Origin of the sequence: Pseudomonas sp. 58(2021), assembly GCF_017491585.1 — a bacterium.
Classification (GTDB): Bacteria; Pseudomonadota; Gammaproteobacteria; order Pseudomonadales; family Pseudomonadaceae; genus Aquipseudomonas; species Aquipseudomonas fluorescens_BT.
This window is the reverse complement of sequence record NZ_JAFGYZ010000005.1, coordinates 106,481-288,063: the sequence shown is the minus strand read 5'-3', so window position 1 is coordinate 288,063 and position 181,583 is coordinate 106,481. Positions and strand designations below refer to the sequence as shown.

The window sequence follows — 181,583 nt, the reverse complement described above, 5'->3', positions numbered from 1 at the left end:
GCAGATGAACTAGGCACTAAACGTGTGGGAGCCAGCCTGCTGGCGATCGCTTCAGTTCAGTCAATGATCCAGTGACTGACACTCCGCCATCGCCAGCAGGCTGGCTCCCACAGTGTTTTGTGGTGTGCTTACAAGACCGAAGCGGTTTGCGTCGCTCGCGGCTGTTTGTAGAGATCCAGCAGCACCTGATCCAGCACCGACGATGCACCGAAAGGCGCCTTGTCGTTGAGGATCGCCACCACGGCCCATGTGTTGCCATTGACGTCGCGGCTGAAGCCGGCGATTGCGCGCACGGTATTCAGGGTGCCGGTCTTGACGTGGGCTTCACCGCGCACGGCGGTGGTCTTCAGGCGTTTACGCATGGTGCCGTCCATGCCGGCAATCGGCAGCGAGCTGATGTACTCGGCAGCGTAAGGGCTGTGCCACGCAGCCTGCAGCATCGCGGCCATTTCCCGGGCGCTGACCCGCTCGGCACGGGACAGGCCGGAACCGTTCTCCATGACCAGATGCGGCGCGGTGATGCCTTTTCTCGCGAGCCACTGGCGCACCACCCGTTGCCCGGCCTTGGCATCATCGCCATCGGCTTCGTTGCGGAATTTCTGGCCCAGGCTCAGGAACAACTGCTGAGCCATGGTGTTGTTACTGTATTTGTTGATGTCGCGGATGATTTCCGCCAGATCCGGCGAGAAGGCGCGGGCCAGCACTTTGGCGCTGCTTGGCGTTGGCGCCAGACGATCCTTGCCCTGGATGCTGCCGCCCAGTTCCTTCCAGATCGCCCGCACGGCACCGGCGGTGTAGGTCGCGTGGTCGAGCAGCGACAGATAAGTCTGCGAGCTGCAGCCTTCACCCAACTGACCGGCAACGGTCACGGTCACGCTGCCATCGGCCTGTGTCACCGGGTTGTAGCGCACGCCACCGGTGCATTGCTTGGAGTTGAGGGCCTTGACGGTGTTCTCGATCTTGATGCTGGCAATCGGCGGTTCTACTGAAACCAGCACCCGGCCGCCGTCATTGCGGGCCACGAAACGCAGGGCCTTGAGGTTGACCAGCAACGAGTCCGGCTTGACCAGGAACGGCTTGTTCTCGTCATTGCCGTCATCATTGAATTCCGGCAGCTGCGGTTGTATGAAGAAGCTGCGGTCCAGCACCAGGTCGCCGGTGACCTGGGTCACGCCGTTGGCGCGCAGGTCGCGCATCAGCAGCCAGAGTTTTTCCATGTTCAGCTTTGGATCGCCGCCGCCCTTGAGGTAGAGGTTGCCGTTAAGGATGCCGCCGCTCAGGTCGCCGTCGGTGTAGAACTCGGTTTTCCACTGGTGGTTGGGGCCGAGCATTTCCAGTGCGGCGTAGGTGGTCACCAGTTTCATGGTCGAGGCCGGGTTGACCGACACGTCGGCGTTGTACACGGTCGGCGTGCCCGGGCCGTCCAGCGGCACCATCACCAGCGACAGGGCGGTGGGCTGCAGCTTGCTGGCCTTGAGGGCTTTTTCGACGTTGGGGGTCAGGGCGGTGTTGATGGTGGCAGCGGAGACGGGCAAGGCCAGCGGCAGAAGAAGACCGGCCAGGAGCAGGGGACGCAACGATTTGATCATATGAAATAAAACCCTACAGCCGAGGGGGAAAAAGACGAGGACATGGATGAAAAGGCCCTCAGTGGTCATGAAAGTGTCGGCATTATGCCCCAAGGTGTAACAGCTTGTGCCTTTCCCAAGGGGCCCGATGGGTTATTTTTTTACGGGCGGTCGTACGCACGTCCCGGATAGGCGGGCAATCGCCGCCTTAAACTGGTAAAGTGCCGGCCGTTATTACTTAAGAGGATTGTTCCAATGGCGACTAACCGTTCCCAGCGTCTGCGCAAAAAACTGTGCGTCGATGAATTTCAAGAGCTGGGTTTCGAACTGAACCTGGGCTTCAAAGAAGACCTGTCCGAAGAAGCCATTGACGCTTTCCTCGAAGCATTCATCAAAGAAGCCATGGAAGCCAACGGTCTGGGCTATGTCGGCGGCGAAGACTTCGGTCTGGTTTGCCTGCAGAAGCGTGGCTCGGTTTCCGAAGAGCAGCGCGCTGCCGTTGAAGCCTGGCTGAAAACCCGCTCCGAGCTGACCACTACTGAAATCAGCCCGCTGCTGGACGTCTGGTATCCGGAAAAGCCGATCAACGCGGCCAAGTGATGCAAAAAAAAACGGCGACCCTGGGGTCGCCGTTTTTTATGCCTGCTTTTTAATCAGGCATCAGGCCTTGCGCCAGTTGAGGATCAGCAAGGTCAACACTCCCGCGACAATCCCCCAGAAGGCCGAACCGATGGAAAACAGCGTCAGCCCCGACGCCGTGACCATGAAAGTGATCAGCGCCGCTTCCCGTTCCTTCACTTCGGTCATGGCAATGCTCAAGCCGTTGATGATCGAACCGAACAGCGCCAGCGCGGCAATCGACAGCACCAGTTCCTTGGGCAGCGCGGCAAACAACGCCGCCAGCGTGGCGCCGAACACCCCGGCAATCCCGTAGAAAATCCCGCACCACACCGCCGCGGTGTAACGCTTGTTGCGATCCTCATGGGCATGGGGCCCGGTGCAGATCGCCGCGCTGATGGCCGCCAGGTTGATGCCATGAGAACCGAATGGCGCCAGCAGCAGCGAGGCAATGCCTGTGGTGGTGATCAACGGCGAGGCCGGGACGTTATAGCCGTCGGCGCGCAGCACGGCGACGCCGGGCATGTTCTGCGAGGTCATCGCTACGACAAACAACGGAATGCCGATGCTGATGGTCGCGGCGAGAGAAAAGTGCGGCGTGGTCCAGACCGGCGTTGCCACTTCCAGATGAAAGCTGCTGAAATCCAGCAGCCCCATGAAGCCCGACAGCGCGGTGCCGATCAGCAGCGCAGCGAGTACCGCATAACGCGGCGTCAGGCGCTTGACCACCAGATAAGTGAAGAACATCCCCAGCACCAGGCCGGTACGGTGCTGCGCAGCGACGAAGATTTCGCTGCCGATCTTGAACAGAATCCCCGCCAGCAATGCGGCGGCAAGGGAGGCGGGGATTTTTTTCACCAGGCGTTCGAAGCTGCCGGTCAGACCGCAGATCGTCACCAGCACCGCGCAGGTGATGTAGGCGCCGATGGCTTCGCCGTAGGTGACGCCGCCGAGGCTGGTGATCAGAAGGGCTGCGCCGGGTGTCGACCAGGCGATGGTGATCGGCGTGCGATAGCGCAGCGACAGGCCGATCGAACACACCGCCATGCCGATGGAGATCGCCCAGATCCACGAGGAAATCTGCCCGCTGCTCAGGCCCGCGGCCTGCCCGGCCTGGAACATCAGCACCAACGAACTGGTGTAGCCGGTCATCATCGCGATGAATCCGGCGACGATGGCGGAGGGCGATGTGTCCGCAAAGGGGCGCAGTCGGGTGTGGGTGATTTCGTTCATGACAGCGGCGTTCCTTGTTCAAGCCACGGATTTCGGGTTTAAGCCTAAACTCAAACGTAACGATGCGTTGCAATACAGCCGAAGTCACAAACAGCCGTACAGTCGTGTTGCCACCTTCCATTGTGTACAATCGCGCTGTTTTTTACGCGATACTTGCCAGCGACCCACTGTGCCGTATTACAGTCACGGTCAATTCGCCGCCGTTCTTCCCGACTCGAGTGCCCATGAACGAACAGTTGCAACCCCTCAAGAAACAACCGCGAGCAGGCAAAGCCGGCCGCAGCGGAACCCAGGACGATATCGTCTATGCGCATATCTTCGAGGCCATCCTCGAACAACGCCTGGCGCCCGGTACAAAGTTGAGCGAAGAAGCGCTGGGGGAAATTTTCGGGGTCAGCCGCACCATCATTCGCCGCGCGCTCTCGCGTCTGGCCCATGAAGGCGTGGTGCTGTTGCGGCCGAACCGTGGCGCGGTGGTGGCGAGCCCGAGCGTTGAAGAAGCGCGTCAGGTGTTCCTCGCCCGGCGTCTGGTGGAGCGCGCAATCACCGAGCTGGCGGTGCAGCACGCCACCGCCGAGCAGATCGCCGAACTGCGCCAGATGGTCAACGACGAACGCGACAGCTTCTCCCGTGGCGACCGCGGCGCGGGTATCCGTCTCTCCGGCGAATTCCACCTGAAACTGGCCGAAGCGGCGAAAAATGCGCCGTTGATCAGCTTCCAGCGCAGCCTGGTTTCACAGACGTCGCTGATCATTGCGCAATATGAAAGCGGCAACCGTTCGCACTGTTCCTACGACGAGCACACCCAGTTGATCGACGCCATCGAAGCGCGCAACGGTGAGCTGGCCGTAGATTTGATGATGCATCACATGGATCACATCGACAGCAAACTCAACCTCGATGAGGAAAGTGCTTCGGACGATCTGCATGCGGTGTTCTCGCATCTGTTGCAGACCAGGAAGCCGGGGCGTCCGGCGGCCAAGCTCTGACCGGCACCGAGTCGCGGCCTTCGCGAGCAAGCCCGCTCCCACATTTGAAATGCATTCCCCCTGTAGGAGCGGGCTTGCTCGCGAAGGCGTCCTGACAGGCAATAAAAATCCCCCGGAGCTGAACGCTCTCGGGGGATTTTTTTTGCCTTGGGGGAAACTCAGCGCTGGTGTACCAGTGCACCTGCCGCGTAGGTCTGGGCCACAGTGCGGTCATCGCCCAGCGTCATCAGCACGAACAACGTCTCGGCAATGTTGTTTGACTGCTTCAAGCGATAGCTCAGCAGCGGCGTGGCGTTGTAGTTCAGCACCAGGAAGTCGGCGTCGGAGCCCGGTTGCAGGTTGCCGATCCTGTCTTCCAGGCGCAGCGCTCGCGCGCCGCCGAGGGTGGCGAGGTACAGCGACTTGAACGGGCTCAGGCGCGCACCTTGCAGCTGCATCACTTTGTAGGCTTCGTTCAGGGTCTGCAGCAGCGAGAAACTGGTGCCACCGCCGACGTCAGTGCCGAGCCCGACGTTCAGCTTGTGCTTCTCGGCCATCGGCAGGTTGAACAGGCCACTGCCAAGGAAGAAGTTCGACGTCGGGCAGAACGAGATCGCCGAACCGGTTTGTGCCAGGCGCGCGCATTCTTCGTCGCACAGGTGCACGCCGTGGGCGAACACCGAGCGCTCGCCGAGCAACTGATAGTGGTCGTAGACGTCCAGATAGCCTTTGCGCTCCGGGAACAGCTCCTTGACCCACTCGATTTCCTTGAGGTTCTCGCTGATGTGGGTCTGCATGTACAGATCCGGGTATTCAGTCAGCAACTGCCCGGCGAGGGTCAGTTGTTCCGGAGTGCTGGTCGGGGCGAAGCGCGGGGTCACGGCGTAATGCAGGCGACCCTTGCCGTGCCAGCGCTCAATCAGCGCCTTGCTCTCGGTGTAGCTGGATTCAGCGGTGTCAGTCAGGTAGTCCGGCGCGTTGCGGTCCATCATCACCTTGCCGGCGATCATCCGCAGGTCCAGCTTCTCGGCCGCTTCAAAGAACGAGTTCACCGACTGCGGGTGCACGCTGCCGAACACCAGGGCCGTGGTGGTGCCGTTGCGCAGCAGTTCCTTGATGAAGATGTCCGCGACCTCATCGGCGTGGGCCTTGTCGGCGAACTGGCTTTCGCACGGGAAGGTGTAGGTGTTCAGCCAGTCCAGCAGCTGTTCGCCGTAGGCGCCGACCATGCCGGTCTGCGGCAGGTGGATGTGGGTGTCGATGAAGCCCGGGGTGATCAGCGCATCCTGGTGATGCGTGATCTCGATATCCGCTGGCAGCGTCGGCAGCAGCTCGCTGGCGTGGCCGAGGGCGCTGATCTTGCCGCCATCGACCACCAGCAGGCCGTCCTCGAAATGCTCGTAGGAAGCTTCGATGCCGACCTCGGCAGGGTCGGCGATGCTGTGCAGGATGGCGGCGCGGTAGGCTTTGCGAGTCAGAGGCATGAGGGTTCTCTAATCAGTTTGAGGCTTTGAGTGTGGCGGCCTGACTGCGGCGCGAAACCGGCAGCAGTTTGGCAATCGGTTCGGCGCTGGCGGTGTGCTGGCCGAAATTGGCGTTATAGGTGGCGATGATTTCGCCGGCGATGGAGATGGCGATTTCCACAGGCAATTTGCCTTTGACTTCGCTGATGCCCATCGGGCAGCGCATGCGTTGCACGACACTGGCGTCGAAGCCTCGGTCACGCAAGCGGTGTTCGAACTTGGCCCGTTTGGTTTTCGAGCCGATCAGGCCGAACCAGGTGAAATCGTTGCGCTTGAGAATCGCGGCGGTGAGTTCCAGATCCAGCTGATGGTTGTGGGTCATGACGATGCAGTAGCTGCCCGCCGGCAGGTCGTCGATTTCATCCACAGGCTCTTCGGCGACGATTTTGCGCACGCCGTGGGGAATCTGCTCGGGGAATTCCTCTTCCCGGGAGTCGATCCAGCGCACCCGGCAGGGCAGGCTGGCGAGCAAGGGAACCAGTGCGCGACCCACATGACCGGCGCCGAACACAGCGATCTGCGCCTGCACCTGGCCCATCGGTTCGAACAACAGCACCGTAGCGCCGCCGCAGCACTGGCCGAGGCTGGCGCCGAGGCTGAAGCGCTCCAGATGGGTGTCTTGCTTGCCGCTGGCGAGCATCTCGCGGGCGATCTGCATGGCTTTGTATTCCAGGTGCCCGCCACCGATGGTGTCGAATGTCTGGCGGGCACTGACGACCATCTTCGAGCCGGCATTGCGCGGCGTCGAGCCGAGCTCTTCGATGATCGTCACCAGAACGCAGGGTTCGCCCTGGTTCTGCAGGTCGGCGAGGGCGTCGATCCAGTTGTACATGTTCACCTCGACATCTGTCGTTGTCTGTTCGGGCCTCTTCGCGAGCAGGCTCGCTCCCACATGGGAATGCATCCAAATGTGGGAGCGAGCCTGCTCGCGATGGCCGCGCCTCGGTCCTAGAGCGGAGCCAGCTCGGTTTCAGCTTCGACGGCTTTCACAGCCTTGAGCTGACGCATCTGCTCGCAACCCCACAACACCCGTTCCGGGGTCGCCGGCGCGTCGATCTTCGGCTGATGCTTGTAGTCGCCCAGACTGGCCACCGCATCCTTGATTGCGCACCACGCGGCGATGCCGAGCATGAACGGCGGCTCACCCACAGCCTTGGAATGGAACACGGTGTCTTCCGGGTTCTTGCGGTTTTCCACCAGTTTCACCCGCAGGTCCAGCGGCATGTCCGCCACGGCCGGGATCTTGTAACTGGCCGGGCCGTTGGTCATCAGCTTGCCTTTATTGTTCCAGACCAGTTCTTCCATGGTCAGCCAGCCCATGCCCTGGACGAAGCCACCCTCGACCTGACCGATGTCGATGGCCGGGTTCAGCGAGGCGCCGACGTCGTGGAGGATGTCGGTACGCAGCATCTTGTACTCGCCGGTCAGGGTGTCGACGATCACTTCGCAGCACGCCGCGCCGAAGGCGAAGTAGTAGAACGGCCGGCCACGGGCCTGGCTGCGGTCGTAGTAGATTTTCGGGGTCTTGTAGAACCCGGTGCTCGACAGCGAAACCTGGTTGAAATACGCCAGCTGGATCAGCGCTTCGAATGTCAGGATGTGGTCACGCACCCGCACGTGGCCGTTGTGGAACTCCACGTCTTCTTCGCTGACCTTGTAGTGCCGCGCGGCGAATTCGACCAGACGCCGCTTGATTGTCTCGGCAGCGTTCTGCGCCGCTTTGCCGTTCAGGTCGGCGCCACTGGAGGCCGCGGTCGGCGAAGTGTTCGGCACCTTGTCGGTGCTGGTCGCGGTGATCTGCACGCGGTCCATTTCCACCTGGAACACTTCGGCCACGACCTGCGCGACTTTGGTGTTCAGGCCCTGGCCCATTTCCGTGCCGCCGTGGTTCAAGTGGATGCTGCCGTCGGTGTAGACGTGCACCAAGGCACCGGCCTGATTGAGGAAGCTGGCGGTGAAGGAAATGCCGAATTTCACCGGGGTCAGCGCCAGGCCTTTTTTCAGGATCGGGCTGTTGGCGTTGTAGCGACGGATCGCTTCGCGGCGCTCGGCGTACTGGCTGCTTTCTTCAAGTTCAGCGGTCATCTCTTCGAGCATGTTGTGCTCGACGGTCTGGTAATAATGGGTGACGTTGCGCTCGGTCTTGCCGTAGTAGTTGGCCTTGCGCACGGCCAGCGGATCGAGGTTCAAGTGACGGGCGATGGCGTCCATCACTTCTTCGATCGCGACCATCCCTTGCGGGCCGCCGAAACCACGGTAGGCGGTGTTCGACGCAGTGTTGGTCTTGCAGCGGTGACCATTGATGGTGGCATCGCCCAGGTAGTACGAGTTGTCCGAGTGGAACATCGCACGGTCAACGATTGAGGCCGACAGGTCAGGCGAGCAGCCGCAGTTGCCGGCCAGATCCATCGCAATGCCGTGCAGGCGTCCGGTGCTGTCGAAGCCGACGTCATACTCGACGTAGAACGGGTGGCGCTTGCCGGTCATCAGCATGTCTTCAACCCGTGGCAGGCGCATCTTGGTCGGCTGGCCGGTGAGGTGCGCGATTACCGCACACAGGCAAGCCGGGCTCGCAGCCTGGGTTTCCTTGCCGCCGAAACCACCGCCCATGCGGCGCATGTCGACCACGATTTTATTCATCGACACGTCGAGGACTTCGGCCACCAGTTTCTGCACTTCGGTGGGGTTCTGGGTCGAGCAGTAGACGATCATGCCGCCATCTTCGGTCGGCATCACCGAGGAAATCTGGGTCTCCAGATAGAAGTGTTCCTGGCCACCGATGTGCAGCGTGCCCTGGATGCGATGTTCAGCCGTGGCCAAGGCGTTGGCCGAATCGCCGCGCTGATGGGTGTGGCTGTCGAGCACGAAGTGGCGTTTGCGCAGGGCTTCGACCACGTCCAGCACCGGTTCCAGATCTTCGTATTCGATGATCGCGGCCATGGCGGCCTTGCGTGCGGTTTCCAGATCCTTGGCGGCCACGGCCAGCACCGGTTGACCGACGAACTGCACATCATCGATGGCCAGCAGCGGATCGCCTGGCAGCAGCGGGCCGATGTCTTTCAGGCCCGGTACGTCTTCGTGGGTGATGGCGATGCGCACGCCTTCGAAGGCGTAGCAGGGTTTGGTGTCGATGCTGATGATTTTCGCGTGGGCGCGATCCGACAACCGTGCGTAAACGTGCAACTGATTCGGGAATTCGAGCCGGTCATCGATGTACTGCGCTTCACCGGACACATGCTTGGCGGCGCTGTCGTGCTTGACGCTGCGGCCGACGCCGGTGGTCAGGTCTTTGGCGAACAGTTCGGCCAGTTCAGCTTGCGTTTTCTCTACGCCGTGATGGTTAGACATAAGCGGTCACCCGAGTCTCGATGTGCGGTGTTTGCAGTTCGATGAAGTATTTGCGCAGCAGGTTCTGCGCGCTGAGCAGGCGGTATTCCTTGCTGGCGCGGAAGTCCGAGAGCGGGGTGAAATCCTCGCCCAGCGCGGTGCAGGCGCGCTCGATGACAGCGTTGTTGAACGGCTGGCCGAGCAGCACGGCTTCACAGTGCGCGGCGCGTTTCGGGATCGCGGCCATGCCGCCGAAGGCGACGCGGGCGTCGGTGATCACGCCGTTCTCGACCCGCAGGTTGAACGCGGCGCAGACTGCAGAGATGTCGTCGTCCAGACGTTTGGAGACTTTGTAGGCGCGGAAGCGCTGCTCAGCCGTGGCGCGAGGGACGATGATTTTCTCGATGAACTCGCTTTCCTGACGCGCGGTGACCCGGTAATCGATGAAGTAATCCTCAAGGGCCAGCGTGCGGCGGGTCTCACCCTTGCACAGCACGATCTGCGCGCCGAGGGCGATCAGCAGGGGCGGCGAGTCACCGATCGGCGAAGCGTTGCCGATGTTGCCGCCCAACGTGCCCTGGTTGCGGATTTGCAGGGAGGCAAAGCGGTGCAGCAGCTCGCCGAAGTCCGGGTACTCGGCGTTCAGCGCTTCGTAGCAGTCGGAGAGGGCGGTGGCGGCGCCGATTTCGATGCGATCCTCGAAGTGCTCGATGCGCTTCATTTCGGCGACGTTGCCGACGTAGATCATCACCGGCAGGGTACGGTGGAACTGCGTGACTTCCAGCGCCAGATCGGTACCGCCGGCCAGCAGCCGAGCCTGTGGATAAGTGTCGTAGAGATCGGCCAGGTCGGCCACGGTCAGCGGCACCAGGCAGCGTTTGTCGCCGCTGTTGAGTTCGCCGATCGATGTCGGGGCAATGGCTTTGAGGCGGGCGATGGTTTGCGCTTCACGGGCGTCGAACTGGTCCGGTTGCTTGCCGCAGCAGGATTGTTCGGCAGCGGCCAGGATCGGCCGGTAGCCGGTGCACCGGCAGAGGTTGCCGGCCAGCGCTTCGTGGGCCTTGGCCTGATCCGGTGCATCGCTGTTCTTTTGCAGGGCGAACAGTGACATCACGAAACCGGGGGTGCAGAAACCGCATTGCGAACCGTGGCACTCGACCATGGCTTTCTGCACGCTGTGCAGTTCGCCCTTGTGCTTGAGGTCTTCGACACTGATCAATTGTTTGCCGTGCAGCGACGAAACGAACGTCAGGCACGAATTGAGGCTGCGATAGCGAATGTGCTCGCGGCCATCGTCATCCGTCTGCAACTCGCCGACCACCACCGTACAGGCGCCGCAGTCACCGCTGGCGCAGCCTTCTTTGGTGCCGGATTTACCCACATGTTCACGCAGGTAGTTGAGCACAGTCAGGTTCGGGTCCAGGGCGTGCTCGCTACGGAGTTCCTGGTTAAGTAAAAACTGGATCACGGAAGGCCTCGCAGACTCATTATTGTTGTTGAGCGACTTGAGCCGAATTTAGCAGGTCTGACTTTTCGGTCAATGGTTTTCTGACTTAAAGGTCAGGAAAAACCGTTTTGTCGCTCAACCACGTGTCTCTTCAGTATTGACCCTCATTGGATCAAGCGCTTTTTTGCGGGATTCGTGCCAAAAACCGCTGTGCGGGCACTCCGCCATGACCGCGCATTGCGCTACACTGCGCCGCTTGTGCAGATCGAAGAGTTTGAAGGACAACCATGACGTTCAAGGCGCCGGACAGCCTCGCCGAGCAAATCGCTCACCACCTCGCCGAACGGATCATTCGCGGCGAAATGAAGCCGGGAGAGCGTATCCAGGAACAGAAGGTCACGCTGGCGCTGAACGTCAGCCGCGGCTCGGTCCGCGAAGCCTTGCTGATCCTCGAGCGCCGTCACCTGATCGCGATCCTGCCGCGCCGCGGCGCCCACGTCACAGAGCTGACGGCGCACAAGGTGCAGAGCCTGTGCACGTTGATGAGCGAGCTGTACATCCTGCTCGGCAATGCAGTGGCCAATGGCTGGCAAGTCCAGGCCGACATGGCGCCGTTCGTGCAGATCCAGCAACGCCTGACCGCCAGCTACGAGCGTCAGGACATCCGCACCTTCGTCGACGACAGCTTCAACGTGATGCGCGCCGCGTACCCGTTCGCCAACAACCCGTATCTGCAGGAAACCGTCGAAAACCTGCAACCGGCCATGAGCCGTGCGTACTTCCTCGCGCTGGAGCAGCGCAAGGCCGAGATGAGCGAGTTCCTCGAATTGTTCGAACGCTTGCTGGCCGCCGTCCTTGCCCGTGACCTGCCGCAGATCCGCATCGTGCTGACGGCTTACGCCCAGCGCAGCTGCGATCTGGTGGTGTCCGCCCTGACGGTTGCCTGACCTTGCGGCTCAAGTGCATCAAGCTGGCGGGGTTCAAATCCTTCGTCGACCCGACCACGGTGAACTTCCCCAGCAACATGGCGGCAGTCGTCGGGCCGAACGGTTGCGGCAAGTCGAACATCATCGACGCCGTACGCTGGGTGATGGGCGAAAGTTCGGCGAAAAACCTGCGCGGCGAGTCGATGACCGACGTCATCTTCAACGGCTCGACCAGCCGCAAACCGGTGAGCCAGGCGAGCATCGAACTGGTGTTCGACAACTCCGACGGTACGCTGCTGGGCGAGTGGGCGGCGTACGCGGAAATTTCGATCCGCCGCAAAGTGACCCGCGACAGCCAGACCACTTATTACCTCAACGGCGCCAAATGCCGTCGTCGCGACATCACCGACATCTTCCTCGGCACCGGCCTCGGCCCGCGCAGCTACTCGATCATCGAGCAGGGGATGATCTCCAAGCTGATCGAGTCCAAGCCCGAAGATCTGCGTAACTTCATCGAAGAAGCCGCCGGCATCTCCAAGTACAAGGAGCGCCGGCGCGAGACCGAAAACCGCATCCGCCGCACCCACGAAAACCTTGCCCGTCTGACCGACCTGCGCGAAGAACTCGAACGCCAGCTCGAACGCTTGCACCGTCAGGCCGAGGCCGCCAGGAAGTATCAGGAATTCAAGGCCGAAGAGCGCCAGCTCAAGGCGCAACTGTCGGCCTTGCGCTGGCAGGATCTGAACGATCAGGTGGGCCAGCGCGAATCGATCATCGGCAACCAGGAAATCAGCTTCGAAGCGCTGGTCGCAGAACAACGCAACGCCGATGCGGCGATTGAGCGGCTGCGCGACGGTCACCATGACCTGTCCGAGCGCTTCAATCTGGTGCAGGGGCGCTTCTATTCGGTCGGCGGCGACATCGCCCGGGTCGAGCAGAGCATCCAGCACGGTCAGCAGCGTCTGCGTCAGTTGCAGGACGACTTGAAGGAAGCCGAACGCGCGCGCCTCGAAACCGAATCGCACCTGGGCCACGACCGCACGTTGCTGCTGACCCTCGGCGAAGAGCTCGATCAACTGACCCCCGAGCAGGAAATCACCAACGCCGCCGCCGAAGAAGCCGCCGCTGCGCTGGAAGATTCCGAAACCGTCATGCATGGCTGGCAGGAGCAGTGGGACGCCTTCAACCTGACCGCCGCCGAACCGCGCCGTCAGGCCGAAGTGCAGCAGTCGCGCATCCAGCAGCTGGAAACCAGCATGGAGCGTCTGGCTGATCGGCAAAAGCGTCTGGGCGAAGAGCGGGCGCTGCTGTCGGCCGATCCGGAAGACGCGGCAATCATGGAACTCAGCGAACAGCTCGCCGAGTCCGAGGCCACCCTTGAAGATCTGCAGACCAGCGAAGAAGCCCAGGTCGAAAAGCTTGAGCAGCTGCGCCAGGAATTGCAGCAGGCACTGACTGCGCAGCAGCAGGCGCAGGGCGATTTGCAGCGCCTCAATGGTCGCCTCGCATCGTTGGAAGCCTTGCAGCAGGCCGCGCTCGATCCGGGTACCGGCACCGCCGAATGGCTGAAGGAACACAACCTTGCCGAGCGTCCGCGTCTGGCCGAAGGCCTCAAGGTCGAGGCTGGTTGGGAGCTGGCGGTGGAAACCGTGCTCGGCGCCGACCTGCAAGCGGTGCTTGTGGATGATTTCGATGGTTTCGATCTGTCCGGTTTTGCCCAGGGCGATCTGCGTTTGCTCAGTCCCGGCAATGACGGCGTGCGCATGCCGGGCAGCCTGCTGGACAAGGTCGAGGCGCAGGTCGATTTGTCGCCCTGGCTCGCTCAGGTCAAACCGGTCGACAGCCTTGAACAGGCGCTGGCCCTGCGCAGTCAATTGGCCGCCGGGCAGAGCCTGATCAGTCGCGACGGTTATTGGGTCGGCCGGCATTTTCTGCGGGTACGCCGCGCCAGCGAAGCCGAAAGCGGCATGCTCGCGCGCGGTCAGGAAATCGAAGCGCTGCATCTGGAGCGCGAAGAACGCGAAGCCACGGTCGAGGCCATGGAAACCCGTTTGCAGACCCTGCGCGCGCAACAGCGTCAGCAGGAAAACGGCCGCGAACATCTGCGTCGTTTGCTGCAAGACGAGGCCCGTCAACAAGGCGAATTGAAAGCCCAGCTGTCCGCCGGCAAAGCCAAGGCCGAACAGTTGAACCTGCGCCGCACCCGTCTCGATGAGGAACTGGTCGAACTCGCTGAGCAGCGTGCGCTGGAGCACGAAAGCATCGGCGAAGCGCGGATCCAGTTGCAGGACGCCCTCGACGCCATGGCCCTCGACACCGAGCAGCGCGAATTGCTGCTGGCCCAGCGCGACAGCCTGCGCGAGCGGCTGGATCGCGTGCGTCAGGAAGCCCGTCAGCACAAGGACCACGCCCATCAATTGGCCGTGCGTCTCGGCTCGCTGCGGGCGCAGCATGATTCGACCCGTCAGGCCCTTGAACGGCTGGAGATGCAGGCCGAGCGCCTCACTGAAAAACGTGAACAGCTCAGTCTTAATCTGGAGGAGGGCGAAGCACCGCTGGAAGAGCTGCGCCTGAAACTCGAAGAGTTGCTCGACAAGCGCATGAGCGTCGACGATGAACTCAAGACTGCTCAAATCGCCCTGGAAGACGCCGACCGTGAACTGCGCGACGCGGAAAAGCGCCGGACCCAGGCCGAGCAGCAATCGCAATTGATCCGTGGCCAGCTCGAACAGCAACGCATGGAATGGCAGGCCCTGACCGTGCGCCGCAAGGCGCTGCAGGATCAACTGCTGGAAGACGGCTACGATTTGCATGGCGTGCTCAATACCTTGAGCGCCGAGGCCAGTGAGAAGGAGGCCGAAGAAGAACTGGAACGCATCGCCGCACGCATTCAGCGTCTGGGCGCGATCAACCTCGCGGCGATCGACGAATACACGCAACAATCCGAGCGTAAACGTTATCTGGATGCTCAGGACGCCGATCTGGTCGAAGCACTGGAGACTCTGGAAAACGTCATCCGCAAGATCGACAAGGAAACCCGTAACCGTTTCAAAGATACCTTTGATCAGATCAATGGCGGTTTACAGGCCCTTTTCCCGAAAGTTTTCGGTGGAGGGCGCGCCTATTTGGAACTGACGGGCGAAGATCTACTCGATACAGGGGTGACGATCATGGCGCAGCCGCCCGGAAAGAAGAACAGCACCATCCATTTGCTGTCCGGCGGCGAAAAAGCCCTGACCGCACTGGCGCTGGTTTTTGCGATCTTCAAGTTGAATCCGGCACCGTTCTGCATGCTCGATGAAGTTGACGCACCACTGGATGACGCTAACGTTGGACGCTACGCACGATTGGTCAAAGAGATGTCGCAGACCGTGCAGTTCATCTATATCACCCACAACAAGATCGCCATGGAAATGGCTGACCAGTTGATGGGCGTGACGATGCACGAGCCGGGTTGTTCGCGACTGGTAGCCGTGGATGTCGAGGAGGCGATGGCAATGGTGGATGCCTGAGCCGGCGCTGTCGGAAAAGGTATTTGTAGTCTGTAGGACATATTTACCGGCTTCGACTTGCTGGCCAATCGACATAATCGCGCAAGCCAATGAGACAGACGGTGTAAAGTTGTCTTTGGTCGTGCTAGTTTAATGTCAATTTTTCGTATACGTGGGCAAAACGCCTGTCAGAACATAGAGTTGGCGCCACGTTTTAAAGCGGTTTGCACAATGTAAACCCCTTATTTTTCAGCATTTTTTATAGAGGCACGGGATTACATGGAAATCGGTCTGCGCGAGTGGCTGATCGTCATCGGCATCATTGTGATAGCCGGTATTCTTTTCGATGGCTGGCGCCGTATGCGCGGCGGCAAGGGAAAACTGAAATTCCGTCTTGACCGAAGTCTGTCCAACCTGCCGGACGAGGACACCAGCGCTGAGCTGTTGGGCCCGGCCCGCGTGCTGGATACCCATAAAGAGCCGCAACTGGACGAACACGACCTGCCATCGGTGAGCATGCCGGCCCGCGAACCACGCGAGCCTCGCGAATCCGGTTCCAAGCGCGGCAAGCGGGGCGGCAACGGTCCGGCCCAGGGCGACCTGAACCTTGATCTGGATCTGGACGGCGGCCCTAGCTTCAGCAGCCGCGACGATGATTTCGTCGAGCCTGCCGCCAAGGCGTCGCCGGCAGTGGCCGATAAAGATCAGCCGCAAGCCGAAGAAGTGCTGGTGATCAGCGTGATCTGCCGCGATCCGGCCGGCTTCAAGGGCCCGGCACTGCTGCAGAACATTCTGGAAAGCGGTCTGCGTTTCGGCGAGATGGACATTTTCCACCGTCACGAAAGCATGGCTGGCAACGGTGAAGTCCTGTTCTCCATGGCCAACGCGGTCAAGCCGGGCATCTTCGATCTGGACGACATCGACCATTTCAGCACTCCGGCGGTGAGCTTCTTCCTCGGCCTGCCAGGCCCGCGTCATCCGAAGCAGGCCTTTGACGTGATGGTCGCGGCAGCCCGCAAGCTGTCCCAGGAACTGAACGGTGAATTGAAAGATGACCAGCGCAGTGTCCTGACCGCGCAGACCATCGAGCACTACCGTCAGCGCATCGTCGAATTCGAACGTCGCGCCCTGACCCAGAAGCGTTGATTGAAAAGGTTGCCTCGCGATAAAGAGGCAATCGGCAAAATAGATTGAGCAGCCTCGGCTGCTCTTTTGCTTTATGAGAGAACACCCATGACTGCCGCCAAAGACCGCATTCTAGAGCTGCGCGCTGAACTCGATCAGCACAACTACCGTTACCACGTCCTCGATGAACCGAGCATTCCGGATGCCGAGTACGACCGGTTGTTCCACGAGCTCAAGGCGCTGGAAGCGGCCAACCCGGAACTGATCACCAGCGACTCGCCGACCCAGCGCGTCGGCAGCGTGGCGTTGACCGCGTTCACCCAGGTGCGTCACGAAGTACCCATGCTCAGCCTTGGCAACGCTTTCGAAGAAACCGACATGCGTGAGTTCGATCGCCGGGTGACCGAAGGTCTGGACTTGCCGGCCGGCGACCTGTTCGGCGGTGGCGCGGCGGTGGAATACAGCTGCGAGCCGAAGCTCGATGGCCTGGCGGTCAGCCTGTTGTATCAGGACGGCTTGCTGGTGCGCGGCGCCACCCGCGGCGACGGCACCACCGGCGAAGACATCAGCGTCAACGTCCGCACCGTGCGCAACATCCCGCTGAAGCTGCACGGCACAGGCTGGCCGGCGACCCTGGAAGTGCGCGGCGAAGTGTTCATGTCCAAGGCCGGTTTCGAACGCCTCAACGCCTCGCAACTGGAAGTCGGCGGCAAGACCTTCGCCAACCCGCGCAATGCTGCCGCCGGCAGCCTGCGTCAGCTGGATTCGAAGATCACCGCCAACCGCCCGCTGGAATTCTGCTGTTACGGCATCGGACAGGTGTCCCACGATATTTCCGACACTCACATCGGCAACCTCAAGCAACTGCAAGCCTGGGGCCTGCCGATCAGCCACGAATTGAAACTGGCCAAGGGCATCGGCGAATGCCTGGATTATTACCGCGACATCGGTGAGCGCCGGAACGCGCTGGCTTATGAAATCGATGGCGTGGTGTTCAAGGTCAACAGCATTGCCGACCAGCGCGAACTGGGCTTTCGCGCACGTGAACCGCGCTGGGCCATTGCGCACAAATTCCCGGCGATGGAAGAACTCACCGAATTGCTCGACGTGGAATTCCAGGTCGGTCGTACCGGTGCTGTCACGCCTGTGGCGCGGTTGAAACCGGTCAAGGTGGCCGGCGTCACCGTGGCCAATGCCACGCTGCACAACATGGACGAAGTCGCCCGGCTGGGACTGATGATTGGCGACACAGTGATCATTCGCCGCGCCGGTGACGTGATACCGCAAGTGGTACAAGTGGTCATGGAGCGCCGCCCTGAAGATGCGCGGCCGGTGCAGATTCCCGAGAGCTGCCCGGTGTGCGGATCTCACGTCGAGCGCACGCAACTGGTCAAGCGCAGCAAGGGCAAGGAAACCATCAGCGAAGGTGCGGTGTATCGCTGCGTCGGCCGACTGGCCTGCGGTGCGCAACTCAAGCAGGCGATCATTCACTTCGTCTCCCGTCGGGCGATGGACATCGAAGGACTTGGCGACAAGAGTGTCGAGCAACTGGTCGACGAAGGTCTGGTCAGTTCGCCGGCCGATCTCTACGCCCTGAAGTTCGACGACATCGTCGACCTGGAAGGCTTTGCAGAGGTGTCGAGCAACAAGTTGCTGGCCGCCATCGAAGACAGCAAGAAACCGGGGTTGGCGCGCTTCATTTATGCGCTGGGCATTCCGGATGTCGGCGAGGAGACGGCCAAGGTGCTGGCGCGTTCGCTGGGGTCGCTGGAGCGTGTTCAGCAAGCCTTGCCGCAAGTGCTGACGTACCTGCCGGACATCGGCCTGGAAGTGGCCCACGAGATTCACAGCTTCTTTGAGGATGCGCACAACCAGCAGGTGATCACCGAGTTGCTGGGTCACGGTTTGCAGATTCAGGATCAGGGTGAGCTGGGCGCCGAGTTTGCCGCCAGCACCACCCTGGGCGGCTTCCTCGACAAGCTGCACATTCCTTCGGTCGGGCCGGGCGGGGCGCAGAAGCTGGCGGACAAGTTCGAGTCGCTGGAAGGGGTGATGAACGCTGACTGGCTGGACATGCGCCAGGCATTGCCGGAGAAGCAGGCCAACTCGGTTCGCGAGTTTTTCGCCTTGCCCGAGCATCGTCAACTGGCTGAAGACGCCGAGAAGCAACTGCGCGCTTTTGGCATGCACTGGAAGAGCGAAAAGAAAGTCGTCGAAGGCCTGCCGCTGGCCGGGGAAACCTGGGTGTTGACCGGCAAGGTCGAGCTGATGAGCCGCGACGTCGCCAAGGAACACCTGGAAAGCCTCGGCGCCAAGGTCGCCGGCTCCGTGTCGGCCAAGACTCACTGTGTGGTGGCCGGGCCGGGTGCCGGGTCGAAACTGACCAAGGCCAACGAACTGGGCGTGAAAGTGATGGATGAAGAGGCGTTTATTGCGTTCCTGAAAGGGCACGGTATCTCCGCCTGACGCAACGCGCGGGAACGATCAACTCGCGGGAATGATCTAGTCTTGGCAAGCCCAAGGGAGAGATCGCCATGTACCGCTTTTTCGAGCAGCTCAGTTCCCGCATTGTCGCGCCGTTCATGGGCGAATCCTCGCGCAACAGCAAGGTCTGGCCGTGTCGCTGCGGCCAGTCACTGTTCTTTCGCAACAGCCAGTGCCTGGCTTGCAACGCGGCGCTGGGTTATCAACCGGAACACAGTCGGCTGACCTCGCTGCAACCGGGGCCGCAGGAAGGCACCTGGACGCTGGACGTCGATCCCGAGGCCGGGCTGTTCCGGCGCTGCGCCAACCTCGATACCCCGGCGGCCTGCAACTGGCTGCTGCCCGCCAACGATCACGACACGCTGTGCGCGGCCTGCGCTCTGAACCGCACCATCCCCGATCTTTCCGTCCCGGAAAACCCCGAACGCTGGCGCAAGGTGGAAATCGCCAAACGCCGACTGGTGGCGCAACTGATCAGCCTCGGCCTGCAGGTCATCCCGAAAACCGTCGATGAAGACCCTGGTCTGGCGTTCGATTTCATCGGCGTCGATCTGCAAGGCAACGCGCCCATGACCGGCCATGCCAACGGCCTGATCACCCTCGACATCGCAGAAGCCGACGACGCCCACCGTGAGCGGGTCCGGGCGCAGATGCACGAGCCTTATCGCACGTTGCTCGGGCACTTTCGCCATGAGGTCGGGCATTACTACTGGGATCGACTGATCGACAACGGCCCGTGGCTGGGTTCGTTCCGCAACCTGTTCGGCGACGAACGCGCCAGTTATGCCGAGGCGCTGGAGCGGCATTATCAACAGGGCGCGCCGGCGGACTGGTCGCAGCATTACGTCAGCGCCTACGCCACCATGCACCCGTGGGAAGACTGGGCGGAAACCTGGGCGCATTACCTGCACATGATGGACGCGGTAGACACGGCGCTGGGTTTCGGCATGAGCGCCCGGGAGATGGACCTGGACTACCAGCCGTTTCCGTCGAGTGCGCTATACGACCCCGAACATCCCGGGGGCACGGCGTTCCTGTCGTTCGTCAACGCGTGGATCGAACTGGCGGGCATGCTCAACGAACTGTCGCGCAGCATGGGCCAGCCGGATTTCTATCCCTTCGTCCTGCCGCCGGCGGCGATCGCCAAGCTGCACTTCATTCATCTGGTGATCCAGCAGGAGGGCGGCCGCGCGGACGAGGTGCTACAGGCGCAATAGCAAGTGCTTGAAGCCCTTCATATTTTTAATCTGCAACCAGCGGTTGTAACTTCGTCTCAGATAGGTACAATGGCGCGGCTCGCCGACAGGTGAGTGTCGTTATGGTGACCCTATCGGTCCCCCCGCAACGATTACCCGTGAACCTGGTCAGAGCCGGAAGGCAGCAGCCACAGCGGGAACATTGTGTGCCGGGGTGTGGCTGGTAGGGTTACCACCTTAACGAACATCGAACGAATCGACACCGAACTGCATGGGTTTCGCCCACTGCGGTTTTTTTATGCCTGCGATTTGGCGGTTCGTACCCAACCCCCTGCTCGTGAGGGCGCCGACACGGGGTAATCATTTGCTCTTCAATCCCGCATACTCGCAGCCACCGAAATAAATGAAGAGTCTGGCCAGGATCGACCCAGCAAGGTCTGCGCCCTGGCCGCGAGGTTTTATGCTCCCGGAACATTCCGATCTATCCAGCCCTGTGTTCTTGCCCGTCACGGATGAAACCTGCGCGAACCTGTTGCAGGCGAGTGGCACCAAAGCCCTCGAAGCCCTGACCGATCCCGAGTTGGCGGCAGTGCTGGTCATCCAGAATCTGGTGCAGACGTCAGAGCAGGATCTCGGTGCAGCTGCGGCTGAGAAGATTCTGGCCAAGCTCTTGTCCTGGGCTGTCGAAAAACGTCAGTCATCGACTGCCGGTCTGCTGTCCGAGGCGCAGCGACTGTTCGACCCGCGCAAACTGTATTTCGGCCTGAAGGTTCTCAAACCTCTGAACCTGCGTTTTCTGCTTTGCGAAGAAGTGTCCGCACGCGATTATTTGTTGCCCGATGGTCAATGGGATTTCGAATACAAGGTTCGGCGCCATCGCCGTCATGACCCGTTCAGCCAGCCGATAGTGACGCCCCGGCACCGTGAGCGCTGGTTGAGCCCGGCCCAGGACAAACTGGTCAGGACCTTTCGCGCCAACCTGGATGAAGACCTGCACGTTCAAGGCTATGCAGGAATCGGCAAAAGCCATCTGCTGGTGGCGCTGCTGGAACATCTTCGCCCGGAAAAGACCCTGTTGCTGGCGCGCACTCCGGCCAAGCTGGAAGTCCTTCGCCAGCGCATGGTGGGGTCAAGCGAGAAGAAGGCCGGCAAAACCTTTCTGGCATTTGCACAGTCGCTGATGCTCGGTCGCAGGCCTCAGGCCGAGGGGGCAGCTCGAGTCCCGAGTCGGCAGGCACTGGCACAGGAACTGAACATCTACGGTTTTCGCCACTACGACGGGCAGGCGACCCTTGAGCTCTGCCTCAAAGTGATCGAGCGCTACTGCCGTTTCCGCGACCACACTTTCTCCGCGAAGCATCTACCGCATTTCAACCAGCCGCTCTCGAGCGTGGATGCTCAGGTTCTGTTGGAGTATTCGAGCCGGGTGTGGGGCTACCTTGAGCTCAATCCGGCATGGGGCAGTCAGACCGGGTTCGAAGCGCTACTGATGATCAAGCGGGCCTGCATTGCCGGCTGCGCGGTGTCATCACGCTACACGCACGTGCTGATCGACGAGAGTCAGGACATTCCCGGGTCACTGTTACAGATCATCGAACGTGGCCGCCAAGTGTTGATCACCCTCGGCGACGAGTACCAACAGGCCAGCGGCGTGCCGGTCAAACGCCAGCGTGAGGTTCGCCAAAGCGATATCAGCTATTCCGTGCGCTCGGGCCGCAACGTCGAACGGCTGGTCAATCCGCTGATCGCCCGGCACTCGCAGAAGGGCAAGATTCCGTTCGAAGGCGCCAGTGATGCTGACGTCGTCATCAAGGAATATCCGGAAGGTTTCGTGCCATCCGAAGGTAGCGTCGTGCTGACGGCATCGCCCTGGGACACCATGATCTGGGCCATCCACCTGCACGATTCCAATTGCAAGTTCAGATTCTCCGACAAGCGAACTCAGGATGATCTGAAACATTTCATGGCCACGGCCATCGAACGGTTCAAGCCGGAGTTCTACCGCTCCGAATTCAGCGAAAATGGCGTGCACCCGTACTTCAGCGACCTGCCCGACTGGCAAGCCGTGTGCGACGCCAATCAGTTCGACGAGTCGTTTTTGCGGGTCAAGGCCAAGCTGGAAAACGGCTTCATGATTGCCGATCTGACGCGCCTGAACCGAATGATCGACAACGCCGGCAACAGTTGCCTGCTGATGCTTGCGGAGGAGGCGGGTGGCATGGAGTTCGACAAAGTGCTGCTGACTCCCGGCCTGCTGACCAACGAGAAATTCAAGGATGCCTACGCGTTCGATCAGCGGATCTGCGCCGTGTACATCGCCATCTCCCGCGCCAGGCTGAAGCTCTATGTGCCGTACGATGTGGTTGCGTGGGTCGAGTATCACGAATACCAGAAATTCCGCGATACGGCGGGGCATTGATGGTCTGGCTCACGGTTCGCCACCCGCGCTGCCGGTATACAACCGAATAATGTCGTCAATCTCCCCCGACATTTTCATCCGCAGCAACGTCCTCAATATCCGCTGCACCGGCACATTCGGATCATTGCGCACATAGCAGCCGACCTGCTGCTCCTGCAACACCGCCACCGCTTGCAGTTGCTGCCCCGGCAGCAGGCGCTGGTTGAACCAGTCCAGGGTCCATTGATTGCTCACGGCGTAGCGGTAACGGCCAGCCAGCAGCTTGTCCAGGACCTGTTCCTGATTGCGCGCATCTTCGCGCCATAACCGGTCGGCGTCGAACAGTGGCTGAAGCGTGGGGTAGCTGTAACCGAGCACGGTGCCGATCGACTGACGGGGAAGGTCGGCCGGGTCGGACTGGGTCGGCAATCCCTGACGACTGATCAGCAGGTCGCGCTGGAAGAACAGCGGGATGCTCCAGATGTAATCGCCGGACAGGTTCGGCAACCAGGATTGTGCGGCATAGCAGCGCACGTCGACTTCGCCGTGTTCCATGGCGTTCTGCACCCGGGCGCGGGGCAGGACGTGAAATTGCGCCGGCACGCCGACCTGGGTCGCCAGGCTGAGCATCATGTCGTAGAGGATGCCCTGGGTCGGGCGGCCGCGTTCGATCTGCACCATCGGCATCGCCCAGCTGTCGGCAACGGCGAAGCGCAGCGGCGGTTGCGACGCCATCGCGCTCAGGCTGATTCCCAGTATTGCCCCCACGGCCCACCGCATAAACGCTCCGGTAATTCCCGATCCCGAGCCGACAAAAGCCCTCGCCCATGCAGCTTAGCCAGAATAGACGAGCACACCGGATGCAATTTTGCCCTTGCTCCGCTAGCATTAGCCGCTTCTGCTTCCTTTGCCGCGACGGTTTTCGATGAGTTATCAGGTTCTTGCACGTAAATGGCGTCCGCGCTCGTTCCGCGAAATGGTCGGCCAGACCCATGTGCTCAAGGCTCTGATCAATGCCTTGGACAGCCAGCGCCTGCACCACGCCTACCTGTTCACCGGGACGCGGGGCGTCGGCAAGACCACGATTGCGCGGATCATCGCCAAATGCCTGAACTGTGAAACAGGTATCACTTCAAGCCCCTGCGGCGAGTGTTCGGTGTGCCGCGAGATCGATGAAGGCCGCTTCGTCGACCTGATCGAGATCGACGCCGCGAGCCGGACCAAGGTCGAGGACACCCGCGAGCTGCTCGACAACGTGCAGTACGCCCCGAGCCGCGGGCGCTTCAAGGTCTACCTGATCGACGAAGTGCACATGCTCTCCAGCCATTCCTTCAATGCGCTGCTCAAAACCCTCGAAGAGCCGCCGCCCTACGTCAAGTTCATCCTGGCGACCACCGACCCGCAGAAACTTCCGGCAACGATTTTGTCGCGATGCCTGCAGTTCTCCCTGAAGAACATGACGCCCGAGCGTGTGGTCGAGCATTTGACGCATGTCCTGACCGCCGAAAACGTACCGTTCGAAGACGACGCCCTGTGGCTGCTCGGCCGCGCGGCCGATGGTTCGATGCGCGACGCCATGAGCCTGACCGACCAGGCCATCGCCTTCGGTGAGGGCAAGGTTCTGGCCACCGACGTACGGGCGATGCTCGGCACGCTGGACCATGGTCAGGTCTATGACGTACTGCATTCCTTGATCGAGGGTGACGCCAGGGCGTTGCTCGAAGCCGTGCGTCATCTGGCCGAACAGGGGCCGGACTGGAACGGCGTGCTCTCGGAAATTCTCAATGTGCTGCACCGTGTCGCCATCGCCCAAGCGTTGCCGGAAGGTGTCGACAATGGCCACGGCGACCGTGACCGGGTGCTTGCACTGGCCCAGGCCTTGCCGGCCGAAGACGTGCAGTTCTACTACCAGATGGGCCTGATCGGTCGCCGTGACTTGCCGCTGGCGCCGGACCCGCGAGGCGGTTTCGAAATGGTGCTGCTGCGGATGCTGGCCTTCCGACCCGCAGACACGGCGGACGCCCCGAGGCAACCGCTAAAGCCAGTGGGAATCAGCCAGGCCACAGTTGATTCCGCAAACTCAGTGGCTGCCGCGCCGAAACCTGCGCCGGTAGTTGCTGCGGCTGTTGCGCCGGCTCCGGTAGCTGCACCTGTGCCAGCTCCCGAGCCCGCACCGGTTGCCCCGGTGCTTGCGCCTGAACCCGTTCCTGAGCCCGAGCCCGAGCCGGTCGCCGTCGAAGAAGTCGTCGATCTGCCGTGGAACGACCCGGTAGAGCCGGCGCCTGTGCAGCAGCCAGCGGTCGAGCCGGTGCTGGAAACCACCGCCGAGCAGCCGGACCTGCCGCCAATGCCGCTGCCGACCCCGGACAGCGTCGTGCCGGACGCACCGGAGTGGGCCGCCGCGCCGATCCCCGAGCCATCGGTAGCCGACGTCGATGCCGCCACACCGGGCATGGACATGGACGACGAGCCGCCGCTCGACGAGGATTACATCGAGCCGGACATGGATTCGGCCTACAGCTACCTCGACGATCTGGCCAGCGAGCACGCCGCAGAGCCAGCCCCCGAACCCGAGCCGGAGCCCGCCGCCGCGCCGGCCACCGGCCTGGCTCTGCAATGGCTGGAGCTGTTCCCGCAACTGCCGATCTCCGGCATGACCGGCAGCATCGCCGCCAACTGCACGCTGATCGCGGTCGATGGCGACAACTGGCTGATGCACCTGGACCCGGCCCACAGCGCCTTGTTCAACGCCACCCAGCAGCGTCGTCTGAACGATGCGCTGAACCAGTTCCACGGGCGCACGCTGACCCTGACCATCGAGCTGATCAAGCCCGAGCAGGAAACCCCGGCCCAGGCCGCGTCCCGGCGCCGTGCCAACCGTCAGCGCGAGGCGGAGGAGTCGATCCACGGCGATCCGTTCATCCAGCAGATGGTGCAGCAGTTCGGCGCGGTCGTGCGACACGATACTATTGAACCTGTCGACGCCCTGGCCAGTCAGGGCTAATAACTGAGGGCGTCCGGCCGGTTTGGCCGGGCGCTGTTTTGATCCAAGTACTTTTGAGGTGATTCCCATGATGAAAGGTGGCATGGCCGGCCTGATGAAGCAGGCGCAGCAGATGCAGGAAAAAATGGCCAAGATGCAGGAAGAGCTGGCCAACGCCGAAGTCACCGGCAAAGCCGGTGGCGATCTGGTCACCGTGGTGATGACCGGTCGTCATGACGTGAAGAAAGTCAGCATCGATCCGAGCGTACTGCCGGGCCTGGACGAAGATGACCGCGAAGTGGTCGAGGATCTGGTGGCCGCTGCCGTCAACGCCGCCGTGCGTCAGATCGAAGCCAACAGCCAGGCGAAAATGGGCAGCATGACCGCTGGCATGAACCTGCCGGCCGGTATGAAACTGCCGTTCTGATTCGCCTTGGCGGGTTGGATGAGCTACAAAAAATGCCAGGCATCGCGCCTGGCATTTTTGTTTCCGGCCGGTAGAGATGTGTTGGCTGTAATGACGCCTTCGCGAGCAAGCCCGCTCCCACATGGGATTGCATTTCAAATGTGGGAGCGGGCTTGCTCGCGAAAGCGTCAACACGATTTGCCGGAATAAACATCGAACACCCCACCGCCCCAAGGGTCTGCTTCCTATACCCTCGAATTCACCCTTCACAGGAGACGCTGACATGTCCGACCCTCTGACCCTCAATCAACGCTTCGTGCTGGCCTCGCGGCCGGTGGGCGCGCCGACGCCCGAGAACTTCCGTCTGGAGCGTGAGGCGCTGCCTGACCTTGAAGACGGCCAGGTGTTGCTCAAGACCCTGTACCTGTCGCTCGATCCCTACATGCGCGGACGCATGAGTGACGCGCCGTCCTACGCGGCGCCGGTACAAATCGGCGAGGTCATGACCGGCGGGGCTGTCAGCCGGGTCGAACAGTCGCGTCATCCGAAATTCCACCCCGGCGATCTGGTCGTCGGTGCCACCGGCTGGCAAAGCCACAGCATCAGCGACGGCCGCAACATCATCCCGATCCCGTCCGGCCTGCCGAGCCCGTCGATGGCGCTCGGCGTGCTGGGCATGCCCGGCATGACCGCCTACATGGGTTTGATGGACATCGGTCAGCCGAAAGAGGGCGAAACACTGGTGGTCGCCGCCGCTTCCGGCGCAGTGGGCTCGGTGGTTGGCCAGGTGGCGAAGATAAAAGGCCTGCGCGCCGTCGGCGTGGCCGGCGGTGCCGAGAAGTGCAAATACGTGGTTGAGGAACTGGGCTTCGACGCCTGTATCGATCACAAGGCGCCGGACTTCGCCGAGCAGTTGGCCAACGCCTGCCCGAAAGGCATCGATATCTACTATGAAAACGTCGGCGGGCATGTCTTCGATGCGGTGGTTCCGCTGCTCAATCCCAAGGCGCGGATCCCTCTGTGTGGCCTGATTGCCGGTTACAACGCAACGGAAGCGTCGAAAGGCCCGGATCGCTTGTCTGCCTTGCAGCGCACCTTGCTGACCAAGCGCGTACGGATTCAGGGCTTTATTGTGTTCGACGATTACGGCGACCGTCAGCCGGAATTCATCAGCGCCATGGTGCCGTGGGTGCGCGATGGCAAGGTGAAATTCCGCGAAGACGTGGTCGAGGGCCTGGAGCAGGCGCCGCAAGCGTTTATCGGACTGCTGGAGGGGCGCAACTTCGGCAAACTGGTGGTGAAGGTCGCCCAGGACTGAGGATTTGACGCTGGCCGGAGGCGCGGGTATAAACCGCGTCTCGTTGTTTTGTCGGACTTTTTCCCCATGAGCTTCAGCCCTTTGATTCGCCAACTGATCGACGCCCTGCGAATTCTGCCGGGCGTGGGTCAGAAAACTGCCCAGCGTATGGCGTTGCAGTTGCTCGAACGTGACCGCAGCGGCGGCACGCGCCTGGCCCAGGCCTTGAGTCAGGCCATGGAAGGGGTCGGACACTGCCGCCAGTGCCGCACGCTGACCGAAGACGATCTGTGCCCGCAATGCGCCGATACGCGCCGTGACGACACGCTGTTGTGCGTGGTGGAAGGGCCGATGGATGTCTACGCGGTCGAGCAGACCGGATTCCGTGGCCGTTACTTCGTGCTCAAGGGGCATCTGTCGCCGCTGGACGGGCTCGGCCCGGAAGCCATCGGCATTCCGCAATTGATGGCGCGGATCGAAGAGGCGGGCACTTTTACCGAAGTCATCCTCGCCACCAACCCGACCGTGGAAGGTGAAGCCACTGCGCACTACATTGCCCAGTTGCTCAACAACAAAGGTTTGATCGCCTCGCGCATCGCTCACGGCGTGCCGCTGGGCGGTGAACTGGAGCTGGTGGACGGCGGCACGCTGGCCCACTCGTTTGCCGGGCGCAAGCCGATTTCCCTCTGAGCCCACAATCCTGTTGAAAACCAAGCAAGCGCTCGGTTAAGTTCGGCGAACCCTTCCATGGAGTTCGCCGATGCCCGCCTTCCAGGAATACTTCGACCTCAGCCACCAAATGGTCCGCGACAGCGTCAGACGTTTCGTCGAGCGCGAGATCCTGCCGGACATCGATGCGTGGGAGGAAGCCGAGAGCTTCCCCCGTGAGCTGTATCTAAAGGCCGGTGCAGCCGGCATCCTCGGCATCGGTTATCCCGAAGCACTGGGCGGCAGTCACGAGGGTGACCTGTTCGCCAAGATCGCCGCCAGCGAAGAACTGATGCGCTGTGGCTCCGGCGGGCTGGTGGCCGGACTCGGCTCGCTCGACATCGGTTTGCCGCCGATCGTCAAATGGGCCCGGCCCGAAGTGCGTGACCGCGTCGTGCCTCTGGTACTCCGTGGCGAGAAGATCAGCGCCCTGGCGGTGACCGAGCCGGGCGGCGGTTCCGATGTCGCCAACTTGCAGACCCGCGCCGTACGCGATGGCGATCATTACCGGGTCAGCGGCAGCAAAACCTTCATCACCAGCGGCGTGCGCGCCGACTTCTACACCGTCGCGGTGCGTACCGGCGCGCCCGGTTTTGGCGGCATCAGCCTGTTGTTGATCGAGAAGGGCACACCCGGTTTCACCGTCGGCCGGCAGCTGAAGAAAATGGGCTGGTGGGCGTCGGACACGGCTGAATTGTTCTTCGACGATTGCCGGGTGCCTGTAGGAAACCTGATCGGCGCTGAAAACATGGGATTCGCCTGCATCATGGGCAACTTCCAGAGCGAGCGTCTGGCCTTGGCGCTGATGGCCAACATGACCGCGCAACTGGCACTGGAAGAGAGTTTGAAGTGGGCGAAGGAGCGTGAGGCGTTCGGCAAACCCATCGGCAAGTTCCAGGTGATCAAGCATCGCCTCGCGGAAATGGCCACGGCGCTGGAGGTCTCACGGGAGTTCACCTACCGGCAGGCGGCGAAGATGGCGGCGGGGCAGAGCGTGATCAAGGAAATCTCCATGGCCAAAAACTTCGCCACGGACACCTCGGACCGCATCACCACCGAAGCGGTGCAGATTCTTGGCGGGTTGGGTTATATGCGCGAAAGTCTGGTGGAGCGGCTGTATCGGGATAACCGCATCCTGTCGATTGGCGGCGGGACGCGGGAAGTGATGAACGAGATCATCAGCAAGCAGATGGGACTTTAGATTTTGCAGTGAGGCTGGTGGCCCTTTCGCGAGCAAGCCCGCTCCCACATTCGATCGTGTTCCATCAGGGGAATACGGTCGAATGTGGGAGCGGGCTTGCTCGCGAAGGCGTAATGGCAGGCGCCGCTTACTTGTCGGTCAACGCAAACTGCGTCAGGCAGAACGTCGGAATCCCCATGTCCTCCAGACGCTGCGAACCACCCAGCTCCGGCAGATCGATGATCGCCGCCGCTTCATGAACGCGGGCGCCCATGCGGCGGATCAGGTTGGCCGCTGCGATCAGCGTGCCGCCGGTGGCGATCAGATCATCGAACATCACCACCGAATCGCCTTCGCACAGGCTGTCGGCGTGCACTTCCAGAAACGCTTCGCCGTACTCGGTCGCGTAACCTTCGGCCAGTACGTCCGCCGGCAGCTTGCCTTGCTTGCGGAACAGTACCAGCGGCTTGTTCAGCTGATAGGCCAGCACCGAACCGATCAGAAAACCACGCGCATCCATCGCGCCGATGTGGGTGAAGTCGGCTTCCACGTACCGGTGGGCGAAGCTGTCCATCACCAGGCGCAAAGCCTTGGGCGACTGGAACAGCGGCGTGATGTCGCGAAAGATCACGCCCGGTTTCGGGAAATCGATCACAGGGCGGATCAGGGATTTGATGTCGAAGGAGTCGAAGACCATCGTCGAGGTGTCCTGGCAGGGCTGCAAACGGCGCAGTATACCCGCGGCTGAAACGATACGCTCGGCCGCGGGGCGAGATCAGACTTCGAGCGAGCCGCCGGCCAGGGCGCAGAGCTGGATCGGGTCGAGGATATGGATTTCCTTGCCTTCGGCGGCGATCAGTTCGTTCTGCTGGAAGCGGGTGAAGACCCGGGACACGGTTTCCACCGCCAGCCCCAGGTAGTTGCCGATTTCATTGCGCGACATGCTCAGGCGGAACTGGTTGGCCGAGAACCCGCGAGCGCGGAAACGCGCGGACAGGTTGACCAGGAACGTGGCGATGCGCTCGTCGGCGGTTTTCTTCGACAGCAGCAACATCATTTGCTGATCATCGCGGATTTCCCGGCTCATTACACGCATCAACTGACGGCGCAGTTGCGGCAATTGCAGGGCCAGTTCGTCGAGGCGTTCGAACGGAATTTCACAAACCGAAGTGGTTTCCAGCGCCTGGGCGGAAACCGGGTGTTTCTCGGTGTCCATGCCGGACAGGCCGACCAGTTCGCTCGGCAGGTGGAAGCCGGTCAGTTGCTCTTCGCCGGTGTCGCTCAGGCTGAAGGTCTTCAGGGCGCCGGAGCGTACTGCATAAACGGAATCGAAGGTGTCGCCCTGGCGGAACAGGAACTCACCCTTTTTCAACGGGCGGCCACGTTTAACGATTTCGTCCAGCGCATCCATGTCTTCCAGATTCAGCGAAAGTGGCAGGCAGAGAGGGGCCAGGCTGCAATCCTTGCAATTAGCCTGGTTATGAGCGCGCAGTTTAACTGGCTCGGACATTTCTTAAATCCTTGTGGGAAAACACACATAAGGCGTAAGGGTAACCCAGCGGAGGACATTCAGGCCAGCGATTGCCTGCACGGCATAAAGCTGCAGGGACGACGGCCGATAAACAGGTATCTGACGGCTTGCAAGGAACCGCTTCGATGACTGCTATTGGTACGCTGCCCCCCAGTAACAACGGCGTTGCGTCGTTGCCGGAAAGTGCAGAGACCGCCCTCGGCCATAAGGCCGGCACAGATGAAGCATCATTGGGAACCCCGACCTTGGTCGAGGGCGTCAAAGTGTCGCTGTCCGATGCCGCCATTGAAAAATCCGCCGGTGCCGGCGGGAAAAACCGTGATATCGAGGAAAGCGGTTTGCCGGAAAACGTTCAGCAATTGCTGAAGATGATTCGCAAGTTACGCCAGCAGATCGCCGAGAAGAACGCCCAGATCAACGCGCTGATGGCCAGCAAGACCCTCTCCAGCGAAGAGCGATTCGCCAAAATCTCGGCTCTCAAAGGCGCCATCTCTGCCCTCAACAACGGCCTGATCACCGCCAACCTGTCCCTGGCCAAGGTCATCGGCCAGTCGGGCCTGACCTCGGACCAGAACCTGAAAACCAACGCCTTGCTGATGAAAAGTTAAATCACCCGCGAGAACCGCTGACGGTTCTGCTGTTCCAGGTACGCATCGAACACCATGCACACCGAACGCACCAGCAATCGGCCGGCCGGCAGCACGGTGATGCGCTCGCGATCCAGTTCGATCAGCCCGTCCTGCGCCATGCCCTGCAATTGCGGCCAGAGCGCGCCGAAGTAACCCTGAAAATCGATGTTGAAACTGCGCTCGATCTCGGCGAAATCCAGGCTGAAGTTGCAGATCAGTTGCTGAATCACTGCGCGGCGCAGGCGGTCGTCGGCATTGCACACCAGGCCACGACTGGTGGCCAGTTGCGCGCCCGCGAGGGTGTTCTGGTAGTGATTGAGATCGCTGCTGTTCTGGCAGTACAGGTCGCCGATCTGACTGATCGCCGACACGCCCAGACCGATCAGGTCGCAATGACCGTGGGTGGTGTAGCCCTGGAAGTTGCGTTGCAGGGTCGATTCTTCCTGGGCAATCGCCAGCTCATCGTCGGGCAGGGCGAAGTGGTCCATGCCGATGTAGCGGTAGCCGGCAGCAGTCAGTTGTTCGATGGTGCGTTGCAGCATTTCCAGCTTTTGCGCCGGGCTCGGCAGTTCGTTGCCGTTGATCCGCCGCTGCGGCATGAAGCGTTCCGGCAGGTGCGCGTAGTTGAACACCGAGAGCCGGTCCGGTTGCAGGCTGATGACTTCCTCGACGGTGCGGGCGAAGTTGTCCGGCGTCTGTTTGGGCAAACCGTAGATCAGGTCGATGTTGATCGAGCGAAATTGCAGGGTACGCGCCGCGTCGATCACCGCGCGGGTTTCTTCCAGGCTTTGCAGGCGATTGACCGCCCGTTGCACCGCCGGGTCGAGATCCTGCAGGCCGATGCTGACTCGGTTGAAGCCCAGCTCACGCAGCAGGCCCATGGTCGACCAGTCGGCTTCGCGCGGGTCGATCTCGATGCCGTAATCGCCGGAGTCGTCATCCAGCAGATTGAAATGCTTGCGCAGGTGCGCCATCAGTTGCCGCAATTCATCGTGGCTGAGAAAGGTCGGCGTGCCGCCACCGAAGTGCAGTTGCTCGACTTTCTGCGCCGGGTCGAGGTGGCAGGCGATCAGCTGGATTTCCTGCTCGAGCCGTTGCAGATACGGCAGTGCGCGGCCGCGATCCTTGGTGATGACCTTGTTGCAGGCGCAGTAGTAGCAAATGTTCGCGCAGAACGGCACGTGCACGTACAGCGACAGCGGGCGCAGGGCCTTGCGGCTGTCGCGCAGGGCGTGAAACAGGTCGAAGGTGCCGACCTGACTGTGAAATTGCACGGCCGTCGGGTACGAGGTGTAGCGCGGCCCCGCCAGGTCGTAGCGGCGGATCAAATCGGTGTCCCAACGAATGGCGTCGAGCATGCGGGCATTCCCCCGGATAGGCTGGCAGTGTGAGCGAGTCTAGGGGAGGGCGCGGCGGGGCATCTTGATTTGCATCAACGGGGATATGTGTGTTGCCAGTGCGGGCCTCTTCGCGAGCTTGCTCGCGATGGCCGCGCCGCCGATCAGTGGCCCATCAACCAGTGCTGGTGCGGCCCCGGCAGGGTCCAGATGCCGAACAGGATCACCAGCAGACCGCCGGCCATGCGCACGCTGCGTTTGCGCAACAGTGCAGTCACTCGTTCCGCCGCGAGTCCGGTCGCCAGCAACACTGGCCAGGTGCCGAGCCCGAAGGCGAGCATCAGCAGCGCGCTGTCCAGCGCATTACCCTGACTGGCCGACCACAGCAACGTGCTGTAAACCAGACCGCAGGGCAGCCAGCCCCACAGTGCGCCAAGCAGCAAGGCGCGGGGCAGGCTCGACACCGGCAGCAGACGATTGGCGACAGGCTGAATGTAACGCCATAGTCCGCGACCCAGGCTTTCGATGCGGGTCAGACCGCTCCACCAGCCCGCCAGATACAGGCCCATGGCGATCAGCAGCAACCCGGCCAAAACCCGCATGAACAGCGCGGCGGGACTGTTGGCCACCGCCCAGCCGGCCAGCCCGATCAGCAGACCGGCCGTGGCATAGCTGAGGATTCGTCCGAGGTTGTAGGCCAGCAGCAATCGAAAGCGTCGGCTGCGTTGTTCCTTGGGAATCGCCAGGGTCAGCGCGCCCATCAAGCCGCCGCACATGCCCAGGCAATGGCCGCCACCGAGCAGGCCGAGAATCAACGCAGACACCAGCAGCGGCGCCAGTTCAAGCATGGGGTGGCGCCTTGTCGTCCGGTTTGGCGGGGTTGGCTTCGTCCACAGCGGCGGTGTGGTTCGGGTCCTGGTCGTCGAACAGGATGCTGTGGGCCGGACCGTCGAGGTCATCGTACTGGCCGCTGTCCACCGCCCAGAAGAAGATGTATACGGCGATGGCCACGATCAGCAGCGCGGCCGGGATCATCACGTAGAGAGCTGGCATCTGTACTCCATGCCCGTGCGGCTCAGGCCGGCAGCGGGCGGGTTTCTGACGTGGTGTTGACGGCCGGCGCACTCGGCAGGCGAGTCAGGCGCAGGGCGTTGAGCACCACGGTCAGCGAACTGATCGACATGCCGACAGCGGCCCACACTGGCGTGATCCAGCCGAGGGCGGCGAACGGCAACATGAGGCCATTGTACAGCGCGGCCCACAACAGGTTCTCGATGATCACCCGACGGGTGCGGCGGGCCAGCGTGAAGGCCTGTACCAGCGCGTCGAGCCGGTTGGACAGCAGCACCGCATCGGCACTGGTTTTCGCCAGATCGGTGGCCGAGCCCATGGCCACGCTGATGTCCGCGGCAGCCAATACCGGCACGTCGTTGACCCCGTCGCCGAGCATCAACACCTTGCGGCCGGCCTTGTGCAGTTGTTGCAGCACTTGCAGCTTGTCGTCCGGACGCAAACCGCCCCGGGCCTCATCGATGCCCAGTTCGGCAGCGACACTGGCAACCATCGGCGAACTGTCACCCGACAGCAGCAGCGTGTGCCAGCCGCGGGCCTTGCACGCGGCGAGCAGCGCGGGGGCGTCGGCGCGCAGACGATCATCGAGGACGAACCAGGCCAACGGTCCCTGAGCGTCACCGAGCAACAACCATTGGCCCGGTTCGTCGGGCATTGATGGTACGGGCGCGCCGCTGAGATCACAGACAAAATCAGCCTGCCCAATGCGCAAACGCTGTTCTGCGACCAGGCCTTCAAGCCCGAGCCCCGGTGTGCTGTGTACCTCTTCGGCGGCCAGCGGCGCCCGGCCGAAGGCCCGGGCAATCGGGTGTTCCGAACGGTTCTCCAGCGCAGCGGCCAGGCTCAGGCACCGATCACTGTCGAGGGCGCCGAGCGGGCGGATGGAACGCAGCACCAGTCGGCCCTCAGTGAGGGTGCCGGTCTTGTCGAAAATCACCGTGTCGATCTGGTTCAGGCCTTCCAGCACATGGCCGCGTGTCAACAGCAGGCCGAATTTGTGCAGGGTGCCGGTGGCGGCGGTGAGCGCGGTCGGCGTCGCCAGTGACAATGCGCATGGACAAGTGGCAACCAGCATCGCCAGAACGATCCAGAACGCTCGCGAAGAATCCAGTTCCCACCACAGCAGGCCGATGGCGGCCGCCGCAATCAACGACAGCAACAGAAACCATTGAGCGGCGCGGTCGGCGATTTCCGCCAGGCGTGGTTTCTCTGCCTGAGCGCGATCCAGCAAACGCACGATGGCCGACAGCCGCGTGTCCTGGCCGAGCGCCTGCACTTCAACAGTCAGCGCACCTTCTACGTTCAGCGTGCCGGCGGTGACGGCATCGCCCGGTGTGCGCGGTTGCGGCAGGTATTCGCCGGTCAGCAGCGATTCATCGATGCTCGACTGACCGTCGAGGATCTTGCCGTCCGCCGGCAGCACCGAGCCGGGCTGCACCAGTACGCGGTCGCCAAGACGCAGCTCGCTGAGCAGGATGCGTTCACTGTGGCCGGCGTCGTCGAGGCGCAGGCATGAGGCGGGCAACAGATTGACCAGTTGCGCGGTGGCAGCGGCGGTGCGTTCCCGGGCGCGGCGTTCGAGGTAGCGTCCGGCGAGCAGGAAAAGCGCGAACATCCCGACTGCGTCGAAATACAGTTCGCCGACCCCGGTGATCGAGGTCCAGATCCCGGCGATATAAGCCGCGCCGATCGCCAGCGAGACCGAAACGTCCATGGTCAGATGACGAGTGCGCAGATCGCGCATGGCCCCTTTGAAAAACGGCGCGCAGCTGTAGAACACAATCGGCGTGGTGAGGAACAGCGCGACCCAGCGCAGGATCGTGTGCAGCTCCGGGCTGAGGTCAATGTTGAATTCCGGCCAGGTCGCCATGGTCGCCATCATGGCCTGGAACCACAGTAGCCCGGCAACACCGAGCTGACGCAGGGCCAGGCGGTTTTCACTGGCCAGTTGTTCGCTGGCGCGGTCGGCCTGATACGGGTGCGCGACGTAGCCGATGTGGCGCAGTTCGCCGAGGATCTGGCTCAGCGGCAACTGAGCGTCAGCCCAGCGCACATGCAGGCGATGATTGGACAGGTTCAGCCGCGCCTCGGCCACGGCGGGCAGGGTGCGCAGGTGTTTCTCGATCAGCCAGCCGCAGGCGGCGCAACTGATGCCTTCCATCAGCAGCGTGGTTTCCGCCAGCTCACCTTCGTGGCGCACGAAAGGTTGCTGCACGTCGGCGCGGTCGTACAGCGCCAGCTCGTCCACCAGTTGCACCGGCAGCGTCTCGGGGTTGGCCGAGGCTTCGCTGCGGTGCTGGTAATAGCTTTCCAGTCCACCGGCGACGATGGCTTCGGCCACGGCCTGACAGCCGGGGCAGCAGAACTCGCGGGACTCCCCGAGCACGACGGCGGTGAAGCGGCTGCCGGACGGGACGGGCAGGGCGCAGTGGTAGCAGGGGATGGGGGTGGTCATGGCATTGTCGAGGGGATAAACCCTTGGAATCGAGTGGTCCGCTTGCCCTCACCCCAGCCCTCTCCCGGAGGGAGAGGGGGCCGATCGGTGGTGGCCGGATTAATGGGTACAGTCAGCGGTATCGTCACTGGCATACATCGATTATGCAAACGCCCGAGATCAGTGCCCTCTCCCGCGGGAGAGGGGGCCGATTGATGTGGGCCGGAAAAATGGGTTCAGTCAGCGCAATCGTCACTGGCGTACATCAAGTCTGCAAGCGCCCGAGATCAGTCCCCTCTCCTGGGGGAGAGGGCTAGGGTGAGGGGGCACTTGCAGGCTGCTTACTTCTTCAGGTCTTCAGCGCCTTGCAGCGGCTCATCACCCAGCAACAAATCCTTGTCATGGCTGACCACTTCTTCTTCGAACATCCGCCACACGTGATCGTCCTGCGAACCCAGCAACTCAACAAAACGTCGGCCTTCGATCTTGTCGCTCAACTGGCCGATGTACCGACCGGTTTCAGTCTCGCTGCGAGCCAGGACGATCTTGCGATCCTTGTCCGGCTGGGTCGGCGAGATCAGGTTCAGTTCCAGGGTTTTCGGCTGGCTGTCGCCGCTCAGGCGCAGGTCGACTTCGCCGGTGACGTCATCCAGGTGCACGGCAGCGCGCATCTTCAGGGTCTGCGCCAGCAGTTCACGGTCCAGCGAACGGTTGATGCCCTTGCCGGCCTCGTAGTAGTTGTCGTTGACCAGGTTGTCCGGGTTGTTCACCGCGATGGTCACCATGGACAGGGTCAGGGTCACCGAGCAGGCCAGAATCCCGATGATGATCCACGGCCAGAGATGCTTGTACCAGGGGCTTGCGGCGTTTGCTGCGGGCATGTTCAGTTCTCTCAACGATTCTGTGGGCCGATGAACCGGCTCTTGGCTTCTACGTGGACGCTGTCGTCATCGGCATCCTTGAGGATGAATTTCACCTCGTTGGTGCTCGACGGCAGTTGTTCGGGCGCGCTCGACAGTTCGACCGGCATGCTGAAGATTTCCCCGGCCGGCACTTTGATCTCGCGCTTGCCTTGCAGGCGCAGATCCGGCAAACCGGCGGCTTCCAGCACATACGTGTGGTCGCGCTGATCCTTGTTCATGATCTTCAGGCTATAGACGTTTTCGATCCGGCCTTCGGCGTTTTCGCGGTACAGCACGCGGTCCTTGCTGACGTCGAAACCGACCAGCGAACGCATGAAGAACGCTGTCACCAGCAAGCTGATCATCGCCAGCAGCACCACGGCATAACCGATCAGGCGCGGACGCAGTTTATGGGTTTTCTGCCCGGACAGGTTGTGTTCGGTGGTGTAGCTGATCAGCCCGCGCGGGTAGTCCATCTTGTCCATGATGCTGTCACAGGCATCGATGCACGCGGCGCAGCCAATGCACTCGATCTGCAGGCCGTCGCGGATGTCGATGCCGGTCGGGCAGACCTGGACGCACATGGTGCAATCGATGCAATCGCCCAGGCCCTGGGCCTTGTAGTCGACGCCTTTCTTGCGCGGGCCACGGCTTTCGCCGCGACGCGGGTCGTAGGAGACGATCAGGGTGTCCTTGTCGAACATCACGCTCTGGAAGCGCGCATACGGGCACATGTAGATGCACACCTGCTCACGCAGCCAGCCGGCGTTGCCGTAGGTGGCGAGGGTGAAGAAGCCGACCCAGAAATACGACCAGCCATCGGCTTGCCCTGTGAAGAAGTCGAACACCAGTTCGCGGATCGGCGAGAAATAGCCGACGAAGGTCATGCCGGTGACGAAACCGATCAGCAGCCACATGGCGTGCTTGGCGAACTTGCGCAGGAACTTGTTGGCACTCATGGGTGCCTTGTCGAGCTTGATGCGCTGGTTGCGGTCGCCTTCGGTGACCTTTTCGCACCACATGAAAATCCACGTCCACACGCTTTGCGGGCAGGTGTACCCGCACCAGACCCGGCCGGCGTACACCGTGATGAAGAACAGGCCGAACGCGGCAATGATCAGCAGGCCCGAAAGCAGGATGAAATCCTGCGGCCAGAAGGTGGCGCCAAAGATGAAGAACTTGCGCTCCGGCAGGTTCCACCACACGGCCTGATGGCCGCCCCAGTTCAACCACACCGTACCGAAGTACAACAGGAACAGCGCCGTTCCACCCATCATCCGCAGATTGCGGAACAGGCCGGTGAAAGCACGGGTGTAGATTTTTTCTCGAGAGGCGTAAAGGTCGACGCTGTTGTTCGCGTTCTTGCTGGGTGGCGTGACGTCGTGTACCGGAATCTGGTTGCTCATCATTGCATCCCACGGCAGTGGAAAAATGCCTCGGTCGATACGTGCCGGCCGGGGTCAGAAAGGGTGTTGCGGTGGCGCAATGATACGCCTGTGATGCCGACGAACGGGTGCGACCTTTGGTCGCGTTGGGCAAAATCAATTGATGGTGTAATGACTTGAATCAATTGACTTGTAAGGGATTACCCTTTTTTGCCCGGCTATGACTGAGTCTAGGCGATCCGTCGCCGTTGCGCTGCCTGGTGATCTGCGTGGCTGAAAATCGGCTCGTTGCTGTCCGGTTGTCCAGACTTCGAGAAACAGGGATGAAGTAAGAAGTTCTGGTTTCTGTTAGTTGTATGTCTGAAACAAGTTTATTTAATTGTCTGTGTTGTGTGCTTTGAAAGGTTCCGTTTAATCGAATATGTTTGCGGCTGGCGATATTCAGTTGCCAGTTCGTATTCGAGTTAAATGGAGTTTCAAGGTTATGGCTTTAAATGGAGTTGTAAGGTTTCTGCTGGGTGTCTGTTTGTTTTCTTCTGTTACTTTGGCTCATGCCGTTGAGGGCATGCCACGGCATATGGTGTTCGCGTCCGATACGCAATATCCGTGGACCGACAAGACTGACAGCGGAGAGCCGGAATCCGATGCAGACTTCGAAAAACGCGCCAAGTGGCTGGTGGACAGCCAGTTGGGCAGTATTGCCGAGTTTCGAAATGCCCATGGGGGGCAGGCGGCAGTCCCGTTGATGATCAATGGTGACATGACCGCTTTCGGTCACGGTTGGCAGCGCTCGTATATGAAGTCGGCCCTGCAAAAGTACTTCAAGGACGATTATCTGTATGGTTTGGGTAATCATGATTACGAGAATAACGTGGACGACTGTTTCAGCAATAGTTGTGCGGCGGGCAGTGTTGTCGAGTTCAATGAACATCATAAGGGTAAGGTGGATAACTTTGATCTCAAGGTGACGGGTGCTTTTTTGGGTGTTCGCTATTCGGGCAGTCTCGCCTACTCGAAAAGCATCGGCGAAGTTCACCTTGTGCAGCTTAATAATGAACCCACCTACACCACGAAGATCGCTCATGCATTGAATCCGACAACCTTCAATATCACCAGCGCACTGGACTGGCTGGAAAACGATTTGAGGGTGGCGAGAGCCCAGGGTTACGCGATCATCATCAACATGCACAAGTGGGATGACTGGCAGGGAGACTGGCAACAGGAGCAACGCTTTCTGGACATGGTCGAAAAGTATCAAGTCACCGCCATCTTTGCAGGTCATTACCATAGGCGAGGGGGTGGCAAGCGCTGGATGGGTCAGGTGCCGATGTTTCTCAGCGGCGCAACGTCCCAGCAGACGTACCTGACCGCCAGCTTCTCAGGTGATCGCAAGCAGTTGCAGGTTAACCTGATCGAGAACAATGACTGGAAAAACCCGCGTTTCGTGCACTCGGTTCCGGTGAAGTCCATCTGGGCCAATCGGCCTGAGTAATGTCCGGTTCACCGCCTTCATTGGTTTTATCCGGAGCACCGGACTTTATTCAAGGATGACAATGTATGAACGAAAGCACTCTCAAGGCACTTGGCGTTACTCAGGAAGCAATTGATGCACTGAACGTCGTTCTCAATAGCGCCATTCCGGGCGTCTCCGTTGCCGCCGCGCACTTGCAAGCGGCGCTGGCAGCGCTTGAGTCGGCCGACGCTGCAGAGCAGACGAAGGAGCCGGCCAGACAACACAAACCTTCGGGCCTGGACAGTCTTGGCTCAGGCAATATTCTTTGAATCAATAGAGAGGAAACAAAAAGGCCCCGCCAGTTCTCACTGGCGGGGCCTTTTTTCGCTTCAAGCGTCGGCCTTACTGAGCCTCGGCTTCCGGTGCTTTTTCACCGTGAGACAGGCTGTAAACATAAGCCGCCAGCAGGTGAACCTTGTCGTTGCCTTGCAGTTGTTCCTGGGCAGGCATCTGGCCCTGACGGCCGTAACGGATGGTCTGCTGCAGTTGCGCGAAGCTCGAGCCGTAGATGAACGCGGCCGGGTGGGTCAGGTTGGGGGCGCCCATGGCTGGCGTACCTTTACCTTCCGGACCGTGGCAGGCCACGCAGTTGGCAGCGAACAGCTTCTGGCCGTTGGCCGGATCCGCCTTGGTGCCTTCCGGCAGCTTGCGGCCATCCAGATTGGTCAGCACGAACGCGGCCACGTCGGCCACGCCTTGCTCACCGATCACTTCAGCCCAGGCCGGCATCACCGCGTGACGACCGCCCATGATGGTGGTCTTGATGGTTTCCGGCTCGCCGCCCCAGCGCCAGTCGGCGTCGGTCAGGTTCGGGAAACCATAAGCGCCCTTGGCGTCGGAACCGTGGCAGACCGAGCAGTTGGAGGCGAACAGGCGGCCACCCATCTTCAGGGCTTGCGGATCCTTGGCCACTTCTTCGATCGGCATGGCGGCGAACTTGGCGAAGATCGGACCGAACTTGGCGTCCGAGCGCGCCATTTCCTTTTCCCACTCGTGAACGCCGGTCCAGCCGGTCTGGCCGTTGGCGAACGCGGTCTGCTTCTCGGTATCGAGGTAGTTGTAGCCCGGCAGCAGGCCTTTCCAGTTGCCCAGGCCCGGGTACAGCACCAGATAACCCAGCGCAAACACGATGGTGCCCACGAACAGCATGAACCACCATTTCGGCAGCGGGTTGTCGTACTCCTCGATCCCGTCGAAGGAGTGGCCGACCGTCTCGTCGGTCTGCTCGGTGCGCTGGCCCTTGCGGGTCGACAGCAACAGCCAGGTCAGGGAAAAGATCGTACCGAGACTGAGGACTGTGACGTACAGACTCCAGAATGTAGTCATTCTTTGTTACTCCTAGAAGCTTGCTCGACGTGCTTGATGGCTTCGGGATCATCCGCGAAGGGCAGCAAGGTCGCGTCTTCAAACTCCGACTTGCGCTTGGGGCTGAACACCCACAACGCCAGGCCGATGAAGGCAACCATCACGACAACGGTGCCCAGGCCTCGAATCATCCCGATATCCATTAAGAATCACCGTTTGCTTTTGATGATGGTGCCCAGGCCTTGCAGATAGGCCACCAGCGCGTCCATTTCGGTTTTGCCCTTCACGGCATCTCTTGCACCGGCGATGTCTTCGTCGGTGTAAGGGACGCCAAGCGTGCGCAACACTTCCATTTTTTTGGCCGTGTCTTTGCCGTCGAGCTTGTTTTCTACGAGGAACGGGTAGGCCGGCATTTTCGACTCGGGGACGACGTTGCGCGGGTTGTACAAGTGCGCACGCTGCCAGTCATCGGAGTAACGACCGCCGACGCGGGCCAGGTCCGGGCCGGTACGCTTGGAACCCCACAGGAACGGGTGATCCCAGACGCTTTCACCGGCGACCGAGTAGTGGCCGTAGCGTTCGGTTTCGGCACGGAACGGACGGATCATCTGCGAATGGCAGCCGACACAGCCGTTGGCGATGTAAACGTCGCGGCCTTCCAGTTCAAGGGCAGTGCGCGGCTTCATGCCTTCGACCGGCTTGTTGGTGACGTCCTGGAAGAACAGCGGAACGATTTGGGTCAGGCCACCGACGCTGACGGCGATGACCATGAAGAAAGCCAGCAGGCCAATATTCTTCTCGACAGCTTCATGCTTCATCAGTGAGCTCCAACTACGGCGATCTTGGCGGCGGCTTCAGCTTCAGCCGGGTCCGAGGCGCGAACGGTGCGCCACACGTTGTAGGCCATCAACAGCATGCCGCTGGCAAAGAACGCACCGCCCAGGGCGCGAACGATGTAGCCAGGGTGGCTGGCCTGCAGCGCTTCGACGAACGAGTAGGTGAGGGTGCCGTCATCGTTGATTGCACGCCACATCAGGCCTTGGGTGATGCCGTTGACCCACATCGATGCGATGTACAGCACGGTACCGATGGTCGCGAGCCAGAAGTGCGCGTTGATCAGACCGACGCTGTGCATCTGTGCGCGGCCGAACAGTTTCGGGATCATGTGGTAGATCGCGCCGATCGAGATCATCGCGACCCAGCCCAGAGCGCCGGCGTGTACGTGGCCGATGGTCCAGTCGGTGTAGTGCGAGAGCGAGTTGACGGTCTTGATCGCCATCATCGGACCTTCGAAGGTCGACATGCCGTAGAACGCCAGCGATACCACGAGGAAACGCAGGATCGGGTCGGTGCGCAGCTTATGCCAGGCGCCCGACAGGGTCATCATGCCGTTGATCATGCCGCCCCAGCTTGGCGCCAGCAGGATGATCGACATCGCCATGCCCAGCGATTGCGCCCAGTCCGGCAGTGCGGTGTAGTGCAGGTGGTGGGGACCTGCCCAGATGTACAGAGTGATCAGCGCCCAGAAGTGCACGATCGACAGACGATAGGAGTAGATCGGACGCTCGGCCTGTTTCGGCACGAAGTAATACATCATCCCCAGGAAGCCGGTGGTCAGGAAGAAGCCCACGGCGTTGTGGCCGTACCACCACTGGATCATCGCGTCGGTCGCGCCCGAGTAGGCCGAGTAGGACTTGAACAGGCTGACCGGCAGCGACATGTGGTTGACGATGTGCAGCATCGCGGTCACGACGATGAACGCGCCGTAGAACCAGTTACCGACGTAGATGTGCTTGGTTTTGCGCTTGGTGATGGTGCCGAAGAACACCAGACCGTAGGTGACCCAGACAATGGCCAGCAAAATGGCGAGAGGCCATTCCAGTTCCGCGTATTCCTTGGTGGTGGTGTAACCCAGCGGCAAGGTAATGATCGCGCCGACGATCACCGCTTGCCAGCCCCAGAAGGTGAAGGCCGCGAGGCTGTCGGAAATCAGTCGCGTCTGGCAGGTTCGCTGCACGACATAGTAGGAAGTGGCAAACAGTGCACAACCACCGAAGGCGAAAATCACCAGGTTTGTGTGCAACGGGCGCAGGCGTCCAAAGCTCGTCCACGGCAGACCGAAGTTCAACTCCGGCCAGACCAGTTGCGAGGCAATGAAGACACCGAGCCCCATGCCAAGGATCCCCCAGACCACCGTCATGATGGCGAACTGGCGGACTACCTTATAGTTATAAGCAGTCGGACTGATTGCTGTGCTCATTCTAAGGTTCCACGGTTTGGGTGTTTTATTAGGATTAAAATCGGCCGCAAGTATGTAGAAAGCAGGGGGTCAATGCAACGCGCCATGACCTGGGTCAATGCTTTCCAACGCTGATTCTGCGGCCTTTCCATGCGCCGCGTAAGGACAAAATTGCCCTCGGGCAAAATGTCGCAGCGGACGAAAAAAGCGAGGGGTTCCGGTCGGATGTAACGGGGTGTGTTCGAACGCTCGGTTCGGGTGACGGACGGTAATCGGCACGACAGCCGGTATCTACCGGCCTTTGCGGCCATGTCAGTCAGCCGATTCGTTCAACACCTCGCTCAGGGTCGACCTGGAACCGGCACGGGCCAGTCCGCATCGAGCAAGCGTAGACCCGAATCCGGGTAACCGAAAGGAGAGGGTGTGAAGGGGTGCGACAATGCGTCGCAAAGAGGCTGGAAACTGCCGCACTGGAAACGTGCGGCAGTGTTGTACTCAATAATTACTGTTTTTTGTCTTCAGTAATAAGTTTTTCTGTATTCAGTCCATGACTTAAGCTGTACACATAAGCGGCCAGCAATTGCACTTTATCGTTGCCCAGCAGCTCGTTCTGAGCCGGCATGTGGCCCTGACGACCATGGCGGATGGTCTGCTCAAGCTGGGTCAGGCTGGTGCCATAGATAAATCCGGCCGGGTGCGTCAGATTCGGCGCACCCATGGCTTCAGTGCCCTGGCCGGTTGCCCCATGACAGGCTACGCACATGGTGCTGAACGTCTGCTGTCCGGCTTGCAGGTCGGCCTTGTTGTCCGTCGGCAGTGGCAGCCCGGCCAGTTCGTGACGAACATAGGCGGCGACGTTCTTCACGCCAACCTCGCCGAGGGATTCGCCCCAGGCCGGCATCGCCGCCATCCGGCCACCCATGATGGTGGTCTTGATGGTTTCGGCGCTGCCGCCCCAACGCCAGTCCTTGTCGGCGAGGTTAGGGAAACCGAACGCGCCCTTGGCGTCCGAGCCGTGGCACACCGAGCAGTTGGAGGCAAACAGGCGGCCGCCCATTTTCAGCGCCTGAGGATCCTTCGCCACTTCTTCCACCGGCATGGCGGCGAATTTGGCGAAGATCGGCCCGAATTTGGCGTCAGCCTTGCTCATTTCCTTTTCCCATTCGTGGACGCCGGTCCAGCCGTCCTCGTAGCCGGGCAGGATGCCTTTCCAGTTGCCCAGGCCCGGATAAAGGATCAGATAACCCACGGAAAACACCAGCGTGCCGGCGAACAGCATGAACCACCACTGCGGCAGCGGGTTGTCGTACTCCTCGATGCCGTCGAAGCTGTGGCCCATGGTCTGGTCGACGCTGCCCTTGGTCTCGCCCCGACGGGTGCCGACCAGCAGCCAGGTCAGGCCGATCAGGCTGCCGATGGTCAGTACGCAGATCCACGTACTCCAGAAGGTGGTCATGGCCGGGTACTCCTTGTTTCAGATGCTTGGGTTGGGTCGGGTTGCGGCTCGTCGGCAAACGGCAGCAGGCGCGCTTCGGCGAATTCCGGCGTGCGCTTGCGGTTGAACACCCACAGGGTCAGGCCGACGAAGGCCACGAACACCACGACCGTGCCGAGGCCGCGAATCAGCCCCGCGCTCATTTCAATGACCATCGGACTCACCTCTTGCTCTTGATCGCAGTGCCAAGCACTTGCAGGTAGGAGACGAGGGCGTCCATTTCGGTCTTGCCCTTGAGGCTGGCCACCGCGCCGCTGATGTCGTCGTCGGTGTACGGCACGCCGAGGGTGCGCATGGCCTTGAGCTTGATTTCGGTGTGGCTGCTGTCGACCGGTTGCGTGACCAGCCATGGGTAGGCCGGCATTTTCGATTCCGGTACGACGTTGCGCGGGTTGTACAAGTGCGCACGGTGCCAGTCATCCGAGTAACGCGCGCCGACCCGGGCCAGGTCCGGACCGGTACGTTTCGAACCCCACAGGAACGGGTGATCCCACACGCTCTCGCCGGCCACCGAGTAGTGCCCGTAGCGTTCGGTTTCGGCGCGGAACGGACGGATCATCTGCGAGTGGCAACCGACGCAGCCTTCGCGGATGTAGATGTCACGGCCTTCCAGTTGCAGCGCGGTGTAGGGCTTCATGCCTTCCACCGGTTTGTTGGTCACGTCCTGGAAGAACAGCGGGACGATCTGGGTCAGGCCGCCGATGCTCACGGCGAACACCATCAGCAGCATCAGCAGGCCGACGTTCTTTTCAATCGTTTCGTGTTTCATGGCGGACTCCTCAGGCCATCTGCGCGGCAGCAACGACGTCAGCAGGCTGCGAGGCCCGCACGGTGCGCCAGGTGTTGTAAGCCATCAGGAACATGCCGCTGAGGAAGATCGCCCCGCCAATCAGCCGCACGACGAAGCCTGGGTGGCTGGCCACCAGGGTTTCGACGAAGGAGTAGGTCAGCGTGCCGTCCTCGTTGACTGCGCGCCACATCAGGCCCTGGGCGATGCCGTTGACCCACATCGAGGCGATGTAGAGCACGGTGCCGATGGTCGCGAGCCAGAAGTGCGCGTTGATCAGGCCGATGCTGTGCATCTGCTCTTTGCCGAAGACTTTCGGGATCATGTGGTACAGCGCGCCGATGGAAATCATCGCCACCCAGCCGAGCGCGCCGGCGTGTACGTGGCCGATGGTCCAGTCGGTGTAGTGGGAGAGGGCGTTCACCGTCTTGATCGCCATCATCGGACCTTCGAACGTCGACATGCCGTAGAACGCCAGCGACACCACCAGGAAGCGCAGGATCGGGTCGCTGCGCAACTTATGCCAGGCGCCCGAGAGGGTCATCATGCCGTTGATCATGCCGCCCCAGCTCGGCGCCAGCAGTACCAGCGACATTACCATGCCCAGCGACTGCGCCCAGTCCGGCAGCGCGGTGTAGTGCAAGTGGTGCGGGCCGGCCCAGATGTACAGGGTGATCAGCGCCCAGAAGTGCACGATCGACAGGCGATATGAATACACCGGACGTTCGGCCTGTTTCGGCACGAAGTAGTACATCATCCCGAGGAAACCGGCGGTGAGGAAAAAGCCTACGGCGTTGTGGCCGTACCACCATTGCACCATCGCGTCGGTTGCACCGGCGTACACCGAGTAGGACTTGGTGAAGCTCACCGGCAACTCAAGGTTGTTGACGATGTGCAGGATCGCCACGGTGATGATGAACGCGCCGAAGAACCAGTTGCCCACGTAAATGTGCTTGGTCTTGCGCTGCATGATCGTGCCGAAGAACACGATGGCGTAGGCGACCCAGACGATGGTGATCAGGATGTCGATCGGCCATTCCAGCTCGGCGTATTCCTTGGAACTGGTGTAACCCAGTGGCAGGCTGATGGCCGCCAATAGAATCACAAGCTGCCAGCCCCAGAAGCAGAACGCGGCGATTTTCGGCGCAAACAATTGCGTCTGGCAGGTGCGCTGTACCGAGTAGAACGAACTGGCGAACAAGGCACAGCCGCCGAACGCGAAGATCACCGCGTTGGTGTGCAGCGGGCGCAGGCGTCCGAAGCTGGTCCACGGCAGGTTGAAGTTGAGTTCGGGCCAGACCAATTGAGCCGCGAGAAAAACCCCGAGCCCCATGCCGACGATGCCCCACACCACCGTCATAATGGCGAATTGGCGGACCACCTTGTAGTTGTAGGCGGTACTGATAGAAGTGTTCATGGTTCCCCATCCACGGTTCAGCCGAAGTGAGCGCCAACAGCGCGTCCTTCGCCTGGAGTTATAGGCAGACTAAAAGCGAGGCAAGCATGGACAAACAGCACAAGGCCAGTATTGACGGGGATCAATGGGCGCAGTGCCTGCGGGATCATGGGTGGCTTTGGGATGCCGCTGTTGGCGAGGCTTCGGCGACCCTCATTCTCGCCCATGGTGCGGGTGCGCCGATGGACAGTGAGTGGATGACGGATATGGCTGGGCGCCTTGCTGGGCTTGGTATCAACGTGTTGCGGTTTGAGTTTCCTTATATGGCGCAGCGGCGGATTGATGGGGTCAAGCGGCCGCCGAATCCTGCGGGGAAATTGCAGGAGTGCTGGCGTGAGGTTTATGGCTTGGTGCGACTTCATGTCGCTGGGGTTTTGGCGGTTGGCGGGAAGTCGATGGGAGGGCGGATGGCCAGTCTGCTTGCCGATGAGCTTGGCGCTGATGCCCTGGTTTGTCTGGGGTATCCGTTTTATGCGGTGGGGAAGCCGGAGAAGCCGCGGGTCGAACATCTGGCTGGGTTGAAGACTCGGACGTTGATTGTTCAGGGGGAGCGGGATGCTCTTGGCAATCGGGACGCCGTTGAGGCTTACGATCTATCGCCGAGTATTGAGGTGTTTTGGTTGGCCTCTGGGGATCATGATTTGAAGCCGCTCAAGGTTTCCGGGTTTACGCATGAGCAGCATTTGGCTTCGGCGGCGGAGAGGGTTGCCGGGTTTCTTCGTTGAGGCTTTTTTGGGGGGCATATCCGTTGCTGCGGTTATGGCTGCTTAGGGTTCCGCCCTTACGGCGGGTCACTTTTTACAAACGCCTAAAAAGTAACCAAAAACGCTTGCTCCTACGTCCGGCCCGCTCGCTGAGGCTCGGGGTTCCTTCGCTCCGGGATTCATCCGGGGGGCATCGCCTACGGTTTGCTTCGCTGCACCTCCTCTCGATGTGTTTGGCTTCGCCAAACGGTCGCTGCGCTCCCACCCCCGGATGAATCCCTCCACTCAGCCTTCCGACGTCGCCCGTGGATCAAGATCAAAAGCGGTACTCGAGCTAACGCTCATCGTTTTGAGTGGTTAAGGGCCGATTGAAGTGCTGTTCAAAACCTGAGTTCAACTCGGTATCCCACGTCGGCGTACCTCGTCCAAACACCTCGGTCAGTCCCCTCTCCCACGGGGAGAGGGCTAGGGTGAGGGGGAGGGTTTCACTGACACACCACAAAAACCGAAAGCTCCCCCAGCCCAGCATTTCCAGCGCATAAACACGATCGCGTGACCGCGTTTAAAGTACACGAACCGTTACGCCATAAGGGCTACGACACCTTGCGTCGTTGCCTACGCGTACGCCAGAATCCGCCGGCTTACGCGGCTATAGGGTGGGCTATATCGTTTCCCTGTCACTGAAAAACAGTGATCGGGTTTGGTAGCCCGTCTGTAATAGCTGTGTGGCAACACCGTATGCAGTCCCTTTCTTGGGGCTCGGTTTTATGGTGGTCATGCGTGGGGCTCATTCGTGGGCGCCGGGTTCCTATTGCAGCCGGTCTACCAACCCGCGTATGGCCGCCACCCATCGTTTGGTAGCGTGGGTGATGGCTCCTTGAAGTCTGCGATAGGAGTTACATCTATGTTCAAAGTCACACCCAACCCACCAGAAACCGATTCAATCCCCTACGACGCCGCACTCGAAGCCGAAAACATAAAAACGGCAACCGAGCGGGCGATCAATCATTACCTTGATCCTGGGGCGCAGAAGACATCCAAGCCATCGCGCAAGCCCGGCAGGATTTATCTGGTCAATCCAACGGTGGATGACGAAACGCTGCTGGTCGAAGCCTGCGAAACGCTGTCGTCGGCCAGTGACATGGCCCGGGTTATTGGCGACACCGTCGATCCGTCGCAGCGCAAGGCGATGCAGATACTGCAGCAGGTCATCATGCTGAGTGAGCTGCTGGTCAATCGTGTGCTGGATAACCATCACGTCTCGCGGTAGTTGCGGCCTCGGTGAGGGGCTTGCCCCTCACTGCCTGGCAGCCGTCTATAAAAAATCCTCAAGCGACTCTTTCCGGAGTTCCAGCTGATGTCCAAGACCGTCATTCCACCGTTAGAAGATCCGGTGTCCCCGTACGAATTTCCCGATTCAAGAAAGCTCCACGACGCCGCCGAACGCGCCCTCGACTATTACCTGACACCCGCAGCCCGGATCATGGCCACGCCCTACACCCCAAACGACATGTTCATGGTCAACCCGCAAACCGACACGGAGTCCTTGCTGGCCAACGCCTGCGAGTCGCTCGCGTCAGCCACGGTCATGCTCGGCGACTTCGCCGGCCTGCTGGAAGGGCCGAACCGCAAGACCCTGTTGGGCATTGCGCAGGTGGTGATGTTGGGCGAGTTGGCGGTGAATCAGGCGTTGGATAACCTCATGCCAAAGGAGTAAGTAACAAGGCAAAAAAAACCGGAAGCTCTCGCTATCCGGTTTTTTTTGTATTGCAGATCAATCAGCGGTTAAACCGCTCCACCAACGAGTATTGCGTGTTGGCAGTCTTCGTCAGCTCTTCACTCAGCAACGCCGAGTTATGCGCCTGCTCGGACGTCTGGTCCGCCAGTTCCGAAATGTTGCTGATGTTGCGGCTGATCTCTTCAGCCACGGCACTTTGCTCTTCGGTCGCGGCGGCGATCTGGGTGGTCATGTCGGTGATGTTGGCTACCGCTTCGCTGATGCCGACCAGGGCCTGGTCTGCTTCCAGCACCCGCGCTACGCCTTCTTCCGCCTGGCGATGGCCGGCTTCCATGGTTTGTACGGCGCTGGACGCAGTCTGTTGCAGCTTGGCGATCAGGGCGTGGATCTGGCCAGTGGATTCGCTGGTGCGTTGTGCCAGTTGGCGGACTTCGTCGGCTACCACGGCAAAACCACGGCCCATCTCGCCGGCACGCGCTGCTTCAATCGCGGCGTTGAGGGCCAGCAGGTTGGTCTGGTCGGCGATGCCTTTGATCACGTCGACCACGCCGCCGATTTCGTCGCTGTCCTTGGCCAGTTGGGTCACGGTCAGGCCGGTTTCACCGACCACCACCGACAGGCGCTGGATGGCTTCGCGGGTTTCGCCGGCGATGTCGCGGCCGCGACCGGTCAGGCGATTGGCTTCCTGGGTGGCGTCGGCGGTGCGTTGGACGTGGCTCGCCACTTCTTGCGTGGTGGCGGCCATCTGGTTGACGGCGGTGGCGACCTGTTCGGTTTCCACGCGCTGGCGTTCCAGACCGCTGGAGCTGTTGTGCGCCAGGGCGTCGGACTGTTTGGCCTGATCGGTCAGGTGCTCGGCGGTGTCCTGCAGACGGGTCAGGCAGGTTTTCAGTCGGGCTTCCTGGCTGAGGATCGACATTTCCAGACGCGCCTGGGCGCCACGGCTGTCGGTGTACATCTGCGCGATCAACGGGTCGGACGTGGTCTGCTCGGCCAGACGCAGCAGGCGCTTGAGCCCGCGTTGCTGCCATTGCAGGCCCAACAGACCCAGCGGCACCGACAGACCGGCGGCGAGGGCAAAACCCCAATGCGAGTTCAGGGTGGCGCCGATCATGAAACTCAACTGGCTGACCAGAATGAACGGCAGCCAGTCCTGCACGATCGGCAGCCATTTGTCGCTTGAAGGAATCGCCGACTTGCCCTGGTTGATGCGTTGGTAGAGCGCTTCGGCACGGCGGATCTGTTCGGCGGTGGGTTTGACCCGCACCGACTCGTAACCGATCACCTGACTGCCATCGAACACCGGCGTTACATAGGCGTTAACCCAGTAATGGTCACCGGATTTGCAGCGGTTCTTGACAATGCCCATCCATGGCAAGCCTTGTTTCAGTGTGCCCCACATATGCGAAAACACCGCCGCCGGGACGTCGGGGTGACGAACCAGGTTGTGCGGCGCACGGATCAGTTCCTCACGCGAGAACCCGCTGATTTCGACGAAAGCGTCGTTGCAGTAGGTGATCACGCCCTTGGCGTCGGTTGTGGAAATCAACCGTTGCTGAGCCGGGAAAGTCCGTTCGCGTTGTGTAATGGGCTGGTTGTTACGCATGGTTTTTCAATCCGCAAGGCTTTGAAAGGTTGTCGGCGGGGTCGGCCATTTATTGAAGTTTTTTTTCATTTATCAGTACGGCGTCGCAAAACGGGCCTTGCTTCAACCCGCGAGCATCGGATAAGTGAACAGGCCGAAATGCAGCAGGTTCAGGCCAAAATGCGTGGCGATCGCTGCAGCAAGCCCGCCAAATCGGTAGGCCAGACCATAGCCGACCCCCGCCAGGCCCGCCAGCAACACCCATTGCCAGCCAGCGCCCACATGCACCAGGCCGAACAGCAGGGACGCGAGCAGCAGCGCGAGGTTGTCGCCGTAGGGCAGGTGTTTGAAACGCCGGCTGAGGCCACCCTGTATATAGCCGCGAAACAGCGCCTCTTCGACCAACGTCACCAGCAGCAGATTGTTCAGTACCCACAGCCACGCCTGATCCGGCCATTTCGGTGCCCAGGTGATCATGCCCAGCAACACCGCGCCGCCCAGCGCCAGAATCACACTCAACGTCAGTGCCAGCGCGGTGGCGTAGACCGTCAGGCGCAACGAGCGCCGCGCGACGATCCACGGGCAAACCAGCAACAGCCAGAAGCCGATCAGCGGTTTGTCGAGATTCACGAACATCGAGAACGGCACGGCGTTGTCAGTGAAACGTTGCGCGGGGATGGCCCGGCCGTTGTAGAAACCCGGCAGCCAGTGCATGGCCAGCGCCACGGCCAGCACGATAAACAGGCCATGGCCGAGAAAACGCCCCACCGGTACGGTTTGCTGGCGCACGGCGTAACCGGCGAAAACCAGCAGTGCAATGGAAATCAGCGCCAGCCAGCCGAGTTGGCCGAAGCTCAGCGCCAATCCGTAACCAAGGCTGAGAAGCCCGAGATAGAGCCATGGCAGAGCTGTCATGGAAAGTCCTTGTGCACGATTTGTGGACAGGCTTTCTACACGGGTGGGGGCGAGGGGACAAGTGAAGGTGTGGCGGGATGTGGGGACAGCGCGTGAATCCGAATTCATACACAAACCCAATGTGGGAGCGGGCTTGCTCGCGAATACGGTGTGTCAGGCAAAAAGATATCGACTGATATACCGCATTCGTCGGATCGCCGCCCGGAGCAAGCCCGCTCCCACAGGGTTTTGTGTTTGGCGGGAGATCAGCGCAGGTTGAGTTTCGCCGCCGCACGCTCGGTGATTTCCGTGCGCAACTTCAGCGAAGGCGCCGCACGTTTGCGCGCCTCATCGACAACAGCACTCGGCGCCGTGTCCGGGCTACCCGCATCAAACGGCGGCGCCGGCGCATATTCCAGCTGCAACTGCACCAGTTGCGCCGTGTCGACGCCCACCAGCTCCTGCGCCAGGGTCAGGGCAAAATCGATCCCGGCCGTGATGCCGCCCCCGGTGAACAGATTGCCGTCGCGCACCACCCGATCCTTCACCGCGATCGCGCCCAGCGTCGGCAGCAGATCGTGATAAGCCCAATGCGTGGTCGCCCGTTTACCTTGCAAAAGACCCGCCGCGCCGAGCACCAGCGAACCGGTGCACACCGACGTCACGTAACGCGCCTGAGCCGCTTGCGCCTTGATAAAGGCCAGCGTCTGCTCATCCTCCATCAACGGCCCGACCCCGGCGCCGCCGGGTACGCAGATCACGTCCAGATCCGGGCAATCCTCGAACGTGGTGGTGGGTTTCAGCACCAGCCCGGTGCTGGAAGTCACCGGCACCAGATCTTTCCAGACCAGATGCACTTGCACGTCCGGCAATGAGGCCAGCACGTCGTACGGGCCGGTCAGGTCGAGTTGCTGCACCTGGGGAAACAACAGAAAACCGATCTGCAACGCCATGATTCTTCTCCGTGAAAAGGGGGGTAGACGGCTTCACTGTAGGCGCGTAGGTTTTGGCGCATACGCCAATCAGCCCACGAATTACGCCAAATGCCGAAAACCATCCACGTACTCGCGTTCGCCAATGTGCAACTGCTCGATGTCACCGGCCCGTTGCAGGTCTTCGCCTCGGCCAACGACATCGCCCGCCAGCAGGGTTTGCCCGCGCCGTATGCGCCAACGGTCATCGCCAGTGGCGGCGGGGCGGTGAGTTCTTCCGCCGGGTTGGCGATGCTGGCCGAACCACTGCCGAAACAGCCCAGCGATACCCTGATCATCGCCGGCGGCTGGGGCGTTTACGCCGCTGCGGAAGATGCCGAGTTGGTGACTTGGGTGCGTGAACACGCCAACGGCTGTCGACGCGTGGCTTCGGTCTGCACCGGCGCCTTTCTGCTGGCGGCCAGCGGCTGGCTCGACGGTCGCCGGGTCGTCACCCACTGGACCCGCTGCGAGCAACTGGCGCAGCAGCATCCGCAATTACAGGTCGAGCCCAACCCGATCTTCATCAATGACGGCCCGGTCTGGACCTCGGCGGGCGTTACCGCCGGCATCGACCTGGCGCTGGCCATGGTCGAAGACGACCTCGGCCGCGACATGGCCCTGGACGTCGCCCGGCAACTGGTGGTGTTCCTCAAACGCCCGGGCGGGCAGTCGCAATTCAGCGTGACGCTGTCGCTGCAAAAACAGGGCAACCGCTTCGACGATCTGCACGCGTGGATTGCCGAGCACCTGACCTGCGATCTGGGCATCCCGACCCTCGCCGAACAGGCCGGCATGAGCGAACGCAGCTTCGTGCGCCACTACCGCGCCGACACCGGCCAGACCCCGGCCCGCGCCATCGAACTGATCCGCGTCGAAACCGCGCGCCGGTTGTTGAGCGATACCGGGCTGCCGATCAAACGGGTTGCGGCCAATTGCGGATTTGGCAGTGAAGAAACCTTGAGACGCAGCTTCCTGCGGGCCATGGGCGTGACGCCGCAGGCTTATCGGGAGCGGTTTTCGGTCAGTACAACTGAGACTTGATGGCCATTCGGAGGCCCTCCACACTGCGTGACATATATTTCAGCAGGGAGCTTTTATGACATTAGGTATTTCGTACGCCCTTAATCAGCGTCTGGTGGTCATGGGCGATTTGCTGGTTTCCGGGGATGAGCGTGAGCATGACGTTTCGATTCCAACTGTGGGAAACGTGACGGAAGTCTTTCCCAAGGGATCGGGATTCTCCATCACCGGTCTGACTCAAAAAGTCATCGTGATCTGTGACCACATGGTGATTGCCTGGGCCGGTCATGAAGTGGCGGCAACCATGGCTATCCGCGGGCTTCGTACGCTTGCTGACACTGGCCTGACTCCGAAAAAACTCGCCATTTTCTTACAGCAACTTCCGCTGGATCTCGGGAAGCTCGGTCTGCAACTGACCGGTTTTTTCGTGTACGAGAATCAAGGCTATCTGGTTGATTTCAAGGAGCGTGCGGTCGAATCGCCAAACTTTACCGACCTGCGTTTGATTGGCAACGGGGCTGAGGTTTTCGAGGAGTTGCTCGGCAAATATCAGTGGATGCCGGGCGCCAGTGGAGGCGTAGAGGCTGATCGTGGCGAGTACCTGAGTACCACAATGATGCTGGCTGGTATGCTTTTGGAGTTGGAGTTGAAGAACAAGGCGATTTCGTTGCACCGCTACTTCGGTGGGGGTTATGAAGTGGTTTTTGGCGAGGCGGGCGCTTTTCGAAAGCTGGATGATGTCACCTACGTGTACTGGAACATGCAAGTGACCGGGGATGGAGTCGGCATTACCAAACCGTTTTATATCCAGAAGCAGTTTTACCGAGACGGTAATCTGGTGATCATGCCGATTCGCCTTTCATCGGGAGGGCCCGCACAAAACGCGATCGTTGGCGATGAGGTCTATGTGGTTCAGGAGCCAGGAGGTGGAAAACGCATGGAGGATCTCAATCCTGCTGACTTACCGTCCTATAACTCTCGAAATACTTGCCATTACTTCATTGAGGGCGAAACGACCCGGGTGTTTACCCGGTTTCAATACCGTAAGGATCCGAAGGAAAACGACTTGACGATTGTCGAGTCGGGCGCTGGGAAGCAATTGAAAATCCGCAAGTCGTTTCTCGAAGCCATAACCACGACAATCTGGAACGATCCGCGATGGCGCTCACCTGCATGAGCTCAGCTTGCCTGTCGCAGATCAACTAACGCTTCGACTGTCCGCAGCGCCTCTTTGGAAGTGTGCTGGTCGATACCAATCAGCACGAACTTTTCGTAAGCGCCGATGGATATTTATCCTCCGATGTGCCCCCCACCCAAGGTTCCGGAGATACGACCAGCCTACGTTCAGTTACTGATTGAATATTTCGTAGGAGATTAGCTTTATATTTTTTTTGTCAATTTGATATTTGACGTTCTTTATTCTTACAAGAATCGCATCCTCACCCTTCCAGAGTATCCATGCTTTTTTAATTGAGCATGAATTGGCATCGAGTCGTTGGGTTTTTGAAGGGTCAATATCTTTGAAGTAGCTGCAAAGCTCGTTGTCAATTATTATTTCTTCTGCGCGAAAACTTCCGAGTCCAAGTATGTGCATAACTCCCTTTGGAATTGTTGCGATGCTTTGGGATGCGATCAAGATTGCCGCCAGTAGCGCTAATGCTCCCAATATAGTTTTAAGTACTCCTGGTTTTTTGAATGAGGCAATGGTGATGTTGATTAAAAGTACAAAGGCGATGCTCATGAAGATAATGATGCGTGCTGTTGTTTCTTTTAGATCTGAGTCGGCAATGTCTTCAACCCCATGTAATGCAATATTGATAAGCATCAGCGTGCAGATGATCATGACAAATGTATTGAGAGCTAAAGCAATCGCGTTGTTTTTTAACTCTTCATTTAAGGAAAACATGATGATCAACCACGCTATCGGTGTGGCTAAGATCGCCATCAGCAGATAGGGCCTGAAGTCGTCATACAGGACGGCAGACAGAGAAAAAATGACTAATGCTATTAGCGCGATGCCTTGCCGAAAGAAGAGATATCTAAATCGTTGAGATTGTTCTCCTTCCAGGTTTTTTTCAAGAATATCTTTCCATGCCAAGGATGGAAGGATAAACAAGCCAGCCATAATCAGTGAAGATCCTACACCGATAATGAGTGCGGAAAATAGAAGCATTACTGAGTCGGTAAGCGATATGCGTGGTGTATAGTTTATGTGTGAAAAATAAATAAAAAATATGCCTAGGCCGGCAATGATGCTAAATGCATAGTAGGCCTTTCGTATCTCTTCTGATAAAAGAGATGTTACAAAATGCAAAACTTGGCGTTTGAATTTTTCAAATGATTCAGAGGCGGGTTGTTCAATTTGTGGTGTGGTGGAACTCATGCTAATTCACTTCTTTTTACAATGTGTTGTGTAAACCCAGATTCATTGGTCCGGGATTGGCTGAGTGTCGGGCAGTGTTTGCTTCTATAAATTGATGTAACTTGATTAGTCTGCCAGTTCATTAAAATACTTGCTCCGATCCGGCGTAAACGTCACCACCATCTTGGTCCGCGAGCAGGTCATGACCCGTTCGGAACCCAGGTCGATATCCAGATCTTCCCCACGCAACCCTTGCCATTGGGCGAGGTATTTCAGTGATCCGTATTTTTCATTCTTTTTCAGGCTGCGACTGACTCCACCTTTCCAGCCCAGCACCGGCAACTCATCGGCGCTGCAGCGTTGGGCGAGGTCGGGGAAGCGGGTAGCGCGCTGGCGGCCGATTTCCCAGCATTTGATCAGGCCCTTGTCGGCGGCTTCCCACAGTTCGTCGCGGGTCAGGCCAGACCTCAACGGGGAATCGATGGGGCGGTGGATGCGTTGGCTCATTCTGGTTCCTTGAATCGGGTTTTTATTGGACAGCTCCGCTGTGCCCGTTGCGGTGGATGGTAGGGGGGGGGATGTAACAGCTGGCAACAAGGTATTTCGGGGTGTAAGTGCGAGTCGAGGGCCAAGCGTTACACGGGGTTGGCAGGTTTTTGCAGGTCGCGCCTTCAACAAGTTGTATCGAAAGGAATCGATTGTGTGGGCCAGCCCTTCAACCACAAGGCTCGGGGGTGTTTGCCGTTCGTAGGTGGCCATCCTACAAACGGCGATTGGAGTTGAGATCTTTCCTACAGGCTCTGGCGAAGATGGATGACTACGGCTGCCAGTAATTCTTCTCCCCACTCAACTTGCGATCGAGAAAACTCGCCGCGCTGATCAGCGCCAGATGGGTCAACGCCTGAGGCGTGTTGCCCAGATGCCGTCCACGGTTGTCGAATTCCTCCGCGTACAGACCCAGCGGATTGGCGTAACGCAGCAGTTGCTCGAATTCCAGATGGGCCTTTTCCACTTGCCCGGCCCGAGCCAGACACTCGACGTACCAGAACGAGCATGCGGCAAAAGCGCCTTCAGTGCCCGACAAACCGTCGATGCCGGCATCGTCGTTGCGATAGCGGTAAACCATGCCGTCACGCACCAGATGCTTCTCGATCGCTTCCAGCGTCGCCAGCCATTTCGGATCCTTGGCGCTGACGAAGCGCACCAACGGCATCAGCAGCATCGAGCCATCCAGCGCGGTGCCGCCCTGGTATTGCACGAAATGCCCGCGCTCTTCGTTCCAGAAGTTGTCCCAGATGTCGGCGTGGATGGCCTGACGGGTCTGGTCCCAGCGGGCGAAGGGCGCCGGCAGCGAGCGTTTCGAGGCCAGGCGGATCGCCCGGTCCAGCGCCACCCAGCACATCAGGCGCGAGTGCAGGAAGTGATGTTGCTCACCGCGCATTTCCCAAATGCCTACGTCCTTGGTCTGCCAGGTCTCACAGACCTGATCGACCACTTCCATCACATGTTTCCAGCCTTCGTGGGAAATCGCGTCGCCGTATTTGTTGACCAGGTAAACGGCGTCCATCAGTTCGCCGAAGATATCCAGTTGAATCTGGTCGTAGGCACCATTGCCGATGCGCACCGGTTTTGCGCCGCCATGTCCCGACAAATGCGTGAGTTCGGTTTCCGGCAGTTCCTGGCGCCCGTCGATGGCGTAGAGGATGTTCAGCTTCATCGGCCGGCCGCTGCAATCGCTGACCCGCCCGCGCAGCCAGCGCATGTAGGCGTTGGCTTCGTCGACAAAGCCCAGGCGCATGAAGGCGTAGACGGTGAACGAGGCGTCGCGGATCCAGGTGTAGCGATAGTCCCAGTTGCGTTCGCCGCCGGGTGTTTCCGGCAGGCCGAAGGTGGCGGCGGCGAGGATTGCGCCGTGCTGGCGCGAGGTCAGCAGCTTCAAGGCCAGGGCCGAGCGGTTGACCATTTCCCGCCAGCGACCGCGATAGTTGGACTGGCCGATCCAGTCGCGCCAGAACTTCAGGGTGCGTTCGATGCACAACTGCGCGGCGCCTTCGGCAAAACGCGGATCGTCGCTGGCGCCGAGCATGAACGCCGCCGTTTCATCCTGCTTGAGGGTGAATTGCCCGACCGCTGCATCGTTATCGACGCTCAAGGTTTGATCCGAGGCCAGCCGCAGGGTCGGCTGCCCGCTGGCGCTGAACAGCACATCCTTTTGATCGATGACGGCGCGGGTTTCAGCGCGGGCATAGTCATGCCGAACGGCGCAGCGCAGATGAAACGTCGCCTGCCCGCTGACCACCCGCACCCGGCGCATCAACAGCGGCAGTGCATCGTCGTTGTCGCCGATGGGCAGCAGATCGGTGATTTCCACCACGGCGTGATCGCTGAGCCAGCGGGTTTGCAGGACGTTGGTGTCCGGCAGGTAAATCTGCTCGCGCCGGGCATCGGGCAGGTCCGGTGCGAGCTGAAAAATCCCCGCTTCGGGGGTGTCCAGCAGCGAGCAGAAGATCGACGGGCTGTCGAACTCCGGCCAGCAGAAGAAATCCACGCTGCCCTTGTCATTGACCAGCGCGGCGCTGCGCATGTCGCCAATGATGCCGTGGGCGTCGATGGGGCTTTGTCGTTCGCAAGGATGCTCAGCCATTGCCGCGGAACTCCGGATAGAGGCTCATGCCGCCGTCGATGAACAGGGTGGTGCCGACGATGTAGTCCGAGGCATCGGAGGCGAGGAACACCACCGCGTTGGCCACGTCCTCGACATCGCCGATGCGACCGTAGGGGATGAGTTTGAGCAGCGCTTGCCCGGCGTCGCCTTCGGTGGCGTCTTCATTGATGGCCGTGCGGATCGCTCCTGGCGCGATGCCGTTGATGCGGATTCGCTGGTGGCTGACTTCCTGGGCCAGGGTCTGCATCAATTGATCGACGCCGCCCTTGGACGCTGCGTAATTGACGTGCCCGGCCCAGGGAATGCGCTGGTGCACCGAGCTCATGTGGATGATCTTGCCGGCAGCCCGGGACACGCCTTCGCGCACGCCCTGGCGATTGAAGATCCGCAGCGCGGCGCGGGCGCAGAGGAACTGGCCGGTGAGGTTGACGCCAATCACCGCGTTCCAGTCGGCCAGCGACATATCCACCGCCGCCGCGTCTTTTTGCAGGCCGGAATTGGCCACCAGAATGTCCAGCGTTCCGAAGGCATCGAGGGTGTGCTGGAACAGTCGCTCCACGTCCTCTTCCTTGGACACATCCGCGCCGATGGCGATGGCCTGACCACCGTCGGCGACGATCTGCCGGGCCAGCGCTTCGGCCGGCTCGGCCTGCCGGTTGTAGTTGATGACCACGGCGGCACCGGCAGCGGCCAGGGCTTTTGCGGCGCCGTGGCCGATGCCGGAGCTGGCGCCGGTGACAAGAGCCACTTGGCGGGCGAGGGAAATCTGCATGCAGGGGTGCGCCTTGGGTTGGGGGCTTACTTAGCTGACTGATGGCCGGCGACGAGAGTTCATCCGCGTACATGAAATCATCGACAGCTTTATGCGGCAGCGATTGGCCTTGCACTCCACAGGGACTTCACACTCCACCAACAATTCCTCGCTTCCCCGCCCGTCAGGCTTTGTGGCAACTTGGCCGCCCCTGATGAGGCTGCATCCGATGGCAAACCCTTACCGCGAGTTGTTCAACGCACCCGGCGCCCGGGCTTTTGTGATGGCCGCGATGATCGCGCGCATGCCGATTTCCATGACCGGTATCGGCGTGATCACCATGCTCTCGCAATTGACCGGCGGCTACGCGCTGGCGGGTGGGGTGGCGGCGACGTTTGCCCTGGCCACGGCGTTTTGCGCGCCGCAGGTGTCACGGCTGGTGGACCGTTTTGGCCAGGGGCGGGTGCTGCCGGTGGCGGCGCTGATCGGCGGGGGCGCGCTGCTGATGTTGCTGCTGTGCACCCGTTTGCAGGCGCCGACCTGGACCCTGTTTGTCTGCGCCGCGCTGGCCGGTTGCATGCCGAGCATGTCGGCGATGGCGCGGGCGCGCTGGACCGAAATCTATCGCGGCCAGCCGCAGTTGCAGACGGCCTATGCGCTGGAGTCGGTGCTCGACGAAGTCTGCTTCATTGTCGGCCCGCCGTTGTCGGTGGGCTTGTGCGTCGGCGTGTTTCCCGAGGCCGGGCCACTGGCGGCGCTGTTGATGCTGGCGATTGGCGTGACGGCGTTCGTTGCCCAGCGCAGCACCGAGCCGCCGGTGCATCCGCACGAATCGCAGCATCAGGGCTCGATCATTCGTTCGACCGACGTGCAATGGCTGCTGGCGTTGATGCTCGCCATGGGCGTGATTGTCGGCGTGGTGGATGTGGTCAGTGTCGCGTTCGCTCAGCAGCAGGGCCAGCCGGCGGCGGCGAGCATTGTGCTGTCGGTGTACGCCATCGGTTCCTGTCTGGCCGGTATCGCCTTCGGCGCGATGCGCTCGAAGCTGCCGTTGCCCAGATTGTTTCTGTATGGCGGGATCGCGACGGCGGTGACCACGCTGCCGTTGCTGTTGGCGAGCAACATCTTCGGGTTGGCCGTCGCGGTGTTCATCGCCGGGCTGTTCTTCTCGCCGACCCTGATCGTGGCGATGGCGTTGATCGAACGCATCGTGCCGCCGGCGAAACTCACCGAAGGCCTGACCTGGCTGGTGACCGGTTTGAGCATCGGCGTGGCCATCGGCGCCGCTGGCTCCGGCGCATTGGTGGATGCGTTCGGTGCGCGCAGCGGCTTCTGGCTGGCGATTGCCGCCGGGGCGGTGGTGCTGGGCTCGGCGGTGCAGAGCTTTCGTCACCTCAAATAATGCCGGTCACCAGCCCCGGCCCGAGTTCACCCAGAAGTTGACGGAAAGCGACGTCGAGACGGACTCCACCTGATGGAACCAGCCTTCGGGCAGGAACAACAGATCCCCGGCCTCCAGGGTTACGCGCAGGAATGTCACGTCGCGGGCGGCGGGGAAGCGCTCATAATCCGGCGCGTCCGGGTTGAAATCGCAGCCGTCCAGCCCACCCTCGGGCGCAGTGGACCAGGTGCCCAGCGCTTCGCGGTGGTGGGGCGCGGCGAGGGTGAATTTCTTCTGGCCCCAGACCTGGGCGAACAGGTTGTCGGAGTCGTCGCGGTGCAGCGGCGTCAGCGTGCCCTTGGGGCCGATCCAGATCCGTGGCGGGATGAACAGCGACGCATCGAAATAGGGCGGGTATTTAATCTGCTGCATCAGGGCGGCCGGCAGGATGTTGTTGCCCATGTACGCCGGCGGCTCGCCGTCCGCGCCCTTGACTGCCGGGCTGTCCAGTGAGGCGATGAAATCGGCCATCGAGGTGGAACGGAAATCCCGTTCGGTGGAGAAGGTTTTCTTCACGTAATCGCCGTGGCGGGTGATGCCTTGCAGTTCGGCGAAATGCACCAGCGACTCTTCGCGGCTGAGCTTGAACAGCGGCCAGTCGTGCAAGGCATTGCTGATGACCACCGGCGTGCCGGCGGGCAGATAGCGCTCCTTGAACTCCTGAAGTGACAATTCGTTGCGCGGCCGGCGTTCGACGACGGTCTGCACCGGTCGTGCGGCGGTGATGGCTTCACTGCGGCGCGGCGGAGTCGGGTAGCGCTTGTTCATGTCGACCTTCTGCGCCGGCGCCCCCCCGTAGCGGGCGTGGTCGATGATCTGCGGCAGCATTGTCGCCAGGCCCATGTTGCCGCCGATCTTCAGCCGACCGCTGGCGAACAGTTCTTCGACGTTGGCAGTACCGGACATGATCCCGGCAAAATCGTCGGGCGCCACCTCAATGGTCACGTCCGGGCTCGGGTGTCGACCGGCCTCGGTGCGGGTGCTGGCCTTGACCTCGGACCAGCACGTCAGCTGTGGACCCAGCACGAATTGGAAAACGCCTTCGATGCCGACGGCGCCGGCATTGGCGAACAGTTTGCCCAGGATGGTCTGCAGGTCCACGGTGAATCCTCGTTGTTGTTTTGGCCTGAACGGTTAACGAGGGTTTGTGGGGGGAATTTAGTCAGCGCCGACTAATTTGCCCGGTCGTTGATCCGTACCTCATGAAGAGACATTTTTCGAGGGAAACGTGGTGAACAAGTTGACCCTGCTGTGCCTGCCGTACTCCGGCGCCAGTGCCATGGTCTACAGCCGCTGGCGGCCGAAGCTGCCGCAATGGCTGCAACTGCAACCGGTGGAACTGCCGGGGCGCGGCGCACGGTTCGACGAGCCGCTGCACACCGACATGCGCGTACTGGCGATGCAACTGGCCAGGGAATTGCGCCCGACACTCAAGACCCCTTATGCGCTGTTCGGCCACAGCCTGGGGGCGCTGATGGCCTGCGAAATCGCCCACGCGCTACGGGCGCTGGGCTGCCCGGAACCGGTGGCGCTGTTCGCTTCGGGCACTGCGGCGCCGACCATGCGCGCCGATTACGACCGCGGTTTTGCCGACCCGAAGACCGAGGCCGAACTGATCGACCAGTTGCGCACGCTCAACGGCACCAGCGAGGAAGTGCTGGCCAACGCAGAGTTGATGAGCCTGACCCTGCCGATCCTGCGCGCGGATTTCCTGCTCTGCGGCAAATTCCAGCCGTTGCAGCGCCCGTTGCTCAATTGCCCGGTGCATGTGTTGGGCGGCAAGGCCGACAAGGCCACCACCGAGCAACTGATTGGCTGGAGCAAGGAAACCTCCGGCAGCTTCTCGGTGGACATGCTGGCCGGCGGGCACTTCTTCATTCATGAACACGAAGCCAGGGTGCTCAAGGTGATCAAGGATCAACTGGAGGTGCATCACCGTCGCCATGCCATGGCTGCAACCGCCTGAGCACCGAAACGATCTGTGGGAGCGAGCCTGCTCGCGATAGCTATTTTGCAGACGATGCTGCGTTGTTTGTCGAACCGCCATCGCGAGCAGGCTCGCTCCCACAGGATTTTGTTTACCACTGAAATCCGCGCTTTACCTCCCGCCTGACACTTCTTCTCAATCGCTAATTTTTCCGGTCTGCATTCGTTTTATAGGGACGACGTGCCTTTGTGCGGCCTGTGCCTACTGATCCGGATGCCAAGAAATGAATGCAGAAGACTCCTTGAAACTCGCTCGCCGGTTTATCGGGTTGCCCCTGGAAAAGCGCCAGATGTTCCTGGCTGCCCTGGCGAAAGAAGGGGTGGATTTTTCCCGGTTCCCGATTCCCGCAGGCGTCGAGGCCGAGGATCGGCAGGCGCTGTCGTATGCCCAGCAACGCATGTGGTTTCTCTGGCATCTGGACCCGCAAAGCGGCGCCTACAACCTGCCGGCGGCGGTGCGCCTGACCGGTCGCCTGAACCAGTCGGCGCTGGAGCAAGCCTTCGCCAGCCTGATCGAACGTCACGAAACCCTGCGCACGGTGTTCCAGCAGCAGCCTGACGACAGCCTGCTGCAAGTGCCGCTGCAACAACCGCTGGACATCCAGCGCATCGACCTCAGCGATTTGCCTGCCGCCGAACGTGAAGCCCGTGTGGCCGCCGCCGCGCAGGAGCAATCGCTGCTGCCGTTCGATCTGGCCAACGGCCCGCTGCTGCGGGTGCGCCTGTTGCAACTGGCCGAGCAGGAACACGTGCTGCTGTTGACGCTGCATCACATTGTGTCTGACGGCTGGTCGATGAATGTGCTGATCGACGAATTCTGCCGCTTCTATGACGCCCACGATCAGGGCCGCGCTGCCGAACTGCCGCCGCTGGCGGTGCAATACAGCGACTACGCCCTGTGGCAGCGCCGCTGGCTGGAGGCGGGCGAACAGCAGCGTCAACTCGACTACTGGCTGGCGCAGATGGGCGACGAACATCCGGTACTGGAATTGCCGGTGGATCACCCGCGCCCGGTGCTGCCGAGCAATCAGGGTCGGCGTCTGGAACGCGTGGTGGACGCGGCACTGGTCGAGCAATTGCGCGGCATCGCCCGTCAGCACGGCGTGACGCTGTTCATGCTGTTGCTCGGCACCTTCAATATTCTGCTGCACCGTTACACCGGCCAGACCGACCTGCGCGTCGGCGTGCCGATTGCCAACCGCAACCGCCGGGAAATCGAAGGGTTGATCGGTTTCTTCGTCAACACTCAGGTGCTGCGCGTCGAACTGGACGGCCATACCTCCATCGCCGATCTGCTGCGTGACCTCAAGGAAACCGCCCTCGGCGCCCAGGCCCACCAGGACTTGCCGTTCGAGCGTCTGGTCGAGGCGCTGAAACTGGAGCGCAGCCTGAGCTACAACCCGCTGTTCCAGGTGATGTACAACCACCAGCCGGAAGTCGCCGACGTCACCACGCTCAAGGTCGGCAGCGGCCTGGAGCTGGGCGTCATCGAGTGGGAAAGCCGCAGCACCCAGTTCGACCTGAGCCTGGACACCTACGAGAAGGGCGGGCAACTGCACGCGGCGTTCACCTACGCCACGGATCTGTTCGAGCCGGAAACCATCGAGCGCATGGCGCGTCACTGGATGAACTTGCTGCGCAGCATCGTCAGCGATCCGCAGCAGCGCGTCGGTGAAATTGCTTTGTTGGAAACGACCGAGCTCGAACAACTGACTCAGGACTGGGGCCGTCACGACACCCAATGGCCGAGCGAGCGCCCGGTGCATCAACTGTTCGAAGCCCAGGCCGAACTGACAGCGGATGCCGTCGCGCTGATTTTCGACGGCCAGCGACTGACCTATGCCCAGCTCAACGCCCGGGCCAATCGCCTGGCGCGCACGCTGCTGGCGCAAGGTGTCGGCCCGGACGTGCTGGTGGGCGTGGCGGTGGATCGCGGACTGGAACTGATCGTCGCGATTCTCGCCGTGCTCAAGGCCGGCGGCGCTTATGTGCCGCTGGATCCGCAATACCCGAGCGATCGCCTGCTGTGCATGATCGAAGACAGTGGCAGCCGCTTGCTGCTGACCCAAAGCCATTTGCTCGACCGTTTGCCGGTGCCGCAGAACGTCCAGAGCCTGTGTCTGGATCAGGCCGAAATCAGGGCCCACACCGATGAAAGCAATCCGCAACGCACCGTGTGGGCCGACAACCTCGCCTACGTGATGTTCACCTCCGGCTCCACCGGTCGCCCGAAAGGCGTCGGCATCAGCCACGGAGCCCTGAGCAAACACGCATTCGCCTCGCAGCATTACTACGGCCTGAGCGCTGCCGATTGCGCGCTGCAATTTGCGACCTTCAACTTCGATGCATTCGGCGAGCAGTTGTTCGGCCCGTTGACTTGTGGCGCCTCGGTGGTGCTGCGCGGCAACGAAGTGTGGGACAGCGAAACCCTGTACCGGAACATTGTTGAACACCGCATCACGGTCATGGACCTGACCACCGCTTACTGGAACATGATCGCCAAGGAATTCGCCGCCGCCGGCCCGCGTGACTACGCGGCGCTGCGTCAGGTGCACAGCGGCGGTGAAGCGATGCCGCCGGAAGGCGTGCAGGCCTGGCGTCAGGCCGGGCTCGAACACGTCAAACTGCTCAACACCTACGGCCCGACCGAGGCCACCGTCACTGCGACCACCCTCGATTGCAGCGACTACGTCTTCGGTCGCCAGCCGTTACCGCTGACAATGCCGATCGGTCAGCCACTGCCGGGCCGTCACACTTATCTGCTGGATGCCGACGGCCAACCGACCCCGGTCGGTGTGGTGGGTGAACTGCTGATCGGGGGTGAATTGCTGGCGCGTGGTTACTTCCAGCGTGCCGATCTGACCGCCGAACGCTTCATTCCCGATCCGTTTTCCAGCACAGGGGCGCGCCTGTATCGCACCGGCGACCTGGCGCGTTACAACGCCCTCGGCCAGCTCGAATACGTCGGCCGCGTCGACCATCAAGTGAAGATCCGTGGTTTCCGTATCGAGCTGGGCGAGGTCGAAGCGCGCCTGCTGGAACTGAACGACGTCAGCGAAGCCGTGGTGCTGGCGGTGCAGGGCGGCAGCAGCCTGCAACTGGTGGCTTACGTGGTGCCGAAGCAGGCATCGGTGGTTGCAGCGAGCGCCGACGAACAAGGCGCGGCACGGGAAGCGATCAAGGCGCAGCTCAAGGACAGCCTGCCGGACTACATGGTGCCGACGCAGCTGTTGTTCCTCGCCGAACTGCCCCTGAGCCCGAACGGCAAACTGGACCGCAAGGCCTTGCCGGCACCGGACGCCAGCCAGATGCAGCAGGCGTTCGTCGCGCCGCGCAGCGAGCTGGAGCAGAAAATCGCCGGCATCTGGCAGGACGTGCTCAAGCTCGAACGGGTCGGCCTCACCGACAACTTCTTCGAACTGGGCGGTGATTCGATCATCTCGATTCAGGTGGTCAGCCGCTCGCGTCAGGCCGGGATTCATTTCAGCCCTCGCGATCTGTTCCAGCATCAGACCGTACAAGGTCTGGCCAGCGTGGCGCAGCAGGGCAGCGGTAGCGTGAGCATCGATCAGGGCCCGGTGACCGGCGAACTGCCGTTGCTGCCGATCCAGCAGGTGTTCTTCGAAGACCCGATTCCCCAGCGTCACCACTGGAACCAGGCGGTGCTGCTGCGCAGCCACCAAGCCCTGAACGCCGAAGCACTGTTGCAGGCGCTGAATGCATTGCTTGCCCATCACGACGGCCTGCGTTCGCGCTTCGTTGAAGGCACCGAAGGCTGGCGTGCCGAAGTGGCGCCAACGGCTTATGATCCGGAACTGTTGTGGACCGCCGACACGCTGGCCGACAGCGAACGGCAAGCGCTGTACGCCAAGGCCCAGCAAAGCCTGAACCTGCAAAACGGCCCGCTGCTGCGCGCGGTGCTGGCGACCGTCGCCGATGGCAGTCAGCGTCTGCTGCTGGCGGTGCATCACCTGGTGGTGGACGGTGTGTCGTGGCGGATTCTGCTGGAAGACCTGCAACTGGCTTATCAACAGGCTGCGCAAAAAAACGCAATCAAACTGCCGGCGAAAACCAGCGCCTACAAGGTCTGGGGCGAGCATCTGCAAGCTTATGCCGCGACCGAGTCGTTGCAGGCCGAACTGGGATTCTGGAAGCAACAACTCGACGGCGCGGCACTGGATCTGCCCTGCGACAACCCGCAGGGCAGCCTGCAAAGCCGTCACGCCCTGGTGCTGCACAGCCGCCTCGACAAAACCTTCACCCAGCAATTGCTGCAACAGGCCCCGGCCGCTTACCGCACACAGGTCAACGATCTGCTGCTGACCGCACTGGCGCGAGTCATCAGCCGCTGGACCGGCCACGCCGACACCCTGATTCAGCTGGAAGGCCACGGCCGCGAAGACCTGTTCGACGACATCGACCTGACCCGCACCGTCGGCTGGTTCACCAGTCTGTTTCCGGTACGTCTGACCCCGGCGGATTCCGTTGCGGCGGCGATCAAGCAGGTCAAGGAACAACTGCGCGCCATTCCGAACAAAGGCATCGGTTTCGGTGTTCTGCGCCATCTCGGTGATGCAGCCACCCGGGCCAGTCTCAAGGCATTGGCAATGCCGCGCATCACCTTCAACTACCTCGGCCAGTTCGACGGCAGCTTCGATGCCGAGGACGGTGCGCTGTTCAGCCCGGCCGGTGAAAGCGCCGGGCTGGAGCAAAGCCTCGACGCGCCGCTGGACAACTGGCTGGGCGTCGAAGGCCAGGTCTACGACGGCGAACTCGACTTGCGCTGGACCTTCAGCCGCGAGCAATTCAACGAGGTGACCATCGCCCGTCTCGCCGAGGATTACGAGCGCGAACTGCAAGCCTTGATCAGCCATTGCTGCGACGCGGATTCGATGGGCGTGACGCCGTCGGACTTCCCGCTGGCGCACATCGATCAGGCGCAACTGGACGCGATCCCGGTGCCGGCCGCGGGCATCGAAGACATCTATCCGCTGTCGCCGATGCAGCAGGGCATGCTGTTCCACACCTTGTACGAACAGGGCGCCGGTACTTACATCAACCAGTTGTGCGTCGATGTCGATGGCCTTGATCCCGAGCGTTTCCGCGCGGCGTGGCAAGCGACCATGGACGCCCACGACATCCTGCGCAGCGGCTTCATCTGGCAGGGCGAATTGCAGGAGCAACTGCAAATCATCCATCGCCAACTGGCGCTGCCGTACACGCTGCTCGACTGGCGTGAACACAGCGACATCGCCCAGGCCCTCAAGGATTTCACCGCCGCCGATCTGGCCGAAGGGTTCGATCTGACTCAGGCCGGGCTGCTGCGCGTGACCCTGATCCGCGTCAGCGATAACCGACATCACCTGATCTTCACCAACCATCACATCCTGATGGACGGCTGGAGCAGCGCGCAGATGCTCGGCGAAGTCCTGCAGCGTTATGCCGGCCAGCAACCCCCGCGTCCGGTCAGCCGTTACTCGGATTACATCCAGTGGCTGCAACGTCAGGACGCGGCGGTCAGCGAAGCGTTCTGGCTGCAACAACTGGCGGATTTCCACGAGCCGACCGTGCTGGCGCAAGCTGCGGCCGGCGGTGGCGAAGTTCGCAGCGAGGTCGGTCATCTGCTCAAGCATTACGACCTTGAAGCGTCGCGCACCCGTCGTCTGAATGCGTTTGCCCGGGAGCAGAAAGTCACCGTCAACACCTTGGTGCAAGCCGCGTGGCTGCTGCTGTTGCAGCGCTACACCGGCAGCGCCTGCGTGGCGTTCGGCACCACCGTGGCCGGGCGTCCGGCGGAACTGGTGGGCATCGAGCAGCAGGTCGGCCTGTTCATCAACACCTTGCCGCTGATTGCCGGCAGTCGTCCGGACCAGAGCGTAGCCGCGTGGCTGGCGGCGGTGCAGGCGCAGAACCTGTCGCTGCGCGAGTTCGAACACACACCGCTGGCGAGCATTCAGCGCTGGGCCGGGCAGGGCGGCGAGTCGCTGTTCGACACGCTGCTGGTGTTCGAGAACTTCCCGATTTCCGAAGCGCTGCAACACGGCACCGCCCAGGGCGTGGTGTTCGGCGAAGTTGCCAACCAGGATCAGACCCACTATCCGCTGACCCTCGGCGTGACGCTGGGCGAAACCCTGGCGCTGCACATGAGCTTCGACCAAGCGCATTTCAGCGTCGCCACGGTCGAGCGCCTGAGCGCGCAGTTGCTGCATCTGCTGGAACAGTTCGCCGAATCCGCCGAACGTCGTCTTGGTGAAATCGCTTTGGCCACGGCTGACGAACATGCGCGGCAACAGGCGCAAAATCATCCGCAGGCGTACCCGACCGATATCGCCGTGCACCAGCGCTACGCCCGATTGGCGGCGCAGCAACCGGATCGCACGGCGGTCATTTTCGATGGCAAGCATTACAGCTACGGCGAACTGGATGCCCGGGCCAACCGTCTGGCCCATGAACTGGTGGCCCGTGGCGTGCGCGCCGAAGTGCGGGTCGGCGTGGCGATGCCGCGCGGCGAAGGCCTGATCGTTGCCTTGCTGGCGGTGCTCAAGGCCGGCGGCGCCTATGTGCCGCTGGATACCAGCTACCCGCGCGAGCGTCTGGCGTACCTGATGCAGGATTGCGGGCTGGCGCTGCTGCTGAGCGATTCCCGCGTGTCGGCGCAACTGCCGATCGACGACGCCATGAGTGTGCTGGAACTGGATCGCCTCGACCTCAGCGGCCATTCGGCGCAGGCGCCGGTGGTGACGATCGATCCGGACAACCTGGCCTACGTGATTTACACCTCCGGCTCCACCGGCAACCCGAAAGGCGTCAGCGTCACCCACGGGCCGCTGGCGATGCACTGCCTGGCCATCGGTGAGCGCTATGAAATGCGCGACAGCGATTGCGAATTCCACTTCATGTCGTTCGCCTTCGACGGCGCCCATGAGCGCTGGCTGACCAGCCTGACCCACGGCGGCTCGCTGCTGATCCGCGACGACAGCCTGTGGACACCGGAGCAGACCTACAACGCGATGATCGAGCACGGCGTGACCGTGGTCGCGTTCCCGCCGGTGTACCTGCAACAACTGGCCGAACACGCCGAGCGCGTGGGCAATCCGCCGCCGGTGCGCATCTATTGCTTCGGCGGTGATGCGGTGCCGAATGCGAGTTTCGAACGGGTCAAGCGTGCGCTGAATCCGGAGTACATCATCAACGGCTACGGCCCGACCGAAACCGTGGTCACGCCGCTGATCTGGAAGGCCGGTCGCGATGTGCCGTGCGGCGCCGCGTATGCGCCGATCGGCAGTCGCATCGGCGACCGCAGCGCCTACGTGCTCGACGCCGATCTGAACCTGCTGCCGCAAGGCATGGCCGGCGAGCTGTACCTCGGTGGCAGCGGCGTAGCCCGTGGTTACCTGAATCGTCCGGCGATGACCGCCGAGCGCTTTGTCGCGGACCCGTTCAGCGCAAGCGGTGGCGTGCTGTACCGCACCGGCGATCTGGTGCGCCAGCGTGCCGACGGCACGTTTGACTACCTGGAACGCATCGACAACCAGGTGAAGATCCGTGGTTTCCGTATCGAACTGGGTGAAATCGAAGCCAGCCTGCAAGCCCTCGACGGCGTGCGCGAAGCGGTGGTCGTGGCCCAGGAAAGCGCCGGCAGCAAACGGCTGGTGGCGTACGTGGTTGGTGATTCGCAACAGGCGGATTTCGCCGAGCAACTGCGGGCGCAACTCAAGGCCAGCTTGCCGGCGCACATGGTCCCGGCCTACGTGCTGACCCTTGAGCGCATGCCGCTGACGCCGAACGGCAAACTCGATCGCAAGAACCTGCCCAAGCCTGACGTCAGCCAATTGCAGCAGTCTTACGTGGCGCCGCAAAGCGCGCTGGAGCAGCAACTGGCGACGATCTGGCAGGACGTGCTGAAGCTGGAACGCGTCGGCCTGACCGACAACTTCTTCGAGCTGGGCGGCGATTCGATCATCTCGATCCAGGTGGTCAGTCGCGCCCGTCAGGCCGGGTTGCGCTTCACCCCGAAAGATTTGTTCCAGCACCAGACCATTCAGGCGCTGGCCAATGTGGTGCAGACCGGCGAGCCGGTGCAACCGATCGATCAGCAACCGGTGACCGGCGAAACGGCGTTGCTGCCGATTCATCAGTGGTTCTTCGCCCAGCCGATTCCCGACCGTCATCACTGGAACCAGTCGGTGATGCTCAAGGCCGCTCAGCTGTTGGATGCTTCTGTTCTGGAGCAGGCACTGGATGCGCTGGTCGTGCATCACGACAGCCTGCGCCTGGACTTTGCCGAGCAACCGCAGGGCTGGACGGCGCAGTACCGCGATGTTGAAACCCGGGCCGGCGAAACCGTGCTGTGGCAAGTCGAGGTCGCCGATCTGGCGGCCCTTGAAGTGCTGGGCAATCAGGCCCAGCGCAGTCTGCAACTGAGCGGCGGTTCGCTGATCCGTGCGGTGCTGGCGAACCTGGCCGATGGCAGCCAGCGTCTGTTGCTGGTGGTCCATCACCTGGTGGTGGATGGCGTGTCGTGGCGGATTCTGTTCGAAGACCTGCAAAGCGCTTACCGGCAGATCCAGTCGGGGGCGGCCGTGCAGCTGCCGGCCAAGACCAGTGCGGTGAAAGCCTGGACCGAAGCGTTGCAGGACTACGCCGGCAGCGCGCCGCTGCAAGCCGAGCTGGGCTTCTGGCAACAGCATCTGCAAGGCGCATCGAACACTCTGCCGTGCGACAACCCGCAGGGTGGCCAGCAACATTGCCAGGCCATGTCGATCCGCACGCCGCTGGACAAAACCCTGACCCGCCAACTGCTGCAAGAGGCCCCGGCGGCCTATCGCACCCAGGTCAACGACCTGCTGCTGACCGCGCTGGCGCGGGTGATGGTGCGCTGGACCGGTGACGACAATGTGCTGGTGCAACTGGAAGGGCACGGTCGTGAAGACCTGTTCGATCACGTCGACCTGACCCGCACCGTGGGCTGGTTCACCAGTCTGTTCCCGGCAAAACTGACCCCGGTCGCTGACCTCGGCGCGTCGCTGAAACAGATCAAGGAGCAACTGCGGGCTATTCCGAACAAAGGCATCGGTTTTGGTGCGCTGGCGCACTTGGGCGATGACCACGCCCGGGCCACCCTGCAGGCGCTGCCGACGCCGCGCCTGACCTTCAACTATCTGGGCCAGTTCGACGGCAGTTTCGAGGCCGGCGACGCAGCGCTGTTCGTGCCGACCAGCGAATCCGGTGGTGAAGAAGTCAACCTGCAAGGCCCGCTGGGCAGCCCGCTGGCCCTCGACGGCAAGGTGTTCAGCGGCGAGCTGGACCTGAGCTGGACCTTCAGCCGCGAGATGTTCGAACCGGCGACCATCCAGTGTCTGGCCGACGATTACCTGCAGGAACTGACCGCACTGATCGCCCATTGCTGCGACAGCGCCAACCGTGGCGTGACCCCGTCGGACTTCCCGCTGGCGACCCTGACCCAGGCCCAGCTCGACGTGTTGGCGCCGCAGCCTCAGGCCATCGACGACATCTACCCGCTGTCGCCGATGCAGCAGGGCATGCTGTTCCATACCTTGCTCGAACACGGCAACGGCGACTACATCAACCAGATGCGTCTGGACGTCGATGGCGTCGACCCGCAGCGTTTCCGCGCCGCGTGGCAAGCGGTGGTGGATGCCCATGACATCCTGCGCACCGGTTTTGTCTGGCAGGGCGATCTGGAGCAGCCGGTGCAAGTGGTGCAGCGTCAGCTCGAAGTGCCGTTCCGGGTACTCGACTGGAGCGGTCAGAGCGACGTTGATGCCGCGCTGAAAAAACTTGCCGATGAAGAACGTGCCCAAGGCCTCGACCTGAGCTGCGCACCGTTGCTGCGTCTGGTGCTGGTGCGCATCGCTGAAAATCGTCATCACCTGATCTACACCAACCATCACATCCTGATGGACGGCTGGAGCAGTGCGCAGTTGCTCGGCGAAGTGTTGCAGCATTACAGCGGCGCAGCGGTGCCGCGTCCGACCGGGCGTTACCGCGATTACATCGCCTGGCTGCAGCGTCAGGACGCCGCGAATGCCGAAGCCTACTGGCTGGCGGCGCTGGGCAATCTGCAAGAGCCGACGCGTCTGGCCGATGCCATCGCGCGGCCGAGTGCCGGTCTGCCGAGCGTCGGTTACGGCGATCATTTCCAGGTGCTCGATGCCAGCCTGACCCAGCGTCTGGGCGAGTTTGCCCGAGCCTCGAAAGTCACCGTCAACACCCTGATGCAGGCCGCATGGCTGCTGCTGTTGCAGCGCTACACCGGCAAGGCGTGCGTGGCGTTCGGCGCCACCGTTGCCGGGCGTCCGGCGGATCTGCCGGGGGCCGAGCAGCAGGTCGGTCTGTTCATCAACACCTTGCCGGTGATCGCCGCGCCACAAGCGCAGCAGAGCCTGGCCAGTTGGCTGCAAGGCGTACAGGCGCAGAACCTGGCGCTGCGCGAGTTCGAGCACACACCGCTGGCGCAGATCCAGCGCTGGGCCGGGCAGGGCGGTGACGCGCTGTTCGACAGCCTGATGGTGTTCGAGAACTACCCGATCGCCGAAGCGCTGGCGCAAGGCGCGCCGCAGGGCCTGCGATTCGGCCCGGTGGACAACCACGAGCAGACCAACTATCCGTTGACCCTGCTGGTGCATCTGGGCGCCGAGCTGTCGGTGCACTTCAGCTACCAGCGCGACCGTTTTGCCGACGCCAGCGTGGCGCAACTGGGCGCGCACTTGCAGCGTTTGCTCGAGCAGATGACCGAGGCGGGTGAGCGCTCGCTCAGCCAATTGCGTCTGATCGAGACAGTGCCGGTTTCCACCGACTTCGTCACCGATCTGTGCATCCATCAGAGCATCGCCCTTCAGGTCGCCGCGACCCCGGATGCGCTGGCCGTGACCTTCGCCGACACGCAGCTGACCTACGCCGAACTGGACGCCCGGGCCAACCGCCTGGCGCACAAACTGATCGAACTCGGCGTCGGCCCGGAGGTGCGGGTGGGCGTGGCGTTGCCGCGTTCCGAGCAGTTGCTGGTAGCACTGCTGGCGGTGCTCAAGGCCGGCGGCGCCTACGTACCGCTGGACCCGGACTACCCGGCCGACCGTGTGGCCTACATGCTCGAAGACAGCCGTGCGCGAGTGCTGCTGACTGAGCAAGAACTGGCGGCAACACTGAGCGTGCCGTTCGACACGCAAGTGTTGTTGCTGGATCGGATCGCGCTGGATGGCTATCCGGCTCAGGCACCGCAAACTGCGGTGACGCCGGACAACCTCGCCTACGTGATCTACACCTCCGGTTCCACCGGCAAGCCGAAAGGCGTGGCGATTGCCCATTGCAACGTCATGGCGCTGATCGACTGGTCGGCCAAGGTCTACCGCCGCGAAGACATTCAAGGCGTGCTGGCCTCGACCTCGGTGTGCTTCGACCTGTCGGTGTGGGAGCTGTTTGTGACGTTGGCCAACGGCGGCTCGCTGATCATCGCCCGCAATGCGCTGGAACTGCCGCAACTGCCGGCGCGGGATCAGGTGCGCCTGATCAACACCGTGCCGTCGGCGATCAACGCGTTGCAGCGCGCCGGGCAGATCCCGCCGGGCGTGCGGATCATCAACCTGGCGGGCGAGCCGCTCAAGCAAGGGCTGGTGGACGCGCTGTATCAGCAGCCGAACATTGAACACGTCTACGACCTGTATGGCCCGTCGGAAGACACCACTTACTCGACCTGGACCCGCCGCACCGCCGGTGGTCAGGCGCGGATCGGCCGGGCGCTGGATCACTCCGCCAGCCACTTGCTCGATGCCGATCTGCAAGCGGTGCCGCACGGGGTGTCGGCCGAGTTGTACTTGTCGGGCGCCGGCGTCACGCGTGGCTACCTGGGCAAAGCGGCGATGACTGCCGAGAAGTTTGTGCCCAATCCTTTCGCCCGCAATGGCGAGCGTCTCTACCGCACCGGCGACCTGATTCGTCAGCGCGAGGACGGCGAGCTGGAGTACATGGGCCGGATCGACCATCAGGTGAAAATCCGTGGTTTCCGGATCGAACTCGGCGAAATCGAAACGCGCCTGCTGGCGCAACCGGGCATCAGCGAGGCGGCCGTGCTGGCCGTCGAGGCCGAGGGCGGCGCACAACTGGTGGCTTACGTGGTCGCCCCACAACTGGACGTGTACGACGGGCAAGCGCAGCGACAACTGCGTGACGGACTAAAGACTGGCCTCAAGTCTTCGTTACCTGACTACATGATTCCCGCGCACCTGCTGTTCCTTGAGCAGTTGCCCCTGACCCCCAACGGCAAGCTCGACCGCAAGGCGCTGCCGGCGGTGGATGCCAGCCAGATGCAGGCCGCGTATGTCGCGCCGCAATCGGAGCTTGAGCAGCAGGTCGCGGCAATCTGGCAGCAAGTGCTCACCGTGGAACGCATCGGTCTGAACGATCACTTCTTCGAACTCGGCGGGCACTCGCTGCTGGCGGTCAATGTCGTGTCGCGCATCGCCCTGGAACTGGGCCTGGCGCTGACGCCGCAACTGCTATTCCAGCACCCCGTCCTCGGCGACTTTGTCGCTCGACTCGATACAGGAGGCGGGGCAATCAACGAACAGAAACTGAACAAGCTGGAAGCCCTGCTTGACGATATGGAGGAGTTCTGATGGACACGAGTGTTGCTTTGAGGATTGCCAAGCGCTTTATCACTCTGCCGCTGGACAAACGTAAGCTCTACCTGGAAAAGATGCTCGAAGAGGGCGTCTCGCCGGCGAACCTGCCGATTCCGGAAACTCGCTCAAGCTTCGAGGCGATCCCGCTGTCCTACGCCCAGGAACGCCAGTTGTTCCTGTGGCAGATGGACCCGCACAGCACCGCGTACCACATTCCCAGCGCCCTGCGGTTGAAGGGCCGACTGGATGTCGCGGCGCTGGAGCGCAGTTTCAACGCGGTGATCGCCCGCCATGAAAGCCTGCGCACCACGTTCGTCGAGCAGGGTGAAACCTTCTGTCAGAAGGTTCACGGGCAGATGCCGTTGAACGTCACGGTCGAGACGCTGGCGCCCGGTCAGGACGCTGACACCGCGATCAAGGCTTTCGTCGAAAACGAAACCGCACGCCCGTTCAACCTGCAACAGGGGCCGTTGTTGCGGGTGTCGTTGCTCAAGGTCGGCGAAGATGATCATGTGCTGGCGCTGATCCAGCACCACATCATCTCCGATGGCTGGTCGATGCAAGTGCTGGTCGGCGAGCTGATCAAACATTACGCCGCCGACACCGGCGGCCAGTCCCTGAGCCTGCCGCCGCTGGAGGTGCAATACGCCGACTACGCGATCTGGCAGCGCCACTGGCTGGAGGCCGGCGAGCGTGAGCGGCAGCTGAAATACTGGATCGACACCCTCGGCGGCGAACAGCCGGTGCTGGAATTGCCGATCGATCACCCGCGTCCGGCGGTGCAAAGCTTCCGTGGCGCGCGCCTCGATCTGAACTTGCCGACCGCACTGGGCGAGGCCCTCAAGCAACTGGCCCAGCGCGAAGGCGCGAGTCTGTTCATGGTGCTGCTGGCGTCGTTTCAGGCGTTGCTGCACCGCTACAGCGGCCAGTCGCAGATCCGCGTCGGCGTGCCGACCGCCAACCGCAACCGGGTGGAAACCGAAGGCCTGATCGGCTTCTTCGTCAACACCCAGGTGCTGAGCGCGGACGTCCACGGACAACTGCCGTTCAATCAATTGCTGGCCCAGGTCAAACAATCGGCGATGGCCGCCCAGGCCCATCAGGACCTGCCGTTCGAGCAACTGATCGAAGCCCTGCAACCGGAACGCAGCCTGAGCCACAGCCCGGTGTTCCAGGTGATGTACAACCACCAGGCGGTCAACGACCAGACCCAGCGTCAAAGCCAGGTGCAACTGCCGCAACTGAGTGTCGAGGACATCGTCTGGGAGGGCCGCACCGCGCAGTTCGACCTGACCCTCGGCACCTACGAATCCAGCGAAGGCGTGGCGGCGGAACTGACCTACGCCACCGACCTGTTCAAGCCGCAAACCATCGAGCGTCTGGCGCGCCATTGGCTGAACCTGCTGCACGGCATCGTCGCCGCGCCGAATCAGCGTGTCGGCGAACTGCCGCTGCTGGAAACCACCGAACATCAAGTGCTGTTGCAGGACTGGAAACGCGTGGTCGATCACGCCGCGCCGGCGCCCTGTGTGCAGCAACGCATTGCCCTGCAAGCCGCGCAGACGCCTGAGGCTACCGCGTTGATCATCGGCGAAGACCAACTGACTTACGGTCAGTTGAACGCCCGCGCCAACCAGCTCGCGCACAAGCTGATCGAACTGGACGTCGGTCCGGATCGACTGGTCGGCATTGCGGTCGAGCGCAGCGTCGAAATGATCGTCGGCCTGCTGGCGATCCTCAAGGCCGGCGGCGCTTATGTACCGCTGGACCCGGCGTATCCGCAAGACCGCCTGGCCTACATGATCGAGGACAGTGGCATCGAATTGCTGTTGACCCAAGCGCACTTGCAGACGTTGCTTCCAATCCCGGCCGGTCTTGCCACGGTGTTGCTGGATCAGCCGCAGGACTGGCTGGCGGCGTACCCGACCACCGTGCCTGACGTGGCAGTGAACGGCGAGCATCTGGCCTACACGATTTACACCTCGGGCTCGACCGGCAAGCCTAAGGGCGTGATGGTCCGCCACGCAGCCCTGAGCAACTTCGTCGCGAGCATGGTCGGGCAACCGGGCATCGCTGCGGCGGATCGCATGCTGTCGCTGACCACCTTCTCGTTCGACATTTTCGGCCTGGAAATCTACGGCCCGCTGCTGGCCGGCGCCGCCGTGGTGCTGACCGGCAAGGACGTGCATCAGGATCCGCAAGCGGTGCTCGAACTGATCGACCGCCACGGCGTGACCATGCTGCAAGCCACGCCTTCGACCTGGCGCATGCTGCTGGACCACGAACACGCCGGGATTCTCGACGGCCGCACTTTCCTGTGTGGCGGTGAAGCGCTGCCTCAGGAGCTGGCGCAACGCATGCTGGAGCGCTCGCCGAAGGTCTGGAACCTCTACGGCCCGACCGAAACCACGATCTGGTCGGCGCTGCATCCGTTGAGCGTGGACAACAGCCGTCCGTTCCTCGGCAAACCGATCGACAACACCGCGCTGTACATTCTCGGCAGTGATCTGGAACTCAATCCGCTCGGCGCGCCGGGCGAGCTGCTGATCGGCGGCGACGGTCTGGCGCGGGGTTATTTCCAGCGTCCTGCGCTGACCGCCGAACGCTTTGTGCCGGACCCGTTCTCGACCACTGGCGAGCGTCTGTATCGCACCGGCGACCTGACCCGTTACCGCGCCGAAGGCGTGATCGAATACATCGGGCGGATCGACCATCAGGTGAAAATCCGGGGTTTTCGCATCGAACTGGGCGAAATCGAAGCGCGCCTGCTGGCGCTCGACAGCGTGCGCGAAACGGTAGTGGTCGCCCAGGACGGCCCGACCGGCCCGCAACTGGTGGGCTACGTGGTGCCGACGTCCGGCGAGGTACTGGATGCCGACGGTGAAGCCGCGTTGCGCGCTGCGCTCAAGACCAGCCTCAAGGCTGAATTGCCGGAGTACATGGTGCCGGCGCACCTGCTGTTTCTCACGCAACTGCCGCTGACCCCCAACGGCAAAGTCGACCGCAAGGCCTTGCCGGCCCCCGACGCGAGCCAGTTGCAATCGACCTACATCGCGCCGCAGACCGCCACCCAGCACACCGTCGCCGACATCTGGCAAACCGTGTTGAAACTGGAGCAGGTGGGGCTGGGCGACAACTTCTTCGAACTCGGCGGCCATTCGCTGCTGGTGACTCAGGTCGTTTCGCGGGTGCGTCAGGCGCTCAACGTGCAAGTGCCGCTGCGCACCCTGTTCGAACACAGCACGCTGGTGGATTTCGTCGCCGCCCTCGGCGTCGAGCAGGCGCAGCAGGAGCCGCCGATTGTTGCGTTGCCGCGTCAGCAACCGCTGGCGCTGTCCTACGCTCAGGAGCGTCAGTGGTTCCTCTGGCAGCTGGAACCGACCAGCACCGCTTACCATGTGCCGGCCGCATTGCGCCTGCGCGGTGAACTGGACCTGCCGGCGTTGCAGCGCAGCTTCGATGCGCTGATTGCCCGCCACGAATCCCTGCGTACCTGCTTTGTCGAAGAGCAGGGCCAGACCCTGCAAGTGATCCAGGCTCAGGCAGCGCTGAACATCGCGGTCGAAAGCATCGACGGCGAGCTGGATGATGCCGCGTTGCAAGCCTTGGTCGCTGCCGAAACCCTGCACCTGTTCGACTTGCAGAAAGGCCCGCTGCTGCGGGTCAAACTGCTGCGTCTGGCGGCTGATGACCACGCGCTGATCATCACCTTGCACCACATCGTGTCCGATGGCTGGTCGATGGGGATCATGGTCAACGAGCTGGTGGCGTTGTATGCCGCGCACAGCGAAGGCAAGACCGCGCAGTTGCCGGGATTGCCGGTGCAATACGCCGACTATGCGGTGTGGCAGCGCCAGTGGATGGACGCCGGTGAGCGCGAACGTCAACTGAGTTACTGGACCGCGCAACTGGGCGACGGCGATCAGCCGTTGCTGGAACTGCCGACCGACCGTCCGCGTCCGCCGGAGCAAAGCTACCGGGGCGCGCGTCAGGACATCCCGCTGAGCGCCGAACTGGCCGCCGGCCTCAAGCAGGTCGCACAGCGGGAAAACGTCACCCTGTTCGCGCTGCTGCTGGCGTCGTTCCAGACTCTTCTGCATCGCTACAGCGGCCAGGCCGACATTCGCGTCGGTGTGCCGGTGGCCAACCGCAATCGGGTCGAGACCGAAGGCCTGATCGGCTTCTTCGTCAACACCCAGGTGCTGAAAGCCGAGTTCGACAGCCAGCAGACATTCCGCAGCCTGTTGCAGCAAGTGAAGAACACCGTGCTCGGTGCCCAGGCCCACCAGGACCTGCCGTTCGAGCAGCTGGTTGATGCGCTGCAACCGGAACGCAGCCTGAGCCACAGTCCGCTGTTCCAGGTGCTGCACAACCACCAGAGCCAGACCCGTCAGGCGCTGGGCGCGACGCGTCTGCCGAAGATCGAGATCGAAGGCCTGAGCTGGGTGTCGCATACCGCGCAGTTCGACCTGACCCTCGACACTTTCGAGTCGGCGGACAACGTCTGGGCTGAACTGACTTACGCCACGGACCTGTTCGACGCAGTGACCATGGAGCGACTCGCGCAGCACTGGACGAATCTGCTGCACGGCATCGTCGCCGATTGTGCCCAGCGCATCGCCGAACTGCCATTGCATGAGGCGGCCGAACGTCAGGCCACGCTGTTGCAATGGAACCCGGCCGTGGCCGATTTCCCGAGCGAGGCGTGCCTGCATCAACTGATCGAAGCTCAGGCCGAGCGTGCGCCGCAAGCGGTGGCCGTGACCTATTGCGAACAGACCCTGAGCTATGGCGAGCTCAACAGCCGCGCCAACCCGTTGGCCCACAAGCTGATTGCCAGCGGTGTCGGGCCGGACGTGCGCGTCGGTCTGGCGGTGGAGCGCAGCCTGGAAATGCTCGTCGGGCTGCTGGCGATTCTCAAGGCTGGCGGGGCTTATGTGCCGCTCGACCCGACGTATCCGGAAGATCGTCTGGCCTACATGATCGGTGACAGCGGCATCAGCCTGCTGCTGACCCAGAGTCATCTGCTCGGCCGTCTGCCAGTGCCGGACTCGGTGCGCAGCGTGATGCTCGATCAGGAAGGCGACGGCCTCGAAGGCTACAGCGACAGCAACCCGCAGGTGCGCATGAGCCCGGACAACCTGGCTTACGTGATCTACACCTCCGGTTCCACCGGCCAGCCGAAAGGCACCTTGCTCGCCCATCACAACGTGCTGCGTCTGTTCAAGGCCACCGATGCCTGGTTCGATTTCGGCCCGCAGGATGTCTGGAGCCTGTTCCATTCCTACGCGTTCGACTTCTCGGTCTGGGAGATTTTCGGTGCGCTGCTGTACGGCGGCAAACTGGTGGTGGTGCCGTACGAGACCAGCCGTTCGCCGGAAGATTTCTACACCTTGCTGTGCCGTGAAGGCATCACCGTTCTCAACCAGACGCCGTCGGCGTTCAAGCAACTGATGCAAGTGGCGTGTGCCCCGGCACACGCGGCGGCGCAACCGTCCCTGCGCTACGTGGTGTTCGGCGGCGAGGCGCTGGAGGTCAAGAGCCTGCGGCCATGGTTCGAGCGCTTCGGCGATCGGGTACCGCAACTGATCAACATGTACGGCATCACCGAAACCACGGTCCACGTGACCTACCGGCCGATCTCCCTGGCTGACTTGCAACGCGATGCCAGCAGCCCGATCGGCGAGCCGATTCCGGACTTGTCCTGGTATTTGCTCGACGGCGACCTGAACCCGGTGGTCAAGGGTTGCATCGGCGAGCTGTACGTCGGCCGCGCCGGTCTGGCCCGGGGGTATCTGAACCGTCCTGACTTGACCACGCTGCGCTTCATTCCCGATCCGTTTGCCGCCGATGGCGGGCGTCTGTACCGCACCGGCGACCTGGCGCGTTATCGCGCCGACGGTGTGATCGAATACGTCGGCCGGATCGACCATCAAGTGAAGATTCGCGGCTTCCGCATCGAACTCGGCGAGATCGAAGCGCAGTTGCTCGAACAAGCAGCCGTGCGTCAGGCCGTGGTGCTGGCGCAGCCGGGCCTCAGCGGTCAGCAACTGGTGGCGTACCTGGTGCCGAGCGAGGCCGCCTTGCTCGCCTCCGACGCTGCCGAACAGGGCCAGTGGCGTGACAACGTGCGGGCCGCGCTCAAGGAAAACCTGCCGGATCACATGATCCCGGCGCACCTGTTGCTGCTCGAGCAACTGCCATTGACCGCTAACGGCAAACTCAACCGCAGTGCCTTGCCGTCTGCGGATGCGAGTCAGGCGCAGCAGGCCTATCAAGCACCGCAAAGCGAACTGGAACAGCGTCTGGCCGAGATCTGGCAGGACGTGTTGAAGCTGGAGCGCGTGGGCCTGACCGACAACTTCTTCGAGCTGGGCGGCGATTCGATCATCTCGATTCAAGTGGTCAGCCGCGCCCGTCAGGCCGGCATCCGTCTGAACCCCAAAGACCTGTTCCAGCACCAGACAATCCAGCGTCTGGCGCTGGTTGCGCAGATGGGTGACAGCGAATCGACCGTCGATCAGCAACCGGTTACCGGCCCGGCGTTGCTGTTGCCGATTCAGCAGCAGTTCTTCGAGGACGACATCCCCGAGCGTCATCATTGGAACCAGTCGGTGCTGCTCAAGCCACGTCAGCCGCTGGCGGCCGAAAAGGTCGAACAAGCGGTGCGTGCGCTGGTCATCCATCACGATGCCTTGCGCCTGAGTTTCAGCCAGCAGGGCAGTGTCTGGCAGGCCGAACACCTGTCGGTCGATGCGTTGCCGCAAGACCTGCTCTGGCAGGAAGACATTGCCGACATCGCGGATCTTGAAGCCTTGGGCAATCGCGCCCAGCGCAGCCTCGACCTGCAGAACGGCCCGTTGCTGCGTGCGGTGCTGGCGAATCTGGCTGACGGCACGCAACGCCTGTTGCTGGTGATCCATCACCTGGCGGTGGACGGCGTGTCGTGGCGGATTCTGCTGGAAGACCTGCAAACCGCGTATCAACAAGCCAACAGCGGTCAGACCCTGGACCTGCCGGCCAAGACCAGTGCCTTCAAGGACTGGAGCGAACACTTGCAGCGTTACGCCAACAGCCCGGCGTTGCAGGAAGAACGGGCGTACTGGCAGGCCTGCCTGAGCGGTGTCAGCACCGATCTGCCGTGCAAGCGTCTCGACGCCGGCCAGCAGAACCGGTGGGCGCAAACCGTGCAGACCCGCCTCGGCGCGGAGCTGACCCGGCAGCTGTTGCAAGAAGCCCCGGCGGCCTATCGCACCCAGGTCAACGACCTGCTGCTGACCGCGCTGGCCCGAGTGATCGGGCGCTGGAGCGGGCAGCCGTCGACGCTGATTCAACTGGAAGGTCACGGTCGTGAAGAGCTGTTCGACGGCGTCGACCTGACCCGCACCGTGGGCTGGTTCACCAGCCTGTTCCCGGTGCGCCTGACCCCGGCCGAAGGCGCGGGGGAGTCGATCAAGCAGATCAAGGAGCAACTGCGCTCGATCCCGAACAAGGGCATCGGTTTCGGTGCGCTGCGTCACCTTGGTGATGCCGATGTGCAGCGCAGCTTGAAGGCGTTGCCGACCCCGCGTATCACCTTCAACTACCTCGGCCAGTTCGACGGCAGTTTCGAAGCCGATGACGGCGCGCTGTTCGCCCCCGCGCCGGACAATGCCGGTCTGGAGCAAAGCCCGGATGCGCCGCTGGGTAACTGGCTGACCCTCAACGGTCAGGTCTACGGCGGTGAACTGAGTGTCGGCTGGACCTTCAGCGAAGAACGCTTCGACAGCGCCACCATTGAGGCGCTGGCCCGCGATTACGCCGATGAACTCGCCGCGCTGATTGGCCACTGCCTGACCCCGAGCGTGGAAGGCCTGACCCCGTCGGACTTCCCGCTGGCCGGCCTGACCCAGGCACAGCTCGACAGTCTGCCGCTGCCGGCCTCGCAGATTGCCGACATCTATCCGCTGTCGGCGATGCAGCAGGGCATGCTGTTCCACAGCCTGTACGAGCAGACGTCCGGCGACTACATCAACCAGGTTCGCCTGGACGTCGAAGGCCTCGACCCGCAGCGCTTCCAGCAGGCCTGGCAGGCCGCGGTGGACAGCCACGACATCCTGCGCACCAGCTTCGTCTGGCAAGGCCGGGTGGCGCGTCCGGTGCAAGTGGTGCACAAGCAGCTGGAGATGCCGTTCAGCGTGCTCGATTGGCGTGACCGTAATGCCGATCCGGCAGCCCTGGATCAGTTGGCCGCCAGCGAGCAGGCGCAAGGTTTCGACCTGAGCCACGGCCCGCTGCTGCGCATGGTCGTGGTGCGTCTGGACGATCAGCGCTGCCACCTGATCTACACCAACCACCACATCCTGATGGACGGCTGGAGCAATTCGCAGTTGCTCGGCGAAGTCCTCCAGCGCTATGCCGGGGAAACCCTGCCGGCACTGGCCGGGCGTTATCGCGACTACATCGAATGGCTGCAACGCCAGGACGTCAAGGTCAGCGAACACTACTGGACCGCGCAACTGGCCAACCTGCAGGAGCCGACCCGTCTGGCCCAGGCGATTCAGGCCCAGCGCAGCGACGAGTCCCGTGCAGGTCACGGCGAGCGTTACGTGTTCATCGACGCCGAACAGACCCGGCGTCTGGGCGAATTCGCTCGCCAGCAGAAGGTCACGCTCAACACCCTGATCCAGGCTGCATGGCTGCTGCTGGTGCAGCGCCTGACCGGTCAGGAAAGCGTGGCGTTCGGCGCCACCGTGGCCGGTCGTCCGGCCGAGCTCAAGGGCGTCGAGCAGCAGATCGGCCTGTTCATCAACACCTTGCCGGTGATCGCCAGCCCGCGTTCGGACTACAGCGTCGGCCAGTGGTTGCAGAACGTGCAGGCGCAGAACATCGGCCTGCGTGAACACGAACACACGCCGCTGTTCGACATCCAGCGCTGGGCCGGGCAGAGCGGTGAAGCGCTGTTCGACAACATTCTGGTGTTCGAGAACTATCCCGTGTCCCAGGCCCTGGAAGAGGGCGCGCCACAGGCGTTGCGCTTTGGCGAGGTCAACAACCACGAGCAGACCAACTACCCGCTGACCCTGGCGGTGAACGTCAGCGATGAACTGTCGCTGCACTACAGCTACCAGCGCGGGCAGTTCACCGATTCGGTGATCGAGCAATTGAGTGCGCAACTGCACAACCTGTTGCAGCAAATGGTGCAGTCGAGCGATGCCATGCTCGGCGCGCTGGACTTGCTCGACACCGCCGACCGCCGCTTGATGGTCGAGCAGTGGAACGCCACCGGCATCGACTATCCGCTGGAGCAGGGTGTGCACACGCTGATCGAAGCCCAGGCCCTGCGCACCCCGGACGCGCCGGCGCTGGTGTTCGCCGGTCAGACGCTGAGCTACGCGCAGCTCAACGCCCGCGCCAACCAGTTGGCCCATGGCTTGATCGCCCGTGGCGTCGGCCCGGATGGGCTGGTCGGAATTGCGGTCGAGCGCAGCCTGGAAATGGTCATCGGCCTGCTGGCGATTCTCAAGGCCGGCGGCGCCTATGTGCCGTTGGACCCGGAGTACCCGCGTGATCGCCTGAGCTACATGATCGCCGACAGCGGCATCGGCCAGTTGCTGACCCAGCCGCACCTGCTGGCCAGCCTGCCGATTCCCGACGGCGTACAGACCCTGTGCCTGGAGCCGTCCGGTGCGGACTTCGCCGAGTGGCCGACGCACAATCCGCAGGTCGAATACGACGCCAGCAACCTGGCGTATGTGATCTACACCTCCGGTTCCACCGGTCTGCCGAAAGGCGCGGGCAACGCCCATCGCGCCCTGACCAACCGCCTGATGTGGATGCAGCAGGCCTATGGTCTGGACGCCAGTGACACCGTGTTGCAGAAAACCCCGTTCAGCTTCGACGTGTCGGTGTGGGAGTTCTTCTGGCCGCTGATGACCGGCGCCAGGCTGGTCGTCGCGGCACCGGGCGACCACCGCGATCCGGCGAAACTGATCGCGCTGATCAACGCCGAACGTGTCACCACGCTGCACTTTGTGCCGTCGATGCTGCAGGCCTTCCTGCAGGACGCCAATGTGGCGAGCTGCGTCGGTCTGAAACGCATTGTCTGCAGCGGTGAAGCGCTGCCGGTGGATGCGCAGGTGCAGGTGTTCGCCAGACTGCCGCAGGCCGGTCTGTTCAACCTGTACGGCCCGACCGAAGCGGCCATCGACGTGACCCACTGGACCTGCTGCGACGAAGGCCGCGATGGCGTGCCGATCGGTCAGCCGATTGCCAACCTGTCGACCTTCATTCTCGACAGCGGCCTCAATCCGCTGCCGGTGGGGGTGGCCGGCGAGCTGTACCTCGGTGGCATCGGTCTGGCCCGTGGTTATCACCGTCGTCCGGGGCTGAGCGCCGAGCGTTTTGTCGCCAACCCGTTCGCGGCCGGCGAGCGGATGTACCGCACCGGTGACCTGGCACGCTACCGCGCCGACGGCGTGATCGAGTACGTCGGGCGCATCGACCATCAGGTCAAACTGCGCGGTCTGCGGATCGAGCTGGGTGAAATCGAAGCGCGGCTGATGGAGCACGCTGCCGTGCGGGAAGCGGTGGTGGTTGCCCGTGATGTGCTGGGCAGCCAGCAACTGGTGGCGTACCTGGTGCCGAGCGATCCGGCGACTGTCGACGCCACCGATGCCGCGCGAAACGAATTGCACGACAGCCTGTCGACCTGGCTGGGCGCGAGTCTGCCGGACTATATGGTGCCGGCGCACCGGGTGTGGCTGGCGCAGATGCCGCTGAGCCCCAACGGCAAACTCGACCGCAAGCGTTTGCCGGCGCTGGCGTTCTCGGCTGCGCAGCAACACGTCGAACCGGCCAGTGCCATCGAACAGACGCTGGTGGACATCTGGAAAGACGTGCTGGGCCTTGAGCGGATCAGCACCACCGACAGTTTCTTTGCGTTGGGCGGCGATTCGATCATCTCGATTCAGGTGGTCAGCCGCGCCCGTCAACAAGGCATCGAGCTGAGCCCGAAAGACCTGTTCCAGCAGCCGACCATCCAGCAACTGGCCGCGCGTGCCCAAGCCACCGAAGGCACTCAGGCGCCGGTGGCCGTTTTGGTCGACATGCCGTTGCACGGTCTGAGCGAGGCGCAGATTGCCGAGCTGCCACTGCCGGAAGGGCAACTGGACGGGTTGTACCGCTTGTCGCCGATGCAGCAGGGCATGCTGTTCCTCGGCCTGAACTCGCCGGAGGCCGACCTCTACATCAACCAGGTGAGCATTCCGGTGCAGGGCCTGGAGCCGGCGCGCTTCAAGGCGGCGTGGGAAGCGGTGAGCCGCCGTCACGACATTCTGCGCACCGGTTTCCTCTGGCAGGACATGGCCGAGCCGCTGCAATTCGTGCTTGCCGATCCGCAACTGCCGGTGAGCCTGCTCGACTGGCGCGATCAGGATCACTCGGAACAAGCCTTGCAGGCACTGGCCGCCAGTGAACGGGCCAAGGGTTTCGACCTCGACCGTCCGCCGCTGCAACGCCTGACGCTGGTGCAAGTGGGCGAGGGCAGCTATCAGCTGATCTGGACCTATCACCACATCCTGATCGACGGCTGGAGCAGTTCGCAGCTGATCGGCGAAGTGCTGAGCCAGTATTCCGGCCAGCCACTCGCCGAAGCGGTGCCGTACCGTCGCTACATCAACTGGCTGCAACAGCAGGATGCCAATGCCAGCGAAGGTTTCTGGCGTGAACATTTGAGCCTGCTCGACGAGCCGACTTATCTTGCCGACGCCGTGGCGCGCACCGGCGAAGGTCGCGGTCACGAAGCGCTGTACAGCCGTCTGGGCGAAACCCGCACCGAACAGCTCAAAGCCTTCGCCCAGTCCCAGCAGATCACCCTCAACACGCTGGTGCAGGGGGCGTGGCTGATGCTGCTGAGCCGTTACAGCGGCCAGCGCTGCGTGGCGTTCGGCGCCACGGTGGCGGGGCGTCCGGCAAGTCTGCCGGCGTCGGAGTCGATCCTCGGTCTGTTCATCAACACCTTGCCGGTGATCAAGGACGTGCCGGCCGAACAGGCGGTCGGCCAGTGGCTGCGCGACTTGCAGGACTTCAACCTGGAAATGCGCGAGCGCGAATACACGCCGCTGTCCGACGTTCAGCGCTGGGCCGGACGGACCGGGCAGTCGCTGTTCGACAGCATCATCGTGTTCGAGAACCACCCGATCGATCAGGCGTTGCGCGAGTGGCGCGACGACTCGCTGAAGTTTGGCGAGAGCGCCAGCGCCGGCCTGACCAACTTCCCGATGGACCTGATGGTCACGCTCGAAGATGGCCTGGTGATCGAGTACATGTTCCTGCGCGAGCATTTCGACCGGGCGACCGTCGAAGGCATCCGCAGCAATATGGAAGGGCTGCTGACCGCACTCACCGAGGACGCTGCGCAACCGCTGGGCCGCATCGGTCTGCCGACTGCGAATGTCGCGGATTCGACGGCGGTTGCCGTGCGGCCGCCAGCGGTGGCGGTGCATCAGCGCATCGCTCAGTGGGCCGCGCAGCGCAGCGAGCAGACTGCCGTGGTTTTCAATGATCAGGCGTTCAGCTACGGCCAGATCGAGGCTCGGGCCAATCGTCTGGCCCATGCGCTGATCGCCGAGGGCGTCGGGCCGGAAGTGCGGGTCGGCGTGGCGTTGCCGCGCAGCGAGAACATGATTGTCGCGCTGCTGGCGGTGCTCAAGGCCGGCGGTGCCTACGTGCCGCTGGACGCGACCTATCCTCGCGAGCGTTTGAGTTATCTGATGCGCGATTCCGGTATCGCGCTGCTGCTCAGCGATTCGAGCCTGCGTCAGGTGATGCCAGCCCAGGACAACCTGCATGTGCTGGAGCTGGATCAACTGGACCTGAGCCCACAGCCGGATACTGCGCCACAGGTTTCTGTCGAACCGGGCAACCTCGCTTACGTGATCTACACCTCCGGCTCCACCGGCCTGCCCAAAGGCGTCGGCGTGGCTCACGGGCCGCTGGCGATGCACTGCGAGGCGATCGGTCAGCGTTATGAAATGAGCGCGGCTGATTGCGAATTGCACTTCATGTCGTTCGCGTTCGACGGCGCCCACGAGCGCTGGCTGACCACCCTGACCCACGGCGCGCGCTTGCTGATCCGTGACGACAGCCTGTGGACGGCCGAGCAGACCTGCAACGCCATGCATCAGCACGGCGTGACCGTGGCGGCATTCCCGCCGGTGTACCTGCAACAACTGGCCGAACACGCCGAGCAACACGGCAACCCACCGCCGGTGCGGATCTACTGCTTCGGTGGCGATGCGGTGCCGGTGGCGAGTTTCGAACTGGCCAAGCGTGCGCTCAAGCCGCGCTACATCATCAACGGCTACGGCCCGACCGAAACCGTGGTCACGCCGCTGATCTGGAAGGCCGGTGCCGAGGATGTCTGCGGCGCTGCCTACGCGCCGATCGGCAGCGTGGTCGGCGAGCGTTGCGGTTACGTGCTCGACAGCGATCTCAACCGTCTGCCGGTCGGCATTGCCGGCGAGTTGTACCTCGGTGGCGCGCTGGCCCGTGGTTATCTGGGACGCGCCGGCGGCACCGCCGAGCGCTTCGTGGCGAACCCGTTCAGCGCCGATGGCAGCCGTCTGTATCGCACCGGTGACCTGGTGCGCCAGCGCGCCGATGGCACGGTCGACTACCTCGGCCGGATCGACCATCAGGTGAAGATCCGCGGTTTCCGAATCGAGCTGGGCGAAGTCGAAGCACGCCTCAAGCAACAACCGGGCGTGCGCGATGCAGCCGTGGTCGCTCGCGAAGGCGTCAGCGGCAAACAACTGCTCGGCTATGTGTTGGCCGGTGCCGATGCGTCGGTGGACGGTCTGTGCGAACGCTTGCGCGAACAGCTCAAGGCCAGCCTGCCGGACTACATGGTGCCTGCGCACCTGATGTTGCTCGAGCGCATGCCGCTGACGCCGAACGGCAAACTCGACCGCAAGGCCTTGCCGGATCCGGACGCCGAACAGCGTCAGGATTACGTGGCCCCGCGCACCGAACTGGAAAAAGCCCTGGCGAAGATCTGGCAGGAGGTGTTGAAGATCGAACGCGTCGGCTTGACCGACAACTTCTTCGAACTGGGCGGCGACTCGATCCTCAGCCTGCAGGTGGTCGCCCGCAGCCGTGGGCTCAAGTCCCAGGGCCTGAGCCTGAAACTGCGCGACCTGATGCAGAAACCGAGCATCGCCGAACTGGTGGCCAGTGTTCAGGGGGCTGCCGAGAAGGCCTCCGGCCTGCTGGCAATGAACGCCGAGGTCAAGGGCCGGGCGCCGTTGTTCTGCATCCATGCCGGTTTCGGCACGGTGTTCGACTACGAGCCGCTGGCCCGTCGCTTGAGTGGTCAGCGCCAGGTGTTGGCGATCCAGTCGCGGATGTTGCTCGACCCGGCCTTCAGCGATACGTCGCTGCAAAGCATGGCGAGTGATTACGTGGCGCAGATCCGCGAGAAACAGCCGCAGGGGCCGTATCACCTGTTGGGCTGGTCGCTCGGCGGTACGCTGGCGATGCTGATGGCGGCGCAGCTTGAGCGGGAAGGGCAGCCAGTGAAGTTCGTCGGTCTGGTGGACAGCTTCGTGGCATCGGCGGCCATCAATGCCGGGGCCGTGGATGACTGGCGAGCCGATCTGCGTGACTTCCTGCGGGTCACTTTGCCGGACGCCGCGAACGTGGCCATCGACGGCGAGGAAACTACGCAGAACCTGCGCGCAGTGTTCAACGCCGCCATGGGCGCCGAAAGTGGGGCTTCGACCTACGTCGCGCTGGGGGCCGATGAGCTGGCCCATGTGTTCAGCGTGGCGCGCCGGCTCAAGCAGCTGTCGCTGCAGCTCGACCGCTGTCCGCCGCTGGCGGTGCACCCGGTTTGCTGGTGGACACTGGGCCGGGAAGAGGAGGCGGTCGAACTGGCGGCGCAACTCGAACAGCCGGGCATGGGTGGCGAATGGCTGGACTGCGGGCATTTCCAGATCCCGCGGGATGAAACTTTCCTGTCCGAGGCTGAAGAAATGCTCGGCGAGTTCGTTGAGTCAGTAGTCATGTCCTGAAATCTGCTTCGTAACCGCAAACATCACTCGGGCGCCTAAGGCGCCCGAGTGGTCTGGAGAAATTGAATGTCGTTGAATCCTGATATCGCCGCATTTCTGCAATTGGTCGGCAACGGCCGGGCCAGCGGCAAACGTGTGGGCATGCATGAGCTGAGCCCGGAACAGGCCCGTGAACAGTTCGATCAGTCGTCGCTGCTGATGGACGCCGGCGGCGAAGACCTTGCGCTGGTCGATGAACTGCAACTGCCGGTGCGTGACGGCTCGCTGCTGGAGGCGCGGGTCTACAGCCATCAGCCCTTGAAAGCCGGGGCCGGACGTCCGGCACTGTTGTATTTCCATGGTGGCGGTTATGTGGTCGGCAGCCTCGATTCCCATGACTCACTGTGCCGGGCGCTGGCGTCGATGGCCGATTGTGTGGTGCTGTCGGTGGCTTATCGACGGGCGCCGGAGTTCCGTTTTCCGACCGCCGCCAACGATGCACAGGACGCCTGGAACTGGCTGGTGGCAAATGCTCAGGATCTGGGGCTGGACAGCACGCGTCTGGCGATTGCCGGTGACAGCGTCGGCGGCAGCCTGGCCACCGTGCTCGCCGCACAATTGGTGGGCGCACCGGTGCAGCCGCGTTTGCAGGTGCTGATCTACCCGGTCACCGACGCCAGCCGCAGCACGTCCTCCATCGAGCGTTACGCCGAGGGTTATCTGCTGGAGAAGGCATCGCTGAACTGGTTCTACAACCACTATCAGCGTGAGGCGGGTGACCGTCTCGATCCGCGTTTCTCGCCGTTGCTGGGGGAAGTCTCAGCCGGTGTGGCGCCAACACTGCTGGTGTTGGCCGAGTGCGATCCACTGCACGACGAAGGCGTGGCGTATGCCCGGCATTTGCAGGCAGCGGGTGTCGAGGTCGAGTTGAAAGTGTACGAGGGCATGACCCATGACTTCATGCGCATGGGTGCGATCATCGATGAGGCCGAAGAGGCGCAGCAGCACATTGCCGAGCGGCTGCTGGAGGTGTTTGCAGCACGGTGACAGAGGTGATCGAGGGACTGAAAGGGTCGCTGTCTGCGGCCCTTTTCTATTGCCCGGGGAAAAAGGGCAGACAGCAAAACGCCGGCAAATGCCGGCGTCTTGTCGGGTGCTGAACGTGTTACCAGTTGTAGGTCACGTCGGCGGTCATGGTCCGGCCTTCGCCGTAGTAGCAGTCCAGGGTGCTGTTGCAGCTGGCGACGTACTTTTTGTCGGCGAGGTTTTCCAGGTTCATCTTCACTTTCACGCCTTTGACGTGCAGTGGCGATTTTTCCAGGTCGTAGGAAATCATGGCGTCATACACGGTGTAGGACGGGATCTGGAAGGAGTCTTCCTCGTAGTCCGAGCCATAGCTGCTGCGCACGTAGCGTGTGCCCAGGCCCATGCCCAGACCGGCCAGCGAAGTCGACTGGTCGAAGTCGTAGTTGATCCACGCCGATGCGGTCAGTGGTGGGCTCATGGCCAGGGTGCGACCTTCGCGACCGTCGTTGACGCTGCGCCACTTGATCTGGTTGCGCGACACCGAGGCCAGCACACGCAGGTTCTGGGTCACGTTGACCTTGCCTTCCAGTTCCACGCCGCGCGAACGCACCGAACCGCTCTGGCTGCTGAAGCCCGGGTTGTTCAGGTCGTTGGTCAGCATGTTGCTCTGATCGATCTGATAGGCCGACAGCTGGATGAACCCGTCGACGAAGCCTGGCTCGTACTTGACGCCGACTTCGTACTGTTTGCCCTCGGTCGGCTCGAACGGACGGCCGTTCATGTCGGCACCGGTCTGTGGCAGGAACGATTCGGCGTAGCTCACGTACGGTGTCAGGCCGTTTTCAAACTCGTAGCCAAGGCCTGCACGACCGGTGAACTTCTCGTTCTTGATGTTCGAGCGGTTGCCGCCCAGCGGTTCCTTGTTGATGGTTTCGGCGAAGTCGTAGCGACCGCCGACGGTCAGGAACCACTGGTTCCAGCGCATCTGGTCCTGGGTGTACAGGCCGGTCTGCTTGACCGTGTTGTCCCAACGGTAAGGCTGGCGGAAGTTGAACTGGCTGCCGTAGACAGGGTTGTACAGGTCGATGGCCGGGCCCTGACGGTCATAACGGCCGAGGAACTTGGAGTTGTACTGGTAGTAGTCGACACCCAGCAGCAGGGTGTGATCCAGCTCGCCGGTCTTGAACTTGGCCTGGGCGATGTTATCGATGCCGTAGACCTTGTTGTCCTGGGCCCAGTCCACACCGAAGCGGGTCTGGCGACGTTCGTCGTCGGCGCCGGTGACCGGATTCGGTTCGAAGGAGTAGCCGTGCAGCGGCGCGATGTAACGGTCGTTGAGTTGCGCGTAACGGGCGTTCTGCTTGAGGGTCCAGACGTCGTTGAGTTCGTGGGAAATCTCGTAACCGAGCACGAACTGCTCGCGGTCGTACTTGTTCACATTCGGCTCGCCGAGGAACAGGCTGCGGCTGATGCGACCGTTGGCGGTGCGGTACACGGTGCCGTTGGCCGGCAGGCCCTGGGCTTCCGGGGTGTCGTGGTCTTTCTGGTACTGGCCGTACAGGGTGATGCTGGTGCGGTCGTTCGGCAGCCAGGTCAGGCTGGGCGCGAGCATCATGCGTTTCTGGTCGGCGTAGTCGATCTGCGAGTTGCTGTCGTTGACCACACCGGTCAGGCGATAGAGAAACTCTCCCTGATCGTCGAGCGGGCCGCCGAGGTCGAAGGCGCCGTATTTGCGGTCATAGCTGCCGCCACCAATGATCACTTCGTGCAGAGGCGTGGCCGTCGGACGCTTGCCGACCATGTTGACGATGCCGCCTGGCTGGTTCTGGCCGTAGAGCACCGACGCCGGGCCCTTGAGCACTTCGATGCGCTCCAGGCTGTATGGGTCGATCTGCAACGAACCGCCGGTGCTGCCGCCGCCGTAAGGCAGGTGCAGGCCGTCGAGGTACAGCGGCGTTGGCGAGAAACCCCGGGAGGTCGGTTCGTCGAAGATCTTCACCCGGTCGGAGAAGCCGCCGCCGGTCATGCCCGCGGTGTAGCGCAGGGCTTCGGTGACCGACTGCGAACCGCGCATCTTGATTTCGTCTTGCGTGACGACGTTGATGGTCTGCGGGATTTCCTTCAGCGCGGTATCGGTCTTGGAGCCGGTGGCGCTGCGTTTTGCAACAATGCCGTCAACCGGGCCCCACGCTGACTCCAGGGCGGCGGTGATGCTGGTCGGCGCCAGGTCAAGGCTCGCGCCGCTGCTGCGGGCACGCAAGGAAACATTGTTGCCCTGCACGCTGTAGGCGATGTCGGTGCCCTGAAGCAATTGCGCGATAGCGGCGGTCGGCTCCAGGTTGCCACTGACAGCGGTGCTGCGCAGGCCGCTGACGTCGTCCGGGCTGTACAGCACTTGCAGATTGGTCTGGCGGCCGAATTCCTGCAGCGCGCTCCCCAGCGACTGTGCCGCAATATTGATCGTCACCGCTGCGGCCTGCGCCTGACCGATCACCGGCAGGGTCAATGCCATGGCGCAAAGGGCTGGAAGGGTGGTGCGCAAGGAGCGGCGGATCAGCAGAGCCTTGGCGAGCGGGTGGAGTCCGTGCGGTGCGGGCATTGTTCTTCTACTCTTCAAAGTGTTGACTGAGAACTATTTCTATTAACTGTTAGTAAGACGTTGAACCCTCCGAAAACCGGAAAGGCTCAACGCACTTTTTTACAGATTTCTCACAATCAGGCGGGTTGCAGCTCGGTGACCACTTTGCCGGCGTTCATGCGCACCAGTTGGTCGGCGACGTCGAAGTAACGATCGTCGTGGGAAATGACGATGATGGTCTTGCCCAGACGCTTCAGGTCCGGCAGCAATTCGGTGTAGAAAATCCGCCGGAACGTCGGGTCCTGGTCGGCGGCCCATTCGTCGAACACCAGCACCGGACGCTCTTCCAGCCACGCATTGATCAACGCCAGACGCTTGCGCTGGCCGGTCGACAGATCGGTGGTGGTGAATGCACCGTCGCGCACGCTGACCTTGTGCGCGATTTCCAGGCGCTCGAGGTATTGGTTGGCGTCTCGCGGAATAGGCGTGTCGCCCTGCACCACGTCATCGAACAGGTAATAGTCGGCGAAGATCGTGGTGAACAACTGGCGATAGTCGTCGCGGGTGAGGGCGGTCACGACCTGGTCGTTGAGGCGGATTTCACCCTGCTGTGGCGCATACAGGCCCAGCAGCAGTTTGATCAGGGTGGTCTTGCCGCAGCCGTTTTCACCGACGATGAAAATGATGTCGCCCTGATCGATCTTCAGGTTCACCGGCCCCAGACGGAACGGCGCAGCGCCTTCCACGGTCGGGAAACTGTACGAGACGTCGGTCAGTTCCAGGCTGTGCACGGGTGTTTTTTTATTGCCCTGATCGCTGAGCAGCAAGTGCGGCTCGGGCGAGGAGAATTGCTCGGACAACTCGGCGATCCGCCGGAACGCGATCTGCGCGCGGCCCACAATCGGCAAAGCCGCCATGACATGTTCCAGCGGACCTTTCATGTACAGCAGCACCAGCACGAAGCCGCTCATCACCGCTTTGTCGGCGCTCGGCCACAGCGATTGCAGGGCCAGCGCCAGGCCGATCACCACAAAGAACAACATCGAGCCGAGGGTCTTGGCGACCACATAGATGTTCACCGAGCGCACCTGGGTGTCGCAGATCTGGTCGGCGGTGGTCTGGATGCCCGAAACGAACATGCGGTGGCGACGCGGACGGTGGATGCGCAGTTCCTTGGCGCCTTCGGCAATCGCGTTGTAGTGCTTTTGCAGGTCGTCTTCATGGTCGCGGGCTTTCATGAAACCCTGCATGCCACGGCCCTGAGCGATGTACTGGATGATTGTGCCGATCAGGACCGCCACCGCCATCATCAGGAACATCGGCCACGACAGCATCGCCAGGTAACCCATGCAGCCGAGGGTGACGGTCATGGAAATGGCCAGCGGCGAGAAGGCGAAAGCAAAGTCGCTGATGGTGTCGACGTCGTGGGTCAGCACCGGGATCAGCCGATGACTGCGGTAGCGTTCGATCTGCTCGATGGGGGCCGACAACACTTTTTCGCCCAGCTCTTTGCGCAGCCTGGCGATGATGTGCTGGCCGACGAAGTTGGTGCCGATGTCGGAAAAGATCGAACTGGCCAGGGCCAGCAGGCACAGACCGGCGAACACCGCGACCACGTTGCTGGTCAGGCCGGCTTCGGAGTGCAGTGCGGTGTTGATCGTCGCCAGCAGCGCCGTGACGCTCAGGCCGCCGACCATACCGAGCAGGATCGACCCGGCAACGATCAGCCGAAAGGGTTTGAGCAGGGCGAACAATTCATTGATCACCCCGCGTGTTGGTTTGCTCATGGAGGTTCCCTGCGTGAAAGAGCGGCGAAGGCCGGCATCGGCTGCGGGCGTCGCCTGGGTGACGTAGAGGGCAGTGGCGCGTCGCAATGGATCGCGCCATCTGTAGAACGACTGGCGGGAGGGTTAATTTAGCGTGGCGACGGGGGCGTTACAGATCCCGCGCGACCCGGAAACCGATCCAGTCGCCGCGCTCGGTCGGCACCAGCGCATTGCGGTTGCCGGAGCGCGAGAACACCGGCGCTTCGCCCCAGTCGTTGCCGCGGATACGCTTGAATTCGCATTTGCCGGTCAGCCAGGCGCTGCCATCGCTCGGAGCGCCTTCGTAGTTGTCGTTGTAGCAATCGGCGGTCCATTCGTAGACGTTGCCGTGCATGTCGTACACACCGAAGGCGTTGGGCGGGAAGCTGCCGGCCGGCGCGGTGAAGTTGTAGCCGTCGGCTGCGCCGTAGGTGTTGGCATGTTTGGCGATGCTGTATTCCTTGCCCTCATCGAAGGGGAAGGGGAACGGGCCAGTGGTGCCGCCGCGGGCGGCGTATTCACGCAGGGATTCACTGACCAGTCGATATGGCTTGCCGGTTTTTTTCGACAGCCAGGCCACGTAGGCGTTGGCCTCGGCGAAGTCCATGCACACCGCCGGGTGCCTGTCGGTGTACTGCTTGCGCGGGTCGCTGCCGGCGTAGTCCGGAACCCCGGCCTTGCATGCGCGCCCCGGGCGATCATCGCCGTCGGGCATTGGGTAGCCGGTGTCCTTGAGGTAGGCGAACCATTCGCCCTTGAGTACCTGGAAGCGGCTGATCGCCAGCGGTCTGGCGAACGTCACAGGGTGCATCGGGCCTTCGTCGGGCTCACGGCCGACTTCGTCTTCCGGCGTGCCCATGGTGAACGTGCCGGTGGGCAGCACGACCATTTCCGGGCAGTCCTTGCAGTCCTTGAACACTTTGCCCGGTGCTGGCGGGGTGGCGGCCTGCACAGCGTTCGGCAGCAGGCTGGCGGCGAGGGCGGCGAACGTCAGCGCCGGCAGGGTTTTCAGGGCGGAACGAGGCAGTTCACTGTTCATTTCGAGTCTCGTCAAAAGGAAAAAGGTTCGGCTCACAGCGCCTGATCCAGTACGGCCAGCAGGCGATCGATCTGGGCCTCGTCGTTGAGCAGGCCCGGTGCGGTGCGGATCACCGGGCCGACATCGCGCTCCACGGCATCGGCCACCACCTTGTTGGCCATCAGGTGCGCGGCGATCTTGTCGCAGTCCTTGCCCTTGACCCGGAAGAAGGTGAACCCGGCGGAAAACTCCGGGCTCAACGGCGTGACCAGTTCGATCTGTGGACGCTGCAACAGGCGTTTTTTCAGGTAGCTGTTGAGCTCATGAATGCGCGCCTGCACGTCGGCCTTGCCCAGTTGCAGGTGCAACTTGAACGCCTCGGTCAGCGCCCAGCGATGCTCGAACGAGTGGTAGCCGCCCGGCGTCATGGTGGTGGAGAAGTGTTCGGCCTCGGAAAAGGTCGGGATGATCGGTGTGACGTATTTCACGTCCGCCGTGCGGCTGACTACGATCCCGGTGCCGCGGGGGCCGAACATCCATTTGTGGGTGCCGGCGATGAAGAAATCGCAGTTCATCGCGGGGAAGTTCACGTCTTCCACACCGAAACCGTGCACGCCGTCGACGACATAGACGATGCGGTCGGCTTCGCTGCGGCCACGGTTGTGTTTGTCGACCAGCGCACCGATGTCGGCCAGCGGCAGTTTCACGCCGCTCCCGGAATGCACCCAGCACATGCCGAGCACGCGGGTCTGCGGTCGGATGCTGCGGTCGATATTCGCCAGCAGCTCTTGCTTGCTGATCGGGTACGGATCCTTGAACAGACGGATCTTGCGCACCTTGGTGCCGTCACGCTGGGTGCGCAGTTCGAGGATCGTGTGGGTCGCGTAGTGTTCGTGTTCGGTGGTGAGGATTTCCTGATCGGCGCGTACCTGAACACCGCCGTAAATCATCGCCAGCCCTTCGGTGGTGCTGCCGGTCAGAGCAATCTGCCGGGCATCGGCCTGCACGTATTGGCCGGCCCAGGCGCGCACGTCCTCTTCCCGTTTTTCGGTGACGCCGTGGTCCCAGTCCATCGCCAGCCCCGGGTTTTTGTCGAGGGCGGCGCGGTGCATCTCGATTGCTTCGCGCACCGGGCGCGGGTGGCTGGTGACGAGGAAGTTGGAAAAGTGCAGCCAGGCCGGATCCTGATCGAACAACTGCTGCAACTGCGCCCACTTGTTGCGTGGCAGCGCGGCGGCGGCGGTCGAGGCACTGGCGATGTTCGGCAGGCTCGCGCCCAGCGGCAAGGTCGCGGCGAGAAGCCCGGCCTGCTTCAGAAAGTCACGACGGTTGCTCATGGCCTGGCGACTTCCCGGTTCGAAGCGATCGCCGGTCTGGCGGATTTCTCGACCTGATCCCAGACCCGCAGGAAATTGCCGCCCCAGAGCTTGGCGATGTCCGCTTCGGAATAGCCGCGCGACAGCAGTTCAGCGGTGACGTTGCGGATCTCGCCGACGTTCTCCCAGCCTTTGACGCCGCCACCTTCGTTGAAGTCCGAGCTGATGCCGACGTGGTCGATGCCGATCTTGCGCACGGTGTAATCGATGGCGTCGCCCAGGTCCTTGAGGCTGGCTTTGGGCTCTTCTTCGAGGATCGCGTAGAGCTGGCCGGCATACTCGCCGAACTTCTGTTCGGACCAGGCGGAGATGATCGGATCGCCCGGCATCAGAGCTACGGCCAGGTTCGGCAGCGGCGGCAGGTCGAAGCGCTTGCGCAGCTCATTGAGCTTGTCCTGAGTGCCTTGGGTCAGCGGTCGCAGGTACTGCGAGAAGCCGACGATCTGCACCACGCCGCCGCTGTTCTTGATCAGCTGCATTTCCTTGTCGCTGAGGTTGCGCGGTATATCGACCATGGCCCGCGGTGCCGAGTGCGAGGCCACCAGCGGCGTACGGCTCAGTTGTGCGACTTGCTCCAGAGCCTTGGTCGACATTTGCGAGACGTCGATGATCACGCCCAGGTCATTCAGGCGCTTGACCGCTTGCTTGCCGATATCGGAAAGACCGTCGAGGGCGTCCGGCGAGTCATTGAAGAACGGCAGCGGGCGCGACGAGTCGGCCCAGTCGTTGTTGCCGATGTAGCTGAAGCCGAACATGCGCATGCCGCGTGCCGTCCACAGGTCCAGCTGGTTCAGGTCATGGCCCAGCGGGTAGGCGTTGAGCATGCTGATGAAGATCGCGAACTTGCCTTCGCCGTGCAGGCGCCGGAAATCGTTGGCGGTATAGGCGATGCCGACCTGGTTGGGGAAGTCGCGGACCATGCCGGACAGGATCTTGTAGCGGATCTCCTGCTGGTTGCGCGCCTCTTCGACAAAACCGGCGGTGGGCTTGTGCGGGGCGTTCGGGCCGTTCCAGATTTCCGGCCAGCCGAAAATCGTCAGCGCCGCGCCGGACAATCGTCCGCGATTGGCCTTGACCAGGTCGAACTGCTCGCTGCCGTCCTTGTCGATCTCGTTGCCGGTGGTGCCGAAGTTCTGGGTGATGGTGATGTGGCTGTCGAACGAGAGCATGTGCTCGTGCAGTTCTTCGGCTTGCTGCATGATTTTGACCGGGTAGCCCGGATTGTCCTTGAACCCGATATCCCAGACCGCGAAACCGGCACCGGCGCTGATCGCCAGGGCCAGTGGCAGGCCGATGAATAGAGCCTTTTTCGAACGTGGTTTTGTCATTGCCATCTCAGTCAGGTTCGCCGTCGAGGTACAGGCGCAGAGGCCTTTGCTATCTGGGAAGAACGAGCGGGCGCGGCAGAAAATTAGTCCGCCCTGATGGCGCTTAAATTTGTTCGGTCAGCAAACGTTCTAGCTTGGATAAAGCCTGCTTCAGGGCTGAACACAGGTAGGGCAATGAGGATTTCTCGACGATGGTTCATGGCAGGCCTGGCGTTGACCGGCGCTGCCGTACCTGCAGCTTATTTCGGGCATCGTGAATGGACGAAGCCCGACCCGACGATCACGCCCGGCGAGGCGTCTTTCGATGTCGCCGACGTGGCCGGGCAACGCCTGGCGAACGCGTTGCGCGGGGTCTGGACGATCCGCTTCACGGGCCGGGATGCCGGCCTGGACGGCTTGCCGACCCAGGGCCTGGAAGTGTTCATCGACATCGGCCAGAAAGGCCGGGGCGTGTGTGGCTTTCTCGACACGCCGGAGCGTCTGCGCTCTGCCGACACCCCCCGTTACCGGATTCTCGGCGATCTGGCCGGGGCCGAGGCATCAAAACTGAGTTGGCGACTGTTGGGTGCCGGCGGCAGTGTGGACTACGAACTGAACATGATCCTCGATGAGGTCTGGGCCGATTTCGGCAACGCCGGCAGCGGCACGCTGAGCGGTACGGTGCAGCGTCTCGACCGCTCGTTGGCCTTGCCGGCCCAGGATCATCGTTTCATTGCGGTCAAGTGCCTGTTCCCGGAAGCGCGACAGCGCACGCCGTTGAACCCGACACTGCTGGCCTGGCTGGTATCGCCCGAGCATCGGTTGTTTCACCAGGTCTGGCATGCGACGCGGGACAAGTGGCACACCTTGTCCGAAGACAAGCGCAACGCCTTGCGTGGTCTCGGCTGGCAGCCCGGCCCGCGCGACCTTGAGCGTGACGCCCGTGGCCCGCGAAAGGATCGCAATGGCTCGGGCATCGATTTCTTCTTCATGCATCGGCACATGCTCGGTACGGCGCGCTCCATGCAGGATCTGCCGTCCTGGCAGTTCTTCCCGTTGCCGCAGCCGGAACTGATTCGCGACCGTGTCGGGTTCGCCCGTTACTTCGATAACCACGACGGCACCTCGCTGCCGCCGACCTGGCTGGCCGAAGGCGACGACGAGTACGCGCAATGGGTCAGCGATATCAAGACCGCCGAGACTTACCAGAGCAACTTCGAGGTCTGGGAGTCGCAATACCGCGATCCGCAATATCTGTCGAAGCTGACTCTGGGCCAGTTCGGCTCCGAGGTGGAGCTGGGCCTGCACGACTGGCTGCACATGCGCTGGGCCTCGGTGCCGCGCGATCCCTCCAACGGTCAACCGGTGCCGTTTGCCCGGGATCTGGATGACTTCGCCGCACGCTGGTTCGCCCCGGAAAACGACTTTCTCGGCGACCCGTTTTCGTCTCATGTGAACCCGGTGTTCTGGGCGTTCCATGGCTGGATCGATGACCGGGTGGAGGACTGGTTCCGCGCTCACGAGCGTTTCCATCCTGGCCAGGTCACGCGACTCGAGGTCAACGGTGTGAAATGGTTTGCCCCGGGCCGCTGGGTCGAAGTGGCGGATCCATGGCTCGGTCCGACCACTCACGGTTGCAGCACGGTACCGGGTTTGCAGGTCGGCAAGTCGGTGGAGATGGACCCGGAAACCATGAAGCTGGCGCTGCGCATCACCTTCGGCGAGGACGAAAAGAAGCTCGAGAGCCTGTTCCGGCGAGTGCCGAAACGGCCGTGGTATGCGCGTCATCTGACGGCGAAGAACAGTCCGTTCTGAGGACTGTGTTGTCGCGCATTCGCGGGCTCGCCCGCGAATGCAATGCGAAGGCGACGCCGTCAGGGCGTCTGCCAGCCTCCACCCAGTGCCTTGTACAACGCCACGCTCGCCTGCAGGCGCGACAGGCGCAGTTGCACATTCAGATCCTGCGCCGCGTACAGCGTGCGCTGGGTTTCCAGCACCGTCAGCCAATCCTCGGCGCCGGCCTGATAGCGGCGCTGGGCGATATCGAACGCGGTCTGCGCCTGATTCAGTTCTTCACTTTGCCATTGCCGCTGTTCATCGAGCCCGCGAATCCCGTTGAGGGCTTTTTCGACGTCGGCGAAACCGTTGATGATCGCCCCGCGATAGGTTTCCAGCAGTTCTTCCTGGCGTGCCGTGGCCTTGTCGCGCTCGGCGCTCAGGCGACCGTTGTTGAAGATCGGTGCGACCAGCCCGGCGGTGAGGTTGTAGAAGGGGCTGCGAATCATGTCGTCGAACTGGTTGGCCCCGGAGCCCAGTTGGGCGGTGAGGGTGACGGTCGGCAGCATGGCGGCGCGGGCGACTTTGACGTCGGCTTCGGCCGCCGCCAGTTGCGCTTCGGCGCGGGCGATGTCCGGGCGACGGCTGAGCAGGTCACTGGGCACGCCGGCGGCGATGGTCGGCCATTGCAGGCGCTCGAACGGTTCGGCGCCGGTCTGCAGCTCCTGCACCGGCCGGCCGAGCAGGGCGGCGAGGCTGATCAAGGCGTCACGGGCCTGTTGTTGCACCAGTGGCAATTGCCGTTGTTGCGCGGCCACCAGACTTTTCTGCTGGGCCAGTTCCAGCGCGGTGGCCGAGCCTGAGTCGAAGCGGGTCTGCACCAGTTTCAGCACGTTCTGCGCGTTGGTCAGGTTCAGTTCGGCGATGCGACTTTGCTCACGCAGCGACAAGGCTTGTGCGTAGGTGTTGGCCACCCCGCTGAGCAAGGTCAGCTCCACGGTCGCCCGGTCGAACTCGCTGGCTTGCAGGGCAAACTGCGCGCTGTCGCGGGAGGCGCGTTTGCCGCCCCAGAAGTCGATTTCGTAGGACGCGCTCAGATTGGCATCGAAATAATCCACAGCCTTGTTGCTGCTGTCCGCGTCGAGCTGGGAGTAGCCATTGCCGCGCAGCAGTTTCTGGCGATTGGCGTTGGCCCCGGCTTTCACCTCCGGCAACTGCGAGCCGCCGGCGATCACCGTGCCGGCCTGGGCCTGGCGCACCCGGGCGACGGCGGCCGCGAGGTCGAAGCTGCCGAGGCGGGCCTGTTCGATCAGGCGGTCGAGCTCGGGACTGCCGAACTGTTTCCACCAGTGCGGATCGATGCGGGCGACGCTGGCGCCGTGGGGAGATTGCCAGGTCGTGGGCGGTTGCAAGCCGCTGTCGGGACGCTGGGCGGGACTGCCGCAGGCGCTGAGCAACAGGCACACGGTCAACAGGCTGAGGCGCGGTTTCATAGAGCGATCATTCACTGGTAAGGGCCGTGACCGGGTCGAGCCGGGCGGCTTTGCGGGCAGGCATGAAGCCGAAGACAACACCGGTCACGAGGGCGCAGCCGAAGGCACCGAACACCGCCATCAAGGAAAACGCCACGGCGACTTCGCTGAGCATCAGTACGCCGCCGACGATCAGCGCCAGGGCGATCCCGGCGATCCCGCCGACCACCGAGAGCATCACCGCTTCGGTGAGGAACTGGCGCAGGATGTCCCGTTGCCGGGCGCCGGTGGCCATGCGGATGCCGATCTCGCGCGTGCGTTCGCGCACGGTCATGAGCATGATGTTCATCACGCCGATCCCGCCCACCAGCAGCGAGATGGCAGCAATCGAACCGAGCATCAGCGACAGGGTGTTTTGCGTGCGCGCCTCGGCCTGGATCATCGCGGCGTTGTTGGTCAGTTCGAAATCCTTCTTGCCGTTGTGCAGGCGCAGCATCAATTGTTCGATGGCGTGTTCGGTTTCCTTGACCCTGCGCGCATCGGCCGCGGCAATGGCCACGTATTCCGGATTGCGCGTGCCGAACAGCCGGACGCTGGCGGCGGAGTAGGGGATGGCGATGCGGTCATCGCTGTCCTGATCGCCGGAACTCGCGCCTTTTTCCTGAAGCACACCGACTACCTGGAAGGGCACGTTCTCGATCAGGATGTACTGGCCGATGGGGTTCGGCACATCCTTGAGCAGTTTGTCCCGGACCTTCTTGCCGATCACCGCCACGGCGCTGGCGTTGCGTTCGTCAGCGTCGGTGAAGTAACTGCCTTCGACCACCGGCCAGTTGAAGATCGCCGGGAAGTTGGTGTCATTGCCGCCGACGTAGCTCAGGTGGTCGACGTTGCCGAAGCGCACGCCGGCCTCGGCGCCGTTCACCGGCATGATCCGCTTGACCTGCGGCAGGCTGGCCAGCGCCGCCACGTCATCGAGGGTGACGATGCCTGGTGGCGTGCGCGGGTTGGGTGCCGAGCCGCTGAGGTAAATGATGTTGGAGCCGAACGCGCCCATCTGTGCCATGACCTGGCGCTTGCTGCCTTCGCCGACGCCAAGCATGACCACCACCGAGGCTACGCCGATGATGATCCCGAGCAGGGTCAGCGCCGTGCGGAAACGGTTGATCCACATCACCCGCCAGGCGGCATGCAGGGCGTCCACCAGCTCGCCTTTCCAGGCGCCTGAGGCTTGCGCGCCTTCGCTCAGGCGCTTGCGCAGGTCGACGGCTTGCAAGGCGCCGGGGTGGGCCGTGGTCTGGGCTTCGGGATTGTCCCGGGCGCTGTCGCTGATGATCAGGCCGTCGCGGATCTCGATGATGCGCTTGGCCCGGGCTGCCACTTCGCGGTCGTGGGTGATCAGGATGACCACGTGGCCCTGACTCGCCAGTTCGTCGAGCAGTGTCATGACCTCTTTGCCGCTGTGGCTGTCGAGGGCGCCAGTGGGTTCGTCGGCAAGAATGATGTGGCCGCCGTTCATCAACGCCCGGGCAATCGACACCCGTTGTTGCTGACCGCCGGACAACTGGTGTGGGCGGTTGCCGGTGCGTGAGGCCAGCCCGAGGCGGTCGAGCAGGGCGGCGGCGCGGGCGTGGCGTTCGGCGGCGGGTGTGCCGGCATAGATTGCCGGCATCTCGACGTTTTCCTGGGCTGAACCGGACGGAATCAGGTGATAACCCTGGAACACGAATCCAAAGGCTTCGCGGCGCAGCCAGGCCAGTTCATCGGTGTCGAGGCCGGCGACGTCTTCCCCGGCAAAGCGGTATTCGCCGCAAGTGGGGCGGTCGAGGCAGCCGAGGATGTTCATCAGTGTCGATTTGCCGGAGCCGGACGCGCCGACAATCGCCACGAATTCTCCGGCGTGGATCGACAGGTCGATCCCACGCAACACATGCACTTCAGGTGCGTCGCCGCCGCCGTAGGATTTGCGGATGTCCTGCAGGTCGATCAGGGGCGTCTGCATTCAGCCTCCGCTGCCATCGGCCGGGCCGACCAACAGGTGATCGCCTTCACTCAAGCCTTCCAGTACCTGGACTTTCAAGCGATCGCTGATGCCGGTGTGCACTTCGCGCAACTGAATCTCGCCATTGGCGGCGATCACCTGGGCGGTCTGCCGGTTTGCCGTGGCAGTGCCTTGCAGGGCGGCGACCGGTGCGGTGAGGACGTCTTTTGCCTGACTGGCGACGAAGAACACCTGGGTGGTCATTTCCGCCATCAAGGCATTGTCGGAGTTGTCGACATCCAGCAGCACGGTGTACAGCACCACCCGGGCGCTGCCACTTTTGCTGGAACTGGCGGGACTGCCGCCGCCCTGGCTGGTCTGGTCCAGCGGCTTGGGCGGCACTGGCAGAATTTGCCGCACGGTGCTGCTCCAGCGCCGGTGGCCGCCACTGAGGGTGGTGAAGTAGGCGATCATGCCCGGTTTGACGTGGCCGATGTCGGCTTCGGAAACCTCCGCCCACACGGTCATCGGCGACAGCTTGGCGATGCGCAGGATCAGCGGTGTCTGCTGTTGCGCGTTGAGGGTCTGGCCTTCGCGGGCATCGAGCGCAACCACTGTGCCGGCCATCGGCGCATAAATGCGGGTGTAGCCGAGTTCGGCCTGATCGCTGCGCAGGCTGGCTTCGGCCTGACGGATCTGCGCCTGGAACATGTCGATGCGCGCCTGGGTGGCTTTCAGTTCGGCGCGGGCGGTCTGCACATCCTCCTCACGGGTGGCACCACCGGCGGCGAGATGCTGCTGGCGCTGGTATTTCTGTTGTGCCAGTTCGTGCTGTGCCTTCTGTTCCTGCAACTGGGCCTTGAGGTTTTCGATGGAAAAACGTCCGGCGTCGAGTTTGGCTTTCTGGGTCGAGGGGTCGATCTCCACCATCAGTTGGCCTTCCTTGACCACATCGCCGACTTCCACGTGGATCTTCTGGATCTGCCCCGACGCCTGAGCGCCGACGTCCACATAACGCCGTGGTTGCAGGGTGCCGAGTGCGGTGACGCTGCTTTCGATATCGCCACGGGTCACTTGCACCGTGGCGAATTTGTCCCGGCCGGGCGGCAGGATCTGCCAGGCGGCGTAGGCCGCGACGGGGATCAGACAAAGGGCTGCGAGCAGGGCGCGTCGGGCGGGGCGGGGACGTTTCATGCAGGGTTCCGGCCAGTGGAAATCGGCCCGTCGTTCAGCACGCATGCACAGGATCGGGCACCGTTGAACGCTGCCGCAGGGCGCGGCAGACACGGGGAGCTGTCCTGTTAACGATGAAAGCGGAACGGAATTTAAGCGGCGACACAGGTTGTTACAGCAATCTGAAGGTATAGCCGGACACAATTTGTCGGGCAACGACAAACACTACTTTAAATCTATATGAGAATTACTATAAATTACGCACCTCAAGTTGCCACTATCTTGCTACTGCCTCGTGCGGCTCAGCAGAACGGTGTGCTCAAGGACAGAACCCGCACTCAAGCGGCCGGGAGTCATGTTGGAAAACTACTATCGTGAGCTGGTGTGTTTCCTGAACGCCAGGCTCGGCAACCGACAGGTGGCCGAAGATGTGGTGCATGACGCTTATGTGCGGGTGCTGGAGCGTTCCAGCGACACGCCCATCGAACAACCCCGGGCCTTCCTTTATCGCACCGCGCTGAATCTGGTGATCGACGACCATCGGCGCAACGCCCTGCGTCAGGTCGAATCCCTGGAAGTGCTCGACAGCGAGGAGCGTTTTTTCACCCCGTCCCCCCACAGCACCCTCGACCATGGCCAGCGCCTGGACATGATGCAGCGTGCACTGGCCGAGCTTGCGCCGCTGTGTCGCGAAAGTTTTCTGCTGCGCAAGATCGAGGGCCTGTCGCACCCCGAGATCGCCGAACGCCTTGGCATTTCCAAGGCGCTGGTGGAAAAGCACATCGTCAACGCCATGAAGCATTGCCGCCTGCGAATCAAACAATGGGATGCCCATTGAGCCGTCGTCGTTAAATTTTATTTCACTGTCCTCGTTCCTACTCAACAGACGACCTGCTGTCCTGCTCCGGGCCGGCCGGTCACCCAAGCTCTTCCTCCGCGCTGTTCGGGGGGTTCATCCAGAGGACACTGGAAATGACACAGGCAATTGCATCGCCCATCGTTCACGACCTGATCGGCGTCGGTTTCGGCCCTTCGAACCTGGCGCTGGCCATCGCTCTGCAGGAGCGAGCCCCGACCCTGGGCGAGCTGGATGTGCTGTTTCTCGACAAGCAACCGACCTACAGCTGGCACGGCAACACCCTGTCGACCCAGAGCGAACTGCAGATTTCCTTCCTCAAGGATCTGGTGACCCTGCGCAATCCGACGAGCCCGTATTCGTTCGTCAATTACCTCAAGCATCACGGTCGTCTGGTGGACTTCATCAACCTCGGCACCTTTTACCCATGCCGCATGGAGTACAACGACTACCTGCGCTGGGTCGCCGCGCAGTTCACCGAACAGAGCCGTTATGGCGAAGAAGTGCTGACCATCGAGCCCGTGCTGCACAACCATCAGGTCGAAGCGCTGCGGGTGATTTCCCGTGGGACGGACGGCCAGCAATTCGTCCGCACTGCGCGTTCGGTGGTGGTCAGCGCCGGCGGTACGCCGCGCATTCCTGAATCCTTCAAGGCGCTCAAGGGCGATGCCCGGGTATTCCACCATTCGCAGTACCTGGCCGAGATGGCCAGGCAGCCGTGCGTGAACAACAAACCGATGAGCATTGCGATCATCGGCGGTGGTCAGAGCGCGGCGGAAGCCTTCATCGACCTGAACGATTCGTTCCCGTCGGTGCAGGTCGACATGATCCTGCGCGGCTCGGCCCTGAAACCGGCGGACGACAGCCCGTTCGTCAACGAAGTGTTCTCGCCGGAATTCACCGACCTGATCTTCCAGCAGAAGAGCAGCGAGCGTGAGCGTCTGGTCAACGAGTACCACAACACCAACTACTCGGTGGTGGACATCGACCTGATCGAACGCATCTACGGCATCTTCTATCGTCAGAAAGTCTCCGGTGTTGCGCGTCATGCGTTCCGCACCCTGACCACCGTCGAGAAAGCCACCGCCACCGAACGCGGCATCGAACTGGCGGTGCGCAACAACGCCACCGGTGAAGTCACCGTGCGTGTCTACGACGCCGTGGTGCTGGCCACCGGTTACGAGCGTCAGATGCACCGCAAACTGCTGGCGCCGCTGGAAGAGTACCTGGGTGACTTCGAGGTCGATCGCAACTACAAACTGATCACCGACGAGCGCTGCAAGGCCGGTCTGTACATGCAGGGCTTCTGCCAGGCCAGCCATGGTCTGAGCGATACGTTGTTGTCGATCCTGCCGATCCGCGCGGACGAAATTGCCGGCTCGCTGTATGAGCACGGAAAAAACCGTGGGCACAGCCGTTCGGTGATGGATCTGTTGCTGGCCACCGCCAGCTGATCGTCCTTTCAGCCTGATCGTTCCCACGCTGCGTGGGAACGATCCTGAAGGCAATCCTGAACCCTTCCTGAACACCCGCCACATTCCCCGACACACTTCTTTTTGCGGGTTTACTCTCCAGACATCGGGGCGTAAGCTTCGCGCGTTTTTATCAATAGCGGAGACCCACAGTGGGTACTTGTTCGAGTGACAGTTGTCGGCCGGTCCTTGTAACCGGCAGATTCTCGGCAAGATAACGCGCATTCCTTTGTGCCGTTGTCTCGCCGAACAGCGAGCAGCGGCATCCCGATCATGGTCAGTTGAGACCCTGTCCCGAAGTCCTTCTCATCGACGCTGAAAAGAGCGTGGTTTCGACTTTTTCGTCGCAATCGCAGCCCTATCGACACGCCTGTCTTTTTTGACTGGCGCGCCAACCCTTGCCGTGCCGGTTTTTCGGTGCAAGAGGGCTGGACGTACCTGCTTGACGGTTTCCCGGCTGACCATAGGGGCAACAGCCATGAAACTTACGCTCAAGGAATTTTTCGCAGGCTTCCTGCGTACACGCCACATCGCCCGGCACTTCCGTCGCCTGGCGTTGCTGGAAACCCTCAAAGACACCACGGTCAGCCGTGAAGTGCCACCCACCCTGGCCAATACGCTGGTGGACGCCGCCCATTGCGACAGCGGCGTGCTGCTGTCGAACCTCGGCACGCACACCGACGGCCTCACGGATTTTGAAGTCGATGCGCTGCGGGCGCAGCACGGCCTCAACGAAGTCGAGCACGAGCAACCGCTGCCGTGGTGGACCCACCTGTGGCATTGCTACAAAAATCCGTTCAACCTGCTGCTGACTTTGTTGGCGGTGATCTCATGGCTGACCGATGACCTGAAAGCCGCCACCGTGATCTTCTCCATGGTGGTGCTCTCGACTCTGCTGCGCTTCTGGCAGGAAAGCAAATCCAACCAGGCCGCCGATGCGCTCAAGGCCATGGTGAGCAACACCGCCACGGTGATGCGCCGGGACGAACCGCGTATCGAACTGCCGATCAAGCAACTGGTGCCGGGTGATCTGATCGTGCTCTCGGCCGGTGACATGATTCCTGCCGATTGCCGGGTGCTGAGCGCCAAGGATCTGTTCGTCAGCCAGGCGGCGATGACCGGTGAATCGATGCCGGTAGAGAAATTCCCCCGTCAGGCGGATCGCGATACGCGCAACCCGCTGGAACTCGACAACATCCTGTTCATGGGCACCAACGTGGTGTCCGGCACGGCGGTGGCGGTGATTCTCACCACCGGCAACAACACCTACTTCGGTGCGCTGGCCCTGCGGGTCGGGGCGACTGATCGCGCGGTGACTTCGTTCCAGCAAGGCGTGAACAAAGTCAGCTGGCTGTTGATCCGCTTCATGTTCGTCATGGCACCGCTGGTGTTGTTCATCAACGGTTTCACCAAGGGTGACTGGACCGAAGCGCTGCTGTTCGCGCTGTCGATTGCCGTGGGCCTGACCCCGGAAATGCTGCCGATGATCGTCACCTCGACCCTGGCCAAAGGTGCGGTGTTCCTGTCGCGCAAGAAAGTCATCGTCAAACGCCTGGACGCGATCCAGAACTTCGGCGCCATGGACGTCCTGTGCACCGACAAGACCGGCACGTTGACCCAGGACAAGATTTTCCTGGCGCGCAATGTCGACGTCTGGGGCGAAGACTCCGACGACGTGCTGGAAATGGCCTATCTGAACAGCTACTACCAGACCGGCCTGAAAAACCTGCTCGATGTGGCGGTGCTGGAACACGTGGAGATCCACCGTGAGCTGAAGGTCGGCACGGCATATCGCAAGGTCGACGAGATCCCGTTCGACTTCAATCGCCGGCGCATGTCGGTCGTGGTGGAAGGACACGGCCAACCGCATCAGTTGATCTGCAAAGGCGCGGTGGAAGAAGTGTTGTCGGTGTGCACCCGGGTTCGTCACGGTGAAGTCGACGAAGCCTTGAGCGATGAATTGCTGGCGAGAATTCGTCAGGTAACAGCAGCATTCAACGCTGAAGGCTTGCGCGTGGTAGCGGTGGCGGCACGGTCGATGCCTGAAGGTCGCGACACTTACAGCCTGGGCGACGAGCAGGAATTGACGCTGATCGGTTACGTGGCATTCCTCGATCCTCCGAAGGAAAGCACCGCACCGGCGCTCAAGGCCCTGGCCGAACACGGCGTGGCCGTGAAAGTGCTGACCGGCGACAACGAACTGGTGACCGCCAAGATCTGCCGCGAAGTGGGTCTTGCCCAGCAAGGCCTGTTGATGGGCAACGACATCGAGCGCATGAGCGACGCGCAATTGGCAGTGGCGGTGGAAACCACCAACGTGTTCGCCAAGCTGACGCCGACCCACAAGGAGCGCATCGTGCGCATCCTCAAGGGCAACGGCCACGTGGTCGGGTTCATGGGCGACGGCATCAACGACGCACCGGCCTTGCGCACTGCGGACATCGGTATTTCCGTGGACAGCGCGGTGGACATCGCCAAGGAAGCGGCCGACATCATCCTGCTGGAAAAGAGCCTGATGGTGCTGGAGGAGGGCGTACTGGAAGGGCGTCGGACCTTCGCCAACATGCTCAAGTACATCAAGATGACCGCCAGCTCGAACTTCGGCAACGTGTTCTCGGTACTGGTGGCCAGTGCGTTCATTCCGTTTCTGCCGATGCTGCCGATGCACCTGCTGGTGCAGAACCTGCTGTATGACATTTCGCAGATCGCGATCCCGTTCGACAACGTCGATGACGAGATGCTGAAACAGCCGCAGCGCTGGCAGCCAGGGGATGTCGGGCGCTTCATGCTGTTCTTCGGCCCGATCAGTTCGATCTTCGACATCACAACGTTCGCCTTGATGTGGTACGTGTTCGATGCCAACACCCCGGATCACCAGACCCTGTTCCAGTCCGGCTGGTTCGTGGTCGGGCTGCTGACCCAGACGCTGATCGTGCACATGATCCGCACGCCGAAGATTCCGTTCCTGCAAAGCCGCGCGGCCATGCCGTTGCTGGTGATGACCGCAATCATCATGGCCGTGGGCATCTTCCTGCCGATGGGGCCGCTGGCGCACTACTTCAAACTGCAGGCGCTGCCGTCGATGTACTTCGTGTTCCTGCCAGTGATCCTGCTGGCGTACATGGCACTGACCCAAGCCGTGAAAGGCTTCTACATCCGCCGGTTCGGCTGGCAGTAACAGGCAAGATTCCCCCCTTGTGGGAGCAAGGGGGGCGGTTTCAAGGAGTTCAACATGCAAGCCATCAACAACATCAACCTCGATTCGCTGCTCGACACCCTGGTCAGCCTCAGCGCAGCCTTCATCCTCGGTGGCCTGATCGGTTTCGAGCGCCAGTACCGGCAACGCACGGCGGGTTTGCGCACCAACGTGCTGGTGGCAGTCGGCGCGGCGATTTTCGTCGACATGGCCAACCGGCTCGGCGGGGCGGAAGGTGCGGTCCGGGTGGTCGCCTACGTGGTGTCCGGCATCGGTTTCCTTGGCGCCGGTGTGATCATGCGCGAAGAAGGCAACGTACGCGGCCTCAACACCGCCGCCACACTCTGGACATCGGCAGCGGTAGGCGCCTGTGCCGGCGCCGACCTGCTGGCCGAAGCCGTGCTCGGCACCTTGTTCGTGCTCGCCGCGAATACCTTGCTGCGGCCGATCGTCAACAACATCAACCGCCAGCCGCTGGATGTAGTCTCGGCGGAAGTCACCAACATCGTCTATGTGATAGCCCGGCGCTCCCAGCAGACGGCCGTGTTCGCCTTGCTTGAGGCCGAACTCGAGCGCAGCAACTACCCGGCCAGCGATGTCGATGTGCATGCCTTCGGTGCCGATGAAATCGAGATCGAAGCGACTCTGGCGACCACCTCGGTGGACGGCGATGAACTGGACGCGCTGGTGAAGCGGATTTCAACTTCGAACCTGGTGGTGCAGGCGTTCTGGAGTCCGAGTACCACGGAATAACCAAGCGAACGCCCGTCGTCGGGCAATGGCATGGGTGACCGTCAGCCGGATGAGTGACGGTCATTTTCGGAATAGTCCTACAGAGCATGCCTCGATGCTTGGGTAGTCTTGCCGCCACTTGAAGCGACTGACGAGACTTCCACGATGGCCGACAAAACCTTGCGTATTTTGATCGCCGACACCCGGCATTTTCACCGGATGAAGATCGAGCGGATGTTCAATGCCCTCGATTACTACCGCATTGCACCGGTGCAGAACTTCTCCGAACTGATGTCACTGATCGATTACGGCTGCGAGCCGTTCGATGTACTGGTGACTGACTCTCAACTGGCAGGTGGAATGCCGGATCTGCACGGATTCCTTTTTGATCTGGCGCAGGTCCGGCATGCACTGGTCTATGGCGAAGCGGTGAACGCGTCGGAGGTTCCCGGATACTTTCGACCAAAGATCACCACCTGCAACGCCGCGCTGCCCTCAATGAGTGCCATCTCACAATTGATGGCATCCGTCGATGCTTCACGTGAGCATTCATCGTGCAGGTGCCCGGCAAAATCCCTCACGCAATTGCACGCTTGATCACAATTCGGTCGATGGCGCAACTGTCAGGTCTGACAGGTGTTTCGCCATGCGTTCCGTGTAACAGTCGTAGCGCAGCTACCAGTAGTCCCGTTCATGCAAGATCGGTGGCGTCATCGTCATGTATTCGCCCGGGAGTGGTCATGGATTCAGCATTGATCGTCGACGACCATCCGGTGGTCGTCGGCGCCGTCAGAATGGTTCTGGAATCACTGGGCTATAAATCGATTCATGTCGCTTCGAGTGGCGTCGAAGTGGTGCCGATGATCCGTGCACACGCGCCGAAACTGATCGTGCTCGATTTGAAGCTCAAGGGCATGGGCGGTCTTGAAGTGCTGGAGAGGATCAATGCGCTCGGGCTGGTCTGCAAAATCGTGATTTTTTCATCGGCCGACCCCGACAGCTACCTGGCGCGTTGCCGACGTGCAGGTGCGATGGCTTTTGTGGCCAAGTCTGCCGAGTTGCAACAGTTGCAGAGTGCGATCAAGGCTGTCCGTTCGGGTTACGGCTATTTTCAGGAATTGCCTCAGGTCAGCGCAGGTCATTGCGGTGTGCACAGTGACGAGCGGCAGCAGATCGAACGATTGTCCAATCGCGAATTACACATTCTCGTGCAATTGGCGCTTGGCAAGCCCAACAAGGACATCGCCCTGGAGATGAACCTGAGCTACAAAACCATCAGTACTTACAAGACTCGCCTGATGCTGAAGCTCGGGATCGGCTCACTGGTGTTGTTGCGAGAGTTTGCCAGACGCAACCATCTGCTGTGAGAGGCTGCCCCATGATGAGGCCGCTGCGATTCATTCTTCTGTTGATCTTCATTTTGGCAAACGCAGTGCAGGCAGCCGGGACTGCGCAAAAACTGGAAATCATCTCCCGCACCCGGCTGGAGGGTGTGCAGTTACATCTCGACGAGCAGGATCGGCAGTGGCTCCGGGCACACCCGGTTTTGCGCATCGGCGCCTCCGGGCCGGACTATCCTCCCTTTGAACTGACCCGCAACAGACACGAACTGGAAGGCCTCACGGCCGAATACGCCGACGCGATCGCACAGGTGCTGAATGTCCGGATCGAGGTCTGGTGCTACCCCGATCGCGAAGCCGCCATGGCCGCGCTCAAGTCCGGGGAACTGGACTTGCTGGGGACCTCGAACAACTATGAGATTGCCGATCCCGACCTGATGCTGTCCCGTGCCTACGCCGAAGATCAGCCGATGTGGGTGACCCGGCTGGACGAGCCGTTGCCCGATGATCTGGCAGGCAAGCGCATTGCCATGGTGGAAGACTACCTGCCGGCTTCGACCATCGAAAAGGTTTACCCGCAAGCCACCTTGCAGCGTTATCGCTCGATTCTCGATGCCCTCGGCGCCGTGGCATTCGGGCGGGATGACCTGTACCTCGGCGATTTCATCAGCTCCAGCTATCTGATCAACATCAACTTCCACAACGACCTGCAACTGGCCGGCCCTTCGGGCCTCGACGCCAACCCTTTCGCTTTTGCCCTGACTCGCAGCAGTCCACGCTTGAAACGTCTGGTCGACAAGGCCTTGTTGGCGATTCCCATGGAGCAGCGCCTGGCCATGGAGCTGCGCTGGAGTGCCGGGCGTGCGGACATGACGGGACAAGCGCGGGTAAGTCTCAGCAGCAGTGAACAGGCGTGGCTCGACCGGCATCCGAGCGTGCGGGTCGGTGCGATCGAGGATTTCGCCCCACTGACGTTCTTTGATGGCGAAGGAAAATTTCAGGGGCTTACGGCGCAGTTGTTGAGTCTGATCAGTCTGCGCAGCGGTCTGAAGTTCGAGATCGTACGGGGGCAGTCACTGGATCGACAGATCGAACAATTGAAGAGCGGGAAACTCGATCTGCTGCCTGTGGTGACACCGAGCAGCGAGCGTGAACTCGAAATGCGTTTCTCCCGGGCTTACCTGAACAATCCGTTCGTATTGGTCGGCGGCGTGTCGGCGCAAGACGTGAGAACGCTGGACGACATGGCCGGCAAGCGTCTGGCGATCTATCGCGGTCACCCGTTGCGCGATTATCTGCGGGAAAGAGTACCGCAGCTCGGAATGGTCGAAGTACAAAGTCCGGCTGCCGGAATGGAAGCGATTGTCAGCGGGCGAGCCGACGCCACGCTGAGCTCATTGATGGTGGCTCGCTATCTGATTTCCCGTCAGTACCGGGGTCGAGCCCGGATTGTCGGCACGGTGGGGGATCAGCCTGCCCGGATCGCGCTGGCCACCGCGCCGGATGCGGTGGCATTGCACTCGATTCTGAACAAGGCGCTGTTGAGCATTGCGCCGAAGGAAATCGACGCTCTGGTCGAGCGCTGGGGGCGTGATGCCGTTGCCGATGACAGTTACTGGCAGCGCCATCGACGGGAAATCCTGCTTGGATTCGCCGGTGCTTCGGGATTATTGCTGTTGGCGTTGGGCTGGATCGCTTTCCAGCGCCGGCAGATTCGCCAGCGCCAGCAATGGCTGCTTCAACTGCAGGAAGCCAAGGACGCGGCGGACGACGCCAATCGGGCCAAGAGCACATTCCTGGCAGTCATGAGTCACGAAATCCGTACACCGATGAATGCCTTGCTGGGCATGCTGGAACTGGCGCTTAAACATGCCGATGAAGGTGTGATCGATCGTCCGGCGATTCAGGTGGCTTCCTCTGCGGGGCAGCAACTGCTGGCATTGATCGGCGATATTCTCGACATCGCACGTATCGAATCCGGTCATCTGTCGCTGACTCCCGAACGCGTCAATCTGCGTGACGTGGTGTTGTCGGTGTGCCAGGTTTTCGAAGGGCTGGCACGGGAGAAGCAGTTGTCATGGCACGTAAACCTGGATGAACGCAGCAATGTCGAGGTGATGCTCGATGCCCTGCGTTTCAAGCAGATGTTGTGGAACCTGCTGAGTAACGCGATCAAGTTTACCGATCAAGGCAAGGTCAGTCTGCGCTGCCAGGTTTTTACCGAACAGGACGGGCGGGTGGACGTGGGAGTGGTCATCGAAGACAGCGGCCGGGGCATCAGCGCCGAAGATCAGCAACGCTTGTTCAGCCCGTTTGTGCAAGTTGGCAGCCATCCGGCGACGGCCCGCAGCGGCTCCGGCCTGGGGCTGGTCATCAGCCGCAGCCTGTGCCGGATGATGGGCGGCGATCTGTGGATGACCAGCGAACTCGGACGTGGCACACAAGTCATGCTGCGCCTGGAGCTGACCGTGCTCGAGTCGCTGGTTCAGAAGGACGCCACGACGCCGTCGGTCACGGCAGTAAAGCCGCTGGACGTGCTGGTGGTGGACGATCACCCGGTTAATCGTTTGCTGTTGTGTCGGCAGTTGAGCGAACTCGGGCATCGCTTTGTCGACATCGGGAGTGGTGAGCAGGGGCTGGATCTGTGGCGCGGCCAAACGTTCGATGCACTGATCACCGACATCAACATGCCCGGACTCAACGGTTATGAACTGGCGCGAACAATTCGCGAAGAAGAGGCGGCGACGGGCAGGGTGCCTTGTCTGATTCTGGGGTTTACCGCCAATGCGCAGATGGAAGAGAAACAGCGATGTCTGGCTTGCGGAATGGATGATTGTCTGTTCAAACCTGTTTTGCTGCGGGAACTGAGCCGGGCGCTGATGGCCGCAGATTCCGGCGAAATACAGGCCGCAGCAGCGGAGGATCAGCTATCGCCCGGTTTCGATCTGACTTCGCTGTTGCGGCTGGCGGGTGCAGACAATCCGCTCATCGGGCAATTGCGTGAGGAAGTATTGAGCAGTTTGCGCACCGACCTGGAACGCCTGGATGAGGCCGGTCGGGAAGGCGATCGTGCGGGTCTGAAGGATCTGGCTCATCACGTCACGGGTGGCGCGCACATGATCGGTGCCGAGCGTGTGGTCTCGGCGTGCCGGGTACTGGAACAGGCCTGTCGGGACGGTGAGCCCGAGGCTGCACTGGAAGTTGCAATCGAATCGCTGCGCGTGGCCATGCACGACCTCGCGCAGCAACTTCAGGCCTGAGCGGTCAGTCCCACTGCGGCGCGATGCCTTTGGGGCTGGTCAGGCGATGACCGCGATCCAGGGTGGCGATCAGCGTCATGTCGGCCTCGCTCAGGGTCAACGCGGTGGCGCCGAGATTGCCTTGCAGGTTGGCGCGTTTGGTCGATGACGGAATCACCGCGTAACCCGATTGCATCGCCCACGCCAGGGTGACCTGCGCCGGGGTGGCTTGCAGACGCTCGGCGATCTGTACGATCAGCGGATCCTTCAGCACTTCGCCATAGGCCAGGGTCATGTACGAGGTGATCTGAATGCCCTGACTCTGTGCGAACTCCACGACTTTGCGGTTCTGAAGGTACGGGTGCAGCTCGATCTGGTTGGTGGCGATGTTGTCTGCGCCAACCGCTGCGATGGCTTGTTTCATCAAGTCGATGGTGAAGTTGGACACACCGATCTGCCGGGTCAGGCCCAGACGCTTGGCTTGCAGCAGGGCGCCCATGAACTCCTCCACCGGCACCTGATCTTCCGGCGACGGCCAGTGGATCAGCGTCAGGTCGAGATAGTCGGTCTGCAGCTTTTGCAGGCTCTCCTTGAGGCTCTCGATCAGACGGTCTTTGGTGAAGTTGGCGATCCAGATCTTGCTGGTGATGAAGAGTTTGTCGCGGGCAATACCGCTGGCGGCAATGGCCTGGCCGACCTCGGCTTCGTTCTCATAGATTTGCGCGGTGTCGATGACCCGGTAGCCGAGCTCAAGGGCGGTGCTCACCGAATCGATGACCACCTGCCCTTGCAGGCGAAACGTACCAAGACCGAAAGCGGGAACAGACATGCAGGACTCCAGGGTTGCAGTGGGAATGGGCGGGAGTATCCGCTGCTGCTTCCTTGAGAAAAACCGCTGTCGGGGCAAAGTACTGTTGACTGAAAGTCACGAATCACAGTGACAGGCCATTGTTCTACCCGTAGAACGATGAGAACGGTTTTGGCTGACTAGTGCTAAATACATGGCGAATTTATGATCAGTCCATGAACAACCTGATTTCGGAGACCACCATGAAAAACCTCATCGGTATCTACACCAGCCCTCGCGGCCATTGGGTCGGCGATGGGTTTCCGGTGCGTACCCTGTTTTCCTACGACAACCTGGGCAAGCACATCAGCCCGTTCCTGCTGCTCGATCACGCAGGGCCTGCGCAGTTCACCCCGACCACCGAACGACGTGGGGTCGGTCAGCATCCGCACCGCGGGTTTGAGACCGTGACCATCGTCTACGACGGTGAAGTGGAGCACCGCGACTCCACGGGCAGCGGCGGCAAGATCGGCCCGGGCGACGTGCAGTGGATGACCGCTGCTTCAGGGATCCTGCACGAGGAGTTTCATTCCTCAGATTTCGCCAGAACGGGTGGCAATCTGGAAATGGTACAGCTTTGGGTCAACCTGCCGGCCAAAGACAAGATGGCTGAACCGGGTTACCAGACGATTCTTGATAGCGACATCCCGAACGTTGCGCTCCGGGACGGTGCCGGCAACCTGCGCCTGATCGCGGGTGAGTTCGACGGTCACAAGGGGCCTTCCCGGACCTTCACACCCATCGACGTCTGGGACCTGCGCCTCAATGCCGGCAAGTTGCTGACGCTGGATCTGCACGAGGGCCGGAACACCGCGCTGGTGGTCCTGCGTGGTTCGGTCCGGATCAATGATCAGGAGTCGGCGGGAGCAGGACAGTTGGCGTTGTTCGAGCGTGATGGCGACCAATTGACTCTGGCAGCCAGCGAGGATGCTGTGGTGTTGCTGCTCAGTGGCGAGCCGATCGATGAACCGATTGTCGGTCATGGTCCGTTCGTGATGAACACCGAGCAGGAAATTCACCAGGCCTTTGTCGACTTTCAGTCGGGTCGTTTCGGTCGCATGCCGGCCTGATCCGGGTTTCACTTGTTGCCGTGGGAGACGCTCTGCTCCCACGGTTTTTTCAGTGTCTGCCAAATAGCACTCATCGCGCCAAATCAATTGCTCCTACACTAAGCCCAATCTGTGCGATCTTCTCGCGACTGGCCCCTGTCGGAGTTGTTAGATGCTGTCTCTGCTCACCGATCATCCGTTGTTTTGCGCCTTGATCCTGATCCTGCTCGACCTTGGTCTGTGGCGTCTGATCAGTTCCCACGGCAGCGCGTGGAAACTGCTGGTGCGGGTGCTGATTTTCAGTCTGTTCAGCGTGCTGCTGTTCAACGAAGGCCTCAATCCGATGGAGCCGGCGCCGTGGGCCGACAACGTGCCGTTGCATCTGGCGGCGACTGGGTTGCAGATCGGCTGGTGGCTGTTTGGTGCACGGACCCTGACGGTGTTGATCGGGGCGGTGATGATGCAGCGGGTCGGCCACACCGGACGGCTGTTGCAGGATCTGCTCGGCGCGGTGATTTTCCTGATCGCCATCATTGCCGCGCTGGCCTATGTGCTGGATCTGCCGGTCAAAGGCGTGCTGGCCACGTCCGGGGCCTTGGCGATCATCGTCGGTCTGGCGTTGCAGAGCACATTGAGTGACGTGTTTTCCGGCATCGTCCTGAACACCACCAAGCCCTACCAACTCGATGACTGGATCTCCATCGACGGCACGGAAGGGCGGGTGACCGACATCGACTGGCGCGCCACACGCCTGCAAACCTCCCAGGGAAGCATGGCGGTGATTCCCAACTCGTTGGCGGCCAAGGCCAAGATCATCAACTTCAGCCGTCCGAGCAACATGTTCGGTGTTGCGGTCAGCGTGCAGGTCAGCCCCCATGCTCGGCCGAATTCGGTGATCGATGCACTGGAGCGGGCGATGCAGGGCTGTCGCCCGTTGCTGGACAACCCGGCGCCAAGCGTAGCGTTGAAGAGCTCGAGCAGTGCCGGCGCGGAGTACGAAATCAGCGGCTTCGTGGCTTCGATGAGCGAGAAGCGTGCGGTGCGCAATCAGTTGTTCGATCTGGCTTACCGACACTTGCAGGCGTCCGGGGTCAATCTGTTGTCGAGTGATGAACCTGCCGCCCCGGCCCATCTCTCGCGGCCACGGGCGCTGCTCGACAGCTCGCCGATCTTCTCGACCCTGCGTCAGGAAGAAAAAGAGACCTTCAGCCAGAACATGACCCTGCAAACTTTCCGTGCCGGCGAGATCATACTGGAGGGCGGCGAGGTCAGTGACCATCTGTTCATCATCGAGTCCGGTGTGGTCTCGGTGACTTTGAACCGGCATGGCGTTCCGTTCGAATCAGGGCGCATGGGGCCGGGGGAAGTGATCGGCGAGGCAGGGATTCTTTCCGATACTTCGTTGCCGGCCGACTTTTCCGCCAAGACGTTCTGCGCCCTGTATCGCATCGAGAAGTCGTATCTCAAGCCTTGCCTGGATGCCCGTCACGACATCAACGATGCAATGAAGGCGCTGCTCGATTTCCGCCTGCTCAAGGCGCAGGCGCTGACTCAGGAAACGCCGGTAGCCGCACCGAAAAGAGGCTTCCTGCAGTGGCTGCGCCATCGCGCCTGAGACGGTTCAGCGGCGTTCGTATCCGGCGAGTTTCTGTTCGAGGTTCTGGCGCACCTGCGCTTCGCGGGGACCTGATGTCACAGTTTTTATCGGTCAATGGCAGGAACACGGACGATGAAAAAAATGCGGATTGCCACGTTCAACGTCAACGGCCTGCGTGCCCGTCTGCCGAATCTTCTGGAGTGGCTCAGGCGCGAGCAGCCGGACATCGTCTGTTTGCAGGAGCTCAAAATGGTGGACGGCGCGTTTCCAGCCACGGATCTGGAGGCCGCTGGTTATGGCGCCATCTGGCATGGCCAGGCCTCATGGAACGGCGTGGCGATTCTTGCCCGCGATGCGCAACCGCTGGAGAGTCGTCGCGGTCTGCCGGGTGATCCTGACGATAAACACAGCCGGTACCTCGAAGCGGCGGTGCACGGGGTGTTGGTGGGTTGTCTGTACCTGCCCAACGGCAATCCGCAACCGGGGCCGAAGTTCGACTACAAACTGGCCTGGTTCGAGCGTCTGATCACTTACGCCCAGGCTTTGCAAAGCAGCGATCACCCGGTGGTGCTGGCCGGTGATTACAACGTGGTGCCTACCGATCTGGATATCTACAACACCCGTTCGTGGCTCAAGGATGCGTTGTTGCAACCGGAGAGCCGCGAGTGCTATCAGCGCCTGCTGGATCAGGGCTGGACGGATTCGTTGCGGCACCTGTATCCCGAAGATCGGCTGTACACGTTCTGGGATTATTTCCGTCAGCACTGGCAGAAGAATTCCGGGCTGCGGATCGACCATTTGCTGCTCAATCCGGCGTTGAGCCCTTATCTGCACGAGGCCGGTGTGGATGCCTGGGTACGTAACGAACCGCATGCCAGCGACCACGCGCCGACATGGATTCGTATCGATTCGCGTAAAAGACGCTAGCCGGTGATTGGTTAATTCAATTGTCGATTCGATGCCCGGATCCCGTATACATGGCGACCATCGGCGCAGCGATCCGCGTCTTCATGCATAAGGACTGAGCAATGAGCGAGCCACGCCTGGCGAATCTGAAACAGTATCTGCAACGGCTGGGGTTCGACACACCCCCGGCACCGACCCTTGAAACCCTGCGACTGTTGCAGTTGCGTCATACCGGCGCCTTTCCTTTCGAGAATCTGTCGACCCTCTCGGGCGAGCCCGTGCTGATCGATCTGGTGTCGATCCAGCGCAAGGTCTTGAACGATGCCCGTGGCGGTTACTGCTACGAACTCAACAATCTGTTTCTGGCCTTGTTGCTGGAACTGGGATTCGAGGCGCGGGGCATCAGTGGCCGTGTGGTCATGAATCAGCCCGAAGGCAGCTGGACGGCACGGACTCACCGTTTGAGTCTGGTGACCCTCGACGGCGTGCGTTACATCACCGACGTGGGTTTTGGCGGCATGGTCCCGACCGCGCCGCTGATTCTGGATACCGAAGCCGAGCAGTCCACACCCCACGAGCCGTATCGCATCGAAGTGCAGGCCGATGGCTACATGTTGCGGGCCAGGGTCGCCGGCGAATGGCGGCCGATGTACCTGTTCGACCTGCAACGCCAGGAAGACATCGATTACACCCTCGGCAACTGGTACGTCTCGACTCATCCGGACTCGCCATTTGCCCAGCGTCTGATGGTCGCGCGTACCGGCGACGGCTGGCGGCGCACATTGAACAACGGCAGTTTTGCCATCCATCGCATCGGTATGGAGAGCGAGCGGCGTGAGGTGACGGATGTCGATGAACTGATCGAATTGCTGGAACGGGAATTCGGCTTGCGCTTGCCGCACCAGCCTGGTGCGCGGGAGGCGCTGGCGCGCTTGATTCAGCCAACCTGAAACCTATGGTTTTGCTTCCGGCTCCAGTACCCGCCGGATTTCATTCACGGCCGCTGACAGTTTTTTCTCAAGGCTCTTGAGGTCGGTGGCGGTGATGCCTTGCTTGAATTGCCCGCTTGAATGTTCGAGTTCATCGGTTGCGCCACGGCTGTTAAGCAATGCGTGGCGCAGGGTGTTGTTGATCACCGTCTGATAGCCAACCCCTTCCTCTTCGGCGACCGTACGTGCCGCTTCGATGACCGCATCATCAAGCATGATGGTGATGCGCGTTTTACCCTTGTTGGGCGCCAAAGCGCCGCGTTTGCCCTGAGAGAAGTCGTACTCGTCTTTCATCGGTCAGCCTCCAGAAAATATTCGCGACGTTCGCTCGGTGTAGCGACACGTGCGGAAATGATTCGAACGAAATTCGGTTCGCGGTAACTGTACGCAACCACCAACAAACGTCCTTTGCCGTCGTTGCCGAGTGTGATCCAGCGTTGCTCGTCATGGTCGTTGTCTTCAATGGTCAGTGCTCGGTCGTCGTAGAAGACCGGTTCGGCCTCGGCGAGGCTGATCCCTCTGTGCTTGAGTTTGTTGGCAGCATTCTTGCTTTTGTCGAACTGAATCTTGAATGACTTCATTATGCATACTTTATATGTATAGAAAAGGGTGCGACCGCGCCGTCGGTCGCCATGAACACTTCAGCCTAGGCGGATAAAACGTGGACTCGATTGGGGATGTGTTGCCGGATTTGTGGGGGATGAAAGCAGCGGGATAGAAGGTTGAGTGGCTGGCTAACCATTATGTGACTGACAAGTTGTATACAAGTCTATGGACATTTGTGCCGACTCTTGAATACAGTGTGTGCATAACAAAAACCAGGGAACTCCCCCCACCATGAAAACGCCCCATGTTTCACACCAACGGCCCGAGGACGAGAATCTCGGGGTCGGCGCGAATATGGCTTACGGCCTGCAACACGTTCTGACCATGTATGGCGGTATCGTCGCGGTGCCACTGATCATCGGTCAGGCTGCCGGGTTGTCGCCGGCGGACATTGGTCTGTTGATTGCTGCTTCATTGTTTGCGGGGGGGCTGGCCACGTTGCTGCAAACCCTGGGTCTACCGTTTTTCGGCTGTCAGTTGCCGCTGGTGCAGGGCGTGTCGTTCTCCGGTGTTGCCACGATGGTGGCAATTGTCAGCAGTGGCGGGGAGGGCGGCTTTCAGTCAGTACTCGGGGCGGTGATTGCCGCGTCGTTGATCGGTTTGCTGATCACGCCGGTGTTCTCGCGAATCACCAAGTTCTTCCCGCCGCTGGTCACCGGCATCGTGATCACCACTATCGGCCTGACGCTGATGCCGGTGGCCGCACGTTGGGCCATGGGCGGCAACAGTCACGCGCCTGACTTCGGCAGCATGCAGAACATTGGTCTGGCGGCGGTCACGCTGGTGTTGGTGCTGCTGCTGAGCAAGGTCGGCAGCTCGACCATCTCGCGTCTGTCGATCCTGTTGGCCATGGTGATCGGCACGGTGCTGGCGGTGTTCCTCGGCATGGCGGACTTCTCCAGCGTCACTCAAGGGCCGATGTTCGGCTTCCCGACACCGTTCCATTTCGGCATGCCGACCTTCCACTTCGCTGCGATTCTGTCGATGTGCATCGTGGTCATGGTGACCCTGGTGGAAACCTCGGCGGACATCCTGGCGGTCGGTGAAATCATCGGCACCAAGGTCGACTCCAAACGTCTGGGCAACGGCCTGCGGGCGGACATGCTGTCGAGCATGTTTGCGCCGATCTTTGGCTCGTTCACCCAGAGCGCCTTTGCCCAGAACGTCGGTTTGGTGGCGGTGACCGGGATCAAGAGCCGCTATGTGGTGGCGACCGGCGGTATCTTCCTGGTGATCCTCGGCCTGCTGCCATTCATGGGCCGGGTCATCGCAGCCGTGCCGACCTCGGTACTCGGCGGCGCCGGTATCGTGCTGTTCGGCACTGTGGCGGCGAGCGGTATCCGCACGCTGTCCAAGGTCGATTACCGCAACAACGTCAACCTGATCATAGTCGCCACTTCGATCGGCTTCGGCATGATCCCGATTGCCGCGCCGAACTTCTACGATCATTTCCCGAGCTGGTTCGCGACCATTTTCCATTCGGGCATCAGCTCGTCGGCGATCATGGCGATCCTGCTGAACCTGGCGTTCAACCACTTTACGGCGGGTAACTCGGATCAGCAGTCGGTGTTCGCGGCGGCAGAAGAGCGGACCCTGCGTTATCGCGATCTGGCAGCGTTGCGTGAAGGCGACTACTTCAGCGACGGCAAACTGCATGACTGCGACGGCAATGAAGTGCCGGTGATCGATCCGGATGCGGATCACGGTCATGGCGCGCCAAAGGCTCATGCCAAGAGCAGCGAGCACGTCTGACCGTTGTAGCTGAATGAAAAAGGGCCGATCAGTCGGGAAACTGATCGGCCCTTTTTCTATGGCGCCGCTTTTTCAGCGCCCACAAAAAAGCCCCTGAATCTGTCGATTCAGGGGCTCTGTATTTGGCTCCACAACCTGGACTCGAACCAGGGACCCAGTGATTAACAGTCACTTGCTCTACCAACTGAGCTATTGCGGAATTGGTGCGTATGTTACTGATTTAAAAAGACTAGTCAAGCGCGAGATGTAAATTTGTTGGAAAGGTCAGGACGGGCGGCGGTTTATCGGCGATTGGCGGTTACCAGAACCGTAGCAGAGGTCTACCATGGCCGCCCGGAAGTGGTCACACGCGCTGCCGGCCATTCGCCGAAAAGGTATGCGCCATGAATAGTCCCATCCTCACCCATTGTCCTGTCGAGGTGTTCGCATGAGCACCGCACAAATCAGCCTGCCCAAAGGCGTTGGCCTTCACGCGGAAAAGCTTTTCGACGCGATCGTTCAGGCCGCTACGGCTGAAGAGCTGAATCGCGCAGGCGGCAAGGCCGAAGGTTTTGTTCTCGGCCTGGAAAGCACCAAGGCTATCAAGAGCCAGGTCGCTGAATCGCTTTACGTCGTTTATGACGATGCGGCGACCCAGCGTGCAACGGAACTGGCTTAACCGCCGAACGTGAAGGTGCCGAGCATCAGTTTGGCGTACAGCATCGTTGCGCCCAGTTGTACCAGCCACAGCGCCAGCCCACCGAGAAACACCCCGGCCGCGACTTGCAGCACCAGGTTGTTGCCGCGCTTGGCCGGGACGCGGGGGATGAAGTCATCCAGATCATCACGGTCGGCGCGCAGGTCATCGTTTTTCATGTCGTCTCTCTGAAATATCGTCTGTGTGCAGTCTAGAGGGTGTTGCGGCTTTTCTTCAGACAAATAAAAACGGGAAGCCCGAAAGCTTCCCGTTTTCAGTGCCGCGTCAGATCAGATGACCTGAACGATGGCGTCCGTCACGACTTCGATGTTGCTCTGGTTCAGCGCGGCCACGCAGATGCGGCCGGTGTCCAGGGCGTAGATGCCGAACTCGTTGCGCAGGCGGTGAACCTGCTCGGTGGTCAGGCCGGAGTAGGAGAACATGCCACGCTGACGACCGACGAAGCTGAAGTCGCGCTGCGGGGCTTTTTTCGCCAGCAGAGCAACCATCTGCTCGCGCATGCCGCGAATGCGCAGGCGCATTTCGGCCAGTTCGGCTTCCCACTGGGCACGCAGTTCCGGGCTGTTCAATACAGCGGCCACAACGCTTGCACCGTGAGTCGGCGGGTTGGAGTAGTTGGTGCGGATCACGCGTTTGACCTGCGACAGTACGCGGGCGCTTTCTTCTTTCGATTCGCTGACGATCGACAGAGCACCGACGCGCTCGCCGTACAGCGAGAACGACTTGGAGAACGAGCTCGACACGAAGAAGGTCAGGCCCGACTCGGCGAACAGACGCACGGCAGCGGCGTCTTCGGCGATACCGTCACCGAAACCCTGATAGGCCATGTCGAGGAACGGCACGTGACCTTTGGCCTTGATTGCTTCCAGCACGTTGTTCCAGTCCGCCGGGCTCAGGTCGACGCCGGTCGGGTTGTGGCAGCAGGCGTGCAGCACGACGATCGAGCCGTTCGGCAGGGCGTTGAGGTCCTCCAGCAGGCCGGCACGGTTCACGTCGTGGGTGGCGGCGTCGTAGTAGCGGTAGTTCTGCACCGGGAAACCGGCGGTTTCGAACAGGGCGCGGTGGTTTTCCCAGCTTGGGTCGCTGATCGCCACAACGGCATTGGGCAGCAGTTGCTTGAGGAAGTCGGCACCGATTTTCAGTGCGCCGGTCCCGCCGACGGCCTGAGTGGTGACAACCCGGCCAGCAGCCAGCAACGGCGAATCATTGCCGAACAGCAGCTTTTGCACGGCCTGGTCGTAGGCCGCAATGCCGTCGATCGGCAGGTAGCCGCGCGAGGCGTGCTGAGCGGCGCGAATGGTTTCGGCTTCAATGACGGCGCGCAGGAGTGGAATTCGCCCCTCTTCGTTGCAGTACACACCCACCCCGAGGTTGACCTTATTGGTCCGGGTATCGGCGTTGAATGCTTCGTTGAGGCCCAGGATTGGATCGCGGGGTGCCATTTCGACAGCGGAGAACAGGCTCATTTTTACGGCAGCTCTATTGGAGAGTGGAGGGACGTGTGGCGCTCCAGCCGAATGCACTAGAGCGGTGCACAAACGGGGAGCTAGTATAGAGGCCATCATCGATCAATGGCGACAGGCGATTCGGCTTTTAAGGTAAGTTTTTCCGATTATTTCTCGACCGTTAGTCGAATGGGCTTGTCGGAGACTTTACCGGGTGTAGGACGTTTGCCTTGAAAGGTGAGGCAATCGGCTCCACATTCAGCACAATCTTCGTTTTTCCTTGCGCGACATCGGTCGTTAGCGGTCTTTCTCGTGGTGCTGCGATTGGTCGCCAGCGTCGCGATTCCAGAGGTGTTTATGTCTGAATTCCAGCTCGTCACCCGATTCGACCCAGCCGGCGATCAGCCTGAAGCTATTCGCCAGATGGTCGAGGGCATCGAAGCCGGACTGGCGCACCAGACCCTGCTCGGTGTGACCGGGTCGGGCAAGACCTTCAGCATCGCCAACGTGATCGCCCAGGTGCAGCGCCCGACCCTGGTGCTGGCGCCGAACAAGACCCTGGCCGCGCAGTTGTATGGCGAGTTCAAGTCGTTCTTTCCGAATAACGCCGTCGAATACTTCGTTTCCTACTACGACTACTACCAGCCCGAAGCCTATGTGCCTTCGTCCGACACCTTCATCGAGAAGGATGCGTCGATCAACGACCACATCGAGCAGATGCGTCTGTCGGCGACCAAGGCATTGCTCGAGCGCAAGGACGCAATCATCGTCACCACGGTGTCGTGCATCTACGGTCTGGGCAGCCCGGAAACCTATTTGAAAATGGTGTTGCACGTCGACCGCGGCGACAAACTCGATCAGCGCGCGCTGGTTCGGCGTCTGGCCGACCTGCAATACACCCGCAATGACATGGATTTCGCCCGGGCGACCTTCCGTGTGCGCGGTGATGTGATCGACATCTACCCGGCGGAATCCGACCTCGAAGCGATCCGTATCGAGCTGTTCGATGACGAAGTGGAGAGCATTTCCGCGTTCGACCCGCTGACCGGCGAGGTCATCCGCAAGCTGCCGCGCTTCACCTTCTACCCGAAAAGCCACTACGTGACGCCCCGGGAAACCCTGCTCGACGCCATCGAGGGGATCAAGGTCGAGCTGCAGGAACGTCTGGAATACCTGCGCAGCAACAACAAGCTGGTCGAGGCTCAGCGTCTGGAGCAACGCACCCGGTTCGATCTGGAGATGATCCTCGAGCTGGGCTACTGCAACGGCATCGAAAACTACTCGCGCTACCTGTCCGGACGTCCGGCCGGCGCGGCGCCGCCGACGCTCTACGATTACCTGCCGGCCGACGCCTTGCTGGTGATCGACGAATCCCACGTCAGCGTGCCGCAGGTCGGCGCGATGTATAAGGGCGACCGTTCGCGTAAAGAGACGCTGGTGGAATACGGTTTCCGTCTGCCATCGGCGCTGGACAACCGGCCGATGCGTTTCGACGAGTGGGAAGGGGTGAGCCCGCAGACGATTTTCGTCTCGGCCACGCCCGGCAACTACGAAGCCGAGCACGCCGGGCGGGTGATCGAACAGGTTGTGCGCCCGACGGGGCTGGTCGACCCGCAAGTCGAAGTGCGCCCGGCACTGACCCAGGTCGACGATTTGCTTTCGGAAATCACCAAGCGTGTGGCGGTGGAGGAGCGGGTGCTGGTCACCACGCTGACCAAGCGCATGGCCGAAGACCTGACCGATTACCTGGCCGATCACGGCGTGCGTGTGCGTTATTTGCACTCGGACATCGACACCGTCGAACGCGTGGAAATCATCCGCGACCTGCGCCTTGGCACCTTTGACGTGCTGGTGGGGATCAACCTGCTGCGTGAAGGCCTGGACATGCCGGAAGTGTCGCTGGTGGCGATTCTCGATGCGGACAAGGAAGGCTTTCTGCGTTCCGAACGCTCATTGATCCAGACCATCGGCCGTGCGGCACGTAACCTCAATGGCCGGGCGATTCTCTACGCGGATCGCATTACCGGTTCGATGGAGCGCGCCATCGGCGAAACCGAACGCCGTCGTGACAAACAGATCGCCTTCAACCTGGCCAACGGCATCACACCGAAGGGCGTGTTCAAGGACGTCGCCGACATCATGGAAGGCGCCACCGTACCCGGTTCGCGCAGCAAGAAGCGCAAAGGCATGGCCAAGGCCGCCGAGGAGAACGCCAAGTACGAAGCCGAACTGCGTTCGCCGAGCGAGATCACCAAGCGCATCCGTCAACTGGAAGAGAAAATGTACCAGTTGGCCCGCGACCTGGAGTTCGAAGCGGCGGCGCAGATGCGCGACGAGATTGCCAAGCTGCGTGAGCGCCTGTTGGCCGTCTGATCTTCATCGTCCGACAGTGCCTCATCGCGAGCAGGCTCGCTCCCACATTGGATCTGTGTCGTTCACAAATCCCCTGTGGGAGCGAGCCTGCTCGCGATTGGGGCCGCTCGGTCTCAATGAGCCTCGCCGGCCTTCAGGCCGGCGGGCAGTTTCTTGGTCAGCAAGATCGCCAGCATGCTGATCCCCAGCGCAATCCCGACAAAATGAAACGCATCGTTGTAGGCCATGATCAGCGCCTGCTGATGCACGATCTCGCTCAACTTGCCCAAAGCCGCCGTGTCACTGCCAAAGCGATCGGTCATCGACGCCAGGCGTTCGGCCACCTGGGGATTGGTCGGCACCACAGCTTCGCGCAAGTAATCGAAGTAGGTTTTGGTGCGCGCATCCAGCAGGGTGGCGAGCAGGGCGATGCCGATGGCGCCACCGAGGTTGCGCAGGATGTTGAACAGGCTCGACGCCGAGCCCGCGTCCTGCGGCAGGATATAGGCCGTGGCGATCAATGAAATGGTGACCATGATCAGCGGCTGGCCGAGGGCACGGATGATCTGGATCTGATTGAACTGCGGCCCGGCAAAGTCCGGGTTAAGCACGCCGGATGAGAAGCTCGCCAGACCAAACAGACCGAACCCCAAGGTGCACAGCCATTTCGGCGACACGAATTTCATCAGTTTCGGTACCAGCGGAATCAGAAACAGCTGCGGCACGCCCATCCACATGATCACTTCGCCGATCTGCAAGGCGTTGTAATTTTGGATCTGCGCCAGATACAGCGGCAGCAGATAGATCGAACCGTACAGCCCGACGCCCATGCCCAGGCTGGAAATACTCGACAGCCCGAAGTTGCGATTGCGCAGGATGCCGAGGTTGATCAGCGGGTTGGGCTTGGAAATCTGCACGATCACGAAGGTGATCAGACTCAGCAGGGCGATGCTGCCCAGCGTCACGATCAGGCTCGATTCCAGCCAGTCCTTGCGATGGCCTTCTTCAAGGAAGACCTGCAAACAACCGAGGCCGATGCCCAGCGTGAGAATGCCGGTGTAATCGGTGCTTTTGAGCAGTTCCCAGTGCGCTTCTTTCTTCTCCAGGCCGTACATCAGCCCGGCGATCATGATCAGCCCCGGCGGAATGTTGATGTAGAAGATGTATTCCCAGCCCCAGTTCTCCGTGAGCCAGCCGCCGAGGGTCGGGCCGATGGACGGGGCGAAGGTCGCGGTCATGGCGAACATCGCCATGCCTTTGGCGCGGTGGTGTTCGGGGAGTTTGATCAGGGTCAGGGTGAAGGCCAGCGGAATCAGCGCGCCACCGGTGAAGCCCTGCATGGCGCGGAACACAATCATGCTGTCGAGGCTCCAGGCCATCGAGCACAGCAACGACGAAATCAGAAACCCCAGCGATACCCACACCGCCAGCCGCCGCGCCGAAAGCAACTGTACCAGCCACGCGGTCAGCGGGATCATGATGATTTCCGCCACCAGATAGGAGGTGGAAATCCACGAGCCTTCTTCCAGCGTCGCCGACAGTGCGCCCTGAATGTCCTTGAGCGACGAGTTGGTGATCTGGATATCGAGCACCGCCATGAACGCGCCGAGCATGACGCTCATGACCGCGATCCAGTCCCGCCGGGTCGGTTCGCCGACCGGGCGGATCAGTTGATCACCGGCCATTATCCGGGGCGTCTTTGATATTCACGGTGGCGGTGACCGACATGCCCGGACGGATTTTGCCGTGCAGCGGGTTATCGGCCTTGAAGGTCAGCTTGACCGGAATCCGCTGCACGACCTTGGTGAAGTTGCCGGTGGCGTTGTCCGGCGGCAACAGGCTGAACTGCGCACCGGAAGCTGCGAACAGACTGTCGACCCGTGCTTCGATCGGCGTATCGCCGTAGGCATCGAAGATCAGCTCGGCCTTCTGCCCCGGTTGCATGTGGCCGATCTGGGTTTCCTTGAAGTTGGCCTGCACCCAGATGTCTTCGTCCGGAACGATCGACAGCAGATACGCGCCGGCCTGAACAATCTGCCCATTGCGTGCGGCGCGCTGGCCGACCAGGCCGCTGATCGGTGCGTGGATTTCGCTGCGGGTCAGGTTCAGCTCGGCCTGGGCGAGGTCGGCGCGGGCGTTGGCGATCTGCGCATCGAGGCGTTTGATTTCGGCGCTCAGTGCGCTGACCTGCTGGCGCTGGCTCTGCGCATCGGCCTGGGCCTTGGCCACTTGCGAGCGGGCGATGTGGGCGTCGGCGGAGAGGGTGGTGACCCGTTCCTCGGAAACGAAACCGGGTTTGCGCAGTGCTTCTGCGCGGGACAGATCGATCTGCGAGCGGCCCAGTGTCGCTTGCGTGGTTGCCACTTGCGCTTCGCTGGCGGCGATCAGGCTGGCCTGCTGGGTCAGTTTGCTCTGGGCTTGCAGGCGCTCGGCTTCACGGGTGGCGAGGGCGGCGTTGGCGCGATCGACGGCGAGGCGGAAGTCCTCACCTTCGAGACGGACCAGCAACTGGCCTTTTTCCACGTGCTGGTTGTCCTGCACCAGGACTTCGTCGATGCGTGCGCTCAACTGACTCGACACGCGGGTGATTTCACCCTGGACATAGGCGTTGTCGGTGCTTTCATAAAAGCGTCCCTTGAAAAACCAATGAGCGAAAAAGCCCCCGGCAATCAGCAGGACGAGCAGCAGGAAAATGAACAGGCGACGCTTGAGTTGGGCAGGCATGGGCAAACTGTAGTCGAGGAATTGTAAGAAAAGTTATCAGCGGGCGAATCTGGCATACAGCCGATGAGCGGTAAATGCCGTCTGTTGATATTTGGCCATTCATCACGGCCTACGGGCGTTGCAGACGCAAAATTGGCTTAAATGCCCTGCCCGCTGGAGCGGGGCGGGTGTCGCCTGTTACCATTCGCCGCTTGATTGTTCTTTGCTTTTCATTCTTTTCGAGACATGCCATGACCACCGTCCGCACTCGCATCGCGCCATCGCCTACCGGGGATCCTCACGTAGGTACCGCTTACATCGCACTGTTCAACTACTGCTTTGCCAAGCAGCACGGCGGTGAGTTCATCCTGCGGATCGAAGACACCGATCAGTTGCGTTCGACCCGCGAGTCCGAACAGCAGATCTTCGACGCCCTGCGCTGGCTGGGTATCGACTGGAGCGAAGGTCCGGACGTCGGCGGCCCGCACGGCCCGTACCGTCAGAGCGAGCGCGGTGACATCTACCAGAAGTACTGCCAGCAACTGGTCGACATGGGCCACGCCTTCCCGTGCTTCTGCACCGCCGAAGAGCTGGACCAGATGCGTGCCGAGCAAATGGCTCGCGGCGAAACCCCGCGTTACGACGGTCGGGCACTGTTGCTGTCCAAGGAAGAGGTCGCGCGCCGCCTGGCTGCCGGCGAACCCCATGTGATCCGCATGAAGGTGCCGACCGAAGGTGTCTGCGTGGTGCCGGACATGCTGCGCGGCGACGTCGAGATCCCGTGGGATCGCATGGACATGCAAGTACTGATGAAAACCGACGGCTTGCCGACGTACTTCCTGGCCAACGTGGTCGACGACCACCTGATGGGCATCACCCACGTCCTGCGTGGTGAAGAATGGCTGCCGTCGGCGCCGAAACTGATCCTGCTCTACGAATACTTCGGCTGGGAACAACCGGAGCTGTGCTACATGCCGCTGCTGCGTAACCCGGACAAGAGCAAGCTGTCCAAGCGCAAGAACCCGACTTCGGTGACGTTCTACGAGCGCATGGGCTTCATGCCTGAAGCGATGCTCAACTACCTGGGACGCATGGGCTGGTCGATGCCGGACGAGCGCGAGAAGTTCTCGCTGCAGGAAATGGTCGACAATTTCGACCTCAAGCGTGTGTCGCTGGGCGGGCCGATCTTCGATATCGAGAAACTGTCGTGGCTCAACGGCCAGTGGCTGCGTGATCTGCCGGTGGAAGAGTTTGCCGCTCGTGTGCAGAAGTGGGCGTTCAACTCCGAATACATGATGAAGATCGCGCCGCATGTTCAGGGCCGCGTCGAAACCTTCAGCCAGGTTGCACCGCTGGCCGGGTTCTTCTTTGCCGGTGGCGTGAATCCGGATGCCAAGCTGTTCGAGTCGAAAAAACTTTCGGGCGATCAGGTTCGTCAACTGATGCAACTGATCCTGTGGAAGCTGGAAAGCCTGCGTCAGTGGGAGAAGGACAGCATCACCGCAACGATTCAGGCGGTGGTCGAATCCCTTGAGCTCAAGCTGCGTGATGCGATGCCGCTGATGTTTGCCGCGATCACAGGGCAGGCGAGTTCGGTGTCGGTGCTCGATGCGATGGAAATCCTCGGGCCGGACCTGACCCGTTTCCGTCTGCGCCAGGCGATTGACCTGCTGGGCGGCGTGTCGAAGAAAGAAAACAAAGAGTGGGAAAAGCTGTTGGGCGCTATCGCCTGATTGCGTTTGACTCTGCAGGACGCGCCGAAGGCCAGGATCTTTTGATCCCGTCCTTCGGCGTTTTCCCCGAATTTACGGGGGGAGGGCGGTAAGTGATTGTAATGCCGACAAAAAATTTTGAAATTTTTCAAAAATAAGTTTGACAGCCTTTCGATACGCCCTTAAGATTCGCCCCGTCCTCAGCGATGACATCAACGATGAGGGGCTATAGCTCAGCTGGGAGAGCGCTTGCATGGCATGCAAGAGGTCGACGGTTCGATCCCGTCTAGCTCCACCAATTTACAATTCGAAGCCTGGCCACACCGGCTTCGAAGCAATCAACACTCAGCGTTGATCAGTTGTATAGAAGGGTTTGCGTCCCCTTCGTCTAGTGGCCTAGGACACCGCCCTTTCACGGCGGTAACAGGGGTTCGAGTCCCCTAGGGGACGCCAGTTTTACAGAAGCGATGTTGCAAAATGTCGCTCCGCCGCGAGGCGAAAAATCCGGGGCTATAGCTCAGCTGGGAGAGCGCCTGCATGGCATGCAGGAGGTCAGCGGTTCGATCCCGCTTAGCTCCACCAATTTACACTTCAAGGTCTGGCCACACCGGCCTTGAAGCGATCAGCACTCAGCACTGATCAGTTGTATAGAAGGTTTGTGTCCCCTTCGTCTAGTGGCCTAGGACACCGCCCTTTCACGGCGGTAACAGGGGTTCGAGTCCCCTAGGGGACGCCACGATTACCCGCTCTGCGGGATTTATAAGGGTCATTCAATTATTGAATGGCCCTTTTGTTTGTCTGGCGTTTGGCCAAATCTCCTTTTTCCTTAAACTGTGCTTCAGACCAGCGGTCATATTTTCGACTTGCAGAATATTATTATGAGAATAATATTCTAATCGTAATATTCGGAGGCAACGATGAACGACAAAAAAGCTCAAACCCGCGAACGCATTCTCAAGGCTGCCAGCGCCGCGCTGATCCAGCGTGGCCCGGCCGAGCCGAGCGTGGGTGAAGTGATGGGGGCGGCCGGTCTGACTGTCGGTGGCTTCTATGCACACTTCGAAAGCAAGGACGCCATGATGCTTGAGGCGTTCAAGCAATTGCTTGGTCGTCGTCGCGACCTGATTGCCGACATGGACAGCGAGCTGACCGGTGAAGAACGCCGCGCTCTGGTGGCGGCGTTCTACCTGTCGCGCAAGCACCGTGATTCCAGCGATTCGGCCTGCCCGATCCCGGCGTCTATCGGTGAGTTGGGGCGGCTACCGGAGGCATTTCGCATAGCACTGAACGAACACTTGGAACTGATGATCGCGCAGTTGGCTTCAAGCCCTGAAGACACCGACAAAGCATTGGCCGACGTGGCCCTGATGGTAGGTGGCCTGGCGCTCGCAAGGGCGTTGGGCCCTGGGGATTTATCCGATCGATTGCTGCGCGCTGCCAAGTCGGCGGTGCGTTGACCTGAAGGCTACAAGCCCGGGGAGAGAGCGATGAGCACGTTGAAGTGGGTTCGCGGCGTTAATGGCACCTTGGGCTGGTTCGCACCGAAACTGGTGGCGAGCAAAATGCGGTTGGCGTTCATGACGCCCCGCGCGAATAAACCGCGGGACTGGGAATTGCCGCTGCTGGCCAAATCCGAACGCATCACCTTGCGCTTCGGTCTTTCGGCCCTGCGCTGGGGGCAAGGCCCGACCGTCTTGCTGATGCACGGCTGGGAAGGGCGGCCCACCCAGTTTGCCGCGTTGATCACGGCGCTGGTCGAAGCGGGCTACACCGTGGTCGCGCTTGATGGCCCGGCCCACGGTCGCTCGCCGGGGCGTGAAGCCAACGTGGTGCTGTTCGCCCGGGCGATGCTCGAAGCCGCCGCCGAATTGCCTCCGTTGCAGGCTGTCATCGGTCACTCCATGGGCGGCGCCAGCGCCATGCTCGCGGTGCAACTGGGGCTGCGCACCGAAACCCTGGTCAGCATTGCCGCGCCGGCCCGAATTCTGGGCGTGTTGCGCGGATTTGCCCGCTACGTCGGCATGCCGCCCAGAGCGCGTTCTGCTTTCATCCGCCAGGTCGAACAGGACGTCGGCATGCGCGCCGCGACCCTCGACGTCGCCCACTATCAATTGGATATGCCGGGACTGATCGTGCATGCCGAAGACGACACCTTCGTTTCGGTCAAGGAATCCCGATTGATCCACGAATCCTGGTTCGACAGCCGACTGCTGCGTCTGGAATCCGGCGGCCATCAGCGTGTACTGGCCGACCCTCGGGTGATTGATGGCGTGTTATCACTGCTCGCCGGGCGCAGCCTTCAGGCGCGGCAATCGGCGTAGTCATCCGTTACACTGCCCCGGTTGAATCATTTGACCGGGAGTAGGGCATGGGCTGGGATCGGGCAACGCCGTTTACCATTGATCTGCAAGTAGGCGCCGAGGACATCGACGGGCTGGGGCACGCGAACAACGCGGTGTACGTCTCCTGGCTTGAACGTTGCGCCTGGCGCCACTCGCAGCGGCTGGGCCTGGATCTGGTCGAGTACCGTCGCCTGGATCGGGCGATGGCGGTGGTACGGCACGAAATCGATTATCTGGCCGCCGCCTACGAAGGTGACGAACTGCAATTGGCGACCTGGATCGTCGATTGGGATCAGCGCCTGAAAATGACCCGTCACTTCCAGTTGATCCGCCCCAGCGACAACACCACGCTGCTGCGCGCCCAGACCACGTTTGTCTGCATCGAGCTGTCCACCGGCAAGCCCAAGCGCATGCCCGCCGAGTTCATTGAAGGTTACGGTCCGGCCATCCGGACAGCGGACATGGGTTTAACCCGCGAAACCCAGTAAACTGCCGCACGTTTTTCCTTGAGTGTGTGTTTCCATGCAAATTGCTCTGGCGCCGATGGAAGGGTTGGTCGACGACATCCTGCGCGATGTCCTGACCCGTGTCGGCGGTATTGACTGGTGCGTGACTGAGTTCATCCGCGTCAACGACCAGTTGCTGACCCCGGCCTATTTCCACAAGTTCGGCCCTGAACTGCTCAACGGTGCCCGTACCGCATCCGGCGTACCGCTGCGCGTGCAACTGCTGGGGTCGGATCCGGTGTGCCTGGCGGAAAACGCCGCGCTGGCCTGTGAACTAGGTTCTGAAGTGATCGACCTGAACTTCGGCTGCCCGGCCAAGACCGTCAACAAGTCCCGTGGCGGTGCGGTGCTGCTCAAGGAGCCGGAGCTGCTCAACCAGATTGTCGAACACGTCCGTCGCGCCGTACCTGCACACATTCCTGTCACCGCCAAGATGCGCCTGGGTTTCGACAGCCCGGACGGCTCGCTGGTGTGCGCCACGGCGCTGGCCGAGGGCGGCGCCGAACACATCGTGGTTCACGCCCGGACCAAGGTCGACGGTTACAAGCCGCCAGCGCATTGGGAGTGGATTCCGCGCGTGCAGGACGTGGTCAAGGTGCCGGTGTTCGCCAACGGTGACATCTGGAGCGTTGAAGACTGGCGTCGCTGCCGGGAAATCAGCGGTGTCGAAGACATCATGCTCGGTCGTGGTCTGGTGTCGCGCCCGGATCTGGCCAAACAGATTGCTGCCGCCCGTGCCGGCGAGGACGTCGTCGAGATGACCTGGGCCGAGCTGCTGCCGCTGATCCAGGACTTCTGGCTGCAAGCCAAAGCACAAATGACCGCTCGTCAATCACCGGGTCGTTTGAAGCAGTGGCTGGCCATGCTGACCCGTAATTACCCCGAGGCCACCGAGCTGTTTACCGTGCTGCGCCGGGAGACCGAGCCGGATCAAGTCTCGCGTTTACTGGGTTTGCCGGTCGCTGCAGCTGCCTGAAAAAAATCTTCAAATACGCTCTTGAAAACAAAACGCAGGTCCCTATCTAAGGGTTACGCGATGCCGAATTCGGGTCGCGGAGACAAAAAAACTTGCTGATTGTTTTCAGGAGATTTGAACCATGAGTACTGCATTTTCCCTCGCTCCACTGTTCCGTTCCTCGGTTGGTTTCGACCGTTTCAACGACCTGTTCGAAACCGCCCTGCGCAACGAGCCAGGCAGCACCTATCCGCCTTACAACGTGGAAAAACACGGTGACGACCAATACCGCATCGTCGTGGCGGCGGCCGGTTTCCAGGAAGAAGACCTGGAGCTGCAAGTCGAGAAAGGCGTGCTGACCATCAGTGGCGGCAAGCGTGATGCCAACGAAGGCGTCACGTTCCTGCACCAGGGCATCGCCCAGCGTGCATTCAAGCTGTCCTTCCGTCTGGCCGATCACATCGAGATCAAGGCCGCCGGCCTGAGCAACGGCCTGCTGAGCATCGATCTGCTGCGTGTGATCCCGGAAGAAGCGAAAGCCAAGCGCATCCCGATCAACGGGACGGAGAAGCCGGCGCTGCAACACTGATTCACTTGCAGAAACAAATCGTCTGAACAGGCGATAAGCCGCTGAATGAAGGCCCCGATACGTCGGGGCCTTTTTTGTGGGCGCAAGAAAACGATCTCAGGGTTTGCCGCTGCTTTGCCGGCTCTTTACAATCCGCGCCCACAAGGCCGGCACTCCCTATTTTCCGCCGGTCCCGGAGCCTTTCTCATGGACGAAATGGAACAGCGCTGGCTGTATGCGCTTTCTGCGCCTTTGGTCGCCCTGAATCCCGATGCCGATTACACCGCACCCACCTATTGCTTCGACCTCAAGCATGTCGATGTCGAAGGTGGGTGGGGCATTACCACTCGCCCGCAGCTGCTGGACATGTTGCGCACGGCTGACAACGGCCACGCCACGCGATTGAACGAAGCCTACCGTCAATGGGAGCGCTGCCTGCCTTCCGAGTGGCAAGCGCTGATCGAAACGCTGGACAGTCGGCAACGGGCGTTTTACGAATTGGCCAGCCGTACGTTCGGAGAGTGTGGCGTCGGTGGCATCCGCGCCTGGGATATCGGGCGCATGGGATTTCTGCTGCGCTCCGCAGTGCTGCACGGCTGGATCGACCTTACCGAAAGCCTCTGGTTACACGGTCGCATGGCGGCGCGTGCGCGGTATTACTACGACAGTTGGACCAGTTATCTGAACGCTTTTGTCATTGGCAAGGCCTTCTGGCATTGCCTCGGCAACAAGGATGAGGAACTGGCCCACGAGTATGACCGGCAGGGCGACTACATCGGCACGACGGTGGTCATCACGAAGCTGGATCGCGACGCTCGCGACCTATTTGCACAATTGCCTTGGGACATGCCCCTGCATCTGCCGGAACGCCCTGAGTCTCTGGGGGAGTTCGACTGGTCATGAGCTGCTGGATTCGCTTGGGTATCGAGCCCACCAAAGACAATGAAGCCATTCGTGGCGCCTATCGCGCGCGTTTGCCTCAGCACCATCCTGAAACCGATCCGGAAGGTTTCCAGGCCTTGCGCGAAGCTTATGAAATCGCCTTGCGCTTTGCCCGTGAAGACGAGGCCGATGCCGATGCGCCAGCCGACAACGAGTTGAGTGCCAGCGATCAGTTGTTGAGTGACTTCGATGCGTTGCTCAATGATCCTGCGCGTCGATTCACTCCGGCGGCGTGGCAGGCCTTCAATCTTGAGCTTGATCAAGTGCCGCTGGAAGTATTGGACGAGGTCTGCTGGCCTTTGCTGCGCGAGTTGCTCGACGCAGGTCCCATTTCCCACGTCTGCGCACGCTTGCTCGCCCAACGCATGGGATGGGCAAGCCGGGTACTCGATCTGGATTTCGAAAATGCCCGGCATGTCGATGAGTTCTTGCAGCGTATTGAGGCGTCGGACCCGTTCGATACGTCGCGGATGAGCGAATGGCCGGCCGTCGCGCAACTGGAAACGCTCTGGTATTTGCGCACGCTGAATCATCTCTACCGTAATGCGTCACTGGATGATTACCGCTTTTTCGCCAACCTTCACACCTGCGTGCCGCTACCGGCGGACGACGACCTGTTGCAGCGTCTGGCCATTGAGTTCAGTCAGGCTGGCATCGCCAGCAAAAGTCTTCTCGACGTTATCAACGAACGGCATCGGCTTGCGCCGCAGGATGTCGACTGGCTCTATCTGCTGGCGTGCCAGCGTAGCGCCTTGGGAATGGAAGAGTTGGCGCTTCAGGCCTGGGTACAGCTCTGGCGAGAACATCAGCACCCAAAGGCCGCCGACTGGCTGTTGGCACTGTGTGCCCGTCATCAACCCCAGCGTTTGCCGCTGTTGATTCAGGCGTTTGATCGTCTCGAGAATTTCCGTGACTGGTCCGATGACCTGAGTGATGTCACCCAGGAATATGGCAGCCCATCGCAACGCCCGGAAACACTGGGTCGCTGGTTTCGCGCCCGACAGCTTGAGTTGGATGACATTGCCGGTGCCTTCGTCGAATGGCGTATCAGTGGTGATGAATTGCCGTTGCTGGCATCGCTCATCGTCGCCAGCGATGATCCGCCATTACAGACGCTGTACCAGCACGCCTGGGCGCTGCACCGGGGTGATGTGCCCTTGCTGCAACGAATCATGAAGGCGCCGCAGGCTTCGGACATCCTTGATCAACTGGTGCTGGAGGGTTTCAAGTATCAGGCCGATCAGCAAATCTGTTGGTTGACTCAGGCGCCGATTCCGCTGGCACTGAAAGCATTTCTGGCCAGCAACTCGGCGCAACCTGAACTTGAGTCGGTGTTGAAAACGGGCGAACCGCTGGCGCTTTGTCTGCTGTGGATGCGTCGCTTGCGAGCCTACGACGCCCGTTCGTTGGCCCGACTGGATGAGGCATTCGGCCTCGGCAAGCAAGACACGCTGCTCGACGGACTGAAGTTGCAGGCACAACTTGCCGGACAAGGCATGTTGCTTCCCGCCCTCGATGGTTGTTGCGATGTGTGGGAATGGCATCGTCAGGCCCTGTATCTGCTGGCGACGCTCGACCAGCCGGTGCGCTGGCTGGGCGCGCAGTCGGCGCATTGCGTCGACTCGATGAATGTAGTGCGGGAGCATCCTCTGGCGCGTTTGCAACCGTTGCTCTGTCGGTTGAATCGCGAACAGGGCAGTGCCAGCGGTCTGCTCGGGTGGCTGCAAGCGGCAGATCCTGTGCATGCCATGCTTGCCCGTCAGCTGTTGAGCGCTCAGGAGGCGCTCGACAGTGCACGGTTGCTGGGCAACGACCGCTTGTTCGAGTGCATGCGCAGCGATATCAGGGCGTTCGATGACGATTTGCTCGGGCGCATGTTGCTGGGGGGCGTGCTGTATCACGATCCTCTGCTGGATGCCCAGCAGCGAAAATACCTGCTCGACAGGATTACCGAGGTCGTCAATCCACAGGACTGGTTCGATGGCTTCCGCCATGGTTTGATCAAGGGTGAGCCGCCGCATCCACCTTCAGCGCCTCTGGAAGAAGAAGGGATCAGCAGTGATGCTTTTGGGCTGGCTGTGGATGCGCTCAAGGGATTGGTGCGTTACGGCAGTGCCGGTGTGCCACGGCAGAAAATGCTGCTGCGCATGCAACGAGCCAAGGACAATCCCGAGAATGGCCTCGGTCTGCGTTTTGCCTTCAGCGCGCTGTTGTCGTGGAGTGAACGTTTGTTGCAGGCCAAGAGCGACACCCGACCGACGCCGGCTTCAGCGTTCTGGCGTTTGGGCTCGCGGTTGGGTCGAGGCGCATTCATCTGGCAGGTGATTGGCGCTGTGCTGATCACACCTTTGGCGGCGTTGCTCAGTGGTACGCCCGTGGCCGGTATCGTCGTGATGTTGTTGGGCGCAGCGTTTCTGCTCGGCGCGATTTTGCGTCGCTTGCATGACATGGGGCGAGGGATTCCCACCTTGCTGATCATCGCGGTGTTGTCGCCGGTACTGCCTTTCTTGCCGCTGATATTGTTCGGATTTCCCGGTGACACGTTACCCAATCGGTATGGCATGCCACCGGACAGTGTGGGGGACGACACACTGCCCGGCGGTTTGCAGGCCACGCTGCGACGGCTGATTGGTTAGAGGCGAAGTTGATCCAGTGCTTTGTTGAGTTGTGACCGGTGACTGGCAATTTCCTCCGATTGCTGGCTGCCGAGCACGGTGGTGAACGTGTCCAGCCAGTCGGCAATGCGTTCGCGATCGTCTCCCAGGCTTTGCGTCCACGCGCGCTCCAGCCTTGCCAGCAGCGTCCGGTTGGGCAGGGCGTCGCGGGGGTGGATTTTCAGGGCGGCGAGCCGGTCGTGACTGTTTTGTCGCGATTGTTCGTCGAGCCCGGTCGGGCTTCGGTCGATGCTGTGGCTGTGACGTTCGCCGCTGTCCAGCAGGTTGACGTCGACCTCGAGCAAGCCGTTGATGTCGTAGCTGAAACGCACGTCCAGAGCCTGGATCTGCTCGCTTGCAGTCACCGGTACATCAAAGGCATCAATGAAAATGTTATCGCGCACCCAAGGACGTTCGCCTTGGTAGACCGCGATGCGAATGCTCTCCTGTTTCGGATGCGTGGTGTAAAAGCGCTGCACCCTGGATGTCGGAATAACGGTATTGCGCTCGATGATCGGTGAAAAAGCACCGCTGATGCCTTCTCCGCGGCTGGTCGAAATTCCCAGGGTGTAGGGGCAGACGTCGGTCAGGATCAGTTCCTCAACCGCGCCATCGCGCGCCTTGCACGCCGCTTGCGTCGCCGCACCCAGTGCGACGATCGTGTCCGGGTCGAGGTGTCGGTAAGGCAGGCGTCCGAACAGTGTGGCCACCATCTGCTGCACCGCCGGCATCCGTGTGGCACCGCCCACCAGCACCAGGCTGTCGAGGTCTCGGGGCTTGAGCCGGGCGTCGCGCAAGGCCTGTTCGATGGGGGCGCGCAATCGGGTCAGCAACGATTCCCAGGCCTTTAGCGCTGTCGCTTCGTCCAGCGTCCATTCATACGAGCTGTCGCCATTGCGCCAGTTCAGGGTTTGAGTGCCCTCGGCGAGCTTGCACTTGAGTTGTTCAAGGGCGTCGCAAAGGCTGGCCAGATTCTGGGCTTCAATGTGCGCGGGGTTGAGCTGCCACGTCTTGAGGCAGTCCTGCAGTAAGGCCGCAGTAAAGTCTTCACCACCCAAAAAGTTGTCACCGGTGGACGCATGCACTTCAATCAGTGGCAACGCATATTCCAGCACCGTGACATCGAAAGTCCCGCCGCCCAGATCGAAGATCAGCGTGCGTTCGAATTTCTGTTCGTGCAGACCGTACGCCATCGCGGCGGCGGTCGGTTCGTTGATCAGCCGAGAAACTTTCAGGCCCGCCAGTTCGGCAGCGAACAGCGTGCGTTTGCGTTGCTCGTCACTGAAATACGCCGGCACGGAAATCACCGCTTCAGAAACCGGATGGCCGAGAAAGGCCTCGGCATCCTGTTTGAGTGAGCCGATCACCAGCGCCGAGAGTTCTTCCGGGCTGAATGAGCGTCCTCCCAGTTCCAGACGCTTTTCACTGCCCATGAAGCGCTTGAACGCGGCGGCAGTGCGTTCCGGATGTGTGGTCAGTCGGGCGCGGGCGGCTTTGCCGACCAGAATGGTGTCATCCTCATCGAGGCTGACGACCGAAGGTGTGAGCACGTCGCCGAGTGCGTTGGGGATCAACCGGGCCTGACCGTTCTGCCAGACGGCGATCAAACTGTTGGTGGTGCCAAGGTCAATGCCCAGCAGGGCCGGGCGGGAGAGGGTTGCATCCTGCATGATCGATCTCGAAACAGCGCGAAAAAACGCGACCCTACAGGTTGTCGCCAACCCTGGCAATTACCGGTCTGGCCTCAACACCGGCGCAATGCAACTGCAGGTGTCTGCTCACTCCAGCAAGGTTTTCAACACTTCCAGCGCCACCGGCCGACTGTGCAGATAGCCCTGATACAAATGGCAGCCCAGCCCTTGAAGGAACTCCAACTGCTCGGGTGTTTCCACGCCTTCGGCGATCACTTCCAGTTCCAGGCTGCGGGCCATGGCGACGATGGCGCGGATGATTTCGGCGTCGTTGGGATCGCTGGTGGCGTCGCGGATAAACGACTGATCGATCTTCAGCGTGTCCACCGGCAATCGCTTCAGATAGGTCAACGATGAATAGCCGGTGCCGAAATCGTCCATGGCAAAGCTCACACCGAGTTTTTTCAGGCGACGCATTTTGCTGATGGTGTCTTCCAGGTTCTGGATGACGATGCCTTCGGTGATCTCCAGTTTCAGCAGCGAGCAGGGCAGCCCATGGCTGCTCATGCTGCGCTCGATGCGCTCGACGAAGTCGTTCTGGCGGAACTGCCGGGGGCTGATGTTCACGCACAGGCTGAAGGCCAGAGGATCGATCAGCTTTTCGGCGATCAATTGCTTGAAGGCTTCGCACGCCTCATCGAGGATCCAGGTGCCAACCTCCAGAATCAGCCCGCTGTCCTCCAGCACCTTGATGAATTCGGTGGGCGATTGTGCGCCGAGTTCCGGGTGATTCCAGCGTACCAGGGCTTCGGCGCCGATGATGCGGTTGTCCCGGGCGTCCACTTGTGGCTGGAAATGCATGCTGAATTCGCCCCGGGACAGCGCCAGACGCAGGTCGGTCTCCATGCGCAGCCGTTCGCTGGCCGCTTTCTGCATGGTGTTGTGGTACATCTGCGTGGTGTTGCGCCCCGAATCCTTGGCACGGTACAGCGCAATGTCGGCGCGTTTGAGCAGGTCGGTCGGGGTCGAGCCGTGATCGGGAATCAGCGCCACGCCGATGCTCGGCGTCACTTGCAGGCGCTGGCCGTCGAGGAACATCGGCTCTGACAGCAACTCGCGAATGGTGTCGGCCAGCTCGCGTACCTGAGCGCTGACTTCGTTGCGCGTGCCTTCCAGACCGCTGAGCAACACTACGAATTCATCGCCACCGAGCCGCGCCACGGTGTCTTCCATGCGCACGCTGGCCTCAAGCCGCGCGGTGATGATTTTCAGCACCGTGTCGCCGACCGGATGGCCGAGCGAGTCGTTGATGTGCTTGAAGTGATCCAGATCGAGAAACAGCAAAGCGCCGCGCAGGTTGTGGCGCTTGAGCAGGGCGATCTGCTGGCTCAGGCGATCCATCAGCAGGGCGCGGTTGGGCAGGTTCGTCAGCGGATCGTGATAGGCCAGATGGCGGATCTGTGCTTCGGCGTTCTTCAGCAGGCTGACGTCCCGGGCGGTGAGCAGCAGGCACGCGGTTTCGTTGAGGGTGATCGGCTCTACCGAGACTTCCACCGTCAGGATCTCGCCGCGCTTGTTGCGCCCGAGCATTTCCTGATGGTGCACGCGGCCCTTGATCTGTAGCTCGGCGAGCAGTGCCGAACGCTGCTTTTCCTCGGCCCAGATACCCACCTGATACACGGTTTTGCCCACCACTTCGTCAGCGCGATAGCCGGTGAGGCGGCAGAAACCGTCGTTGACCTCCAGATAGCGTCCGGTGTCGCGTTCAGTGATGGTGATGGCGTCGGGGCTGGAGTGAAACGCCTTGGCGAACTTCTCTTCACTGGCCTTCAGCGCCGCTTCCGAGCGCTGTTGCTGGGTGATGTCGCGCAGCGTGGTGACAATGCACGGCTGGTTGCCGACGCTGATCTGGCGGCTGGAAATCACGCACGTCAACGATTGGCCGTCCTTGTGCTGGACGATGATCGCGACATTGCTCAGACCCTGTTCGCGGATCACCCGTTCGATGCGTTGCAGGCTTTTTGCCGAGGCGTCCCATAGACCGATTTCTTCGGCGGTGTGGCCGATCACGTCAGTGGCGCTCCAGCCGAAGGTCTGGGTGAAACTGGAGTTGATTTCGATGAATTCCCCGGTTTCCTGGCGCGTGACGCAGATCGGGTCGGGGCTGACCTGAAACAGGGTGGCGAATTTCTCTTCGGAAGCCACCAGGCGTTGTTCGCGTTCGACCTGATCGGTGATGTCGAGCAATGTGCCCGCCATGCGCAGCGGCGCGCCGTTTTCGTCGCGATAGAGGCGGGCGCGGCTTTCCAGGTAGCGCGAGCTGCCGTCCGGCAACTGCACGCGATACGTCAGCTGATAGTTGCCCGCCGGGCCCTCGCGCAGGCTGCGGTAGGCGTCGCGCATGCTGTCGCGCTCTTCGCCGGGCACGCCTTCAAAGAATTCATCGAACGATTCGTGAAACGGAATCGGTTCCAGTCCGTGCAATTGCGCGGCCCGCGCCGAGCCGTAAAGCATACCGCTGGGGATGTGCCAGTCCCAGGTGCCGAGTTGCGCCGAGTCCAGCGCCAGATCGAGGCGTTCCTGGCTGTCCTTGAGCGCATGTTCGGCGGCTTTGCGTTCGGTGGTGTCGAGAAACGTGCTCAAAAGGTAAGGCTGGCCCTCAAGCTCGACTTTCTGTGCGCTGAGAATACCGTCGTGGACCTGGCCGTTGCTGGCACGAAACTGCACCTCCATGCTGATCAGTTCACCCTTGGCCTTGGTCTTCTTGACCAGCTCCGCCCGCTGCTCGGGATGCACCCACAGGCCCAGCTCCAGTGTGGTGCGACCGATGGCGCTCTGCACCGGCCAGCCGAAGAGGCTTTCGAAATACTGATTGGCCTCGCTGATCAGGCCGTCTTCCTGGCGGGTCAGCAGCACCATGTTCGGGCACAGGTGAAACAGTGTCGCAAAACGTTTCTCCGAGCTGCTGAGGGCCTGTTCCCGTTGCCGCTGATGGGTGATTTCACGGATCACCCCGATCATTCGGGGGCGGCCATGCTTGTCCGGCAGCAGGCTGCCATTGATCTCCAGCCAGTGCAGGCTGCCATCGGGCCAGCGGATGCGATGGTGCATCGCCTGTTCCAGTGGCGCGCCGGCAATCACCGCGTGGAAGGCGCGAATGGTTTTTGCCCGGTCCTCCGGCGGCAGCAGGTCGAGGTATTCAAGATCTTCGGGCAGTGGTTGCCGTGGATCGAAGCCGAACAAGGCCTGAGTGCCCCGGGACCAACTGATCTGCCCGCGCTCGATGTCCCAATACCAGGCGCCGAGGCGGGCGCCGTTGAGCGCTGCGAGCAATTGCGGCGCGCTCTCCCAGCTCTGTTCGGAACGCCGTGGATCAATGGCCTGAATACGCGGCATCGGCGGAATACGGTCAACAGATTTCGGCATTGTTAAGGGGCCTTGAGCTGATTTGGGCATTAGGCACAGGGAACGGCAGCTCTATAGGAGTAGCACAAGTCAGCCGAGAGTCCCTGGCAGATCGATTTGCGCGTCCAGCAGGGCCATAAACGCCCGAGCAGCATTCGACAGCGTCCGTTCGGTGTGCAGGATATAGCCTAGCTGGCGACTGAGTTGTATGCCCGGTAAAGGTATGCGCGCCACCTGATCGTCGAGCATGGTGCGTGGCAAAACGCTCCAGGCCAGGCCGATCGACACCATCATCTTGATGGTTTCCAGATAGTTGGTGCTCATGGCGATGTTCGGCGTCAGGCCCTGAGCCTCGAACAGCTTTTGAACGATGTGGTGGGTAAAGGTGTTGCCGCCGGGAAAAACTGCCGGATGGCCGGCAATGTCGGCCAATGTGACAGCGCCGTTGCTGATCAATGTGTGTTCCGGGGCGACCACAAAATCCAGCGGGTCATCCCAGACCGGTGTGGCCTTGACCAGCGTGTGCGGCTCCGGCGCCAGGGTGATGACCGCCAGTTCTGCGCGGCCATGGAGAATCTCCTCGTAGGCCACTTCCGAATCGAGGAACTGAATATCCAGCGCAACCTGTGGGTAGCGGCGGGTGTACTCCCTTAATAAGGGGGGCAAACGGTGCAGGCCGATGTGGTGACTGGTGGCCAGGGTCAGGCGCCCTGTGACTTCACCGGTCAGGTTGGTCAGGGCGCGGCGCGTGTCGTCCAGCACGTTGAGAATCTGATAGGCCCGTGGCAGCAACGCCCGGCCGGCTTCGGTCAGGCCCACTTCACGGCCCAGTCGGTCGAACAGCCGCACATTCAATTGCTGCTCCAGTCCGGCGATGCGTTTGCTGATCGCCGGTTGCGTCAGGTGCAGGCGTTCACCGGCACCGGAGAAGCTCCCGGACTCGGCAATCGCGATAAAAGCATTGAGGTTGGCCAGATCCATGGTTGTATTCCAGTTGGTTATCCAAAGCATAAAAAATATGAATTTGAGTTATTCAATTTAACCCCATAGGATCGGCCTCACAAGCCAAAGGGTTATTGATAAGCCCAGGGCATAGAAACAAGCTGATGAGGAAACGTCTGATGGCCGGCAAAACGCTCTACGACAAGCTCTGGGATTCGCATTTGGTCAAGCAGCGCGACGATGGTTCGGCGCTGATCTATATCGATCGTCACATCATCCACGAAGTGACCTCGCCGCAAGCCTTCGAAGGCCTGCGTCTGGCCGGGCGCAAGCCTTGGCGCATCGATGCCAACATCGCGACCCCGGACCACAACGTACCGACCACCCCGGAGCGCAAGGGCGGCATCAGCGCCATTGCCGACCAGGTTTCGCGTTTGCAGGTCCAGACCCTCGACGACAACTGCGATGAATACGGCATCGTCGAATTCAAGATGAACGACGTGCGCCAAGGCATCGTCCACGTCATCAGTCCGGAGCAGGGCGCGACCTTGCCGGGCATGACCGTGGTCTGCGGCGACTCGCACACCTCGACCCATGGCGCCTTCGGCGCATTGGCCCACGGTATCGGCACTTCCGAGGTCGAGCACGTGCTCGCCACCCAGTGCCTGGTCGCCAAGAAAATGAAGAACATGCTGGTGCGCGTCGAAGGCCGGTTGCCGTTCGGCGTGACCGCCAAGGACATCGTTCTGGCCGTGATCGGCAAGATCGGCACCGCCGGCGGTAACGGCCACGCCATCGAATTTGCCGGCAGCGCGATTCGCGACCTGTCCATCGAAGGCCGCATGACCATTTGCAACATGTCCATCGAAGCCGGCGCCCGTGTGGGCCTGGTGGCGGCGGACCAGAAGACTGTGGATTACGTCAAGGGTCGTCCGTTCGCACCGAAAGGCGCCGAGTGGGATCTGGCGGTCGAATCCTGGAAAGACCTGGTATCCGACGCCGACGCGCATTTCGACACCGTGGTCGAACTTGACGCCGCGCAGATCAAGCCGCAAGTCAGCTGGGGCACTTCGCCGGAAATGGTCCTGGCCGTTGATCAGAACGTGCCGGACCCGGCCAAGGAAATGGATCTGGTCAAACGCGACTCGATCGTCCGCGCCTTGAAATACATGGGGCTGACCGCCAATCAGGCGATCACCGACATCCAGCTCGACCGCGTATTCATCGGTTCCTGCACCAACTCGCGGATCGAAGACTTGCGCGCTGCCGCTGTGATCGCCAAGGGCCGCAAGGTTGCCTCGACCATCAAGCAGGCCATCGTGGTGCCAGGCTCGGGTCTGGTGAAGGCTCAGGCCGAGGCGGAAGGTCTGGACAAGATCTTCCTTGAAGCCGGTTTCGAATGGCGCGAGCCGGGTTGCTCGATGTGTCTGGCGATGAACCCGGATCGTTTGGAGTCCGGTGAGCATTGCGCCTCGACGTCCAACCGTAACTTCGAAGGCCGTCAGGGCGCCGGTGGCCGTACCCACCTCGTCAGCCCGGCCATGGCCGCTGCGGCGGCGGTGAACGGTCGTTTCATCGACGTTCGTGAATTGATCTAAAGGAGCGCAGCATGAAAGCTTTTACCCAGCACACTGGTCTTGTCGCGCCTCTGGATCGTGCCAACGTCGATACCGATCAGATCATTCCGAAGCAATTCTTGAAGTCGATCAAGCGCACCGGTTTCGGCCCGAACCTGTTCGACGAGTGGCGTTACCTCGATGTGGGTCAGCCGTATCAGGACAACTCCAAGCGCCCGCTGAACAAGGAGTTCGTACTCAACGCCGAGCGTTATCAAGGCGCCAGCGTGTTGCTGGCCCGCGAAAACTTCGGTTGCGGTTCCAGCCGTGAGCACGCGCCGTGGGCGCTGGAGGAATACGGTTTTCGCAGCATCATCGCGCCGAGCTATGCCGACATCTTCTTCAACAACAGCTTCAAGAACGGCTTGTTGCCGATCATCCTGAGCGACGCCGAAGTCGACGAGCTGTTCAAGCAGGTCGAGGCCGAGCCGGGCTATCAGTTGCAGATCGATCTGCACGAACAGACCGTGACCAGCCCGAGCGGCAAGGTCTATCGCTTCGAGATCGACGCGTTCCGCAAGCACTGCCTGCTCAACGGTCTGGACGACATCGGCCTGACCTTGCAGGACGGTGATGCGATTGCCGCGTTCGAAGCCAAACATCGCGCGAGCCAGCCGTGGTTGTTCCGCGACGCGTGATCGATCTGAAAAAGATGTAGGCAGTACCGCCCTCATCGCGAGCAGGCTCGCTCCCACAGGGGGAATGCATTTCAAATGTGGGAGCGACGGTGCGACGATTCGACCTGCTCGCGAAGGCGGCAGCTCAAACAACACAGCTATCAGGATGTGACCATGACCAGCACCGCCCACAGTCAGGTTGTACAAAAGCAATTCGGTGAACAGGCCGCCGCCTACCTGAGCAGCGCCGTTCACGCTCAAGGCACTGAATTTGCGCTGCTGCAGGCTGAGCTGGCGGGGCAGGGCGAGGCTCGAGTGCTGGACTTGGGTTGCGGCGCTGGGCACGTGAGTTTTCACGTCGCTCCTTTGGTGAAGGAAGTGGTGGCCTACGACCTGTCGCAGCAGATGCTCGATGTGGTGGCCGCCGCTGCCGTGGATCGCGGTTTGAGCAATGTGTCCACGGTCAACGGTGCCGCCGAACGTTTGCCGTTCGCCGATGGCGAATTCGACTTCGTGTTCAGCCGCTATTCGGCACACCATTGGAGCGACCTCGGCCTGGCCTTGCGCGAAGTGCGCCGGGTGCTGAAACCGGGTGGCGTGGCAGCGTTCATCGATGTGCTGTCGCCGGGCAGTCCGCTGTTCGACACCTATTTGCAGAGCGTCGAAGTGCTGCGCGACACCAGTCATGTGCGCGATTATTCGGCCGGTGAGTGGCTGCGCCAGGTCAGCGAGGCCGGCCTGCACACCCGAAGTACCACGCGTCAGCGCCTGCGTCTGGAGTACAACAGCTGGGTCGAGCGCATGCGCACGCCTGAAGTGATGCGCGCCGCGATCCGCCAGTTGCAGCAGTCGATGGGCAACGAAGTACGCGATTATTTTGAAATTGAGGCCGATGGTTCGTTCAGTACAGATGTACTGGTGCTCTGGGCCGAGAAATAAACGTAGAACGAAAAGCATTTTTCCGGGAGCGCCCCTCGATGGCGCACCGACTGAAGACACGAGGAAAGCATGAGCAAGCAGATTCTGATTCTCCCAGGCGATGGTATTGGTCCGGAAATCATGGCCGAAGCGGTCAAGGTGCTGGAGCTGGCCAACGACAAGTACAGCCTGGGCTTCGAACTGAGCCATGACGTGATCGGTGGCGCCGCCATCGACAAGCACGGCGTGCCGCTGGCCGACGAAACCCTGGACCGCGCCCGCGCAGCCGATGCCGTGCTGCTGGGCGCCGTGGGCGGCCCGAAATGGGACACCATCGAGCGTGACATCCGCCCTGAGCGCGGCCTGCTGAAAATCCGTGCGCAACTGGGCCTGTTCGGCAACCTGCGTCCGGCAATCCTGTACCCGCAACTGGCTGAGGCTTCGAGCCTGAAGCCGGAAATCGTCGCCGGTCTGGACATCCTGATCGTCCGTGAGCTGACCGGTGGTATCTACTTCGGCGCACCGCGCGGCACCCGTACCCTGGAAAACGGCGAGCGTCAGTCCTACGACACGCTGCCGTACAGCGAAAGCGAAATCCGCCGCATCGCCCGCGTCGGTTTCGACATGGCCCGCGTGCGTGGCAAGAAGCTGTGCTCGGTGGACAAGGCCAACGTGCTGGCGTCCAGCCAATTGTGGCGGGAAGTGGTCGAGCAGGTCGCCAAGGATTATCCGGACGTCGAACTGAGCCACATGTACGTCGACAACGCCGCCATGCAACTGGTGCGTGCACCGAAGCAGTTCGACGTGATCGTCACCGACAACATGTTCGGCGACATCCTGTCCGACGAAGCGTCGATGCTCACCGGCTCCATCGGCATGCTGCCCTCGGCCTCGCTGGACGCCAATAACAAGGGTATGTACGAGCCTTGCCACGGTTCGGCACCGGACATCGCGGGCAAAGGCATCGCCAACCCGCTGGCGACCATTCTGTCGGTGTCGATGATGCTGCGTTACAGCTTCAATCTGCACGAAGCGGCGGATGCCATCGAGAAAGCGGTCAGCGTGGTGCTGGATCAAGGTCTGCGCACCGGCGATATCTTTTCGACCGGTTGCACTAAAGTCGGTACGCAGGAAATGGGTGACGCAGTAGTCGCCGCGCTGCGGAATCTGTAATCTCTCGGGCCCGCTGCGAAATTCAATACAAAGCAGCGGCCCACTTTTCAAGAAGGTGTAGTTGCGATGAAACGTGTAGGTCTGATCGGTTGGCGCGGCATGGTCGGTTCCGTGCTCATGCAGCGGATGCTGGAAGAGCAGGACTTCGATCTTATCGAGCCGGTGTTTTTCACCACTTCCAATGTCGGTGGCCAAGGCCCGTCCGTGGGCAAGGACATTGCTCCGCTCAAGGACGCTTACAGCATTGAAGAGCTGAAGACCCTCGACGTGATCCTGACCTGCCAGGGCGGCGACTACACCAGCGAAGTGTTCCCGAAGCTGCGCGAAGCCGGCTGGCAGGGTTACTGGATCGACGCGGCCTCGAGCCTGCGGATGAACGACGACGCCGTCATCATTCTCGACCCGGTCAACCGCAAGGTCATCGACCAGCAGCTCGATGCGGGCACCAAGAACTACATCGGCGGCAACTGCACCGTCAGCCTGATGCTGATGGGTCTGGGCGGTCTGTTCGAGGCCGGTCTGGTCGAGTGGATGAGCGCCATGACCTATCAGGCGGCCTCCGGCGCCGGCGCGCAGAACATGCGTGAACTGATCAAGCAGATGGGCGCGACCCACGCCGCTGTCGCCGATCAACTGGCCGATCCTGCCAGCGCGATCCTCGACATCGACCGTCGTGTGGCTGAAGCCATGCGCAGCGATGCGTACCCGACCGAAAACTTCGGTGTGCCGCTGGCCGGCAGCCTGATCCCGTGGATCGACAAGGAACTGCCGAACGGCCAGAGCCGCGAAGAGTGGAAGGCCCAGGCCGAGACCAACAAGATCCTCGGCCGCTTCAAGAGCCCGATCCCGGTCGACGGCATCTGCGTGCGCATCGGCGCCATGCGTTGCCACAGCCAGGCGCTGACCATCAAGCTGAACAAGGATGTGCCGATCGCCGATATCGAAGGGCTGATCAGCCAGCACAACCCATGGGTCAAACTGGTGCCTAACCAGCGTGAAATCAGCATGCAGGAGCTGAGCCCGACGAAAGTCACCGGCACCCTGAACGTACCGGTCGGTCGTCTGCGCAAGCTGAACATGGGTTCGCAGTTCGTTGGCGCGTTCACCGTCGGCGACCAGTTGCTGTGGGGCGCTGCCGAGCCGCTGCGTCGCATGCTGCGGATCCTGCTGGAGCGTTGATCGCTTGACGCAATGAAAGAACCCGCGCCTTGCAAGAGGCGCGGGTTTTTTTGCCTGCGTGGCAGCCACCCGGTAAAGTGCCGCTCCCCCCGTTCCACCAGAGGTCGCACCATGAGCCAGCCCATTGATATTGCCGTAATCGGCGCCACCGGTATTGTCGGCGAAACCCTTGTGCAGATTCTCGAGGAGCGCGACTTCCCGGTCGGCAATCTGCACCTGTTGGCCAGCAGTGAATCCGCTGGCAGCTCGGTGCTGTTTCGCAACAAGAACGTGCGAGTGCGCGAAGTCGACGAGTTTGATTTCAGCAAGGTCAAACTGGCGTTCTTTGCCGCCGGCCCGGCCATCACCCTGAGTTACGCGGCTCGCGCCCATGCGGCGGGTTGCTCGCTGGTCGATCTGTCCGGCGCCTTGCCGGCGGATCAGGCGCCGCAAGTGGTGCCGGAGGCCAATGCCGCTGTGCTGGCGAGTTTGAAAGTGCCGTTCCAGGTCAGCAGCCCGAGCCCGTCGGCCACCACATTGGCCGTGGTGCTGGCGCCGCTGCTCGATCTGGTCGAGCTGCAATATGTGCATGTCACCGCCAATCTGGCGGTTTCCGCCCAGGGCCGCGAAGCCGTGACCGAGCTCGCGCGCCAGACCGCCGAGCTGCTGAACATGCGTCCGCTGGAGCCGACATTCTTCGACCGGCAGATGGCTTTCAACCTGCTGGCTCAGGTCGGCACGCCCGACGCGCAAGGCCACACGCTGCTGGAAAAGCGTCTGGTGCGCGAGCTGCGTCAGGTGCTGGTCAAACCTTCATTGAAGATTTCGGCAACTTGCGTTCAAGCCCCGGTGTTTTTTGGCGATAGCTTTAGCGTGACCTTGCAGTCAGCGAACGCTGTCGACCTGGAAAAGGTCAATGCCGCGCTTGATGATGCCGAGGGGATCGAGCTGGTCGAGGCCGGCGATTATCCGACTGCCGTCGGTGACGCGGTGGGGCAGGATGTGGTCTATGTCGGGCGGGTGCGCACCGGTGTCGACGAGCCGTCGGAACTTAATCTGTGGCTGACGTCAGATAACGTACGCAAAGGTGCGGCGCTCAACGCGGTGCAAGTGGCCGAGTTGTTGATAAAAGACCTGCTGTAAAAGATACTTGGCAACAATTTGTCGACTGATTCTAGCCGGGCGCTATGCTTGGCCAGACCGCTTGATGACGTAATACCCTCCGGGACTTTCCGGGGCATCAAAGAAATGATCGCGCGCGGCATGCTGTCGTCGTCGCGCGCAATGCCTTACGGCAGCGACAATCAACATCTTCTCGCTGGCCGAGGAACGTTCAAACAAAGGAAGAGGCTATGGTTCAAGTTCGCAAACTGGTGTTAGCAATAGCGGCCGCCTCGGCGCTGTCCTCCGGTATGGCGCATGCCCTCGGGCTCGGGGAGCTGACCCTGAAGTCGACCCTGAACCAGCCGCTGGTGGCGGAAATCGAGCTGCTCGATGTCAAGGATCTCACCGCTGCCGAAGTGGTGCCGAGCCTGGCCTCGCCGGAAGATTTCGCCAAGGCCGGCGTCGATCGCCAGGCCTTCCTCAATGATCTGACCTTCACCCCGGTGCTCAACGCCAGCGGCAAAAGCGTGCTGCGCGTAACCTCGAGCAAGCCGCTGTCGGAACCGATGGTGAAATTCCTGGTGCAGGTGATGTGGCCGAACGGCCGTCTGCTGCGTGATTACAGCGTGCTGTTGGATCCGTCGAAGTTCTCGCCGCAGACTGCTGATGCCGCCGCTCAACCCGCGCCAGCGCAAACCATCACCGCGCCGACCACGGGTGCAACGCATTCGACCCACACCACCACGCCGCGTGACACCCTGTGGGAAATCGCGGCGAAGGCGCGCACTGGCGGATCGATCCAGCAGACCATGCTGGCGATTCAGGCGTTGAACCCTGACGCATTCATCGACGGCAACATCAACCGCCTGAAAACCGGTCAGGTGCTGCGTCTGCCGGATCAAGTGCAAAGCACCGCGCTGCCGCAGTCCAAAGCGATTGCCGAAGTGGCCGCGCAGAACGAAGCCTGGCGTCAGGGCCGTCGTTACGTGGCCAAGCCGGGCACCGGTCAGCAGCAGCTCGATGCGACCAATCGTGGCCGCGCCAATACTGGTGCTGCGCAAAACGCCAAGGACAACCTGAGCCTGGTGTCCGCCGAAAGCGCGAAGGCGCGCGGCAAGGGCCCGGCCGGCGATGCCAAGGCTCTGAGCAATAAACTGGCCGTGACTCAGGAAAGCCTCGACACGACCCGTCGTGACAATGCAGAACTGAAAAGCCGAATGGCTGATCTGCAAAGCCAGTTGGACAAACTGCAACGCCTGATCGAGCTGAAGAACAATCAACTGGCGAAAATGCAGGCTGAAGGTCCGGGCTCAACCCCGGCGCCGGCAGCTGACGCGGCTGCGCCAGCCGTTGCGCCGGTTCCGGCCATTACTGCGGAACTGGCTGCGACTCCGCCGGCGACTCCGGCCCAGGCGGCACCTGCGCCTGAAGCCGCCGCACCGGCACCGGTTGAGCCAGTGGCCGAGCCAAAGCCTGCTGCCGACGAAGACAAAACCTTCAACGAACTGCTGACCAACCCGATCCTGCTGGGTCTGGTCGGTGGTGGTGCGGTGGTGTTCCTGCTTCTGCTGTTGCTGCTGGCCCGTCGCCGCAAGGCGCAACAGGAAGCCGAGAAACACCTGCGCATGGCCCGCGCCCTGGAGGAACAGTCGTTCTCGCCTGAACTCGATCTGCCTGAAGACAGCTTCGAGGGCCTGGAAGTGCCGGCGGCAAGCGTCAAACTCACACCCGCAGCGGCTCCAGCCCCGGCACCTGCTCCTGTGGTGGCTCCGGTGGTGATGGCCGAGCCAATCGCCGCGCCGCTGGTGGCGCCGGCTGCCGAGCGTTCCGACGACGTCCTGGACAAGGCGCAGTCGCACATCGACGGCGGTCGTCTGAATCAAGCCGCCGCGTTGCTGGAGGAGGGCGTGAGCCTGGAGCCGCAGCGCAGTGATCTGCGTCTGAAGCTGATGGAAGTCTACGGTCGCCAGGGTGATCGCGATGCGTTCGTCGCTCAGGAACGCCAACTGGTTGCCAATGGCGACAACTTCGCGAAGGTCGAAGAGCTGAAAAGCCGCTTCCCGGCCATGGCGGTCGTCGCGGCCAGCGGTCTGGCGGCAGCAGCCATAGCCGCCGAGCTGGACGCGGAATACGTCAAGGAGCTGCTGCTGGACGAGCCTGAGGCGCCAGTTGCTTCTGCTGCGGCAGATGACGATCTGGACAGCGCTTTCGACCTGAGCCTCGACGATCTCGACAACATCACACCAGTAGAACCTGTGGCGGCTGTCGAGCCGGAAGCGCCGGTCGAACTCGACGAATTTCCATCGGACGACGATCTGAGCTTCGAATCGGTGCTGCAGCAGCAGACCGAGATCAAGGAAAACCTCGACGACCTCTCCGACTTCGACCTGGATCTGGACCTCGGTGCAGACCCTGCGCCTGCACCGGTCGAGTTGGCAGACGATGACTTCCTGCTGGATCTGGATGAAGGCGTGAAGGATCTGCCGCTGGTCGAAACTCCAACCGTGGCCGACGTGCCGCAAGACGATCTGGAGCTGCCAGCCGACTTCGACCTGTCCCTGGCAGACGAAATGGACGCTGCGCCAGCCGAGCCGGATGCGTTCGCCGCCGAGCTGGACGACGTCAATGCCGAGCTGGATCGCCTGTCGAGCAGCATCAACGAGCCAAGCTTCACCGAAGCTGATGCTGCGTTGGGTGATGATCTGGGTGAGGATGACTTCGACTTCCTGTCCGGCACCGACGAAGCCGCTACCAAGCTCGATCTGGCGCAGGCCTACATCGACATGGGCGACAACGATGGCGCGCGCGACATCCTCAATGAAGTCATCAGCGAGGGCAACGACAAGCAGAAGAGCGAAGCGAGCGAAATGCTTTCGCATCTGGTCTGAGTCGGCGTTCAGCGGTAAACAGAACGGCAGCCCATGAGGCTGCCGTTTTTGTTTGGGTCTGGTTTCCCCGTCCCGCCGCCTTATAATGCCCGCCTTTGTAGATCAGCAGGCTGTACCGACTTGGCAAACATAGATAATCCGGCCGCCGAAATGGCCCCCGAAGGCTTTTTTCGTGTCGCCCTGGGCGTTGAATACAAGGGCTCGCGCTACAGCGGCTGGCAGCGTCAGTCCACCGGTGTGCTCACCGTGCAGGAAACCCTGGAAAAAGCCCTGTCGAAGGTCGCCAATTCGCCGATATCGCTGCAATGCGCCGGACGCACCGATGCCGGCGTTCATGCCTGCGGGCAGGTCGTGCATTTCGACACTCAGGTCGACCGTTCGCTGAAAGCCTGGGTCATGGGCGCCAACATCAATCTGCCCCACGACATCAGCGTCAGTTGGGCGAAGGTCATGCCGGCGCATTTCCATGCGCGATTCAAGGCGATTGCCCGACGCTATCGCTACGTGATCTACAACGATCAGATCCGCCCGGCGCATCTCAACGAAGAAATCACCTGGAATCACCGCCCGCTGGATGTCGAGCGCATGGCCGAGGCCGCGAAGTACCTGATCGGCACCCATGATTTCAGCGCTTTCCGTGCCGGCCAGTGCCAGGCCAAGTCGCCGATCAAGCAGATGCATCACTTGCGCGTGACCCGTCACGGCAAAATGATCGTGCTGGACATCCGCGCCAATGCCTTCCTGCACCACATGGTGCGCAACATCGCCGGGGTGCTGATGACGATCGGCGCCGGCGAGCGGCCGCCGGAGTGGATGAAAGAAGTGCTGGAGAGCCGCGAGCGGCGTTCCGGCGGGGTTACGGCGCATCCGTTCGGGCTTTATCTGGTACAGGTCGAGTACCACGACGAGTTCCCGTTGCCCGAGCGTTTCATCGGGCCACATTTCCTTACGGGTTTCTCGGAACTTGACGGCTGACGCCCTCGAATGCATTTGTTACCATCCGGGACTTTCCCGGATTTGCCTTGAGGTTCTTATCGACATGTCGGCCGTTCGCAGCAAGATTTGCGGGATTACCCGCATGGAAGATGCGTTGGCAGCCGTCGAGGCAGGGGCCGATGCCATCGGTTTTGTGTTCTACGCTAAAAGTCCCCGGGCGGTGACCGTGCAGCAGGCGCGGGCGATCATCGCCGCATTGCCGCCGTTCGTGACCACGGTCGGGCTGTTCGTCAATGCCAGCCGCTGCGAGCTCGGGGAAATCCTCGATGCCGTGCCGCTGGATCTGCTGCAGTTCCACGGCGACGAGACCGCCGCCGAGTGTGAAGGCTGGCACCGGCCGTACATCAAGGCCTTGCGGGTCAAGGCGGGCGATGACATTGCTGCTGCCTGCGATGCCTACCCGAGCGCCAGTGGCGTGTTGCTCGACACTTATGTCGAAGGCGTGCCAGGCGGAACCGGCGAGGCGTTTGACTGGTCATTGATTCCGCAAGGCTTGAGCAAGCCGTTGATTCTGGCCGGCGGCCTGACGCCGGAGAACGTCGCTGAGGCCATCGCCCGGGTGCGGCCATATGCCGTGGACGTCAGCGGCGGGGTAGAGGCGAGCAAGGGCATCAAGGATCACGCAAAGATTCGGGCGTTCATCAACGCCGTACGTTGATGTGACGGCTGGCAGACTGCCGCCGTCCACAGCTCTGTAGAAAAGAGGCTGAGGGTCTTTTCGGGTTGTACGCAGGTCAGTTCCGCTGACCCGGCAATCCATCGATCATCGCCACACATGAATTTAGCTGAAGGGCATACGCGGGGCCGCGAACCAGAGCGTTCGGGCCGCCGGTACTGGAGAAAGAAAGCATGAGCAACTGGTTGGTAGACAAGCTGATCCCTTCGATCATGCGTTCGGAGGTCAAGAAGAGCTCGGTGCCTGAAGGTCTGTGGCACAAATGCCCGTCCTGCGAGGCCGTGCTGTATCGTCCGGAGCTGGAAAAGACCCTGGACGTTTGCCCTAAATGCAACCACCACATGCGCATCGGCGCACGTGCGCGTATCGACATCTTCCTTGACGCCGAAGGCCGTGCCGAACTGGGCGCCGATCTGGAGCCGGTTGACCGTCTGAAATTCCGCGACGGCAAGAAGTACAAGGACCGTCTGGTCGCTGCCCAGAAGCAGACCGGCGAGAAAGACGCACTGGTTTCCATGAGCGGCACCCTGCTGGGCATGCCTGTCGTGGTTTCGGCGTTCGAATTCAGCTTCATGGGTGGCTCCATGGGCGCCATCGTCGGTGAGCGCTTCGTGCGCGCCGCCAACTACGCCCTGGAAAACCGTTGCCCGATGGTCTGCTTCTCCGCTTCCGGTGGTGCGCGCATGCAGGAAGCCCTGATCTCGCTGATGCAGATGGCCAAGACCTCGGCCGTGCTGGCGCGCCTGCGTGAAGAAGGCATTCCGTTCATCTCCGTTCTGACCGACCCGGTCTACGGCGGCGTTTCCGCCAGTCTGGCGATGCTGGGCGACGTGATCGTCGGCGAGCCTAAGGCTCTGATCGGCTTCGCCGGTCCGCGGGTGATTGAACAGACCGTGCGTGAAAAACTGCCGGAAGGCTTCCAGCGCAGCGAATTCCTGCTGGAGCACGGCGCAATCGACCTGATCATCGACCGTCGCGAGCTGCGTCCGCGTCTGGGTAACCTGCTGGCACAACTGACCGGCAAGCCGACGCCAACCTACGTTGCTGCGCCGATCGAGCCGATCGTCGTTCCGCCGGTGCCTGCCAACGTATGACCGAGCGCACCCTTGGCGAGTGGCTCGCCTACCTTGAGCAGTTGCATCCCTCGGCCATCGATATGGGGCTGGAGCGTTCGCAACAGGTAGCGTCCCGCATGGGGCTGGGCCAGCCGGCGCCTCGGGTGATTACGGTCACCGGCACCAACGGCAAGGGTTCGACCTGCGCTTTCGTGGCTTCGCTGCTGCGGGCGCAGGGCCTGAGCGTTGGTGTCTACAATTCTCCGCACCTGCTGCGTTATAACGAGCGGGTGCAGCTCAATGGCGTCGAAGCCACTGATGCGCAGCTGTGCGAAGCCTTCGCGGCGGTCGAGGCCGGGCGTGGCGAGACGTCTCTGACCTACTTCGAAATGGGCACGCTGGCGGCGTTCTGGCTGTTTCAGCAGGCCGGACTCGATGCGGTGGTGCTGGAAGTCGGGCTGGGCGGGCGTCTGGACACGGTCAACGTGGTCGATGCCGACATCGCACTGGTCACCAGTATTGGTGTCGATCATGCCGATTACCTGGGCAATACCCGCGAATCCGTGGCCTTCGAGAAGGCCGGGATTTTCCGCCAGGGCAAACCTGCGCTGTGCGGTGATCTGAATCCTCCGCAACCCCTGCTGGACAAGGCGCGCGAGCTTGCTTGCCCGTTTTTTCTGCGCGGGCGCGATTTCGATCTGGGTATCACGGATCAGTTCTGGCAGTGGCGTGGTACCGATGCTGAGGGTCAGGTCGTAGAGCTGCGTGATTTGCCTTTGCTCGACCTGCCGATGGAAAACGCTGCGTTGGCGTTGCAGGCTTATCTGCTGCTCGGTTTGCCATGGGATGCCGGGCAGATTGTTGCGGCCTTGCAGGCAACTCGCGTCGTCGGTCGCCTGGATCGTCGTTCGTTCGAATGGAACGGCAAGCGTCTGAATCTGCTGCTGGATGTTGGCCATAACCCGCATGCAGCGGAGTATCTGGCGCGGCGACTGGCTGCTCACCCGCCGGTCGGCAAGCGCCTGGCCGTGTTCGGCCTGTTGGCGGACAAGGATCTGGACGGCGTCATCGGTGAATTGAATGCCAGCGTCCAGCATTGGGCGGTGGCGCCACTGGATTCGCCGCGTGCGCGTCCGGTGGCTGAATTGAATGTTGCATTGCAGAACCTTGGCGCGTCGGTCACGTCTTATGACAGCGTGTCGGCCGCTCTGGAAGGGCAGTGCGCAGTGGCCACCAGCGACGACGAGATCTTGCTGTTCGGATCATTTTATTGTGTCGCCGAGGCCCTTGAATGGCTGTCTCGGCGCTCCACGGAGGAAGCGGCAAATGGCTTTGCTGGATAAAGCGTACAAGCAGCGCATGGTCGGTGCCCTGGTGTTGGTAGCGCTGGCGGTGATTTTCCTGCCGATGCTGTTTTCCCGTCAGGATGAACAGCGTCAGGTGATCGTCGAAGCGCCGGCTGCACCGCAGGCGCCCGCTGTGGCGCAGATCCAGATGGAGACAGTGGCCGTGCCTGAGCCTCAGGTTCTGCCGCAAGAGCCTGTGCCGAGCGATGACGAAGTTGCCCAGCAGACTGCGCCAGCGGCGCCGATTGTGCCTGCGGCGCCGACTCCGGCTCCAGCGCCGGTAGCCAAGCCAGTCGCAGTTGCACCTGCACCTGCGCCGGCTCCCGTGGCCAAACCTGCCGCAGCGCCGACGCAGCCGATCGCTGCACTGTCTGCCAAACCGGATACCACTCAAAGTCGCGTCGACGCCAACGGCCTTTCGGTGAGCTGGTCGGTGCAACTGGCCAGTCTGTCGAGCCGCGCCAGCGCCGAAAGCCTGCAGAAAACGTTGCGCAGTCAGGGCTACAACGCCTACATCCGTTCGGCCGATGGCAAGAATCGGGTGTTCGTCGGTCCGCTGATCGAGCGCGCCGAAGCCGATCGTTTGCGTGATCTGTTGAGCCGCCAGCAAAACCTCAAGGGGTTTGTGGTGCGCTTCCAGCCCGAGCGTGGCTGAAATCTATCGCCCCGATTGAAATGCACTGACAATCGCAGCTTACCGACAGCCATGCGCTCTGCTAAAATGCGCCGCCTTATCCGTCTGTAGGCTGCACTGTGCCATTTACCTGGGTTGACTGGGCGATCGTTGCAATCATCGCCATCTCCGCATTGATCAGTTTGAGCCGCGGCTTCGTCAAAGAAGCGTTGTCGCTCGTGACCTGGATCATCGCAGGAGCTGTTGCCTGGATGTTCGGTGGCTCACTGTCCGAGTACCTCGCCGGATACATTCAAACTCCATCGGCTCGTGTGATCACGGGCTGTGCCATCTTGTTTGTCGCCACACTGATCGTGGGCGCAATGATCAATTATCTTATCGGCGAGTTGGTTCGCGTCACCGGGTTGTCCGGGACCGATCGATTCCTCGGCATGGCCTTCGGCGCTGCGCGTGGCGTGTTGCTGGTGGTCGTGGCGGTCGGGCTGTTGAGCCTGGGGCCGGTACAGCAGGACGGGTGGTGGAAAGAATCACAGCTCGTGCCAAAGTTTCTATTGGTCGCAGACTGGTCCAAAAACCTGATTCTCGGGTGGAGCAGTCAGTGGCTTGCCAGCGGAATCAGCGTACCCGCTGATATTCCGTTCAAGGAGCAACTCTTGCCGTCGGCCAAAACGCCTCAGTGAGTGTTGTTCAGTTCAGATCCATTAAGTAGGGGTTGCGTCGCATGTGTGGCATCGTCGGTATCGTCGGTAAGTCGAACGTCAATCAGGCGCTGTATGACGCGCTAACCGTGCTCCAGCACCGCGGCCAGGACGCTGCCGGTATCGTGACCAGCCATGATGGCCGGTTGTTCTTGCGCAAGGACAATGGCCTGGTGCGTGACGTGTTTCAACAGCGTCACATGCAGCGCCTGGTCGGCCACATGGGTATCGGCCACGTCCGTTACCCGACTGCTGGCAGCTCGACATCGGCCGAGGCACAGCCGTTCTACGTCAACTCGCCTTACGGCATTACCCTGGCGCACAACGGCAACCTGACCAACGTTGAACAGTTGGCCAAAGAGATCTACGAATCCGATCTGCGTCACGTCAACACCAGCTCCGACTCGGAAGTGTTGCTCAACGTGTTCGCCCATGAGCTGGCCCAGCGCGGCAAGCTGCAACCGACCGAAGAAGACGTGTTTGCCGCCGTGACCGACGTGCACAACCGTTGCGTCGGTGGCTACGCCGTCGTGGCGATGGTGACCGGTTACGGCATCGTCGGTTTCCGTGACCCGCACGGCATCCGCCCGATCGTGTTCGGCCAGCGTCACACCGACGAAGGCGTCGAGTACATGATCGCGTCCGAAAGCGTTTCGCTGGACGTGCTCGGCTTCACCCTGATCCGCGACCTGGCGCCAGGTGAAGCGGTCTACATCACTGAAGACGGCAAGCTGCACACCCGTCAGTGCGCGACCAATCCGTCCCTGACCCCGTGCATCTTCGAACACGTCTACCTGGCGCGTCCGGATTCGATCATCGACGGCGTGTCGGTCTATAAGGCCCGTCTGCGCATGGGTGAGAAACTGGCCGAGAAGATCCTGCGCGAGCGTCCTGAGCACGACATCGACGTGGTCATCCCGATCCCGGACACCAGCCGCACTGCCGCGCTGGAACTGGCGAACCACCTTGGCGTGAAATTCCGCGAAGGCTTCGTCAAGAACCGTTACATCGGCCGTACCTTCATCATGCCCGGCCAGGCCGCGCGCAAGAAATCGGTACGCCAGAAGCTCAACGCCATCGAGCTGGAATTCCGCGGCAAGAACGTGATGCTGGTGGACGACTCGATCGTTCGCGGCACCACCTGCAAGCAGATCATCCAGATGGCCCGCGAAGCCGGCGCGAAAAACGTCTACTTCTGCTCGGCGGCTCCGGCTGTGCGCTTCCCGAACGTGTACGGCATCGACATGCCGAGCGCTCACGAACTGATCGCACACAACCGTTCGACCCAGGATGTCGCCGATCTGATCGGTGCAGACTGGCTGATCTATCAGGACCTGCCTGACTTGATCGAAGCGGTCGGTGGCGGCAAGATCAAGATCGAAAACTTCGACTGCGCGGTGTTCGACGGCAAATACGTCACCGGCGACGTCGACGAGGCTTACCTGAACAAGATCGAACAGGCACGCAACGATGCCTCGAAGGTCAAGACCCAGGCGGTCAGTGCGATCATCGATCTTTACAACAACTGAGTTTCAACCGGCCCTTAGGGGCCGGTTTTGTATCTGGCAAAAGACTTTTATTTATCGAGAACAGGGCAAGGAGTGACAGCATGAGTCAGGAATGGGATGCCGGTCGGCTGGACAGCGACCTCGAAGGCGTAGCGTTCGATACCCTGGCCGTACGTGCCGGTCAGCACCGTACGCCGGAAGGCGAGCACGGTGATCCGATGTTCTTCACTTCCAGCTACGTGTTCCGTACCGCCGCCGACGCCGCAGCACGGTTTGCCGGGGAAGTGCCAGGCAACGTTTACTCGCGTTATACCAACCCGACCGTTCGCTCGTTCGAAGAGCGCATTGCTGCGCTGGAAGGCGCCGAGCAAGCAGTTGCCACGGCGACTGGCATGGCCGCGATCATGGCGGTGGTGATGAGCTTGTGCAGTGCTGGCGATCATGTGCTGGTGTCGCGCAGTGTGTTCGGTTCGACCATCAGCCTGTTCGAGAAGTATTTCAAGCGTTTTGGCGTGGAAGTCGATTACGTGCCGCTGGCCGATCTGTCGGCATGGGACGCAGCGATCAAATCCAACACCAAATTGCTGTTTGTCGAGTCGCCGTCCAATCCGCTGGCTGAGCTGGTGGATATCGCCGCGCTGTCGGAAATCGCGCACGCCAAGGGTGCGATGCTGGTGGTCGACAACTGCTTCTGCACGCCTGCCTTGCAGCAACCGCTGAAGCTTGGTGCAGACATTGTTGTGCACTCGGCCACCAAGTTCATCGATGGCCAGGGCCGTTGCATGGGAGGCGTGGTGGCCGGTCGCAGCGAGCAGATGAAGGAAATCGTAGGCTTCCTGCGTACCGCCGGTCCAACCCTGAGCCCGTTCAACGCCTGGATCTTCCTCAAAGGCCTGGAAACCCTGAACCTGCGGATGAAGGCGCACTGTGCCAACGCCCAGCAACTGGCCGAGTGGCTGGAACAGCAGGACGGCATCGAGAAAGTGCATTACGCCGGTCTCAAGAGTCATCCGCAGCACGAACTGGCCCAGCGTCAGCAGAAGGGTTTTGGTGCGGTCGTCAGCTTCGAGGTCAAGGGCGGCAAAGAGGGCGCCTGGCGCTTTATCGATGCGACCCGTTTGATCTCGATCACCGCCAACCTGGGTGACAGCAAAACCACCATCACTCACCCGAGCACTACTTCCCACGGGCGTCTGGCGCCACAGGAGCGTGAAGCGGCGGGGATTCGTGACAGCCTGATCCGCATCGCGGTCGGTCTGGAAGACGTCGCTGACCTGCAAGCCGACCTGGCGCGCGGTCTGGCGGCGTTGTGATCGAATTGTCCACTCCCAAGACGGGCACTCATGGCCGCGTTGCGCTGGTCACGGGTGCCGCTCGCGGTATCGGTCTGGGGATCGCGGCGTGGCTGATCAGCGAAGGCTGGCAAGTGGTGCTGACGGACCTGGATCGGGCGCGGGGCTCCAAGGTGACGAAGGTGCTCGGCGAAAACGCCTGGTTTATCGCCATGGATGTGGCGGATGAAAGTCAGGTGGCGCTTGGCGTCGCGGAAGTGCTGGGGCAGTTCGGTCGTCTGGATGCGTTGGTGTGCAACGCGGCGGTGGCCGATCCGCACAACATCACCCTGGAAAGCCTTGATCTGGCCTACTGGAATCGGGTGCTGGCGGTGAATCTCAGTGGGCCGATGTTGCTGGCCAAGCACTGCGCGCCGTATCTGCGGGCGCACAACGGGGCGATCGTCAATCTGGCCTCGACCCGTGCGGCGCAATCGGAACCCGATACCGAAGCCTATGCGGCGAGCAAGGGCGGCTTGCTGGCGTTGACTCATGCGCTGGCAATCAGCCTCGGGCCCGAGATTCGGGTCAACGCGGTCAGTCCGGGCTGGATCGACGCGCGGGATCCCTCTGCGCGGCGTGCGGAGCCGCTGACCGATATCGACCATGCTCAGCATCCGGCGGGCCGGGTAGGGACGGTCGAGGATGTGGCGGCGATGGTGGCCTGGCTGCTGTCGAAAAATGCAGGGTTTGTGACGGGGCAGGAATTCGTGGTCGACGGCGGTATGACCAAGAAGATGATTTACTCGGAATGACATGTTTTTGTCTTTTTGAGAAAAACTTCAATCCTGCTATTGACTTAGGTTCGCTACCTGCGTAAATTTCGCGGCCTCGGAGATGCAAACGGGTGATTAGCTCAGCTGGGAGAGCGTCTGCCTTACAAGCAGAATGTCGGCGGTTCGATCCCGTCATCACCCACCACTCCAGAGATACTTGTGTAAACAAGAGCGTAGGCTGAAAGTGCCTGCACCGACGCGCAGCGGTAGTTCAGTCGGTTAGAATACCGGCCTGTCACGCCGGGGGTCGCGGGTTCGAGTCCCGTCCGCTGCGCCATATTCAACGAGTCAGACACTGTCTGGTTCGTGATTGAAAAGCACCGAAGCTTTCAGTCAAACGAGTTACTTGAGCATCAGCTCAAAGCGATACGCAGCGGTAGTTCAGTCGGTTAGAATACCGGCCTGTCACGCCGGGGGTCGCGGGTTCGAGTCCCGTCCGCTGCGCCATATCTGTTTCAAGGACCACTGAACGCCTTGAAACACCGAAAGCAACCTCTGGTTGATTCGGCATCGATAGCAAAGACCCTGGTCGAAAGACCGGGGTTTTTTGTGTCTGAAATTTGACCTCTCCAAAATTCGTCCCTTGTAGCCGGCGACGAACCTTAGCCGTGGCTCGTTCGATGCTGCCGGGCAATCTACCTGCGTCTCTGAGTCGCTGCGATGCAATGCCGCATTGATTTTTTGATTCTTTAGTCAAATTTTTGTAACTGGTTGTTTGCTGCGAGCTCAGAAACCTATAAAGTTAACCTTTCGGTCAGCTTTGCACTGTCATCACGCCCTTTGCTTCGTCAAAAAGGGCTTCTGCAAGACTCGAGATTCCCAGTAGATAACCAGAAGGGCGGATCCATAACCGTCCAGAGGATGATCCATGTCCAACCGTGAAATTTCCCGGCGCTCGTTCCTTCAGGGCGGGCTGGTGGCGGGTGTGAGCGTTACGCTCACGCCGCTCAGCAGTCAGGCGCTGGCTGCCTTGATGGAAAACAGCGTGACCGTGCCGTCCGAGCAGTGGCTCGGCAACAACGGCAAGGCGCGCCAGCGTAACGATGCCTTGTCCAAGGTCTGCGGCAGCAAGGTGTTTGCCCGCGACATCCGCTCCAAGGACATGCCGGGCTGGCCCCAGCAGCAAGGTCACGCCATGCTGCTGAAAACCATCAAGGCCGACCGCATTTACGAAGGCTATGATCTGTCGTGGCTCGGCGCCGATCTGCAGCCTGACCGCATCGTCACCGCTGCCGACCTGGACAAGGACGGCATCGTGTTCCCCGAAGAGCACGCGCCGGATCCCCTGCTGCCGGAAGGCAAGGTGCCGATGTTCATCGGCCACCCGGTTGCGATCCTTATCTGGAACGACTTCGAGCGTTTCCGTCAGGCCAAGAACAAGCTCAAATTCAATGACAAAGCGATTCGTTACGGTGCAAAAGTGCCGTTCTACGAAGGCGATCCCTATGGCAGCTTCCGCTACGTGCGCGTCGGTGGCCCGACCTCGGCGGACGAAGACGAGTTCGCCAGCCTCAAGGATTCGATCCTGTTCCCGATGCTCAAAAACCGTCGCCCGGTGTGGAATTCCCAGCCGAACCTGCATGGCAACCTGACCGAGCGCGGCCTGTTCTACGCTGACCGCATGAAGAAAGAGATCGACACCCCGCCGGACAACTGGCTGGTGTTCGACGAGCGTTACAAGACCCCGTCGATTGAACCGGCCGCGATGGAGCCGGACAACGGCAACGGCTGGTTCGACCCGGCCACCAAGACCCTGCATTTCGTCGTCGCCACCCAGTGCCCGCTGGAAGCGGCAACCGAGACCGCGAAGATGATCTCGCCGTCGCGTTTCGGCCTGGCCAACCTGAACATGCATCCGGGTTACACCGTCGGCTACGGCTCCAAGGACCACAACATTTTCGTCTACTACGCGGCCTTGGCGGCGTTGTACGGCGCAGGTGTGCCGATTCGACTGGCCAACGACCGTTACGAGCAATTCCAGAGCGGCATCAAGCGCCACCCGTTCGACATCCGCTACCAGTTGGCAGTGGACAAGACCGATCACAGCTTCAAGATTTTCCGCGCCGAGATGAGCGTCGACGGTGGCGGTCGGATCAACTACAGCCCGTCGGTAGCGGCCGTTGGCGCTACTGCGGCGCAGTCGATCTACTACATGCCGCAGAGCGACCTGCAGGTCACCGCTTACCATTCCCGAGCGGTTGAAGCGGGTTCGATGCGCGGCTACGGCACGCTGCAGAGCATGGCCTCCACCGAAATGATGGTCGACGAAATCGCCGATCGCCTCGGTGTCGATGCCATCGATCTGCGCCGCAAGAACGCGCTGCGCTCGGGGATGAAAAACACCCAGGGCGCGATCCCGGCCGGTGCGTTGCGCCTGCACGAGATTCTCGACAAGGCTTCGCTGCACGAAGTCTGGAAAAACCGCGACGCTATCAAGAAACAGCGTGAAGCGGCGGATCCGGACAACTGGTATGGCGTGGGTTTCGCCATTTGCCAGAAAGATTTTGGCACCGGTTCCGAAGCACCGATGGCCAGCATCGAATTCACCGCTGAAGGGCGCATTTCCCTGCGTCATATCGGCATCGAGATCGGCACCGGCATGTCCACTTCGCAAGCCCTGGTGGTCGCCGATTTCCTCGGCAGCCCGGCGCATGATGTGAAGACCGGCGAAACCGAATGGAAGGAAATGCAGCTGGTCACCGCCGGCAACCCTTACATCATGAGCCAGGCCGAGCAGGACAACTTCCTGCGTAACCCGCGCTGGGTCGGCAAACTGGCGTCGGCCTCGTCCGCGACCAACTCCGCCTACTACTTCAGCCACGCCACCCGTGAAGCGGCGCGCGTGCTGTTCAATCACGGTCTGTGGCCGGCGGCGCTGGAGATCTGGCGTCAGGGCCCGTACGGCGGCCAGGCCAACCCCTACGTGGTGCGCCGCGAAGACGCGCATTGGGTCGACGGCAAACTGACCGCCAACGGCATGCAGCCACTGAGCTTTGAAGAGCTGGCCAAGCATGCCCACGAGCGCGGTCTGGTCACCGGCGCCACGGTTCACGGTTTTAACCGCTGGAGCTGGGCCGAAGCCGAATACAGCATCGACGGCGTGCGCGAGCGTCTGCCGCTCGACGGTCTGGCGGTGAAATACGGTGATGGTGCGCCAAAAGCGAAAAAGGCGCAGATGACCAGCGCCGGTTTCCATTTGCTGGATCGGCAGAACATCGCCTATCCGGTGGTTCAGTTGAACAACGCTGCCGTGACCTATTACAGCCCGGTCGCAACGCTGGTCGAGTTGAAGGTCAACAAAGGGTCGGCAGAAGTCGAAGTGCTCAACCATCACTCGTGGCTGGAATGCGGCCGGGTGCTGGTCGAAGAACTGGTTCGTGGCCAGCTCGAAGGCGGGATCGCCATGGGCATCGGTCACGCCTTGATGGAAGAGATGCCGCTGTACGAGGGCGGCCCGGGGGAGGGTGACTGGAACTTCAACCGTTATCGCCTGCCGATGGCGCGGCATGTGGCGGTGTGGCAGCAGACGTCGGAAATCCTGCCGCCGCTGTCGTCAAGCGACCCGTCCAAAGGCATCGCCGAAGTGGTGATGATCCCGGTGGTCGGCGCCATCGGTAACGCCGTGGCCCACGCCATCGGCAAACGTGTCCGCGATCTTCCAATCACTGCTGCGCGCATCAAGGAGGCCCTCAATGGCTAACCGTCCGCTTCAACTGACCCTCAACGGTCAATCCGTCGGTCCGGTGGACATCCCTGATGACCTGCCGATGATCGATTACCTGCACGAATACAAGAACCTCACCGGTTCGCGCCTGGGCTGCGGCCAGGGCATCTGCCACGCCTGCGTGGTGATCGTCGACAACCCGGACGGCACCAGCGAAGAAGTGCGCACCTGCATCACCGGCGCGCATTACTTTGAGGGCAAGAAGGTCCGCACCATCGAAGGCCATGCCAAGCGTGACGAGCAAGGCCAGGTCACCGAGCTGAACCCGATCCAGCAGCGTTTCGTTGATGAATTCGCCTTCCAGTGCAGCTACTGCGCACCGGGCTTCGTCAACGCCGCGACCGTGCTGGTGGAAAAGCTGCAGCGCCAGCCGATCGTCAAAAGCAAGCTGGAACAAGTCATCGAGGACAGCCTCGGCCATCACATCTGCCGTTGCACCGGGTACGTGCGTTACTACAACGCCACCCGCAACGTGCTGACCGATCTCGGCCTGGTCAAGGAGGGTTAAGCATGAAGCGTTTATTGACCCGCCTGACCCTGGCGGTCGGTTTTGCCGTGCCTGTGCTCGCGGCCCATGCGGATGATCAGGTCAAGCGCGGCGAATACCTCGCCCGCGCGGCCGACTGCATGGCGTGCCACACGGCGCCCGGGGGCGCGCCGTTTGCTGGCGGCCTGCCAATCGTGTCGCCGTTCGGCACGATCTACGGCACCAATATCACGCCGAGCAAGGAGCACGGCATCGGCCTGTACAGCGATGACGAGTTTTTCGCGGCACTCACCGAAGGCAAGCGTCGTGACGGCGCCAACCTGTATCCGGCGATGCCGTACACCTCGTATCACTTGATGCCGCGTGAGGATTCGGATGCGATTCACGCGTATCTGAAAACCATCGAGCCGATCGAGCGTGCAGCCCCGGTGACGAGCCTGAGCTTTCCGTTCAACGTGCGTCCGGGTCTGATGGGCTGGAACATGATGTACGGCAAAGCCTTGAAGCTGGAGCCGGCCGAAGGCAAAAGCGACGCCTGGAAGCGCGGCCAGTACATGGTCGAAGTGCTCGGCCATTGCGGCGAATGCCATACGCCACGTGGCCTGCCTGGCGCGATGCAGTTGGACAAGCGCCTGACCGGCGGCATCCTCAACGGTTACCTGGCGCCGAGTCTGCTGGCGACGGATCTGGCGGCGCGCGGCTGGAATCATCAGGACCTGAGCACGTTCCTCAAGCACGGCATGAGTGCCCAGGGCACGATGTTCAACGAGATGTTTCCGGTGTTCCACAACAGCACTCAGGGCCTGAATGATCCGGATCTGGCAGCAATGGCAACCTTCCTGCTCGGCGACAAGCCTCCGGCGGCGAAAGAGCTGACCGAAATGCCGGTGGAAAAACTCAGTGTCAGCGCTCAACGCGGTCGTCAGGAATACTTGAACGTCTGCGCCGGCTGTCATGCGGTCGGTGGTGAAGGCAAGCCGCATATTGCGGTGGCCATGCGCGGCAACACCACGCTGCGTCTGGAAGATCCACGCAATCTGGTTCGAGTGATCGAAGACGGTATCGGCGAGCAGAAATTCGCCGGATTCGAACGCATGCAGCCGATGCCCGGTTTTGCCGACAAGCTCGGTGCTGAACAACTGACCGATCTGCTGAACTACCTGCGTCAGGGGGGGGGTGGTCAGTCGGCCGAGCTGGCGGTCAGCGATGTGCAGAAGCTTCGGGCTGATGCGCCATCCATCGAGCACAAGGCGCACTGATCATGCAGCATCTCGATCTGCAGGTTGTGCGCCGGGCGCTGGAATGGTCGACGGCGGGGCAACGCATCTGGCTCTGCACCGTGCTGACGACCTACGGTTCGGCGCCTCGCGCGCCGGGTTCGATGCTGGCGGTGAACGACGGCGGGCAGTGGATCGGGTCGCTGTCCGGTGGCTGTGTCGAGGAAGACTTTCTCGAGCGCGTCGCCGAAGGTGCATTTCTTGATGCAATCAATGTCGTGCGTTATGGCGAAGGTGATGAACCGCGTTCGCGGGTCAGCCTGCCGTGCGGCGGCATTCTCGACGTGCTGGTAGAGAAATTTGACGCCGACTGCGATGTGCAGGCGTATCTGCGTGAACTCGAATCGGCGTTGCTGGGGCAGCGCCGGTTGATTCGCGAGGTCGATCTGACCACGCGCGTGCGTAGCCTGTTTACGGATCGTGAGCAGGGGGCGCGGATCGAGCGTGAAATCGACCGGGTGCGGATCCGTATCGGGGCTGCCCAGCGTTTGCTGCTGGCTGGCTATTCCAGCGTGGCGCAGGCCTGTGCGGAGTTCGCGGTTGGTCTGGGCTTCGAAGTGATTCTCTGCGACCCGCGTGAGGAGGTGCTGGAGGGCGTGGTGCTCAATGGCGTGGAGATCCGCCGGCAATTGCCGTCGGTGTTCATCGCCGATGGTGGCTGTCACCGTGATACGGCGGTGGTGGCGTTGACCCACGATCCGCGCATCGATGATCTGGCGATGATGGAAGCTGTGCGTACCGAAGCGTTCTACATTGGCGTGATGGGTTCGCTGCAGACGTCACAGAAGCGTTTCGAGCGTTTGCGGCGGATTGGCGGTCTGGGGGAGGGTGAGCTGGCGCGGATTCATGCGCCGATCGGTCTTAACCTTGGCAGCAAGACACCGTCGGAAATTGCTTTGGCAGTGCTCGCGGATATCCTGCGGATTCGTAGCGGGATTGCGCGGGATCAGTTGTAATCCGTGCTGAATGTAAAAAGGGCCGCTTTTCAGCGGCCCTTTTTTTGCGCGTCAGAAACCGAGTTTGTCGCGTAATCCGTAGTACCACGCGCCGAGTGCGGCAAACGGTGTGCGCAGCAGTTGCCCGCCGGGGAATGGATAGTGCGGCAGGTCGGCAAACGCATCGAAGCGCTCGGCTTGTCCACGTAGCGCCTCGGCCAGTACTTTGCCGGCCAGGTGCGTGTAGGTCACGCCGTGGCCGCTGCAGCCCTGGGAATAATAGATGTTGTCACCCAGGCGCCCGACCTGAGGCAGACGCGACAGGGTCAGCAGGAAATTGCCGGTCCAGGCGTAGTCGATCTTCACGTCCTTGAGCTGCGGGAATGCCTTGAGCATTTTCGGGCGGATGATCGCTTCGATGTTCGCCGGATCCCGCGCGCCATACACCACGCCGCCGCCGAAGATCAGGCGTTTGTCGCCGCTGAGGCGGTAGTAGTCGAGCAGGTAGTTGCAGTCTTCGACGCAGTAATCCTGCGGCAGCAAAGATTTCGCCAGGTCATCGCCCAGTGGCTCGGTGGTGATGACCTGGGTGCCGCACGGCATCGATTTGGCAGCCAGTTCAGGTACTAGGTTGCCCAAGTAGGCGTTGCCGGCAACGATAATGAATTTGGCCCTGACCTTGCCCTTTGGTGTATGCACGACCGGGTTGGCGCCACGTTCGATGCGCACGGCCGGTGACTGTTCATAGATGGTGCCGCCCAGAGACTCCACGGCAGCGGCTTCGCCGAGTGCCAGATTCAGCGGGTGGATGTGACCGCCGCTCATGTCGAGCATGCCGCCGACGTATTGATCGCAGGCGACCACTTCACGGATACGGCGCTGATCCAGCAGCTCGAGCTGGGTGTGTCCGAAACGCTCCCACAGGCGCTTCTGTGATTCCAGGTGGCCCATCTGCCTGGCAGTGAGGGCGGCGAATACGCCGCCGTCCTTCAAGTCACACTGGATATCGTATTTGGCGACTCGCTCGCGAATGATCCGGCCGCCCTCGAACGCCATCTGCCCGAGCAACTGAGCTTGCTTCGGGCCGACGCTGCGTTCGATCACATCGATATCACGGCTGTAGCTGTTAACGATTTGCCCGCCGTTGCGTCCCGAAGCGCCGAAACCGACCTTGGCGGCTTCCAGCACGGTCACGCGAAAACCGTTTTCCAGCAGGAAAAGGGCCGAGGAAAGTCCCGTATAACCAGCGCCGATCACACAGACATCCGTCTCCACATCATCCTGCAAGGCTGGACGTGGTGGTACGGCATTGGCCGACGCAGCGTAATAAGACTCTGGGTAAGGGGTGTTCGCCATCCTGCAGCCTCTGTTTAATATATTTTACGAGTGCGGCGATCCTACCCCAGTTGAAAAACCTCCGCCAGCCACCGGGAAATCTTCTTGCGGCGGGTCGAAATTAAATATTTTGCATATTCATAGGGTTAGGTGAAAAAAAGGTGTTGACACCCCTCCGGAATTCCGTAGAATGCCGCCTCACAGCAGGCACGTAGCTCAGTTGGTTAGAGCACCACCTTGACATGGTGGGGGTCGTTGGTTCGAGTCCAATCGCGCCTACCAAACAAAATCCGCTCTGCTGGGCGGTCTGGAAGGGCCCACCGAAAGGTGGGCCCTTTTTTGTTGCCTGCGATTTGCAAAACTTTTGCAAAACCCCATCTCGGAGCGCCAATTCGGCGCCCACCTCACGTACTCGATCGTCCAGTCGCCGTGCCCTCCTGGTAGTGCGTCGTCATCTTCTCGTCCGCGTGCCCCGGCAATGCCTGGATGTATTCCTGCGGGAAGTCACTTGGACGCGTGGTGGAGGGCGATCCTGGCGGCGGATGGTGAGATTGATCTACGAACTGGCGATGGATTTTCAGAGGTTTATAAATTGAGGTCTTTTTGTTGTTCGTCGTTTTTCCATTGAATCCATGACGCTTGAGTGTGTGGATCGGCGTATTCCCCGCTCGGTAATCGAGGGAGGCTCATCAAGCCGTTCAGATTTTTCAGGCTGTGTTCAAACTCTTCCCGATACATTCGAACAGGCGTTGCGCATGGTTTGGCGCTTTCCAGCCCTGCAATCCGCTTCAGCGCTCTAGCTAGCTTCCTGACATATCGTATCGTGTGGTGCGTATTGGTTATGGCCTTTCTGTTCATGCCATCGAATGGTTGAGTCACCCAAAACTCCATTGGAAATAAGAATTCGGGCTTTTTACGTCAGATCACCTGATGAGAATGTAGGCCTTTTCTGTTTTGTATGAGGGGGCTTTCCTGAAAATGACTTTTTGATCTTCGAAATCTCGACGACCATAAAAATAGTGTGGATATTGAAAGGCTTACGATTTTATTGAACCAACCGGTTATCAAAAATACGTTGTTACATACTGAAAAAATCAGTAGTATCCGCCCCGCGTTCACCACCACGGTTTATGCATTTTTAAATCCCAAGCTTCCATCAGCTGCTTGGGATTTTTTTTGCCTGCGATTTGCCTCCTTCAATCGCCATCCTGCCCTTGCTCCTGGCATGCATTGCCCGCCATGGGCGCTGCCGGGCAAAACCATACATTATCGACTACTACTGTCTGGCCGATTTCAATCTCAGTCTGACGGGAGTTCAACAATGCTCGTTCATTGGTTTCTTGCAGCGGTTCATCTACTGGCGTTCGCCCTGGGATTCTGGGCTGTATTGACCCGCGGCACGGCATTCAGTCGTCTGGCTGCCGGGGGTGGTGATGTCGGGCGGGTATTGCTCGCGGATAATCTGTGGGGGATATCGGCATTGGTGCTGCTGATGAGCGGTGGCATGCGAGCCTTTGGCGGGTATGAAAAGGGTGCCGACTATTACCTGCATCAACCGCTGTTCCACGTGAAGATGACACTGCTTGTGCTGATTCTGGTTCTGGAATTGGCTCCGATGATTACGCTGATCAAATGGCGCATGGCCAGGGGCCGCGGCACCTCGTTCGATAGCGGGCGTGCAAAAGTCTTCGCGCGGATCAGTCATGCTGAAGCGCTGTTGCTGGTGCTGATGGTGATGGCAGCCACCGGGATGGCACGGGGAGTGACATTCGGCTAGGTTGGCACGATTCCTGGCTTCTATTCGGAAACGTCCGACAGCCAACCATTGTGATCATGGTTAGTATCGGTAGCGAAAAAAGAAGACGTGCAGCAAGGGAGTCTGTATGGCCTGCGCCGTCACCAGGGAGGTGGGGGTGGCAAAACGGCGCTCGGTTCTTTAGCCAGTCATTACGCGAAGGTGAACGAACTGGCTACTGACTACGACGTGGCTCAGGGGGTTTGTGGCTTGTCCGGAGCGGTCAGGCCGGCCTGAATGCGCTGGTAAATTTCTTCACGGTGTACGGCAACGTTCTTTGGCGCGTTGATGCCGATGCGAACCTGCTGGCCGCTTACGCCGAGAATGGTGATGGTAATGTCATCACCGATGTTTATGCTTTCACCGACTTTGCGGGTGAGTATCAGCATGGTCTTCTCCTTGATTGCTTTGTAGGGCACCTGATTCAGACAGTGCAGAGGTCGGTGGTACGTATAGATTAGTGCGAAGTCTCACGGTTTGGGTGCCTCTTTCTGACGCGCAGACGTGGCATTAATTCCCAGCGCGTAACTATACAGGTGCGGCAACCATCAATCTCGTAGTTTTGTGCCCATTTTGCGGGGCTCTGAAAGTATTCGTGAATGCTAAGATCGCCGTTTCAAAAAATCAGAGGGAAGCGTTGTGCGCAAATTGGTCTGTTTGGTCGCAGCACTGGCATTGGCAGGATGTGGTGAAGGCAAGAGCGTGGAAACGCAAAAATCAAAAACGGTAGCGGTGACAACGCCTGCGACAGTATCCGGACCGCAGTGGGATCTGGAGGTGCGCGGCGAAACACCTCAAGCCGTAAGTGATCTGAGCGGCTGGTTGATCGAGCATGCGTTTATCGCCAATGTCATCAAGGATCCCAGCGGAAAGACCCGGATCCTGCTGGGGCCGTTCAATTCCAAAGCCGAAGCCGAAGCGAAACAGGCCGATGTGAACGCTGCACTGGTCAAGGCGAAAAAGCAGAACATCGAGACACTTGTGATCGAGCGCAGCGCAGCGCAGTAAACGTTCCTTTCGGCGGAGCTGACTAAAGGGTGTCCGGCGTGATTCGTTTTTACTGGAGTCACCGACGATGCTCAGAAGGAGCTCCGCATGGCCTCCGCCAGTCCTTACAAGTTGTTCGACGTTGTATTGCGACACAAGCAGCAGCTCAGTCCGCACCTCATGCGGATCACTCTCGCCGGCTCGGCAGTCAGCGAAATGGCTACCTGGGCTCCTGATCAGCGAGTCAAACTGTTCTTCCCGGCGCCGGATGGCTCTCCCGCCAGGTTCTCTCAGGATGAGGGATGGTACGCTCGTTTGCGCTCGATGCTGGCAGACCGACGCCCGCCGATGCGTACCTACACCATCCGCCACTTGCGAGCCGATCAGGGTGAGGTCGACATCGACTTTGTTCTGCATGGCGAAACCGGCCCTGCTTCTCGCTGGGCCTTGCGAGCGCAACCGGGTGAGCCGATGCAAATCCTGGCGCCTGATAGCCGGTACTCGGCGAGCGAGGCGGGTGGTTTTGAATGGAAGCCTCCGCAGTTGCTCAGGCACCTTTTACTGGTTGCCGACTCGACTGCGTTGCCTGCGGCGATGGGGATTCTCGATGAATTGGCGGTACTTGCGGATCCACCTCCGGCCCAAGTGTTTCTGGAGGTCGACAGCGCGGCGGACATGCTTGCGGTGCCTGACTGGCCAGGTCTGTCGGTGCAGTGGCTGATTCGCGAGCAGGCCGGCACCACAGTGGCCGGGGCGCTGATGGTAGAGGCGGTGCGAAAGGCTGCATTGCCCGTCGACACATCACTCGTCGCCAAGGCGGTGGAGTTGGCCGACGTTGATGTCGATCAGGAGATCCTCTGGGAAATCGCTGAAGCCGCCACGGAAGGATTCTATGGCTGGATCGCCGGTGAATCGGCTGCAGTCATGAATTTGCGCAGATACCTGATCAAGGAGCGCGGTATTCCTCGTGAATCACTCAATCTGATGGGTTACTGGCGTTACAACAAGCCCGGCAGCTGACCACAAAAAAGGCCTCGAGCGTGAAGCGCGAGGCCTTTTCATTATGTGCGAACAATCAGCCGCAGGCTTTCAGGTTGACCGGTCCGACGAACTCGTTGCCGCGTCCCATCACGCACGCCACGCTCTGATTGCGCTGGCGTTCCCAATCCTGCACTGGGTACGTCTTGTCCCAGGCTTCATACAACTGCCGATCCTGCTTCGACAGTCGCAAGCCATATTGCTTGCTCATATAGAAGTAAGTGCGGGCGATCATGCCGCGAATCGAAGGACGGGGCATGACCTTTTTCGCCTTGAAATCGACTTGGGTCAGGCATGAGCCATATTGACCTTTTTCGACCGGTAGCCAGCCGTAGCTGAAGTTGCTGCGATCACCATTGACCTCGCCAATGCTCGGTACCAGGTTGTGCAGGTCGGCTTCGGCTTTCTGGTAGCCAGGGTCGTAGCGTGTGCAATTCTTGCGTCCGCCTTCCTGCCAGCATTGGCGCTGATGGCCGAACTCCCAGGCCGGGACGATGTGTTCCCATTCAATCCGGGAGGCACGCTTGGCATTTTTGCGCGGAACGTAACCGCAAGCCGCCAGGTCGACCTTATTGCCCGTGTATTTGCAGCCGCAATAGAACTCGGTGGATTGTGGGGCGTACAACTTCCAGGCGACCTTCTTGGCTTCGGTAAACGTGCGGGGTGCGCCGGCCTGGGCGCCAAGTGAGATGAACAGCAAAAGCACAGCAAGCAAACGGACAATCATTGAGTCAATCTTCCTTCGGTACAACCCAGAAAATCTGCACGCCACCATCGTCGCGATAAGCGAGGGTGACGTTGTCGTTCTCGTCGATCTCTTCCAGCAGGCGTTCCCACGCATCCATCGGTTCATCCGGGAGGCGGAAGATCAGAGCGGCTTTGGCTTTTTGTGCGGTGGGGGAGTTGATGATCTTTTGAACGCGCATACCCATGCGTTCGTAAGCATCGGGAGCGTCAGAGGAAGTGGCCACGAGGTTATCCTTATTAAGCTGTACGTGCATACAGTATTTAACTGTAAGCATTTTCGCAACTGCTTAAAAATCAAGAAAATCCTCTGACAGCGGTTTTCCGGTTTTGATGTGGCTCATCCGAAATATTTGTGCAGGAAAGGAGCGAGGGCGGTGTAGGTAATTGCACCACCCGCCAGGGTGGCGAGTGGTGAAAGAGTTGCCCGGCCGAGACTCGGCCGGGCGAGGCTGAATCAGTACTCCCAGAACATCCGCTGCAGTTCTTTGCTGTCGTTGGTTTTGGTCAGGGCGACCATCGCCAGGATGCGAGCCTTCTGAGGGTTCAGGTCGTGAGCGACGACCCAGTCGTACTTGTCGTCAGGCTGTTCGGCGTTGCGCAGAACGAAACCTCCGGCGTTGACGTGGGAAGATCGAATGATCTGAACGCCATCCTTGCGCAGGGCCTGCAGGGCCGGGACGACACGGGAAGACACCGAGCCGTTGCCGGTGCCAGCATGGATGATAGCTTTGGCGCCGGACTGGGCCAGGGCCTTGTAGGCTGTATCGCCGACATTGCCGTAGGAGTAGGCGATTTCTACGTCAGGCAGGCTCTTGATGTTCTTGATATCAAATTCCGAATCCATGGTGTGGCGCTTGGCTGGCAGGCGGAACCAGTAGGATTTTCCTTCGACCACCATGCCCAGCGGGCCCCATGGGCTCTTGAATGCTTCGGTCTTGATGTTGATCATTTTGCTGACATCGCGGCCGGACTGGATTTCATCGTTCATGGTGACCAGTACACCTTTGCCGTGGGCTTCCTTGCTGCTGGCGACGGCGACGGCGTTGTACAGGTTGAGCATGCCGTCCGCCGACATGGCGGTGCCGGGGCGCATCGAGCCGACAACGATGATCGGCTTGTCGGTTTTCTCTACCAGGTTCAGGAAGTAGGCGGTTTCTTCCAGGGTGTCGGTGCCGTGGGTGATGACGATGCCATCGACGTCTTTGCTGTCGGCCAGCTCGGATACGCGGCGACCCAGTTGCAGCAGGTTTTCATTGGTGATGCTTTCCGAGGCGATCTGCATGACTTGCTCGCCACGCACATTCGCCAGTTTGCTCAGCTCGGGGATGCCGGCGATCAATTGTTCGATACCAACCTTGGCTGCCTGATAGGTAGCGCTGTTGGCCGCACTGGCGCCGGCGCCGGCAATGGTGCCGCCTGTAGCGAGAACCACCACGTTGGCCAGTTTGGTCTGGGTTTCAACTTCTTTTGCCTGAAGGGCGGAGGGCAGGAGCAGCAACAGGGCCAAAGCGCCCGGAACCAATGTGTTGAAAGCAGATTTCATTATTTTTCTCTCTAGTAGTGAGACGGTGCTGATTGCAGGTTCATCTAGATGCGCCCCGGGCCGATCTGAATGCCAGGGGTGCGGTAGGGGAGCAGGATCTGTACCAGCCGTACTGTGCTTTAGAGAAATGTTTAACCTTATGATTTATATCAATATTTTTTTGATTGGCGAGAATTGCCTATCCGGTATTCCGAACGGTGGGCGCTTTCGTGTTCGGCTCTCCGAAAGGGACTACGGCCGTTGTCGAACGATTCAAATTGCAGGTTTTGGATTCTCTGCTAAAGAAAGCGTCCCGCAGGCCGATGGTTGTTGAAGGAAACTTGAAATTAGGGAGTTCACATGTCACTGACCATCGGTTTTACAAATCCGGGCGCTGTTACCATCGGCGGCAAAACCGCAGCGACGATCAATGCCATGAATGACGCGCAAGCGGATGCTTCCACCGAAGCGCTGGGTGTTGAAAAAACCGAAAGCAACCAAGTCAGAACCGGCGGTGCCGCGCAAGAAGACAGCAAGGCTGAAAGCGGTGACAACCTGAGTGTCACCGTCAAGATGTTGCTGAAACGGATGCAGGAATTGCAGAAGCAACTGCAGGAGCAGCAGCAACGCCTGGCTGCGGCGCAAGCTGCGAGCTACCCGACTCCCGAGGCGAAGTCGCAGGCAGTCATGTCTGTTCAGGGGGAGATCGCTGAAACCAGCGGCGCGCTGCTGGAAGTCTCCGCTGCGCTGGTCAAGGAAATGTCCAAGGGCTCATCCGGTGGTAACCTGGTCAACACCACGGCTTAAGCACTCAAGGGGCGAATCTGCAGATTCGCCCTGCAGTCAATACCGATTCTGATTGTTGACAAACGTTGGCGGGATTCGCATAGTTCGGTCTACGCAAACGTTTGCGCGGCTTTTCCGAGACCCTGTTGTCTGGAAGATGCCGACGAAGCTTACGCCAGCGCAAGCGTTGCTCACAATAATCATAAGATCGGAGTGAACCCATGAAGCTGCCATTCGCTGGACGTCTTCTCGCTGTCGCCGTGCTGGCTGCCGCATCCGCCGCACTGCCTGTCTCTTCGGCATTCGCCGAATCTCCGGAAAAACCCAAGGTCGCACTGGTCATGAAGTCTTTGGCCAACGAATTCTTCCTGACCATGGAAGACGGCGCCAAGGCTTACCAGAAAGAACACTCCGCCGATTTCGACCTGATCTCCAACGGGATCAAGGACGAAACCGATACCGCCGGCCAGACCCGCATCGTCGAGCAGATGATTCTGGCGAAGGTCAATGCGCTGGTCATTGCGCCGTCCGACTCCAAGGCCATGGTGCCGGTGATCAAGAAGGCCGTGGATGCCGGCATCACTGTGATCAACATCGACAATCAGCTTGATCCGGCCGTCATCAAGAGCAAGAACATCAGCGTACCGTTCGTGGGGCCGGACAACCGCAAGGGCGCTCGTCTGGTAGGCGAGTACCTTGCCAAGCAACTGAAGGCCGGTGACGAAGTCGGCATCATCGAGGGCGTTTCCACGAC

The 181,583-nt window shown here is 61.2% G+C and carries 129 protein-coding genes, 9 tRNA genes and 1 other RNA gene (1 of these 139 cut by a window edge); 83 read left to right on the top strand and 56 right to left on the bottom strand.

Annotated features, from left to right (window positions below; all coding sequences use genetic code 11):
- Positions 1 to 128 precede the first annotated feature (128 nt).
- Positions 129 to 1,589, bottom strand: coding sequence for a D-alanyl-D-alanine carboxypeptidase/D-alanyl-D-alanine-endopeptidase (dacB, locus tag J5M72_RS08340; protein ID WP_207865121.1), 1,461 nt, complete (start codon positions 1,587 to 1,589; stop codon positions 129 to 131).
- A 234-nt stretch (positions 1,590 to 1,823) separates the two neighbouring features.
- Here dacB and J5M72_RS08335 point away from each other — a divergent pair, with 234 nt between their 5' ends.
- Positions 1,824 to 2,168 carry a YggL family protein gene (locus J5M72_RS08335; RefSeq protein WP_085711916.1) on the top strand — a complete coding sequence of 115 codons (345 nt, stop codon included), beginning with the start codon at positions 1,824 to 1,826 and terminating at the stop codon, positions 2,166 to 2,168.
- A gap of 60 nt (positions 2,169 to 2,228) precedes the next feature.
- Here the strand turns inward: J5M72_RS08335 and J5M72_RS08330 are convergent, their stop codons facing one another.
- Positions 2,229 to 3,419 carry a benzoate/H(+) symporter BenE family transporter gene (locus tag J5M72_RS08330; RefSeq protein WP_207865118.1) on the bottom strand — a complete coding sequence of 397 codons (1,191 nt, stop codon included), beginning with the start codon at positions 3,417 to 3,419 and terminating at the stop codon, positions 2,229 to 2,231.
- Between the two features lie 224 nt (positions 3,420 to 3,643).
- On the opposite strand from J5M72_RS08330, the gene J5M72_RS08325 reads away from it, so the two are divergent.
- Positions 3,644 to 4,408: a GntR family transcriptional regulator gene (locus J5M72_RS08325; RefSeq protein WP_065259727.1), complete on the top strand. Its 765-nt coding sequence runs from the start codon at positions 3,644 to 3,646 to the stop codon at positions 4,406 to 4,408.
- A 158-nt stretch (positions 4,409 to 4,566) separates the two neighbouring features.
- Here J5M72_RS08325 and guaD read toward each other — a convergent pair whose 3' ends face one another.
- The 4 genes from guaD to xdhA form a co-directional block, all read right to left on the bottom strand.
- Positions 4,567 to 5,871, bottom strand: a complete 1,305-nt coding sequence (gene guaD, locus J5M72_RS08320) for a guanine deaminase (RefSeq protein ID WP_207865116.1) — start codon at positions 5,869 to 5,871, stop codon at positions 4,567 to 4,569.
- A gap of 13 nt (positions 5,872 to 5,884) precedes the next feature.
- Positions 5,885 to 6,742, bottom strand: coding sequence for a xanthine dehydrogenase accessory protein XdhC (gene xdhC / locus J5M72_RS08315; RefSeq protein WP_169429573.1), 858 nt, complete (start codon positions 6,740 to 6,742; stop codon positions 5,885 to 5,887).
- 116 nt (positions 6,743 to 6,858) lie between these two features.
- The gene (gene xdhB / locus J5M72_RS08310) at positions 6,859 to 9,258 is read right to left on the bottom strand and encodes a xanthine dehydrogenase molybdopterin binding subunit (protein WP_207865114.1); all 2,400 of its coding nucleotides are present in this window, start codon (positions 9,256 to 9,258) and stop codon (positions 6,859 to 6,861) included.
- The gene (xdhA, locus tag J5M72_RS08305; RefSeq protein ID WP_207865112.1) at positions 9,251 to 10,705 is read right to left on the bottom strand and encodes a xanthine dehydrogenase small subunit; all 1,455 of its coding nucleotides are present in this window, start codon (positions 10,703 to 10,705) and stop codon (positions 9,251 to 9,253) included. The genes xdhB and xdhA overlap by 8 nt, the downstream gene beginning before the upstream one ends.
- A gap of 266 nt (positions 10,706 to 10,971) precedes the next feature.
- Between xdhA and J5M72_RS08300 the strand changes: the two genes are divergently transcribed.
- The 7 genes from J5M72_RS08300 (at position 10,972) to J5M72_RS08270 (ending at position 22,325) form a co-directional block, all read left to right on the top strand.
- Complete coding sequence (locus J5M72_RS08300) at positions 10,972 to 11,631, top strand: GntR family transcriptional regulator (protein WP_065259722.1); 660 nt, start codon at positions 10,972 to 10,974, stop codon at positions 11,629 to 11,631.
- A gap of 2 nt (positions 11,632 to 11,633) precedes the next feature.
- Positions 11,634 to 15,122 carry a chromosome segregation protein SMC gene (smc, locus tag J5M72_RS08295; RefSeq protein WP_169429576.1) on the top strand — a complete coding sequence of 1,163 codons (3,489 nt, stop codon included), beginning with the start codon at positions 11,634 to 11,636 and terminating at the stop codon, positions 15,120 to 15,122.
- A gap of 258 nt (positions 15,123 to 15,380) precedes the next feature.
- Positions 15,381 to 16,247, top strand: a complete 867-nt coding sequence (gene zipA / locus J5M72_RS08290) for a cell division protein ZipA (RefSeq protein ID WP_169429577.1) — start codon at positions 15,381 to 15,383, stop codon at positions 16,245 to 16,247.
- Between the two features lie 87 nt (positions 16,248 to 16,334).
- Positions 16,335 to 18,692 (top strand): NAD-dependent DNA ligase LigA, encoded by a 2,358-nt coding sequence (gene ligA, locus J5M72_RS08285; protein WP_207865110.1) that lies wholly within the window; start codon positions 16,335 to 16,337, stop codon positions 18,690 to 18,692.
- A gap of 68 nt (positions 18,693 to 18,760) precedes the next feature.
- Positions 18,761 to 19,927: a putative zinc-binding metallopeptidase gene (locus J5M72_RS08280; protein ID WP_207865108.1), complete on the top strand. Its 1,167-nt coding sequence runs from the start codon at positions 18,761 to 18,763 to the stop codon at positions 19,925 to 19,927.
- A gap of 111 nt (positions 19,928 to 20,038) precedes the next feature.
- Positions 20,039 to 20,135: signal recognition particle sRNA small type (gene ffs, locus J5M72_RS08275), an RNA gene on the top strand.
- Positions 20,136 to 20,366: 231 nt separating this feature from the next.
- Positions 20,367 to 22,325 carry a hypothetical protein gene (locus J5M72_RS08270; RefSeq protein WP_169429580.1) on the top strand — a complete coding sequence of 653 codons (1,959 nt, stop codon included), beginning with the start codon at positions 20,367 to 20,369 and terminating at the stop codon, positions 22,323 to 22,325.
- Between the two features lie 9 nt (positions 22,326 to 22,334).
- On the opposite strand, the gene J5M72_RS08265 is transcribed toward J5M72_RS08270, so the two are convergent.
- Entirely contained in the window at positions 22,335 to 23,084 is a 750-nt protein-coding gene (locus tag J5M72_RS08265) for a transporter substrate-binding domain-containing protein (protein WP_207865106.1), read from the bottom strand.
- Positions 23,085 to 23,229: 145 nt separating this feature from the next.
- Between J5M72_RS08265 and dnaX the strand changes: the two genes are divergently transcribed.
- The 5 genes from dnaX (at position 23,230) to J5M72_RS08240 (ending at position 28,899) form a co-directional block, all read left to right on the top strand.
- Entirely contained in the window at positions 23,230 to 25,308 is a 2,079-nt protein-coding gene (gene dnaX, locus J5M72_RS08260; protein ID WP_207865104.1) for a DNA polymerase III subunit gamma/tau, read from the top strand.
- A gap of 67 nt (positions 25,309 to 25,375) precedes the next feature.
- Positions 25,376 to 25,714 carry a YbaB/EbfC family nucleoid-associated protein gene (locus tag J5M72_RS08255; protein ID WP_007951650.1) on the top strand — a complete coding sequence of 113 codons (339 nt, stop codon included), beginning with the start codon at positions 25,376 to 25,378 and terminating at the stop codon, positions 25,712 to 25,714.
- Positions 25,715 to 25,976: 262 nt separating this feature from the next.
- Positions 25,977 to 27,011, top strand: coding sequence for an NADP-dependent oxidoreductase (locus tag J5M72_RS08250; protein ID WP_207865102.1), 1,035 nt, complete (start codon positions 25,977 to 25,979; stop codon positions 27,009 to 27,011).
- 66 nt (positions 27,012 to 27,077) lie between these two features.
- A complete protein-coding gene (gene recR / locus J5M72_RS08245) occupies positions 27,078 to 27,680 on the top strand; it encodes a recombination mediator RecR (RefSeq protein WP_085711931.1) in 603 nt (200 codons plus the stop codon).
- Between the two features lie 70 nt (positions 27,681 to 27,750).
- Entirely contained in the window at positions 27,751 to 28,899 is a 1,149-nt protein-coding gene (locus tag J5M72_RS08240; protein ID WP_207865100.1) for an acyl-CoA dehydrogenase family protein, read from the top strand.
- 127 nt (positions 28,900 to 29,026) lie between these two features.
- On the opposite strand, the gene J5M72_RS08235 is transcribed toward J5M72_RS08240, so the two are convergent.
- Positions 29,027 to 29,575, bottom strand: coding sequence for an adenine phosphoribosyltransferase (locus J5M72_RS08235; protein WP_003223345.1), 549 nt, complete (start codon positions 29,573 to 29,575; stop codon positions 29,027 to 29,029).
- 78 nt (positions 29,576 to 29,653) lie between these two features.
- On the bottom strand, positions 29,654 to 30,388 hold the full coding sequence (gene fnr / locus J5M72_RS08230; protein WP_007951654.1) for a fumarate/nitrate reduction transcriptional regulator Fnr: 735 nt from the start codon (positions 30,386 to 30,388) through the stop codon (positions 29,654 to 29,656).
- 146 nt (positions 30,389 to 30,534) lie between these two features.
- Between fnr and J5M72_RS08225 the strand changes: the two genes are divergently transcribed.
- Positions 30,535 to 31,017 carry a hypothetical protein gene (locus J5M72_RS08225; RefSeq protein ID WP_207865098.1) on the top strand — a complete coding sequence of 161 codons (483 nt, stop codon included), beginning with the start codon at positions 30,535 to 30,537 and terminating at the stop codon, positions 31,015 to 31,017.
- On the opposite strand, the gene hemN is transcribed toward J5M72_RS08225, so the two are convergent.
- From hemN to ccoG, 6 genes are all read right to left on the bottom strand, one after another.
- Positions 31,014 to 32,396: an oxygen-independent coproporphyrinogen III oxidase gene (gene hemN / locus J5M72_RS08220; RefSeq protein ID WP_011333280.1), complete on the bottom strand. Its 1,383-nt coding sequence runs from the start codon at positions 32,394 to 32,396 to the stop codon at positions 31,014 to 31,016. The genes J5M72_RS08225 and hemN overlap by 4 nt on opposite strands.
- Before the next feature lie 143 nt (positions 32,397 to 32,539).
- A complete protein-coding gene (locus tag J5M72_RS08215; protein WP_039770036.1) occupies positions 32,540 to 33,223 on the bottom strand; it encodes a sulfite exporter TauE/SafE family protein in 684 nt (227 codons plus the stop codon).
- Complete coding sequence (gene ccoS, locus J5M72_RS08210; RefSeq protein ID WP_007951659.1) at positions 33,216 to 33,428, bottom strand: cbb3-type cytochrome oxidase assembly protein CcoS; 213 nt, start codon at positions 33,426 to 33,428, stop codon at positions 33,216 to 33,218. The genes J5M72_RS08215 and ccoS overlap by 8 nt, the downstream gene beginning before the upstream one ends.
- A 22-nt stretch (positions 33,429 to 33,450) precedes the next feature.
- Positions 33,451 to 35,901: a heavy metal translocating P-type ATPase gene (locus J5M72_RS08205; protein WP_207865096.1), complete on the bottom strand. Its 2,451-nt coding sequence runs from the start codon at positions 35,899 to 35,901 to the stop codon at positions 33,451 to 33,453.
- 320 nt (positions 35,902 to 36,221) lie between these two features.
- Positions 36,222 to 36,761, bottom strand: a complete 540-nt coding sequence (locus J5M72_RS08200) for a FixH family protein (protein WP_207865094.1) — start codon at positions 36,759 to 36,761, stop codon at positions 36,222 to 36,224.
- Between the two features lie 11 nt (positions 36,762 to 36,772).
- Positions 36,773 to 38,188, bottom strand: a complete 1,416-nt coding sequence (gene ccoG, locus J5M72_RS08195) for a cytochrome c oxidase accessory protein CcoG (protein ID WP_169429590.1) — start codon at positions 38,186 to 38,188, stop codon at positions 36,773 to 36,775.
- 463 nt (positions 38,189 to 38,651) lie between these two features.
- On the opposite strand from ccoG, the gene J5M72_RS08190 reads away from it, so the two are divergent.
- On the top strand, positions 38,652 to 39,659 hold the full coding sequence (locus tag J5M72_RS08190; protein WP_169429591.1) for a metallophosphoesterase: 1,008 nt from the start codon (positions 38,652 to 38,654) through the stop codon (positions 39,657 to 39,659).
- A gap of 65 nt (positions 39,660 to 39,724) precedes the next feature.
- The gene (locus J5M72_RS08185) at positions 39,725 to 39,949 is read left to right on the top strand and encodes a hypothetical protein (protein ID WP_207865092.1); all 225 of its coding nucleotides are present in this window, start codon (positions 39,725 to 39,727) and stop codon (positions 39,947 to 39,949) included.
- Positions 39,950 to 40,022: 73 nt separating this feature from the next.
- Here J5M72_RS08185 and ccoP (J5M72_RS08180) read toward each other — a convergent pair whose 3' ends face one another.
- From ccoP (J5M72_RS08180) to ccoN (J5M72_RS08145), 8 genes are all read right to left on the bottom strand, one after another.
- Complete coding sequence (gene ccoP / locus J5M72_RS08180) at positions 40,023 to 41,006, bottom strand: cytochrome-c oxidase, cbb3-type subunit III (RefSeq protein ID WP_207865090.1); 984 nt, start codon at positions 41,004 to 41,006, stop codon at positions 40,023 to 40,025.
- Entirely contained in the window at positions 41,003 to 41,188 is a 186-nt protein-coding gene (locus tag J5M72_RS08175) for a CcoQ/FixQ family Cbb3-type cytochrome c oxidase assembly chaperone (RefSeq protein WP_003175465.1), read from the bottom strand. Before J5M72_RS08175 ends, ccoP (J5M72_RS08180) begins: the two co-directional genes overlap by 4 nt.
- A gap of 6 nt (positions 41,189 to 41,194) precedes the next feature.
- Positions 41,195 to 41,803, bottom strand: coding sequence for a cytochrome-c oxidase, cbb3-type subunit II (ccoO, locus tag J5M72_RS08170; protein WP_011333287.1), 609 nt, complete (start codon positions 41,801 to 41,803; stop codon positions 41,195 to 41,197).
- Positions 41,803 to 43,245 (bottom strand): cytochrome-c oxidase, cbb3-type subunit I, encoded by a 1,443-nt coding sequence (gene ccoN, locus J5M72_RS08165; protein ID WP_085690137.1) that lies wholly within the window; start codon positions 43,243 to 43,245, stop codon positions 41,803 to 41,805. The genes ccoO (J5M72_RS08170) and ccoN (J5M72_RS08165) overlap by 1 nt, the downstream gene beginning before the upstream one ends.
- 481 nt (positions 43,246 to 43,726) lie before the next feature.
- Positions 43,727 to 44,680 (bottom strand): cytochrome-c oxidase, cbb3-type subunit III, encoded by a 954-nt coding sequence (gene ccoP / locus J5M72_RS08160; RefSeq protein ID WP_169429594.1) that lies wholly within the window; start codon positions 44,678 to 44,680, stop codon positions 43,727 to 43,729.
- Positions 44,677 to 44,874: a cbb3-type cytochrome c oxidase subunit 3 gene (locus J5M72_RS08155; RefSeq protein ID WP_064378782.1), complete on the bottom strand. Its 198-nt coding sequence runs from the start codon at positions 44,872 to 44,874 to the stop codon at positions 44,677 to 44,679. Before J5M72_RS08155 ends, ccoP (J5M72_RS08160) begins: the two co-directional genes overlap by 4 nt.
- A 5-nt stretch (positions 44,875 to 44,879) precedes the next feature.
- Positions 44,880 to 45,488, bottom strand: a complete 609-nt coding sequence (ccoO, locus tag J5M72_RS08150) for a cytochrome-c oxidase, cbb3-type subunit II (protein WP_207865088.1) — start codon at positions 45,486 to 45,488, stop codon at positions 44,880 to 44,882.
- 10 nt (positions 45,489 to 45,498) lie between these two features.
- Complete coding sequence (ccoN, locus tag J5M72_RS08145) at positions 45,499 to 46,923, bottom strand: cytochrome-c oxidase, cbb3-type subunit I (protein WP_011333291.1); 1,425 nt, start codon at positions 46,921 to 46,923, stop codon at positions 45,499 to 45,501.
- An 86-nt stretch (positions 46,924 to 47,009) separates the two neighbouring features.
- Here ccoN (J5M72_RS08145) and J5M72_RS08140 point away from each other — a divergent pair, with 86 nt between their 5' ends.
- From J5M72_RS08140 to J5M72_RS08130, 3 genes are all read left to right on the top strand, one after another.
- Positions 47,010 to 47,687: an alpha/beta family hydrolase gene (locus tag J5M72_RS08140; protein ID WP_207865086.1), complete on the top strand. Its 678-nt coding sequence runs from the start codon at positions 47,010 to 47,012 to the stop codon at positions 47,685 to 47,687.
- Between the two features lie 883 nt (positions 47,688 to 48,570).
- Complete coding sequence (locus tag J5M72_RS08135; RefSeq protein WP_011333295.1) at positions 48,571 to 48,936, top strand: hypothetical protein; 366 nt, start codon at positions 48,571 to 48,573, stop codon at positions 48,934 to 48,936.
- 87 nt (positions 48,937 to 49,023) lie between these two features.
- Positions 49,024 to 49,383 (top strand): DUF6124 family protein, encoded by a 360-nt coding sequence (locus J5M72_RS08130; protein WP_207865084.1) that lies wholly within the window; start codon positions 49,024 to 49,026, stop codon positions 49,381 to 49,383.
- A 61-nt stretch (positions 49,384 to 49,444) separates the two neighbouring features.
- On the opposite strand, the gene J5M72_RS08125 is transcribed toward J5M72_RS08130, so the two are convergent.
- From J5M72_RS08125 to inhA, 3 genes are all read right to left on the bottom strand, one after another.
- Positions 49,445 to 51,010, bottom strand: a complete 1,566-nt coding sequence (locus J5M72_RS08125; RefSeq protein WP_169429598.1) for a PAS domain-containing methyl-accepting chemotaxis protein — start codon at positions 51,008 to 51,010, stop codon at positions 49,445 to 49,447.
- 102 nt (positions 51,011 to 51,112) lie between these two features.
- On the bottom strand, positions 51,113 to 51,904 hold the full coding sequence (locus tag J5M72_RS08120; protein ID WP_169429599.1) for a CPBP family intramembrane glutamic endopeptidase: 792 nt from the start codon (positions 51,902 to 51,904) through the stop codon (positions 51,113 to 51,115).
- 245 nt (positions 51,905 to 52,149) lie between these two features.
- Positions 52,150 to 52,836, bottom strand: a complete 687-nt coding sequence (gene inhA, locus J5M72_RS08115) for an isonitrile hydratase (RefSeq protein ID WP_207865082.1) — start codon at positions 52,834 to 52,836, stop codon at positions 52,150 to 52,152.
- A gap of 90 nt (positions 52,837 to 52,926) precedes the next feature.
- On the opposite strand from inhA, the gene J5M72_RS08110 reads away from it, so the two are divergent.
- Positions 52,927 to 53,898: a GlxA family transcriptional regulator gene (locus J5M72_RS08110; protein ID WP_207865080.1), complete on the top strand. Its 972-nt coding sequence runs from the start codon at positions 52,927 to 52,929 to the stop codon at positions 53,896 to 53,898.
- A gap of 55 nt (positions 53,899 to 53,953) precedes the next feature.
- Positions 53,954 to 55,054: a hypothetical protein gene (locus J5M72_RS08105; protein ID WP_207865078.1), complete on the top strand. Its 1,101-nt coding sequence runs from the start codon at positions 53,954 to 53,956 to the stop codon at positions 55,052 to 55,054.
- A gap of 171 nt (positions 55,055 to 55,225) precedes the next feature.
- Here the strand turns inward: J5M72_RS08105 and J5M72_RS08100 are convergent, their stop codons facing one another.
- The 4 genes from J5M72_RS08100 to J5M72_RS08085 form a co-directional block, all read right to left on the bottom strand.
- Positions 55,226 to 56,260 carry a hypothetical protein gene (locus J5M72_RS08100; protein WP_207865076.1) on the bottom strand — a complete coding sequence of 345 codons (1,035 nt, stop codon included), beginning with the start codon at positions 56,258 to 56,260 and terminating at the stop codon, positions 55,226 to 55,228.
- 105 nt (positions 56,261 to 56,365) lie between these two features.
- On the bottom strand, positions 56,366 to 56,746 hold the full coding sequence (locus J5M72_RS08095; protein WP_207865074.1) for a hypothetical protein: 381 nt from the start codon (positions 56,744 to 56,746) through the stop codon (positions 56,366 to 56,368).
- Between the two features lie 310 nt (positions 56,747 to 57,056).
- Positions 57,057 to 58,883, bottom strand: coding sequence for a glycoside hydrolase family 15 protein (locus J5M72_RS08090; RefSeq protein WP_207865072.1), 1,827 nt, complete (start codon positions 58,881 to 58,883; stop codon positions 57,057 to 57,059).
- The gene (locus J5M72_RS08085) at positions 58,876 to 59,676 is read right to left on the bottom strand and encodes a glucose 1-dehydrogenase (RefSeq protein WP_207865070.1); all 801 of its coding nucleotides are present in this window, start codon (positions 59,674 to 59,676) and stop codon (positions 58,876 to 58,878) included. Before J5M72_RS08085 ends, J5M72_RS08090 begins: the two co-directional genes overlap by 8 nt.
- 208 nt (positions 59,677 to 59,884) lie before the next feature.
- On the opposite strand from J5M72_RS08085, the gene J5M72_RS08080 reads away from it, so the two are divergent.
- Positions 59,885 to 61,057 (top strand): MFS transporter, encoded by a 1,173-nt coding sequence (locus J5M72_RS08080; RefSeq protein WP_207865068.1) that lies wholly within the window; start codon positions 59,885 to 59,887, stop codon positions 61,055 to 61,057.
- A 6-nt stretch (positions 61,058 to 61,063) separates the two neighbouring features.
- On the opposite strand, the gene J5M72_RS08075 is transcribed toward J5M72_RS08080, so the two are convergent.
- Positions 61,064 to 62,197 carry a cupin-like domain-containing protein gene (locus tag J5M72_RS08075; RefSeq protein ID WP_207865066.1) on the bottom strand — a complete coding sequence of 378 codons (1,134 nt, stop codon included), beginning with the start codon at positions 62,195 to 62,197 and terminating at the stop codon, positions 61,064 to 61,066.
- A gap of 127 nt (positions 62,198 to 62,324) precedes the next feature.
- Between J5M72_RS08075 and J5M72_RS08070 the strand changes: the two genes are divergently transcribed.
- The 4 genes from J5M72_RS08070 (at position 62,325) to J5M72_RS08055 (ending at position 91,802) form a co-directional block, all read left to right on the top strand.
- Entirely contained in the window at positions 62,325 to 63,062 is a 738-nt protein-coding gene (locus J5M72_RS08070; protein ID WP_207865064.1) for an alpha/beta fold hydrolase, read from the top strand.
- 244 nt (positions 63,063 to 63,306) lie between these two features.
- On the top strand, positions 63,307 to 75,717 hold the full coding sequence (locus J5M72_RS08065) for a non-ribosomal peptide synthase/polyketide synthase (RefSeq protein ID WP_207865062.1): 12,411 nt from the start codon (positions 63,307 to 63,309) through the stop codon (positions 75,715 to 75,717).
- Positions 75,717 to 90,776, top strand: a complete 15,060-nt coding sequence (locus tag J5M72_RS08060; RefSeq protein WP_207865058.1) for a non-ribosomal peptide synthase/polyketide synthase — start codon at positions 75,717 to 75,719, stop codon at positions 90,774 to 90,776. Before J5M72_RS08065 ends, J5M72_RS08060 begins: the two co-directional genes overlap by 1 nt.
- 66 nt (positions 90,777 to 90,842) lie before the next feature.
- Positions 90,843 to 91,802, top strand: coding sequence for an alpha/beta hydrolase (locus J5M72_RS08055; protein WP_169429611.1), 960 nt, complete (start codon positions 90,843 to 90,845; stop codon positions 91,800 to 91,802).
- Between the two features lie 118 nt (positions 91,803 to 91,920).
- Here J5M72_RS08055 and J5M72_RS08050 read toward each other — a convergent pair whose 3' ends face one another.
- The 5 genes from J5M72_RS08050 to pvdM form a co-directional block, all read right to left on the bottom strand.
- Positions 91,921 to 94,380, bottom strand: a complete 2,460-nt coding sequence (locus J5M72_RS08050) for a TonB-dependent siderophore receptor (RefSeq protein WP_207865056.1) — start codon at positions 94,378 to 94,380, stop codon at positions 91,921 to 91,923.
- A gap of 116 nt (positions 94,381 to 94,496) precedes the next feature.
- The gene (locus J5M72_RS08045) at positions 94,497 to 96,146 is read right to left on the bottom strand and encodes a cyclic peptide export ABC transporter (RefSeq protein ID WP_207865054.1); all 1,650 of its coding nucleotides are present in this window, start codon (positions 96,144 to 96,146) and stop codon (positions 94,497 to 94,499) included.
- A gap of 148 nt (positions 96,147 to 96,294) precedes the next feature.
- Positions 96,295 to 97,203 (bottom strand): formylglycine-generating enzyme family protein, encoded by a 909-nt coding sequence (locus J5M72_RS08040; protein ID WP_207865052.1) that lies wholly within the window; start codon positions 97,201 to 97,203, stop codon positions 96,295 to 96,297.
- Positions 97,204 to 97,235: 32 nt separating this feature from the next.
- Entirely contained in the window at positions 97,236 to 98,519 is a 1,284-nt protein-coding gene (locus J5M72_RS08035; protein WP_207865051.1) for an aminotransferase class V-fold PLP-dependent enzyme, read from the bottom strand.
- Complete coding sequence (gene pvdM, locus J5M72_RS08030) at positions 98,516 to 99,886, bottom strand: pyoverdine-tailoring dipeptidase-like protein PvdM (protein WP_207865050.1); 1,371 nt, start codon at positions 99,884 to 99,886, stop codon at positions 98,516 to 98,518. Before pvdM ends, J5M72_RS08035 begins: the two co-directional genes overlap by 4 nt.
- A gap of 174 nt (positions 99,887 to 100,060) precedes the next feature.
- Between pvdM and J5M72_RS08025 the strand changes: the two genes are divergently transcribed.
- The gene (locus J5M72_RS08025; RefSeq protein ID WP_207865047.1) at positions 100,061 to 101,680 is read left to right on the top strand and encodes a PvdJ/PvdD/PvdP-like protein; all 1,620 of its coding nucleotides are present in this window, start codon (positions 100,061 to 100,063) and stop codon (positions 101,678 to 101,680) included.
- A gap of 59 nt (positions 101,681 to 101,739) precedes the next feature.
- Here the strand turns inward: J5M72_RS08025 and J5M72_RS08020 are convergent, their stop codons facing one another.
- From J5M72_RS08020 to J5M72_RS08010, 3 genes are read right to left on the bottom strand one after another with little or no spacing between them, the layout of a single operon-like run.
- A complete protein-coding gene (locus tag J5M72_RS08020; protein WP_207865044.1) occupies positions 101,740 to 103,134 on the bottom strand; it encodes an efflux transporter outer membrane subunit in 1,395 nt (464 codons plus the stop codon).
- 7 nt (positions 103,135 to 103,141) lie between these two features.
- Entirely contained in the window at positions 103,142 to 105,115 is a 1,974-nt protein-coding gene (locus J5M72_RS08015; protein ID WP_207865042.1) for a MacB family efflux pump subunit, read from the bottom strand.
- On the bottom strand, positions 105,116 to 106,288 hold the full coding sequence (locus J5M72_RS08010; protein WP_207865040.1) for an efflux RND transporter periplasmic adaptor subunit: 1,173 nt from the start codon (positions 106,286 to 106,288) through the stop codon (positions 105,116 to 105,118).
- Positions 106,289 to 106,622: 334 nt separating this feature from the next.
- Here J5M72_RS08010 and J5M72_RS08005 point away from each other — a divergent pair, with 334 nt between their 5' ends.
- The 7 genes from J5M72_RS08005 to J5M72_RS07975 all read left to right on the top strand — a co-directional run bounded on the left by J5M72_RS08005 (position 106,623) and on the right by J5M72_RS07975 (position 117,123).
- On the top strand, positions 106,623 to 107,105 hold the full coding sequence (locus J5M72_RS08005; RefSeq protein ID WP_169429621.1) for a sigma-70 family RNA polymerase sigma factor: 483 nt from the start codon (positions 106,623 to 106,625) through the stop codon (positions 107,103 to 107,105).
- Positions 107,106 to 107,239: 134 nt separating this feature from the next.
- Positions 107,240 to 108,577, top strand: coding sequence for a SidA/IucD/PvdA family monooxygenase (locus J5M72_RS08000; protein ID WP_169429622.1), 1,338 nt, complete (start codon positions 107,240 to 107,242; stop codon positions 108,575 to 108,577).
- Between the two features lie 496 nt (positions 108,578 to 109,073).
- Entirely contained in the window at positions 109,074 to 111,773 is a 2,700-nt protein-coding gene (gene mgtA, locus J5M72_RS07995) for a magnesium-translocating P-type ATPase (protein WP_207865035.1), read from the top strand.
- 54 nt (positions 111,774 to 111,827) lie between these two features.
- Positions 111,828 to 112,544, top strand: coding sequence for an MgtC/SapB family protein (locus tag J5M72_RS07990; protein WP_085711975.1), 717 nt, complete (start codon positions 111,828 to 111,830; stop codon positions 112,542 to 112,544).
- Positions 112,545 to 112,688: 144 nt separating this feature from the next.
- On the top strand, positions 112,689 to 113,120 hold the full coding sequence (locus tag J5M72_RS07985; protein WP_207865032.1) for a chemotaxis protein CheY: 432 nt from the start codon (positions 112,689 to 112,691) through the stop codon (positions 113,118 to 113,120).
- Between the two features lie 143 nt (positions 113,121 to 113,263).
- Entirely contained in the window at positions 113,264 to 113,890 is a 627-nt protein-coding gene (locus J5M72_RS07980) for a response regulator transcription factor (protein WP_207865030.1), read from the top strand.
- An 11-nt stretch (positions 113,891 to 113,901) separates the two neighbouring features.
- Positions 113,902 to 117,123, top strand: a complete 3,222-nt coding sequence (locus tag J5M72_RS07975) for a transporter substrate-binding domain-containing protein (RefSeq protein ID WP_207865028.1) — start codon at positions 113,902 to 113,904, stop codon at positions 117,121 to 117,123.
- Between the two features lie 4 nt (positions 117,124 to 117,127).
- Here the strand turns inward: J5M72_RS07975 and dkgB are convergent, their stop codons facing one another.
- Entirely contained in the window at positions 117,128 to 117,931 is an 804-nt protein-coding gene (gene dkgB / locus J5M72_RS07970) for a 2,5-didehydrogluconate reductase DkgB (RefSeq protein WP_169429627.1), read from the bottom strand.
- A 221-nt stretch (positions 117,932 to 118,152) separates the two neighbouring features.
- On the opposite strand from dkgB, the gene J5M72_RS07965 reads away from it, so the two are divergent.
- The 4 genes from J5M72_RS07965 to J5M72_RS07950 all read left to right on the top strand — a co-directional run bounded on the left by J5M72_RS07965 (position 118,153) and on the right by J5M72_RS07950 (position 122,451).
- A complete protein-coding gene (locus J5M72_RS07965; RefSeq protein WP_207865142.1) occupies positions 118,153 to 119,019 on the top strand; it encodes a pirin family protein in 867 nt (288 codons plus the stop codon).
- Positions 119,020 to 119,170: 151 nt separating this feature from the next.
- Positions 119,171 to 120,613: a mechanosensitive ion channel family protein gene (locus tag J5M72_RS07960; RefSeq protein ID WP_169429628.1), complete on the top strand. Its 1,443-nt coding sequence runs from the start codon at positions 119,171 to 119,173 to the stop codon at positions 120,611 to 120,613.
- A 114-nt stretch (positions 120,614 to 120,727) separates the two neighbouring features.
- Positions 120,728 to 121,522: an exodeoxyribonuclease III gene (xth, locus tag J5M72_RS07955; RefSeq protein WP_207865026.1), complete on the top strand. Its 795-nt coding sequence runs from the start codon at positions 120,728 to 120,730 to the stop codon at positions 121,520 to 121,522.
- Positions 121,523 to 121,623: 101 nt separating this feature from the next.
- Positions 121,624 to 122,451, top strand: coding sequence for an arylamine N-acetyltransferase (locus tag J5M72_RS07950; RefSeq protein WP_169429630.1), 828 nt, complete (start codon positions 121,624 to 121,626; stop codon positions 122,449 to 122,451).
- A 3-nt stretch (positions 122,452 to 122,454) separates the two neighbouring features.
- Here J5M72_RS07950 and J5M72_RS07945 read toward each other — a convergent pair whose 3' ends face one another.
- Both J5M72_RS07945 and J5M72_RS07940 read right to left on the bottom strand, forming a co-directional pair.
- Positions 122,455 to 122,784 (bottom strand): BrnA antitoxin family protein, encoded by a 330-nt coding sequence (locus J5M72_RS07945; protein WP_207865024.1) that lies wholly within the window; start codon positions 122,782 to 122,784, stop codon positions 122,455 to 122,457.
- Positions 122,781 to 123,071, bottom strand: coding sequence for a BrnT family toxin (locus J5M72_RS07940; RefSeq protein ID WP_085612835.1), 291 nt, complete (start codon positions 123,069 to 123,071; stop codon positions 122,781 to 122,783). The genes J5M72_RS07945 and J5M72_RS07940 overlap by 4 nt, the downstream gene beginning before the upstream one ends.
- Positions 123,072 to 123,327: 256 nt before the next feature.
- Between J5M72_RS07940 and J5M72_RS07935 the strand changes: the two genes are divergently transcribed.
- A complete protein-coding gene (locus J5M72_RS07935) occupies positions 123,328 to 124,848 on the top strand; it encodes a nucleobase:cation symporter-2 family protein (protein WP_192564179.1) in 1,521 nt (506 codons plus the stop codon).
- A gap of 123 nt (positions 124,849 to 124,971) precedes the next feature.
- Here the strand turns inward: J5M72_RS07935 and J5M72_RS07930 are convergent.
- A tRNA-Asn gene (locus J5M72_RS07930) sits at positions 124,972 to 125,047 on the bottom strand.
- Positions 125,048 to 125,275: 228 nt separating this feature from the next.
- Between J5M72_RS07930 and J5M72_RS07925 the strand changes: the two genes are divergently transcribed.
- Positions 125,276 to 125,506, top strand: coding sequence for a hypothetical protein (locus J5M72_RS07925; RefSeq protein ID WP_169429634.1), 231 nt, complete (start codon positions 125,276 to 125,278; stop codon positions 125,504 to 125,506).
- Here J5M72_RS07925 and J5M72_RS07920 read toward each other — a convergent pair.
- Both J5M72_RS07920 and J5M72_RS07915 read right to left on the bottom strand, forming a co-directional pair.
- Positions 125,503 to 125,703, bottom strand: a complete 201-nt coding sequence (locus tag J5M72_RS07920) for a hypothetical protein (protein WP_169429635.1) — start codon at positions 125,701 to 125,703, stop codon at positions 125,503 to 125,505. The two genes, J5M72_RS07925 and J5M72_RS07920, sit on opposite strands and share 4 nt — an antisense overlap.
- A 111-nt stretch (positions 125,704 to 125,814) precedes the next feature.
- On the bottom strand, positions 125,815 to 127,011 hold the full coding sequence (locus J5M72_RS07915; RefSeq protein WP_207865023.1) for an amino acid aminotransferase: 1,197 nt from the start codon (positions 127,009 to 127,011) through the stop codon (positions 125,815 to 125,817).
- Between the two features lie 336 nt (positions 127,012 to 127,347).
- Between J5M72_RS07915 and uvrB the strand changes: the two genes are divergently transcribed.
- Positions 127,348 to 129,363: an excinuclease ABC subunit UvrB gene (uvrB, locus tag J5M72_RS07910; protein ID WP_207865021.1), complete on the top strand. Its 2,016-nt coding sequence runs from the start codon at positions 127,348 to 127,350 to the stop codon at positions 129,361 to 129,363.
- Positions 129,364 to 129,476: 113 nt separating this feature from the next.
- Here uvrB and J5M72_RS07905 read toward each other — a convergent pair whose 3' ends face one another.
- Positions 129,477 to 131,027 (bottom strand): MDR family MFS transporter, encoded by a 1,551-nt coding sequence (locus tag J5M72_RS07905; RefSeq protein ID WP_169429638.1) that lies wholly within the window; start codon positions 131,025 to 131,027, stop codon positions 129,477 to 129,479.
- The gene (locus tag J5M72_RS07900; RefSeq protein WP_207865019.1) at positions 131,017 to 132,066 is read right to left on the bottom strand and encodes an HlyD family secretion protein; all 1,050 of its coding nucleotides are present in this window, start codon (positions 132,064 to 132,066) and stop codon (positions 131,017 to 131,019) included. The genes J5M72_RS07905 and J5M72_RS07900 overlap by 11 nt, the downstream gene beginning before the upstream one ends.
- A 230-nt stretch (positions 132,067 to 132,296) precedes the next feature.
- Between J5M72_RS07900 and gltX the strand changes: the two genes are divergently transcribed.
- From gltX to J5M72_RS07840, 12 genes are all read left to right on the top strand, one after another.
- Positions 132,297 to 133,778: a glutamate--tRNA ligase gene (gene gltX, locus J5M72_RS07895; RefSeq protein WP_085711989.1), complete on the top strand. Its 1,482-nt coding sequence runs from the start codon at positions 132,297 to 132,299 to the stop codon at positions 133,776 to 133,778.
- Positions 133,779 to 133,979: 201 nt separating this feature from the next.
- Positions 133,980 to 134,055: transfer RNA gene (locus J5M72_RS07890), tRNA-Ala, on the top strand.
- Between the two features lie 79 nt (positions 134,056 to 134,134).
- Positions 134,135 to 134,210 (top strand) — tRNA-Glu (locus tag J5M72_RS07885).
- A gap of 53 nt (positions 134,211 to 134,263) precedes the next feature.
- Positions 134,264 to 134,339: transfer RNA gene (locus tag J5M72_RS07880), tRNA-Ala, on the top strand.
- Between the two features lie 78 nt (positions 134,340 to 134,417).
- A tRNA-Glu gene (locus tag J5M72_RS07875) sits at positions 134,418 to 134,493 on the top strand.
- A 181-nt stretch (positions 134,494 to 134,674) separates the two neighbouring features.
- Complete coding sequence (locus J5M72_RS07870; RefSeq protein WP_169429640.1) at positions 134,675 to 135,214, top strand: TetR/AcrR family transcriptional regulator; 540 nt, start codon at positions 134,675 to 134,677, stop codon at positions 135,212 to 135,214.
- Positions 135,215 to 135,244: 30 nt separating this feature from the next.
- Positions 135,245 to 136,078: an alpha/beta fold hydrolase gene (locus tag J5M72_RS07865; RefSeq protein ID WP_169429641.1), complete on the top strand. Its 834-nt coding sequence runs from the start codon at positions 135,245 to 135,247 to the stop codon at positions 136,076 to 136,078.
- Positions 136,079 to 136,125: 47 nt separating this feature from the next.
- Positions 136,126 to 136,587, top strand: a complete 462-nt coding sequence (locus J5M72_RS07860) for a thioesterase family protein (protein WP_169429642.1) — start codon at positions 136,126 to 136,128, stop codon at positions 136,585 to 136,587.
- A gap of 34 nt (positions 136,588 to 136,621) precedes the next feature.
- Positions 136,622 to 137,581, top strand: coding sequence for a tRNA-dihydrouridine synthase (locus J5M72_RS07855; protein ID WP_207865017.1), 960 nt, complete (start codon positions 136,622 to 136,624; stop codon positions 137,579 to 137,581).
- A gap of 121 nt (positions 137,582 to 137,702) precedes the next feature.
- A complete protein-coding gene (locus tag J5M72_RS07850; RefSeq protein WP_169429644.1) occupies positions 137,703 to 138,149 on the top strand; it encodes an Hsp20 family protein in 447 nt (148 codons plus the stop codon).
- A 186-nt stretch (positions 138,150 to 138,335) separates the two neighbouring features.
- On the top strand, positions 138,336 to 139,031 hold the full coding sequence (locus J5M72_RS07845) for a DUF1266 domain-containing protein (RefSeq protein WP_207865015.1): 696 nt from the start codon (positions 138,336 to 138,338) through the stop codon (positions 139,029 to 139,031).
- Positions 139,028 to 141,706, top strand: coding sequence for a DUF805 domain-containing protein (locus J5M72_RS07840; RefSeq protein ID WP_169429646.1), 2,679 nt, complete (start codon positions 139,028 to 139,030; stop codon positions 141,704 to 141,706). The genes J5M72_RS07845 and J5M72_RS07840 overlap by 4 nt, the downstream gene beginning before the upstream one ends.
- On the opposite strand, the gene J5M72_RS07835 is transcribed toward J5M72_RS07840, so the two are convergent.
- The 3 genes from J5M72_RS07835 to J5M72_RS07825 form a co-directional block, all read right to left on the bottom strand.
- Entirely contained in the window at positions 141,703 to 143,394 is a 1,692-nt protein-coding gene (locus J5M72_RS07835) for a molecular chaperone HscC (RefSeq protein ID WP_207865013.1), read from the bottom strand. The two genes, J5M72_RS07840 and J5M72_RS07835, sit on opposite strands and share 4 nt — an antisense overlap.
- Positions 143,395 to 143,502: 108 nt before the next feature.
- Positions 143,503 to 146,781: an EAL domain-containing protein gene (locus tag J5M72_RS07830; RefSeq protein WP_169429648.1), complete on the bottom strand. Its 3,279-nt coding sequence runs from the start codon at positions 146,779 to 146,781 to the stop codon at positions 143,503 to 143,505.
- 69 nt (positions 146,782 to 146,850) lie between these two features.
- Positions 146,851 to 147,741 (bottom strand): LysR family transcriptional regulator, encoded by an 891-nt coding sequence (locus J5M72_RS07825; protein ID WP_169429649.1) that lies wholly within the window; start codon positions 147,739 to 147,741, stop codon positions 146,851 to 146,853.
- Between the two features lie 140 nt (positions 147,742 to 147,881).
- On the opposite strand from J5M72_RS07825, the gene leuC reads away from it, so the two are divergent.
- The 23 genes from leuC (at position 147,882) to J5M72_RS07710 (ending at position 172,640) form a co-directional block, all read left to right on the top strand.
- On the top strand, positions 147,882 to 149,300 hold the full coding sequence (leuC, locus tag J5M72_RS07820) for a 3-isopropylmalate dehydratase large subunit (RefSeq protein WP_169429650.1): 1,419 nt from the start codon (positions 147,882 to 147,884) through the stop codon (positions 149,298 to 149,300).
- An 11-nt stretch (positions 149,301 to 149,311) separates the two neighbouring features.
- Positions 149,312 to 149,956 (top strand): 3-isopropylmalate dehydratase small subunit, encoded by a 645-nt coding sequence (gene leuD / locus J5M72_RS07815; protein WP_207865011.1) that lies wholly within the window; start codon positions 149,312 to 149,314, stop codon positions 149,954 to 149,956.
- A gap of 153 nt (positions 149,957 to 150,109) precedes the next feature.
- The gene (locus J5M72_RS07810) at positions 150,110 to 150,874 is read left to right on the top strand and encodes a class I SAM-dependent methyltransferase (protein WP_207865009.1); all 765 of its coding nucleotides are present in this window, start codon (positions 150,110 to 150,112) and stop codon (positions 150,872 to 150,874) included.
- A gap of 69 nt (positions 150,875 to 150,943) precedes the next feature.
- Positions 150,944 to 152,026, top strand: a complete 1,083-nt coding sequence (gene leuB, locus J5M72_RS07805) for a 3-isopropylmalate dehydrogenase (RefSeq protein ID WP_039770158.1) — start codon at positions 150,944 to 150,946, stop codon at positions 152,024 to 152,026.
- Between the two features lie 66 nt (positions 152,027 to 152,092).
- On the top strand, positions 152,093 to 153,205 hold the full coding sequence (gene asd / locus J5M72_RS07800) for an aspartate-semialdehyde dehydrogenase (protein WP_007956451.1): 1,113 nt from the start codon (positions 152,093 to 152,095) through the stop codon (positions 153,203 to 153,205).
- A 111-nt stretch (positions 153,206 to 153,316) separates the two neighbouring features.
- Complete coding sequence (locus J5M72_RS07795) at positions 153,317 to 154,327, top strand: aspartate-semialdehyde dehydrogenase (protein WP_207865007.1); 1,011 nt, start codon at positions 153,317 to 153,319, stop codon at positions 154,325 to 154,327.
- A gap of 209 nt (positions 154,328 to 154,536) precedes the next feature.
- The gene (locus tag J5M72_RS07790; RefSeq protein ID WP_207865005.1) at positions 154,537 to 157,176 is read left to right on the top strand and encodes a FimV family protein; all 2,640 of its coding nucleotides are present in this window, start codon (positions 154,537 to 154,539) and stop codon (positions 157,174 to 157,176) included.
- Between the two features lie 150 nt (positions 157,177 to 157,326).
- Positions 157,327 to 158,151 (top strand): tRNA pseudouridine(38-40) synthase TruA, encoded by an 825-nt coding sequence (gene truA, locus J5M72_RS07785; RefSeq protein WP_169432613.1) that lies wholly within the window; start codon positions 157,327 to 157,329, stop codon positions 158,149 to 158,151.
- Between the two features lie 64 nt (positions 158,152 to 158,215).
- A complete protein-coding gene (locus J5M72_RS07780; protein ID WP_169429655.1) occupies positions 158,216 to 158,830 on the top strand; it encodes a phosphoribosylanthranilate isomerase in 615 nt (204 codons plus the stop codon).
- A gap of 191 nt (positions 158,831 to 159,021) precedes the next feature.
- A complete protein-coding gene (gene accD / locus J5M72_RS07775) occupies positions 159,022 to 159,942 on the top strand; it encodes an acetyl-CoA carboxylase, carboxyltransferase subunit beta (protein ID WP_169429656.1) in 921 nt (306 codons plus the stop codon).
- Entirely contained in the window at positions 159,939 to 161,246 is a 1,308-nt protein-coding gene (gene folC / locus J5M72_RS07770) for a bifunctional tetrahydrofolate synthase/dihydrofolate synthase (protein WP_207865003.1), read from the top strand. Before accD ends, folC begins: the two co-directional genes overlap by 4 nt.
- Positions 161,230 to 161,904, top strand: a complete 675-nt coding sequence (locus tag J5M72_RS07765) for an SPOR domain-containing protein (protein WP_207865001.1) — start codon at positions 161,230 to 161,232, stop codon at positions 161,902 to 161,904. The genes folC and J5M72_RS07765 overlap by 17 nt, the downstream gene beginning before the upstream one ends.
- 98 nt (positions 161,905 to 162,002) lie before the next feature.
- The gene (locus J5M72_RS07760; protein ID WP_207864999.1) at positions 162,003 to 162,563 is read left to right on the top strand and encodes a CvpA family protein; all 561 of its coding nucleotides are present in this window, start codon (positions 162,003 to 162,005) and stop codon (positions 162,561 to 162,563) included.
- A gap of 41 nt (positions 162,564 to 162,604) precedes the next feature.
- Entirely contained in the window at positions 162,605 to 164,110 is a 1,506-nt protein-coding gene (gene purF, locus J5M72_RS07755) for an amidophosphoribosyltransferase (RefSeq protein WP_007956466.1), read from the top strand.
- Positions 164,111 to 164,190: 80 nt separating this feature from the next.
- Positions 164,191 to 165,402 carry an O-succinylhomoserine sulfhydrylase gene (locus tag J5M72_RS07750; RefSeq protein ID WP_207864997.1) on the top strand — a complete coding sequence of 404 codons (1,212 nt, stop codon included), beginning with the start codon at positions 164,191 to 164,193 and terminating at the stop codon, positions 165,400 to 165,402.
- Complete coding sequence (locus J5M72_RS07745) at positions 165,399 to 166,175, top strand: SDR family oxidoreductase (protein WP_207864995.1); 777 nt, start codon at positions 165,399 to 165,401, stop codon at positions 166,173 to 166,175. Before J5M72_RS07750 ends, J5M72_RS07745 begins: the two co-directional genes overlap by 4 nt.
- A gap of 90 nt (positions 166,176 to 166,265) precedes the next feature.
- Positions 166,266 to 166,341: transfer RNA gene (locus J5M72_RS07740), tRNA-Val, on the top strand.
- 55 nt (positions 166,342 to 166,396) lie between these two features.
- A tRNA-Asp gene (locus tag J5M72_RS07735) sits at positions 166,397 to 166,473 on the top strand.
- A 93-nt stretch (positions 166,474 to 166,566) separates the two neighbouring features.
- Positions 166,567 to 166,643 (top strand) — tRNA-Asp (locus tag J5M72_RS07730).
- A gap of 421 nt (positions 166,644 to 167,064) precedes the next feature.
- Positions 167,065 to 169,896, top strand: coding sequence for a xanthine dehydrogenase family protein molybdopterin-binding subunit (locus J5M72_RS07725; protein WP_207864993.1), 2,832 nt, complete (start codon positions 167,065 to 167,067; stop codon positions 169,894 to 169,896).
- Positions 169,889 to 170,428, top strand: coding sequence for a (2Fe-2S)-binding protein (locus J5M72_RS07720; RefSeq protein WP_039771584.1), 540 nt, complete (start codon positions 169,889 to 169,891; stop codon positions 170,426 to 170,428). The genes J5M72_RS07725 and J5M72_RS07720 overlap by 8 nt, the downstream gene beginning before the upstream one ends.
- A gap of 2 nt (positions 170,429 to 170,430) precedes the next feature.
- Positions 170,431 to 171,666: a cytochrome c gene (locus tag J5M72_RS07715; RefSeq protein WP_207864991.1), complete on the top strand. Its 1,236-nt coding sequence runs from the start codon at positions 170,431 to 170,433 to the stop codon at positions 171,664 to 171,666.
- A 2-nt stretch (positions 171,667 to 171,668) separates the two neighbouring features.
- Entirely contained in the window at positions 171,669 to 172,640 is a 972-nt protein-coding gene (locus tag J5M72_RS07710; RefSeq protein ID WP_207864989.1) for an XdhC family protein, read from the top strand.
- A 51-nt stretch (positions 172,641 to 172,691) separates the two neighbouring features.
- Here J5M72_RS07710 and J5M72_RS07705 read toward each other — a convergent pair whose 3' ends face one another.
- A complete protein-coding gene (locus J5M72_RS07705) occupies positions 172,692 to 173,975 on the bottom strand; it encodes an FAD-binding oxidoreductase (RefSeq protein ID WP_207864987.1) in 1,284 nt (427 codons plus the stop codon).
- A 184-nt stretch (positions 173,976 to 174,159) separates the two neighbouring features.
- Between J5M72_RS07705 and J5M72_RS07700 the strand changes: the two genes are divergently transcribed.
- Positions 174,160 to 174,236: transfer RNA gene (locus J5M72_RS07700), tRNA-Val, on the top strand.
- A 303-nt stretch (positions 174,237 to 174,539) separates the two neighbouring features.
- Here J5M72_RS07700 and J5M72_RS07695 read toward each other — a convergent pair.
- On the bottom strand, positions 174,540 to 174,833 hold the full coding sequence (locus J5M72_RS07695) for a hypothetical protein (protein ID WP_169429666.1): 294 nt from the start codon (positions 174,831 to 174,833) through the stop codon (positions 174,540 to 174,542).
- Positions 174,834 to 175,275: 442 nt separating this feature from the next.
- Here J5M72_RS07695 and J5M72_RS07690 point away from each other — a divergent pair, with 442 nt between their 5' ends.
- Positions 175,276 to 175,731 (top strand): DUF2214 family protein, encoded by a 456-nt coding sequence (locus J5M72_RS07690; protein ID WP_207865140.1) that lies wholly within the window; start codon positions 175,276 to 175,278, stop codon positions 175,729 to 175,731.
- A gap of 212 nt (positions 175,732 to 175,943) precedes the next feature.
- On the opposite strand, the gene csrA is transcribed toward J5M72_RS07690, so the two are convergent.
- Positions 175,944 to 176,138, bottom strand: a complete 195-nt coding sequence (gene csrA / locus J5M72_RS07685; RefSeq protein WP_003179932.1) for a carbon storage regulator CsrA — start codon at positions 176,136 to 176,138, stop codon at positions 175,944 to 175,946.
- Positions 176,139 to 176,388: 250 nt separating this feature from the next.
- On the opposite strand from csrA, the gene J5M72_RS07680 reads away from it, so the two are divergent.
- Positions 176,389 to 176,757, top strand: a complete 369-nt coding sequence (locus J5M72_RS07680) for an SPOR domain-containing protein (RefSeq protein WP_207864985.1) — start codon at positions 176,389 to 176,391, stop codon at positions 176,755 to 176,757.
- A gap of 87 nt (positions 176,758 to 176,844) precedes the next feature.
- Positions 176,845 to 177,756 (top strand): siderophore-interacting protein, encoded by a 912-nt coding sequence (locus J5M72_RS07675; RefSeq protein WP_207864983.1) that lies wholly within the window; start codon positions 176,845 to 176,847, stop codon positions 177,754 to 177,756.
- Positions 177,757 to 177,811: 55 nt separating this feature from the next.
- On the opposite strand, the gene J5M72_RS07670 is transcribed toward J5M72_RS07675, so the two are convergent.
- From J5M72_RS07670 to J5M72_RS07660, 3 genes are all read right to left on the bottom strand, one after another.
- Entirely contained in the window at positions 177,812 to 178,501 is a 690-nt protein-coding gene (locus tag J5M72_RS07670) for an endonuclease I family protein (RefSeq protein WP_169429669.1), read from the bottom strand.
- Between the two features lie 4 nt (positions 178,502 to 178,505).
- Entirely contained in the window at positions 178,506 to 178,796 is a 291-nt protein-coding gene (locus tag J5M72_RS07665; protein WP_169429670.1) for a DUF1654 domain-containing protein, read from the bottom strand.
- A 179-nt stretch (positions 178,797 to 178,975) separates the two neighbouring features.
- The gene (locus J5M72_RS07660) at positions 178,976 to 180,064 is read right to left on the bottom strand and encodes an asparaginase (RefSeq protein ID WP_085712019.1); all 1,089 of its coding nucleotides are present in this window, start codon (positions 180,062 to 180,064) and stop codon (positions 178,976 to 178,978) included.
- A 339-nt stretch (positions 180,065 to 180,403) separates the two neighbouring features.
- Between J5M72_RS07660 and J5M72_RS07655 the strand changes: the two genes are divergently transcribed.
- Both J5M72_RS07655 and J5M72_RS07650 read left to right on the top strand, forming a co-directional pair.
- Positions 180,404 to 180,850 (top strand): hypothetical protein, encoded by a 447-nt coding sequence (locus tag J5M72_RS07655; protein ID WP_207864981.1) that lies wholly within the window; start codon positions 180,404 to 180,406, stop codon positions 180,848 to 180,850.
- A gap of 200 nt (positions 180,851 to 181,050) precedes the next feature.
- On the top strand, positions 181,051 to 181,583 hold the 5' portion of the coding sequence (locus tag J5M72_RS07650) for a sugar ABC transporter substrate-binding protein (RefSeq protein ID WP_169429672.1). It continues 424 nt past the right edge of the window; the window shows 533 of its 957 coding nt (coding positions 1-533); its start codon is at positions 181,051 to 181,053; its stop codon lies beyond the right edge, outside the window.

Excerpts from the sequence above, each read along its gene's own strand:
- J5M72_RS08235 (WP_003223345.1), bottom strand. The coding sequence starts at position 29,575 with ATGGTCTTCGACTCCTTCGACATCAAATCCCTGATCCGCCCTGTGATC.
- J5M72_RS08050 (WP_207865056.1), bottom strand. The coding sequence starts at position 94,380 with ATGCCCGCACCGCACGGACTCCACCCGCTCGCCAAGGCTCTGCTGATC.
- xdhC (WP_169429573.1), bottom strand. The coding sequence starts at position 6,742 with ATGTACAACTGGATCGACGCCCTCGCCGACCTGCAGAACCAGGGCGAA.
- ccoP (WP_169429594.1), bottom strand. The coding sequence starts at position 44,680 with ATGACCACCTTCTGGAGTACGTGGATCTGCGTACTGACCATCGGCAGC.
- J5M72_RS08055 (WP_169429611.1), top strand. The coding sequence starts at position 90,843 with ATGTCGTTGAATCCTGATATCGCCGCATTTCTGCAATTGGTCGGCAAC.
- leuD (WP_207865011.1), top strand. The coding sequence starts at position 149,312 with ATGAAAGCTTTTACCCAGCACACTGGTCTTGTCGCGCCTCTGGATCGT.
- J5M72_RS08200 (WP_207865094.1), bottom strand. The coding sequence starts at position 36,761 with ATGCCCGCAGCAAACGCCGCAAGCCCCTGGTACAAGCATCTCTGGCCG.
- truA (WP_169432613.1), top strand. The coding sequence starts at position 157,327 with ATGGCCCCCGAAGGCTTTTTTCGTGTCGCCCTGGGCGTTGAATACAAG.
- recR (WP_085711931.1), top strand. The coding sequence starts at position 27,078 with ATGAGCTTCAGCCCTTTGATTCGCCAACTGATCGACGCCCTGCGAATT.
- hemN (WP_011333280.1), bottom strand. The coding sequence starts at position 32,396 with ATGCTCGACGCCATTCGTTGGGACACCGATTTGATCCGCCGCTACGAC.
- J5M72_RS08065 (WP_207865062.1), top strand. The coding sequence starts at position 63,307 with ATGAATGCAGAAGACTCCTTGAAACTCGCTCGCCGGTTTATCGGGTTG.
- J5M72_RS07665 (WP_169429670.1), bottom strand. The coding sequence starts at position 178,796 with ATGCTTACAGTTAAATACTGTATGCACGTACAGCTTAATAAGGATAAC.
- J5M72_RS07750 (WP_207864997.1), top strand. The coding sequence starts at position 164,191 with ATGAGTCAGGAATGGGATGCCGGTCGGCTGGACAGCGACCTCGAAGGC.
- asd (WP_007956451.1), top strand. The coding sequence starts at position 152,093 with ATGAAACGTGTAGGTCTGATCGGTTGGCGCGGCATGGTCGGTTCCGTG.
- J5M72_RS08120 (WP_169429599.1), bottom strand. The coding sequence starts at position 51,904 with ATGACAGCTCTGCCATGGCTCTATCTCGGGCTTCTCAGCCTTGGTTAC.
- J5M72_RS08125 (WP_169429598.1), bottom strand. The coding sequence starts at position 51,010 with ATGCGTAACAACCAGCCCATTACACAACGCGAACGGACTTTCCCGGCT.
- J5M72_RS07765 (WP_207865001.1), top strand. The coding sequence starts at position 161,230 with ATGGCTTTGCTGGATAAAGCGTACAAGCAGCGCATGGTCGGTGCCCTG.
- ccoN (WP_011333291.1), bottom strand. The coding sequence starts at position 46,923 with ATGAACACTTCTATCAGTACCGCCTACAACTACAAGGTGGTCCGCCAA.
- mgtA (WP_207865035.1), top strand. The coding sequence starts at position 109,074 with ATGAAACTTACGCTCAAGGAATTTTTCGCAGGCTTCCTGCGTACACGC.
- uvrB (WP_207865021.1), top strand. The coding sequence starts at position 127,348 with ATGTCTGAATTCCAGCTCGTCACCCGATTCGACCCAGCCGGCGATCAG.
- J5M72_RS07920 (WP_169429635.1), bottom strand. The coding sequence starts at position 125,703 with ATGAAAAACGATGACCTGCGCGCCGACCGTGATGATCTGGATGACTTC.
- accD (WP_169429656.1), top strand. The coding sequence starts at position 159,022 with ATGAGCAACTGGTTGGTAGACAAGCTGATCCCTTCGATCATGCGTTCG.
- J5M72_RS07705 (WP_207864987.1), bottom strand. The coding sequence starts at position 173,975 with ATGGCGAACACCCCTTACCCAGAGTCTTATTACGCTGCGTCGGCCAAT.
- J5M72_RS08205 (WP_207865096.1), bottom strand. The coding sequence starts at position 35,901 with ATGACCACCCCCATCCCCTGCTACCACTGCGCCCTGCCCGTCCCGTCC.
- J5M72_RS07725 (WP_207864993.1), top strand. The coding sequence starts at position 167,065 with ATGTCCAACCGTGAAATTTCCCGGCGCTCGTTCCTTCAGGGCGGGCTG.
- J5M72_RS08045 (WP_207865054.1), bottom strand. The coding sequence starts at position 96,146 with ATGAGCAAACCAACACGCGGGGTGATCAATGAATTGTTCGCCCTGCTC.
- J5M72_RS07855 (WP_207865017.1), top strand. The coding sequence starts at position 136,622 with ATGCAAATTGCTCTGGCGCCGATGGAAGGGTTGGTCGACGACATCCTG.
- leuB (WP_039770158.1), top strand. The coding sequence starts at position 150,944 with ATGAGCAAGCAGATTCTGATTCTCCCAGGCGATGGTATTGGTCCGGAA.
- J5M72_RS08090 (WP_207865072.1), bottom strand. The coding sequence starts at position 58,883 with ATGGCTGAGCATCCTTGCGAACGACAAAGCCCCATCGACGCCCACGGC.
- dnaX (WP_207865104.1), top strand. The coding sequence starts at position 23,230 with ATGAGTTATCAGGTTCTTGCACGTAAATGGCGTCCGCGCTCGTTCCGC.
- J5M72_RS08300 (WP_065259722.1), top strand. The coding sequence starts at position 10,972 with ATGACGTTCAAGGCGCCGGACAGCCTCGCCGAGCAAATCGCTCACCAC.
- zipA (WP_169429577.1), top strand. The coding sequence starts at position 15,381 with ATGGAAATCGGTCTGCGCGAGTGGCTGATCGTCATCGGCATCATTGTG.
- J5M72_RS07905 (WP_169429638.1), bottom strand. The coding sequence starts at position 131,027 with ATGGCCGGTGATCAACTGATCCGCCCGGTCGGCGAACCGACCCGGCGG.
- J5M72_RS07990 (WP_085711975.1), top strand. The coding sequence starts at position 111,828 with ATGCAAGCCATCAACAACATCAACCTCGATTCGCTGCTCGACACCCTG.
- fnr (WP_007951654.1), bottom strand. The coding sequence starts at position 30,388 with ATGTCCGAGCCAGTTAAACTGCGCGCTCATAACCAGGCTAATTGCAAG.
- J5M72_RS07715 (WP_207864991.1), top strand. The coding sequence starts at position 170,431 with ATGAAGCGTTTATTGACCCGCCTGACCCTGGCGGTCGGTTTTGCCGTG.
- xth (WP_207865026.1), top strand. The coding sequence starts at position 120,728 with ATGAAAAAAATGCGGATTGCCACGTTCAACGTCAACGGCCTGCGTGCC.
- J5M72_RS08085 (WP_207865070.1), bottom strand. The coding sequence starts at position 59,676 with ATGCAGATTTCCCTCGCCCGCCAAGTGGCTCTTGTCACCGGCGCCAGC.
- leuC (WP_169429650.1), top strand. The coding sequence starts at position 147,882 with ATGGCCGGCAAAACGCTCTACGACAAGCTCTGGGATTCGCATTTGGTC.
- ccoS (WP_007951659.1), bottom strand. The coding sequence starts at position 33,428 with ATGCCAGCTCTCTACGTGATGATCCCGGCCGCGCTGCTGATCGTGGCC.
- ccoG (WP_169429590.1), bottom strand. The coding sequence starts at position 38,188 with ATGAGCAACCAGATTCCGGTACACGACGTCACGCCACCCAGCAAGAAC.
- J5M72_RS08280 (WP_207865108.1), top strand. The coding sequence starts at position 18,761 with ATGTACCGCTTTTTCGAGCAGCTCAGTTCCCGCATTGTCGCGCCGTTC.
- dkgB (WP_169429627.1), bottom strand. The coding sequence starts at position 117,931 with ATGTCTGTTCCCGCTTTCGGTCTTGGTACGTTTCGCCTGCAAGGGCAG.
- J5M72_RS08040 (WP_207865052.1), bottom strand. The coding sequence starts at position 97,203 with ATGAACAGTGAACTGCCTCGTTCCGCCCTGAAAACCCTGCCGGCGCTG.
- J5M72_RS08100 (WP_207865076.1), bottom strand. The coding sequence starts at position 56,260 with ATGAGTTCCACCACACCACAAATTGAACAACCCGCCTCTGAATCATTT.
- J5M72_RS07670 (WP_169429669.1), bottom strand. The coding sequence starts at position 178,501 with ATGATTGTCCGTTTGCTTGCTGTGCTTTTGCTGTTCATCTCACTTGGC.
- J5M72_RS08140 (WP_207865086.1), top strand. The coding sequence starts at position 47,010 with ATGGACAAACAGCACAAGGCCAGTATTGACGGGGATCAATGGGCGCAG.
- J5M72_RS07720 (WP_039771584.1), top strand. The coding sequence starts at position 169,889 with ATGGCTAACCGTCCGCTTCAACTGACCCTCAACGGTCAATCCGTCGGT.
- J5M72_RS08105 (WP_207865078.1), top strand. The coding sequence starts at position 53,954 with ATGACATTAGGTATTTCGTACGCCCTTAATCAGCGTCTGGTGGTCATG.
- J5M72_RS07960 (WP_169429628.1), top strand. The coding sequence starts at position 119,171 with ATGCTGTCTCTGCTCACCGATCATCCGTTGTTTTGCGCCTTGATCCTG.
- folC (WP_207865003.1), top strand. The coding sequence starts at position 159,939 with ATGACCGAGCGCACCCTTGGCGAGTGGCTCGCCTACCTTGAGCAGTTG.
- J5M72_RS07845 (WP_207865015.1), top strand. The coding sequence starts at position 138,336 with ATGGACGAAATGGAACAGCGCTGGCTGTATGCGCTTTCTGCGCCTTTG.
- guaD (WP_207865116.1), bottom strand. The coding sequence starts at position 5,871 with ATGCCTCTGACTCGCAAAGCCTACCGCGCCGCCATCCTGCACAGCATC.
- J5M72_RS07660 (WP_085712019.1), bottom strand. The coding sequence starts at position 180,064 with ATGAAATCTGCTTTCAACACATTGGTTCCGGGCGCTTTGGCCCTGTTG.
- J5M72_RS07795 (WP_207865007.1), top strand. The coding sequence starts at position 153,317 with ATGAGCCAGCCCATTGATATTGCCGTAATCGGCGCCACCGGTATTGTC.
- J5M72_RS08250 (WP_207865102.1), top strand. The coding sequence starts at position 25,977 with ATGTCCGACCCTCTGACCCTCAATCAACGCTTCGTGCTGGCCTCGCGG.
- J5M72_RS08190 (WP_169429591.1), top strand. The coding sequence starts at position 38,652 with ATGGCTTTAAATGGAGTTGTAAGGTTTCTGCTGGGTGTCTGTTTGTTT.
- J5M72_RS07810 (WP_207865009.1), top strand. The coding sequence starts at position 150,110 with ATGACCAGCACCGCCCACAGTCAGGTTGTACAAAAGCAATTCGGTGAA.
- J5M72_RS07945 (WP_207865024.1), bottom strand. The coding sequence starts at position 122,784 with ATGAAAGACGAGTACGACTTCTCTCAGGGCAAACGCGGCGCTTTGGCG.
- J5M72_RS07790 (WP_207865005.1), top strand. The coding sequence starts at position 154,537 with ATGGTTCAAGTTCGCAAACTGGTGTTAGCAATAGCGGCCGCCTCGGCG.
- J5M72_RS07965 (WP_207865142.1), top strand. The coding sequence starts at position 118,153 with ATGAAAAACCTCATCGGTATCTACACCAGCCCTCGCGGCCATTGGGTC.
- dacB (WP_207865121.1), bottom strand. The coding sequence starts at position 1,589 with ATGATCAAATCGTTGCGTCCCCTGCTCCTGGCCGGTCTTCTTCTGCCG.
- J5M72_RS08025 (WP_207865047.1), top strand. The coding sequence starts at position 100,061 with ATGAGGATTTCTCGACGATGGTTCATGGCAGGCCTGGCGTTGACCGGC.
- J5M72_RS08130 (WP_207865084.1), top strand. The coding sequence starts at position 49,024 with ATGTCCAAGACCGTCATTCCACCGTTAGAAGATCCGGTGTCCCCGTAC.
- J5M72_RS08215 (WP_039770036.1), bottom strand. The coding sequence starts at position 33,223 with ATGCTTGAACTGGCGCCGCTGCTGGTGTCTGCGTTGATTCTCGGCCTG.
- J5M72_RS07940 (WP_085612835.1), bottom strand. The coding sequence starts at position 123,071 with ATGAAGTCATTCAAGATTCAGTTCGACAAAAGCAAGAATGCTGCCAAC.
- J5M72_RS08110 (WP_207865080.1), top strand. The coding sequence starts at position 52,927 with ATGCCGAAAACCATCCACGTACTCGCGTTCGCCAATGTGCAACTGCTC.
- J5M72_RS07840 (WP_169429646.1), top strand. The coding sequence starts at position 139,028 with ATGAGCTGCTGGATTCGCTTGGGTATCGAGCCCACCAAAGACAATGAA.
- J5M72_RS08035 (WP_207865051.1), bottom strand. The coding sequence starts at position 98,519 with ATGAGCAACCGTCGTGACTTTCTGAAGCAGGCCGGGCTTCTCGCCGCG.
- J5M72_RS07980 (WP_207865030.1), top strand. The coding sequence starts at position 113,264 with ATGGATTCAGCATTGATCGTCGACGACCATCCGGTGGTCGTCGGCGCC.
- J5M72_RS07710 (WP_207864989.1), top strand. The coding sequence starts at position 171,669 with ATGCAGCATCTCGATCTGCAGGTTGTGCGCCGGGCGCTGGAATGGTCG.
- J5M72_RS08265 (WP_207865106.1), bottom strand. The coding sequence starts at position 23,084 with ATGCGGTGGGCCGTGGGGGCAATACTGGGAATCAGCCTGAGCGCGATG.
- J5M72_RS07860 (WP_169429642.1), top strand. The coding sequence starts at position 136,126 with ATGGGCTGGGATCGGGCAACGCCGTTTACCATTGATCTGCAAGTAGGC.
- J5M72_RS08080 (WP_207865068.1), top strand. The coding sequence starts at position 59,885 with ATGGCAAACCCTTACCGCGAGTTGTTCAACGCACCCGGCGCCCGGGCT.
- J5M72_RS08060 (WP_207865058.1), top strand. The coding sequence starts at position 75,717 with ATGGACACGAGTGTTGCTTTGAGGATTGCCAAGCGCTTTATCACTCTG.
- J5M72_RS08270 (WP_169429580.1), top strand. The coding sequence starts at position 20,367 with ATGCTCCCGGAACATTCCGATCTATCCAGCCCTGTGTTCTTGCCCGTC.
- gltX (WP_085711989.1), top strand. The coding sequence starts at position 132,297 with ATGACCACCGTCCGCACTCGCATCGCGCCATCGCCTACCGGGGATCCT.
- J5M72_RS07870 (WP_169429640.1), top strand. The coding sequence starts at position 134,675 with ATGAACGACAAAAAAGCTCAAACCCGCGAACGCATTCTCAAGGCTGCC.
- J5M72_RS07985 (WP_207865032.1), top strand. The coding sequence starts at position 112,689 with ATGGCCGACAAAACCTTGCGTATTTTGATCGCCGACACCCGGCATTTT.
- J5M72_RS07950 (WP_169429630.1), top strand. The coding sequence starts at position 121,624 with ATGAGCGAGCCACGCCTGGCGAATCTGAAACAGTATCTGCAACGGCTG.
- J5M72_RS08175 (WP_003175465.1), bottom strand. The coding sequence starts at position 41,188 with ATGGATATCGGGATGATTCGAGGCCTGGGCACCGTTGTCGTGATGGTT.
- J5M72_RS07925 (WP_169429634.1), top strand. The coding sequence starts at position 125,276 with ATGAGCACCGCACAAATCAGCCTGCCCAAAGGCGTTGGCCTTCACGCG.
- J5M72_RS08020 (WP_207865044.1), bottom strand. The coding sequence starts at position 103,134 with ATGAAACCGCGCCTCAGCCTGTTGACCGTGTGCCTGTTGCTCAGCGCC.
- xdhB (WP_207865114.1), bottom strand. The coding sequence starts at position 9,258 with ATGTCTAACCATCACGGCGTAGAGAAAACGCAAGCTGAACTGGCCGAA.
- J5M72_RS08185 (WP_207865092.1), top strand. The coding sequence starts at position 39,725 with ATGAACGAAAGCACTCTCAAGGCACTTGGCGTTACTCAGGAAGCAATT.
- J5M72_RS07830 (WP_169429648.1), bottom strand. The coding sequence starts at position 146,781 with ATGCCGAAATCTGTTGACCGTATTCCGCCGATGCCGCGTATTCAGGCC.
- J5M72_RS08255 (WP_007951650.1), top strand. The coding sequence starts at position 25,376 with ATGATGAAAGGTGGCATGGCCGGCCTGATGAAGCAGGCGCAGCAGATG.
- J5M72_RS08155 (WP_064378782.1), bottom strand. The coding sequence starts at position 44,874 with ATGGTCATTGAAATGAGCGCGGGGCTGATTCGCGGCCTCGGCACGGTC.
- J5M72_RS08135 (WP_011333295.1), top strand. The coding sequence starts at position 48,571 with ATGTTCAAAGTCACACCCAACCCACCAGAAACCGATTCAATCCCCTAC.
- J5M72_RS08010 (WP_207865040.1), bottom strand. The coding sequence starts at position 106,288 with ATGAAACGTCCCCGCCCCGCCCGACGCGCCCTGCTCGCAGCCCTTTGT.
- J5M72_RS08225 (WP_207865098.1), top strand. The coding sequence starts at position 30,535 with ATGACTGCTATTGGTACGCTGCCCCCCAGTAACAACGGCGTTGCGTCG.
- J5M72_RS07915 (WP_207865023.1), bottom strand. The coding sequence starts at position 127,011 with ATGAGCCTGTTCTCCGCTGTCGAAATGGCACCCCGCGATCCAATCCTG.
- J5M72_RS08005 (WP_169429621.1), top strand. The coding sequence starts at position 106,623 with ATGTTGGAAAACTACTATCGTGAGCTGGTGTGTTTCCTGAACGCCAGG.
- J5M72_RS08015 (WP_207865042.1), bottom strand. The coding sequence starts at position 105,115 with ATGCAGACGCCCCTGATCGACCTGCAGGACATCCGCAAATCCTACGGC.
- J5M72_RS08240 (WP_207865100.1), top strand. The coding sequence starts at position 27,751 with ATGCCCGCCTTCCAGGAATACTTCGACCTCAGCCACCAAATGGTCCGC.
- J5M72_RS07690 (WP_207865140.1), top strand. The coding sequence starts at position 175,276 with ATGCTCGTTCATTGGTTTCTTGCAGCGGTTCATCTACTGGCGTTCGCC.
- ccoO (WP_011333287.1), bottom strand. The coding sequence starts at position 41,803 with ATGAAGCATGAAGCTGTCGAGAAGAATATTGGCCTGCTGGCTTTCTTC.
- J5M72_RS07655 (WP_207864981.1), top strand. The coding sequence starts at position 180,404 with ATGTCACTGACCATCGGTTTTACAAATCCGGGCGCTGTTACCATCGGC.
- J5M72_RS08330 (WP_207865118.1), bottom strand. The coding sequence starts at position 3,419 with ATGAACGAAATCACCCACACCCGACTGCGCCCCTTTGCGGACACATCG.
- J5M72_RS08095 (WP_207865074.1), bottom strand. The coding sequence starts at position 56,746 with ATGAGCCAACGCATCCACCGCCCCATCGATTCCCCGTTGAGGTCTGGC.
- J5M72_RS07675 (WP_207864983.1), top strand. The coding sequence starts at position 176,845 with ATGGCCTCCGCCAGTCCTTACAAGTTGTTCGACGTTGTATTGCGACAC.
- J5M72_RS07975 (WP_207865028.1), top strand. The coding sequence starts at position 113,902 with ATGATGAGGCCGCTGCGATTCATTCTTCTGTTGATCTTCATTTTGGCA.
- J5M72_RS08000 (WP_169429622.1), top strand. The coding sequence starts at position 107,240 with ATGACACAGGCAATTGCATCGCCCATCGTTCACGACCTGATCGGCGTC.
- inhA (WP_207865082.1), bottom strand. The coding sequence starts at position 52,836 with ATGGCGTTGCAGATCGGTTTTCTGTTGTTTCCCCAGGTGCAGCAACTC.
- J5M72_RS08325 (WP_065259727.1), top strand. The coding sequence starts at position 3,644 with ATGAACGAACAGTTGCAACCCCTCAAGAAACAACCGCGAGCAGGCAAA.
- J5M72_RS07865 (WP_169429641.1), top strand. The coding sequence starts at position 135,245 with ATGAGCACGTTGAAGTGGGTTCGCGGCGTTAATGGCACCTTGGGCTGG.
- J5M72_RS08335 (WP_085711916.1), top strand. The coding sequence starts at position 1,824 with ATGGCGACTAACCGTTCCCAGCGTCTGCGCAAAAAACTGTGCGTCGAT.
- J5M72_RS07900 (WP_207865019.1), bottom strand. The coding sequence starts at position 132,066 with ATGCCTGCCCAACTCAAGCGTCGCCTGTTCATTTTCCTGCTGCTCGTC.
- purF (WP_007956466.1), top strand. The coding sequence starts at position 162,605 with ATGTGTGGCATCGTCGGTATCGTCGGTAAGTCGAACGTCAATCAGGCG.
- csrA (WP_003179932.1), bottom strand. The coding sequence starts at position 176,138 with ATGCTGATACTCACCCGCAAAGTCGGTGAAAGCATAAACATCGGTGAT.
- ligA (WP_207865110.1), top strand. The coding sequence starts at position 16,335 with ATGACTGCCGCCAAAGACCGCATTCTAGAGCTGCGCGCTGAACTCGAT.
- pvdM (WP_207865050.1), bottom strand. The coding sequence starts at position 99,886 with ATGACAAAACCACGTTCGAAAAAGGCTCTATTCATCGGCCTGCCACTG.
- J5M72_RS07935 (WP_192564179.1), top strand. The coding sequence starts at position 123,328 with ATGAAAACGCCCCATGTTTCACACCAACGGCCCGAGGACGAGAATCTC.
- ccoO (WP_207865088.1), bottom strand. The coding sequence starts at position 45,488 with ATGAAACACGAAACGATTGAAAAGAACGTCGGCCTGCTGATGCTGCTG.
- ccoP (WP_207865090.1), bottom strand. The coding sequence starts at position 41,006 with ATGACTACATTCTGGAGTCTGTACGTCACAGTCCTCAGTCTCGGTACG.
- J5M72_RS07835 (WP_207865013.1), bottom strand. The coding sequence starts at position 143,394 with ATGCAGGATGCAACCCTCTCCCGCCCGGCCCTGCTGGGCATTGACCTT.
- ccoN (WP_085690137.1), bottom strand. The coding sequence starts at position 43,245 with ATGAGCACAGCAATCAGTCCGACTGCTTATAACTATAAGGTAGTCCGC.
- J5M72_RS07850 (WP_169429644.1), top strand. The coding sequence starts at position 137,703 with ATGAGTACTGCATTTTCCCTCGCTCCACTGTTCCGTTCCTCGGTTGGT.
- J5M72_RS07780 (WP_169429655.1), top strand. The coding sequence starts at position 158,216 with ATGTCGGCCGTTCGCAGCAAGATTTGCGGGATTACCCGCATGGAAGAT.
- J5M72_RS07825 (WP_169429649.1), bottom strand. The coding sequence starts at position 147,741 with ATGGATCTGGCCAACCTCAATGCTTTTATCGCGATTGCCGAGTCCGGG.